Origin of the sequence: Methylobacterium sp. WL1 (assembly GCF_008000895.1) — a bacterium.
In the GTDB taxonomy this organism is placed as follows: Bacteria; Pseudomonadota; Alphaproteobacteria; order Rhizobiales; family Beijerinckiaceae; genus Methylobacterium.
This window is the reverse complement of the sequence record NZ_CP042823.1, coordinates 1,061,142-1,285,006: the sequence shown is the minus strand read 5'-3', so window position 1 is coordinate 1,285,006 and position 223,865 is coordinate 1,061,142. Positions and strand designations below refer to the sequence as shown.

Genomic DNA, 223,865 nt, shown 5'->3' with positions numbered 1-223,865 from the left:
GCTGGCCTGCGCGTTCGTCCTGTCGCTGACCTTCGTGCCGGCCATGATCGCCATCGTGATCACCGGCCGGGTCACCGAGGCCGACAACCCGCTGATCCGGGGCCTGAAGGCGGCCTACCGGCCGCTGCTCGCCGCGGCGATCCGGGCGCCGGCGCCGTTCCTGGGGGCGGCCCTGCTGCTGCTGGCCGGGGCCGGCCTGCTGGCGGCCCGGCTCGGCACCGAGTTCATCCCGCTCCTTGACGAGAAGAGCATCGCGCTCAACGCCAGCCGGATCCCCTCGACCTCTCTGACCCAGTCGCAGGCGATGCAGCTCAAGGTCGAGGAGGTCGTGGCTGGCTTCCCGCAGGTGGCCACCGTGTTCTCGAAGACCGGCACAGCCGAGATCGCCTCCGACCCGATGCCGCCGAGCGCCTCGGACACCTTCGTGATCCTGAAGCCGCAGGCGGAGTGGCCCGATCCCACGCTCACCAAGGCGGCCCTGCAGGCGCAGATCGAGGCGGCCGTGGGCGAACTCGCCGGCAACATCTACGAGTTCTCCCAGCCGATCCAGCTGCGCTTCAACGAGCTGCTGGCCGGGACCCGGGGCGACCTCGCCGTCAAGGTGTTCGGCGACGCGTTCGAGCCGATGCTCAAGACCGCCAACCAGATCGCCGCGATCCTGCGTGGCATCGACGGGGCCGACGACGTGAAGGTCGAGCAGATCGCCGGCCTGCCGGTCTTCGAGATCGGGATCGACCGGACCGAGGCGGCGCGGCTGGGCCTCAGCACCGGAGCGATCCAGGAGGTGATCGGCGCCGCGATCGGCGGCCGGGAGGCCGGTTCCGTGTTCGAGGGCGACCGGCGCGTCCCGATCGTGGTGCGCCTGACCGACGCCGTCCGGGAGGACCGCGAGGCCCTGGAGAACCTGCCCGTCCCCCTCCCCCCGGGACCGAACGGCAAGGTCGCCTCCGTGCTGCTGCGGCAGGTCGCCAGCTTCTCGGTGACCGAGGGGCCGAACCAGATCTCGCGGGAGAACGGCCAGCGGCGTGTCGTCGTCACCGCCAACGTGCGCGGCCGGGACATCGGTTCGCTGGTGGACGAAGCGCAGGCGAAGGTCGCCGAGCAGGTCGCGCTGCCGGCCGGCTCCTACGTGACCTGGGGTGGCCAGTTCGAGAACCTCGCCTCGGCCCGGCGGCGCCTGACCCTGGTGGTGCCGGTCTGCTTCGGCCTGATCTTCCTGCTGCTGACCTCGGCGCTCGGCAGCGCGCGCGACGCGCTCCTGGTGTTCTCCGCGGTGCCGCTGGCGCTCACCGGCGGGATCGCGGCCCTGTGGCTGCGGGGCATGCCGCTGTCGGTGCCGGCCGCGGTCGGGTTCATCGCGCTCTCGGGCGTCGCGGTGCTGAACGGCCTGGTGATGCTGAGCTTCATCAAGCAGCTCGTCGCCGAGGGCCGGCCCCTGCGGGCGGCGATCCTGGAGGGGGCCGTGACCCGCCTGCGGCCCGTGGCGATGACCGCCCTGGTCGCGTCCCTGGGCTTCGTCCCGATGGCGCTCGCCGCCGGAACGGGCGCCGAGGTGCAGCGGCCGCTCGCCACCGTGGTGATCGGCGGCCTGATCAGCGCGACCCTGCTGACCCTGGTGGTCCTGCCGGCCCTCTACGCGCGCTTCGGGAGGGCCGAGCGGGCCGCGGCCCCGGCCGAGCCCGGCAGGTCGGACTCAGCTTGTAGGCCGGACTCAGCTTGTAGGTCGGACTCGGCCGGCAGGCCCCTGCCCTTGACCAGGCCGTAGACCGCCGGGATCACGATCAGGGTCAGGAGCGTCGAGGAGGCCATGCCGCCGATCATCGGCACGGCGATCCGCTGCATCACCTCGGAGCCCGCGCCGGTGCTCCACAGGATCGGCAGGAGGCCGGCCATGATCGCCACGACGGTCATCATCTTCGGGCGGACCCGCTCCACCGCCCCGACCATGATGGCCGCGCGCAGGTCCGCTCGGGTGAGGGGCCGCCCGGCGCGGGCTGCTCCGCCGCGCCGCTCGGCGAGCGCCTGGTCGAGATAGACCAGCATCAGGATCCCGGTCTCGGCGGCGACGCCGGCCAGCGCGATGAAGCCCACCGCCACGGCGACCGACAGGTGGAACCCCATCGCCCACATCAGCCAGACGCCGCCGACCAGCGCGAAGGGCAGCGACAGCAGCACGATCAGCGTCTCGGTCACCCGGCGGAACACGAGGTAGAGCAGCAGCACGATCACCAGCAGGGTCGCCGGGACGACGATCCGCAGCCGGGCCTCGGCCCGCTCCAGGGCCTCGAACTGGCCGCTCCACTGGAGCGTCACGCCCTCGGGCAGCGGTACCGCGCGCGCCACCACGTCCCGCGCCTCCGCGACGTAGCCGCCGAGGTCGCGCCCGGCGACGTCGACGTAGAGGTAGAGCGCGGGCCGCCCGTTCTCGCTCCGGATCGACGTCGGCCCGCGTACGAGCTGGATCGTCGCGACCGCCCCCAGCGGCACGGTCCCCCCGCCCGGGAGCGCCACCTGGACGTCATCGGCGATCGCCTGCGGGTCGGACCGCAGGGCCCGCGGGTAGCGCACGCTGACGCCGTAGCGCTCGCGCCCCTCAACGGTTGTGGTGACGGTCGCGGCGCCGAGCGCGGTGGCAACGACGTCCTGGACGTCGCCGACGGTAAGCCCGTAGCGGCCGAGCGCCTCCCGATCGGGGGTGATGTCGAGGAAGGTGCCGCCCACCACCCGCTCGGCATAGGCGCTCGCGGTGCCCGGGACCGTGCGGATTGCCGCCTCGACCGTCCGGGCGACCGGTTCCAGGGCGGCGAGGTCCGGGCCGAACAGCTTGACGCCCACGGGGGTGCGGATGCCGGTGGCCAGCATGTCGATCCGGGCCCGGATCGGCTGGGTCCAGGCGTTGGACACGCCGGGAAACTGCAGGGCCTTGTCCATCTCGGCCCGCAGGCTCGCCAGCGTCACCCCGGGCCGCCACGCCTCCGGGGCCTTGAGCCGGATGATCGTCTCGAACATCTCCAGCGGCGCCGGGTCGGTCGCGGTGCCGGCGCGTCCCGCCTTGCCGTAGACCGAGGCGACCTCCGGGAACGTCTTGATGATCCGGTCCTGGGTCGCCAGCAGCTCGGCCGCCTTGGTGATGGAGAGGCCCGGCAGGGTCGTGGGCATGTAGAGCAGCGTGCCCTCGTTGAGCTCGGGCATGAATTCCGAGCCGAGCTGGCGCGCCGGCCAGATCGTGGCGGCCAGCATCCCGAGCGCCAGGACGAGCGTCAGGATCCGCGCCCGCAGCACCGCGGCGATCAGCGGCCGGTAAACCCCGATCAGCAGCCGATTCACCGGGTTGCGGTGCTCCGGGACGATCCGGCCGCGCACGAACAGGATCATCAGCGCCGGCACCAGGGTCACCGACAGCAGCGCCGCCGCCGCCATCGCGAAGGTCTTGGTGACGGCGAGCGGCCCGAACAGCCGGCCCTCCTGGCTCTCCAGGCTGAAGATCGGCAGGAACGAGACGGTGATCACCAGGAGCGACAGGAACAGCGACGGCCCGACCTCGGCGGCGGCCCCGACCAGGATCTCGGCGCGCGGCCGGCCCGGCGGCGCGCGCTCCAGGTGCTTGTGGGCGTTCTCGATCATCACGATGGCGGCGTCGATCATCGCCCCGACCGCGATGGCGATGCCGCCCAGGCTCATGATGTCGGCGCCGAGCCCGAGCGCCCGCATCGCCGCGAACGCCATCAGGATCCCCACCGGCAGCATCAGGATCGCCACCAGCGCGCTGCGCAGGTGCAGCAGGAACACGACGCAGACCAGCGCGACGATCGCGCATTCCTCGACCAGGGTGTGGGTCAGCGTCGCGATCGCGGCGTCGATGAGTTGCGACCGGTCGTAGACCGGCACGATCTCGGTGCCCGACGGCAGGCTCCTGGCGATCTCGTCGAGGCGATCCTTGACGCTCGCGATGACGGCGCGGGCGTTGGCGGCGAAGCGCTGCACCACGATGCCGCCCGCGACCTCGCCGGCCCCGTCGAGTTCGGCGATCCCGCGCCGCTCGTCGGGCCCGATCTCGACCCGGGCGACGTCGCGCACCCGCACCGGCGTGCCGTTGTCGGTCTTGAGCACGACGGCGCCGATGTCTGCGGTGCCCTTGAGGTAGCCCCGGCCGCGCACCACCACCTCGAACTCGGACAGCTCGACCGTGCGGCCGCCGACATCGGCGTTGCTCGCCCGGATGGCCTCGCGCAGGCGGTTCAGGCTGATGCCCTGCGCCCGCAGGCGGTTCGGGTCGACCACCACGGTGTACTGCTTGACGAAGCCGCCCACCGGGGCGACCTCCGCCACCCCCTCCCCGCGCGAGGCCGCGAACCGGACCACCCAATCCTGTAGGGAGCGCAGCTCGGCGAGCGTCCGCTGCCGGGCCAGGATCACGTATTGGTAGACCCAGCCGATCCCGGTGGCGTCGGGCCCGAGCGTCGGGATCACCCCGGCGGGCAGGCGGCCGCCGGCGCCGTTGAGGATCTCGAGCACCCGCGAGCGCGCCCAATACGGGTCGGTGCCGTCTGCGGAGATGACGGTGACGAACGAGACCCCGAACATCGAGACCCCGCGCACGACCTTGGCGCGCGGCACGGTCAGCATCGCGGTGGTCAGCGGGTAGGTGACCTGGTCCTCGACCACCTGCGGCGCCTGGCCCGGATACTCGGTGTAGACGATGGTCTGCACGTCCGAGAGATCCGGGATCGCGTCCAGCGGCAGGGTGCGCAGGGCCTGGACTCCCGCCGCTACCGCGAAGACGGTGCCGATCAGCACGAGCACGAGGTTGCGCGCCGACCAGGCGATCAGCCGGGCGATCATCGCCCGGCCTCCCCGTCGGCCGGCGGGGCGGCGAGGCTTGCCAGCGCCGCCTTCAGGTTGCTCTCGGCGTCGATCAGAAAATTCGCCGCGGTGACGACCCGCTCGCCGGCCCGGAGGCCCGCGCGGATCTCGACGTAGCCCTCGCCGCGCCGCCCGATCTCGACCGCGCGGGGCGCGAACCGCCCCTCCCCGGCCTCGATCAGCACCGCCTGGCGCGCGCCGGTCTCGATCACGGCCCCCTCGGGCACCGCCACCACCGGCTCGGTGGAGCCCGTGGCGATCTCCACATCGGCGTACATGTCGGGCAGGAGCAGCCCGTCCGGGTTCGGCAGCGCGATGCGGATGCGGGTCGCGCGGGTCTCGCGGTTCACCTGCGGGTAGATCATCCCGACCTGGCCGGTGGCAGTCCGGCCGGGCACCCGCACGGTCGCGGCCTGGCCCACGCGGATGCCGGCGAGATCGCGCTCCGGCACGTCGGCCAGCACCCAGACCTGCGACAGGTCGGCGATCCGGAACAGGGTGTCGCCGGCCGCGGCCTTCATGCCCTCCACGGCCCGGCGCTCCAGGACCAGCCCGTCCCGGGGCGAGGCCCAGGTGATCGCCCGCGGCACCGTCCGGGTGCGCTCCATCTCGGCGATCACGGCCTCGGAGACGTTCAGGTTGCGGATGCGGCGCCGGGCGCCGTCGAAGCCCGGATTGGCGATGAGCTGCGCGGCGGCGGCGTTGATCTCCGGCGCGTAGACCGAGACCAGATTCTGCCCCTTCCGGACCCGGTCGCCGGTGGTGACGTCCTCGACATGGTCGACATAGGCGTCCGCGCGGGTCGCCACCACGGTGACCCGGCGCTCGTCGAGCGCCACCGTGCCCGGCACCCGCACCGGCCGGGACACGACCCGGCGCTCGACCACGGCGCTGCGCACGCCGGTGCGCTGGATCCGGCCCGGCGAGACCGTGACGGTGTCCGGGTCCGGGTCCGGGTCGCCGCCGGCGTAGACCGGGATGTAGTCCATCCCCATCGAATCCTTCTTGGGTATCGGCGAGGTGTCGGGCAGGCCCATCGGGTTGCGGTAGTAGCGCACCGTCCGGCCGGGATCTTTTTTTGGCCCGTCGCCCTCCCCCGGCCCGGCCCGACCCGGAACGTCCTCCGTGGCGGGCCGGTCGAATCGGAGATCCTCGCTGGCCTGGACGGCCCGGAACAGGCGCCCGTCCTCGGTCATCATCGGCGACAGGGAATAGACCGGCTTGCCGTCCGGATCCTGGTAATAGACCACCGGCCCGGTGGCGGCGGACGGCTCGGCGGCGAAGCCCGCCCAGGCCCGCGCGAACAGCGGGACCGGATCGGGGCCGCCATGCGTCCCGCCCCATAGCCGGCGCCCCCCGCCGCCAGGGCGGCGACGGTTCCGGCCAGCCAAACCGGGCGGCTCACGGCACGGCCTGGAAGACGAGCTTGTCGCTGACGGTGCCGGCCTCGCCCTGGACCTTCGCGCCCAGCGACAGCCGCCAGCCCCCCGCCATGGTGAGCTTGGTCCTGAACCGGTAGAGGCCCGGCTCCGTGGACGGGAGCTGCGCGAGGGTCGAGGTCATCTCGTCCATGCTGTCCGGGGCCATGTCGATGCGCTTGGCGAAGATCACCGCGTCGGTGACCGGCTGGCCGCTGCGCGTGTCGACCAGGCGGACCGTCAGGACCGCCTCGCCGACCTTGGCCTCCCGGGTGACGAGTTCGAACCGGTAATCCGCCGGCGCGGCGCGGGCCGGGGCGCACAGGGCAGTGCCGACGAGCGCGGCCGTGCAGGCGCGCGCCAAGGATAGGGCAACGGATTGGGCAACGGATTGGAAGGTCACACAGAATCTCCTGAACACGATGGCCGGCCGCACGAGCGTGCAGCCTCACGCGGGCGTCATGGCCCGCGGCATCGGGTTCAGGCTCGGGGCGGCTCGGGCGGCGGCGTTCCGGTCACGCTGGCGAACCGTGCCGCCTTCCGGGCGAACAGAGGCGCTCCGGTGGCGAACGGCACCGGCAGGCCGACCCCGGACGGCGGCAAGGAGGCGAGGCCGGCGAGGCACAGGGCCATCAGCGGGCAGCCCTTGAGACAGCCCGTGGACCCGTCCCCGTCCCCGGGCTGCTGGTCCGGCGGCGTCGCGGCCTCGGGCGGGCAGCAGGGCATGGCGTCCATGGCGGCGCCCGCCATGTTGTCCTTTTGCGCCAAGTCCTTTTGCGCCAAGTCCTTCTGCGCCAAGTCCTTCTGCGCCATCGCGTGGCCGTGCTCATGCGGCGCGGCCCGCTCCGCTCGGGCCATCGTCGGCGCATGCATGCCGGCGACCGCCGCAGGGGCGGCGACCGGAAGCAGGGCGAGGCTGAGAACCGCCAGGAGCGGAAGCAGCCGCCGAAGGGCCAGCCAGGGGATCACGGTGTCAGGATGCCAGCTTTCTGGGCGAGGCGGAAGCGCCTCATCGTTCACCGGCGATCCGATGCCGGTTCGCGCGGGTCGCGCGCGCAGTCTGAGCGTCCTCGGCGGGTGATCAGCCGCGCCAGCCGCGGCCGCAGGGGCAGGGACAACCGGTAGGCCGCCTCCGCGACGGGCAGGATGGGCCGCAGCCCGAAGACGCGCAGCTCGACGAGGCGGCCGAGCCAGCGCCAGTTCGGCAGGACGCGCCACAGCCGCGCGAACGCCGCCGCCCCCGACACGAGCCGGCCGTCCGCGCCGCGCACGTGGAAGCGCCGCAGGGCGTCGCCCTGGTCGAGATCCGGCCCCAGGCCGGCCGCCGGCGCATCGCGCCCGACATCGACGAAGGCGATCCGCTCGGCCCCGCGGCAGTCGCGGTAATGGCCGATCTCGGCCCGGCAGAGCGGGCAGCCGCCATCGTAGTAGACGGTCAGGTCGGAGCTCATCGGATCAGCGCTCATGGTTTGCCGGGCGACACCTCACCCCGTGCCCGCAGCGAGAGAGGTGGGCCGGCAGCGATCGGGTTTCGGTGCAGGCCCTGATCCAACGCCGGAGCACTCCGATCGCCCCGCGGGCGGATGTTGTCTCAGGGTCGCAGATGGTCCGGCCCGTGCCTTGGAAACCGTGCCGATGCCGGGCGAGGCTGACACAGCTGGTTGCGCGAGGGGGCCGAAAAGGCTGTCGGGCCGCAAGGTTCCGCGGGACGGATGGTGGGCCCGGCAGGACTCGAACCTGCAACCAGACCGTTATGAGCGGTCGGCTCTAACCATTGAGCTACAGGCCCTGCGCCCACTCGAACGGATAGCCGATCGGGGGGCGCCCGTCACCCGGATTTCGTCGAAGCGCGGGGCGCCGGGGCGGGCGCGGGCAGACTTGCAGTCGGACTTGCGGGCTCCACCGGGGTGGTGTCCTTGATCCGCCACAGGGTGCGGGCCAGGATCGAGCGGTACGGCGCGAAAGCGGCCGCAACGGCGCGCGTGTCGGTGCTGTCGGTGAGCCGGCGCAGGCAGCCCACCGCCGCCACGTCGCCCTCGGGCCAGATGTCCGGGTCGTGGAAGTGGAAGATCCCGACCATGTCGGCGGTCCAGGGGCCGACGCCCCGGATGCCGCACAGGATCGCGGCGCGCTCGGTGTGCTGCAGTCCGGCGAGTTCGGGGCCGAGCAGGCCCGCCGCCTCGGCGGCGACGATCGCCTGAAGGGCGCGGACCTTGTTGCCCGAGATCCCGCAGCCCCGCAGCAGCGCCGGGTCTCCGGCCTCGAACAGCCCGCGCGGGCTCGACCCCGCCGCCGTCGCGGCGGCCTCGACCCGCGACCAGATCGCCGCCGCGGCCCGGGTCGAGAGCTGCTGGTTCACGACCTCGACGAACAGACGGTCGGCCACGCAGGCGTGCGGCGGCGGGTCGATCCGGAGCGGGCCGGCCTGCCGGATGGCGGCCTCCAGGCGTGGATGCGCCCGGGCGGCGTCCAGCAGGTGCGCGTAGGCGGTGGGGTCGAGCATCGCGGCGAAGATTAGAGCGCGCGCCGCCGAAGTGGAGACCGGTTCGGCGCAAGCGAGCGCGTTGAGACAAGGATTGAGAGCCGGTCCCGATTGCAACGCGATCTGGAGCGGCGCCGAGGGACCGGCCGCCGATGCGGCGATCGGTGCGATCCCCCCCGGCGGCGGGCACGATGCCGCGCGCGCCTTGCTGGGCGCCCGCCCCGATCCACTTCGGAGCGGCGTCGGACGCGAAGGCGGGCATGATGGACGGCGCCCTCGGATGCGGTGACAGCTCACGGTATGGCGCTCTTCTTCACCGCGGACACGCATTTCGGCGATCCGCACATCCTCCGCCACCGCCGGGCGCGGTACGACAGCGTCGCGGCGCATGACGCGGCCCTGGTCGCGGCCTGGAACGCCGTGGTCGGCCCCGACGACGCGGTCTGGCATCTCGGCGATTTCGCCGCGGGGGCGAGCCGGGAGCATTGCGCGGCGATGTTCGCCCAGCTCAACGGCACCAAGCGGCTGATCCGGGGCAACCACGATTCTAACCGCGTGCTCGATCTGCCCTGGGCGGACCCGCCCGTGGACAGCGCCCGGATCTCGGCCCTGGATTCCCAGGGCCGGCAGCACCGCCTGTTCCTGTCGCACTACGCGCACCGGGCCTGGCCGGGCCTGTGGCGGGAGACCCGCCACCTCTACGGGCACAGCCACGGCTGGCTGCCCGATACCAGCCGCTCCTGCGATGTCGGCGTCGATGCCTGGGACGACACCCCGGTCGGCCTCGACGCCATCCTGGCGCGCCAGGACGCGGCCGAGCTGGTGCCGGAGGAGATCGCCCGGCACGGGCTGCGCTGACCTCCGCGGAGGGCACCGCGATCTCAATTCCGGGCCGCGTCGTTTCGTGTGGCCGCCCTATGTGCCGGAGCGGATCGCGATCGCCACGGGAGGCCGCTATGACCGAACCCCTTGCTCCGCCCGCCTGGACGGCCGCCGCCGCGCGAGCCGCCGCCGATCTCGGGCTCGGGAGCAGTTTTGCCGAGCTGGATGCGGAATCCTGGGCGCGGCTGCGCGCCCGCGCCGCCGAGATCCTGACCGCGCAGGGCAGCCCCCCGCCGCCGGATTGGGAGCGCGCGCTGGCCCGGGCCCTGGACCGGGCCGATCCGGATGTCCTCGGTCATGACGAGGCCGACGCCGTGCTGGCCGAGCAGGGCGAAGTGTTCGCCCCGGAGGACGACGCTTGAAGCCTCGTCCCGAACCGTAGCCGCCGGCGTTCGGACGAAGACGATGCGCCGGAATCGCGTGCCGCCCGGGACTTCGTAACGGCGTGTGGTTGCCGTCGCGCCGGTCCAGGCCGATGTAGGTGGAATGCCACGTCCCGATCACCAGCACGCCGCCCCGCGATCCGCCCCCACAGCCCTGCGGGTCTTCCCGGTCTCAAGCGAGGCCCCGGTCCTCGATGCGCAGACGCGGACGCGCCTGGGGCGCCAGCTGCGCGCGCTCTATGACCCGGTGATCGATGAGGTGCTGGATCCGAGGCTGGCGGAGCTGCTGCAGCAGCTCGACGCCGATCGCGCGGACGAGACCGGACGCTGAGGGGATCCGGGATGGGGCTCCCGTCGATGGATCGGGGGGATGTCACACCGACGGGAGCTGAGCCGGGACGACGAATCGACCCAACCCGTCCTATGTCGCCCAGGAACGACCCCGGGCGCCTTCACCTAAGTCAAATTTTCTGTCGAATACAGAGGGTGATGTGACGAAGATGGGTATTCGTCGGTGGAGAGCGTGGCTGCGGCGTCAGGCCGACGTCCCGGTCACCGACAGCATCACCCCGTCGTTGCCGATCTCGGCACCGGTGTAGCCCAGCATCCGGGCGAGCTGCTCGCGGGCACGCCACACCCGGCTCTTCACGGTGCCGATCTGACATTGCATGACGGCTGCGGCTTCCTCGTAGCTGAGGTTCTCGATCGCCACGAGGACCAGTGCCTCGCGCATCACCGGGGCGAGCCGGTCGAGGGCGGCGCGCACGTCCTGCAGGTCGAGATGGCCGCCCTGCTCCGGCACGCTGGTCAACCGCTCAGCGTAGCTGCCGTCGGTGTCCGCGACCTCGCGACCCTGCTTGCGGTGCTGGCTGTAGAACACGTTGCGCAGGATCGTGAAAAGCCAAGCCTCCAGGTTGGACCCGGGGGTGAAGCCGGCTCGTCCGCGCCAGCCCCGCAGCAGCGTGTCCTGCACGAGGTCATCAGCCGCGGCGGGGTCTCGGGTCAACGAGACGGCGAAGCGGTGTAGGGCCGGCACCACCTTCAGCAGGCCGGCGCGGAAGTCGGCCTCCCGTTCGACCTCCCCCGAGACCGGCTCTGAGGCCTGGTCCTTGGCGAGCGCGGCGTCCAGGCGCGCCAACAGGTCGGCAAAGCGATCCGAGGCAGCCGCCGGAGTCGGGCCGACCGCGTCGTAGGTCAGGCCGAGCAGCGTCCCGAGGTGGATGCGGATCGCGTCCGGCAGGCCATGCCGGATGTCGCGGGCCGGATCGGGCAGGGTGTGGCCTTCGGTGTCTGGCATCAGGTCCGGGCATCGACGGCGGGCCTATCGCGCCCGTCGCATTCGCTTGTGGCGCGCCCACGCGGCTCTCGCGCCAACATGGGTTTAGACCGTGTTGCCGCGACACTGAGACGAACCAATACAAGCAAGCGTGACGGGCCGAGGTGTCGGGGCCGAAGACGAACGGACCCGCGAACCGGCGGGCTCGCAACGGCGTTCCCTGTCGGATCCGTCTCCTTCCGGAGGCCGACCGGACTTGGTTCCTGAACCCGTAGCGAGGCGTGTCGATGGCTTCCCCCGATCCCGATCGCACCGTGCCCCGCGACACCGGGGGGCACGCCTCGACGGTCTGGACCCTGGCGCTGGCCACCGCGCTCGTCGGCCTGGTTGCGTTCCCGCGGCGGTCTGCCGCCCCGGCTCCTGCCTCCGCCCCGGCCGGCGCGGAGCCGGGCCGCTGGTCCGCCTTCGCGGGCTCCTCGGAACCCGCGCCCGCGCACGAGGGCGGCGAGGCCCGGCGGTCGCGAGCCGCCAGGCCGATCGCGGGCGGGGCGCCAGCCATCCGGCCGAAATTCCCGCCAAGGGCTGGAAGGACATCGCGCTGCGCACCTACCGGGACATCGGCGAGAACCGCCTGTCGCTGATCGCGGCCGGCGTCACCTTCTTCACCCTGCTGGCGATCTTCCCGGCCGTCGCCGCGCTGGTCTCCTGCTACGGCCTCGTGGCCGACGCCTCGACCATCAACGACCAACTCGCCAGCCTTCAGGGCGTCCTGCCCCAGGGCGCCCTTGAGATCATCGGCGACCAAGTCAAGCGCCTGAACGAGAAGGGCAACACCGCGCTGGGCCTGAGCCTGGTCGTCAGCATCGTCCTGTCGGTCTGGAGCGCCAACGGCGGCGTGAAGCACGTCTTCGACGCCCTCAACATCGTCTACAACGAGCGCGAGAAGCGCAATTTCGTCCTGCTCAACGTCGTCTCCCTCGGCTTCACCGCGGGGGCGCTGGCGTTCCTGATCCTGGCTCTGGCCGCGGTCGTGGTGCTGCCGGTGGTGCTGACCTATGTCGGGCTCGGGACCGATGCCTGGTGGCTGACCCTGCTGCGCTGGCCGGCGCTGCTCGTGGCAGTCCTGCTCGGGCTCGCCCTGCTCTACCGCTACGGTCCGAGCCGGGACGCGCCGCGCTGGCGCTGGGTCACCCCCGGGGGCGCCGCGGCGGCCCTGCTGTGGCTCGTCGCGTCGCTGCTGTTCTCCTGGTACGTCGCCCATTTCGGCAGCTACAACAAGACCTACGGCTCCCTCGGCGCGGCCATCGGCTTCATGACCTGGATCTGGATCTCGACCATGATCGTGCTCGCCGGTGCCCAGCTGAACGCCGAGATGGAGCATCAGACCGCCGAGGACACCACCGTGGGTGAGCCGCAGCCCCTGGGCACGCGACGCGCCCAGATGGCCGATTCCGTGGGAGCCGCCGCCGCGTGACGGGGCGGCCAAAGGGCTCAGCGGTGGTTAACACAGGTTAGCGCGGGCACGCCCGGTCGCGGCATAAGCCGTCGCGTGCAACCAGACTTCGACGCTCGGGCCGCAATATACCTGTGACAACAGTCGTCTTCGTGCGGTGGGCATCCATCGGCAGCGTCGTCGCGTGGTTTGGGGCGCGCCGCGACTGCTCGGATCCCTCTTTCCACGCCCGCCCGCCCGCCGCGTGCCGGCCGCGGGCGGGACGATCCAGCTACGGATGGACGGACGGTTCGGAACCGCATCGGCATTGCGGCCTCTGACCGGAGGCCGCCGTGAACAACCCGTTCGTGCGGAAGATGGAGCGGCACGTCCGGCTCGGTCCCGAGGACCGCGCCGCCCTCGACGGCCTCGCCCGACAGCATATCCGCCCCGTCGCGCCGCGTCAGGACATCGTCGGGCAGCACGAAGACCCGCACCACACCCACCTGATCCTCGACGGCTGGGCCTGCCGCTACAAGCAGTTTCCGGACGGTCGGCGAGCGATCGTCTCGCTGCTCCTGCCGGGCGACCTGTGCGACCCCTCCCCGGCCCGCTGGCCTCGCCTTGACCACGCCATCGGGGCGATCACGCCGGTCACGGTCGCCCGGATCGCGCCGGACCAGATCGGCGAGGCGATCCGGACCCGGCCGGCGGTGGAGGAGTGCCTGTGGCGCGAGATGCGCGACACCACGGCGCTCCAGCGCGAGTGGATCGCCAGCGTCGGGCGCCGTTCGGCGATCGAGCGCCTCGCGCACCTGTTCTGCGAGCTGTACCTGCGGCTCGCCCGGGTCGGCCTCGCCGAGGGAAACACGATCCCGATGCCGATCACCCAACCCGACCTCGCCGACGCCCTCGGCCAGACCAGCGTGCATATCAACCGTACCCTGAAGGCGCTGCGCACCGGCGGCCTCATCGCTCTGCGGGGCCGGCGCCTGACGATCCACGACCTTGACGGGTTGATGGAGCGCGGCCTGTTCGACCCAGCCTACCTGCATCTGGCCTGAGACACCTGGCATGAGACCGGCGTACCGGCCCGGACCCCCGCCGGCGGCTGTAACATGCGCTCGGACGCGGCGGCTGCCGGGATCCGCGCCTGAGCCATGGCGGGATACGCTTGCTCAAAGATTGATTTTCAGGATAGTATTTAACCAAATGCCGTCAATCGGCGGATATATATGGGCGATTGAATTGAGTGTGCTCTACTTATTGCGGTTATATAGTTATTTTATACTAATCGTATATAACCGGATTCCGAATTTCTACGGGCTCAACGGCGCGCGGCGAGCGCTGTTGCGCAATATTGGCGTCCGAATCGGAGCAAAATCACATATTTCCAGTCCCATCATTTTTGAACAAAGTCTCAACGACGAGGCTATAAGAGGTCTTACGATTGGGTATCAAACATTCATCAATTCCGATGTCCGATTTGCCTGCCGGAGCGCGCGGATCGAGATCGGTAATCGATGCATGGTCGGTTCCAGGGTAAGCTTCGAAACATCGACGCATGATCTCGTCATCGACGCGTTCCACGATAGAACAAGCATAACGCGTCAGACATTCCACAAAGACATCATCGTGCATGACGGTGTCTGGATCGGAGCCGGGGCAATCATTTTGTGCGGCGTTACGATCGGAGAACAATCTATAGTTGCGGCTGGATCTGTCGTGACCAAGGATGTCGAGGCGGGAGTCTTGGTCGGTGGCGTGCCCGCGAAGACGATAAGGCGGCTGGTCCCGAACTGAGATGGATCGTCAGGCCTCAGCGGCCCGGTTCTACAGGACGCGTCGGCCGGAGCTCACCCTCGGTGGGCCCCTCCAACCGCTCCGCGGCGCGTAATCCGGAGCCGCCGCGCTGACGGACGACGGCTCCGCCCGGACCGACGGCGATACGCCGCGTCGCAGCGATGGGTCCGCGTCCCTTGCCTTCGGCCGGCGGCGGCCGATCTGAACCGCATCAGGCAACCGGTTCGAGCCGACCGACAGACCATGCACATCCATCTCGACGCACTCGGCGGCGTCGCCGGCGACATGTTCGCCGCCGCGTTGCTGGATGCTTTTCCCGAGCATCTCGAGGGCGTGCGCGCCAGCGTGCGGGCCGTCGATCCGCGCATCGCCTGCACCACGTCGCAGCACAACGACGGCATCCTGCGGGGCCTGCGCTTCGCGGTCTCGGCCCCCGAGGCTGAGATGCCTGCGCCGCATCGGCACGGCGGCCACTCGGCCCATCCGGACCGCCACGATCACCATGCCACGCACGATCACGCCCACGACCCGACGCACGGGCACGCGGACCACCTGCCGCATCACGGCCACCGGCCCTGGTCCGAGATCCGCGGGGATCTCGACCGGGCGAACCTTGCGCTGGCCGTCCGGGCGCATGCGCTGGCGATCTTCGGGCACCTCGCCGAGGCCGAAGCCCAGGTCCACGGCATCGCGGTCGACGCGGTGGCGTTCCACGAGGTCGGCGCCTTCGATTCGATCGCCGACATCGTCGCCGCCGCCTACCTGATCGCCGCCCTCGAGGTGCGCAACTGGAGCGTCTCGGCCCTGCCGCTGGGCTCGGGCCGGGTCCGGACCCAGCACGGCCCCCTGCCGGTGCCGGCCCCCGCCACCACGCTCCTGCTCGAAGGCTTTCCGACCCTCGACGATGGGATCCCGGGGGAGCGCGTGACCCCCACCGGCGCGGCGATCCTGCGCCATCTCTGCGGTGAGGCGCCCGGGCGCGGCCGGCCCGCCGGCACGCTCGGGCCCAGCGGGATCGGTTTCGGCACGAGGGTCCTGCCGGGCCTGAGCAATTGCCTGCGCGCCCTCGTGCTGGAGGAGGCGCCCGCCGCTCATCCCGGCCGGGACGACCTGGTGGTGATCGCGTTCGAGATCGACGACCAGTCGGGGGAGGATTTGGCGATGGGCCTCGACCGCCTGCGCGCGGAGCCCGGCATGCGCGACGTCGTGCAGATGCCGGTGCTGGGCAAGAAGGGCCGGATGATGGCCCATATCCAGGCCCTGGTGCAGCCCGAGAACCTGGAGGCGGCGATCGCGGCCTGCTTCCGCGAGACCACCACGATCGGGCTGCGCCACCACCGGGTCGCGCGCGCGGTGCTCGGCCGGGAGGCCGTCACGGTCGCGCCGGAGGGCCGGCCGGTGCGGGTGAAGGTGGTCGACCGGCCGGGCGGGCGCACCGCCAAGGCCGAGGCCGACGATACGCTGGGCCAGGGAGATCACACTGCCCGGGCGCATGTGCGCCGCGAGGCCGAACGCCTCGCCCTGCGAGAGACCACGAAGGAGGAGCGGTGACGCGCGCGCATCTCGAAGCCGTGCTGGCGGGGCTCGGTCCCGTCGCGGTGGCGGTGAGCGGCGGGGTCGACAGCCTGACGCTGGCCACCCTCGCTCACCGGCTGGCACCGGCCGCGACCCTCGTGGTCCACGCGGTCTCCCCGGCCGTGCCCGGGGAGGCGACCGCGCGGGTCCGGGCCGAGGCCGCCCGGGAGGGCTGGGACCTGCAGGTGATCGAAGCCGGCGAGTTCGCCGACCCGGCCTACCGGGCCAATCCCGTGAACCGCTGCTTCTTCTGCAAGACCAATCTGTACGGCGCGGTCCGGCACGTCACCGACCGGCAGATCCTGTCGGGTGCCAATCGCGACGACCTCGGCGAGTACCGACCCGGCCTCGACGCCGCCCGGGAGCATGCGGTGCGCCACCCCTATGTCGAGGCCGGGTTCGACAAGGCGGCCGTGCGGGCGCTGGCCCGCGACCTCGGTCTCGGCGCGGTGGCCGAGTTGCCGGCCGCGCCTTGCCTGTCGAGCCGGGTCGAGACCGGCATCCCGATCGAGCCGGAGACCTTGGCCTTCATCCACGCGGTCGAGCGTCTGGTCGGCGGCGCCCTCGATGCCGGGGCGGGCCCCAAGCGGGCGGTTCGCTGCCGGGTGCGTGCCGAGGGCGTGGTCGTGGAGCTCGACCCCGGCAGCCTCGCCGCCCTCGACGCGGAGCGCCGCGCCGCCCTGGGATCCGGCATCCGGGAGATCGCGCCGCCGCGCCTCTCAGGCGCCGTCCGGTTCGCACCCTACCGGGTCGGCAGCGCCTTCCTGACCGGAGCATTCCCCGCATGAGCGTGGCGGACGAATTCACCCTCGACTTCGCCCGGCCCGAGCGGATCGGCCTGGAGGAGGCCATCTTCTGCGCCGGCAAGAGCCCCGAGCAGATCGACGCGATCCTGGCGGCCGCACGCGAGCGGGGTGCCTCGCTGCTCCTGACCCGGCTCGACCCGGAGAAGTTCTCCCGGCTCGGGCACGCGGCGCGGCTCGATTACTGTCCGGTCTCGCGCACGGCGGTGTTCGGGCAGGGCCCGCCGGTTGCCGGTCCGGCCCGGGTGGCCGTGGTCGCGGCCGGCACCTCGGACGTCCCGGTCGCCCGGGAAGCCTTACGGACGCTCGGCTATGCCGGACGATCCGCGACGCTGTTCGCCGATGTCGGTGTCGCCGGCCTGTGGCGGCTGACCACGCGTCTGGAGGAGATCCGGGCGCATCCGGTGGTGATCGTCGCGGCCGGCATGGATGCGGCGCTGCCGAGCGTGGTCGGCGGCCTCGTCGCCGGGGCGGTGATCGCGGTCCCGACCTCCGTGGGCTACGGCGTCGCCGCAGGGGGGCGCACAGCCCTGGACGCGGTGCTGGCGAGCTGCGCCCCCGGGATCGTGGTGGTCAATATCGACAACGGCTACGGGGCCGCCTGCGCGGCCCTGCGCCTGCTCAACGCGGCGAGCCGCCTCGCCCAGGAGGCCGAACGATGATGTCCCGCCACCCGTTACCGTTCGAACCAGACACCTTCCCGAACGGAGATATCCGATGGAACGCCGCAGCTTCATCCAGGGCGCCGTGCTCGGCGCGGGGCTTACGGGCACCGGTCTCGCCGGCGCCGGCAGCGCGGGTGCGGCCGTGAGCGTCCCGCCGCTGCCGAACACCCGGCCGCAGGACCCGGCCGACCTGCCGCTGGTCACCGATCCCGGCGAACTCCGGGGCGAGATGCTCTACCGCCCGTTCGGGCGGACGTCCGAAAAGATCTCCGCGATCGGGATGGGCGGGTTCCACCTCGGCAAGAGCGCGGTGACGGATGCCGAGGCGACGCGGCTGATCCACGAAGGCGTCGATCGCGGCATCACCTTCATGGACAATTGCTGGGACTACAACGACGGCCGCTCCGAACTGCGCATGGGCGCGGCCCTGGCCGAGGGCGGCTACCGCGACAAGGTCTTCCTGATGTCCAAGATGGACGGGCGGACCAAGGAGGAGGCGCTCAAGCAGATCGACCAGTCGCTCCTGCGTCTGCGCACCGACCGGATCGACCTCGTCCAGCACCACGAGATCCTGCGCTACGACGATCCCGACCGCGTCTTCGCCGAAGGCGGGGCCATGGAGGGATTCCTGGAGGCCAAGAAGCAGGGCAAGCTGCGCTACATCGGCTTCACCGGCCACAAGGACCCGCGCATCCACCTGCAGATGCTGGCGGTGGCGCAGGAGCGCGGCTTCCACTTCGATTCCTGCCAGATGCCGCTCAACGTGATGGATGCGCATTTCCGCTCGTTCGGCCATCTCGTGCTGCCGCACCTCGTGGCCGAGGGCATCGCGCCGCTCGCCATGAAGACCTTCGGCGACGGGGTGATCCTGAAGGCCGACGCGCCGATCAAGCCGCTGGAATACCTGCACTTCTCGCTGAACCTGCCGGTCTCGGTGGTGATCACCGGCATCCAGAATCAGCGCGACCTCGATCAGGCGATCGAGGCGGTGAAGACGTTCAAGCCGATGGACAAGGCCACGGTCGCAGAATTGCTGTCGCGCTCCAAGCCCTACGCGCTGGAGGGCAAGTACGAGCTGTTCAAGACGAGCGCGACCTTCGACGGCACCGCCAAGAACGCTGCCTGGCTGGGCGAGGACGTGCAGAGCGTGAAGAAGCTGGCGCCGACGATGGAGTAGCCGCTCCCCGAGGGACACGCCGTGCGTCGCCTCACGCCACATCCTCCAGCCGGATCGGCAGCTTGCGGATCCGGCGCCCGGTGGCGTGGTGGACGGCGTTGGCGATGGCTGCGTTGACCCCGATGATGCCGAGTTCGCCAAGCCCCTTCAGCCCGAGGGCGTCGACCTGATCGTCGGGGTCCGGCACCAGCACCGCCTCGACCGCAGGGGCGTCGGCCGAGGTCGGGACGAGGTACTCGGCGAGATCCGGGTTGCGGTAGGCGGCGCCGTCCAGAACCGTCTCCTCCAGGAGCGCCGAGCCGAGGCCCCAGATCATCCCGCCGATGAGCTGGCTCCGGGCGGTCAGCGGGTTGAGGATCCGCCCCGCCGCGAAGGCGCCGGTGAGGCGGGGCACCCGGATCTCGCCGGTCTCGGCGTGGACGTGGACCTCCGCGAACTGCGCGCCGAAACCCCAGGACACGGCGTGCCCGCCCCCGCCGAGGGTCAGCCCGATATGACCCTGCCGCAGGGCCGCCAGCGCCTTCTCCCGGTCGGCCCCCGCGGGTACGAACGCGGCGAGCGTCTCGACGCCCTCGGGGCCGACCGCCTCGGCCAGCGCGATTCCGCTCCCGTCCGGGGCCGCGAGCCGCCCGCTCGCGAGGCGCAAGGTGCCCGGATCCCGGCCGGCTAGGCGACCGCCCTGCCCCGTCGCAGCCTGCGCCAGGGCCTCGCGGATCTGACCGCAGCCGAGCGCGAGGGCGTTCATCAGGCTGGTCGTCGTGCTCGATCCGCCGGAGATGCCGGCCGCCGGCAGCGCCGTGTCGCCGAGCCGGACCGCGACCCGCTCCACCGGAATGCCGAGGCCCTCGGCCGCGCCCATGGCGAGCAGCGTGGTGATGCCGTTGCCGATCTCGTGATGCGCGCAGGCGACCTCCGCGCTGCCGTCCGGAGCGAGCCGCACCCGCAGGGTCGCGGCGGCGATCTTCACCGGCCGCACCGAGGCCGCGCAGCCCAGGCCCACCCGCCAGGGGCCGTCGCGCATTGCCCCGGGGCGCGGATCCCGGCGCGACCAGCCGAAGGCCCGCGCCCCGGCATCGAAGCAGGCCATCAGCGGCCGCGTCGAGAACGGCTTGCCGGAGACGGGATCCACCGCGGTGTCGTTGATCCGACGCAGGGCGATCGGATCCATTCCGAGGGCCACCGCCACCTCGTCGACGGCGCTTTCCAGGGCGAACAGGAACGGCACCTCCGGGGGCGCCCGCATCGGCCCGGGGGTGTTGCGGTCGACCCGCACGGCCCGCTCCTCGGTCCGGATGTTCGGGCAGGCGTAGAGGCCCGCGGTCACCTCGGCCCCCTCCATGACGAACGGATCGAACCGCGAGGTCACGGTCTCGGCCTCGTGCACCAGGGCGGTGAACCGCCCCGTCCGGTCGGCGCCGAGCCGGATGGCATGGCGCGATTCCGGCCGGTAATTGGCGATGGTGAAGCATTGCCGCCGGGTCGGCACCAGCGACACCGGCCGGCCGATGCGGCGGGCCGCCAGGGCGACCAGGGCCGTGTGCTGCGACAGCGCGAACTTCGAGCCGAAATGGCCGCCGATCAGCCCCGACACCACCCGCACCTGTGCGGGATCGAGGCCGAGCTGCGCGGCGAGCCCGTGCTGCACGGCGCCGACGTAGCGGGTCGGCTCGTGCACCGTGAGGCGGTCGCCGTCCCAGGCCGCCCGGGTGGTGAACAGCTCGATCGGGTTGTGGTGCTGGATCGGGGTCTCGTAGCGCGCCTCGACCCGGATCGTGGCCTCCCGCATCCCGGCCTCGGCGTCGCCCCGGGCGATGTCGGCGTGCTGGGCCTTGAGGTCCGCAAGCCGGACCGTCTCGGCCCCGGGGGCGTCGAAGCCGCCGGAGGCCGGCTCCTCCGCGTAGGAGACCCGAACCGCGCCGGCCGCCTCCTCGGCCGCCTCCTGGGTCTCGGCCACTACCAACGCGACGATCTGGCCGGCATACGCCACCGCATCGGAGTCGAGGGGCCGGTGCGAACTGTTGGCGTAGCCGCCGGCCATCAGGTGCTTCACCGGCGCCACCGCCCCGGCAAACGTTTGGTGGGTGAAGATCGCCAGCACCCCCGGCACCCGCTCGGCTGCGGCGAGATCGAACCCGATGATCCGACCCCGGGCGATGGTGCTGGTGACCAGGGCGGCGTGGGCGGTCGCCTCCGGGCCGGGCCGGTCGGAAGCGTAGAGCGCCCGGCCGGTGACCTTGTCGGCCCCCTCGACCCGGGTATGGGCCGTTCCGAGGATTTTTCGGGAGTCTTGCGTGCCTGATTTCATGTTCGCGCTCCCGGTCCGCAGTCTCACCCGGAAGCAATCGCCGAAGCGGCCGCCCGGCTCCGCGACCGGGCGGCGGGGCGACACCGTGCAGCGGCGGGGCGGTCTTGGAGCGGCCCCGCCGCTTCGGATGGCACCCCTACGGGATCAGTCGACCACCTTGCCGTCCGGGCCGACCTTCACCGTCTGCTCCTTGTCGGCGCCAGCCACCTTGATCTCGTACTGGACCGTCGAGCCGTCCTTCTCGACCTCGGCCTCGTAGGCCTTGCCGCCGCCGGCCTTCTGCTCGGCGATGGAGAGCGCGTCCTTCAACGGGGTCTTGGCGTTCTGGAAGTCGGCGGGCTTCAGCCGGGTGAAGTAGCGCTCGATCGGCTGGTTCTCGGTCTTGTACAGGGCGCCGGTATCGGCGTTGATGCCGTATTCCACCAGCTTGCCGCTCGGGTAGACGACCTTGATGGCGTAGTGCGCCGGGTTCTTGCTGTCGGCCTTCTCGAAATCGGCGTCGATGGCGCGGCCGCCCTTCTCGTCGCCCTGCGCCTGGGCGGTCGTCAGGGCCTGGGCGAGGCCGACCTTGGCGACCTTGGCGACTTGCCACTCCTTCATGCTGCTGTCGGTCTGGGTCGCCGGCTGAGCCGGCGCGGGCGTTGCGGTCTGGGCCAGGGCGAAGCTCGTCGAGAGCGCGAGCAGGCCGGCCGCGGTGGCGAGGCGGTTGATCATGGCGTGTTTCCCTTTGCGGGTTCTGTCTCGGGACCGTGAAACGCCGCGGCCCGGATGGGGTTTCCGGCCCTGAGGAAAAACGCTTGGCTTGATCGAAGCGCCGCGGGTCCCTAGCACCACTCTCGACCGCTGCAGGGTCGGAGGCGACAGGGCGGAGGCGGCTGGCCGAAGGATTGCGTCGGCCCGCCCGGAATGCGCGACAGCGAAGGAAGCCAGCCCGTGCTTGAGCAGATCGGCGAGATCGACCCGCCCCAGCGGCTCCTGATGGGGCCGGGCCCCGTCAATGCCCATCCGCGCGTACTGCGCGCCATGTCGGCCGACCTGCTCGGGCAGTTCGACCCCGAGATGACCGCCTACATGAACGAGGTGATGGCGCTCTATCGCCCGGTCTTCGGCACCGAGAACCGTTGGACCTTCCTGGTCGACGGCACGGCGCGGGCCGGGATCGAGGCCGCCCTGGTGAGCCTGGTCGCCCCCGGCGAGCGGGTGCTGGTGGTCAATTTCGGCCGGTTCGGCCTGCTGCTCACCGAGATCCTGGAGCGGGTCGGCGCCGTGGTCGAGACCGTGGATGCGCCCTGGGGCGAGGTCGTGCCCCTGGAGGCGATCGCCGCCGCGGTTGAGCGCTTCGGCCCGAAGGTCGTGGCCACTGTGCATGGCGACACCTCGACCACCATGGCCCAGCCCCTCGACGGGCTCGGCGACCTCTGCCGCCGGGCCGGCGCCCTCTCGTACGTCGACGCCACCGCGACCATCGGGGGCATGGAGATCGCCGCCGACCGTTGGGGCATCGACGTGGTGACCGGCGGCCTGCAGAAATGCCTCGGCGGCCCGTCGGGCTCGTCGCCCATCACCGTCTCGCCGGCGGCGGCCGAGCGGATCTTCTCCCGGCGCCACGTCGAGCACGGCATCCGCCGGGACGACATCGACGACGGCTTAGGCGTGCGGATCGGCTCGAACTACTTCGACCTCGCCATGATCATGGATTACTGGTCCGAGAAGCGCCTCAACCACCACACCGAGGCGACCACCATGCTGTACGGCGCGCGCGAATGCGCCCGGGTCCTGCTCGGCGAGGGTCTGGCGGCCTGCTATCGCCGGCACGCGGCCGCCGGTCGCGCGGTCGCGGCCGGCATCCGGGCGATGGGGCTCACCGTGTTCGGCGACGACCGGTACCGGATGACCAACGTCACCGCGCTGTACATCCCGGACGGGATCGACGGCGAGGCGGTGCGGCGCCGGATGCGGGAGGATTTCGAGATCGAGATCGGCACCGCCTTCGGGCCCCTGGCCGGCAAGGTCTGGCGGATCGGCGCGATGGGCTACAACGCCCGCAAGCACAAGGTGCTGATCACCCTGGGTGCCCTGGAGGCTGTCCTGCGGGCGGAAGGCTTCACCGTTCCGCCGGGCGCCGGCGTCGCGGCGGCCCTGGCCGCCTGGAACGAGAGCCCGGCCGCCTGATCGCGGCGCGTCCCGGGATCGACCCGGCGGGCCGCGGGAGCGTATGGCTGGCCCGAGGCGTCGCCCGCCATCCGGACGGTGCGGTGCCTCGACACCGGGAGCACCTCATGAACGCGAACGAGCCGGAACCGCTGGACGACTTCACCCGCGTGCACGCGAAGCTCTCCGCGCTGGAGATCGTCCTGGGCGTCCTGATCGGGCGCCTGTCCGAGGAGAACCCGGAGATCCGCGAGGACGTGAAGCGCGACGTCGCCGCGATCCTGTCCGACATGCCGATCGAGGGGCCGAGCGAGGAACTGATCGTCACCGAGGTGCGCCGGGCCGCCGAACTCCTGACCAGCGTCTCGATCGGTTAGAGTCGCGCTCCGGATGGGGGTTGCCGGCGTCCGGGATGAGGCGATGCGAAGTCCAAGGCCTTTTGCATCGCCCCGGGATCCATTTCCAGGGTGAGGCGATGGGGTCGTCCTCGACCCCCATTTCCAGGGTGAGGCGATGGGGTCGTCCTCGACCCCGTTGTGATTGGCCTCACCCGCAAATCCTCGATCCGACGCGGCCGGACGGTTCACGGTGCGTCTGGCGCCTCGGTTTAGATGCTGTGCGCATCCGCGAGGAGGTCTTCCCAGCCGTCGGGCGGATCCCCGGCGTTCAGGCGCTGCGCGAACACCGCATAGGGGTCGCTGCGCGAGCCCGCTTTCCGCAAGGTGTTTTCGTCGTTGACCCAGGCATAGACGATGATGCGGCTCGCACTGTCGAAGCGAAAGAAGAGCCGGAATCGCTGCAGGAACTTTGCCCGTCGCCAGTGTCTATGCTGCGGCCCGAGCGTGTTGCCGAGCGCGTAGGCATGTGCGTTCGGATCGCGCGGAATCTCGTCGGCGATGAGTTGACGAATGCGGGTCAGGAGCTTGGCTTTCGGATGCGCCGCGTAGCCGCCCGGGTCCGCCTCTGCCAGGCGCTCGACCTCCGCGGCGAGGGGAGCAAGGCTCGCTACGAAGGCGCGTGCCTGGTAGAGCCTCCATCCGTTGCGCTCGGAGAAATGGCGTCCGGGCGGCGTCACAGCGTGACGTCATCCGGGATGACGTCATCATCGGATACCGTCACGTCCCGGGTCAGGGCCTCCAGTTGCGCGAGCGCATCCTCGGTGAACGGCCGCAGCCGCTCGGGATGCGCCGTCATGTCCCGCTCCAGGAAGGCGAGGTAGGCCGACACGACGGGGTCGCGGTCCACCGTCTCGGCCTCCTCCGGCGTCTGCGCGTCGGGGTCGAGGGTGACGAGCATCGTTCCCGGACCGATGACGTGTGCCCGGATCTTCGCCCTCTGCCGAAACTCCGGATGTGCCTTGAACAACGCCTTATCGAGCCGCAGCGCCTCGGAGCGTCCGGTCGTCGTGATCGACCCTTTGAACTCGACTCGCCTCATCTCCGCCTCCGGTCTCGTGATACGTGAAAATATACGTGCGTCACGTCCGAGCGACAAGGACCGACTCGGCGGACGGACTTGAGCTGCGCTCAGCGGGGCGGCATCCGCAGCGCCCCGTCCAGGCGGATCGTCTCGCCGTTGAGCATCGGGTTCTCGCAGATGTGCCGGACGAGGTCGGCATATTCCGACGGGCGGCCGAGCCGGGGCGGGAACGGCACGCTCTGGCCGAGCGCGTCCTGCACCTCCTGCGGCATCCCCGCCATCATGGGCGTCTCGAAGATCCCCGGCGCGATGGTGACGACCCGGATGCCGTGCCGGGCCAACTCCCGGGCGATCGGCAGGGTCATCGCGACGACGCCGCCCTTCGAGGCCGCATAGGCCGCCTGTCCGATCTGGCCGTCGAACGCCGCGACCGAGGCGGTGTTGACGATGACGCCGCGGGCGCCTTCCGCGTCGGGCGCCTCCTGGGCGATCGCCGCAGAGGCCAGCCGGATCATGTTGAATGTGCCGACCAGGTTGACCGTCACCGCCCGGGCGAAGCTGTCCAGCCGGTGCGGGCCGTCGCGGCCGACCACCTTCTCGCCCGGTGCGATCCCCGCGCAGTTGATGAGCCCGTGCAGGTGCCCGAACGCGTCCAGCGCCGCCTGGACCGCCGCCTGCCCGTCCGCCTCGCTGGTGACGTCGGTGGCCGCGAAGCGCGCCCGCGCGCCTAGCTCCGCCGCCACCCCGGCCCCGGCCTCCCGGGCGATGTCCGCCACCACGACGCTGGCGCCGGCCGCGACGAGGCTGCGCGCCACGGCGGCGCCGAGCCCTGAGCCGGCACCGGTGACGATGTAGACGCGATCCTTGATCATCCTGGCTCCCCCGGGTGTGTCGGAGGCCCGGCGTAGCGCGGGATCGTGAAGTCCGGAAGGCCGGCCCGACGACGTCGCCCCGGACCAGCTTCACCATTGACGTGTGAATAATTCCCACATATTTAGATGAAGGTCATCGGGTGTCAGAGCGCGGTTCTCTACTCTGTTTTTGCGCGCATGATCGAAAGTAACGAAGTGTTTCTGCGGCCTTAAGACGAAAAATTTGGCCGAAGACTAGGTCTCGATACGATCCAATATGTCCCCCGTGCCCGGGCCCTCCCGCGGGCGGCCGATCCCTCATGCCTGCTCAGGACCACCATGTACGCGCCACGGATCGGGACACGGATCGAGTCATGGATCGAGACCTCCGCCCGGCAGTGGCGGCACGGGCGAATCGTCCGCAATCGTCTGGCCGAGCGCGGCCCGGCCCTGCAGGCGGCACTCCGCAAAGCCACTCCCGAGAGCGTGCTGCTGGTCGGGAACTCGCATGCCGAGTTCCTCGGGCATCCGGATTTCGGTGGCCGGCCCAGCATCAATCTCGGCCTCGGCGGCAGCACCGCGGCCGATTGCGCGACGTACCTCGCGGGCCTCCGGGCCCCGGCCCGCTGCGCGGCCGCAATCCTGATCATCGGCACCAATGACATCATGCGCTGGCGGCATCCGGAGCGGGTGGGTACGGAGCGCCGGTTCGAGGCTGCGGTCCGGCGCATCCTGCGGGTTCTGGACGCCTGGGCGGCCCAGGTCTTCGTCGCGTCCGTCCCGCCGATCGGCGCCTGGACGACCGGCCGGGACCCCGCCGCAGTCGCAGCCTTCTCGGACCGCCTCGAAGGCCTCTGCCGGGCCGGCGGCCACAGCTTCTTCGACCCGTTCGCGGGCTTGCGCGACGGCGGTCCGGGATGCGCCTGCACGGGTCTCGCCTGCACGGGTCTCGCCCGCACGGGCCTCGACCCGGACGGCGTACACCTGGCGGACTACATCCGGCTGGCCGCCGAGGTGATCCGCCTGGTCGCGCTCGACCCGGCCCCGCCCGCGCCCCGGAAGCGCGCCGCGGTCCCGGCGGGCAGCCTGCGCGGGCTCCACGCCGCGGCCTGGGGCCTGCGCCCATGACGCTGCGCGCCGATCCTCGACCGGATCACCCCCGCTCGGCTACGGCGAGACCGCGTTCTCAGGCGCGGCGGCGCGACCCGGATCCGCCGGTGCGGCAATCGGGCATCCCAGGCCGATCACCCGAGCCAGAAAATCCAGCGCCGCGCGGATCACGGGCGAGCGCGTGAGGTCGGGATAGGTCGCAAGCCAGACATCCCGGTTCGGCGGTTCCGGCTGGGCCGGCAGGCGGGCCAGGACCCCGTCGGCATCGCCCAGGAAACGGGGCAGGACGACGGCGCCCAGGCCGGCCCGGGCCGCCTCCTGCTGGCCGAACAGGTCGCTGGCCTGGAATACGATCGGACGGCTCCCCAGCAGGGTCCGCAGCCAGATCTGCTGGGGAACGTGGTCCAGCGCGGAATCGTAGCCGATGAAGGTCCAATCCGCCGGCGGCCGCGCGGCCTGGTCCGGGCTTGCGTAGAGGGCGAACCGCATCACCCCGATGCGGCGGATCAGGAGATCCGGGTCGTCGGGGCGGGTCAGACGCACGGCGATCTCCGCCTCTCCGCGGTCGAGGGCGGCGATCCGGGCGGCACCGGACAGGACCAGGGTGATGCCGGGATGCGCCCGGTGGAAACGCGCGACCTGCGGGGCGATGAGGCGGGCTGCCACGGCCGGCGGAGCGCTGATCCGGACCGTGGCGACCGGTGCCGCCGCGTAGCCAAGGGCGCGGCGCTCGATCGCCTGTACGGTTCGGACGATCTCCGCCGCCAGGGCCGCGATGGCGGTCCCCTCCGGAGTCAGCGCGACCCGGCGCGGCAGGCGCTCCACCAGCCGCAGCGCCAGGGCGTCCTCCAGGGACGCGACCCGCCGGCCGATCGTCGCGTGATCGACCCCGAGGTCCCGCGCCGCAGCCGAGAGCGAGCCGGTCCGGGCGAGCACCGCGAAGTGGTGGAGATCCTGCCAATCGATCATCGGTGAAGTTTCGCACGAGGCCCGTGAAGAGACACCGAATTCTCCCACAGACTAAAACGCGGTTCTCTGTCGGGACAGGAGGTTGATCATGACGACAGTGATGACGATGACCCGGCCCGGCGCGCCGGATGTCCTGACGGCGGCCGAGATCGACATCGGTGAACCCGGTGCAGGCGAAGTCCGCATCCGGCAATCCGTGATCGGCGTGAACTTCGTCGACATCTACTTCCGGACCGGCCTCTATCCGGTCGCCGCCTATCCGGCGGTGCTCGGTTTCGAGGCGGCCGGGACGGTGGAGGCCGTCGGCCCGGGGGTCGTGTCGGCGAGCCCTGGCGACCGGGTCGCCTATCACGGCGCCCCGATGGGCGCCTATGCCGAGGCGCGTATCCTACCGGCGGAACGCCTCGTGCTGCTGCCCGCCACCCTCCCCGACCGTCTGATGGGCGGCACGATGCTGCGCGGCCTGACCGCCCACATGCTGCTGCACAAGGTCCGGGCGGTCGGGCCCGGCGACTGGATCCTGGTCCACGCCGCCGCGGGCGGGCTCGGCCAGATCGTCACCCGCTGGGCGAAGCGCCTCGGCGCGCATGTCATCGGCACGGTCGGTTCCGAGGGCAAGCGCGCGCCGGCCCTGGAGGCCGGTGCGGACGCGGTGCTCCTGCACGGCGCGGATAACTGGGCCGAGCGGGCGCGGTCCCTGGCGGATGGGCAGGGCGTGCATCTGGCGATCGACGGCATCGGCGGCGGCATGCTGGCACGGACCTTCGCGGCGGTCCGGCCGTTCGGGACCGTGGCGAGCCTCGGCCAGCCGGCCGGGCCGATCCCGCCTGTCCGCGTCGAGACGCTGGGAGGCGGGCGGTCGGTCGCGTTGATGCGACCGAGCGTGATGGCCTACGCCAACGATCCGGACCTGTATCGCCGCGGCGCCGCGGACCTGATCGCCGCCCTGGAGGTCGGCCTGATCAACCCGATCGGAGCCGCCTACGACCTCCGGGACGCCGCCCGCGCGCATGCCGCCCTGGAGGGCGGCCTGACCACGGGCAGCGTCATCCTTACGGTTTAGAGCCTTCCGCCCCGCTTCGACCGAGGGCTGCGGATCCGTCGGAAACCCGGTTTTCCGCGTGTCGATCGACAGCCCGCGTGCGGCGTCGCGCTGCCCGAATCGCGGGACGGGTGTATGGGACGGTGCACGATTCGACGCTCGGAGCGGATCGTCCCGCGCGGTCGCGCCAGGGGCGCGCCAGGAGTGACAGGGCCGGAATGCCGTCCGTCGACACGCCCGTTCCTGTGGGCACCTTCGCGCTCCTGCTTGTCGCCTTCGCGGTGAAGCACCTCGCGGCGGATTTCTTCCTCCAGACCAACTGGATGGCCCATGGCAAGGACCGGGCCTCGGCTTGGGCTTGGCCGCTCTGCGCCCATACCGGCCTGCACGGTTTCGGGACGCTGCTGATCGCCCTGGCGGTCGAGCCGGGCCTGTGGTGGCTGGCGCTCGTGGATTTCGCGATCCACACGGGGATCGACCGGGGCAAGGCGCTGATCGGCCAGCGGACCCGCTTCCCGGCTTCGGACGCACGGTTCTGGTGGCTGATCGGGGTCGATCAGTTCCTCCACCAGGTCACCCATATCGGTCTCGCCGCCGTGTTGGCCGCGGCCTAGCGCATCGTGCCGGATATCGGCACCGGCACGATGCGCGAGGTCTTCGCTTCGCATCGTCTCTTTCCGAAAGGCGGCGGCCACCTTTCGGGACGATGCTCCAATCCTCAGGTCAGCTCGGCCTCGAGCAGCAGGTTGGTGTCGGCGACCTTGCCGGCGAGCTCCAGGATCAGGAAGCGCTGGAGCGCGAGGGCGAGGTCGGGGCGCTCGCGCTCCATCCGAGCCAGCGCGGCCCGGTCGACGCCGATCACCCGGCAGGGGCTCTCGGCGAGGGCGGTGGCGGTGCGCCGCCCGCCCTTCACCAGTCCGATCTCGCCGATCACCGTGCCGGCCGTCGTGGTGCGCAGGCGGAGGTTGGGCCGGCCGGACACCTCCATCTCGATGGACACGACGCCCTGCTCGAGGAAGTACAGGGTGTCGGCCGCCTCGCCCTGGCGGAGCAGCGCCTCGCCGGCCGCCAGGGTGCGGACGCTGAGATACGGCGCGAAATCGGCCTGCGCGAGACTGCAACCGAGACGGTCGGCCATGTGCTCGGCAAAGAGCGCGACGGCCCCCTCCCCGGCTGAGCCGGTCTCGGTGAGCAGCAGCGTCTCGGCCTCGCGCAGGGCCTCGTCCAGGGTGTGGCGCGTCCGCAGCCGCAGACCGGCGAGACCGCCGCGCTCGATCTGCCTGAGCGCCGCGGCCCCCAGATGGACCAGCAGCACGTCGAAGCCGCGCTGCTCGGCGAGCTGCCCGATCTTGCGGAACGCGATCAGGGCCGAGCTGTCGAGCCCGACGCAATCGCGGAAGTCCAGGATCAGGGTGCGCAGGGTGCCGGGCTCCGCGGCGGCCCGGCGATAGATCGTCTGGGCGTTGAGGAAGAACAGGTAGCCCTGCAGCGCGTAGATCCGCGTCCGGTCCCCGGATTCGCGCAGCAGCTCGGCGGTGTCGGGCGCGCGGATGATGCTGCTGCGCCGCTCCGAACCGGACAGCGACCGGCGTACCGCCGGGATCTGGCCGTACTGGACCGCGAAGATCAGGATCGCCAGCACGACGCCGACCAAAAAGCCCGTGGTGGCGCCGAACAGGGCCGCCGCCGCGCACACCGCCAGGGCGATGCCGGTCTCCCACACCGGGAAGGTCCGGCAGGCCAGCGCGAGGTTGATAAGCAGCCCGAGGCCGATGGCGATCAGGGCGCCGCCGGCCAGCGGGCGGGGCAGCAGCGCCAGCGGGCTCGCGCCGAACACCAGCAGCGCTGCCATCACGGCGAGCGTGAGCCACCAGCCGAGCCAGTGGCTGCCGCCGATATTGTGCAGCAGCAGCGTCGAGGTCCGGCCGAAACCCATGGCGGGGCTGCCGAACAGGCTGCCGACCAGGTTGGCCGCCCCCGACGCGACGAACATCCGGTCGATGTTGAGATCGCGCCGCATCTCCAATTCGACGCTGATGACGTAGAGGATCTGGATGATGATCGCGACGATGATCTCGGTGGCGATCCGGGGCAGGATCGGCAGGAGCAGGGCGGGGTCGAGGGCCTGGAGCGCCATCGCGGCCGGGGCCTGCAGCATCGATCCCGTCGGCAGCGCCTCGATCAGCCATCCGGCCGCCTGCGCGGCGGCCGTGTCGATGCCCTGCACGGCAAGGCCGAGATGCACGCCGACGAGGCTGACCAGGATGACCGTCGGGTAGGTGCCCCAATGCCTGATGCGCCGGGGCAGGTAGAAGGCGCAGAAGCCGATGACGAAGGTCAGGACGATGCGTCCGAGCACCCCGGGATCGAGGAGGCTCGGGTCGAGGGCCGCCGGCTCGAGCAGGTTCAGCATCGCCGCGGCGGGATCGTCGAGATGCGCGCCGATCTGCAGGCCGCTCTTCAGGAACAGCAGGCCGACGCCGCCGAGGAAGCCGGTCAGGACCGGGTAGGGCAGGAGCTGCGCCAGCAGCGAGGCGCGCAGCGTGCCGAGCAGGGCGAAGACGAGGCCGGTGGCGAAGGTCGAGACGCCGCAGGCGACCAGCACGATCCGGCCGACCGTGGCGGGATCGGTGATGCCGCTGTCGCGGAGTTCCCCGGCCACCGCGGCGGCGATCGCCGCCTGCACGATCGCGGCCGCCCCGATGAAGGACAGCGACACCACCACGGTTCGCCGCAGCGCGACGAAGACGAGGCTGCCCAGCACGTAGGCCGCCAGCATCGCCGACATCCCGGCGACGCGGCTCTCCGCGAGCGGGCCGGAAAAGATCAGCTGCGAGAAGCTGATCAGGTCGAGCAGCAGGACCATGGTGGCGACTGCGGCGGCCGCGATCGTGCGCGCCGTGCGCACCAGCGCCTCGCGTCCCTCGGTCGGCCGCCCACTGCCGGCGGAGGCCATATCGGTGGTTGTCATCGGTACGGTTTCCACATTCCGAAGATGTGTTCCCGGCCGGAGCAGCAGATCCCCGGCCGCCGCATGCACAGGCAGCGCGGACGTGCGGGAATCAGGCTTGGCCGCAGCTTTCTAACCCGATGGCAGCCCGGGGCTTAAATTATCGTACCGGCAGCAAGGGGCGGGCGACGGTGTTGTTCAAGTTTCAACCGAATCCGCTGCGGCTCGAACCCTGCGGGAATGCGGTTTCGGCTGGGCATCCGGAGCTATCCCTCTGCCGGGCCTGGCGATTCGGGAGACGGATTCCTCTCCCCGGCGTCATGCTCTAAGCCGGCTGCAAACAGGAACCGCCGATGCCCGCCTCGACCCGCCTGCCCCGTCCCGTGCGCGCCGCGCTCCTGCTTGCCGGCCTCGCGGGGGCCGCGCAGGCCGAGGATGCGCCGTCGATCGCCTGGCCCGAGCCCGGCGGCCGGGCGACGATCAGCCGGGCCTTCAACGGATCCCCGATCACGGTCGGGGTCTCGTCCCGCACCGGCGGCGCGATCGACAGCCTGACCTGGGGCGGCACGCAGTTCATCAACGCCCACGATCACGGCCGCGAACTGCAATCGGCCTCGTCCTACGACGGCTACGGCGAGTGCCTGAACCCCACCGAGGCCGGCAGCGACTCCGATGGTACGGGTCCGCGCAGCACGACCCTGCTGACGGAGCTGAAACGCGGACCGGACACGCTCCAGACGCGATCGCAGATGGCCTACTGGATCGAGCCGGGCCGCGTCACCGGCAGCTGCCCGAAGGGACCCGGCCCCCATGCCGGACCCCGGTCCGACGACGTCCTGGCCAAGACCGTCACCCTGGGCGCCGCGGGCGTGGCCAACGCCATCGCGTACCGCGCCACCTACATCACCGCGCAACCCCACGAATCGGCGACCTTCGAGGCGGCGACCGCCTACATGCCGCCGGACTTCACGGCCTTCTGGAACCTCGACTCGGCGACCGGTCAGTCCGCGCCGCTCTCGGCCGGGCCGGGCGAGCAGGGCGTGCCGGTGATCCTGGCCACCCCCGACGGCTCCCGGGCGATGGGCGTCTACAGCCCCGCCCTCCCCCCAGCCGACCGTTCCGAATGCCGGTTATGGCCGGTTCAACTTCGCGACCCTGCCGGGCCCGGGCAACGCCACCGTGAAGTGGAACTGCGTCTTCCGGGAGAACAACGTCCCCGCGGGGGCGCACAGCTACACCTGCTACGTGGTGGTCGGCACCCTGCAGGACGTCCGCGCGGGCCTCGTCGCCCTGCGGGCGGCCCTGACCGGCGGGCAGGCGGCTCCCTCCCCGCCAACCCGGCCCCGGCACCCTGGCAGCCGCTGCTCCGCCGGCGGCGCGGGCGCCGGGCGTGGCGCTCTATGTCGGGACGCAGCCGGGCTGCAATGCCGGCGAAGTGACGATCGACCCCGGTTACAAGGGGTGCACCACGGCTCCGATCGGCGCGACCCTGACGCAGCCATCCTCGGCCGCCGACGCGCCGGTCTACGCCGGCACCACGGCCGGGCTCGATTCCGGCCTGGTCACCAACAACCCGCGCCATCTCGACGCCGGCACGCGGCCGATCGGATACCTGGCGGCCACCGGTGCGAGCGGGACGCCGCTCTATGTCGGGCTGCAGGGCGGCTGCAACGCAGGCGTGGTCTCCACAAACCCGGCCCATCTCAATTGCCGCGGCGCTCCGCTGGGGATCGCCGTGCGGTGAGGCCGGCCGAACGCGCCGCTCCGGATTCGGGACGGTGCTGGGGTATCGTCCTGAAGGCGAACCCGCGCCTGTCGGGACGCGGTGCTCAGCCCTTCTTGATCAGCGGCACCGGCTCAGCCGGCGGCTTGGTCGCGCAGGCGGCGACGCTGGCAGCCAGCACGGCCAGGACCAGAACGCGCGTGAGAGGATTCTTTGCGAAACAACGTGCAGTGGACACGAGGCAATCTCCGATTTGCGGCATGGCGGAGGCTAATGCCGCGCCCGGCTTCGGAAAGTGCAGGAATGTCACGCCTGCGATGTTTCGCGATATCTTGTAATACCTAAAAAGTAAAACGCAGGCAATATAGCTGATAAGTAAAACGTATTTCACTAATCGTAGGCGTATGAACTGCTTTATTGTGAGCTGATCTGAAATAAACGCAGCATATGTCCCGGTTTTCATCACACGCTGCGGGCACCGCAGCGCGCTCAAAAAACGTCACCCGCACCGTCATCACCAGAGGAGCGCAGTGACCCGGGCCAGCACGACACGGCCAACCGCCGCGCCACGCTGTGTTGCTTCGCGACGCGCGCGATGACGGGATGGCTACCGGACAGGCGCCTCGGAGTCGGTCTCAGCGCACCTCGCTGACGCGCTTGGTCGCCTTCTTCTCCTGCTTGTAGGCGGTGATCGCCGCCGAGCAGCCGGGCGACAGGTTCTTCATGTTCGCCTTGAAGCAGGCCTCGACCTCCGGGCCGCCGGGCGCGTAGGCGCTGCAATAATCCATGTAGTCGCCGGTGCAGTGCTGCTTGAGCGCCTCGCGGGCCGGGGATTGCTCGGCCAGCGCCGCGGCCGGGCCGAGGCAGAGACCGAGGGTCAGGAGGACCGCCTTGGTCGAAGTCATGGATGTCCTTGTCGCTGTGCGATGATCGCGCGATCGAGCCGCGCGGTGATAGCCGCGGCACCTGAGCGTCAAGGATGGCGTGACTTTGGCGCGGATGTGCCGAACCTGCGCCATCCCCCGTTCTTTCCATCGTCATTGTGCGACGATGTCGGGGAAAATCCTGTCTTCTGAAGGTGATGGGCCCTCTTCCGGTGCCGGCACGGCCATGCGGCAGGGCGTCGCCGGGCCTGCCGGGCTGCGCGTCCCGAACGCTGCCGGAGGGCGACAGGCCCTCCGGAAACCCTGATGTCTTGCCCGCCATCCGGCCGATGGCGCGGGCATCCCGGGTGCGGCGAGCCGGGCCGGAATACCGTCTCAGTGCGCGCCGACCCGGCGGGCGGGCACGAGGTCGTTGGCGATGATCTCGCCGAACGGTCCGTCGTTGCGGGCATTGCCCGCCGGCCGGCCCGTGGTGGCGCGCAGCGGCAGCTTCGGGAAGACCAGCTCGGCGAAGCGGTAGGCCTCCTCAAGATGCGGGTAGCCCGAGAGGATGAAGCGGTCGATCCCGAGATCGATGTATTCCTTCATCCGGTCGGCGACCTGATCGGCCGAGCCGACCAGCGCCGTTCCGGCGCCGCCGCGCACCAGCCCGACCCCGGCCCAGAGGTTGGGCGAGACCACGAGCTTTTCGCGGGAGCCGCCGTGGAGCGCCATCATGCGGCTCTGGCCGACCGAATCCTGCCGCTTGAGGGTCTCCTGCGCCTTGGCGATGGTGGCGTCGTCGAGCTTCGAGATCAGCTTCTCCGCGGCGTCCCAGGCCTCGGCCTCGGTCTCCCGGGCAATCACGTGCAGGCGGATGCCGTAGGAGAATTCCTTGCCCTTGGCCTCCGCGGCCTGCCGGGCGGCGGCGATCTTCTCCGCGACCTGGGCCGGGGGCTCGCCCCAGGTGAGGTACACGTCGCAATGCTCGGCCGCGACCTCCATGCCGGCGGGGGAGGAGCCGCCGAAATAGAGCGGTGGGTAGGGCTTCTGCACGGGCGGGAAGATTACTCGTCCGTTCTCGGTGCGCAGGTGCTGGCCCTGGAAGGTCACGGTCTCGCCCGAGAGCAGGCCGCGCCAGATCGTCAGGAACTCGTCGGTGACGGCGTAGCGCGCGTCGTGGGACAGGAACACGCCGTCGCCGGCCAGCTCCACCGGATCGCCGCCGGTGACGACGTTGATCAGGAGGCGCCCGTCCGAGATCCGGTCGAGGGTCGCGGTCATGCGGGCGGCCGCGGACGGCTCCATCAGGCCCGGCCGCACCGCCACCAGGAAGCGCAGACGCTTGGTCAGCGGCGCCAGCGCCGAGGCGATGATCCAGGAATCCTCGCAGGAGCGTCCGGTGGGCAGCAGCACGCCGTAATAGCCGAGTTCGTCGGCGCCCTGGGCGATCTGCCGAAGGTAGCTGATCGAGACGTCGCGAGCCCCTTCCTGGGCGCCGAGATAGCGCCCGTCGCCGTGGGTCGGCAGGAACCAGAGGACGTCGGCGCGCCCGTCATTCGTCGCGGTCATCGGGGTCTCCATTGCGGCTATGGGCCGGATGCGGAAAAGCCGGATCCGACTTTTCGCATCCGGCGATCACCAAGAGCTAGGGCAGGCCGCCGCTTCAAGGAAACGGCGACCCGGCGTCAGACGTTCGGCTCGGCGCCGAGCAGATGATCGAGAATACGCCCTTCGAGACGCGCCAGATCCGGATCCCCACGCCGACGCGGGCGCGGCACGTCGACCCGCAGGTCGAGGGCGATGCGGCCGGCCTCGACCACCAGGATGCGGTCGGCCAGCGCCACCGCCTCGGAGACGTCGTGGGTGACCAGCAGGGCGGTGAAGCCCTGGGCCAGCCAGATCCGCTCGATCAGGTCCTGCATGCCGATGCGGGTGAGCGCGTCGAGGGCGCCGAGCGGCTCGTCCAGGGCCAGCAGGCCCGGCCGGCCGACCAGTGCCCGGGCCAGCGCGACGCGCTGGCGCTGGCCGCCCGACAGGGTCGCGGGCCAGTGCCCCGCCTTCTCGGCGAGGCCAACCTCGGCCAGGGCCGCGAGCGCCTTGTCCCGGCGCTCGGCCCGGGAGCCCTGGCCCGACAGGCCGACCGTGACGTTGTCGACCACGCGGGCCCAGGGCAGCAGCCGCGGCTCCTGGAACATGATGCGCTTGGGCGGATCGCTCCGGCGCGGGCCGGTCTCGGGGCCCTCCAGCACGATCCGGCCGCCCGTTGGCGCCTCGAGCCCCAGGATCAGCCGCAGCAGGGTGCTCTTGCCGCAGCCGGAGCGCCCGACCACGGCGGTGAACCCGCCGGCCGGCAGGTAGAGGTCGAGCCCCTCGATGACGGCATGGCCGTCGAAACTCTTTCTGAGATCGCGGGCGGTTACGGCGATGCCGCGGCCGGCGGCCGGCGCCGGCTGATGGGGCGGCGGCAGCGAGCCCGCGTCGGCGCTCCGGGTCTCGGGGACGGGATCGGCCGGAGCCTCTCGGCGAAGGGCGTCGAGCAGCATCAGGCGCTCCTGTAGGCGGGGTTCCAGGCGAGGCAGGCACGCTCGAGCTGGCGCGTCAGCGCGTCCGCGAGCTTGCCCAGGGCGGCGTAGATCAGGATCGCCAGCACCACGACGTCGACCAGCATGAACTCACGCGCCTGCATGGCCATGTAGCCAAGCCCCGAGGAGGCGGAGATCGTCTCGGCGACGATCAACGTCAACCACATGATGCCGAGCGCGTAGCGCAGGCCGACGAAGATCGACGGCAGGGCGCCGGGTAGCACCACCTTGGTGAACAGCTCCGTGCGCGACATGCCGTAGACGCGGCCCATCTCCACCAGCGCCGGGTCCACCGAGCGGATCCCGTGCAGGGTGTTGGCGTAGATCGGGAAGAACACGCCGAGCGCCACCAGGAACAGCTTGGCCTCCTCGCCGATGCCGAACCACAGGATCACCAGCGGGATCAGCGACAGGTGGGGCACGTTGCGCACCATCTGGACGGAGGTGTCGGTCAGCTGCTCCGACACGCGGGAGAGGCCGTTGGCCAACCCGAGGGCGAAGCCGATGCCGCCGCCCACAACGAAGCCCGAGAGGGCCCGCAGGGTGCTGACCCAAAGGTTGGTCCAAAGTTCGCCGGTGCGCCCGGCCTCCCAGCCGGCCCGGACCACGTCCAGGGGGGCCGGCATGAACCGGTTCGAGACGAGGCCGGCCGACACCGCAGCCTGCCAGCCCAGCAGGATCGCGATCGGCAGGAGCCACGGCAGCGCCGTGTCGCGCAGGCGTGCGAGGGGGGTGGGGCGCATCATCGGCTCTCCGCCCGGCGTTCGGGCTGTGTCCAGACCGCGTCGGCCACGCGGATCGGCTTCGGCAGCAGGCCGAGGCCGTGGAAGGCGTCCGCCACCCGCTGCTGGTCGGCGATCGCAGCGGCGTCCAGGGGGGCGGCCCCGTAGGATTGGCGTTCGAGGGCGATCTTGAGGACCGGCGCCGGGATGCCGACGGAGGGCGCGAGTTCCGCCGCCACGGTCTCGGCGTGGCCCGCCGCCCAGGTGTCGATCGCCCCGATCGCCGTCAGCACGGCCGCGATGATCTCCGGGCTGGCTTCCGTGAAGCCGCGACGCGAGAGATAGAACTCGCGGTTGGGTGCGATCCCCCGCCCGTCCGCTAGCACGCGGGCGCCGGTGGCGCGCTCGGCGGCGGCGAGATAGGGATCCCAGATCGCCCAGGCATCCACGGCGCCGCGCACGAAGGCGGCGTTGGCATCCGCTGGCGCCAGGAAGGCGAACTTCACCGCGTCGTAGGGCAGGCCGGCCTGCTCCAGCGCCCGCACCACCAGGAAGTGAACGTTCGAGCCCTTGTTGAGCGCCAGCGTCCGGCCGCGCAGGTCGGCGACGCTGCGCACCGGGCTGTCCCTGGGCACGAGGATCGCCTCGCCCCGCGGGGCCGGCGGCTCGGTCGCCACGTAGCGGAAGTCCGGGCTTGCCGCCTGCGCGAAGATCGGCGGCGCCTCGCCGGCCGTGCCGAAATCGATCGCCCCGGCATTCAGGGCCTCCATCAGGGGCGGGCCGGACGGGAATTCCGACCACGTCACCGCGTAGCCCAGCGGCTTCAGCGCCGTCTCGAGGGTGCCGCGGGCCTTCAGCAGCACGAGCGACCCGTATTTCTGGTAGCCGACCCGGACGGTGCCGCCTGCGGCCCGGGCAGGCCGCAGGACGCCGGTCGCCGCCAGGCCGAGGCCCACGGACAGGAGCTTTCGGCGGTGCGGGGCAAGCCCGGACCCGGCTATGCGGAAGGTTCGGTCGGTCATGAGATCTCAGCCGTTGCGGGCGGGCGGTGTCCAGACCGCGTCGGTGATGCGGATCGGTTGGGGAATCAGCTTGAGGGCGTGGAAACGGTCGGCGACGGCCTGCTGCTCGGCAGTGACGCGCGCCGTCATCGGGCCGATCACGTAATCGTTGCGATCCACCGCCCGGCGGGTGGCCGGCAGCGGCACGCCGGTGCCCTGCGACAGGAGCGCCGCGACCGCGCCGCGGTTCTCCCGGCACCAGGCGGCGACCTCGCTCAGCGCGTCGATCGCCGCGACCAGCACCGGGCCGTGTGCTTCCGCAAAGGCACGGCTCGCCAGGAAGAAATTGTTCTGTGGCGTGATCTCGGTGGCGAAGGCCAGCACGCGCACGCCCTCCCCCGCCTCGGCGATGGCGAGATAAGGATCCCAGATCACCCAGGCGTCGACGCTGCCGCGGGCGAAGGCTGCCGCCGCGTCGGCTGGTGCCAGCAGCACCGGCTCGATATCGGCGTAGCTGAGACCCGCTTTCTCCAGAGCCGCCACCGTAAGGTTGTGTGCGCTCGTTGCCTTGCCGAAGGCGACGCGCCTTCCCTTGAGATCCGCGAGGCTCCGCAAGGTCGAACCCTTGGGCAGCAGGATCCCGGCCCCGGAGCCGCCGGCTTCCTGGGCGGCTACGTAGACGAGGCTGGAGCGCGCCGCCTGGGCGAAGATTGGCGGTGCGTCGCCGGTTTGGCCGAAATCGATCCCGTCGAGGGACAGAGCCTCGACCAAGGGCGGCCCGAGCGAGAACTCCACCCAGCGCACCGTATGACCCAGGGCCGCAAGGCGTCGCTCGATGATCCCTTGCTGCTTGGCCACCACCAGGATGCCGTTCTTCTGGTAGCCGATGCGCAGCACGCCGGGCTCGGCCGCCCGCGCGCCGCGCAGGGCCGGGACGGCCGCAAGGGATGCGGCCAGGAAGGTGCGTCGGTCGAGCATCGCGCGGCTCATTCGGCGGCGGCGAGTTCGGCGGGCCGGTCGCCGCCGCAGCCCGGTGCAGCAGAAGGGCGGCGAGCTGGGCGCCAGCCTCGGCGGCGCGGGCCCGCACGCCAGCGTCGGTCAGGACACCGTCGCTGAAATCCGCATCGGACGCGTAGACCGCAGTCGGGATCTGCAGCGCGCCGAAGAAGCCGAAGAGCGGCCGGAAAGCGTGCTCGACCACCAGGGCGTGGCGCGTCCCGCCACCTGTGGCCACGATGGCCACAGGCTTGCCGGCCAGCGCGGTCGGATCGACCAGGTCGAACAGGTGCTTGAACAGGCCGGTATAGGCACCCTTGTAGACCGGCGAGCCGACGACGAGCCCATCAGCCTCCTCGATCGCATCGAGCACGCGGCGGGCCGGCAGCGGCAGCTGGTCGCGCGTCCAGGCCGCTCCCAACCCGGAGCCGGCATCGACGAAGTCGAAGATCCGCCCGTCGAAGGCTGCCTGGGCGCAGGCCTCGTGCAGCACGGCGTCAACCAGCGTGCGGGTCTTGGACGGACGCTGAACATTCGCGCTCAGCCCGACGAGTCTCGGTCGTGTCATTGCAGTAGCCTTGCGATAAGACCGGGCCGCCCTGCGCGATGGCGAATGGCGGCGGCGCAACCGGATATCCGAATAGAGCAGTAGAATTGCTGACTGCGCTGTGCGACGTCAATGAAACGGGTTTTCTAATTCATCTGGAATAGAAAAACGTTCTGCTCGAAAAAGGCGGTTCAGAGCGCGATTTCATCTCGCGATCCGGGTGCGGTACAGGCCCCCGCTCGGCAGGAGAAAAAATTTGATTTTGGCGCGCAATCAGTCTCGCCGTTCTGACGGATGGAGAGGAAAAGCGTTCGGATCGACGTATCGGGAGAAGGATCGTCTTGCGGGGATGATTGTGTCGCCGGGCGGTGGCCACAACCCTTCGCAAGGGCATCGGTTCGTACAATTCGGGCCGGCCGGGTGAAGCCGCGTGGATACACAGGCTCCGAAACAGGCGTCCCGGTTCGGATCCGGGGGCGAACGAAAAAGGGCCAGCCGTGGCGGCTGACCCTGCATCGTTCGACGATCCTCATGCGTCGCGCGCGTCGCCGGTTAGGCGGTGCGCGCGCTCGGGATTACTCCGCTGCGGTCATCTCGGCGGTGAAGTGACCGCACCAGTCGTTGGTGGCCACGACCGGCCACAGGCCCTTGGACTCGGGTGCGGGCTGGCTCACCGGCGGGTTGAAGCGGCACAGGCCGGCATCGCCCTGGGCGCTCGCACCGTTGCCCTTGTGCTCATCGAAGAACTTGCAGCTCTCGCAGTTCGCGCTGGCCATGTCTCGATTCTCCCGTGTCGGTTCGGCTGCCTGCCGTTCTCTCTTGCGAATTAGAACAGCTACAATCTGCTGGTCAACCGATCGCCGGACGGGCGGTTCCCGCGAGGGCCGCAGCTTTCTGAATTCATGGAAGCTTCAGCGTCGGCCGCAGGACGACCCGGCCGCTGAAATGCGATCGGCGCGCGCGGAGATTCCGCGCGCGCCGATTCTGGCGATTCTTCCGCCCGCGCACCCACCAAGGTGGGCGCGCGGGACGTGCAGTCAGAGGCTTCCCGGGCCCTTGGCCAAGCCGCCCAGCGTGAACAGGTCGACCGAGAGCTTCGCGCCGATGACGAAGGCATTGGGGATCGGCTTCGGGCGGAGCGGGAAGCGGGTCTGGTCCGGGCCGATCACGTATTGCAGGTTCGGCATCAGCCGGACCGCCGGGGTGAGCTGGATCCCGTAGCTGAGTTCCAGGATGGTCTGCAGGGTGTCGACGTTGCGGCTGCTGAGCCCGTACGAGGCCCGCGCGGCCCGGATGTTGGCCGTGCCCAGGGGCGACAGCTTCTCCATGGCGAACACGAACCCGAGCGTGTCGTAGGGCCGGCCCGGGAAGGTGCCGGTCAGCACGGCGCCGCCCTCAAGGAAGAAGTCCTGGAACTGCCGTCCGCCGGTGCCGCCGAGCGCGACCCCGAACACCGACAGGCCCTGGACGCCGTTCGGGTCCGGACGCCACACCATCTGGTCGAAGCGGGCATAGACCGCCGACCGGCCGAACCGGGTCAGCGGATCGAGATCGCTGAAGGCCCGAAGCCGTCCGCGCACGTCGTAGACCGGATCCTTGTAGTCGGACTGATCGAAGACCACGCCGATGCTGTAGTTGCGCGGCAGTGGATCGTTGCCGAAGTTGGTCGAGTAGCCGGCCTCCACCGGGATCAGGACGCCGGTGGCGCCCCGGGTCGACCAGTCGATGCCGTTCTGGTTGGCCTGCTGATCGCGGGGATTCACCTCGTAGACGCCGGCATGGATGAACACCTTATCGGTGACCCAGGCCTTGGCATGGGCGCCCCAGGTGGCGATCGGCCAATACGTGAAGTTCGTCAGCTTGAAGATCGATTTCGGCGCGCCGCAGGTTGCGTTATTCTGGAAGTTGCAATACAACGGAGAACCGAGGAAGTTTGGATTGGCCAGAAGACGGCCGACCTCGATATCGAGACGGTTGTCGAACAGCTTCTGCTCGTAGGAGATCGACGAGAGGTGTGCCGTCTGGCCGCCACCGTAGATTTCCTGCACGCTTCCGTCGAAGCCGATACGATCCTGCGCGAGGCTGCGCCCGTGGCGCTGCGTCACGATCGTATGGAACGAGCCGCCGTCGATCCCGGCGAGTCGGCTGAGGTCCGCGTCAAGGCCGAACACGACCTGGCCGGCATAGGCCGATCCCTGGCGGATGCCGCCGGACGGGTTCGCGGCGAACTCGCCTGTATAGTTCAGGACCATGCTGATCCCGTGGCCGAGATAGAGGGTCCCCGGCGGCAGGCCAGGCGGTGGCGCTGCTGCCCTGCACGTCGATCGAGGCCGCCGCGCTGCTCGGGCCGGCCGCACTTCGTGACTCGCGGATCGTCCGACGCCGCGCGCGATTCGCCCGGTACTTGGCCTTGGCCGACGGAGTTGCCCTCGGGCCAGGATTGACCAGGGACGGCCCCCCGTCCGGGGCGTCTGCCATTTGAGCTTCAGCTGAGCTGATGCCCGCAGAGAATGTGGTGGCGCAAAGTGCGAGCGCCGCCCATCGCGTGTGCTTTCCCATGAGATAACTCCCCCTAAGACGCGCGGCCCTGATTGGCTCTGTCGCGTTGGTGTTCCGCCGGGATCCCTCCGGTCAGTCCGTGAAGGTCTCCACGGAGCGGCGCTCGCCGCGCAGGAATGCGTCGGCGACGTGGATCAGCGGGTTCAGGTCGACGTCGCTCGTGCCGGATCGGACGAGGGCGGCGAATCGGTCGTAGAGGCCGCGATACTCGGCCTCCGGTGGCAGCGGCTGCGGACTGCCGTCGATCGTGAGGACGCCGCCGCCCTGAGACAGCACCAGCAGGCCGTCCTCGGTGTCGACGCGGATGTCCCAGGTCTGCGGGCCGGTCTGGCGCCAGTCGAACACCGCCTGGATCGGGGTGCCGGCGGCGTCGGTGAAGTGCAGGTCGGCGGCGATCGGCGCCTGCCGGTTCTCCGGGACCGAGAGGGTCGCGCCGGTGAGGAAGAAAGGCGGCAGGATGTGGGTCGCGATCGACAGGGCGTTGATGCCCGGATCGAATACGCCCATGCCGCCGGCTTGCCAGATCCAGGCCTGGTTCGGATGCCAGTGCCGGACATCCTCCATCCAGGCGATCGCCACCGACCGGATCCGGCGGCCGGACAGCCATTGGCGCGCGGGCTCGACCCCGGGGGCGTAGCGGGAGTGCCAGCTGGCGAACAGGGTGACGCCCCGCGACCGCGCGGCCTCGACCAGGATCCCGACCTCCGCGAGCGTCGCCCCCGGGGGCTTTTCCAGGAACACGTGCCGGCCGGCCTCGATCGCCGCAAGGGCGGCGGCGAACCGGACCTGCGGCGGCTGGCAGAGGGCGACCGCGTCGAGGTCGCCCTCTGCCGCCAGCATCTCCGCGAGCGTGCGGTAGTTCGGCACCCCCTCGAAGCGGCCTTCGCGGCTCGCCACGGCCGACAGGGTGTAGTCCGGCGAGGCGCCGATGACCGGCAGATGCTGGTCGCGGGCGATCTTGCCGACGCCGACCAGACCGATGCGGATGGTCCCGTTCGAAGCCGACATCTCACAGGACCTTCACGGACAGATCGCGGGTGGGCGCGACCGCCAGGGGGTTGCGCAGCGGTAGGGTGAACGGGGCGGCTTCGATCTCGAACACGTCCCCGGGCCGCGCCGTGACGCCGTCGCTGAACGACAGGGTCGCGGTGCCGAAGAAGTGGACGTGCAGGTCGCCGGGGCGGAGGAACGGCGCGTATTTGAAGTGGTGCCGCTCCAGGTTCTCGATTGAGTGGGACATGTTCGCCTCACCCGAGAGAAACGGCTTCTCCCACAGCACGGCGCCGTCGCGCAGGATACGGCTGGAGCCGCGCACGTCCGCGGGCAGCGCCCCCAGCCACAGCTCCGGGCCGAGCGCCGCCGGACGGAGCTTCGAGTGGGCGAGCCACAGGTAGTTGCCGCGCTCGGTGACGTGATCGGAGAACTCGTTCGCCAGCGCGAAGCCGAGGCGCACGGGCGTGCCGTCCGCGTCGATCAGGTAGATGCCGGCGATCTCGGGCTCCTCGCCGCCGTCGAGGGCGAAGGCCGGCGACACGAGCGGCTCGCCGGTGCCGACGATCGCGGCGCCATCGCCCTTGTAGAACCACTCGGGCTGGACCCCGGTCTCGCCCGGGGCGGGCTTGCCGCCTTCGACGCCCATCCGGAACATCCGCATCGAATCGGTCGGGGCCGGATCGGCCGCGGCGGCCCGGTGCATCTTGTCCCGCCCCTCCGCCGAGCCGAGATGCGTCAGCCCGGTGCCGCTCAGGAGCAGGTGCGCGGGGTCCGTGTGGTTGATCGGCGGCAGCAGCCGCACGGCGTCGAGATCCACCGCGTCGCCGAACCCGAGTCGGGTCGCCGTCTCGACCAGGCTGTCCCCCGCCGCGAGCGCGCGCCGGGCCAGCTCCAGGACGCTGTCCACGCCGACCACGGACCGCGCCTGGCCGTCCTGCAGCACCGCCACACCCCGTCGCCCGTCCGAGACGCGGAATTGTAGGAGTGATTGCCCCATCTCGTGCTCTCCCAAGGCCAGTCTTGACCGCGCCGGCTCGAAATCGAAGTGTGCCGCTGTCAGCGCTCGAAGGCCGAGCTGATGGTGCCGTCGACCCTCCGGGTCAGATGCCAGGGATTGTCCGGACGCAGGGGCTGCGGCAGCAGCGCGTCGGGCAGGTCCTGGTAGCAGACCGGTCGCAGGAAGCGCTCGATGGCCAGGGTGCCGACCGAGGTGGTCCGCCCGTCGGAGGTGGCCGGGAACGGGCCGCCATGGACCATCGCGGGGGCGACCTCGACCCCGGTGGGCCAGCCGTTCGCCAGGATGCGGCCGACCTTGCGGGCCAGCGCCGGGACCAGGCCGGCGGCGATGTGCTCGTCCGCGCGATCGAGATGCAGCGTCGCGGTGAGCTGGCCCGGCAGCGCGGCGATGATGCGATGGACCTCTTCGAGATCCGCGGCCGCCACCAGGATCGCCGCGGGGCCGAACATCTCGTCGGCAAGGCTGGGATCCGCCAGGAACCGCGCCCCATCGGTGCGCAGCAGGGCGGCGGGTGCGCCGCCCGGCCCGGCGCTCGCGCCGCGCGCCGCCACCGTGACCCTGGGCGGCCCGCCATCTCGGCGACGCCGTGCTCGAAGCGAGCGCGGATGTCGGCGGTCAGCATCGCGTGCGGCGCGCTCTCGCGAATCGCTGTCGCGGCGGCCTCCGCGAAGGCCTCCAGGTCGGAGCCCGCGATCCCGATCAGGAGGCCCGGATTGGTGCAGAACTGCCCGGCCCCCATGGTCACCGACTGGACGAAGCCGGCCGCCAGGGCCGCGCCCCGTGCCCGCAGGGCGCCGGGCAGCAGCAGGACCGGGTTGACCGCGCTCATCTCGGCATAGACCGGGATCGGCTCGGGGCGTCCCGCCGCCACCCGCATCAGAGCGAGCCCGCCGCCACGCGAACCGGTGAAGCCGACCGCCTTGATGCGCGCATCGGCGACCAGCGCCGTCCCCAGGGCGTTCGAGGGCCCCGGCAGATAGGAGAACACGCCCGGATGCAGGTCGCTGGCGGCCACTGCCGCACGCACCGCACGGGCGACCAGCTCGCCGGTTCCGGGATGGGCCGGGTGGCCCTTGACCACCACCGGGCAGCCGGCCGCCAGGGCGGAGGCCGTGTCGCCCCCTGCGACCGAGAACGCGAGCGGGAAGTTGCTGGCGCCGAACACCGCCACCGGTCCCAGGGCGACGTGACGGCGGCGCAGGTCGGGCCGCGGCAAGGGCAGGCGCTTCGGCTGGGCCGGATCGATCGTGGCCTGGACCCAGTCGCCCGCGCGGACGACATTCGCGAACAGGCGCAGCTGGCCGATGGTGCGGGCACGCTCGCCCTCGAGCCGCGCCCGCGGCAGACCGGTCTCGGCCATGGCCCGCGCGATCAGGGCTTCGCCGAGATCGCCCACGGCCTCAGCCACGGCGTCCAGGAAGCCGGCACGCACCGCGGGGGTCGATTCGGAAAAGCTCGGGAACGCCGCATCCGCCAGCGCGCAGGCTGCCTCGACCTCGGCCGTGCCGGCGGCCGAAAAGGCGGGCTCCAGAGCCGCGCCGCTTGCAGCGTCGGCAGCCCGGAACGTATCGGTGGTGGTCGCATCCTCGGCGCCGATCAGGATCGTGCCGCGAAGTTCCGCGTTCATCGTCAGCTCTTTACTCATACAAATAACTTAGAGCAGTTGTGCAGTGGCTGCAAGTGTCGCAGCACTATGGTGCTTGTGGGTGCGGGCGCTTGCACTCCTACAACTTCCGGGTACGATCACGGCGATCCTGCCCCGTCCTGGCGGCTTCGGACTGGAGGTGGCAGTTGAGGGGGGATCCAGGCTACGAGGACATCAAGCTGCCGCTGGCCTCGGGCTCGCGCAGGATCCACGGTTCGGTGGCGCGCGATCTGGGCATCGCGATCCTGGCCGGCCGGTACGCGCCCGGGGACGTGCTGCCCGGCGAGATCGAGTTCTCGGAGCAGCTGAAGGTCTCGCGCACCGCCTATCGCGAGGCGATTCGCATCCTGAGCGCCAAGGGGCTGGTGGAGAGCCGGCCGCGCACCGGTACCCGCGTGACCCAGCGCAGCCGCTGGAACCTCCTCGACCCGGACATCCTTGCCTGGGCGTTCGAGGCCGAGCCGAGCGAAACGTTCATCCGGGACCTGTTCGAGCTGCGCATGATCGTCGAGCCGGCGGCGGCGGCCCTGGCAGCCGAGCGGCGTTCAGCCCTCGACATCTCCCGGATGGGGCACGCCCTGGAGGAGATGGGACGCTACGGCCTCGCCACCGAGCTCGGGCGGGCCGCCGACCAGGCGTTCCACAACACGATCTTGGAGGCAGCCCGCAACGGACCCTTGATGGCGCTGTCGAGTTCGATAGCCGCTGCAGTAACTTGGACGACGATCTTCAAGCAGCGTCGCAGCGCCCTGCCCCGGGACCCCATGCCGGATCACCGGATCCTGTACGAGGCGATCGTGGCCGGCGACGTCGAGGCGGCGCGGGCGGCGATGACCGAACTGGTCCGCCTCGCCCTGACCGACACCGAGTTGTCCCTGACGGCGTGAACCCCGCGGCCGCCGTCGCGGCGGCCGCGGGGTTCCGTGTCAGTGGTTGTCGCGCGGCAGGCCGCTGGTCTGGGCGATGCGCTGGAAGTGCTCGGCCCCCTCCAGGATCGCGCCGGTGTGCATCTGCCCCACGGCGGCCCGCTGGATTGCCTGCCACGGGGTCTGGGATGCCGGATACGCGTATCCCCCGGCCTCCTCCAGGGCCTTGCGCCGCCGCTCGATCTCGTCGGCGTCGAGCAGCATGTCGGCGGTGCCGCGCTTCAGGTCGATCCGCACCCGGTCGCCGGTGCGCAGCAGGGCGAGCCCGCCGCCGACCGCCGCCTCGGGCGAGGCGTTGAGGATCGAGGGCGAAGCCGAGGTGCCGGATTGGCGCCCGTCGCCGAGGCAGGGCAGCGCGTGCACCCCCGAGCGGATCAGGTAGGCGGGCGGGCGCATGTTCACCACCTCGGCGGCGCCCGGATAACCGACCGGGCCGGCGCCCCGCATGATGAGGATGCTGTTGTCGTCGATCGCCAGAGCCGGGTCGTCGATGCGGTGGTGGTAATCCTCCGGTCCGTCGAACACGACGGCGCGGCCCTCGAAGGCCTCCGGATCGTCGGGGTTCGAGAGGTAGCGGTCCCGGAACTCCTCGCCGATCACGCTGGTCTTCATGATCGCCGCGTCGAACAGGTTGCCGCGCAGCACCAGGAAGCCGGCGGCCTCCTTCAGCGGCCGGTCGATCGGTCGGATCACGTCCTCGTCCTCGATCACCGCGCCGCGGCAATTGTCGCCGATGGTGCGCCCGTTCACCGTCAGGGCATCCTCATGGAGCAGCCCGCGCTGCATCAGCTGCGCGGCCACCGCCGGGAGACCGCCCGCACGGTAGTAATCCTCGCCGAGATACTCGCCGGCCGGTTGCAGGTTGACCAGGAGCGGCACCTCGAGGCCGTGGGTCTGCCAGTCGGCGATGTCGAGCTCGACGCCGGCGTGGCGGGCGAGCGCGGCCAGGTGGATCGGGGCGTTGGTCGAGCCGCCGATCGCGGAATTGAGCACGATCGCGTTGAGGAAGGCCTCCCGGGTCAGGATGTCGGTCGGCTTGAGGTCCTCGGCGACCATCTCGACCACGCGCTTGCCCGTGAGGTAGGCGACCTCCTGCCGGTCCCGGTAGGGCGCCGGGATCGCCGCGGAGCCCGGCAGCATCATGCCGAGCGCCTCCGCGAGCGCGTTCATCGTCGTCGCCGTGCCCATGGTGTTGCAGTAGCCCGTGGAGGGCGCGGACGAGGTCACCAGCTTGATGAAGCCGTCGTGGTCGATCTCGCCCGCCGCCAGCATCTGGCGCGCGCGCCACACGATCGTGCCCGAGCCGGTGCGCTGGCCCTTGTACCATCCGTTGAGCATCGGGCCCACCGACAGGGCGATGGCCGGGATGTTCACGGTGGCGGCCGCCATCAGGCAGGCCGGCGTGGTCTTGTCGCAGCCCGTGGTCAGCACGACCCCGTCGAGGGGGTAGCCGTACAAGAGCTCGACCAGCCCGAGATAGGCGAGGTTGCGGTCGAGGCCGGCGGTGGGCCGCTTGCCGGTCTCCTGGATCGGATGGACCGGGAATTCGAGCGCGATGCCGCCGGCCTCGCGGATGCCCTCACGCACGCGCTCCGCCAGCACGAGGTGGTGCCGGTTGCACGGCGACAGGTCGGAGCCGGTCTGGGCGATGCCGATGATCGGCTTGCCCGAGCGCAACTCGTCGAGGCTCAGGCCGAAGTTCAGGTAGCGCTCCAGGTAGAGCGCGGTCATGTCGATGTTGTCGGGGTTGTCGAACCACGCGCGCGAGCGCAGGGGCCGTGTGTTCGGGCGATCGGTCATTTCTTATGGGTCCGGTGTGCGGAACTGTTTGAGAAGCGATAGGTGATCACGTTCCGGTAGGTCGAACCAGGATCGAGGCGGGCCGAGCCGAAGGCCGGTTGGTTCGGGGTGTCGGGAAAGAGTTCGGGCTCGAGCGCCAGGGCGTCCGACTGCCGGTAGGCCAGGCCGGACTTGCCCACCGCGGTCGCGTCGAGGAAGTTGCCCGCGTAGAATTGGACGCCCGGCTGGTTGCTGGCGACGTCCAGAACCCGGCCGGATTCGGGGTCCTCGACCCGGGCCACGAGATGCGGCTCGGTCGTGGGGGCGTCGGTCACGACCCAGTTGTGGTCGTAGCCGCGCCCACGGAGGATCTGGATGTCGCGTCCGTCGCGGATGCGATCGCCGATCACCGTCGGCGTGCGGAAGTCGAACGGCGTACCCGCTACCGGGACATGCGCGCCCGTGGGGATCAGCGTCGCGTCCACGGGCGTGTAGCGCTCGGCCGGGATCGTCAGGACGTTGCCTAGGATCGAGCGGCCGGACCCCTCCCCGGCGAGGTTGAAGAAGCTGTGGTTGGTCAGGTTGACGATCGTCGGCTTGTCGGTGGTGGCCTGGTAGGTCACGGACAGCGTGTCGGTGTCGTCGAGCGCGTAGGTTGCGGTGACGGTGAGCGTACCGGGATAGCCTTCCTCGCCGTCCGGGCTGACGTAGCGCAGGCTGACCGACGGCGCTGCCCCGCCCTTGACCTCGGTGATGGTCCAGAGCTGCTTGTTGAACCCGGCCGTGCCGCCGTGGAGGGCGTTGGGCCCGTTATTGGTCGCCAGCGCGTAGGTCCGGCCGTCGAGGGTGAAGCGGCCTCCGCGGATCCGGTTGGCGTAGCGCCCGACGCTCGCTCCGAAATAGTTGGGCTTGGCCAGGTAGCCGGCGAGATCGTTGTAGCCGAGGACGATGTCGGCGGACTTTCCGGCGCGGTCCGGGACTTCGAGGGTCCGCAGCAGGGCCCCCCACGAGATCACGCGGGCGGTGACGCCCCTGCCGTTGGTCAGTGTCACCTCTTCGACCGTCCGGCCGTCCGGCAGGGTGCCGAACACTGTCCGGACCGGCTCGGCAGCCTGGGCCGCCACAGGGAGCGCCGCGCAAGCGCCCAGCGCCACAGCCCCGACTCCACGCATGTGATCTCCCCGCAAGATGCCCGCCTCCCGCTTGCCGATCGTACGCCGGCGCTCCACGCGTGCCGCGGTTGACGTCTTAAACTCCGCTATATACTCATACAAATGAAATTCACAACATGGGGCCACGGCAAAGCGGCTCCCGGGAGAGGAAACGTTTGATGGCAGGACCGATCGCGAGCATCGGAGCGCCCGCGGCGGGAACGGCGTCGGCCGACCGCGGCAGCTACCGCCCGGCCCTCTCGCTGCTCGCGAGCCTCTTCTTCATGTGGGGCTTCATTACGGTCATCAACAACACCCTGCTACCTCATCTCAGGAGCGTCTTCGACCTCGATGACACGCAGACCACGCTGATCGAGTCGGTGTGGTTCATCGCGTATTTCGTGGCCTCGATCCCGGCCGCGAAGCTGATCGCGCGCATCGGCTACCAGCGTGCCCTGGTGGTGGGCCTTTGCATCATGGCGCTGGGTACGCTGGGCATGGTCCTGGCCTCCCATCAGGTCTCGTATGCGATCACGCTCACCGCCCTGTTCGTCATCGCGAGCGGCATCACCCTGCTCCAGGTCGCGGCCAACCCCTACGTGGCGGTGGTCGGGCCGCCGGAGGCCGCCCCGGCGCGCCTCAACCTCGTCCAGGCCTTCAACTCGCTCGGCACGACCCTGGCGCCGCTCTTCGGCGGTTACCTGATCCTCGGACGCTCGGCCTCGGGCAACCTCGCCGCCGGCACCACCCTGACCGCGGCCGAGCGGCTGGCCGACGCACAGTCGGTGCAACTCCCCTACCTGATCGTGGCGGCGATCCTCGTCGTGCTCGCCATGGTGATCGCGCGCTTTCCGCTGCCCGCCATGGGCGGCGGCGCAGGCGACTCCGCGAAGCGGGCCGCCAAGGCCGAACGCGCCGGCCTCTCGCTCTGGCGCCACCGCAACCTCGTGTTCGGCGTGCCGGCGATCTTCATCTACCTGATCGCCGAGATCGGGGTGTCGAACCTGTTCATCAACTTCGTCTCGCAGCCCGAGATCGGCGACCTCACGCACACGCAGGCCTCGCATTACCTCTTCCTGCTCTGGGGTGGGATGATGATCGGCCGCTTCCTCGGCAGCTACCTGATGCAGGTGCGGTCCGCCGAGACCATCCTGGCCGGAGCCGCCCTGGCGGCCTTCACCGTGATGCTGGTGGCGACCTTTGCGACGGGGTCGCTGGCGATGTGGGCGCTGATCTCCGTGGGGCTGTTCCACGCGGTCATGTTCCCGACGATCTTCACCCTCGGCATCCGCGGCCTCGGCCCGCTGACCGAGGAGGGGGCGGGCCTGCTGATCATGGCGATCGCCGGGGGCTCCCTGGTGGTGGTGCAGGGCTGGGCCGCCGACCGGTTCGGCCTGCAGCACTCCTTCCTCATCACGGCCGCCTGCGAGCTCTACGTCCTGTTCTTCGCGCTTTGGGGCAGCCGGCCGGGCCTGGGCGCCTCCGACCGCGCCTGAGATATCGGTCACCACCGACGGTGCAGCGTAACGCGGTGGGCTGCGGTCCTCCGCCGGACTCGAGAAGGCGATCCCATGGAGGCACAGGTCCGCATCGTCACCCGCCCCGAGCGCGACCGGCTCGGCGAAGGACCCGTCTGGGTGCCGGAGCGGGGGCGGCTGTTCTGGGTGGACATCGAGGCGCCGGCCCTGCGCTGGCTCGACCTCGCCAGCGACGAGACGGGCACGCGCCCGTTTCCCGAGCCGATCGGCTGGATCATCCCCCGCGCCGGCCGGCGCGACTTCGTGATCGGCCTGAAGAGCGGATTTGCGCTGTTCGACCTGGAGGCCGACCACGTCACGCCGATCGGCAATCCGGAGCCGGACTGTCCGGACAACCGCCTGAACGACGCCAAGGTCGACTCGGCCGGCCGGATCTGGGCCGGGAGCATGCACCAGCCTGAGACCGCGGTCTCGGGCGCCCTGCACCGGCTCGACCCGGACCTGACTTGGCGTCGGATGGACGGTGCCTACGGCGTCGCCAACGGCCCGACCTTCAGCCGTGACGGCCGGATCCTCTATCACAGCGACAGCGCAGCCCGGACCGTCTTCGCCTTCGACCTCTCCGCCGACGGGACCTTGACGGGGAAGCGGGAATTCCTGCGCTTCCCCGAGGCCTGGGGCTGGCCCGACGGGATGACCACGGATGCGGACGGCTGCATCTGGATCGCCCACTGGGGGGCTGGCCGCATCAGCCGGCTGGATCCGGAGGGGTGCCTCCTGCGGGCCATCGCGCTTCCGGCCACGAACATCACGAGTTGCGCCTTCGCGGGACCCGGGCTCGACCGGCTGTTCGTCACGTCGGCGTCGCGGGGCGTCGAGCACGAGCCGTCCGCAGGCGCGCTGTTCGAACTCGATGTTGGCGTAACCGGCCTGCCGCCCCGGGCGTTCGGGGGCTGACCGCCCGATCCCTCGGCCGGGCGAAAGCGATCGACGGGTCGCTAAATCGTGTGGCTCCTTCCCCCGGATGGGGGATGCGGCGCCGGGGTGGCGCGTCTACGGTCCGGCATTCTCCGAGACGAGACCACCTCCAAACCCGCCCGGCCCGTGCCGCGGCGGGTTCTTTGATTGCGGCAGCCTCACGCACGGATCGGTAGGCGGCCGACCACCGAGCCCGACGCATCCCGTACGACGAGGGTCCAGGACGCGCCGGACGCGCCCGTGCCGATGGATCCCGCCATCTCTCCGATCACGCTGCGCGCCTCGTCCAGGGCCTCCTCCAGGCTCTCGGCCTCGACGCCCACCTCGTCCCGGATCCGCTCCCGGTCGTTCTCGACATCGAAGTAGAAGCGCTCGGGCACCGACATCCCCCTGCTCAAACCCTGTGGCGGACGCCAGGACTATCTCGACGTCGTTTAATGGGCCACCGTGACCAACGCCGGCTGCGATAAACCTTAATCTGTCTAAAACGTGAATTGGACCGGTTTACCACAATGCGTACGGTATTTGAGCGCATCGATCTACTATAGAGCTGAGAGATAGCCCGCCCACCCACACCGGTGGCTCGAAGCGGCGGGGCTTCTGACCTTGGGGCTTAGCCATGTCGACCGCCGATGAGCCGCCTGCCGTGAAGGGAGCGGGCGACGGCTCAAACAGGAAAGAGAGGGTGCGGGTGCATATCCGAAGCGTTCTCTCAAAGATCAGTGCTTCATCAATACCCAAGGATTAGACGCGCTGATGGCGGCTTGACCATACGCCCTTGGGTGATGGGTGCAGCGACGGCCTCCGCGCACGACCGCCTTTTTACGTAGCAACGCCCTTCGAAATGGCGGGTTTCTGAAACCTCCAGCCCCGTAGCGCCGTAACCGACCCATGGCGGAAAACACCCCCCTTCGCGCCCATATCCGCGCGGTACTGCTCAGGCTGGTGCGGACGTTGACGGATCGGACCGGTCCGCGCGGACCGACGCCGACCTAGAGCGCGCGCCGCCGACGTGGATACCGGATCGGCGCAAGCGAGCGCGTCGCATAGGCTCACCGTCCGCGCGCGATCGTCGCGACGGCATCGCCGCTCCGGGGCGTTAACCCTTCGTCAACCATGCGCCGACAGAGTTTCAGACGGAGGGCTCAGCCATGGTTCGACGCCGGGATTTCGATGCACTGAGCGAGGCGCAGATCGCCGCGCGGCGCACGCAGAAGCGCTGGGTCGAGCCCAAGGCGCAGTTCCGTCCCGCTGCCCCGCAGGCGGTGACCGATTTGCTCGACACGATCCAGCACGTGGCCGAGGCGGCCACCGGCGAGCGCAGCTTCCTGCACCTGCGCCCCGTGGCCGGCGGCGGCCGCAGCCGCGAGCATTAACGCCGCGCACCTCTCAAGTCCGGGCCGGCCGATGGGCTGGCGAGCGCCAGCCGGTTCTGCAACAAGGCCGAGATGAGCCGGCGTACAGCCTTCGATCTCATCCCTACCGGTGCGCCGTCCGTGTCCGGCCGATGCCGCGCGGTCCGCGCGCCGTGAGCGGTGCCTTGAGCGCGGACGAGGCGGACGTTCTCCGGCGCCGCACCCGTGACCTCGAGGACGAAGTCACCCGCCTGCGCACCGCCGTCGCCGCGAGCCGGGCGGAGACCCGGGCCGAGGTGCCGCAGCATGAAGAGGCGCCGCGGGACGAGACCGCCTTCGATCGCGCGTACTGGCACAGGTCAGCCCATGTCGACGCGTTCCTGCCCGATCCCGATCCCGAGCGGATCGACGATGCCGAGTTCCGCCGGCTCGCCGACCACCTGCCGATCCTGTGCTGGCTCGCCCGCGGCGACGGCCATCTCTGCTGGTACAACAGGCGCTGGCTCGATTACTGCGGCACCACGCAGGCGGCCATGGCCGGCTGGGGCTGGCAGAGCGTCCACGACCCGGAGGCGCTGCCCCGGGTGACGGCGGTCTGGGCCGCCTCGATCGCCACCGGCGAGCCGTTCGAGATGGTGTTTCCCCTGCGCGGGGCCGACGGCGTGTTCCGGTCGTTCCTGACGCGGATCGTGCCGCTGCGGGACGCCACCGGCCGGGTGGTGCGCTGGTTCGGCGTCAACGCCGAGATCGGTGCCCAGGTCCGGGCCGAGGCGGCGCTCCGCACCTCCGAGACGCGCCTGCGCCGGGCCCAGGAGGCCGGCGGCGTCGGGGTGTTCTCCATCGACCTCGACCGGAACGTCATCCACGCCACGCCGCACTTCTTCCGCCTGTACGGCCTGGCCGAGCAGGAGACGTTGCCGATCGACGCGGTCGTCCGTCTCGTCATCCCGGAGGATGCCGGACGCGTCGCGCAATGGGCGGACCGGGGCGCCGGCCTGACCGATGCCGACGTGGCCTATCGGATCCGTCGGGCGGATGACGGCGCGGAACGCTGGATCGCCCGCCGCGGCGCGCTCGAGCGCGACCCCGATGGGCGCCCGATCCGGTTCGTCGGGGCGGTGCGCGACATCACCGACCACAAGTCCGCCGAGCAGCGGGCGGAGGCCAACCAGCGCGAGCTGCGCCTCATCACCGACGCGTTGCCGGTGCTCATCGCCTTCATCGACTGGGACTACGTCTACCGCTTCGCCAATGCGGCGTATCAGGACTGGTTCTTCCGCCCGGCCGCGGAGATCGTGGGGCGGGACGTGCGGGTGCTGCTCGGGCCGACCGCCTTCGAGCTGCGGCGCGCCTATGTCGAGCGCGCCCGCGCCGGCGAGGCCGTCCGGTTCGAGATCGCCTGGCCCCACCAGGACGGGCGCCACCGTGACGCCGAGATCCGCTACCTGCCCCGGCGCGGCGCCGACGGTGCGGTCGACGGCTTCCACGTGTTCGTGCAGGACATCACCGACCGCAAGCGGGTCGAGGCCACCCTCCTCTCCGAGGTCACCCAGCGGACCCGCGAACGCGACCGGTTGTGGGAGACCACCAACGACCTGATGGGCACGGCGGGCCTCGACGGCTTCCTCAAGACCGTCAATCCGGCCTGGACGCACATGCTCGGCTGGAGCGAGGCGGAACTGCTCGGCCGGCCGTTCCTGGACGTCGTCGATCCGGGCGACCACGCCGAGACCGCCGAGGTGGTGGGCCGCCTGTCGGCCGGCGAGACGGTGGCGGGCTTCGTCGACCGCGTCCTGACCCGCGCGGGCGAGCGCCGGGTGGTGATGTGGACGGCGGTGCCCGATCCGGGAACCGGGCTGTTCTACATCGTCGGGCGGGACCTCACCGAGCAGCGCCGGGTCGAGGAGCAGTTGCTCCAGGCGCAGAAGATGGAGGCGATCGGCCAGCTCACCGGCGGCATCGCCCACGACTTCAACAACCTGCTGACCGGCATCGTCGGCTCCCTCGACCTGATGCAGACCCGCATCCAGCAGGGCCGCACCGACGCGATCGAGCGCTACGCCCGCGCGGCCTTGTCGTCGGCCAACCGCGCCGCGGCGCTGACCCACCGCCTCCTCGCCTTCGCCCGGCGCCAGCCGCTGGAGCCGCGGCCGACCGCCGCCAACCCGCTGGTCACCGGCATGGAGGACCTGCTGCGGCGGACCCTGGGCGAGCGGATCCACCTCGAACTCGTCACCGCCGGTGGCCTGTGGCTGACCCTCTGCGACCCGCACCAGCTCGAGAACGCGCTGCTCAACCTCGCCATCAACGCCCGGGACGCGATGCCCGAGGGCGGCCGCCTCGTGATCGAGACCGCCAACGCCCATCTCGACCACGCCTACACCCGCCGGCACGCCGGCGTGAACGCGGGCGCGTATGTCTGCCTCAGCGTCAGCGATACCGGGACCGGCATGAGCCCGGAGGTCGCCGCCCGGGCCTTCGACCCGTTCTTCACCACCAAGCCCCTCGGCCAGGGCACCGGCCTCGGCCTCTCGATGATCTACGGCTTCGCCAAGCAGTCCGAGGGACATGTCCGGATCTACTCGGAGCCGGGTCGCGGCACGACGGTCAAGCTCTATCTCCCGCGTCACCGCGGCGCCGCGCCGCCCGAGGAGGCGGAGTCCGGTCTCATCGAGGTGCACCGGGCCGAGCGCGGCGATACGGTGCTCGTAGTGGAGGACGACCCGGTGGTGCGCGACCTGATCGCCGAGGTTCTTGGCGACCTCGGCTACACCGCACTCCAGGCCGCGGACGCCGAGGCGGGCCTCGCGCTGCTGCGCGCGCCGGGGCGGATCGACCTGCTGATCAGCGACGTCGGATTGCCCGGTGGCCTCAATGGCCGCCAGATGGTCGACGCCATCCGCCCGGACCGGCCGGACCTGAAGGTGCTGTTCATCACCGGCTACGCCGAGAACGCGACCTTCGGCAACGGCCACCTCGAACCCGGCATGCGGATGATGACCAAGCCGTTCCCGGTCGAGGCCCTGGCCGCCCGGGTGCGCGCGATGATCGCGGGTCTCGACTGACCGCCCATGTCGCTCACCACCCGCATCCTGCTGCTGGTGCTGCTGGCGCTCACGCCGGCTCTGGCGATCCAGGGCTACAACGAGGTTGCCCTGCGCACGAGCCGCGACGCGGCGGTGCGTGCCGACGCGCTCGCCACCGTCCGGGGCGCCGCGGAGGATTTCTCCCAGCTGTCGGAGCGGATGCGCCAGGCGCTCGACCTCATCTCCGGGGATCCATCCGTGCGGGCGCGCGACCCCGCTGCCTGCGCGGCCTACCTGAAGCGCTCCGCCGCCCGGCTCCCGCACGTGATCCTGATCGCGCTCACGGATCCCGCCGGCGCGGTGATCTGCGACAGCGCTGGCTCGGCACCGGGATCCTACTCGACCGGCGCACGCGCCTATCATCACCGCGCCCTGGAAGCCGGCGGATTCGCGGTCGGCGGCTACGCGCTGGGGACCGTCTCGAACCGGCCCTCGATCCACTTCGCCCGGGTCGTGGCCGGGGGGGACGCGACCGATGGCTCCGCGACGGACGTCCTTCTGGCCGCCGTCGATCTCGACTGGCTGTCCGACCATCTGGAGCAGACCCTGCACCAGGCCGAGACGGCCATCACGGTGACGGACCGCGACGGCCTGATCATCGCGCGGCGCCCGGACGGGGCGGACTGGATCGGCAAGCCGATCCCGCAGGAGCGCGTCGTGATGCGGACGGCCCGGGACGGCGAGGTGCGCATCGCCGAGGGCCTTGACGGCCGCACGCGGGTCATCGCCACGGCCATGCCGGAGGGGCCGCTCTCCGGGGTGCGCCTCGTGGCCGGGCGCGACAGCGCGGCGGCGTTCGCGGATATCGATGCCGCCAGCCGCCGCGGGCTGGTGCTGATCGTCCTGGGCGCGGTCCTGGCGCTGGCGGCGGCGCTCCTGGCCGGACGGATGTTCATCCGCCACCCGATCGATCGCCTGCTCCGGGTCGCGGCCGCCTGGCAGGACGGCGAACTCTCCGCCCGCACGGGCCTGCGCGGCCTGGCGGAGTTCGGCCGCCTCGGGCGCAAGCTCGACGCCATGGCGTCGGCGCTCCAGAGCAACACCGACGCGCTGCACGCCGAGATCCGCCACGGCCGCGCCCTGCAGGAACAGCAGGTGACGATGCTGCACGAGCTGAACCACCGGGTGAAGAACACCCTGGCCACGGTGCAGGCCCTGGCCCGCCAGTCCCGCGGCGCCGAGGGCGTCCTCGAGGCGCGGATCCTGGCGCTGTCGAAGACCCACGACCTCCTGACCCGCGAAGATTGGAGCGGCGCCTCCCTGCGTGAGGTGCTGGAGAGCGAGCTGAACCCCTACCGCACCGGCGCCGATCAGATCGGCCTCGACGGGCCCGACGTCGCGCTCTCACCCCGGCACGTGCTGGCCCTGGGGATGACGATCCATGAGCTGACCACCAACGCCGCCAAGTATGGCGCCCTCGCGGTGCCGGGGGGACGGGTGCGGGTCTCGTGGTCGCTGGCCGCGCCGGAGGGCGGGATACGGCGCCTGCGCCTCGACTGGCAGGAGAGCGGCGGCCCGCCGGTGCAGCCGCCGGCCCGGGCCGGCTTCGGGACCCGCCTGATCTCCGGCGGTGTCCGGCGCGAGCTCGACGGCATGGTCGACCTCGCCTTCGAGGCCGGGGGCCTGCGCTGCCATCTGGATGTGCCGATCGAGTCGGGGCCGAGCACGATCCTGGTGCCGACGCGGTAGGGCGCCCCCTCCTGCCGCAGGCGGCGGGTACCTCGGATTACCCCCGGGGCCGCGCCAACTCCCGGGCATCCTGCTTGACCTGCCGCCACGTCCGCCACGGCTCCAGGTTCGACAGCGCCATCCGGCGCAGGCCGAGCCAGCCGAGCGCGAACGCCGCGACCAGGAACGGCGCCGCCACGATCAGCGCCGCCGGCGCCTCGGAGCCGAACGGCACGGCGAGCAGCTTCACGAGTCCGTCGAGCCCGAGAAAGAACGTGACGATCAGCAGCACGGGAATCGTGCCGACGATCGCGACCAGCGAGACGATGGCCCGGACGTTGCCGTCGATCTCGGTCCGCGCCAGGCTCAGGAGCGATTCCAGATGCGTCGCGCTCTCGCGCAGGGCCGCGACCAGCAGGGCCAGGGTGCCGTCGGCTCGTTGACGCATGGTTCGGGTCTATCCTCTCGATCCATCAGGGCCTGGGCCAACGGAGCCGCCCGCGCAAGCGTTCCGGCCCGCCGCTCACAGCATCAGCAGCACGGCGCCGAGGATGAGGAACGTCGCGAGGGCCGCCAACGCGACGGCCCGGGTGGCGTCGCGGCTGTCGTCGGGATCCAGGCCCGGCGCGGCGGCGGATCGAATCGGCCGGGGCTCCGCCGCCGCGGCCGGAGCCCTGGTCCCGCCGGCCGGCAGGACCGGCGGCGGCGTCCCGGGCTGCTGCTCCGGGAGGATGACCGATCCCGGGATCGCCCGATCCAGGGGCGGTCCGAAGGCCTCCGGCTCGACGCTCACCCCCGCGGCGTCGAGCTCCAGCATCACCAGCACCAGGGCGTCGACATCCATGCGGTCGACCGGGAGGACGGCCTGCAGGTCGATTGCCGTGAGTGCGCCCCGCGCCCGGCCGAGGGCGATCAGCCGGTCCAGCGTTCCGCGATCGATCGTCTGCGTCATCGCCTGCTCCGGCCTCCGCCCGACCCGCAGGGCCGGTGCTCTCCCGACGAGAACCCGCGAGGCCCCCCGCGGTTACCGCGCGGTCACGGGCCGAGCGCGGGGGCGGCCGTCAGGGCGTCGCCGGAACCCCGGATCGCAGACCGGTGCGTACCGGGCCGGTGTCGGAGCATCGGCTTCTCGACCAAGTACCAGCTCAGGAACCCCAGTGGGGCCGCCGCCGCGAGGGTCAGGATCGCGGCCGTCCAGGGTGGCAGGTCCGGCCGATGGGCGACCAGCAGGTTCTGCACAGGCCAGGCATAGAGATAGAGCCCGTACGAGGCATCGACGCGCGCGGTGGCGCGGCTGAGGGCGTTGGGGCGCACCGCCAGGGCGAACCAGAAGATCAGGTAGCCGCCGAGAATCGCGAAGGCCGGCTCGGCGAGCGGCGGGCTGAACATCAGCGGCAGGAGCAGCGACGCGGCGGCGGCTGCGCCCCGGCCGGTATAGGCGATCCGGTCGCCGAACAGCTGGAAGGCGCCGCCGCAGCAGAACACGAAGCTCAGGCGGATCATCTCCGACAGAACGCCGAGCCCATGCCCGGGCTGGCCGATCGGCAGGACGAGCCAGCGCAGGGCCAGCACTCCCCCCAGGCCGGCGAGCAGGACGAGGTAGCGCCGCCGCCGCCGCCGCCGCAGGGCGCGCGCGCCGCCGACCAGACCGAGCAGCAGGTAGCAGCCGAACTCGCACGGAATCGTCCAGAGCGATCCGTTGAGGATCGGATAGGGCAGCGCCTCGAACGCGCCCGGAACCACCGGCATCAGCAGCAGGGACAGGCGCAGCACGGTCTCGGCGGGCGAGATCGCGGCCAGGTCACCGCCGCTCAGGGGCGCGACGACGGCGATGCAGACGAGGGACGCCACCACGAAGCCCGGATAGATCCGCAGCGCCCGCCGCTTCAGGTAGTCGGAGAACGAACGCTTGGCGCGGTAGCTCGCGGTAATCAGGTAGCCGCTCACCAGGAAGAATCCGTCCACCGCGACCTCGCCCAGCGACAGCGTGCCGAACACCTGCGTGAGCCATTCGCGCGACCGATTGCCATCCGCCAGCTCCGGCGCGTGCGAGAGCACGACCAGGATCGCGAACAGCACGCGCAGCGTGCCGAAATTGTTCGCCGCTCGGTCTTCCCCGCCGACCCGCTGCGACACCCGCCTCGCCCCATAATTCCCTAGCGACCACCAAGGACCGGGAAACCGCACGCGAAGACAAGACCGCCAGGGCAACACCCTGCAGCCATCGCGCCGCCGACGGCCGGAACCGGTTCGGTATCCGGTCCCAGTCCGGACACGGACGCAGGCAAAGGCAGCCTCACCCAGACCGTTGCACTGGCGCCGCGGTTGGGTTAGGAAATCGACGCGGCTAGCACCCGTAGCTCAGCTGGATAGAGCGTTGCCCTCCGAAGGCAAAGGTCACACGTTCGAATCGTGTCGGGTGCGCCAATCTCCTCAATGCTTTAGGGCGTCAGCGTAACGTGTCGGTTTGCCTGGGGTTAAAGCCCGGCTGCCGTACGTCCGCGTACTGGTGACGTGCCAATTAGCGCAGTTGGCCGGCCAGAGGCCGGTGAGCTGAACGCTTGGCCTTTCCGATCAATCTCCGCCGTGGCGATCTCATCGCGGGTTGGCCTCGGCGCCCGGATGCCAGTCCCGGCGCTGGTTCAGTTCAGGCCGCCCACACCGCGGGGAGTGTGCCCTTCCCTGCGCGCGCAGCCTGCGGGAGATCCCGTCCGTCAGCGCCGGGCCGGCGACCGTGCCCGTTCGACGGCGCGCCGCAGGATGCGCGACAGGTCGGTGACCGAGTACGGCTTGCGCAGCAGCTCGAAGCCGTGGGTGCCGTGCGCTGCAAGCACGTCGCTGTAGCCCGACGCCAGGACGACCGGGAGGTCGGATTGCCGGCGGCGGATCTCGTGGGCCAGCTCGACCCCGTTCATGCCGGGCATCACCACGTCCGAGAACACGACCTCGAAGCGGAACGGGACACGCTCGAACTCGCGTAGCGCCTTTTCCGCGTCCGTCGCCCAGACCGTGCTGTAGCCCAGTTCCTGCAGGGCCTGCGCGGCGAACGCGCCGACCTCGAGGTTGTCCTCGACCAGGAGGACGCAGGTGCCGTGGCCGTCGGCCAGGGCCGCGGGCTCGGGCGCCTCGGCCTCCGGGACAGCCGCAGCCACCGCCCGCGGGAGATACAGGGTGAAGGTGCTGCCCGCGCCCAGGCGGCTCTCGGCGACGACCTCGCCACCGGACTGTTTGGCGAAGCCGAACACCTGGCTGAGGCCCAGACCGGTGCCCTGCCCCACCCCCTTGGTCGTGAAGAACGGCTCGAAGATCCGCTCCAGGTCACCGGGGGCGATGCCGGTGCCGGTATCGGTCACCGAGACCGCGACGAAATCCCCCTGTATCGCCGGGTGGGCCCGCACGGCCGGGACGCGATTCACGGGCTGCACCCGGATGGTGATCCGGCCCTCGCCCGCCATGGCGTCGCGCGCGTTGACCACCATGTTCACCAGAGCCGTATCGAACTGGCTCGGATCGGCGTCGATCAGGCACGGGCTCTCCAGCCCCGCCGCGTCCCGCAGGGGCACGACCTGCATGTCGACGTGGATGCGCGCCCCCGTCAGGGTCCGTACCATGTCGGAGACCGAAGCCACGCCGCGGCCGACGTCGAACACCTCGGGCTGGAGCGCCTGGCGCCGGGCGAAGGCCAGCAATTGGCCCGTCAGCTTGGCGGCGCGGGCGACGGTGTCCGAGATGGCGTCGACGTACCGGGTGCGGCGCTCCTCGGGGAGGTTCGGGCGCTTGAGCAGGTCGGTCGACGACTTGATCACGGTGAGCAGGTTGTTGAAGTCGTGTGCCACCCCGCCGGTGAGCTGGCCCACCGCCTCCAGCTTCTGGGATTGGCGGAGCTGCTCCTCGAGGGCTTTGCGCTCGGTGACGTCCCGACCCGCCGCGTAGAAGTGGTCGCCGCGCGGGACCACGTTCCACGAGATCCAGCGATAGGCGCCGTCGCGCGTCCTGAACCGGACATCGACGTCGTCGACGTCGCCGACGGCAATCACCCGCTCCAGCGCCTGTTCCGCGAGCGTCCGGTCGTCCGGGTGTACGAACGCGTCGAACCGGGCGCCGACCAGATCCTCGGAGGTCCAGCCGAGGGTCGCGGTCCAGGCCGGGTTCACCGCCCGGTACACGCCGTCGAAGCCGCAGACCACGAACAGGTCGCGGCTCGCCCGCCACAGGGTGTCGCGCTCGTCGGTCCGCTCGCGGGCGGCGGTCTCCAGGTGATCCTCGAGGCGGCGCCGGTCGGTGATGTCGTTGAACAGGATCGCGACACGCCGCCGCGCCGGCTCGCCGACGCGCAGGGCATGGACGTCGAACCAGCGCCCCATCGACACGGCGGCGCTCTCGAAGCGCACCGAGCGCCCGGTCATGGCGACCGCACCGTAGGTCTCGAACCAGGACGGTTCGAGATCGGGAACGAGTTCGCTGACCCAGCGCCCCGCCGCGTTTCGCAGGCCGGTATGGCGCTCGAAGGCCGGGTTGACCTCGATCAGGCGGTAATCGACCGCGCGGCCCTCGGCGTCGAACCGCATCTCCACCACGCAGAAGCCGGCATCGATGGCCTCGAACAGGGTCTGGTAGCGCGCCTCGCTCTCGGCCAGGCGCTCCTCCTCGGTGCGGAAGCGGGTAACGTCCAGCTGGCTGGCGAAGAAGTAGCGCAGCTGCCCGTCCGCATCGAAGACCGGGCTGACGTAGAGTTCGTTGCGGAACGGCCTGCCGTCGCGGTGATAGTTCAGGATCTCGACGACCACGTCGCGGCGGGCCGCAATGGCGTCGCGGACCTTGGCGACGTCGGCGGGATCCGTCCCGGGCCCCTGGAGGAACCGGCAGTTGCGGCCGATCAGGTCCTCCGCGCCGTAGCCGCACAGCTCCTGGAAGGCGCGGTTGGCGAAGACGATGGGATTGTCGGGCAGGTTGGGATCGGTGACGATCTGCGGCATGCGGGTCTTCTCCGCCGCCGTGAACAGGAGGTCGATCCCGGCCGCCGACGTGCGCTCGTTGCCGCTCGGCGCATGCACGGCGCTCGCGTTGTACGCCCGCAAACGCTCGATTTCGGCCTCGGCCTCCTGAAGGCGCCGACGCAGCGCGTCGTGTTCGACATCCATGCAGCGAAATCCCGCCCCCGCGTCGCCAGACCTGGCCGTCGGTCTCCCAACGGTCAGGCCGTCCGGCGGCTCCATACCGTATCTGCCGGGTCGGTCGCCATGAAGACCGGGGCCGGAAGACCCGGAACCGCGACGATTCAAATCAGCGCGGCGCGGACAGTCGGCGGCGGACGGGTCCGGGACCTCATGCTGTCAGGACCGCGGGAATCACCGAGCGCAGGCGGGAATAGCCGCGCGTGGATCGCGGCCAGGCGGTCTCGTCCCATGCACGGCGAACCCGGATGCAATCCTCCGGCAGGGCATCGGCCGACGGGCCCACCGGAGCCCAGGCGGTGACGACCGGACGATCCCCGGACCAGCCTGCCTCGACCGGGCCCGCTTCGCAGCCGAACTGCGCCGCGGAGCGTTGCAGCGCATCGGCCATCGCCTCGGCGTCGGCTGCCCGGACCCGCTCGGAGGCCCCGGGGGCATGGACCAGCAGGCCGCCGACGCGAACCACCCGGGAGTCCCTCAGCGGCAGGCTCTCCGGGTGCAGGTCGTCGAGATGCAGCAGCAGCGCGATGTCGCCTGCCGGCACGGTCTCGGCCCGGGGCAGCGGGACCTCGCGGGGCGGCATCGCCTCGTCGAGGGCGTCCGGCTCCTCGTCGAGGCCGACGGGGTCGAAGCGGCCCTCGGTGTAGCGCCGGATGTTCTCGGCACGGGCGACATAGTGCTTCCCCCGGGTGTGCAGCCCCGCCACCCAGCGCCAGGACAGGGTGTTGCTCGCCGGATCGCCATCGACCAGGTGGTCCATGAAGAACGCGGCTCCGAGCGCCCAGGGCAGGCGCAGCGTGAAGATCCAGATCGAGGCGAACCACATCCGAGCGTGGTTGTGCAGCCAGCCGGTCTCGACGAGGTCGCGGGCCCAGTCGTCGAACCCGTCGATCCCGGTCCGGCCCTCGACCGCCATCGCGTAGGTGCGGCGCAGTCCGGGCTCGGCGGCGAGCCGCTCCCGGTCGCAAGCAACCCGGGCGTGGTGGTCCGTCCAGGCGGACGGGTGGGTCTCCAGATGGCCCTTGAAGTAGGTCCGCCAGAACACCTCGGACACGAACTTCTCGGCGCCGCCATCGCCGAACGCGTTCTCGGCGGCGGCCGCGACTTCGGCCTCCGTGATCAGGCGCCGGCGCAGGTAAGGTGAGAGGGCCGAGGTGGTCGGCGCGCGGCCGGGACCGCGGTCGGTGTTGCGGCAGGCGGCGTAATCGGCCCCGGCTCCGGCCAGGAAGGCGGCGAGCCGGTCGAGCCCGGCGGCTCGGGTCATGGGGCGATTGATGGGAGAGGTGCGATCCATGCGCCGGAGTTAGCGCGCGGCCCGCGCCGTGCGGATGCGACCCATTCCCCGGACCGCCCGGGCGGGGGACGTGTTCGAAACGCGACCGCAAACGTTGCATCTCGGCGCCAGAACCATCAAACACACCCCAGATTTTCGGACCGTTCGGTGTGCCGCCCCAGGGCGAGGCGCGCCGAAGAGTCGGCCGTTCGACGCCGTCCGTGATCGTCCAAACAACAGGAACACGTGATGAAGACGCGCGCCGCGGTCGCGTGGGAAGCCAAGAAGCCTCTCACCATCGAGACCATCGACATCGAAGGGCCCAAGGCCGGCGAGGTTCTCGTCGAGCTGATGGCCACCGGCATCTGCCACACCGACGCCTACACCCTCTCGGGACTCGATTCCGAGGGCAAGTTCCCGGCGATCCTCGGCCACGAGGGCGCGGGCATCGTTCGCGAGGTCGGCGCCGGCGTGACCACGCTGAAGCCCGGCGACCACGTCATCCCGCTCTACACGCCGGAATGCCGCAACTGTAAGTCCTGCCTCTCGCAGCGCACCAACCTGTGCACCGCGATCCGGGCGACCCAGGGCCAGGGCGTCATGCCGGACGGCACCAGCCGCTTCTCCTGCGTCTCCACCGGCGGCAATCCCGACGGGTCGAACACCGTGTTCCACTACATGGGCTGCTCGACCTTCTCGAACTTCACGGTCCTGCCGGCCATCGCGCTCGCCAAGATCCGCGAAGACGCCCCCTTCGACAAGATCTGCTACATCGGCTGCGGCGTGACCACGGGCATCGGCGCGGTGATCTACACCGCCAAGGTCTGGCCCGGCGCCAACGTGGTGGTGTTCGGCCTCGGCGGCATCGGCCTCAACGTGCTGCAGGCCGCCCGGATGGTCGGTGCCGACAAGATCATCGGCGTCGACATCAACCCGGAGAAGCAGGCCATGGCCCGCAAGTTCGGGATGACCCACTTCATCAACCCGAACGAGGTCGGCACCGACAAGGTGGTCCAGGCCATCGTCGATCTCACGGGCGGCGGCGCCGACTTCTCCTTCGATTGCACCGGCAACGTCCACGTGATGCGCCAGGCCCTCGAATGCTGCCATCGCGGCTGGGGCGAGTCGATCGTCATCGGCGTGGCGGAGGCCGGCCGCGAGATCTCGACCCGCCCGTTCCAGCTCGTCACCGGCCGGGTCTGGCGGGGCTCGGCGTTCGGCGGCGCCCGCGGTCGCACCGACGTGCCGAAGATCGTCGACTGGTACATGGAGGGTAAGATCAACATCGACGATCTGATCACCCACACCATGCCGTTGGACGAGATCAACCACGGCTTCGACCTCATGCACGAAGGCAAGTCGATCCGCTCCGTCGTCGTCTACTGAGGAAGACCGATCCGGGGCTCCCCGCCTGCAAGGCCGGGGAGCCCCGCGCACGTCCTCGCATTCTCGAAGACCCGGGCCCGCGATCCAGCCCCCGAGCGGGGCTCCCGCCTCCCGAGCAGGAGATCACAGCTGATGGAAACCGTCTCGAAGGCCCGCGCCCACGGCGGCACGCAGGGCGTCTACAAGCACGACGCGCAGACCACGGAATGCCCGATGACCTTCGCGGTGTTCGTGCCGCCCCAGGCCGAAAAGGGCCCGGTCCCGGTGCTGTGGTACCTGTCCGGGCTCACCTGCACGCACGCCAACGTCATGGACAAGGGCGAGTACCGCGCCGCTGCCGCGGAGCACGGCGTGATCATCGTGGCCCCCGACACCAGTCCGCGCGGCCCCGGCATCCCGGACGAGGAGGGCAACTGGCAGTTCGGCTCCGGCGCCGGGTTCTATCTGGACGCCACGCAGGCGCCCTATGACAAGAACTACAGGATGTGGAGCTACGTGACGGAGGAGCTGCCGGCCCTCATCGCGAAGGAGTTCCCCGCCGACATGACCCGCCAGGGCATCTTCGGCCATTCCATGGGCGGCCACGGCGCGCTCACCATCGCGTTGACCTACCCGGAGCGCTTCAAGTCCTGCTCCGCCTTCGCGCCGATCGCCCAGCCCGCGACGGCCGGTTGGTCGAAGCCGGCCTTCGAGAAGTATCTCGGGTCCGACACGGCCGCCTGGCGTGCCCACGACGCCACCGCGCTGATCGAGGACGGCAAGCGCTTCCCCGAGTTCCTGGTCGATCAGGGCACCGCCGACAGCTTCCTCCAGGACGGCCTGCGCCCCTGGCTGCTGGAGGAGGCCTGCAAGAAGGCCGGGATCGCACTGACCCTCAACATGCGCGAGGGCTACGACCACTCCTACTTCTTCATCTCGACCTTCATGGCCGACCACATCGCCTGGGCCGCCGCGCGCCTGAAGTAACATCGCGTCGGCGCCCCGCGCCGAGCACGACCACGCCGCCGGGCGCGTCCCGGCGGCGTGAAACCTCGGCTCCGCGCGGATGCGCGCAGCCCCTAATCGATGACCTCGACGATGCGCCGCGTCCGCGGCTCGACCAGCACGGGGTGATCGTTGACGATGGTGTAGTTGTAGTTCGGCAGCGCGAATTCGGCCGGCACGTCGTAATAGACCACACCGTCCTCCGGCAGGACGGTTCCGACCCGCACCGGCCCCGCGTAGGCGAAGGAGGGCCGCTGCTCGCCGATCGCGTAGATGCGGAAGCGGTCCCGCCGGTCGATCCCGAGGATGCTGTTGGCCGTGCCGACGGCGGCACCGATCGCGCCGCCGACCACGGCGCCGAGCGGGCCCGCGATGGCCTCGCCGCGCTCCCGACCGTCCTGCGCGCCGCGCGCCAGGCCTTGCGCGTGAGCCGGCGTCACGAAGCCGAGCATCAGCACGATCGGCAGGGAGATCCAGTGTCGCATGAGATCCTCGTCAAGCAGTGGAAACGGTAGCGACGGTCAGCGGCACCACGGGGCAGCCCCGCACCATCGGATCGGAGCCCGGTCGATGGATCCCGTCGTGACGGGATCGGAGGATGACGGCGCCGCGACCGACCGCTCCGCGGGGCGGTTGGCCTTCACCAGCATCACGGCCGAAAAACAGCAGAGTGCGAGGGCCGCGATCCAGAGGACGCCCCTCGCCGTTCGGATCGTTCGCTTGGACATGCGCGCGAGGGTGGGCGGCTTCGGTTAGCGAACCGTTTCACGCCCCGGCGCGCCCCTGATGCGCGCCGTCGAGATCCTGCCCAAGGGGGGGGTGTTCGCCCCGCTCGGGCGACCGGGCCCCCTCAGGCGCAGTAGGATTGCCCGTCGAGGCCGTGCGGCCGGCCGGCGGCGAGCAGCGTCTCCCAGACGGGCTCGGGAAGCGGCACGCCCTCGGCGAGGCGTTCCGCCTTCATGCGGCGCTCGGGCTCCCCGGGCAGCAGCACCGCGCCACCCGGCGCCGGCTGGGCGGAGGCGAAGAAATCGAGATAGCTGCGCGCCTCGGCCGCGATCGCGTCGTCCGAGCCGAAAGCGCTCGGCGTCATGTAGAGCGAGAGCATGCCGTTGCAGACCCGGCGCTTGCCCGGCCCCGCCGTACCGGAGCCGGTGAGCGCGCCGGCCAGGAGCTCGCACATCAGCGACAGGCCCGAGCCCTTGTGCTCGCCGAAGGCCCGAATCGCGCCCGTGCCCTTCTGATTGTCGCGGTCCGGCCCGTCGAGCGGGCCGAACAAGGTGGTCGGGTCGGCGCTGAGGCGGCCATCCGGCTCGATCAGCACGCCCTCGGGCAGGGGCTTGCCCCCCTGCGAGGCCACCAGGACCTTGCCCTCGGCGACCGCCGAGGTCGCGAAGTCGAGGACGATCGGGTCGCGCCCCGGAAGCGGAAAGGCGGCCGCGACGGGGTTTGTGGAGAAGCGTCGCTCCACCGAGCCGAACGGCGCGACGAGCAGGCTGCCGGCGACGTTGACGAAATGCACCGAGATCAGGCCCGCGGCGGCGGCACGCTCGGCCCATTCGCCGATCCGCCCGAGATGCCCGGCATGCCGCAGGGCGATGACCGAGACGCCGTGCTCACCGGCCTTGGCGATGCCGAGATCGGTGGCGAACGGGCCGGCGGTCTGGCCGAAGCCGTAATGGGCGTCCACCAGCGCGAAGGCACCCCCGTCGATCAGCACATCGGGGCTGCGGTCGGCCACGAGTTCGCCGTCGCGCAGCCACGCGACGTAGCGCGGCACCCGGATGACCCCGTGGCTGTCGTGGCCGGTGAGGTTGGCGGCCACGAGGAACTGGCCGATCCGCCCCGCTTCCGCCTCCGAGCAGCCCTCCCGAACGAAGATGTCCCGCACGAAGGCGGTCAGTCCGGCGGCGTCGATCCGCATGATGGTCTATCTCCCGTCGTCGCGCCTCGTCGGGCGCGTTCGGGTAACGATCCTAGGCTTTCTTAACCCGTAAGGCGACCGGTTCGGGTGACGCGGGATAGACAATGAAGCGTTCCGCATTGCCCAATACAATCAACGTCGGGCACAAGAACCGGCGGCGGGACGGGAATGCCGATGAAGACGACGCGTCGCGTTTTCTTGACGGGTGCCGCTTGCGCGGCTGCGAGCGGCCTCGCCCCGGGGGTGATCCGATCGAGTCACGCGCAGGGCGCCGGCGCGACGATCCGGATCGGCATGGTGCTGCCGGTCACGGGCCCCGGCGCGGATGCGGGGCGCTTCGCTCTCAACGGCGCCAAGATCGCCCTGGAGGCGGTCAACAAGGCCGGCGGCGTGCTCGGCAAGCCGCTGGAGATCGTCACCGAGGACGACCAGACCACCAATCCCGGCGCCGTGCTGGCCTTCTCCAAGCTGGCCTCGCAGCCCGATCTCGTCGGCTTCCTGGGCTCGGTCCGCTCCACGCAGAACCACGCGATGGCGCCGGACATCCTCAAGACCGGCAAGCCGATGTGCTTCGGCGGCACCGACCCGGTGCTGACGCAGCTCGGCAACCCGTGGATGTTCCGCTTCCGGCCCAACGACAGCTTCTCGGCCCGGGTGATCGCCGAGCACGGCGTCAACGGCCTCGGCAAGAAGAAGTGGGCGATCATCCACTCCACCGACGCCTTCGGCACGAGCGGCGCCAAGGCGCTGACCGAGAGCCTGGGTAAGGTCGGCGCCACGGTCGTGCTCGACCAGGGCTACGCCAACCAGGGCCAGGACTTCACCCCCGTGGTGCTGGCGATCCGGCAGGCCGGGGCCGACGTGATCGGCTCGTACTTCACCTTCGAGAACGACCTCGGCATCTTCGCCCGCCAGCTCCGCCAGCTCGGCGTCACCGCCCCCTGGGTCGGCTCGCCCTCGATCACCAACGTCACGGCGCTGAAGCTCGCCGGGCCCTCGCTCTACGGGACCTACGGCGTGGCCGACTACGCGGAGGAATCGAGCGACGCGGCCCGGGCCTACGGCAAGGCCTACCGCGCCGCGACCAAGATCGCCCCCGACAACCAATCCTCCTGGACCTTCGACGCGGTGACGGTCCTGGCGCTGGCGATCAACAAGGCGGGCAAGACCGACCCGCAGGCGATCCGCGAGGCGCTGCTGGCGGTGCGGGGCCACGCGGGCGCCGAGGGCACCTACAACTTCGACAAGAACGGCGACGGCCTGCACGGCTACAACGTCGTGCGCAACGACAAGGGCACGATCACGTTCGACCGGCGCATCGACTTCTATCAGGGCTGAACACGTCGTCGCGGACGGGGCACGGGCGCGCACATGGACCTGATCCTCCAGCTCCTCTTCACCGGAATCGGCATCGGCTCGGTCTACGCCCTCGTGGCCCTGGGCTTCGTGCTGATCTTCCGCGCCACGAACGTCGTGAACTTCGCGCAGGGCGAGTTCTCGATGGTCGCGGCCTTCCTGATGGTGGTGTTCGCCGTCGATCTCGAGTGGCCGTACTGGCTCTCGGTGCTGCTCACCATCGGCGGGATGGCTCTGCTCGGCGCCCTGTTCAACCTCGGCGTCTACTATCCCCTGCGCCACCGCACCTACCTGCCGGTGATCATCTCGACCATCGGCGCCTCGATCTTCCTGGCCAACACCACGCTCGCCCTCTACGGACCGCAGCCGCAGGTCCTGCCGCCGGTGTTCGAGACGCAGGGCTTCCTGCTCGGCCCGGTCTTCCTCGACAGCCAGTACCTGCTGATCATCGCGGTGACCGCGGCGCTCGTGGCGTTCCAGTACTGGTTCTTCGAGCACACCCTGGTCGGCAAGAAGCTCCAGGCGACCTCCCAGGACAAGGAGATGGCGGCGCTCCTCGGCATCCCGGTCGCCGGCATGATCATGCTCACCTTCGTCTACAGCGCCGTGCTCGGCGGCATCGCCGGCATCCTCGTGGCACCGGTTCTGTTCGTGTCGATCCAGATGGGCGCGACCATCGCGCTGAAGGCCTTCGCCGCGACGATCATCGGCGGGTTCGGCGACGTGACCGGCGCGATCATCGGCGGGCTGGCGCTCGGCATCATCGAGACCTTCGGAGCGGCCTACGTCTCGGTGCCGTACAAGGACGCCTTCGCCTTCATCGTCCTCGTGGCCTTCCTGGTCGTGCGCCCGCAGGGGCTGTTCGGCGAGCGTGTGGCGGAGAAAGCATGAGCGCCGATCCGACGACGGCCAACCCGACCCTCTCGGGGACCGCCCCCCGGCCCTCCCGGCCGATGCCGCTCGGCAGCCTCGCCTATGCGGGTTTCGCCGCAGCCGCCGTGGCGCTCGCCGCGACCACGCCGCTCAGCGGCTACGTCCTCAACATCCTGATGCAGGCCGCGACCTACGCGATCGCGGTGATCGGGCTCACCGTCGTGCTCGGGCTGTGCGGCCAGATCAACCTGGCCCAGGCCGCCTTCTTCGGGATCGGCGCCTACGCGGTCGGCCTCGGCACGGTCGATCACGGCCTGAATTTCTGGCTGTGCCTGCCGATCGGGCTCGCGCTGGCGGTCGTGCTCGGGGCGGTGCTCGGCGCCTCGACGCTGCGGCTCGGTGGCCACTACCTCGCCATGGTGACGATCTCGTTCCAGCAGATCCTCACCCTGGTCCTGACCAACTGGATCCCGGTCACCCACGGCCCGGACGGGGTGCCGAACATCCGCCGCCCGGCCCTGTTCGCGGATGGACAGAGCTACCTCGCGCTGTGCGTCCTGGTCCTGGCGGTGGTCGGCTGGCTGGTCTGGCACCTGCCGCGGACCCGGCTCGGGCGCGCCATGCGGGCGGTGCGCGACAACGAACTGGCCGCGGGCGTCAGCGGGATCGACGTCTACCGCACCAAGGTCGCGGCCTTCGCCATCGGGGCGTTGCTGGCGGGCCTGGGCGGCGGCCTGTTTGCCGGCAGCTTCACGTATATCAGCCCGGACCAGTTCTCCTTCGCCGAGTCCATCGTCTTCCTGACCATGGCGCTGCTGGGCGGCGTCGGTTCGCCGGTGGGCGCGGTGATCGGCACGGGCCTGCTGATTCTGATCCCGGAATGGCTGCGCTTCCTCAAGGAGATCCCGGGCCTGTACCTGGCGATCTACGGGCTCGCGGTGATCCTGATCGTCGTGTTCATGCCCGACGGCATCTGGGGATTTCTGGGCGATCAGGTCCGGCGGCTGCGGCCTGCCAAGCCTGCGCCTGCGCCCGCCCCGGAGCTGACCCTGAGCCAGGAGCGCGACGCCTCGGCGACGCTGCTGACCGTGTCAGGCCTGTCCAAGCATTTCGGTGGCCTCAAGGCCGTGGACGCGATCGATTTCACCGTCACCCGCGGCGGCATCCACGCGCTGATCGGCCCGAACGGCTCGGGCAAGACCACGACGCTCAACGTCCTGTCCGGTCTCTACACGCCGACCGGCGGCAGCATGCGCCTCCAGGACCGGGACATCACCCGGTTTCCCCCGCACCGGCGCGCCGCGGTCGGGATCGGGCGCACGTTCCAGAACATCCGCCTGTTCCGTTCGATGAGCGCCCTGGAGAATGTGGTGATCGGCGCCGAGCGCCCGAACAACCCCCTTGGCGCAAGCGACCGGCCGGCGCTGGAGGCCCGGGCGCGCGCGGCCCTGGCCTTCGTCGGGCTGGAGGCGCGGGCGCAGGAGCCGATCTCGGGCTTCTCCTACGGGCACCAGCGCCTGATCGAGATCGCCCGGGCGCTCGCCGGCAACCCGACGCTGCTGCTCCTCGACGAGCCGGCCGCCGGGCTCAATTCCAGCGAGAAGAACGCCCTGACGGTGCTGCTGCGCCGGATGGCGGCCAAGGGCCTGACCATCCTGATCATCGACCACGACATGACCCTGGTCAGCGACGTGGCGAGCCACGTCACCGTCCTGAACTTCGGTCGGCGCATCGCGGACGGGGTCACCGCCTCCGTGCTGCGCGAACCCGCCGTGATCGAGGCCTATCTCGGGGAGGACGCCGCGACCGGGCCGGGCGCGGGGCTCCAGACCGCGTTGAAGACCGATCTCTCGCCGGCCTGAGCAGGATGAGCACCGCCGTGTCGAACCCGGTCCTGGAGATCCGCGACCTCACCGTCCGCTACGGCGAGATCGAGGCCGTGCGCGGGCTCTCGTTCGTGGTCGGCACGGGCGAGGTCGTGACCCTGCTCGGCTCCAACGGGGCCGGCAAGTCGACCACCCTCAAGGCGATCTCCGGCTTGGTGAAGCCGGCGGGCGGCAGCATCCTGCTCGACGGGCAGCCGCTCCACGGCCTGAAGCCCGAAGCGATCGTGCGCCTCGGCGTCGCCCACGTGCCCGAGGGGCGCCGGGTCTTCCCGGGGCTCACGGTGCGCGAGAACATCATGCTCGGCGCCTCGAACCAGTCCGGCGTCCCGAAACGCGCCTTGCGCGACGAGGTCGAGGCGATGTTCGAGCTGTTCCCCGACATCCGGCGCTTCGGCGACGCGCTCGGCTGGACCCTCTCGGGCGGCCAGCTCCAGATGGTGGCGCTCGCCCGCGGCCTGATGGCCAAGCCGCGCCTCCTGCTGCTGGACGAGCCCTCGCTCGGCCTCGCCCCGGTGATCGTCCAGGCGGTGTTCGCGATCATCGCGGAGGTGCGGCGCCGCGGCACGACGGTGCTGCTGGTCGAGCAGAACGCCCGCATGGGCCTGTCGGTGGCCGACCGCGGCTACGTGCTGGAGACGGGCCGCCTCGTCCTCGAAGGCGATCCGCAGGCGCTCTGGGCCAACGACGACATCCGCGCCGCGTATCTCGGCGGCCGCGCCGCGGCGGGCAGCGCCGCCTGACGCCGCAGCCCGGAACCGCCCGGACCGCGCCCGGTTTCACCGTCACAATCCCGAAGGCGCGGTGAGGCCTCTCGTGCGTGATCGCAAATCGGCCTCCCGGCGCCGCCTGCTGCAAGCCGGAGGCGCAGCCGTGACGAGCGCGATGCTCGGGATGCAAAGTGCCTCGGGCGCCGAGGCCGACCCCACGCGGCCGGCCGAGACTTCGGCGGGCCGCCGCGCGAAGAGTCTCGATACCGATTACTTCAAGGGCATGTACGCCACGGAGTCGGATCCGTGGCGCTTCGCCACGAGCCCTTACGAGCGCGACAAGTATGCGGCGACGCTCGCGGCCCTGCCGCGGGCCCGCTACGCATCCGGCCTCGAAGTCGGCTGCTCGATCGGCGTGTTCACGCATCAGCTCTGCCCCCGGTGCGACGCGCTGATCGGGCTCGACGTGGTCCCCTCCGTCCTGGACGACGCACGGGCGCGCTGCGCCGATTGCCCGAACGTGCGCTTCCAGCTCGCGGCCGTTCCGGGCGCATGGCCGGACGGGCGGTTCGACCTGATCCTGATCTCCGAGGTCGCCTATTATCTCGACCGCGCAGACCTCGCCCGGCTGGTCGCGCGGGTGGAGGGCTCGGTGCTCCCCGAAGCGGACATCGTGCTGGTCCACTGGCTCGGCGTCACCCATTACCCGCTCTCCGGCGACGAGGCGGCGGAAGGCTTCATCGCGGGCGCCCAAGGTTTTGCGCGGGTCCTGAAGCAGTCGCGAACCGCCGAGTATCGGCTCGACGTGCTGCGGGCGTTCAAGCCCGCTCCCTGAAGACCGTGATCGCGCGCGGCCCCGGGCCGGGTGCCGTCCGGGCAGGCGGCGCCGGCCTCACCGCGGCGGCGCCATGCGCGCCGTCTTCCGCTCCCGCGCCGTCGCGATGCCGTACAGGAGGAAGCCGGCCAGCATCAGCGCGAGGCCCGCGAGGGACTGGAGCGGCCGGACGGTCACGAGGTGGACCAGCATGAACAGCGTGACCGACAGGAAGATCATCGGGGTGACCGGGTAGCCCCAGGCCCGGAACGGCCGCGGCAGGTCGGGCCGGGCGATCCGGAGCTTGATCAGCCCGATCACGGTCAGGAACGAACACAGGATCAGGCTGAACTGGATGAAGTCGAGCACCGCCTCGAAGCTCTGGGTGAACAGCAGGATGGTGGCGACGCAGGCCTGAAGGAGAAGCGCGGCGCCCGGCACCCCGCGCCGCGTGCGCCGGGCGAACAGGCGCAGCAGCGTCACGTCCTCGCCCATCGCGACGGTGACGCGCGGGCCGATCCACATCATCGCGCCGATCGTCGGGATCAGCCCGGCGCAGATCAGCCCACCCACGACGCGGCCGCCCACATCGCCGAAGACGTGACGGCCGGCGATCACCGCGACCTCGACCTGGCCGGCGAGTTCGGCGGCGGGCGTCGTGTAGAGGAACACCGCGTTCAGCGCGATGGAGAGCGCGACGACGAGGCCGGTCCCGAGGAACAGCGCCCGCGGCAGGCTGCGCGGCGGGTCGGCGAGCTCGCCGACGATGTAGGTCGCGGCGTTCCAGCCCGAATAGGCGTACATCACGAAGACGAGGCTGATCGCGAAGCTGGCGCTGACGACCTGCGCCGGATCGAACGAAGCGGGCGAGAAGCCGATCGCCGCACCGCCCCCTCGCGCGAAACCCGCCCCGATGAAGGCGATGATCAGCGCCAGCTTCAGCAGCGTGAACCCGATCTGGAACGCGCTGCTGTGGCGCGTGCCCCGCAGGTGGACGAGCGAGACGATCCAGATCGCCGCGAGGCCGAGCAGGAGCGGCGGCGCCCCGGGCAGCACCGCCTTGCCGTACTGGCCGAGCGCCATGGCGGCGAGCGCCACCGGCGCGGCGAAGCCGACGGTGCCCGAGAGCCACCCGGCCATGAACCCGACCGCCGGGCTATATATCTGCGTGAGGAGGTTGTACTCGCCGCTGGAGCGGGGAAACATCGTGGCGAGTTCGGCGTAGCAGAGCGCCCCGCACAGCGCGACCACGCCGCCGACGAACCACAGCAGCAGCAGCGTGAAGCCGGACGGGATGTCGGCGACCTGGAAGCCGAGGCTGGTGAAGACGCCGATGCCGATCATGTCGGCCACGACGATGGCCGTCGCCGCCAGCGTGGAGACGGTCGGGGCAGCTGCTGCAGCGCCGGATCGGTCGGTCATGACGTCGGCCCGTCGTGGCCAGCCGCCGGGACGGGATTCCTCGGCGGGTGCCCGGACCGCGTCGGCACGGCTGCGCCATCACCGTGCTAGCCGCGTTGCACATCGCGGTCACGCGGATGCAGGCCCCGAAGGTGCCGAGGCGTCCGTTTGCCGCGCGCAGGCTTCGCGTTCAGCGCAGCCGGTCCTGATGTTCGGTGCAGCGCTGCCGACGGAAGGACTGGAAATTCAAGTCTCGCATCGTATGGACTTGCGGAAGCGGTCTCGGTCGGTGCTGCCGGCGCACATCATGAGCAAGGCCGGCCGCTGCCGGAACGATCCCCCGCCGCCGACGCGCGGCCCTCGCCCACGGATATGACGCTATGAGCGACACCCAGGACCGGACCGCGCTGGTGACGGGGGCGGCCCGCGGCATCAGGCTCGCCGCCGCGAGCCGGTTCCTCGCGGACGGGTGGCGTGTCGCCCTCCTCGACATCGACGGCCCGGCCGTGGCCGCCGCCGCCGCCGGGCTCGACCGGCCCGAGGCGGTGCTGGCGGTCACCGCGGACGTCTCCGATCCGCAGGCGGTCGCCGGCGCGATGCGGCAGGTTGCCGACCGGTTCGGGCGGCTCGACGCGCTGGTCAACAACGCCGGCATCGCGATCTTTAAGCCGCTGATGGAGACCACGTTCGACGATTGGTCGCGGGTGCTCGCCGTGAACCTGTCGGGGCCGTTCCTGTGCACGCAGGCGGCCGTCCCGCTGCTTTCCGAGCGCGGCGGCGCGATCGTGAACATCACCTCGATCTCGGGCCTGCGCGCCTCGACGCTGCGGACCGCCTACGGCACCAGCAAGGCGGCGTTGGCCCAGCTCACCAAGCAGCAGGCCGTCGAGCTGGCGCAGTTCGGGATCCGGGTGAACGCGGTCGCCCCCGGGCCGGTGGACACCGCGATGGCCAAGGCGGTTCACAGCCCGGAGATCCGCGCCGACTATCACGATGCCGTCCCGTTGGGGCGCTACGGCCTCGAGTCGGAACTCGCGGAGGCGATCGTGTTCCTCTGCTCCGAACGGGCCTCCTTCGTCACGGGCCAGCAGCTCGCCGTCGATGGCGGCTTCGAGGCGACCGGCATCGGCCTGAAGACCCTGCGCGGCGAACGGGGGGACTGAGTGGCACCCCCAGCCCTCGCGTCGCGGCGGCGATGGCGGCCGCGACGCGAGGGTCGGGCCGGCTTGGTGACCCACGGGACGTTCATCGGCCTGCGCCCGGCAACGCCCCGGCCCGCGTGAGGACCCCGTCTGTCGCAACGCATCGACTTCGGATAAAATCTACACGCATTCCGAGGTGCCGATGCCTGATCCCAATCCCAATCCTCCGTCACGTCCCACCGATCGCCTGCGCCACAAGACCGTTTCGGCCGCGGTCACGGAATCGCTTCGTCAGCGCATCCTGAACGGTGAGTTCGCGCCCGGGATCCAGCTGCGCCAGGATGCGCTGGCGGAGGAGTTCGGCATCAGCCGCATCCCGGTTCGGGAGGCGCTGCTGCAGCTGGAGGCTCAAGGGCTGGTCAGGATCGTGCCGCATCGCGGGGCGCTCGTGACCGGCCTGACCGTCGAGGAAGTGGAAGACATCTTCCGCCTGCGCGAGCAGCTCGAACCGCCGCTGCTGGCGCTCTCCGCACGCCGCTTCGGGGCGGCGGATTATCGGAGGCTGCGCGGCCTCACCGACGAGTACGGCGCGGCGCTCGAGGCTGGCCAGGTCGACCGATGGGGCGAGCTGAACCGAAGCTTCCACCTCGATCTGCTCCGTTACGCCGATCGCCCCCGCTCGCTCAGCATCGTCTCCGCCCTGCTGCAGGATTGCGATCGCCCGACGCGGCTGCAGCTGTCCGCCTCCGGGGACACCGCGCGTGCCGATCACGAGCACACGCAGATCGTGGCGCTCTGCGAGGTGGGCCGCATCTCCGAGGCGGCCGAACTCTTGCAAGCGCACATCGCGCACGCCGCCGTATCGCTGGTGGCGATCTACCGGAACGCCCCGGCCGGGTAAGCCCGCTGATTGTGCAGCTGTCGTCGCAGAGGACGCTTGACGCATCTGAAGATTTTATACAATCTACAGAAACGGAGCCGGTGGGGGTGTCGTGGCTGAGCACGCGTTGGTGACAGAGGGGCTGACCAAGGCGTTCGGCGGTTTCACGGCCGTCCGGGACGTCGACTTTTCGGTCCGCCGTCACGCCATCCACGCGCTCATCGGCCCCAACGGCGCCGGCAAGACCACGTTCTTCAACCTGCTGACCAAGGTCCACACGCCGACCGGCGGACGCATCCTCTACGAAGGGGCCGACATCACGCACGAGAGTTCGGCGGCGATCGCCCGGCGGGGAATCGTGCGCTCGTTCCAGATCTCGGCGACTTTCCCGCACATGAGCGTGCGTGACAATGTCCGTGTCGCGCTCCAGCGGCGATTGGGGACGCAATATTGGTTCTGGCGCTCGATCCGATCGTTGTCCGTGCTCGACGACGAGGCCATGGTGCTTCTGTCCGAGGTCGGCCTTGCGGATTACGCCGACACGAACGCCGCCGATCTTTCCTACGGGCGCAAGCGCACCCTCGAGATCGCCACGACGCTTGCCCTCGATCCGCCCCTCCTTCTCCTCGACGAGCCGACCCAGGGCATGGCCCTCGACGATGTCGACCGGATCAAGCGGCTGATCCGGCGGATCGCCGTGGGTCGCACCATTCTGATGGTCGAGCACAACATGTCGGTGGTGGCGGACCTCTGCGACGCGATCACCGTGCTCCAGCGCGGCGAGATCCTCGCCCAGGGCAGCTACGCCGAGGTCTCCAACGATCCCGGCGTTAAGGCGGCCTATCTCGGAGGCGGACATGCCTGAGACGGACTTGCCCGAGACGGACTCGCCCGAGACGGACTTGCCCAAAAAGGACTTGCCCAAAAAGGACTTGCCTGAGCCCGCCATCGCCCTGCAGATCCGCGGGCTCGAAGCCTGGTACGGCGAGAGCCACGTCCTGCACGGGATCGACCTCACGGTGCGCGAGGGCGAGTGCGTGACCCTGCTCGGCCGCAACGGTGCCGGGCGCAGCACCACGCTCAAGGCCATCCTGGGCCTGACCGACCGGCGCGCCGGCTCGGTGCGGGTGCGCGGGCAGGAGACGATCCGGCTCAGCACGCACCGGATCGCCCGGCTCGGCCTCGGCTACTGCCCGGAGGAGCGCGGCATCTATCGCTCGCTCACGACCCAGGAGAACCTGACCCTCCTGCCCCGCCTCGGCCCCGACGGGATGTCGGTGGCCGAAGTGCTGACGCTGTTTCCGAACCTGGCCGAGCGGGCCGACAGCGGCGGCGGCCGCCTCTCGGGCGGCGAGCAGCAGATGCTGGCGCTCGGCCGCATCCTGACCACGGGCGCCCGCATCCTGCTGCTGGACGAGATCACCGAGGGCCTCGCCCCGGTCATCGTCGAGGCGCTCGGCCGGGCGGTGGCCCTGCTCAAGAGCCGCGGCTTCACCATCGTGCTGGTCGAGCAGAACTTCCACTTCGCCCGGCACCTCGCCGACCGCCACTACGTGATCGAGCACGGACGGGTCGCGGCCGAGATCCCGGCCGACGCGGTGGCGGCACGGGAGGCCGAGGTCGGGCGCCTGCTCGGCCTCTGAGTCTCATCCCGAAAGGCGGCTGCCGGCTTTCGGGACACGACGATGCACAGACAACGCTCCGGCAGGGGCAAGTATTCGGGACGAACAGGAGGCGGGAACATGCGGTCACGGTTCATCGGTTACGTGCTCGGCGCGTCGCTCGCGTCGGCCCCCCTGTCGATCCCCCTGCCGGCGCTCGCCGCCGAGGCGATCAGCGACGGCGTCGTCAAGATCGGCATCCTCAACGACCTGTCGGGCATCTATTCCGACTTCACCGGGCGCGGCTCGGCCGTGGCGGCGCAGATCGCCATCGACGAGATGGGCGGCAAAGTGCTGAACGCCCCCATCGAACTCATCGCGGCCGACCACCAGAACAAGCCCGACATCGCCGCCAACCTCGCCCGGGAATGGTTCGACCAGGGCAAGGTCGACATGATCGCCGACTTCCCGACCTCCTCGACGGCGCTTGCCGTGATGGAGATCGCCAAGCAGAAGAACCGGGTGACGATGCTCTCGGCCGGGGTCGCCATGGCGGCGATCAACGAGAAATGCTCGCCGCTCAACGCGCAGTGGATGGTGAACACCTACGCGCTCGCGGCCGGCACCGCCAAGGCGCTGCTGAAGACCGGCCGCAAGACCTGGTACTTCGTCACCGCCGACTACACCTTCGGCCATTCCCTCGAGAAGGACGCCTCCGCGGTGGTCGAGGCCGAGGGCGGCAAGGTGCTGGGCGTGTCGCGCCATCCCTTCCCGGGCGGCGACTTCTCCTCCTTCATGCTGAAGGCGCAAGGCAGTGGCGCCCAGGTGATCGCGCTGGCCAATGCCGGCAGCGACACGATCAACGCCGTCAAGCAGGCCGCCGAGTACGGCATCGGGCGCGGCGACAAGCAGGTGATCGCCCCGCTGCTCACCTACATTACCGACGTTAAGAGCCTCGGCCTGGCCAAGGCCCAGGACATGTACCTTACCGAAGCCTTCTACTGGGACTACGACGACCGCTCGCGCGCCTTCGCGGAGAAGTACTTCGCCAAGATGAAGCGCATGCCGAGCGCGTCGCAGGCGGCGGTCTACTCGGCCGCGCTCAGCTACCTGAAGGCGATCGAGGCGGCGGGCACCGACGAGGCCGGCGCCGTGATGGCCAAGCTGCGCACCATGACCATCGACGACGCGGTGATCCGCAACGGCACGCTGCGCGCCGACGGCGCCCTCGTTCACGACATGCTGCTCCTGCAGGTGAAGAAGCCGGCGGAATCCAAGCGCGACTGGGACTTCTACAACGTCCGGGCGGTCCTGAAGGGCGACGACGTGTTCCCGAAGCCCTCGGATGCCTGCCCGCTCAACGCCAAGGGCTGAGGCCGTCCCCACGCTCCGCGCGGACGGTCTCCGTGCGGTCCCCGCCCCTCGCAGCCGCCGGTGACCCCCCGATGGACATCACCCTCCAGGCCTTCATGGCCCAGCTCACCATCGGCCTCATCGGCGGTTGCTTCTACGCCCTCCTGAGCATGGGGCTGGCGATCATCTTCGGGCTGCTCAACATCATCAACTTCACCCATGGGGCGCAGTTCATGATGGCCGCGTTCCTGGCCTGGATCGGGCTGACCCAGATCGGGCCCTGGCTCGGCTATCCCGACTTCCAGATCAGCTTCTGGGTCGCGCTGGTGCTGGCCCCGCTCTGCGTCGCCCTGTTCGGCATGGTCATCGAACGCACGCTGCTGCGCCGGCTCTACCATCTCGACCACCTCTACGGCCTGCTCCTGACCTTCGGGGTGGCGCTGGTGATGGAGGGGGGCTTCCGATACGTGTTCGGCGTCTCCGGCCAGGGCTACGAGCCGCCGGAGATCCTGCAGGGGCCGGTCGATGTCGGCTTCATGCTGCTGCCGAAGTACCGCGTCTTCGTGGTCGTGGCCTCGCTGCTGATCTGCGTCTTCACCTGGTTCCTGTTCGAGCGGACCAAGCTCGGCGCCTACCTCCGCGCCGGGACCGAGAACCCGCGCCTGCTCCAGGCCTTCGGCATCAACGTGCCGGTGATGATCACCCTGACCTACGGGTTCGGCGTGGCGCTGGCCGGCATCGCCGGGGTGCTGGCCGCGCCGATCATGCAGGTGACGCCGCTCATGGGCGGCAACCTGCTCAACATCGTCTTCGCCGTGGTGGTGATCGGCGGCCTCGGCTCGATCCTCGGCGCGATGATGACCGGGCTCGCCCTCGGGCTGATCGAGGGGCTGACCAAGGTGGTCTACCCGGAGGCCTCGACCGTGGTGGTCTTCGTCATCATGGCGCTGGCCCTGCTGGTACGCCCGGCCGGCCTGTTCGGCCGCGAAGTCTGAGGGGAGCCGATGTCGAACACCTTCAAGATTGTCCTGGTCCTGGTCGCGCTCACCCTGGTCGTCCCCTTCGTGCCGGGGCTGATCTACCCGGTCTTCGTGATGAAGGTGATGTGCTACGGGCTGTTCGCCTGCGCCTTCAACCTGCTCCTGGGCTTCACCGGGCTCGTGTCCTTCGCGCACGCCGCCTTCCTGGGCAGCGCCGGCTACGTCACCGGCGCCCTGATGATCCGCTTCGGCAACCACCCGCTGGGGATGCCGGCGGCCTTCGTGGCGGGCGTCGCCGCGGCGGCTCTGGTCGGCTTCGCCATCGGTGGCCTCGCGATCCGGCGGCGGGGCATCTACTTCGCGATGATCACCCTGGCGCTCTCGCAGATCGTCTATTTCCTGGCGGTGCAGATCCGCTGGACCGGCGGCGAGGACGGGCTCCAGGGCATCCCGCGCGGCAGCCTGTTCGGGCTCGACCTCACCTCCGACACGGTGATGTACTACGTGACGCTGGCGCTGTTTGCGGCGGGCTTCCTGTTCGTGGACCGCGTGGTCCACTCGCCCTTCGGCCAGATCCTGCAGGCGGTGCGGGACAACGAGGCGCGGGCGACGTCGCTCGGCTACGACACCGACCGCTTCAAGCTTCTGGCCTTCGTGATCTCGGCGGCGGTCGCCGGCTATGCCGGGGCGATGAAGGCGCTGGTGTTCCAGCTCGTCTCCCTCAACGACGTTTCGCTGCACACCTCGACCGAGGTGGTGCTGATGACCCTGCTCGGGGGCGTCGGCACGATCTTCGGGCCGCTGCTCGGGGCCGGGCTGGTGGTCGGGCTGCAGAACTACCTCGCGACCATCGGCGACCTCGTGACCGTGGTGATCGGCCTGATCTTCATCGTCTGCGTCTCGTTCTTCCGGCGCGGCGTGGTCGGCGAGCTTCTGCACCTGCGCCGCCGCCGGGCCGAGCGGATCAAGAGGCGTCCGGTCCTCATCGCCACCCACGAGACAGCCCCGGCCGCCGAGGCGGTCTGAGGCACCCCCTGCCCCGATGGGCAGGCCGATTTCGCCGCCGCGCCGTGTGAGGCGTGGGCGAAGCCATGGCCGCGCGAGCCGAGTGCGGTGCTGTTCAACCCGTTGATCGAAAAGGAAATTCGACCATGTGGACCGGTGTCATTCCCGCCGTCACGACCAAGTTCAAGTCCGACGGCAGCCTCGACCATGCCGAGATGGAGCGCTGCTTCGGCCTCCAGATGGACGCCGGATGCGACGGCATCATCGTGTGCGGCTCGCTCGGCGAAGGGCCCATGCTGTCCCAGGACGAGCGCATCGGCGTGCTCAAGCGGGCCCAGTCGGTCACCAAGGGCAAGCCGACCCTGCTGACCGTGTCCGAGGCGGGCACCCGCGAGGCCTGCGACCTCGCCGCCAAGGCGGCCAAGGCCGGCGCCAGCGGCCTGATGGTGGTACCGAGCCCGATCTACCACACCGATCCGGCCGAGACGGTCGAGACCCTGCGGGCCGTCGCGGCCGCGGGCGACCTGCCGGTGATGATCTATTCCAACCGCGTTGCCTACCGGGTCGACGTCACGCCCGAGATCATGGAGGACTTGGCCGCGGATCCGCGCTTCGTGGCCATCAAGGAATCCTCCGACGACATCCGCCGCACCACCGAGATCATCAACCGGCTGGGCGACCGCTACGCCGTCCTGACCGGCGTCGACAACCTCGCCCTGGAAGCGCTCGCGGTCGGCGCCTGCGGCTGGGTCGCCGGCCTCGTCTGCGCGTTCCCGTCGGAGACGGTCGCGATCTACCGGCTGATGCAGGCGGGGCGCACCCAGGAGGCGCTGGCGATCTACCGCTGGTTCCGGCCGCTCCTCGACCTCGATGTCTCGACCTACCTGGTCCAGAACATCAAGCTCGCCGAGTGCCTCGCGATCAACTCGACCGAGCACGTGCGCGGTCCGCGCAAGCCCCTGTCCGGAGCGCGGCGGGCCGAGGTCGAGGCGATTGTGCGCAAGGCGATCGAGAGCCGCCCCGCCCTGCCCGCAACGGCCTGATCGCGGGCGGCGGGACCCGGGTTTGGCTCAGCGGCCGATCCCGGTCCCGCCGCCGATCGGGGCGACCGCGTTCGGCCCGGTGTTGGGAGCCGGCGTCGCGGCCTGATTCCGCTGGATGTCCATCCGCAGCGTGTTGCCCTGCGTCGTCTGCTCCTGGCGCAGCGACCGCAGCTGGTTGTTGTTTTCCATCGACTGGTTCGCGGCGTTGGGATTGTTCTGCTGCACCTGAGCCAGGACGTGGGTCGCGAGAAGCGGCGACAGGCAGAGGCCGGCGAGGAGGATGGCGCGCATGGTCAGCTCTGGAGTTCGATGGGGTCACCGAGTCGACGCGCGCGCCGGCCGCCAAGTTCCGCCGATCTCAGACCGTCTGGCCGGCGTCGCCTTCGGGGAACCGCTCAGCAGCCGATGCAGACCCGCGGATCCCATTTCGGCAGCGGCTTCAGCGGTGGCAGCACCCTCTGCAACGGGGCCGACGTGGTCACGCTCTGCTGGGGAAGCACGACCACGGTGGTCCGCTCGTCTGGAGCGGCGACCACGATATCCTGAGCCGGCTCACCCGCGTCGGGACGGGCGATACTGCCGGTCAGATCGCGATCGACCGCCCGGGCGGAGCCGAGGCTGAGCGAGACGGCGAGGCCGGCGGCGACGAGGCGGATGACGGTCACGGGAAACTCCGCCGGCACAACGGGATGCGGGCGGCGGGGTTCAATCGCCCGTCCCGGTTTGCCGGGCGGTGTATCGCGTTCCGATCCCGGCGTCCGCCGTGACGGCGCCGCGCGTCGTGTCAGGATCGTCGCGGGCGTACCGATGAGGCCGGCAGGATCGTCGCGCGCCAGCGGTTGTCGTCCTGGGGCACCCACGGCCGCTCGACCGGGTGTTCGGGCAGCCGGTACTCGACCTGGATCGGCCCGACCGGTAACCCGCCCGCCAGCGCGAGTGTCCGCGGCGGCGGGCGTTTCGCCAGCCGGACCGGATGCGCTCCTGCCGCGAGCCGGCGCCGGTCGTGCCGATGAAGCCGGGCGTAGCGCTTGCGCATCTGGGCAAGTCGTAGTTGCGCAACGCGCATCTTGGCGCGCCGCAATTGGGCGAGCCGCACCTTCGCCCGCGGCCGCCGCGCGGCCGTCGCGAGGCGGGTCGGGCGCTGCGCCAGCTCGACCAGGCTCGGCTTGTCGTAGCTGACCGGCGCGACGCGGTTGGCCACCGTAATGCAGCCGGTGCAGATCGAGCCTGAAAGCTGCTGCCACGTCTGTTGCTGTCGCTCCGCGATGAGCGCGCTGCGATCGACCGCCGGGCGGGGTTGTTCCGCGCTTCGGCCAGCGGGAACGGCCGCAACGATCGACGGCGACAGGACGGCGAAAGCAGCAAGCGCCGCCATCAGGGAATGTGCAACGCTCTTCATGACCCATCTCGGCGGCTGTCCGGAGCCGCCAAGCTTCTCGTTGCCGCGTGGGCGCCGCCGAGCAAACCGTTTTCTTGAAGAGTCGGTATTCAATACGCAGGCAGCGAACCCGGTCTTGGACCGGCCGTGCCGACGATGCTTCCGTCCGGACGGGTTGAGTGGGCCAAGATTATCACGGGATTTCCGGTCATCTACAAGTATTGTTTGTTTATTTGGAAGTTACGCTTGGCCATGCGGGTTGGACATATGGCTTAATCCGTGGTTAACATCGAGTCCCACAGCCGTGATTAGGGCTGCGGCATCGCATCAGGGCGATCATGATCAATGTTAAGCGGATTGCGGTCCTAGGCATGCTGCTGTCGGCGGGGGCGTGCTCGCGCCTGCCGAACGTGCCGACGGCCTACAGCGCGTTGCCGCGCACCCCGGTGTCCGTCGCCGCGACGCCGGTGGCCGCGGCCCCGGAGGCCCAAGCCGAGGCGGTCGCCACCCTGCCGCGCATCGTCATACCGGGGACCATGACGACCCCGGTCCCGGCGTTCGAGCCCCGGGGCCTGAACCCGGGTGCGGCCCTGGACTCGTCCCGGCGCAGCCGCTTGGCCTGGGAGGCGTTGCGTCCCGCCGATCTCCTGAGACCGCCGGCCCTCGCCGCCGGCCGGTCGGCCGCGTCGACGATCCCGGCGCAGACCTACGATCGCGACGCGGCGATGGAGCGCCTCCTGAAAGGCGGCCACGCGGCCGCGAGCGGCATCTGCTCGGGCTGCTGAGCCTGCGCCGCCGGGCGGGGCATGGTTAGCCGATCGCGTCCGAAGGCTCTGCCGGTTTACGCGCCGTTAACGTGTCCTCCCCAAGTTGCAGCGAGCGACCCGAGGGAGGCGTGGCATGGGTGCCTTGAAGGCTGAAGACGAGCAGGCTGTCGATCGCCTGACCCTGCGGCTCCTCCAGGACGCCTATTGCGACCTCGCGGCCGTGCTCCGCGGGGCCCAGCCCGCGGCGGCCGCGGCCATTCTCGCCGTCATGGAACAGCGCGTCACCGACGTCCTCACTCGGATCTGCCAGCAGGGTTCGGAGGGGCCCGCCTCGGCCGGCATCGCGATCGCCGTCGGCGAACGGATCGGCGAGATCATGGATCAGGCCCATGGCCGCGACGGGCAGGCGGCGCTGGCAGCCTGAAGCCGGCTCAGCTCATCGCAGCGTTGGGCCGCCTGACGGCCCGCACAGATCCCTCGGCCATTGCCAGCGCCGCCACCGCCGGACCATCCTGCCTCGGATGCGTCCGCCCGTCCCCCTGTCCGCCGTCCGGATCTTCGAGGCCGCCGCGCGGCGGCGCTCATTCAAGGCGGCGGCGGGCGAGCTGAACCTGTCGCCGAGCGCGGTCAGCCACGCCATCCGCAAGATGGAGGAGACGCTCGGCGTCGCCCTGTTCGAGCGCAACGGGCAAGGCATCACGCCGACCCCGGCCGGGGAGGCCTTGTGCGACCATGTCGGCCGGGCCTTCGCCGAGCTGAACCGCGGCCTCGACCTCGTGGCGAATCGCGGGCCCCAACTGCTGCGCCTCCATTGCGCGCCGAGCTTTGCCGCGCAGTGGCTCGTCCCGCGCCTGGCGCGCTTCCTCAGCGAGCATCCGGGCTTCGAGGTTCGGCTGGCCGCCGGCATGGACTACGCCCGCTTCATCACCGACGAGTTCGACGCCGACATCGTCTACGGGCCGCCCCGGGGCGAAGGCCTCGTGCGCATGCCGCTCGGGTTCGAGACGGTGACGCCCCTCTGCGATCCCGAGCGCGCCGCCCGGATCGCCGCCCCCGCCGACCTGTTCGCGCAGACCCTGATCCAGAGCGACAATAAGCAGGTGCGCTGGACTCACTGGTTCGAGCGCAACCGGCTGGCCGCGCCGCCCACCGCCGCGATCCGCTTCGACCGGAGTTTCCTCGCCCTGGCGGCGGCGGCGGACGGGCTCGGCGTCGCCCTCGAATCGACCCGGCTCGCCGAGCGGGAGATCGCCGCCGGTCGCCTGGTCGCGCCGCTCGCCGGACGGGCGGAGGACATCGGCTACGTCGGCCACCATTTCGTCTGCCCGGCCGATGCCCGCCGCCGGGCGCCGCTGCGGGTCTTCGCGCGCTGGCTCGCCCAGGAACTCGCGATCGAGCTGGCCGCCGAGCTGGTTTGACACCCTCGGCAGGTGAATCCCATTCACCTGAGGATGTAGGATTCGCGTTTGTCGCGGCCGGTCTCGCCGGGTCAATGTCGCCTCAACGAACAAGACGCGAGGAAACGTCACCGCGAGGCCGCCGATCCCCGGATCGCGATCGCCGGCCGGCTTGCGCCTCCGTCGCGACGACAGGCTTCGATCCCGCACCCGCGCGGATCGCCGGGAGGGTCCCATGCTGTTGAACGATCGGGTCTGCGTGATCACCGGGGCGGCCTCCGCCCGCGGCATCGGCAAGGCCACCGCGCGCCTGTTCGCGCAGTATGGCGCGCGTATCGCCGTGCTCGACCTCGATGCGGGCCAAGCCGAGGAATCCGCCCGCGAGATCGGGGCCGGCCATGTCGGCCTCGCCTGCGACGTGGCCGACCGGGCCGCCTGTTCCCGGGCCGCCGAGGAGGTCGTGGCCCGGCTCGGGCGCATCGACGTGCTCGTCAACAACGCCGGCATCACCCAGCCGCTCAAGATCATGGACATCGCGCCGGAGAATTACGACGCGGTCACCGACGTGAACCTGCGCGGCACCCTCTACATGAGCCAGGCCGTGATCCCGGGGATGCGCGGCCAGGGCTCGGGGGCGATCGTATGCATGTCCTCGGTCTCTGCCCAGCGCGGCGGCGGCATCTTCGGAGGCCCGCATTACAGCGCGGCCAAGGGCGGCGTTCTGGGCCTCGCCAAGGCCATGGCCCGGGAACTCGGCCCCGACGGGATCCGGGTGAATTCCGTGACGCCCGGCCTGATCCAGACCGACATCACGGGCGGCAAGCTCACCCCCGAGCTCAAGGTCGAGATCGCGAAGGGCATCCCGCTGGGGCGCCTCGGGGTGGCCGACGACGTCGCCAACGCTTGCCTGTTCCTGGCCTCCGACCTGTCCGCGTACATCACCGGCGCGGTGATCGACGTGAACGGCGGCATGCTGATCCATTGAGAGGCACGCCATGACGTCTCCGTCCCCGACCGAACGGCCCCGTGCGGGGTCCAACGTCCCGCTCAGCGAGCGCGCCTACCATATCCGCCGCCATGCCCTGCGCATGGGCGAGGTCCAGGGCCAAGGCTACATCGCCCAGGCGCTCGGCATCAGCGACGTGCTGGCGGTGAGCTACTTCCACGCCATGGCCTACCGGCCGGAGGATCCCGAATGGGAGGGCCGCGACCGGTTCCTGCTGTCGATCGGCCACTACGCCATCGCGCTCTACGCCGCGCTGATCGAGGCGGAGATCATCCCGGAGGATGAGCTGACGAGCTATGGCGGCGACGACAGCCGCCTGCCGATGTCGGGCATGGCCGCCTACACGCCGGGCATGGAGATCACCGGCGGCTCGCTCGGCCACGGGCTCGGGATCGCGGTGGGCATGTGCCTCGGCCTGAAGCGGAAGGGCTCGAAGAGCGTCGTCTACAACCTGTTCTCCGACGGCGAGCTCGACGAGGGCTCGACCTGGGAGGCCGCCATGTCGGCAGGCTCGTTCAAGCTCGACAACCTGATCGGCCTGGTCGACGTGAACGGCATGCAGGCCGACGGCGCCTCCACGGGGGTGCTCAACTTCGAGCCGCTGGCTCCGAAATTCGAGGCGTTCAACTGGTTCGTGCAGCGGGTCGACGGCAACGACCTCGACGCGCTGGTGGCTGCCTTCGATGCGGCGCGCCATCACCCGGGGCCGCAGCCCCGGATCATCATCTGCGACACGCGCATGGCCAAGGGCGTGCCGTTCCTGGAAGCGCGCGAACGCAATCACTTCCTGCGCGTCGAGCCGGACGAATGGCAGCGGGCTTTAGCGGTCCTGGACGAAGGGAGGGTGCGGTGAGACGCTCGAAATACGAGAGACCCGCCCCGCGGGAAGGCGGCAGCCTCAAGACCTCGGCGATGATCGCCTCGCTCGCCGCCCCCGGGCAGCGCACCAGGGCCGCGCCGTTCGGACATGCCCTGGTCGAACTCGCCAAGACCCGGCCCGACATCGTCGGCCTGTCGGCGGACCTGTCGAAATACACCGACCTGCACATCTTCGCGCAGGCCCATCCTGAGCGGTTCTACCAGATGGGGATGGCCGAGCAGCTCCTGATGAGCGCGGCGGCCGGGCTCGCCCGCGAAGGCTTCACGCCCTTCGCCACCACCTACGCGGTGTTCGCCGCCCGCCGGGCCTACGACTTCATCTGCCTGGCGATCGCCGAGGAGAATCTCGACGTCAAGATCGCCTGTGCCCTGCCCGGCCTGACCACCGGCTACGGCCCGAGCCACCAGGCGACGGAGGACCTCGCGATCTTCCGCGGCATGCCCAACCTCACGATCATCGATCCGTGCGACGCGCACGAGATCGAGCAGGTCGTGCCGGCCATGGCCGCCCATAAGGGGCCTGTGTACCTGCGGCTCCTGCGCGGCAACGTCCCCCTGGTGCTCGACGAGTACGGCTACACGTTCGAACTGGGCAAGGCCAAGACGATCCGCGACGGGCGCGACGTGCTGATCGTCTCCTCCGGGCTGATGACCATGCGGGCGCTGGAGGTGGCCGAGGCGCTGCGCGACGACCGGATCGACGTGGCGGTCCTGCACGTGCCGACGATCAAGCCCCTGGACGAGGCGACGATCCTGCACGAGGCCCGACGTGGCGGACGCCTCGTTGTGGTGGCCGAGAACCACACGGTGATCGGCGGCCTCGGCGAGGCGGTGGCGGGCGTGCTGATGCGCAGCGGAACGATGCCGGAGCGCGGCTTCCGCCAGATCGGCCTGCCGGACGCATTCCTCGACGCCGGCGCCCTGCCCACGCTCCACGACCGCTACGGGATCTCGGCCGCCGCGATGGCGCGGAGCATCCGCGGATGGCTGTGAGCCGCCTCGCCTTCGTCGGCCTCGGCGCCATGGGCCTGCCGATGGCGGGTCACCTCGTGGCCGCGGGTTTTTCCGTGCGCGGCTACGACGTCCGGGCGGAGAGCCGCGCGGCCCTCGCGGCAGCGGGCGGCGAGCTGGCCGGGACCCTGGCGCAGGCGGCCGACGGCGCCGACGCGCTCGTGCTGATGGTGGTCAACGCCGCCCAGGCCGAGGACGTGCTGTTCGGACAGGGTGCGCTCGACGCCCTCGCCCCGGACGGGATCGTCGTCCTGATGGCGACCTGTCCGCCGGGGGCCGTGGAGGCCATCGCGGCGCGCGTCTCGGCCACCGGCCGCCGGTTCGTGGACGCCCCGGTCTCGGGGGGCGTCGTCGGGGCCAAGGCCGCCAAGCTCACGATCATGGCCGCGGCGCCGGCCGCAACGCTTGCGGAGATCCGCCCGTTGCTCGACGCCCTGGGTGACCGGATCTTCCATGTCGGCGAGCGGCCGGGCCAGGGCGCCACCGTCAAGGCGGTGAATCAGCTCTTGTGCGGCGTCCACATCGCGGCCGCCGCCGAGGCGATGGCTCTGGCCGGCCGGGTCGGGGTCGATCTCGCGGTGGTGCTGGAGATCCTCTCGGGCTCGTCGGCGTCGAGCTGGATGCTGCGCGACCGTGGCCCCCGCATGCTGGAGGGCGAGCCGGAGGTCACCAGCGCGGTCGACATCTTCGTCAAGGATCTCGGCATCGTGCTGGAAGCCGGCCGAAGCGCGGGGGCGGCGCTCCCGCTCGCCGCCTTCGCCCATCAGCTCTTCGTCTCGACATCGGGCCGCGGCGACGGCGCCGCCGACGACAGCCAGGTGGTGCGCGCCTATCGCGCCCTCAACGGGACCTGAACGTGCGGGCACGGCAGCGGTGAAGTGTCGGCGTTTGTGCGCCGCCACGGCTTGTCCCCGCGCCGCTGAGCCTGGATGATCCGCGCCGGAGCGAGAGACGGCGCGTGAGACGCACAGAAGCGGTCCCCCGGATATCGGTATCGGGCCGCGAAGACTGAAGGGACGCACGAATCCACACGACCGGTCAACGGCGGGGATCGCGCGGCTCGGGACGACCCAGGGAGTGAAACCATGCGCGACACGCGCTTCAGCCGCCGCAGCCTGCTCGCCGGCGCGACCGCCGTGCCGGTCTTCGGCATCCTGACCCGGCGCGGGCAGGCGGCCGAGTTCTCCTACAAGCTCGCCACCGGCCAGGACCCGACCCACCCGGTCAACATCCGGGCGCAGGAGGCCCTCGACCGGATCCGCGAGGCGACCGGCGGGCGCCTGGAGATCAAGCTGTTCCCGGCCAACCAGCTCGGTTCGGACACCGACCTGCTGGCGCAGGTGCGCAACGGCAGCGTCGAGTTCTTCAACCTCGCCACCTCGATCCTCGCCACCTTCGTGCCGGCCGCGAGCCTGCCCAACACCGGTTTCGCATTCAAGGATTACGACGCGGTCTGGTCGGCGATGGATGGCGGCCTCGGTGCCTACGTCCGGGCCGAGATCGCCAAGACGCCGATCCTCACCGTCTCCAAGGTCTGGGACAACGGATTCCGGCAGATCACCTCCTCGACCCGCGAGATCAGGACCCCCGAGGACCTCAAGGGCTTCAAGATCCGCGTGCCGCCGGCGCCGATGCTGACCTCGCTGTTCAAGGCGCTCGATGCCGGCGCGGCGCCGATCAATTTCAACGAGCTGTACTCCGCGCTCCAGACCAAGGTGGTCGAGGGGCAGGAGAATCCGCTTGCCATTACGGCGACGGCCCGGCTCTACGAAGTGCAGAAATCCTGCAGCCTGACCGGGCATGTCTGGGACGGCTACTGGATTTTGGGCAACAAGAAGGCTTGGCATCGCCTGCCGGAGGATCTGCGCCGGACAGTTTCGCAGGAATTCGACCGGTCCGGCACCGACCAGCGCGCGGATGTGGCCAAGCTCAGCCTGTCCCTGCGCGAGAGCCTTGCCGCCAAGGGCATCGGCTTCGTCGACGTCGACCGCTCGCGGTTCCGCGCGGTGCTGAGCCGGACGAGCTTCTACCGCGACTGGAAGGCCAAGTACGGGGATGCGGCGTGGGCGCATCTCGAAGACGTCTCCGGCAAGCTGACCTGAAGGACGACCGGCATGCAGATCGATATCGCGGCCGTCGAGAGCGCGGCCGGGCTTGAGCTGGCGGGGCCGCCGCTCCGCGCCAGGACCTGGCTGCGCAAGCTGGACGTGGCCCTCGGCTACCTCGTGGAGATCCCGGCGGCGCTGCTGGTTCTGGCCGAGATCGGTGTGTTGTTCGGCGGCGTGGTCAGCCGCTACGTGTTCCGGGAGCCGCTGGTCTGGTCGGACGAATTGGCCGCGATCCTGTTCCTGTGGCTCGCCATGCTGGGCGCCGTGGTCGCGTTCCGCCGTGCCGAGCACATGCGCATGACCGCCATCGTGGCGATGTGCGGCCCGCGCCTGCGCGCCTTCCTGGAGACGGTCGCGCTGGTGGCCGGCCTGATCTTCGTGGCGCTGGTGCTGGAGCCGGCTTTCGAATTCGCCAGCGAGGAGACCTTCGTCCAGACCCCCGCGCTGGAGCTCAACAACGCCTGGCGGGCCGCCGCCCTCCCGATCGGCTTCGGCCTGATGCTGCTGGTCGCCGTGATCCGCCTCCTGGAATCCGCCGACTGGCGGCTCACCGTCGGCGCGCTCGCCCTGGGCGGCGGCATCGCGGCGGGGCTCATGGCGCTCCAGCCCTGGCTCATGGGGCTCGGCAACCTCAACCTGCTGCTGTTCTTCGTCCTCGGGGTCGGCGCCCTGGTCTTCTCCGGCGTGCCGATCGCCTTCGCGTTCGGTCTGTCGACCTACGCCTACATCACGCTCACCACCAACGCCCCGTCGATGGTGGTGGTCGGGCGCATGGACGAGGGCATGAGCCATCTCATCCTGCTCGCCGTGCCGCTGTTCGTGTTCCTCGGCCTGCTAATCGAGATGACCGGCATGGCCCGGGCGATGGTCGGGTTCCTGGCCTCCCTGCTCGGTCACGTCCGCGGTGGCCTGCATTACGTGCTGGTCGGCGCCATGTACCTCGTCTCGGGCATCTCCGGCTCGAAGGCCGCCGACATGGCCGCAGTCGCGCCCGTGCTGTTTCCCGAGATGAAGGCGCGGGGCGCCAAGGAGGGCGACCTCGTGGCCCTGCTCGCCACAACCGGCGCGCAGACCGAGACGATCCCGCCCTCGATCGTGTTGATCACCATCGGCTCGGTCACCGGCGTGTCGATCACGGCCCTGTTCACCGGCGGCCTGCTGCCGGGCCTGGTGCTGGCCGTGACCCTGTGCGCCCTGGTCTGGTGGCGCTACCGCCGGGAGGATCTGAGCCACGTCGCCCGCCCGTCGCGCAGCGTGATCGGCCGGGCTCTCCTGGTGGCGGTGCCGGCCCTGGCGCTGCCGTTCGTGATCCGCTTCGCGGTGGTCGAGGGCATCGCCACCGCCACCGAGGTCTCGACCATCGGCATCGTCTACGCGGTGCTGGCGGGGCTGCTGATCTACCGCCAGTTCGACTGGCGGCGGCTCTACCCGATGCTGGTCATGACCGCGACGCTGTCGGGGGCGATCCTGCTGATCATCGGCGCGGCCACCGGCATGGCCTGGGCGCTGACCCAGTCGGGCTTCTCGCAGACGCTGGCGATCGCGATGAAGAGCCTGCCCGGCGGCCCCGTGGGCTTCCTGTTCGTGTCGGCCGGCGCGTTCATCATCCTGGGCTCGGTGCTGGAGGGTATCCCGGCGATCGTGCTGTTCGGCCCGCTGCTGTTCCCGATCGCCCGGCAGGTGGGCGTCCACGAGGTCCACTACGCGATGGTGGTGATCCTCGCGATGGGCATCGGGCTGTTCGCCCCACCCTTCGGCGTCGGCTACTACGCCGCCTGCGCGATCAGCCGGATCCACCCGGATGCGGGCATGCGCCCGATCGTCGGCTACATCCTGGCCCTGCTGATCGGCCTCGTCGTCATCATCCTGGTCCCCTGGTTCTCGATCGGGTTCCTCTGACGACACCGAGTCTGCCCTCGCCACCGTGACACCCGGCCGGATCCATCCCCGTCCGGGGAGCGCCGCCGCGCGCCCGATCCGGAACCGCCCCATGCGGGCGCGACCTGCATGACGGCATCCGCGAGCCCGCGGTGGGCTCGATGATGAACGGCATCGCGGCCCATCGCGGGCTGGTGCCTGTGGGCGCCACCGACCTGGTCTTCTCGGATGACATGCGCCCGTCGCTGAGGCCGCGCGGACGCCGGCGTTGAGGCTGTATGCCGGTCAGATCATCCCGGCGCCGCCGGTGCGCGCGACGCGGTCGCGCTGCTCGGCGTAGCGACCGTCGGCGACGCGCTTCAGCGCGCCTTCGAGGCGGCCGGCGACCTGACCGAGAAGCGAACGCTCGGAGCGGAAGCCGACGAGATACGCGAGGGTGGCCATCGTGTCCGATCCCGAACAAGGGCCGGGCAGGCGCGCCCGGTTGCTGCGGTGCAATATGCGCCGGCTCGGGATCGCGCGTGAGGGGGCTCTTCCGCGGCCTGCCATGCAAGGACGGCATGAAGTTCGCATGAATTCTTCACCGAACCGGTCCGCGAACGGATTCTGCCGGGTGCGGTGCAGCGAACGCGGTCGTCCGAACCGTCACCGTCCGGCAGGGGTACCCGGATCAAGCGGCAGGCCGCCGCGGGCTTCGAGACCCTCGCGGATCGCCCGCTTGGTGATCTTGCCGTAGCCGGATTTCGGTAATTCGTCCCAGAAGAACACCCGCTTCGGCAGCTTGTAGCGGGCAACCTCGCCGGCGAGCCACGCGATCAATTCCGCCTCGCCGATCTCCGCGCCGGGGCGGGCCACGCAGACCGCGACGCCGACCTCGCCCCAGGCCGGGTCGGGCACCCCCAGGATCGCGGCCTCGGCGATGGCCGGATGCTTCAGGAGCTTCTCCTCGGTCTCGCGCGGGTACACGTTCGACCCGCCCGAGATGTACATGTCGGAGGCGCGGCCGGTGATGAACAAAAACCCTTCCGGGTCGAGGTGGCCGAGGTCGCCGGTGCGGAACCAGCCGTTCCGGAACGCCGCCGCGTTGGCCTCCGGGTTGTCGTAGTAGCCCGCGAACACGGCCGGGCCGCAGACGCAGATCTCGCCGGTCTCGCCGGCCCCCAGCTCCCGCCCCTTCGTGTCCTGGATCTGCACCTGCATGCCGGTGCGCTCGAACCCGCAGGTGCCGACCTTCACCCCCGGGCCGTCTTCGGCGGCGTGCAGGCGGGGCGGCAGCACGGTGATGTTGCCGGTCACCTCGCCGAGCCCGAAATACTGGACCAGCACCGGTCCCAGCGCCCGCAGGGCCCGCTTCTGGTCCTCCCGGTACATCGGCGCGCCCGCGTAGATCACGTGGCGCAGGCTCGTATGGTCGTGCGCCGCGACCGCCGGGTGCTCGGTGATCAGCTTCACGATGGTCGGCACGGTGAACAGGTTGGTGATGCGCCAGCGCTCGACCAGCGACCACACCTCCGCGGGGTCCAGGCGCGTGCCGCCGGTGAGCACCGTCATGGCGCCGGCCGCGACCTGGGCGAGCTGGTGGATGCCGGCTCCGTGCGAGAGCGGCGCGACCACCAGCGAGGCGTCCGCCTCCGTCGTGCCCGGCATCAGGTCGCAGAGGTGGTTGGTGATCACGAAGGCCATCTGGCCGTGGGTGAGCACCGCCGCCTTCGGGCGGCCGGTGGTGCCCGAGGTGAAGAAGAACCAGCACGGATCGTCGTGCTCGACATCGGCGGTGGGGGCCGTCTGCGCGGCGTGCGCGGCCACCAGGGCGTCGTAATCCAGCCCGAAGGCGGAGCCGCCGATCTCGACCACGAGGCGCAGGTCCGGCGCGGCCTCGCGGATCGCGGTGGCGTGGTCCGGGAACTCCGCGCCGCAGATCAGCGCCGAGGCGCCGCCGGCGCTGGCGAGATAGGCGACCTCCGCGGGCGTCTGCCGGAAATTCGTCGGCACCCAGACGGCGCCGAGCCGGAAGCAGACGAACATCGATTCGAACAGTTGGTTGCCGTTGCGCGCCTGGACCAGCACGCGGTCGCCCTTGGCGACGCCCCGGGCCGCGAGCGCCGCCGCCATGGCGTCGACCCGGGCGTCGAGGGCGCCCCAGCTCCAGGTCCGGTCACCCCAGGCGAGGCCGATCGCGTCCGGCCAGCGGCGGGCCGCCCGGCGCAGAAAGTGGGCGAGGTTCATAACCCGCCGCGAACAGGGCGCGACGCCGCCGCGCGGCGCCGGCCCCGCCGGGCCGTTCACGCGAGCTTCCCGCAGGCCTTCTCCAGGAGGGACCAGCCCTCCTCGCCGTACCGACCCTTCCATTCGGCGTAGAAGCCGGCCTTGCGCAGCTTCTCGCGAAACGGCTCCGGATCAGGCTTGTTGAACACGAGGCCGCTCTTGGTCAGGTCTTCCTGCAGGCTGGCATTGAGCTTGGCCACGTCGGCCCGCTCCTTCATGCCGGCCTCGTTGATGTGGCGGGCGACCATGGTGCGCAGGTCCTCGGGGAGGCGCTCCCAGGCCCGGCGGTTCGCCAGGAACCAGTAGCCATCCCACATGTGGTTGGTGAGCGAGCAGTATTTCTGCACCTCGTAGAACTTCGTCGTGGCGATCACCGCCAGCGGGTTCTCCTGGCCTTCGACGATCTTGGTCTGGAGGGCCGAGTAGGTCTCGTTGAGGTTGATCGAGGCGGGCGCCGCCTCGAACGCCCGGAACATCGAGGTCCAGAGCGGCGAGACCGGCACGCGGATCCGGAAGCCCTTGAAGTCGTCCGGATTGGCGATGGGTCGGGTCGAGGAGGTGGTCTGGCGGTAGCCGTTGTCCCAGATCTTCTCCATGGCCACGAGGTTGGCCTTGGCGATCTGCTGGCGGACCCAGGCACCCAGCTCCCCGTCCATCGCCGGCCACACGGCCTCATAATCCGGGAAGGCGTAACCGATGCCGTTGATCGAGGCGTTGGGCACCAGGGTCGAAAGGATCAGCGGCGACATCGTGAAGAACTCGACGCTGCCCGAGCGCAGCTGGCTCAGCGTGTCGGTGTCCGAGCCGAGCTGGCTCGTGGGGAAGATCTTGAGATCGAAGCGGCCGCCGCTCTCGGTTCGCAGCGCGTCCGCCATCTCGCGGGCGCGGACGTTCATCGGGTGCGTGTCGGGCAGGTTGTTGGCGTACTTGTAGGTGAAGTCCGCCCGCTGGGCCCGCGCCACGTGCGGCATCGCCACGGTTCCGGCGAGGATCGCCGTCGAGCCGGCGGATAGGAACCCGCGGCGGGACAGGGGCAAGTGAATTCGCGACGACATGGGCGGCCCTCCTGATCCGGGCGCGCGGCCCGGCGTTTCCTCAGGGTCCGCGTTCATGCGCGGACTCTCTCGTGTCTTGCGGCTTCGATAGCGGCTGGCCCAATCCAGTCAACGGGGCCGTTTCGGCCCGGCCGTCAGTGCAGGCGACTTGTCAGGGCATGTCTTAAGGGCATGCCCGCCGAAGCGTGCGGATCATCCGCGCGATGACCGTCTCGTGCGGGCCTATGCGGCCGGCAATTGCTGCTCCAGATGGGCACGAAGGATCGAATAGTGTTGGACGACCTTGTCGAGCTTGTCGGCGTTCGCTCTCCGGATCCGCTCCGAGCCGGCGTCGGGCTGGTAGGTGGTTGCGTAGTGGGCGGCGTGTGCTTTCAGCTTCGCGGAAACGAAGGCCAGATCGGCCGACCAGACGACCTCCGCGCGGACCAGCTGAAGGCGCCGCGCGATCTCGAGCCAATGCAAGTCGAGCGCGATGCCGCTGCCCATCTGCTTGAACAGGTCGAACAGGGAATCAAGGATGCCGATCGCGGTCCGGGCTGACACGATGGAGCGCTCCGTCATGCCTGCGTCGCGATGAGGTCGGGCCGCACATACCAATCGTCAAACAGGGACAGCTGCCGGAAACGCCGACGGTAACCCAGGCCGGTCAGCAGGGCGTAGATTTTCTCGCGGCTGTCCGAGAAGTTGTGCTCGACGCTGATCAGGGCGATGTCGTGGCGCGTGAAATCGAAGCTTTCCAGCACGTCAAACTCGCCGCCCTCCACGTCGATGCTCATGTAGTCGATGCGCTTCGGCGCCCGGGCCTCAACCAGGAATCGCTCCAGCGAAACCGTCTGGACCGCGTATTGCCGACCGTCCTGGCGGAACTGCGCGTGGAAATCGCCCGTCACCAAGTCGTTCATGCCGGACAGCTCGCCGATGTCCACCTCGTTGAATAGGACCTCGACCCCGTCGGTCCTATAGACGCACTTGTCGGTGATGTAGCAGTTCCGGTTGGCGTAGAGCGCGGCGTGCCAGGCCCGGGCCGGCTCGGCCAGCGCGCCCTGCCAGCCGAAGGTCTTCTCGAGCAGCAGCGTATTGCTCAGGCTGATCCCGTCGCAGGCACCGAACTCGACGAAGTAGCCGTTCCGCTTCTCCTTGAGTTCGTACAGGACCCAGAGGTCCTGCAGCAGCTGCGCGTTGGAATACGGCGCCATCTTCGTGGCGAACGACAGGAACGCGAGTTCGGAGCTGGCGAGATGGGGCTTCGCGTCCAGTTCGTTCCTGAGATCGACCAGGGCGTTGAAGACGGTCAGGAGCGCGACATCCATGGCCCTGCGTTCCACCATGTTGAAGGGGACCGATCGATACAGGTGACGAGTGCGGGTGCGGTGCGCTCAGGGACGGGTCCGGTCAAGAGGCCGGGCCCCCAGGATCCGGTTCGAGCCGTCGAACAGAACCGTATGCTGCAGCGAATCGGGCCCCTGGTCCGGTACCGTGCGGGCCGCCCTGCGGATCGCCGACAGGAAGCGCTTCCGGCTGAACCCGAAGGGCCGCAAACTCGCCGACAGGGCCTCAATCAGCTTGGTCGAGGCCTCGGATCGCGCCCGGGCCAGATCGCGCTCCCGCACGGCCGCGTCGCGCTCGGCCATGATCAGTGCCAGTGCAATCTGCTGCTGCTGGATCTGGCGGATGTATTTGGTGTCGATGTCGTGGACAGGGGACGTCGTCATACGGCAGCCTTCGGGGCTCTGAGCGGAACCAGGTGGCGATACGGCCGGGAACGCGGCGGGACCTACGAGGATGATGGGATCCCATGCATGCTCCCGTGCCCTCGCACGTCTCAGATGGTCCTGGCCAGATCGTCCTGGCCAGGACCATCTGGCAAAGATCACGGTTCTAAGCGGCCCCGCATCCGGTGCTGCCGGATGGCGGCCTGTGCAAGCATCGGCCGACGTTACGGTCCCAACGAAACGATTGACTTCGTCGGGTCCTGAGATGGCGGTTTCGCGGTGTCGAGGGTTGCTGGGCCAGCGGGATAGCCATCAGAAACCGCATGGTTGCGTCACTGTCCGTCCCGCCGACCTCCCCCACCGTGCGCAGCGGCATGTCGTGGCCATCTGGCGCGCGCACCGTGCCGCGGCATTCGACACGGTTCGGGCCGGTCGGCTGCGGCTGCACGACGCCGGGCCGGTTGTTCATCGCGTGCTGGACCCGCGCATCTGCCCGGTCTCTCGTCCTCGCGGGCGAAGCCGAAGGCAGACAGGGACGTCCAGCGCGTCGCGCCCTTGCGGTGCTTCAGGTTGAGGAGGCGTGTAGAAAGTTTCCAACCCTGAACGGACCAGAGGACGGGGACGATGCCACCGTTCACTGAGGGGCAGGCCCCGCCGGCTCAATCTAATGCGGGGAAACCGTCCGCTCGGGCGCCATAGGGTCGAGTGGTGGAGACGACAGGGATCGAACCTGTGACCTTTCCCATGTCAAGGGAATGCACTACCGCTGTGCTACGTCTCCTAATCGATCGTCATCAGGCTCGTCGAGCCTGAAAGCCATCGAAATAATCCAGGCCACTCAGCGGCTTATGAGGAGTGGCCCCTACCCTGTCAAGGTAGTGCGCTCCCGCTGAGCTACGCGCCCGGTCCGGTGCTGCGTGAGCACCGGTGGGCCGGGCCTATAGCCGGTGCCCGGCGGGGGCGCAAGCGGAAGGTTGAGGGGCGTAGCCCGGGGGGGCGGATACCGCAATGGTGCACGCGGGGAAGAAAATGCGCTATGGGCGTGCCGGCCGGCATCCGGCCGGGCCGCTCGGGCGGTCCCGGCATTCCGCCGCCTCAAGCTTCGGGACATGCGCTACTTCATTGATCACGATCACGGCGACTCGATCCGCGGCTGGATCGTGCCGGACAATCCCCTCGCCATCAGTCGGGTGATGGTCTCCGTCGGAGGCCAGCGCGTGGCCGAGGTTTCGGCCAGCGTCACCGACGAGACGTTCAAGCGCAACGGCTGGCACGCCACCGGGCAATGCACCTTCGTGCTCACGCAGGCCGAGGTGCCGGGCCTGGCCGAGATCCAGCGCCTCGAACTCTACGACGCCGACACCAATGTCCTGGTCTATCGCCGCACGCCTCCGGACGGGCTCGTGCGGCTGCGCGTCATGCTCATCAACACCGGGATCGAGCCCGAGACGGCCCTGCAGGCGGCCTTGTTCCCGTATTTCCAGCACTGCTACTTCGGCGTCCACAAGCTGCCGGACGAGATCCTGACCTGCATCCTATCCGGCCCCTCAGCCCCCTCGGCGTTGCTGTCGGGCGCCGTGACGATCCCGCGCTACGAGAACTTCATGACGCCGGACCTGATGGTCACCGGCATCCTGGTGCAGGACCCCTACACCGAGATGGCGACCCGCATGCTCTGGCTGAAGGCCCGGGCCGGCGACGCCCTCGATCCGGTGCGCGGCTGGCGCCTCGGACCGCTGGCCGAGGCCGCGTCGTTCTCGGAATCCTACGACTTCACCGACGTGAAGAGCCTCAAGCGCTACTTCCGCATGCTGCCGGAGCCGGCCTACCGGCTGCTCTACAACCCGTTGACCCGCCAGCTCGGAACCCGCATGCCCGAGGATCGCCTGCACCCGGGCAACTCGATCGCCGCGATCGAGATCCTGGCCCGGGTCGGGATCGTCGGCCACAAGACGCGGTACCACGCCTTCGCGTCGACCCTGTTCGACCGGCTGGGCATCCACGCTCCGGTGCCGGTTCCGCCGCCGGTGCCGGCCGAGACCCAGGCGCTGGCCGAGCGCTTGCGGACTGTCAAGGCGGTGGAGGAGATGCTGGTGTTCGACGTCGCGATGTCGGATGCCGTGAAGGACTCGATCGACAAGAGCTGGAGCTGATGGCGCGCCCGACCGAGACGGGGGGCCCCGAGACGCGCCTGCCGCCGGCGCACCTGACGCGAACCGGACGCAAGCGCCGCCCTCTGCCGGTCCGGGCGGCGGCGGACGGGATGCGCGTCGAGCTTCCGGGGCTCGCGGGCCGCTGGCTCGAGATCACCCTGTCCAACGACCCGACGGAGGGTCCGGACACGATCCCCGGCATGGCCTTCGCCGGTCCCGAGGGGCGTCCGGGGCCGCTGCTGCCCCAGGAGGCGTCGGGCGGGGGTGCCTTCACGTGGATCGGGCGCCTCCCCGAGGGCGTCGTCGCCCTGCGGGTGGCCGATCCCGCCGGTCGGGTCACGGTCCGGCTGCGCCGAATCACGGTGCGCCGCCTCGACTGGCCGACCCTGGTGCCGCGCGCGCTCCTGCGCGAGCCGGCGCTGACCCTGCAGGCGCTCTACTGGCGGATCCTCGGCAAGAAGGTGCGGGCGCGCGGCTTCCTGGGCCGGGCGCTGGCTCACCGCCGGGTGACCGGATACGAGGCCTGGATCCGTGCCCACGGCTATCGCCGGGCGGAGCGGGACGGCATTGCCGCCGAGATCGCCGCCTGGGCCGATCCGCCGCTGATCTCGGTGCTGATGCCGGTGCACGATCCGGACCCGAAGGTGCTGCAGGCCGCCCTCGCCTCCCTGCGCGCGCAGCTCTATCCGCACTGGGAACTGTGCGTCGTCGACGACGCCTCGACGCGGCCCGCGATTCCCCGGATCCTTGAGCGCGCCGCCGAGGCCGATCCGCGCATCCGCGTGCTCGCCCGGTCCGAGAACGGCCACATCGCCCGGGCCACCAACGATGCCCTGGGCCTCGCACGCGGTGTCGCCTGCGCCTTCATGGACCACGACGATGTGCTCACCGAGGACGCCCTCTATGAGGTCGCCCGGGCGCTTCGCCTCGATCCGGACCTGGTGCTGATCTACAGCGACGAGGACAAGATCGACGGACGCGGCCGCCGGTTCGACCCGCACTTCAAGGCGGGCTTCGACCGCGAGCTGCTCTACGCGCAGAACTACATCAACCATCTCACCGTGGTCCGGACCGACGCCCTGCGGGCGGTCGGCGGCCTGCGTCCGGGTTTTGAGGGCAGTCAGGACCACGACCTGCTGCTGCGGCTCACCGACGGCCTCGACCCGTCCCGCATCCGCCACATCCCGCGGGTGCTCTACCATTGGCGCGCCGCGCAGGGTTCCGGGACCTTCTCGGACCGGGCCCTGTCCCGGGCCGAGGCGGCGCGGCTGCGCGCCCTCGACGAGGTCGTGGCGCCCTGGGGTGGCCGGGTCGAGCGCGGGCCGTCGGGCTTCAACCGCCTGGTCCGGCCGCTCCCGCTTCCGCCGCCCCGGGTCTCCGCGATCATCCCGACCCGGGACCGCGCCGAGATCCTGTCGGTCACCCTCGACGGGCTGCTCGCGGGCACCGACTACCCCGACATCGAGGTGGTGATCGTCGACAACGACAGCCGCGAGCCCGAGACGGCGGCCCTGTTCGCCCGGTATCGCGACGACCCGCGCGTGCGCATCGTGCCGGTGCCGGGAGCCTTCAACTTCTCGGACCTGTCGAACCGCGGCGCGGCCGCCGCCACCGGGCCGGTGCTCCTGTTCCTCAACAACGACGTCGAGGTGCTGGACCGCGAGTGGCTCGGGGAACTGGTCCGGCACGCGGTGCGGCCGGAGATCGGCGCCGTCGGGGCGAAGCTGCTCTACCCGGACCGGACCATCCAGCACGGCGGCATCGTGCTGGGGATCGGTGGCGTCGCCGGGCACAGCCATCTCGGCGTACCGGACGCGGATCCCGGCTATTTCTGCCGGATGGTCATCGCCCACGAGGTCTCGGCGGTCACGGGCGCCTGCCTGGCCATGCGCGCCGACGTGTTCGAGGCGGTCGGCGGCTTCGATGCCGACGCCCTGAAGGTCGCCTTCAACGACGTGGACCTGTGCCTGAAGATCCGCCGGGCCGGCTACCGCATCGTGTGGACGCCGTTCGCCAAGTTGATTCATCACGAATCGAAGAGTCGGGGCGCCGAGGATACGCCGGAGAAGCGCAAGCGCTTCGAGGGCGAGGTGCTGACCATGCTCGACCGCTGGGGCCCTGAGCTCCGGGCCGACCCCTACTACAACATCAACCTGTCACGAAATTCCGCGCATTACCGGGTCTAGGCGTGTGGGCTCGGCCGGCGCCGCGGCGACGGGTTCCGCCCGTCGCGGCAGGCCGCCCCGCATGTGCCGACTGCAGGGCAGGCATGGGGGTGCCATGCATGCGTCAGTGGGTGAACTTGCGTCGGATGCCGGTTGCGATACCTCTGGACATGCCGCATGAGGCGGTTCCGGCCATGGCGCCCGAACGGGCGCGCGGCGAGGGCGGCAGTCAACCATGAGTGCGAACACCCAAATGGCCTCGGCCACGACCCTGGAGCGCGATGCTCAGCAGGCGATGGGGGACCACAAGGTCCACCCGAACGAGATCGCCATCGGCGTGGTCATCGGCCGCGCGTCCGAATACTTCGACTTCTTCGTATTCGGCATCGCCTGCGTGCTGGTTTTCCCGAAGGTGTTCTTCCCCTTCGTCGATCCGCTGACCGGCACGCTGTACGCGTTCTCGATCTTCGCCCTGGCCTTCATCGCCCGGCCGATCGGCTCCGTGATCTTCATGGCGATCGATCGCCGGCACGGGCGCAGCGTCAAGCTCACGATCGCGCTGTTCCTGCTCGGGGGCGCCACGGCGGCGGTCAGCTTCCTGCCGCGCTACGATAGCATCGGCATCTCTTCCGTCTACCTCCTGGCGGTCCTCCGGATCCTTCAAGGCCTGGCACTGGGCGGCGCCTGGGACGGGCTCGCCTCCCTGCTCGCCATGAACGCCCCCCGGGAGCGCCGCGGCTGGTACGCGATGATCCCGCAGCTCGGCGCGCCCCTGGGCTTCATGGTAGCGAGCGCGTTGTTCGCGTTCTTCCTGGTCAACCTCGACGAGGCCGACTTCATCGATTGGGGCTGGCGCTTCCCGTTCTACTGCGCCTTCACCATCAACGTCGTCGCCCTGTTCGCCCGGCTGCGCCTGGTCGCCACCGACGAATTCGCCCGGATGATGGACCTCGACCGGCTCCGCCCGGTCCCGGCCCTGGAGCTGTTCCGGCACCATGCCGCCGACGTGATCCGCGGCGCCTTCGTGCCGCTCGCCGGCTTCGCCTTGTTCCACCTCGTGACGATCTTCCCGATCGCCTGGCTGGCACTCAACAACACCAGCAGCCGCTCGCCCGGCGAGTTCCTGATCGTGCAGTTCTCCGGGGCCATCGTCTGTGCCGGCGCGATCGCCGCCTCCGGGCTGATCGCCGACCAGATCGGCCGCCGCAACTGCCTGATCATGAGCGCCTCGCTGATCGGGTTCTTTGCGGTCGGCAGCATCATCGCGCCGCTCCTGTTCGGCGAGAGCGCGATCGGCCAGACCATCTACGTCACGATCGGCTTCATGCTGCTCGGCCTCGCCTACGGCCAGACCGCCGGCGCGGTGACGGCCCGGTTGGGCAACCACTACCGCTACACCGGCGCCGCGCTGACCTCCGACTTCGCCTGGCTGGTCGGTGCCGGCTTCGCCCCGCTGGTGGCGCTGTTCCTGTCGCAGCGCTACGGCTTGGCCATGGTCGGCGTCTACCTGTTGTCCGGCGCGGTCTGCACCCTCGCGGCCTTGTTCCTCGACCGCTCCGAGATGCGCCAGATGTAGCCGGCAGCGCGCGGCGCAGGCTGCGCGCCTCCTTCCAGACGTTGTCGGCCGTGCCGCAGACGCGACACGGCGCGGATGCCGCGCATGCGGCGTGGGATAAAGAGACGAGTGCTGTGACCTCTTCGACCCTTCTCCCGGACAGGATCGAGCCCAGCGACCGCCGGAGCGGCCTCGCACGTCGGCTCGTGCCGCTCCTCGCCCTGCCGCCGATCCTGGCGTTGCTGGGTGGCTGCAACCTCGTGGTCATGAGCCCGGCCGGCTACGTCGCCGAGCAGCAGCGCAACCTCGTGCTGGCGGCCACCGGGCTGATGCTCCTGATCATCATCCCGGTGATCTTCTTCACCTTGTTCTTCGCCTGGCGCTACCGCGCCACCAACAAGGACGCGGTGTACGATCCCGAATGGCACCACTCGACGCAGCTCGAGGTGCTGATCTGGACGGCGCCCCTGATGATCATCATCGCGCTCGGCGCCCTCACCTGGATCGGGACCCACACCCTGGATCCGTTCCGGCCGCTCAGCAAGATCGACGCGAAGCGCGACGTCCCGGCCGGCGTCGAGCCGCTGCAAGTCGAGGTGGTGGCGATGGATTGGAAGTGGCTGTTCCTCTACCCGCAATACGGGATCGCCACGGTGAACGAGCTCGCCGCCCCGGTGGACCGGCCGATCCAGTTCAAGATCACCGCCACCGACGTGATGAACACGTTCTACATCCCGACGCTCGCCGGCATGGTCTACGCGATGCCGGGCATGCAGACCCAGCTCCACGCGGTGATCAACCGGGAGGGTTCCTATGAGGGCCGCTCGGCGCATTACAGCGGCGCCGGCTTCTCGAACATGTTCTTCAAGTTCAACGGCGTGACCAACGAGGCCTTCGATCAGTGGGTTGCCAAGACCAAGGCGCAGGGCGGCGAGCTGACCCAGGAGGCCTATCTCGAGCTGGAGAAGCCGAGCGAGTCCGAGCCGTCCCGCTTCTACAAGTCCTACGCCAAGGGCCTGTACGACCGGATCATCGGCATGTGCCCCCGGCCGGAGCAGATGTGCGTCGGTGAGATGGTGAAGATCGACGCCCGGGGCGGCGCGTCCGGGGCGGAGGCCGAGGCCAACTACGACCGGTTGCAGTACGACAACCGCATGGCCGATCGCGGCAACGAGGCTCCCGGCGCGACGGGGCCGGCATCCGGGACCGGCCCGCATGGGCAGACGCAGCCTCAGGGCATGAAGCCCAGGCCCGACATGGGCAACCCGGACTCGCGCGGCCAGGGCGAGAATGCGCTGCCTGGGCAGGAGAAGACCCCTGAGGTCAAGGCCCCCGACAGCCAGGGCCAGAGCGAGGGCGGGCAGATCGCGCCCAAGCAGCTCAACCAGTAAGAATGCTCGCGTGAACGCGAGCCCCACACCGTAAAACCGGCGGTCGCCGTCGAACCCATTGAACGGGCCGATCCCATGTTCGCAAACCTCGACCTACAGCAGTTGATCCTCGGTCGATTTACGATCGAGCAGATCCCGTATCACGAGCCGATCCTGCAGGCGACGTTCGCCGGCGTGGCCGTGGTCGGACTCGCCGTGCTGGGCGTCATCACGTATTTCCGCTTCTGGGGGCCGCTGTGGCGTGACTGGGTCACGTCCATCGACCACAAGAAGATCGGTATCATGTACTGCATCTTCGCGCTGATCATGCTGCTGCGGGGCTTCGCCGACGCGCTGCTCATGCGCTCGCAGCAGGCGGTGGCGTTCGGTTCGGAGCAGGGCTTCCTGCCGCCGCACCACTACGACCAGATCTTCACCGCCCACGGCATGATCATGATCTTCTTCGTGGCGATGCCGTTCGTCACGGGGCTCATGAACTTCGCGGTGCCGCTGCAGATCGGCGCCCGCGACGTGGCCTTCCCGTTCCTGAACAACTTCAGCTTCTGGATGACGGTGGCCGGCGGCATCCTGGTGATGGTGTCGCTGTTCGTCGGCGAGTTCTCGCGCGCCACCTGGCTCGCCTACCCGCCGCTCTCGGGGGCTGCCATGAGCCCCGGCGTCGGCGTCGACTACTACATCTGGGCGCTGCAGATCGCCGGTATCGGGACGCTGCTGTCGGGCATCAACCTGATCGCGACCATCGTGAAGATGCGCGCGCCTGGCATGACCATGATGAAGCTGCCGATCTTCGTCTGGTCGTCGCTGTGCACCAACATCCTGATCGTGGCCGCCTTCCCGATCCTGACGGCCGTCCTGGCGATGCTGTCGCTCGACCGCTACGTCGGCACCCACTTCTTCACGAACGACCTTGGCGGCAACGCCATGCTGTACTTCAACCTGATCTGGATCTGGGGCCACCCGGAGGTCTACATCCTGATCCTGCCGGCCTTCGGGGTGTTCTCGGAGATCACCTCGACCTTCTGCGGCAAGCGGCTGTTCGGCTATACGTCGATGGTCTACGCGCTCGTGGTGATCACCATCCTCGCCTACCTGGTGTGGTTGCACCACTTCTTCACCATGGGCTCGGGCGCCGACGTGAACTCGTTCTTCGGGATCACGACGATGATCATCTCGATCCCGACGGGCGCGAAGATCTTCAACTGGATGTTCACGATGTACCGCGGCCGGATCCGGTTCGAGGTGCCGATGATGTGGGTGGTGGCGTTCATCGTCACCTTCGTGATCGGCGGCATGACCGGCGTCCTCCTGGCGGTGCCCCCGGCCGACTTCGTGCTCCACAACTCGCTGTTCCTGATCGCGCACTTCCACAACGTGATCATCGGCGGCGTGCTGTTCGGCATGTTCGCCGGCGTGACCTTCTGGTTCCCCAAGGCCTTCGGGTTCAAGCTCGATGAGTTCTGGGGCAAGATGGCCCTCGTGTTCTGGGTGAGCGGGTTCTACGTCGCCTTCATGCCGCTCTACGTGCTCGGCCTGATGGGCGTGACCCGGCGGATGCAGCACTTCGACGACCCGTCGCTTCAGATCTGGTTCGTGATCGCGGCTGGCGGCGCGGCGCTGATCGCTTGCGGGATCGCTTCGCAGATCATCATGTTCGTGGTCTCGATCCGCAATCGCGAGAAGCTGCGCGACCTGAGCGGCGACCCGTGGGGCGGCCGGACCCTGGAATGGTCCACCTCCTCGCCGCCGCCGGACTACAACTTCGCCTTCACCCCGGTGGTCCACGATTCCGACGCGTGGTGGGACATGAAGAACCGCGGCTTCGCCCGGCCGATGACCGGGTACAAGCCGATCCACATGCCCAAGAACACCGCGACCGGTGCCATCCTGGCTGGACTGAACTTCACCTTCGGCCTGGCCATGGTCTGGTACGTCTGGTGGCTGGCGGCGCTCAGCTTCGTGGCGATCCTCCTCGTCGCGATCCTTCACACCTTTAATTACAAGCGCGACTTCTACATTCCTGCCGACACGGTCAGTCGGACGGAAGGTCAGAGGACGCGCGAGCTGGAGATGGCGTGATCCGATGATGCACGCGGAGACTGCACCCCCCGGCGCTGCGGCGCCGGTCTTCTACCAGACCGACGAGGAGGGCCATCACTCCGAGGGCTCGACGATGCTCGGGTTCTGGCTCTACCTGATGAGCGACTGCCTCATCTTCGCGACCCTGTTCGCGACCTACGGCGTGCTCGGCCGCAGCTACGCGGCCGGGCCGACTCCCAAGGAGCTGTTCGACTTGCCGGGCATCGCGGTGAACACCGCGATGCTGCTGTTCTCGTCCATCACCTACGGCTTCGCCATGCTGGAGATGGACCGGGACCGGATCAAGCCGACGCAGATCTGGCTCGCGATCACCGGCCTGTTCGGCGTGGCCTTCGTGGCCCTGGAGATCCGGGAGTTCGTCCACCTGTTCCATGAGGGCGCGCCGCCCTGGCGCAGCGCCTTCCTGTCGTCGTTCTACACCCTGGTGGCGACGCACGGCCTGCACGTCTCGGTCGGCATCCTCTGGCTGGTCGTGCTGCTGGTTCAGCTGCGCAAGCACGGCCTGATCGTCGAGAACAAGCGGCGCCTGATGTGCCTGTCGATGTTCTGGCACTTCCTCGACCTGATCTGGATCGGGGTGTTCACGGTCGTCTACCTGATGGGAGTGCTCGAATGAGCGCCGACGCGCACCACCTGACCGGTCACGGTCCGGATACCCATGACGCCCACGCCCACAGCGAGGGCGGGCACGGCAGCTTCGGCAGCTACATCACCGGCTTCGTCCTGTCGGTCATCCTGACGGTGATCCCGTTCTGGCTGGTGATGGGCAACGTACTCGACAACAGCCTCGTCACCACCCTGGTGATCCTGGCGCTGGGCGGCGTGCAGATGGTCGTGCATGTCATCTACTTCCTGCACATGAACACGAAGTCCGAGGGCGGCTGGACCTTCCTGGCCCTGATCTTCACCATCATGGTGGTGGTGATCATGCTCGCGGGCTCGGTCTGGGTGATGTACCACCTCAACCACAACATGATGCCGATGGATGCCCACGACGTCATGAACAACGCCCGCTGAGCGGGCGTGCGGACGTGATCCCCTCGGGGTCGGCGGGGGGCTCCGGTCCGGGCCCCTCCCCGGCCCCGCTTTCGTTCGCGCGGCGCTTCGTGTTCGGCGCGGCCGCCGCCTTCGTGTTCGTCGTCCTCGTCGGGCTCGGGACGTGGCAGGTCCAGCGCCGGGCCTGGAAGCTCGACCTGATTGCCCGGGTCGATGCCCGGGTCCACGCCCCGGCGGTGCCGGCTCCCGGCCCAGCCGAATGGCCACGGGTCGGCCCCGACGACGCCTACCGGCATGTCCGGCTGTCCGGCACCTTCCTTCACGACCGGGAGACGCTGGTCCAGGCCGTCACCGAGCGGGGCGGCGGCTTCTGGGTGCTGACGCCGCTCCGCCGGCCCGACGGCACCCTCGTGCTGGTCAACCGCGGCTTCGTGCCGGGGCCGAACCGGGATCCCGCGACCCGGCTGGCCGGTCAGGTGGCGGGGGATGCGCGGGTGACCGGCCTCCTGCGATTGACCGAGCCCGGTGGCGCGTTCCTGCGGTCGAACGACCCGAAGGATGGGCGCTGGTATTCGCGCGACGTGGCCGCCATCGCGGCGGCAAAAGGCCTGACCGACGTCGCCCCCTACTTCGTCGACGCCGACGCGGCGCCCAATTCCGGCGGCCTGCCGGTGGGCGGGCTCACGGTGATCGCCTTCCCGAACAGCCACCTCGTCTATGCGCTGACCTGGTACGGGATGGCGCTGATGCTGGCCGGTGCAGCGATCTACATCCTGCGCGGCCGGCGGACGTCTAGACCTGGAGGGGAGTAGCCCGGTTTCCGGGGGCGTCTATAATAGGGTGACAAACGCCACAACGAGTCACCCACATGACCACCCGCATTCCGAACTTCGCCGAGATGTCTTGGGTCGGCGAGCCGCTTGCGGTGGCATCGCCCACGCTGCCCGAGCCCTGGATGACCCCGGAGGGCATTCCGGTGAAGGGCCGGTACGGGCCGGAGGACCGGGAGGGCCTGGAGTTCCTCGACACCTATCCCGGCATCGCGCCGTTCCTGCGCGGCCCCTACCCGACCATGTACGTGACCCAGCCCTGGACGATCCGGCAATATGCCGGCTTCTCCACGGCCGAGGATTCGAACGCGTTCTATCGGCGCAACCTCGCGGCCGGGCAGAAGGGCCTGTCGGTGGCCTTCGATCTCGCCACGCACCGCGGCTACGATTCCGACCACCCCCGGGTCTCGGGCGATGTCGGCATGGCCGGGGTGGCGATCGACTCGATCTACGACATGCGGACGCTGTTCTCCGGCATCCCGCTCGACGAGATGACGGTGTCGATGACGATGAACGGCGCGGTGCTGCCGATCCTCGCGCTCTACATCGTCGCCGCCGAGGAGCAGGGCGTGCCGCCCCAGAAACTCGCCGGTACGATCCAGAACGACATCCTCAAGGAGTTCATGGTCCGCAACACGTATATCTATCCCCCCAAGGGATCGATGCGGATTATTTCCGATATCTTTGCGTATACGTCCAAGAATATGCCGAAGTTCAACTCGATCTCGATCTCCGGCTACCACATGCAGGAGGCCGGGGCGACGAACGACCTTGAGCTCGCCTACACGCTGGCCGACGGCGTCGAGTACATCAAGGCCGGGCTCGCGGCTGGCCTGACCATCGACCAGTTCGCCCCGCGCCTGTCGTTCTTCTGGGCGATCTCGACCAACTTCTTCATGGAGATCGCCAAGATGCGGGCCGCGCGCCTGATCTGGGCGAAGCTGGTCAAGGGGTTCGATCCGAAGTCCGAGAAGTCGCTGGCGCTGCGCACCCACTCGCAGACCTCCGGGTGGTCGCTCACCGCCCAGGACGTGTTCAACAACGTCACCCGCACCAACATCGAGGCGATGGCGGCGACGCAGGGCGGCACGCAGTCGCTGCACACCAACGCTCTGGACGAGGCGCTGGCGCTCCCCACCGACTTCTCCGCCCGGATCGCCCGCAACACCCAGCTGTTCCTGCAGCAGGAGAGCGGCACCACCCGGATCGCCGATCCGTGGGGCGGCTCCTACTACGTGGAGAAGCTGACCGCCGACATCGTGGCCCGGGCCTGGGAGCATATCCGCGAGGTCGACCAGCTCGGCGGCATGGCCAAGGCGATCGAGGCCGGCATCCCCAAGCTGCGGATCGAGGAGGCCGCGGCCCGGGCGCAGGCACGGATCGATTCCGGCCGCCAGACCATCGTGGGCATCAACAAGTTCAAGTCCGACGACGACATGGCGATCGACCTCCTGCGGGTCGACAACGGCAATGTCCGCCGCCTCCAGATCGACAAGCTCAAGCGGCTGCGCTCGGAGCGCGACGAGGCGGCGGTCACGGCCCGGCTCGAGGCGCTGACCAACGCCGCCGACACGAACGAGAACCTGCTGGCTCTGGCCGTGGACGCGGCCCGCGCCAAGGCCACCGTGGGTGAGATTTCCGAGGCCCTGGAGAAGGCCTGGGGCCGGCACCGCGCCGAGATCCGCTCGATCTCCGGCGTCTACAAGCGCGAGGTGGGGGGCATGTCGCCAGTGGTCGAGGAAGTCCGGGCGCTGGTCGAGGCGTTCGAGGAGAATGACGGCCGCCGGCCGCGCATCCTGGTCGCCAAGATGGGCCAGGACGGGCACGACCGTGGCCAGAAGGTCATCGCCTCGGCGTTCGCCGATCTCGGCTTCGACGTGGATATCGGACCGCTCTTCGCCACCCCGGACGAGGCCGCCCGGCAGGCGGTGGAGAACGACGTGCACATCGTCGGCGTCTCGTCGCTCGCCGCCGGGCACCTCACCCTGGTGCCGGAGCTGAAGGCGGCGCTCACCGAGCAGGGCCGCGACGACGTGATGATCGCCATCGGCGGCGTGATCCCGCCGGGCGACTACGATGCCCTAGTGGCGGCCGGAGCCTCGGCGATCTTCCCGCCCGGTACGGTGATCGCCGAGGCCGCGGTCAAGCTGATCCGCGCGCTGAACGAGCGGTTGGGCTACGCGGCGCGTCAGGCCGCGGAGTAGATCGGGGCCCGTCTCCCCGAACGCGGGGAGACGGGACGCCGCTCAGTTCAGCGCGGTCGGGTCCGCCTCCGTGAGGAAGGCTCCGACCGCGTGGAGGAATTGCATGCGGTTCTTCTCCATCATCACCGTATGGGTGCCCTCCCCCAGCTCGACGAAGCGCTTGTAGGGGGCGTGGGTGAGCTTTGCGAAATACTCCTGTGCCTGGTAGCTCGGCAGGTCCGCGTCCCACTCGGCGTGGATGATCAGCACCGGCACGCGGATGTCGCCCGGGTCGTAGAGCGGTTTGCCGGCCGCCCAGTAGGCGTCCTTGTCGGCGACCGTGCCGTTCGGGGCGCGCAGGACCGGCGGCGCTTGCTTCGCGCCGACCGGATCGGTGGCGAAGGTCGCGTCGGCCCATTGGTCGAACCAGCCCGCCGGGATCAGGTCGGACTTCTTGTCCTCGGGGACGCCGGTCAGCCAGCGCGTCCGGGCGCTGTCCCGGCTCACGCTGCGATAGGCCCCCACCGGGCCGCCGCCGCCGATCAGGCCCGGCGTGCGCGCCAGCCATTGCGGCGCGTACAGGACGAGCCGGTTGACCCGATCGTTGTGGGTGCTGGTGTAGAGGCCCATGGTGGAAGTCCCCCAGGACCAGCCCATCAGGTCGATCTTCTCGACCCCGCGCCTCTTGGTGATGAAGTCCACGACCTGCCCCACCACCTTTGCGGCGTCCTGCGTGCGCATGAGCGGCGGGTTGTCGGCCGGCGGCGCGTCCATCGCGGCCGGGCGTCCGGACAGGCCGTAGCCCGGCAGATCCACGAGGTAGACGTCGAAGCCGAGGCCCGCGAGGTAGTCCATGGCCGACATGCCGCCCAGCGGCAGGTCGAAGGCCGTGGACGACGGGTAGGTGGATCCGTGCACGTAGAGCAGGATCCGGTCGCCCGGAAACCGGTCGATCCCGGCAGGGCGCTTGTTGCGGACGTAGATCTCGACGCCCGGCTCTCTCCACGGCAGCCGGAATTCCTCCGTCTGCAGCCGGCTCGCGGGCGCGGCCGCCGACGGGGCCGGTGAGCCCGCGACCGCCACCCCGGCGGCGAGCGCCCCGACCAGCTGGCGTCGGGCCAGGCCCCTGCCCGGCCGCGCCCCGTTCGGATCCTTCTGCACCACTCTGTCCGCCATGGTTTCCTCCGGCCCGCCTTGTTCGGCGGCTCCGGTGATTCAACCGACGGGTGTCGATCGGCGCAACGGTCCGGAGCGGCCGCCGGCGGACAGGAGGCGGGTTCCGTTGCCCGATCCGGCGAAAGCGCGTGAAAAAACCCCCGCCTCTGTCGCCGGGGCGGGTGACGCCGCGCCTCCGCGCGGGCATTGAGGCGGGAGAACCCGGGAGACGCCCGCCCATGACGACCCCGACGACCGTCGCCACCACGCCCTTCCCCGATCAGAAGCCGGGCACCTCCGGCTTGCGCAAGAAGGTGCCCGTGTTCCGGCAGCCGAACTACGTCGAGAACTTCGTCCAGGCGATCTTCGACACCCTGCCCGACAAGGCGGGCGCGACCCTGGTGCTGGGCGGTGACGGGCGTTTCCTCAACCGCGAGGTGGTGCAGAAGACGCTGCGGCTCGCCGCCGGCAACGGGTTCGGCCGGGTGCTGGTCGGACGCGGCGGCCTACTCTCGACCCCGGCCGCCTCCTGCGTGATCCGCAAGGCCCAGGCGATCGGCGGCATCATCCTGTCGGCGAGCCACAACCCGGGCGGGCCGGACGGCGATTTCGGCATCAAGTTCAATGCCGCCAACGGCGGTCCCGCGCCCGAGACCATGACCAACGCGATCTTCGAACGGGCCAAGGCGCTCACCCGCTACAGCCTGGTCGAGGCGTCGGATCTCGACCTCGACACCCTGGGCGAGACCCGGCTCGGCGCCATGACGGTCGCGATCATCGACCCGGTGGCCGACTACGCCGAACTGATGCGCACGCTGATCGACTTCGACGCCGTGTCGCGCCTGTTCGCCTCCGGCTTCCGCATGCGGTTCGACGCGATGAGCGCGGTGACCGGCCCCTACGCGGTCGCCATCCTCGAAGGCATGCTCGGCGCGCCTCGGGGGACGGTCGTCAACGCCATTCCAAAAGAAGATTTCGGTGGCCATCACCCGGATCCGAACCCGGTCCATTGCCACGACCTGTTCGACCTGATGCAGGGGGCGGACGCCCCCGATTTCGGCGCGGCGTCCGACGGCGACGGCGACCGCAATATGATCGTGGCCCCGGGGCTGTTCGTGACGCCGAGCGACAGCCTCGCGCTCCTTGCCGCCCACGCCCACCGGGCGCCGGGCTACGCGGGCGGCCTGGCCGGCATCGCCCGGTCGATGCCCACGAGCCGCGCCGCCGACCGGGTCGCGGCGGCTCTGGGCATCCAGGCCTACGAGACGCCCACCGGCTGGAAGTTCTTTGGGAATCTTCTCGATGCCGGCCTGATCACCCTGTGCGGCGAGGAGAGCGCCGGCACCGGCTCGAACCACGTGCGCGAGAAGGACGGGCTCTGGGCGGTGCTGCTCTGGCTCAACATCCTGGCCGCCACCGGCGAGCGCGCCGACGCGCTGGTGCGGGCGCATTGGCGCACCCACGGTCGCGACTACTACGCCCGCCACGACTACGAGGAGGTGGATTCCGACGCCGCGAACGGCCTGATGGACGCGCTCCGCGAAAAGCTCACCGGGCTGCCGGGGACGCGGCTCGGCGACCTCACGGTCTCGACGGCCGACGAGTTCGCCTACCGCGATCCCGTCGACGGCTCGCTCACCGAGCACCAGGGGATCCGCATCGGCTTCGCCGAGGATGCCCGCGTGGTCTTCCGTCTCTCGGGCACCGGCACCGCCGGGGCGACGCTCCGGGTCTATCTGGAGCGCTACGAGGCCGATCCGACCCGGCTCGACCTGCCCGTCTCCGAGGTGCTGGCCCCGGTCGTGGCGGCGGCCCGCGCCGTCGCGGAGATCGAGCCCCGCACCGGCCGGGCCGAGCCGAGCGTGGTGACCTGACCGATCCGGGTTTCCAAAGGGCTCAGCCCTTTGGCGGGGTATCGGGGCGGAGCCCGATAGCAGGGCTCCGCGCAGCATTCACGCCGAAGGTCGCTCATTGATCCTCGGTTCGCGCATAGACCCGCAGGCGATGCCCGTCCGGATCGACGGCGACGAAGCTGCGGCCGAAATCGAGATCCGTCGGTGCCAGGACGATCTCGGCGCCCTTCGCCCGCCAGGCGTCGTGGAGCGCGTCCACGCGCGCGGCTCCGTGCGCCCGGAAGCCGATTTCGCCTCCGCCGCCCGCTTGCGTGGGGGCCGGCACGACCCCGCTTCGCGCCCACAGGCTCAGCGCCAGGCCCGAGGGCAGAGCGAACAGCACGAAGGTCGGGCTCGCCTCGACCGGTTCTTGGTCCAGGAGGGTCGCGTAGAGGCGCGCGCTGGCCTCCGGGTCTGTGACGTAGAGAAGGATGTTGCTGGGTTCGGCCATCGGTCGCTCCTGTCGGTGGATGCGCGACCTCAATATCCAGCGCCCCTGCCAGTTTCCGGCAGCATCAAGCGGCGGGGTCTATGATCCCCTCGGTGCGCCGCCAGTCCTTGAGCAGGGCCTGCCGGCGGCGCGGATAGCGCACGTCGCTCAGTTCGGCTTCGGCGATCCGGTCGGTGCGGAAGTGCCGGAAGCCCTGGCGCAGCTCGCACCAGCCCACCAGGATCCGGACGGCGTCGAAGAATGCGAGGGCGAACGGCCACACCACCCGCTCCGAGGCCGCGCTCGTCCCGTCGCGGTAGCGCAGTGTCAGCTTGCGCTCGGTCCGGATCGCCCTCCGCAGCAGGGCGGGGTCGACCACGTCGGCTGGGGCCGCGGTGCCGGGGCCGACCAGCAGCGCCGAATCCGCGAAGGTCTCGCGCAGGTCGTCGGGCAGGACCGCGCCGATCCGGGCGAGTGCGCTCCGGGCCGCGCTGCTCAGCCGGTCATCCGCGCGATCGGCGACCCAGCGCGATCCCAGGACCAGCGCTTCGATCTCCTCCGGGCTGAACATCAGCGGCGGCAGCAGGAAGCCCGGCCTCAGCACGTATCCGACCCCGGGCTCCCCCTCGATGGCGGCCCCCATCGCCTGAAGGCTCGCGATGTCCCGGTACAGGGTGCGCAGGCTGACGCCGGTCTCCCCGGCCAGCACGCGCCCGCTGACGGGCCGCCGGTGGCTGCGCAGGGCGTGGAGCAGGTCGAACAGGCGTTCCGAGCGGGACATGCGGCCCTTCTAACGCCCGCGACGCTGCCATCGGATGACGGCATCGCGGGTTCCGGCCGGTTACGGAGCGATCGCCTTCACCATGTGAACCGTGATGTCGTCGTCCAGGGTCCGGCCCGGTCCGTCATACGGCTCCTCGCGCTCCACTTCGTAGCCCAGCGATCCGTAGAGGCGCAGGTTCGCCGTGTATTTCTTGTTCGTGTAGAGCCGCAGCCGCGTCAGGCCGGCCCCGGCGGCGATCGTATCCGCGCGGGTGAGCAGCGTCGTCCCGAAGCCCCGGCCCTGGAAAGACGGGTGGACCGCGACGTTGACGACCAGCAGGTGGCCGTTCCCTTCGTCGTCCCTTCGCGTGGTCTCGATCAGGGCGGCCAATTCTTCGTCGATCTGCAGCAGGTCGAAGCGGTGATCCTGCACAGACTTCGCGTAATCGGCCCGCATCGGCGTCGGCAGGCGGCCGATCAGCGGGATCCATTTGGCGTAGGCCGCGTCCACCACACCCCGGATCGCCGCCGCGTCCGCCGCCTCTGCCTGCCTGATCCGCATCGTCGCCGCCATTCCGAAAGTCCGCCTGTGGTTGACCCGGGCCGGCCCATCCCCTAAAGACCCGGCCGTCGATGGGGCTCCGCACGGGGCCCCGTCGCGTTTTCACGCGCACCCGTGGGCGGGATCATCCCGCCCTGTCGTCCCGGCCTTGAGGGTCCGGGAAAAGGAGGGCGCGTTCCTCAATCTCGGTCACGAGAGGACGCGAAACATATGTCAAAGCGGATTCAGGCGAAGCACAAGCTCGACCGCCGCATGGGCCAGAACATCTGGGGCCGCCCGAAGAGCCCCGTCAATCGCCGCGAGTACGGCCCCGGCCAGCACGGCCAGCGCCGCAAGGGCAAGATGAGCGACTTCGGCACGCAGCTGCGCGCCAAGCAGAAGCTCAAGGGTTATTACGGCAACATCACCGAGAAGCAGTTCCGCCGCTACTACGCCGAGGCGATCCGCCTGCGCGGCGATTCCGGCGAGAACCTGGTCGGCCTGCTCGAGCGTCGCCTCGACGCCGTGGTGTACCGCGCGAAGTTCGTGGCGACCCCGTTCGCGGCCCGCCAGTTCGTCAACCACGGCCACGTCAAGGTCAACGGGATCCGGGTGAACATCCCGAGCTATCAGGTGAAGGCCGGCGACCTCATCGAGGTCAAGGAATCCTCCCGCCAGCTCGAGATCGTCATCGTGGCGACCCAGCTCCCCGAGCGTGACGTGCCGGACTACATCGAGGCCGATCACGCCAAGATGACCGCCCGCGTCACCCGCATCCCCAGCCTGTCCGAGGTGCCCTACCCGGTGCAGATGGAGCCGAACCTCGTCATCGAGTTCTACTCCCGCTGAGTCTCCCGGGATCGCACCCCGCGGCCGAGCCGGCGGCGGGGTGCGGTTCGGGACCGTGGACTTGCGAAAGAAGGGGCTGCCCGCAGGGGCGGCCCCTTTTCGTATCCGGCTCAGCAGCCGTTGCAGATCGTGCCCATCGTGTGGCGCATCTTGCTGTCCCACGCCTTCGAGCGGGCTTCCGCGGCCTTCTGCGCCTTGATCATGGCGACCTCGTTCACCGGCCGGGCCGTACCCGTGGCGGCGGGGCTCGGCGGCTTGGTCTGCCCGGTGGCGGTGATCCTGCGGCCGACCCGGGACCCGTCCGGGGCCGCCGGGCTCTGGGCCAGGGCCGGCGCCGCCCCGAGCAGCACGCCCAGGATCACCGCGTGACGGATCGTTGCCATGGACCTGATCTCCCCGACGGCGGGTTGTCTGCGTGCCCCGCCTCACCTGCCGATGACATTAGGGCCGCACCGGAGCACGTTGCAATTGGATGCGGCGCTAAGCCTTTGTCGTGATGCGCGTGCGCACCCCGAGCAGGTATCCGCACCGGCGGCCAGCCCCCTAGCCGGCCGCGGCGGCGAAATCATGGTGCCCGGGCCGCAGGCGGCCCTGCGCGCATCCCGGAGAAGATCCCCTTGTCCTCGACCTCGTCCTCGCCCCTGAACCGCCGCGCGGCCGTGGCCGAGGCGCTGGCCCACATCGCCCCGCGCCTGCCCGCCTTCGAGTCCGACGCCGTCCTGGACCGGGCGCTGGCGAGCGCCGGCCTGCGCGGAGCCGCCCCAGGACCGCCGCGCGCCTCGCCCTGGTGGCCTATGCCCGCCACGTCTTCACCGATTACGACGACCTTCTGGGCGAGGGCTACGACCGCGACAGCGCCCGGCACTTCGTCCTCGACGACCTCAACGCGGCGCTCACCGCCTGGGGCGCCGCGCCGATCCCCGAGGAGGAGCCTGAGGCCGATCCGGAGGACGAGCCGGATTAGCGTTTTGTCCCGGTGGCGGGCGGGATTCGGGGATGGCAAAGCCGGGTCCGGGGTCACGCCCGACGATGCAGCCCGACAGCGGGGCACCCGTCGCCGGCAAGCTGTCGCGGATCACGAGAGCGGCGCCTTTTGGAGGGGCTGGTTTCGACCCAACCCAGCCGCCAAACTCGTCAACAGCGCTTCCCATAAGCGGTCGTCCGTCGGCCGTCCGGCCACTTCGGCTCGGGACAGGAAGCGGACTTTAGCTTTTGGCCAAGAAGCGGACGCTCCGCATCCTACCTGCGACCCTGATATTGAAATAGTACGCCGTCGTCCTATTTCTTTCCGATGCATGCTACGCCCGTCCGACACTCCGATTGCAGGGTCCTTCTCTGGCTTGCCGAGGATCTGAGGCTTGAGGACAATCTTGCCCTCCGGCAGGCCACCACCGGCTACGGAGGCATGGCGGTGCTGCGCATCGCCCCCGAGGCGCGGGGGCGACCCAGGCGGACTCCGCATCGGCGCACTCTTGAGGAGGCAGCCGAGGCGCGACTTGAGGCGCAGTTCTTGGCCAAAGGCATACCTTTCGAGGTGCGTGGCCCTGGTGACGATACGTCCGTTGCGGCGGCTTGTCGGCGGCATGGATGTACCGTGGTCATCCGCAACGCCGCCGATGGCATGGCCGCCGAGCTTGCCCATCACAGGCAATGGACGGACGAGTTGGCGGCGGTCGGCATCCCGCTGGTGACCGTCAACGGCGAGATGATCCGTCGCAAGGGAACGGGAGGGGCCAGGCCCGACGCGCCGTTCCTATCCGATGCGGCCGAGATCGCACCGGGGGCGCTGCCGGACGATCACCCGATAGCCTTGCTGCGGGCCTTCCTGAGGGGCCTGCCGGAGCGGGATTACCTGGCCGGCATGTGGGTGCCGGGCCGAGATCGGCTGAGCACCAGCCTGCTTTCGACCCACTTCGCGGCGGGCACGCTGTCCAGCGACAGGGCGAGGGTCGAAACCGAGGCGGCGGAACGCGCCTGGCACCGCGCGAACCCGGGCCAGGCCCGTTCGGTCGCGGGGAAATCCTTCGGCGCCTTCAAGGGGCGCGTCCGCTACCGTCCCGGCTTCCTGACGACCTTTTCCCGCTATGAGGACGATCTGCGTCCGCTCCCGATCACGCCGGAGATGCGGCGCAGGGTCGAAGCCTGGCGGGACGGACGCACCGGCATCCCCATGCCTGATGCGGCCATGCGCGAGCTGAAGGCGACCGGCTGGATCAATTTCCGCCTTCGCCAGCTGGCCGCGTCCTATGCGGTGCAGCTCCTGGGCTTGCCTCCGTTCGAGGTCGGGACGGTCCTGGCGGAGATGTTCGACGACTACGAGCCCGGCATCACCTGGCTTCAGGTCGCGATCAACGACGGCCGGGTCAATCAGGATCGCGGGCCGCGCATCCTGAACCCGGTCAAGCAAGGCCGCGACCTCGACCTCGACGAGAGCTACGTCCGCGCATGGCTGCCCGAACTGGCCAGCCTTCCGGCCGGGTTCGCCCACGAGCCATGGCTGCATCCCGCATCGCCCCTGCCGCCGCCCCTGGTCGATCACCTGGCCGCCGCTCGCGCAGCCCGCGCGGCTTGGGGGGCGAAGTCCCCAGCGCTCGGGGCGCGCCCGGTGCACGAAACCCCATCGTTCGAATTCGGCGAAAGGAATGCCCCCAGATGATCGAGAAGCACACCTTCGACTTCCTGAAGGGCATCGCGGCCCACAACGACAAGGAATGGTTCGAGGAGCATCGTGACGACTACGAGCGCGCGAAATCCAACCTCGTCGACGTGGCAGGCCACCTGATCGACGCGGCGTCCCGCTTCAATCCCAAGGTGAAGAAGGCGAACGCCGAGCCGACGAAGTGCGTGACCCGCCTCAACCGGGACATGCGCTTCGCCAAGGGCAAGCCGCCGTACAAGACGGACCTGTTCGTGATGCTCAACAGCGTCGGCGACTACCAGGGGTCGGCCTCTTACTACCTCCATGTCGAGCCGGGCGACTGCTATGCGGGCGGGGGCATCTTCACGACCGAGCCGAAGGCGCTCGACCACATCCGCAAGCGGATCGCGGCATCGTTGCCGAAGTGGACCGGCGTCGTCGAGTCCCGCGAGATGAAGGCGATGTTCCCCGAAGGACTGACGAGCCCGGGCGAGCTCAAGCGTGCGCCCCAGGGATACGATCCCGACCACCCGGCCATCGAATATTTGCGCATGAAGGGGTTCTGCGCCAACCGGAAGCTGACGAACAAGCAGCTCCAGGGCGAGGACGCCCTCGACGTGGTCGTTGAGACCTTCAAGGCGGCCCAGCCCCTGGTGGACTACCTCAACGACGCCATCGCCGGCTGAAGGCCAAGATCAAAAATCGGAACCGGCCAGGAACCATGGGCCGAACTGCGACTTCCCATAATAGGACGATATCGTCCTATTAATGCTCCGGGCATCGCCTTCGGACCGCCCCACCTTCGGACGTGGCTGGCCGTACGGCGCAACAGACAGGCAATCCGAATGTCCCACGACACGATCAAGACCTGGTACATCGCCGGCCTCCAGGCCTACCGTTCGGCTTCCGAGCAGGGCAAGACGGCAGCCTCCCAGGCCGAGGGGCAGTTCACCGATCCCGCGTTCAAGAAGCTGGCCGCAGAGGGCGCGGCGCTGTGCGGCCGCCAGCAGCAGGCGATGATCGGCTTCCTGAAGGAGCTCGACACCCAGCCGAACGACTTCAAGGACCGTATCCAGGCCGGCATCGCCGAAGGCACGGAGATGTCCGTCAAGGCTGCCCAGGACGACGAGACACGCGACGTCGCCATCGCCTTCGGTGCCCGAGTGGGCCTCACCTACGTGGCCACCGCCTTCCAGTGCCACGTGATTTACGCAAAGGCACTTAGCCTCTCCAAGCAGGCCGAGGAGTTCGAGCGCCTTGGCCAGGAGAGCAAGGCGCTGGAAGAGCGTTACGCAAAGGCCGCCGAGGCCGCGGTCGGCAAGCAGGCCGCTTAGCCCGGCGGCGACAGGGATCACGGGGCCACCGGCCATGTGATGACGGCGACCGGCCGGCGCTCCGCCCCCTCGCGCAGGTCGGTCGCCGCTCGCCATCTCAGGTGGACGGCCGTGTGGGACGACTTGGCTTGGCCGTTCGAACGCACCACCTTTGGTGCATGCGTCCCCCAGCAAAATCGGTTCCGATCTTGGACCAATCCGGCAAGCGTACCCCCGTCCCTTCGGCACCGGACCGCCCGCGCCGTGGACGCCCGCGCGCTGACCAGGCCGGACAGATCGAGGAACGCATCATCACCGTCGCCTCGTCCCTGTTCCTGGAGCAGGGGTTTGGCCGCACGACAGTCGATCAGATCGCCGATCTCGCCCACACCGGGAAGACGACGCTGTACGCGCGCTTTCCGACCAAGGAGGCGCTCTTCTCGGCGGTGGTGCTGCGCTACGTCGACGAACTACAGGCCCGAATGGCCATCGTCCCGACGAACGGGACGCCCAAGGAACGCCTCGTCCAGGTCGGGATCGAACTCGCCAACCTAACCCTGGCCGAGGAGAGCATCGCCCTGATGCGCCTCACCATCGCCGAGGCGAAGGCGTTTCCCGAACTCGGTCGCGAGGGGTTCCGGATCGGCTTTGGCGGATGCGTCCGCTGCATCGCGCAGTGCTTGGCGACGGACGGCTCCGACGCGGCGGTGACGGATGCAACACCGCTGGCGGCACGGTTCGTCGAGATGGCCCTCCACCCCCTTTACATGCACGCCTTCTCAGGTGCGGATCTTGCCGGACTGTGCGAGCGGGCGACCCGAGACGTGCCCGAAGTCGCCGAGATCCTGCTGAGCGGACGATGTTGATGTCCGCTTGAAGCATTTGGCGACCGAAATCGGTCTCGCCGCTTCCCACCCTCACCAGCCGTTCCGATCGCGCTTCAACCGTCATCTCGACGTGCGGTCTTCCGCCGTTGCGAATCGTTTCCGGTTCCCCTAGCCTCGGCACTGTCGCGCTCGCATGAGGGAGGAGACCGCATGAGCATCGTCTATGCCGTCCGCCCCGCAGGGATCGTCCGAGCCCGCGCGCGGATCGGCTAGCCGCTGGCGCCCGGCCTCACGGCCCCGGCGTCCCCGAGCCCCTCCCCGTCTGACCTCGCCCGCCCGCGTCGCATCCGATGCCGGGCCGGCGTTTCCCGGAGCCGACGCCGACGCGTTGGGCTTGTGCATGTCCCTGTCCCCTCCCCGGCGGGTGGGCGCGGTCCGCCGCGTGCTCGCCTTCGTCGTCCGCGGCTGGCGCCGGCGCTGGCCCCTCGTGGCCGGCCTCTCCGGCGCGATCACCCTGGCGACCTTCGCGGAGGTGCTGCTGCCGCTCTATGCCGGCCGGCTGGTCGACGCACTCACCGGGCCCGAGCGGCAGGCGGCGCTAGCGGCGGCGCTGCCCGCCTTCCTGGCGATGACGGCGCTGGGCCTCGCCACCGCGCTGCTGCGGCACGTCGCCTGGAGCCTGGTGGTGCCGCTCACCCTCCACACCATGAGCGACATGGCCCGGGACGGCTTCGCCCGGGTCCAGCGCTTCTCGACCGAGTGGCACGCCAACACCTTCTCGGGCTCCACCGTCCGAAAGATCTCGCGCGGTATGTGGGCCCTCGACGGGCTCAACGACACGCTGCTGCTGGCGCTGCTGCCCGCCCTGGTGGTGCTGCTCGGCACCGCCCTCGTGCTCGGCCTGCACTGGCCGGCCCTCGGCGCCGTGGTGGCGCTGGGCGCCGCCTATGTCGGCGCCACCGCGCTCCTGGCGACCCGGGTCATCGCCCCCGCCTCCGCGCTCTCGAACGCCCTCGACACGCGGCTCGGCGGCGCCCTCAGCGACGCGATCGGCAACAACGCCGTGGTCAAGGCGTTCGGCGCGGAGGCCCGGGAGGAGGCGCGCCTCGGCCGGCTCCTGGCCAGGTGGCAGCGGCGCACGCACCGCACCTGGATGATCATCACGTGGAGCGGCACCGGCCAGCTCGGGCTGCTGCTCGCCCTGCGCACCGCCATCGTGGCCACCGCCCTGTGGCTGTGGTGGCGCGGGGAGGCGAGCCCGGGCGACGTCGCCTACGTGCTCACCACCACCTTCGTGGTGCACGGCTACCTGCGCGACATTGGCGGCCACATCAACCACCTGCAGCGGGCGGTCAACGAGATGGAGGAACTGGTCGCGCTGGCGGACGAGCCCCTCGGCGTCGCCGACCGGCCGGGGGCGGCCCCGCTCGCGGTCGCGGGCGGGACGATCCGCTTCGAGGCCGTGCGCTTCCACTACGGCGCCCACGGGCATCCGCTCTACGACGGGCTGTCGGTGACGATCCCGGCGGGCCAGCGGGTCGGGCTGGTCGGCCGCTCGGGCTCGGGCAAGACCACCTTCGTCAAGCTGATCCAGCGGCTCTACGACGTCTCGGGCGGGCGCGTGACCATCGACGGGCAGGACGTGGCGGCGGCGAGCCAGGACAGCCTGCGGGCACAGGTCGCGATCGTGCCCCAGGAGCCGGTGCTGTTCCACCGCTCGCTCGCCGAGAACATCGCGTATGCCCGGCCCGGCGCCTCGGCGCAGGCGATCGAGCGGGCGGCCCGGCTTGCCAACGCGCACGCCTTCATCGCCCGGCTGCCCGATGGCTACGCCACCCTGGTCGGCGAGCGCGGGGTCAAGCTCTCGGGCGGCGAGCGCCAGCGGGTGGCGCTGGCCCGCGCCTTCCTGGCGGATGCGCCGATCCTGATCCTCGACGAGGCGACCTCGAGCCTCGATTCGGAATCCGAGGCCCTGGTGCAGGAGGCGATGGCGCGGCTGATGCACGGCCGCACCGCGCTCGTGATCGCGCACCGGCTCTCGACCGTGCAGGCGCTCGACCGCATCCTCGTGTTCGACCACGGCCGCATCGTCGAGGACGGCCCCCACGCCGACCTGATGCGCCGCCCGGGCGGGGCCTACCGCGCCCTGTTCGAGCGGCAATCCGTCCTGGCTGCGAGCGCGTGACGGACCTGTCCCCCCGCCCCCGGGTGGTCGCGCCGACCCGCGCCATGCTGTAGGACACGCGCCGGATGCGGCCCGATTCGGCCGAGTGAGCTTCGGAGCACGACAGCATGAAGATCAGCGCGCGCAACGTCCTCAAGGGCACCGTGGTCTCGGTCGACAAGGGCTCGACCACCGCCCACGTGAAGATCGAGATCAGCCCCGGCCAGGTGGTCACCGCCGCGATCACCAACGAGGCGGTCGATGCCCTCAAGCTCGTGGCCGGCGGCCCGGCCTACGCCGTGGTGAAGGCCTCCGACGTGATGATCGCGGTCGACTGAGCCTGCCATGGGGCGCCGGGCGGTCATTGCGCTCGCCCGGCGCCCGGATTACGCCGGCCCGGCGGGCTCCCGGGCGGGGCCTGCAGGTCCGATGACCCTAGGGAGTGGCCCGTGAAGACCGTGCTCGGCATCGAGACCACCTGCGACGAGACTGCCGCCGCCGTGGTGTCCGTGGATGAGGACGGGGCCGCGCAGATCCGCGCCAACGAGATCCTGAGCCAGATCGCCGAGCACGCCGCCTACGGCGGCGTCGTGCCCGAGATCGCCGCCCGGGCCCATGTCGAGGTGCTCGACCGGCTGATCGCCCGCGCCCTCGACCGGGCCGGGATCGGCTTTTCCGACCTCGACGGGATCGCGGTGGCGGCCGGGCCCGGGCTGATCGGCGGCGTGCTGGTCGGCCTCGTCACCGCCAAGACCCTGGCCCTGGTGACCCGCAAGCCGCTGCTCGCGGTCAACCACCTCGAGGCCCACGCGCTCACCGCGCGGCTGACCGACAACCTGCCCTTCCCGTATCTCCTGCTGCTGGCCTCGGGCGGCCACACCCAGCTCGTCGCCGTGCGCGGGGTCGGCGACTATGTGCGCCTCGGCTCCACGGTGGACGACGCCATCGGCGAGGCCTTCGACAAGGTCGCCAAGCTGCTGGGCCTCGGCTACCCCGGCGGCCCCGAGGTCGAGCGCATGGCCGAGTCGGGCGACCCCGAGCGCTTCGCCCTGCCCCGGCCGATGCTGGGCCGGCGCGAGGCGGATTTCTCCCTGTCGGGTCTCAAGACCGCCCTGCGGATCGAGGCCGAGCGGATCGCCCCGCTGGCCGAGCGCGACGTCGCCGACCTGTGCGCGAGCTTCCAGGCCGCCGTGGTCGACGTGGTGGTGGACCGCGCCCGGGTCGCCCTGCGCGCCTCTCGGGCGTCGCCGGCCGGCCCACCGCCCTGGTGGCGGCAGGCGCGTCTCGGCCAACGGCGCGATCCGTCGCGCTTTGGCGGTTTTGGCCGGCGAGGCGTGGCCTCCTTGTCGCCCCGCCCCTGCCGCTCTGCGGCGACAACGGCGCATGATCGCTGCCGGGCTGGAGCGCCTGCGGCTCGGGCTCGTCGACGACCTGACCGCGCCGGCCCGCCCCCGCTGGCCGCTGGTCGACCCGGCCGGGACGCGGTCCCGGCCGGATGAGCACCGGCGCGGACCGGCGCGCGCAGTGCAGGATCTCGTCGCGTGCCGCCTGCAGGCCGCCCGGCCCGGCTGGCCGGTGCGCCTCGATCATTGCTTCGCCCGCATCCTCCTGGACAATGCCTGCGGCGGCCCCTGGCGCGACAGCGTGGCGGCGCCCGCCCACGCCAACATGCCGGCCGACGGCCTTGAGCACGCGATCGCCCTCGGGGAGGCGGTGCTGGCCGGCACCGCCGACCTCGCCCTGCTGAACCGGCGTTCCCTGGCTTGGCGCGGCAAGATCCGGCGCGGCAAGATCCGGCGCGGCAAGATCCGGCGCGGCAAGATCCGGCGCGGCAAGATCCGGCGCGGCAAGATCCGGCGCGGGAAGCTCCGGCGCAGCGAGATCGCGACGGCCCCAATGCCGGACGGCCTTCAGGACGGCGACCTGCTCCTGCGCCGCTGGCGTCCGGCCGACACGACCCCGTTCGCGGCGCTCAACGCCGATCCGGCGGTGATGGAATTCTTCCCCCGGCCCCGGACCGAGGCCGAGAGCGCCGCCGAGGCGAGCAGCTATGACCGGCGCTTCGTGGCGGACGGGTTCGGCCCCTGGGCCCTGGAGCGGGACGGCCGGTTCGTCGGCTTCGTCGGGGCGTTCCGGATCATGCGGGCCATGCCGTTCCCGGGGGGCGAGCGGGTCGGCGCGACCATCGAGATCGGCTGGCGCCTCGCCCGGGATGCCTGGGGCCACGGCCTCGCAACCCGGGCGGCGCGTTGACGCTGGCCGACCTCGCCGGGCGCTGCGGCATCCGGGCGGTCGTGGCGTACACCGCGTCCGGCAATCGGCGCTCGTTGGCGGTGATGGAGCGCCTCGGCATGGTGCGGGCGGAGACGTTCGCGCATCCGGCGGTGCCGGAGGGGCCGCTGCGCAGCCACATCCTCTATCGGCTTGAACAGGCGGGGGTTTCGGCATGAGCGCACCCATCAACGTCGTCGGCGGCGGCGCCTGGGGCACGGCGCTGGCCAACGCGCCGCGGCCGCCGGCTCCAGTCCGCTCTGGCTGCGCGACCCGGAGGCCGCCGCTAGGCTGCAGGCCGCGCGGGAGAACCCGCGCTACCTGCCGGGCGTGCCGCTCCACGACCGGATCGTGGTGACAGGGCAATCCGAACAACTCGCCGGCGCCCGGGCGACCCTGCTGGTCGTGCCGGCCCAGACCGTGCGCGGCGTGCTGGAGACCCTGCGCGGTCCCCTCGCCTCGGCCGGGCCGGTGATCCTCTGCGCCAAGGGGATCGAGCGCGGCAGCGACAGCTTCCTGAGCGCGGTCGCCGAAGAGGTCCTGCCGCCGGGAACGCCGGTCGCTGTCCTGTCCGGCCCGAGCTTCGCGGTCGACGTCGCCCGCGGCCTTCCCACGGCCGTCACCCTGGCGGCGACGGATCCCGGGCTCGCCGCGTCGTTGAGTGCATTGCTCTCGGGGCCGAGCTTCCGGCTCTACCACACCGACGACGTGCGCGGCGTCGAGATCGGCGGCGCCGGCAAGAACGTGCTGGCCATCGCCTGCGGGATCGTGGCGGGCCGGGGCCTCGGCGAGAGCGCCCGGGCGGCCCTGATCGCCCGCGCCTTCGCCGAGCTGATGCGCTTCGCCCGGGCGTTCGGAGGCCGGCGAGACCCTGATGGGCCTTTCCGGCCTCGGCGATCTGGTGCTCACCGCCTCCTCGCCGCAATCGCGCAACTTCGCCTTCGGGCAGCGGCTCGGCGCCGGGGCGAGCCCGGAGGCGGCGTCGGGCGGCAAGCTCGCCGAGGGCGCCTTCACGGCCGCGGCCCTGGCCAGCCTGGCGGCGGCCCGGGCGATCGACATGCCGGTGGCGCAGGCCGTCGCGGCGATCGTGACGGGCCGGGCCGGCGTCGAGGACGTGATCGCCGGCCTGCTTGCCCGGCCGCTGCGCGGCGAGTCGGATTAGGGTTTCAAAAGGTCGGGACCTTTTGCGGGTCCAGGGCGGAGCCCTGGTCGCCTGAAAGGTGTCTCAGGGGCTCCGCCCCCGAACCTCGCCAAAGGGCGGAGCCCTTTGGAAACCCTCAAGTCGTCGTGCGAGCGCCCTAACCCCGCCGGTGCTCCCGGAACGCCGCCGTGATCGCCCGCAGCGCGTCCTTGCTGCGCGGAACGGTGAGGGACGAGTGCAGCACCAGGGCGAGTGCGGGGATCGGCGGAAGCCCCAGAACGTCGCCGACATCGATCACGTCGGCCGGGGCGAGCCGGCGCGGGAAGGCCGAGACCGCCAGCCCCGCCGACAGGGCCGCGCTGATCGCCGCGGTGCCGCCGACGAACACCTCCGTCCAGGGAATCCCGGCCCGGTCCAGCAACTGGATGGCGACGTCCCGCACGGAGCAGCAGGGCGAGGTCGCGGCCAGGCGCAACGTCTCGCCGGCCCGGTGCTCGAAATGCGGGGCCGCGAACCAGCCGAAATGCTCCGGCCCGAGGATGTCGCCGTCGCGCCGCCCCTGTCGGAGCGCCTACTCCTGCGCCACGGCCCGGGCGTGGTCATCCCGCTCGGCCTGTTCGCCATCGGCGCCGGCGTCCTGCTGATGCGCGCGGCCGCCACCGGCGCGCAGGCGGGCTGGCTGACGCTGCTGCCCGGCTGCCTCCTGGCCGGCACCGGCCTCGGCCTCACCAACACCCCCGTGACCAACACCGCCACGGGCGCCCTGCCGCCGGAGCGCGCCGGGATGGCCGCGGGCATGGACATGAGCGCGCGGATGATCGCGCTTTCCGTCAACATCGCCCCGATGGGTTTCATCCTGCTCCAGGGCGTCCGGGCGGGCCTCGCCCCGCTGGCGCAGGGGCGGCGCTCGACGCCCTCGCGGAGACGGTGGCGGCCGGCAATCTGGCGCTGGCCGACGCCGGTGCCGGGCGGCATCGATCGCCCGGCAGGCGCTGGTCCGGGGCGTCGACGGCGTCATGCTGTATGGCGGGCTCTGCGCCTGGGCCTTCGCGGGCGCCAGCCGGCTCGTGCTCGGCCGCAACGGGCGGTGAGCCGGGACCGGAGGGGCCTGTCCGCGCCGGGGACAGCTGCGCTATGGGGGCCGTGCCGCCGCGACGGGGCGGCCCCGCGAGAGAGGGCGTGATGGCGTACTGGCTGTTCAAATCCGAGCCCGCGACCTGGTCGTGGGACCAGCAGGTCGCGGCCGGTGCGGCCGGCACCCACTGGAACGGCGTGCGCAACCACCTGGCCAAGAAGCACCTGATGGCCATGCAGGTCGGCGAGCAGGGCTTCTTCTACCACTCGAACGAAGGCAAGGCCGTGGTCGGCATCGTCGCGGTGATCCGGCCCTACTACCCCGACCACACCGACGAAACCGGCCGTTTCGGCATGGTCGACCTGAAGGCTGTCGCGGCGCTGCCCCGGCCGGTGACGCTGGACGCGATCAAGGCCGACCCGGCGCTGGCCGACATGGTGCTGGTGAACAACTCGCGCCTGTCGGTTCAGCCGGTCACCGAGGCCGAATGGAACCGCATCCGCGCCCTGGCTGAGATCCCGTAAGGTCCCGGTTTCGAAAGGTCCGAGACCTTTTGCGGGTCCAGGGCGGAGCCCTGGTGCCGGGCTTCGCCCGATGATCAGGGGCTCCGCCCCCGAATCCCCGCCGACGGGCTGAGCCCTTCGGGAACCCCTTCGTTCAAGCCGCGCGGTTGAACGCGCCCCGCACCGTGACGAACGCGTCCGCGCCGACATCGACGGGCAGCAGGGTGTCCATCACCCGCGAGGCCGGCAGTGTCACGATCACCTCGGTGCCCTCGCGCGGCCGCGAGGACAGCTGGAACTGGCCGCCGTGCAGTTCCACCAGCCCCTTCACGATCGGCAGGCCGAGCCCCGAGCCCTGCTCGGCGGTCTTGATCGCCAGGGAGCCGCGGCCGAACGACGACATCACGGTGCCGAGTTCGTCCTCGGGGATGCCGGGTCCGCTGTCCTTCACCGAGACGTACTGCCCACCCGAGGCGGTCCAGCCGACCTTCAGCCAGATCTCGCCGCCCGGCGGCGTGAACTTGACGGCGTTCGACAGCAGGTTGAGTACGATCTGGCGCAGCGCCCGCTCGTCGGCCCAGAGCCGCGGCAGCGAGGCGTCGACCAGGTCGTGGAAGGTCTGGTTCTTCGTCTTGGCCCGCAGGCCCATCATGTGGCGGCATTCCTCGACCACGTGGGCGAGCTGCACCGCCTCCTCGTTGAGCTCGTAGCGGCCGGCCTCGATGCGCGACAGGTCGAGGATCTCGTTGATCAGGTTCAGCAGGTGCATGCCGCTGTCGTGGATGTCGTTCGAGTATTCCCGGTAGGACGGCGCCGTGTGGATGCCGAACACCTCGTTCTTCATCACCTCCGAGAAGCCCAGGATGGCGTTGAGCGGCGTGCGCAGCTCGTGGCTCATGGTGGCGAGGAAACGCGATTTGGCGAGGTTCGCCTCCTCGGCCCGGCGACGCGCCTCGTCGGAATTGGCCTTGGCCTGCTCCAGTTCGCCGAACACCGCGTCCTTCTCGGCCCGGGAACGCAGGGCGCCCACCGTCGAGGCGTAGAGGCGGCGGGCCAGCCCCAGGAAGAACAGCTGCGCGCCGGCGGCCATCAGCACCAGCAGCATCGCCTCCATGCCCTTCGAACAGGCGGCCAGCGACGCGGTGGCGAGCACCAGCGGCACCAGGGCGGCGACCGCCGCCACCGGCACCGTCGCCGCCAGCATGGTCGAGACCGCGGCCGCGATGACGAGGCCGAACAGCGCGAAGGTCCAGCCGCCGGTGGTGCCGAGCCCGATCATCGCCGACCACGACAGGCTCTGCAGGACCTCGCCGATCAGGAAGCGGCGGCGCCAGCGCGCGAGCGGGATCGTGGCCGCGTCGGCCCGCAGGAAGCCGCGGCTCAGCGTGGTGTTGAGCGTGACCATCAGGATCACGCCGAGTGCCCAGAGCGCGGCCACGACCGGGGCGATCCAGAAGGTCGCCGCCGTCGCCAGGGTGACGGCGAACAGCACCAGCGGAATGCCGGCTCCCGCCCGGTACCGGGCGTAATGGCGCAGGAGTTCGTGGTCGAAGGCCCGCTCCAGGCCGGTCTGCGACGTCAGCTTCTCGCGCGCCGAGCGGATCTCGCGGGCGACACCGAGGCGCCGCGCCGCTTCCTCCGTCGAGGGGCCGCGACCGCGCTGCACCATCTCGACGGTGAGATCGGACATGGGATTGTTGAAACTCGGCTCGAACGCGGCGGCGAGGCAGCTGGGCAGGGGGGCGACGGCGCCAGGATGGGGCGGATGTCTTAAGAAGCGGCTGCCGGCATCGGTCGCATCTTACGCATCGGCGTCCGCGCCATGGCGATCGGCCGGCCGGATCGACGTGCGGCGCCACACATCGTTGGCCAGGCGGGGCCGGTTACGGTAAACGACTCGCGTGGCGGGGCCGAAGCGCCGCGATCCGGCGCGCGCCCGGATCCCGCGTGTCGATCGAGGGCCGCCGACCATGCCGAAGCTCACCGTCAACGGCGTTACCCACACGGTCGACGCCGATCCGGACATGCCCCTGCTGTGGGTGCTGCGCGACCGCCTCGACGCCACCGGCACCAAGTACGGCTGCGGCATCGCCCAGTGCGGCGCCTGCACGGTCCATCTCGACGGGCAGCCGGTGCGGTCCTGCCAGACTAAGGTGGGCGATGTCGGCACCGCCCAGGTGATCACCATCGAGGGCGTGTCCGGCCGCGTGGCCGAGGCCGTCCAGGCCGCGTGGCGCAAGCTCGACGTCGTGCAGTGCGGCTACTGCCAGTCCGGACAGATCATGTCGGCGATCGGGCTCCTGTCCGGCAACGCCAAGCCCTCCGACGCCGACATCGACGGCGCCATGGACGGCAACATCTGCCGCTGCGGCACCTATCAGCGCATCCGCGCCGCGATCCACGAGGCCGCGCGCGACCTCGCCTGAAGACCCCTCTGCAGACCCCTCTGCCCCTCCCCGCGGTCCTGACCGGAGCATCGCCGCCATGCTGAACGCCCGTCGACCGAACGCATCCCCCGTCCGTCCCAGCCGCCGCGGCCTCCTGGCCGGCGCCGGCGCCATCGTGGTCGCCTTCCGGCTCGACACGAAGCCCGCCCGGGCCGCCGCCGGCCCGGACCTCGCGAGCGTCAAGGCCCAACCCAACGCCTTCGTGCGGATCGCCCCGGACGACACCGTCACGGTGGTGATCAAGCACCTCGACATGGGCCAGGGGAACACGACCGGGCTGGCCACGATCCTGGCCGACGAGCTCGGCGCCGACTGGAAGACGGTCCGCACCGAGTTCGCGCCCGCGGACGCGACGCTCTACAACAACAGCCTGATGGGCCCGATCCAGGGCACCGGCGGCTCCACCGCGGTGGCCAATTCCTGGTTCCAGCTGCGCAAGGCCGGGGCCGCCGCCCGGGAGATGCTGATGGCCGAGGCGGCCTTCCGCTGGAAGGTCCCGGTGGCGCAGATCACGGTGGCCGAGGGCGTGGTCCGCCACGAACCCTCGGGCCGGCAGGCCCGGTTCGGCGAACTCGCGGCCTCGGCCGCCTCCCTGCCGGTCCCGTCCGAGCCGCGGCTCAAGGACCCGAGCGAGTGGACGCTGATCGGCCGGACGGTGCCGCGCCTCGATTCCGTGGCCAAGACCAACGGCTCGGCGGTCTACTCCCTCGACATCCGCCGCCCGAACCAGGTCACCGCCGTGGTCGCCCGCGCCCCGCGCTTCGGCGCCACCGTGAAGAGCTTCGACGCCGCCGCGGCCCGGAAGGTCGTGGGCGTGCTCGACGTGGTGCAGGTCCCCACCGGCGTGGCGGTGATCGCCCGGGACACCTGGGCGGCCATGAAGGGCCGCGAGGCGCTCACCGTCGCCTGGGATGACAGCACCGCCGAGACCCGCTCGTCGGACGCGATCCTGGCCGAGTACCGGGAGCGCGCCAAGGGCCCCGGCCTCACCGCCTCCGAGCGCGGCGACCCGCAGGCCGCGTTGAACGGCGCCGCCAAGGTGATCGAGGCCGAGTTCACCTTCCCGTACCTCGCCCATGCCGCGATGGAGCCCCTGAACGCCACGATCGAGCGGGCGGCCGACGGCGGCTACGACGTCTATGCCGGCTTCCAGTTCCAGACCGTGGAGCAGGCGACCATGGCGGCGATCCTCGGGGTGACGCCCGACCGGGTCCGGCTCCACAGCAACTGGGCCGGCGGGTCCTTCGGGCGCCGGGCGACGCCCACCGCCGACTACCTCGCGGAAGCCGCCACCGTGTTCAAGGCCGCCGGCGAGACGGCTCCCATCCACCTGGTCTGGACCCGCGAGGACGACATGGCCGGCGGCTATTACCGCCCGACCGTGCTGCACAAGGTCCGGGCCGGCATCGACGCCAAGGGTGCGGTGGTCGGCTGGGACCACGTCATGGTCGGCAAGTCCATCATGATCGGCTCGCCCTTCGAGGCGATGATCGTCAAGAACGGGATCGACTCGACCACCGTCGAGGGCGCCTCCGACACGCCCTACGCGCTGCCGGCCTACCGGTTCGGCGTCCATAACGGCCGCGAGGGCGTGCCGGTCCTGTGGTGGCGCTCGGTCGGCCACACCCACACGGCGCACGTCATGGAGGTGATGATCGACGAGCTGGCCCACGCCGCAGACGTCGATCCGGTGGCCTACCGGCTGTCGCTGCTGACGCAGGCGCCGCGGCTCTCGGGCGTGCTGAAGCTCGCCGCCGACAAGGCCGGCTGGTCGGACAAGCCGCAGAACAAGCCGCAAGAGAAGGGCCGCGGCCTCGGGGTCGCGGTCCACGAATCCTTCGGTTCATACGTCGCCATGGTGGCCGACGTCACCGCCCAGGATTCCGGGATCCGGGTGAACCGGATCGTGGCGGCGGTGGATGTCGGAATCCCGGTCAATCCGGACGTGATCCGCGCCCAGGTCGAGGGCGCGGTCGGCTTCGCGCTGTCGGCGGTGCTGCGCAACCGCATCACGCTGAAGGACGGTCAGGTGCAGGAGCACAATTTCGACGCCTACGCGCCGACCCGCATGAGCGAGATGCCGCAGGTCGCGGTGCATATCGTGCCGAGCCAGGCCGCGCCCACCGGCATCGGCGAGCCGGGCGTCCCCGTGCTGGCCCCGGCCATCGCCAACGCGGTGTTCTCCGCCACCGGGCAGCGCCTGCGCGCCCTGCCCCTCGACCTCTCCGGCATGAAGGGCGCGTGACGAATCGCACGGCGCGCCTCCCGGCCCCGGCGTAGGACGGAGGGGCCTTCCCCCCAAGGCAAGAGACCTGAGTAAGAGACCCGACTGACGACGGCGCGGCGCGACACCGCGCCGTTTTTTTTGGTTTCTGCGCAGCCGCTCGCCATCTTGGCAACGATGCCCGCACACGCCCCGTTCGAAGACACTGCCGCGCGCCTGCGCGCCTGCCGCCTGTGCCGGGACAGCCCGCTCTACGGGCTGCCCCTCCCCCAGGAGCCGCGGCCGATCGTGCAGGGCAGCACCAGCGCGCGGCTCTGCGTGGCGAGCCAAGCCCCCGGGACCCGGGCCCACCGCACCGGGATGCCGTTCACCGACCCGTCGGGGGTACGGCTGCGGAGCTGGCTCGGCCTCGACGAGGCGCGGTTCTACGACCCCGCGCAGGTGGCGATCGTGCCGATGGGCTCCTGTTTCCCGGGCCTCGACGCCAAGGGCGGCGACCGGCCGCCGCGCCGGGAATGCGCCGAGCGCTGGCGTGCGGAGCTGTTTTCCGGCCTGCCGAACCTCGATCTCATCCTGGTGATCGGCCAGTACGCGCAGGCCTGGCACCTGGGCCGGATGGAGGGCGGCCTGACCGGCACCGTGCGGCGCTGGCGCGCGCTCCTGGACGAGCCCCGCCGCCCCGGGTGCTGCCCTGCCCCACCCGTCCTGGCGCAACAACGGCTGGCTCAAGCGCGAGCCCTGGTTCGAGGCGGAACTGCTGCCGGTGCTCAAGGCGGAGGTGGCGCGGGTGCTGGGCGGGTGAGCAAGCCCTAAAAAGGCTCGACGGTCCCGCCATCCGGGCGCTACAAAATCGTGTGCGGATGATCTGGGACGAGCCGAAGCGTCAGAGAACCTCAGGCCTCCGCCCGAGGGGCACGGCCTGAATTTCGCCGATGCGCAGGCCCGTTTCGAATGGGAGACCGCCCTGGTCAGCGAGACCCACGCGAGCAAGACGGGCGGGCGCCGCTTCAAGGCCGTCGGTTTCCTGGACGCGCAACTCGTGACTCTCACGTTCGCGGTGCTCGGAACGGAGGCGGTTTCGGCGATCAGCCTGCGCCCGGCCAGCCGGAAGGAGCGGAAGGCCTATGACGACGCGTGACACGACCAAGCGAAGGGCGCCTCCGCTCAGCGATACCGAGGAGGCGCTTCTCCAGGCGTCCATCGCCAACAATCCCGATTCGGCGGAACTGACTGACGCCGAACTGGCGCGCCTGCGCCCGGCCCGCGACGTGCTTCCGCCCGCCGTCTACGCCGCCCTGGCTCAAGGGAGTCCCTCGCAGGGTGAGACCGGGCGGGTGCAACTCACTCTGAACGTCGATCCCGATGTGCTCGCCGCCTACCAGGCCGGCGGTCCCTGGCAGGCGCGCATGAACGAAGCCCTGGCCGAGGGCCTCGTACGCGGCAGGCGGCGCGCCAAGGCCGGCAAGCGCGGCTGATAGGCTCCGGTCCTGATTGACAGGGATCGCCGCGGCGTGGTCCGTGCCGCCAGCCCGAAGGACGCCGCGATGACCGAGAGTGCCGACCCCCGCGACCGCCTGATCGTGGCCCTCGATCTCCCGGGCGTGCCGGAGGCCGAGGCGCTGATCGACCGGATCGGCGATGCCGCGACCTTCTACAAGATCGGCTACCGGCTGGGTTACGCCGGCGGCCTGGCGCTCGCCGAGCGGCTGGCGGCGCGCGGGCTCAAGGTGTTCCTCGACCTCAAGCTCCACGACATCGGCAACACCGTCGAGGAGGGCGTGCGCTCGGCCTCGGGCCTGGGCGCCACCTTCCTCACCGTTCACGCCTATCCGCAGACCATGCGGGCGGCCGTGCGCGGCCGGGGCGCGAGCCTCAAGATCCTGGCCGTGACGGTGCTGACCTCCTACGACGATTCCGACGCCGCGGAGGCCGGCTACGGCCTGCCGGTGGCCGAGCTGGTCGCCAAGCGGGCCGCCCAGGCCGCCGAGATCGGCATCGACGGCCTCGTCTGCTCGGCGGCCGAGGCGGCCTCGGTCCGGCGGATCGTGGGGCCGGACCGGCTGATCGTCACCCCGGGGATCCGCCCGGCGGGCGCCGAGGCCGGCGATCAGAAGCGGGTGATGACCCCCGGGGACGCCCGCAGGGTCGGGATCGACCACGTGGTGGTCGGGCGCCCGATCACCGGCGCCGCCGACCCGCGCGCCGTGGCGCAGGCGATTGTGGCCGAGCTGGCCTGAAGCCCGGCATTGCCTTCGGGCGGCCGGAATCCATCTCAACCCCGCAACCGATGAGGCACAGGATGGCGAAGGGCTACTGGATCGCGCGGGTCGATGTCCGCGACGCGGAGGCCTACAAGGATTACGTGGCCGCCAACGGCATCGCCTTCGCCAAGCACGGCGGGCGCTTCCTGGTGCGCGGCGGCGCCTTCGAGGCGGTGATGGGCCAGCCTCGCTCCCGCAACGTGGTGATCGAGTTCCCGAGCTACGCCGACGCCCTCGCCTGCTGGAACTCCGACCTCTACCAGGCGGCCAAGGCCAAGCAGCGCGGCGGCGTCGATGCCGAGATCCTGGTGATCGAGGGCTATGACGGCCCGCAGCCGAGCGTGTCCGAGCCGGCGCCGGAGGCGGGGCGGGCCTCGGAGTAAGGTCTTCGGATCGGCTCAGCGCTTCGTATCGGGGGTCGGATCCGGATCGAGGCGCTGAGGTCTGAAGCGGCGGTACGCGGCTTCGACGTCTGCCGTCGTCGCGAACCGACCCGCGTGCAGGTCGGCCAGGCCGCGTTGAGCGGCGGCGCGTTCCGCATCGGTGAGCGGCTCAGGCAAGGCGCGATCGATATCCATGAGGGGTGCGATCCCATTCGCTGGATGCCGTACGCCACCGTTGATCGTGCGGGCTGTGCTGCGAGGAGGCCGGCGACGCGTCATCGGTTCAGCCCAGTCGTGCGCCTTGCGCCGGTCCGGCACCGCTTGGCCCCCGCGGCGCCAAGCCCCGCAGCAGGAACGCCGTCATGGCCTCCAGCGAGGGGACCGGCTGGAGCGCGGTCTGCCCGACCAGCAGCGGATGGGTGTAGCGGGCGATGCCGGCATGGATGCAGGCGGCCGCCTCCGCCGGGTCGGCGGCCTCGAACTCGCCCCGGGCCACGCCGTCGCGGACAATGCGCTCGAACCCGGCCGTGACCCGGGCGATGTGGTGCCGGCAGACCTCCCAGCTCTCGCCCATGGCCGCCTCGACCATCTCGTGGAGCCGGGGAAATTCCTCGCAGCGCCGCGTGCAGTCGCGGTGCAGGAGGTCGATCGCCGCCACGAGGCGTTCGGTGGCGCCGAGGCCCGGGCGGGCGGCGACCTCGGAGACCAGGGCCTCGATCTCGCCGATCAGCCGCTCCAGCACCGCCTCGTTGATCGCCTTCTTCGACTCGAAGAACCGGTAGACGTTGGCCGGGCTCATCTTCAGCGTCCGGGCGATGTCCGCCACGGTGGTCTTCTGGTAGCCGATCTCGCGAAAATACGCCGCCGCCGTCGCCAGGATGCGGCAGCGGGTGGTCGGCGCGCTCTCCTCCGTGAGCATGGGGGTCGGGGTATCCAGGGACATGCTCCTCAGTAGGGCACGGGCGCGGCGGGCGTCAAAGACCCCCGGTTCCCGGGACCCGGCTTTGCCCGCGGCGGGTCGGCGCGGCCGGAACCCTCCCGGGTCCGACCCATTGCCCCGGCATCCGGCCGCCTGCACGGCGGCGCACGCACGAGGCACGCAACGATGATCCTGACCGACAAGCGAGCCCTGATCACCGGAGCCGATTCCGGCATCGGGCAGGCGACCGCCGAGCTGTTCGCCCGGGAGGGGGCGGACGTGGCGATCACCTATCACACAGACGAGGCCGGGATCCGCGAGACCGCCGCCCGGGTCGAGGCGGCCGGCCGCCGCGCCCTGGTGCTGCAACTCGACGTCGGCGACGCCGCCGCGGTGAATGCCGCCTACGACCGCGTCGGCAGCGAGCTGGGCGGCCTCGACATCCTGGTGGCCAACGCTGGTCAGGCGATGAGCGGCATGCCGGTCGCCGAGATGGACGACACGGTGCTGGAGCGGATCCTGCGGGTGAACCTGATGGGGCCGCTGTTCTGCGCGCGCCCGTTCATCGGGATGCGCCGGGCGCAGGGCGGTGGCGGCAAGATCGTGTTCGTGTCCTCGGTGGCCCAGCACCTGCCGACCCCCGAGAGCGCTCCCTACGGCATGTCGAAGGCCGGACTCGGCTCCCTGTGCCGGAGCCTGTCGCGGGAACTCGCGGAGGACCGGATCAACGTCAACAACGTCGCCCCCGGCCTGATCGAGACGCCGATGACCGCGGACCGCTTCGAGAAGACCGCGGTGCTCGACCAGTCCCTGGAGCGGATCCCGTGGCACCGGGCGGGGCAGCCGGGCGAGATCGCCAGAGCGATCCTCTACCTCGCGTCGGGGGCCGCCGATTACGTCACCGGCCACACGCTGGTGGTCGATGGCGGCCTCACGATGCAGTGGGGCGGGGCCTGAAACGACGAAGGGCGCCGGGTTTTCGCCCGGCGCCCTCCACGGGCATGGATTGTTGCGCGCGATCCGCTGGCCCGGGCCGCCTTACGAACCGAACTGCGATCCGAGCTGCTCCAGGTACTCGGCGAGGTCGAGCCCGCCGACGCGCTTGCCGTAATCGAAGCGCATGCCCTGACGGATGTCGACGCTGGCATCGCGCGTGGTCAGGGTGAACGGCCGGACGCACACCCAGGCCCCGTCGCGGCGGTGCTCGAAGTACCCGAGGATCTCGTGCTTGGCCATGTCCTTCCCTCCGGAATAGTGTTCGAGGACATAACGGTGACGCTGCCGTTCGGTTCGACGGTCGCGACTGTTTTTCGCGCGTGAACCTGCACACATCGAGTGTTCGTGATCCGGAACACCGCGGATCGCACCCGGCCTATCGCGCTAGAGCTTGACTATAACAGTTCAAGACAGGGGGACGCTGCTCACGGCCAGCGCTCCAGGATCGCGTCGGTCGTCAGGGTCAGGACCTGGTGGCCGTAGCGCATCCGGTACATCACCATCAGGGCGTCGTGGGCCTCGTCGCAGGAACTGCACAGGCCGTCCGTGGCGAGCACGATGCGGTAGCCGAGATCGACGCCGCCCAGCACCGCCGCCAGCACGCAGACATCGGTCTCCGCGCCGGTGACGACCAGGGTGTCCACGCCCCGCGCCCGGAGGCGCGCGTCGAGGTCCGTTTCGAGCCAGGGCGAGTAGACGGTCTTGTCGATCACCTCCGCGGGCGGGACGAGGCGGGCCAGATCGGGGACCAGCTCGATCAAACCGGGATCGAGCGCAGCCCGCGTCATGCCGGACCACCGGGCCGAATAGGTCGCCCACGTGCCTCGTCCCTCGCCGGGGCGGGCCGCCGGGATGAAGCGCGTGAACACGGTCCGATCCGGGTGGGCCTCGGCGAGGCGGCGCACGTGCGGCAGGACGCGCGGCATCCACGGCGTCTGCCAGTCCGTCGGCTCGGCGAACATGCGCTGCATGTCGACGCAGAGATGCACGCAGGACTGGCTCAGGGGCTCGCCCGCGGAGCCGTCGTCGGCCCGCGCCCGGGAGGGCGGCGCGCGCGTCGTCTCGGTTTCCATGCCCGCGCGTTTCATGCCTCGGTGGTTGCGCGTTCGCGGCTGGCCCCAGCAAGGCCGGCCGCGGTCCGGATCGTCAGCGGTCGGCCTTCTCGCCGGCCGTGGTCAGCGCGAGGTAGCGCTCGGTGGTCGGCTTGATCAGCGACCGCACCGCCTCGGCCATGCCCTGCTCTTCCTTCAGCGATTGCTGGAAGCCGGTCCGATGCGCCTGCTGGCCGGCCGCATCCGCGATCGTCAGCAGTGACTCGTAGGCCGCGATCTCGAAGTTCTCGAAGGCGTGGTTGGCGTAGGTGTTCTTCAGGATCTCGTCCTGGGCCGGCGTGTGGCCGAGCGCCATCATGTTGCCGACGAAGCCCAGGAACCCCTCCTTGAGCGCCGACGGGCTGTCGCCGAGGCTCTGCAGCGCCTCCTCCAGGCGCTGGCGCTGGCCGTGCGTCTCCTCGATGTGCCGGCGCAGGGCCTTCTCCATCTCCGGGTAGCGCTCCAGGCGCTCGACCTGCCGCTCCATGATCTGCAGGGCCTGCATCTCGACGGCGTGGGTGTTCTTCAGGGCCGTGACGTAGATCGAACGTGTATCGAGGGTCATGCCGGTGTCTCGCAATAGATGGTGGATCGCGGTGATCCATTCATCCGGGCAACCTCGGGCCCGCACGGCCAAGTTCCGGCCGGGAAGGTCGCAGGTTGCGCCCGCTCCCGCCGGGTCCCGGGGGCCTCGCCGCACCGCGCGCCGTCCGAATGGCCCGGACCCGCAGGACCGGGCTGGCCGTGCCGCGCGGCGGCGGGGGCTACGTCAGCCCCTCCTCCATCAGCGCCGTCTTCACCGCCTGGCGCCCGCGCACGCGGCCGTACCAGGCGTCCAGGTTGTGCAAGCGGTCGAAATGGATGTCGGCTCGGTAATACGAGGTGAGCCACGGCGCCTGCCCCCAGCCCGTGAGCGCGAACAGGTAGGCGTCGGCGACCGTGAAGGTCTCGCCCATGAGGAAGGCCTGCCCGGCGAGTTGCGCGTCGATCCAGGCGAAGCGCGCTTCGAGCCTCGGCTTGGCGGTTTCGACATACCGCCCCGCTAGGCGTGCGTAGAGGAGGGGAATGAAGCCCTTGTGGATCTCGGAACTCAGGAAGCCCAGCATCTCCTGAAGACGGTAGCGCTCGAAGCTGCCGTTCGCCGGGGCGAGGCGCGTCTCCGGCTTCAGGTCGGCCAGGTATTGCAGGATGGCGGGGCCCTCGCGCAGGATCCGGCCGTCGTCGAGTTCGAGGAGGGGCACGTAGCCGTGCGGGTTGACGGCGTAGTAATCCTGTCCCTCTTCCGTCCTATGATCGGCGTGATCGACTTTGCAGAGTTCAAAGTCGAGGCCGAGCTCGTGGGCAATGATGTGCGGGGCGAGCGAGCAGCTTGCGGGAATGTAGTACAGTCTCATGATTGCGCCCGGACAACTCGATCTCATCGATGTTGGAAACGACCGTTTTCGCAGAGATACGTAGCGCAGTTCTATCGATGCCGAAAGAACGCAAGACTTTGTGCGTGAGTAACAAGAATTATACGTATGGTGGCGCGAGGGTCGGTCGATGCGAGCGACCGTGACCGGGTGCTCCGTCGAGCACACGATGCATCTGCTCGGCGGCCGCTGGCGCCTGCTCCTCGTGTCCTACCTGATCGACGGACCGAAGCGCTTCCACGAGCCTCGGCGTGATCTGCCGGGGATCTCGCAGAGGATGCTGACGCTGGATCTCCGCGCCCTCGAAGCCGCCGGCCTGATCAAGCGCACCGTCTATCCGACGACGCCGGTCAAAGTAGACTATGCGCTGACCGAGGACGGCATGCGGTTGAAGAAGGTCGTCTCCGTCGTCCAGGAATTCGGTCTGTGGCTGAAGCAGCGAGGGCCGGCCTGAGGCGTGGGAAGACGCGCCCAACGCCCGATCCTTGTGCGGTGGCCTCAGGGTGCGTGCCCGACGTCAATGCATGGACTGGTTCGACGGGGACCGTTGCCGGCTCGCGAGGTGGCGGCCGATCTCGAGCAGCAGGGTTTCGGTCAGGGCGACGATGCGGGTGTCGCCGAGGGCCGAGACCGCGTTGTGGAGCGACAGGCACAGGTCGGCGGTCTTGTTCAGGGCGTCCTCGATCGTGCTCCCGTCTTGCGTCGCGAAGGCGGTGCCGGCGGACTTGCTGTCCGAGATCTCGACGACGACGCCCCGTCCGGTCAGGGGGCGGCCGAGTTCGTCCAGGTAGAAGTGCCCGCGGGTGAACACCCAGCGCAGCCGGCCCTCCGGGGAGCAGACCCGGTACTCGGCGGTATACGAGCCGCCGGATTGCACGCAGTCCAGGATGACCTGGGAGATGTGCTCCTGATCCGCATGATAGACCGCCTTCAGGATCTCCGAGAGGCTGACCCCGGCCCGCGAACGGGCCGGGCTGATGTTGAACAGCAGCGCGGTGACCGGATCGGCCCGCGCGTCGTCGGTGGCGATGTCCCACATCCAGAAGCCGACCCCGCCGGAGGCTTCCAGCGCCGCGATCAGGGTCGCCTCTGAGACAATATCGTCGGAGTTTTCCAGCAAGATATCCCCCGATATCCGTATCGCACGTCCGCGCTAAGCCATTTACTGGATCGGCGCACCGTCACGATCCGGATGTATCAGAAATCGTCGGTCGAATAGAGCACAATGGCAACAGCTGCGCCCGGTCCGCCGGCGCCTCGCGATCCCCCGGGCGTTCCCCACCGGGGCGGTCGGGGACCTCCCTCGGGCCCTGCCCTTCCAGGGCGCGGGCGCACGCTCCAGGCTGCGCATGCCGGACTCGGCTTGGTCCTGGCCGATCCGCAGGCCGATCTGGATCCCCGGGAGTGCCGTGCCCTGCCCGGGCTTCCGTTCGCGCCGGTCCCGCGCATCGGCCGGCGGCTTCCCTGGCGCCGCCGAGCGGCGGGGCGGTCCGACCGGGCCGGTCCCGTGCTTTGCGACCCGTCCCGCCTCCGATCGGGGATGGACCGCGGCTGGGGCCTGCGCACTACGCAAAGCCCCGATAGATTTGCCTTTCAGAATCGAAACCTTTATAAATCGTCTCAATTCGATTCAAAAAATGAATTTAGGCTATATCATGTCGGCGTTGCGATACATTCTTCTCGGACTCTCGGTCTTATCGTTGGCTGTCGTGCTGGTGTTCTGGACTGTGAGTGGGCACGTCGCCGATCTCGGCGTGTTTTTGGTGGCCGCTTTCTTGGTCGCCAACAGCGTTTATATTCTATTTTCCCGTCCGACATTGCGCGCGAGCTCTGTCTTCGACCGTGCGGCTACGGGACTTGCTTTCGCCTCGCTCGAACTGCAGCACCAGGCCAAGGAGGCGAAGATCCGGGAGGCGGAGGCCGAGCGGATCCGGGCGCAAGAGGCCGAGCAGAACAAGTCAAAGCTGCGGGCGGCCGAGGAATTCATCAGCTACGTGCGCCAGAACCCGCTGATGCGCGGCCGGCAAGCCGTCACGGTCAAGCAGATCACCTTGCTCGGCGACCCGAAGAGTATCGCGCTCCCGACCCTGGAGCTCCCCCGTCCCGTCCCGTCGGAGCTGAATGGCCGGCATCGCGCCGATCCGGGGGCGACCAACGTGACGCCTCCGGCGCCGCCCCCGGCGCCGTGCCGCGTCTGGAAGCCTGACCGGCGCCTGGCGCTCGCGCGCGACGCCGAACCTCACGGCGGCCGCCGGGCGGGCTTGCGCGGATCGCGCCCGTCACGACCTCGCGAGCGGTTGGCCGGAGGCACCCCCGACCCGATCCGTCACGGAACCATCTCGGCGGCCTGCGGCTTGCTGAGCTGGGACCGGGAAGGATTTGCTCCTCTCACGGCTCAGCGGAAAACAACCGCCCTCGACGGCGGCATGAGAGGAAACATCCTTTGCGCACCACGATCATCACTGCGGCCTTGCTCGCCGCCTTCGGCGCCGCCGTCGCCTCCCCGGCCTCCGCCGCCCCGATCGGCCCCGGCGCCGTCGCTGCGCCGGCCGACATCGTCTCGACCGTCCAGATGGATCGGATGGAGCGTCGCATGGAGCGTCGCCACATGGAGCGCCGCATGGAGCGGCGTCACATGGAGCGTCGCATGATGCACCGTGAGATGCGCCACCGCATGATGCGCCGGGAGATGATGCACCGCATGTAAAGCGGAAGACACGGCGCTACCGGCGGAACCGCCGGTAGCGCCGCCCGGTGCGGCGCTCGGACGTTTGCCGACACCGATACCAGGAAGGTCTGCGGCGTGCCGTGGCCGAGCGCGCCCTGGCCCGACGAGCCCCGTTACCGGGGCCCTGCCCCGCGGTCCACGTTCAAGCAGGCCGGCAGCGGCGTCCCGCTCTCCGTAAAGCGGTGGCGGATGCCAAGATCGAGGCAGATCCAGTCCGGTCTTTCTCGCGTATTCGCCCGGTCTACATACGGGGCGGACCTGTAGGTCATGCGCTCTCAGGCCGACGCCGACGCGGATCGAGGCCGTCGAGCCCACCCCACCGCCAGAGTTGCTCCCACGTTCCGCCCGGCGCCACGCGGCCGCTGGACGGGCCTCCCCCGTCCCGCCGAGCCGCATGTCGAGGAGCATCGGTTCTGCGAGACCGCCCGAGCCGAGCGCGGGCGCTCCGCGGACGATCGGATCGATGGCCCGGTTCGCCTGGTTCCCATTCGGCCCGAAAATCCGCGTCCAGCAAGCGACGACCCGCGATGGCCCGGAAATACCCGTTGCGGCTCGATGCGGTGTGGGTGCAGGCGAGGCCGTCCAGCGGGGACAGGGGCGTCGCGTTCGGGCGCGGTATCGATCCGCGCGTCCGCAGCCCGGGGGTGGGAGGGTCGCAACCGCCGAGATCTGCGCCCGCCCGCGGGCCCATCGAACCATCCGGGGCCTAACGCGTTTCCAGGCTCGGTGAGGAGACAGGTACGATGAAAGCGTTTTTGGCTGTGGTTGCCGTCGGCTTCGGCGTGATGTCCGCGCTCGGCCCGGCCCTCGCTCAGCGCGGCCCCGATTATGGCTATGGCGGCCGGGATTACGGCGACCGCGACCGGGACGGCGACGATTACCGGGGCCGGGATCGCGGCGACCGCGGCTACGGCGACCGCGGCTACGGCGACCGGGGCTACGGTGAGCGCGCCTATGGCGGGTTCGATGAGCGCGAGTATCTGCGCTGCAACCCCGATGTCCGCCGGGCCGTCGCCAGCGGCCAGATGGAGTCCGGTGCGGCCCATTACCGGACCTTCGGACGCCGCGAGGGACGCCGCCTGAGCTGCTGACCCGATCGCGTCGGCCACGCTCCGCCGGGAGGCGCCGCGCCCGGTCCCACACCGCGCTCGCCACAACAGAGCCTCTCGGCGCCGGGCGCCGGGGAGATCGATGGAAGAGCCTCGGCAGCGTTCTGCCGGGGCGGGGGGCCGCGCCCTCGCACGGCCTCCGGACCCGAGGGGCGGCACGGCCGTCGCGCCCGACGCGTCTCGTCCGGACGCGCCCGTCCGTCGAATCATCGATCCTGCGCCGCCGTCAGGTCGATCGATCCCGCAGCGTCCCCGGCCAGGATCGGGGGTACGCCCGCGCCGTTCGGCGCCGAATGCGGGGTGACAGGGTCCAGATCGGTTTCAGATCGGGACCGTGCGGCGCATCCCTATGCTTGCGGCCTTGACGGCGCGGCGGGTTGAAAACAGGCTTACGCCCGCGTCGCGGCAGGTCGATGCGCGGTCGTTGGGTCTGGCCGAAACATTGCATCAGGCTGCCGGGTCGGATTGGACTTCGAGCGCGGGGGCGGTCATGAAGAAAATACTGTCGATAACCATTTTTGGTCTTCTGACGATGGGCACTGCACAGGCCCAGGATAAAGGCGGACCGATCAAGATCGGTGTCTCGGCCGGCGTGACCGGGCCGTATGCAGCTTTCGGCGTGCAGGTGAAGAACGGCGTCAGCCAGGCGATCGAGGACATCAACAAAGCCGGCGGCATCAAGGGCCGGCCGTTCGAGCCGATCTACGGCGACGACGCCTCCGACCCGAAGCAGGGCGTGTCGATCGCCAACAAGCTCGCCGCGGACGGCGTGACGATGGTGGTCGGTGCCTTCGCCTCCAGCGTGTCGATCCCGGCCTCCGACGTCTACCTCGACGCCGGCATCGTCCAGGTCACGCCGTCCTCCACCAACGTGAAGTTCACCGAGCGCGGGATGTGGAACACCTTCCGCACCTGCGGTCGCGACGACCAGCAGGGCGTGGTGGCCGGCGCGTATCTGGCCGATCACTTCAAGGGCAAGCGGATCGCCTTCGTCCACGACAAGTCGTCCTACGGCAAGGGTTTGGCGCAGGAGACGCAGATGACGCTCAAGGCCAAGGGCGCCAAGGAGGTGCTGTTCGAGGGCGTCAACCCGGCCGAGAAGGATTACTCGGCGCTCGTGTCCAAGCTGAAGTCGGCCAACGTCGACGTGGTCTATTACGGTGGGTTCCACACGGAGGCCGGGCTGATCCTGCGCCAGATGCGCGACCAGGGCCTGAAGGCGACCCTGGTGGGCGGCGACGGCCTCGCCCCGAAAGAGTTCGTGCAGATCGCCGGCGATGGCGCCGAGGGCACGCTGATGACCTTCTCGCCGGACGCCCGGAAGAACCCGAATGCCCAGCCCGTGGTCGCGGCGTTCAAGGCCAAGAACATCGATCCCGACGCCTACACGCTCTATGCCTACGCGGCCGTGCAGGTGCTGGCCAAGGCCGCCACCGAGACCGGCTCGATAGAGGGCAAGGTGCTGGCCGACTGGCTGCACCAGGGCAAGACGATCGAGACCGTGGTCGGCCCGATCGTGTACGACAAGAAGGGCGACCTCACCCGGCCCGACTACGTGATCTACGCCTGGAAGAAGGGCGCCGACGGGAAGATCGACTACGCCGGCAACGAGCTGGCGCCGTAAAACCGGAGCCCCGCGAATTTCGGGGCTCCGCGCCCCGAGCCCCGCCAAAGGGCTGTGGGCCCTTCGGGATCCCCGGACCTCGGCGCGGATCCGGCGGGCCGGTACCTCTATCGGCCGAACGACTGAGGGGCGCAGAGGCCTTATGATCTCCCCTCCGCGTCCCGGCGCGCAGGGGAGATCCGATGTTCGACTTCAGCCAGCTCCGGTGCTTCGCCGCCGTGGCGGAGGAGCTGCATTTCGGGCGTGCGGCCGCCCGGCTGAACATGACGCAGCCGCCCCTGTCGCGGCAGATCCAGGTGCTGGAGCGGGTGCTCGACGTGCAGCTCCTGGAGCGCACCAGCCGATCCGTCCGCCTGACCGCGGCCGGGCGCAGCTTCCTGCCGGAGGCGCAGCGCATCCTGCGGCTCGCCGAGACCGCGACCCACGTCACCCGCCAGGTCGCGGCCGGGCGCGCGGGGGTGCTGAAGCTCGGCTTCACCGCGGCCTCGGCCTACGATGTCCTGCCCCGCCTCGTCACCGCCCTCCGGCGGGCGCTGCCCGACGTCACGCTGGCCCTGCGCGAGATGGTCAGCCGGGACCAGGTCGAGGCGCTGCTGGCTGGACGCATCGATGCCGCCCTGGTGCGCCCGCCCATTGTCCATCCGGACCTGATCGCGGTGAGGGCGGTGGCCGAGCCCCTGGTGGTGGCCCTGCCGGCCGGGAATCCCCTGGCGGCGCGGGCGCATCTCGCCCCGGGCGATCTCGGCGGCGAGCCGTTCATCGCCTACGCGCCGAACGAGGCGCGCTACTTCCACGACCTGATCCTCGGCCTGCTCACGGAGGCGGACGTGGAGCCCCGGATCGTGCAGCGGATGACCCAGATCCACTCGATCCTGGCCCTGGTCCGGGCCGACCTCGGCATCGCCCTGGTGCCATCGGCGGCCGAGCGCCTGCGCTTCGAGGGCGTGGCGTTCCGGCCGCTGGTGCTGCCGGCCCCCCGCCCCGCCGAGCTGGTCCTGGCCTGGCGGCGGGACGCGGACGAGCCGCTGATCGCCCGGTTGGTCGCGATCCTGGCGGAGCTGCCCCCCGCCTGATCCAAGCGCCCGCGGCATCGATGAGCCAAGCGCCCGCGGCGTCGATGATCCAAGTGCCCGCGGCATCGATCGATGCGCCCGCGGCATCGATCGATCCAGCCTTTGGCTTTGACCTCCGGCGGAAAGGCTGCGCCTGATGGGCGCCCGACGGCCCGCAGAGGCCGGGGCCGCCAGGAGAGGGATCGCCGTGGACCGACTCACCAACCGCTTCAAGGCCGCCCTCGGCGCGGGGCGCCAGCAGATCGGCCTGTGGTGCAGCCTCGCCAGCCCGATCTCCACCGAGATCGTCGCCGGCGCCGGGTTCGACTGGCTGCTCCTCGACATGGAGCACTCCGCCAACGACCTGCGGGACATCTATGTTCAGCTCCAGGCCATGATGGAGAACGCCACCAACCCGGTGGTGCGGGTGCCGAGCGACGACCCCATCACCATCAAGCGCATCCTGGATGCCGGCGCCCAGTCGCTGATGATTCCCAATATCGACGATGCCGCGCAGGCCGAGCGGGTCGTGGCGGCGACGCGCTACGCGCCCCGCGGCATCCGCGGCTTCTCGCAGGCGCCCCGGGCCGCCCGGTTCGGGCGCATCCCGGACTACCACACCCGCTGCGAGGCCGAGATCGTCGTGATCGTGCAGGTCGAGTCCCGCCGCGCCCTGGACAATCTGGACGCGATCGCCGCCGTCGAAGGCGTGGACGGCGTGTTCATCGGGCCCGGCGACCTCTCCACCAGCCTCGGCCATCTCGGCCAGCAGGGTCACCCGGAGGTGGTCGCGACCATCGAGGCAGCCATCGGCCGGATCGTGAAGGCCGGCAAACATGCGGGTATTCTCACGCCGAGCGAGGAGCTGGCCAAGCGCTACATCGCGGCCGGCACCCGGTTCACCGCGGTCGGCTCGGATCTGGGGCTGCTGGCCCGCAACGCCGAGGCCCTGGCCGGGCGCTTCCGCACCGAAGGCTGAGCGGGGAGCGTCCGATGCAGGCCGAGATCGACAGCGCGACCCAGAATCGCCCGACGCAGGATCGCCCGGACCTCGAGCGCCCGGCCGGGGACGCGCCGCGCACGATCCGGCTGAGCGAGCACGACAACGTCGCGATCGTGGTCAACGCCTTCGGGCTGCCGGCCGGCACGGTGTTCCCGGACGGGCTCGCGCTCGTCGAGTTCATCCCGCAGGGCCACAAGGTGGCGCTGTCCGACATCCCGGAGGGCGGCGCGGTGCGCCGCTACGGCGAGGTGGTCGGCATCGCCACGCAAGCGATCCCGCGGGGCGCCTGGGTGGAGGAATCCCGGGTCGCGACCCCGGTCGCCCCCGCCCTCGACGCCTTGGAGCTGGCGACCCGGGTGCCGGCGCCCCTACCCCCGCTCGAGGGCTACACCTTCGAGGGCTACCGCAACCCGGACGGGTCGGTGGGCACCAAGAACATCCTGGCGATCTCGATCAGCGTGCAATGCGTCGCCGGCACCCTCGACGTGGCGATCCGGCGGATCAAGCAGGAGCTGCTGCCGCGCTTCCCCAACGTCGACGACGTGGTTGGCCTCACCCACGCCTATGGCTGCGGCGTCGCCATCAACGCCCCCGAGGCGGTGGTGCCGATCCGGACCCTCCAGAGCCTCGCGCAGAACCCGAATTTCGGCGGCGCGGTCATGGTCGTGGGGCTGGGCTGCGAGAAGCTCGTCTCGGAGCGCCTGCTGCCCGACGGCGGCGCCGCCGGGGACGGGGTGGTCCGGCTCCAGGACGAGCGCCACCGGGGTTTCTCCGCGATGCTCGACAGCATTATGGCGATGGCGGAAACCCGCCTGGAGGTGCTGAACCGGCGCACCCGCGAGACCTGCCCGGCCTCCGAACTCGTGGTCGGCCTGCAATGCGGCGGCAGCGACGCCTTCTCGGGCGTCACCGCCAACCCGGCGCTCGGCTACTGCGCCGACCTGATCGTGGCCTGCGGCGGCACCGTGTTGTTCTCCGAGGTCACGGAGGTCCGGGACGCGATCCACCTCCTGACCCCCCGGGCGAAGAACCCGGAGGTGGCCCAGGCCCTGATCCGCGAAATGGCCTGGTACGATGCCTATCTCGCCAAGGGCGAGGCCGACCGCCGGGCCAACCCGTCGCCCGGCAACAAGAAGGGCGGCCTCAACAACATCGTCGAGAAGGCCCTGGGCTCGGTCGCCAAGTCCGGCACCGGTGCGATCGCCGGGGTGCTGGCGCCGGGCGAGCGGGTCCGCGAGAAGGGCCTGATCTTCGCCGCGACCCCGGCCAGCGACTTCGTCTGCGGCACGCTCCAGCTCGCCTCGGGGATCACCCTGCAGGTGTTCTCCACCGGCCGCGGTACGCCCTACGGTCTCGCTCAGGCCCCGGTGATCAAGGTCGCGACCCGGACGGAGCTGGCCGAGCGCTGGTCCGACCTGATCGACCTCGATGCCGGCCGGATCGCCACCGGCGAGGCCACGATCGAGCAGGTCGGCTGGGAGCTGTTCCACCTGATCCTGGACGTGGCGAGCGGGCGCAAGCGGCCCTGGTCCGACCATTGGGGCCTGTTCAACGATCTGACCCTGTTCAACCCGGCGCCGATCACCTGAGCCCAGGCATGCGCGGCGCGGCGTCGCAAGCGCGGCCGGACTCTGCTAGGCAGCCGGCATCGTGAAGCCGCTGCCGATTCCCACCCCCCGGGCCGTCCTGTTCCGCGTGCACTGGGCGCTCGGCCTCACCGCGGGGTTCGTGCTCGCGCTGATGGGCCTGACCGGCGCGCTGATGAGCTACGAGGAGGCGATCACAGCCTTCGCCAACCACGACCGGACGCGGGTCGAGGCGGCGGATCGGGTGCCGCTCGCCCCCACCGCCCTCGCCGCCCGGATCGACGCGCAGGCGGGCGGCCGAATCGTGAACGTCCTCACCCTGTCGGACGACCCGAACGCGAGCGTGTTCGTGCGCTTCGCCCGCGACCCGGAGACCCGGGCGCGGCCGCCCTCGGCCTATGCCGATCCCTATGACGGTGCGGTGCTGGGCCCCGTCCGGCTGGAGGCGGCCTTCGCGACGGTGCGGGACCTGCACCGCTGGCTGCTGATCCCCGGCGGGTCCAAGGGCTGGGGCCGGACCATCACGGGCGCCTGCACCCTGGCGCTGATCGTGTTCCTGGCCACAGGCCTCTACCTGCGCTGGCCCAAGATCCATCGCTGGCGGATCTGGCTGAAGCCGAGCCTGTCGCGGCCGGGCCGGCCGCGCTGGTGGTCCCTGCACGCCGTGGCCGGGACCTGGCTGACGCCGGTCTACCTGGTCATCGCGCTCAGCGGCCTGACCTGGTCCTACCCGGCGTTCAAGGACGGCGCCACCTGGCTGCTCGCCGGGACACCGGAGCGGGCGAAGCCGGCCCGCATGGCCGGCCACCGGGAGGCTTCTCCCGTGCCGGACTCCCGGCCCGACGCCGTCGACCGTGCCTGGACGGCGTTCCGGACCGGAGAGGGTCACGAGGCCGGCCTCGTGACCCTGACGCTGCCGGGGGCCGACACGGGGGCGATCCGCATCCGCTGGCTGCCCCGGGGTGTCGTGTCCCTCAGCGCCCGCAGCGAGGCGCGCTACGACGCCGCCACGGGCGCCTTCCTGTCGGCCGAGCACGCCGCCGACACGCCGCTTGGCCGCCAGATCCTCCAGTCCATCCTGGAGGTGCATCGCGGCCGGTTCTTCGGCGACCTGTTCGCCCTGCTGTTCTGCGTGGCCGCGCTGGCCATGCCGGGCTTCGCTGCCACCGGCCTGACCCTCTACATCCTGCGGCGCGCGGCGGCCCGCCGGCGCGCGCCGGTCCGCGCCACGGTGCCCATCCGCGAAGCGACTCCCCGACGCGAGTCCGTCGGCGGCACCGGCCGATCGTAGACCCGAGAAGACCGGATTCCCAAAGGGCTCAGCCCTTTGACGGCGTTCAGGGGCGGGCCCCCTGAGGCAGCCGGGCTTCGCCCGCCCTCAGGGCTCTGACCTGGACCCGCACAAGGTCTTGGACCTTCTGGAGCCCTGACTTCGGCCGGTCTCCCTCACATCCGCGCGGTGATCGTTGCCAGTACGGTGAAGGGCGCGCCGGGGGTATTGTTGAACTGATTGAACGGCTGCTCGATGTAGCGTGCGTTCGTCAGGTTCCGGATGTTGACCGCGAACCGGTAATGCGCGTCGATGTCGTAGTACACGGCTGCGTCGACCCGATTGTACGCCCCGACCTTGTAGCTGTTGTTGAGGTCGCCGAAGCGCTGGCCGACATGGGTGACGCCGATGCCGAGCCCGAGACCGCGCAGGGAGCCGGCCTGGACATCGTAGGTCGTCCACACGCTGCCGCTGAAGGCCGGCGCGCCCACGAGGCGGTTGCCGACCGCGAAGACCCTGTCCTTGGTGATCCGCGCATCGAGATAGCCGACGCCGCCGATGACCTTCCAGCCCGGAAGGATCTCGCCGGCCAGGTCCGCCTCGACGCCCTCCGAACGCTGCTGGCCGGTGATCACCGAGAAGCCGGTGTTGACGGGGTCGTTGCCGGCGACGTTGTCCCGGGTGATCCGGAAGGCGGCCGCGCTCAGGGTCAGGTCGGGGTTGATGTCGATGCGGGTTCCGACCTCGAGCTGCTCGCCCGTCTCGGGCGCCGGGTTGACGACGTTGAGGACGTTCGCGGTCTGCGGCGCGAAGGACGTGGCGTAGCTGGCATAGACCGTCAGCGGCTCGAACGGCCGATAGATCAGGCCGACGCGCGGCGAGGCGCCGAACAACTCCTGCTCCGGCGGCTGGGTCTTCGAGCCCGGTACGCGGGCGAAATAATATTGGGTGCCGAGATCGAACCGGGCGCCGAGCACGAGCTGCAACTGGGGCGTGAGTGCGATCTGGTCCTGCAGGTAGAACCCGAACAGTTCGAGCCTCTGCTTCAGGTCTTGCTGGAGCGAGAGAGCTCCGGGCGTGCCGCCGAAGACCGGGTTGAGGAAGCTGACCGGGGTGTAGGTGCCCTGCTGGGAATAGGGGTGGCGGAAGCCGTTGGTGTACTCGAACCCCACGAGGGCGGTGTGGGAGAATCCGAGCGTGTCGAACTTCATCACCGCTTCGGTCTGCGTATCCACGGCTGCGAAATGCGAATCGACCGAGGCGTCGCGCCGCGTGACCTGGGTCCCGGCGTTGTTCACCCCGGTGGCACGGGCCGTGAACAGGTTGAACGCCCCCCATTGCCCGTTGATGACTTGCCGCAGCGTCAGGTTCTCGTTGACGTCGTGTTCGGCCCGCATCGTGATCCCGTTGACCTCGCCGTAATAGCGCGAGGACGGCTCGCCGTAGTAGCGGCGGATGTTGTCCAGCGGCACGCGTCCGCGGAAAGCGATGAGCCCCTCGTCGTACTGGGTGCGCTGGCTGGTGGCCTCCGCGTTGATGTAGACCCTCGTGTCGGCGCTCGGCGTCCAGCTCAGCGCCGGCGCGATGAAGACGCGCCGGTTGGTGTTGTCCCCGATATTGCGGAAGGTCGGGTCCTCCTGCGCGGCGACGGTGAGGCGGGCGGCCAGCCCGTCGATGGACGGGATCGCGCTCGAAACCGAGCCCTGGAACCGCCGGAAGCCGAAGCTGCCGCCCTGGACGCTCGCGTCCGCGGTCGGCTCCAGGGTCGGCCTGCGGGTGACGATGTTGACGACTCCGCCCGGGTCGCCCCGACCGAACAGCACCGAGGCCGGCCCCTTGATCACCTCGACCCGTTCGGCATTCGCGAGGTCGCGCTCCACCGGATAGAAGTTGATCGCCGGATTGGTCAGGATGCCATCGACGGCGAAGAGCTGCGTGGCGAAACCGCGGATGACGTAGTTCTGCGAGCGGCCCTGTACGGTGCTGCCGGGCGTGACGTTGCTGACATTGGTGACGGCATCGGTCAGGCGCAGGTCCTGCTGGTCCGTGATCACCTGGCGCGGGACGACGGTGATCGATTGCGGCGAGTCCCGCAGGGGCGTGTCGGTCTTGGTCGCGGTCGCCGAGCGCGTGGCGCGATAGCCGACGACCGGCCCGTCCGCCCGCTCGACCGCGGGGCCCGTGCCGGTGACGCTCAGTTCCGAGAGGACGACCTCATCCTGGACCGGGCTGGATTGTGCGTGGGCGACAGTCGTCGATGCTGCGAGCAGAGTAAAAACCAGCCCGTATCGCTTATTGGTTGCGCAATTGCGGTCCAAAGTTGCGACGACGGCGCGGATCGATCGGCCTTGAGGCATAGTTTCGAGTCATTCTTAAGAAGATCGTCGCGTCGAGGCGCCCTGGTCTGTGCGTACGATTGCCAGCCTGATTCAATGCGTGATTGTAATTGAATGCCTCGGAGCCGCAGGAACTCACCGGACGTGTCCGGTGCGTCACACATCCCTTTGGAATGGTTTTAAACCTTGCGGATTATGCAGACTTAAACGTGCGCAAATGGGCAAGATACACGTCCAGGCGTTGATGCGGATCATGCTGGGACGGAGATCGACATGCGCGCCTGTCGGCCTCTTCGAATCAGGCGCGCGCTCACTTCGTCCGAGTCCTTCGCGCCCGCCGCCGTCCGTTCGGATCGGGGGCCGCCCGGAGCGCCCGTCGCGGCTGGCCCGGCGCGACGCGCCTCACCGATATCCGGGCCTGCGCGCTGCGCAGCACCGCGAGCCGGCAGCCGCGCAGCGTGAGCGCGCCCGGTGGCCCGTTCCGGATCGATACGTCCTCGGATGTGCCGTCTTCGCCGTCGGCGAACCTGCCGGCGCGGATCCGGGTGGGCCTGTCCGGCGGTTCCTGCGGTTTCGTCCGCCGATGAGGGTCAGCGGTCCGGTCGCGGCGTGCCCGGGCGGCCCGCGGCAGGCGGCCGTCGAGCCCGGTCGCCAGCAAGGCGTGGAGCTGGGCGACCGCGGGGGCCGGATCGTAATCGGGCAGGATCGCGCGGCCGACGATGATCCCCTTCATCAGCGGGGCGACCAGCCCGTAGAGCCGTTCCGGGTCGCAATCCGGGCTGGTGGCCAGCGCCGAGAAGGTTTCGGTGAACCAGTCCCGGGTCTCCGCCTCAGTCCGGGCGGTCAGGTCGGAGATGGCCGGGTTGCGAGTGGCTTCCGACCAGATCTCCATGCGCAGCACCGCGGCTTCCCGGGTGATCGACACGAAGTACCGCGCGATGAGGTCGAGTAAGGCTGCGCGCGGGTCGCCGCTGTGCCCCATCTCTTCGACGAGCTGGATGCCGCGCTCGCGCTCGCGCTCGACCAGCCCGACGACCAGGGCCTCCTTGGACTCGAAGTAGCGGTAGAAGTTGCCCGGGCTCATCGCGGCCTCGCGGGCGAGGTCCTGCATCGTGGCGCGGTGGAAGCCGTTGCGCACAAAGCAGGCTTCGGCGGCGTCGAGGATGCGCGCGCCGCGCGGCCTGGCCGCCGCCGCGCGCCTCGGCGGCGGCCGGCACGCTCACGGGCGAACTGCGCGACCGCGGCGACGCGGCTCTGGTCCTTCGCGGGGATGGTGGCCGCACAGGCCTGGGCGGTCTGGCTCATGTCGGCGCACAGGCGCGCCTGCCAGCCCTTCGGACCCGCGCCGGTCCAGCTGATCAGCGCCATCCAGGCGAGAACCAGAACGGCGGCGAAGGTGAGGTTCGACGGGGTGCAGAAAGCCCGGACCGTCGCGAGGAGGCGCGCCGCGCCGGTTCCGGACGGGTCGAACCGGTCCTCATCCAGATCCGACCAGCGACCTTCGAGCGACAGAGCCATGGCTCACTCCTGCGTGCCTGACCGTCGTAATGAACGTTCATTCTCGCGTCAATGAACGTTCGTTCTCGCAGGCTGGGATGGGCGGGCCGTCGGTCGGTATGGTTTCTGGATGGTTGTATCGTGCCGTCCGACCGGTGCGATGCCCCGTCACTCGACACTCGGTACTCGGCTCCGCGCCCGGGGCTCTGCCAGCCGGTCTCAGGCGAGCCGCGCCTCCCGGGGCCAAGGGCGCTGCCCCGGCCCTGGGAGGCGCGCCGGGTTCAGGCGTGCCCGGCCGGCTTGAGGGCCCCGGTCCGGTCGTGGAAATCCGGCCCGTTGATCGTCCGGGCGACGTGCCCGGCGCGGATCAGGTAGTCGCCGAAATGCTCGCCGGGGTTCCGGCCCTTGGCGAAGTCGGCGAAGAGCGGATCCAGGGTGTCGCGGATGTCCGAGGCCGCCACGTCCTCCTTGTAGAGCTTGCTCAGGCGCGAGCCGTCGAAGGCGGCGCCGAGATAGAGGTGGTAGCGCTCGGGTCCCCGGCCGACGAGGCCGATCTCGGCGATGAACGGGCGGGCGCAGCCGTTCGGGCAGCCGGTGGAGCGGATCGTGATCTCCTCCTCGGCGAGCCCGTGCGTGGCCAGGCTCTGCTCCAGCTCGGTCATCAGATCCGGCAGGTAGCGCTCGCTCTCGGCCAGCGCGAGGCCGCAGGTCGGCAGCGCCACGCAGGCGATGGAGTTGCGCCGGAGCGCGCCCGCGCCCTTGGTGATGCCGTACTGATCGACCAGCGCCTCGATCTCGGCGCGCTTCTCCGCCGGCACGTTGGCGACGATCACGTTCTGGTTGGCGGTGAGGCGAAAATCGCCCGCGTGCACCTGGGCGATCGCGCGCAGGCCGGTGAGGAATTGCGGGCCGTCCTCGTAATCCTTGATCCGGCCGGAGGGGACGTAGAGGGTCAGGTGATGACGGCCGTCATCGCCCTCGGTCCAGCCGAAGCGGTCGCCGTTGTTGGTGAAGGTGAAGGGCTTCGGCTCGCCGAGCGCCTTGCCGATCCGGGTCTCCACCTCGGCCCGGAAGGCCGCCAGGCCGTAGCGCTCGATCGTGTACTTGAGCCGGGCGTTCTTGCGGTTCTTGCGGTTGCCCCAGTCGCGCTGGACCGTCATCACGGCCTCGGCGACCTTGATGGCGTCCTCGGACTGCACGAAGCCCATCACGTCGGCGGTGCGCGGGAAGGTCTCGGGCTCGCCATGGGTCATGCCCATGCCGCCGCCCACGGTGACGTTCCAGCCGGTGACCTGGTTCTTCTTGTCCAGGATGGCGATGAAGCCGAGATCGTGGGCGAAGATGTCGACCTCGTTGGAGGGCGGCACCGCCACGACGATCTTGAACTTCCGCGGCAGGTAGGTGCGGCCGTAGACCGGCTCGACCTCCTCCTCCTCGCCGCCGACCACGCGCTCGCCGTCGAGCCAGATCTCCCGCCAGGCGCTGGTCTTCGGCAGCAGGCTGTCCGAGATGTCCTTGGCGAGGGTGTGGGCGGCCTTGTGGGCGCCCGCCTGAGCCGGGTTGGTCGCCGCCATGACGTTGCGGTTCACGTCGCCGCAGGCCGCGATGGTGTCGAGCAGGGCCGCGTCGATGGCCGCCATCGTGCGCTTGAGGTTCGACTTGATCACGCCGTGATACTGGAAGGTCTGGCGCGTGGTCGCCCGCAGGGCGCTGCCCGCATACGTCACCGCGATGTCGTCGAGGACCAGCCACTGCTTCGGGCTGATCACGCCGCCGGCGATGCGCAGGCGGATCATGAAGCTGTAGGCCTTGTCGAGCTTCTTCTTGGTCCGCTCCGGGCGCAGGTCGCGGTCGTCCTGCATGTACATCCCGTGGAACTTCACGAGCTGCCCGTCATCCTCGGAGATCGCCCCGGTGGCGTGCTTCAGCAGGCCGTCGGCGAGGCCGCCGCGGAGATAGCCGCTGGCGATCTTGATGTGCTCGTTGGCGGCGAGCTGGGCCGCGCGGGCCGCCTCGGCATCGGTGATCGGCCGGTCCTTGGGCGGAGTCTCGTAGACGCGGGCGGCCGGGGTCTGCGCAAGGGCCCGGGTGTCGGCGTCGTCGCGGGGGCTGTGGTCGTCCATGAGATCACTTCCAAAGTCTCGACTACGTCTCCGCCCCCCGATGCGGGCGGGATAGTCCCAAAGTCCGGCTTCAAAAGGTCCGAGACCTTTTGCGGGTGCAGGGCGGAGCCCTGCGGTGTGGGGCTAGGCCCCGATCCATCAGGGCTCCGCCCTGACAACCCACCAAAGCGCGACATGCCCTTTGGAAACCCAGATCTACCCGTGCTCCGTCGGCATACGCTCTAGTAGACGTCCTGCTGGTAGCGGTGGCTGCGCTCCAGGGCCGCAACCTGCGCCTCGGCGTCGGCCGGGCTCAGGGATTTGGCGATTTCGTAGGCCCGCACAACCGCGGCGCGGACGTCCTTGGCCATATTCTTGGCATCGCCGCAGACGTAGAAATGGGCGCCGCCCTCCAGCCAGGAGACCAGCTCCTGCGCGTGGTGGGTGATGCGGTTCTGCACGTAGATCTTCTCCGGCTGGTCGCGGGAGAAGGCGACGTCGATCTTCGTCAGCGAACCGTCCTCCAGGGCCTCCTGCCATTCCAGCTGGTACAGGAAGTCGTGCAGGAAGTGCCGGTCGCCGAAGAACAGCCACGCGCGGCCGGGGGCCTCGATGGCGCGGCGCTCCTGCACGAAGGCGCGGAACGGGGCGACGCCGGTGCCGGGGCCGACCATGATGATGTCGGTGGCCGGATCCTGCGGCAGGCGGAAGTGCCGGTTCGGCTTCAGCCGCACCCGCAGCTTGGCGCCGTCCCGGATCCGGTCGGCCACATGCACGGAGGCCACGCCCGAGCGGGTCCGCCCGTGGGTCTCGTAGCGGACCGCCACGATGGCGAGGTGGACCTCGTCGCCCACTTCCTTGCGCGAGGACGCGATCGAGTAGGCCCGGGGCGGCAGCGGCCGGGTGATGGTGTTGAGGTGCTCGGCCGTCAGCGTGGCCGGGAAGGTCGCGAGCAGGTCGATCAGGTGCCGCCCCTCGATCCAGGCCCGGGCCTCGCCGCTGTCGATCAGTTTCTGCGCGTCCGCGTGGCCGGTCGCCTTGGCGAAGCGCTCGATCGTGGCGGCCGACAGCGTGGTGATGTCCCGCTCGGCGAGCAGCGCCCCGCGTAGCGCGTCGTCTTCCGAAAGCCCCGCGGCATTCAGGATCTCGTCCACGAGCTGCGGATCGTTCTCGGGGAAGACCTCGAGCGAATCGCCGGGCTCGTAGGCGGGCGCGCCGTCCTCGAAGGCCAGCGCCAGGTGGATCGTCTCCTTGTCGGAGCGCGACGAGTTGAGGTTCACGTGCTCGACGACCTCGACCACCAGCGGCTCGCGGCTCGGCTCGGCCTCGTCGTCCTCGCCGGCGGCGGTGCGGGCGAAATCCACCGCCACGACGTTGTCGGGTGTCTCCGCCGGGGCGAGGGCCTTGAGGGTGTTCTTGATCCAGTCGGCGGCCGGCTTCTCGAAGTCGAGGTCGAGGTCGGCGCGCTCGGCGGCGCGCTGGCCGCCCAGCGCCTCGAAGCGCGCGTCGAGCGCCTTCCCGATGGCACAGAACTCGACATACGAGGTGTCGCCCAGCGCCAGGACGGCGAAGGGGACGCCGTCGATGCGCGGGGCGCCCTCCCCCATCAGTTCGCCGTAGGCCCGCACGGCCCGCGCCGGCGGCTCGCCTTCGCCCCAGGTCGCCGCGATGGCGATCAGCTTGCCGGCCTTGGGCAGGCTCGCCAGGTCGAGGTCGGAGAAGTCTACGACCTTCGGCTTGAACCCCTGCTTGCGCGCCAGCTTGGCGACGTTGCCGGCCAGCGCCTCGGAGTTCCCCGATTCGCTGGCGTAGAGGATCGTCAGCGGCTCGGCGGCCTTGGGCGGGGCGGCCGGGATGGCGGCCGGCTGCCCGCCGGCGGCGTCGAGGCCCGCCAGGAAGCCCGCGAGCCACGCGCGCTGCACGGGCGTCGCGCTGCCGAGCACGGCATCGAGGCTGGCGCGCTCGCCGTCGCCGAACGGGGCGGTGCGCGGAAGGAGATTCTGGCGTGCCATCAGGGGACCATGTCGTGGCCTACGAGGCCGGTGTCAATCGAAAACGTTCTTTTTGCAGAACGCGCCTGAACTAGGATATTGCATTCGTTGCGCCGCAATAAAAGAGAAGATCATTCTCCAACCACGGCGAGGACCGGACCGGTGCCGGGGAGGTGGCGGCCGGTTTTCGGGGGTGCCGGCAGCGGCAGGGCGGTGGTGGACTTCACCTTCTCCATGGCGAATCGCGAGGTGACGTTCTTCAGTGGCAGCACCGCGATAAGCTGCTTGTAGAAGCTGTCATAGGCCTGCATGTCGGCAACCACGACGCGCAACATATAATCCACGTCGCCGGCCATCCGGTAGAATTCCAGCACCTCCGGCATGGCCGAGATGGTCGCAGCGAAGCGCTGCAGCCATTCCTGGGAGTGGTCCGCGGTCTCGATCGAGACGAACACGGTGAGGCCGAGGCCGAGCTTGACCGGGTCGAGCACCGCCACCCGCCGGTCGATCACGCCGTCGGCCTCCAGCTTCTGGATGCGCTTCCAGCACGGCGTCTGAGACAGGCCGACGCGCTCGCCGATCGCCGCGATGGAGAGGGTCGCGTCCGCCTGGAGCAAGGCGAGAATCTTGAGATCGATGGCGTCCAAAGTCGTCTCCGTGGGATCCTTCCACGCTGGGCCGCGCGCGGGGAGTTTAGGCGTTTCTGAGGGCCGCCGAGAAGAATCTTTTGTCGTGCGGGGTCTCGGGCGCGGAGGAACGGGGTGCGCCACCGCACGCCAGGCCACCCGGATATGCCCGACAAGCACCCGAGCCGCCTTGACTTCGTTCGTTATAGCGAACATTTCGACCCGACGACAACTGGGTGCGGCGTGATCCGCGCCCTTATCCCACGCACCAACCTCAGGACATGTCGCGATGACCCGTCCGGACCGAACGATGGCCGAGTCCCTGTCCGAGCGGCTGTCCGGGCTCGATCTGCCAGGTCGCCTCCACCTGATTGCCGCCGAGATCCCGGGCCGGCTCGTGTTCACCACGAGCCTCGGCGTCGAGGACCAGGCGCTGACCCACGGGCTGGCGATGGCCGGGCTGGCGAAGGGCCGCGTCGAGATCGTCACCCTCGATACCGGCCGGCTGTTCCCGGAGGCCTACGACACCTGGGCCGAGACCGAATCGGCCTACGGGATCCGGATCGGCGCCTACGCGCCTGAGCGGACCGCCGAGGAGGCCTTCGTGCGCGACGAGGGCATCAACGGCTTCCGGCGCTCGGTGGCGGCCCGGCAGGCCTGCTGCGGGTTCCGCAAGGTCGAGCCGCTCGGCCGCGCCCTCGACGGCGCGAGCGGCTGGCTCACCGGCCTGCGCGCCGGCCAGTCGGCCAACCGCGCCGAGACGCCGCTCGCCGAGTTCGATCCCGCCCGCGGCCTGATCAAGCTCAACCCCCTGGCCGACTGGTCCCGGGCGCAGGTCGACAGCTTCGTGCGCGAGAACTTCATTCCCTACAACGTCCTGCACGATCGCGGCTTCCCGTCGATCGGCTGCGCCCCCTGCACCCGCGCCGTGAAGCTCGGCGAGCCGGAGCGCGCCGGGCGCTGGTGGTGGGAGCAGGAAGAGAAGAAGGAGTGCGGCCTGCATGTCGGGCAGCCCTCCGCGTCGATCCAGCCGGGCCAGGAGCCCGCCATCTTCGAGAGCACCCCAGACGTGAAGACCCGCCAGCCGGAGTTCGCCCGATGAGCGCAGCCCTCGCCGCCGCGGTGCCGACGGGCGCCCCCGCCTCCGCCGACCGCCTCAGCCACCTGAAGCGGCTGGAGGCCGAGAGCATCCATATCTTCCGGGAGACGGTCGCCGAGGCCGAGAACCCGGTGATGCTCTACTCGATCGGCAAGGATTCCTCGGTGCTGCTGCACCTGGCCCTCAAGGCCTTCGCGCCGGGCACCCTGCCGTTCCCGCTGCTCCACGTCGACACGACGTGGAAGTTCCGCGAGATGATCGCCTTCCGCGACGCCCGGGTGAAGGAGCTCGGCCTCGACCTCCTGGTCCACACCAACCCGGACGGGCTCGCCCGCGGCATCGGGCCGGTGAGCCACGGCTCCGAGGTCCACACCGACGTGATGAAGACCCAGGCGCTCCGTCAGGCGCTCGACACGTACAAGTTCGACGCGGCCTTCGGCGGTGCCCGCCGCGACGAGGAGGCGAGCCGGGCCAAGGAGCGGATCGTCTCCTTGCGCACCGCGCAGCACCGCTGGGATCCCAAGCGCCAGCGCGCAGAGCCCTGGCACCTCTACAACCTGAAGAAGAAGCGCGGCGAGTCCCTGCGGGTGTTCCCGCTGTCCAACTGGACCGAGCTCGATATCTGGCTCTACATCGAGCAGGAAAAAATCCCGATCGTGCCGCTCTACTTCGCGGCCGAGCGCCCGGTGGTGGAGCGCGACGGCCAGCTGATCATGGTCGACGACGACAGGCTGCCGCTGGAGCCCGGCGAGGTTCCGCAGCAGCGCCTCGTCCGCTTCCGGACGCTCGGCTGCTACCCGCTCACCGGCGCGGTGGAGAGCGACGCGGCCACGCTGCCCGAGATCGTCGGCGAGACGCTGGCGGCGCGCACCTCGGAGCGCCAGGGCCGGGTGATCGACAAGGACGGCGCGGGCGCCATGGAGCGCAAGAAGCAGGAGGGGTATTTCTGATGACCGTGCACCAGGCTCCCACCGCGTTCAGCGACCGTGCCGCCACCTATCAGGCATTCCTGGCCGCCCACCAGAGCAAGGCCGTGCTGCGCTTCATCGCCTGCGGCTCGGTGGATGACGGCAAGTCGACCCTGATCGGCCGGCTGCTGCACGACACCAAGCAGATCTTCGACGACCAGATCTCGGCGCTCCAGCGCGACTCGCGCCGCCACGGCACGCAGGGGCAGGAGATGGACCTGGCGCTGCTTGTCGACGGCCTCCAGGCCGAGCGCGAGCAGGGCATCACCATCGACGTCGCCTACCGGTTCTTCTCCACCGACAAGCGCTCGTTCATCGTGGCCGACACCCCCGGTCACGAGCAGTACACCCGCAACATGGCCACCGGCGCCTCGACCGCGGACGTGGCTGTGATCCTGGTCGACGCCCGGCAGGGCCTGATCCGCCAGACCCGGCGCCACGCCCTGCTGGTCTCGATGCTGGGCATCCGCCGGGTGGTTCTGGCGGTGAACAAGATGGACCTGGTCGGCTGGTCGCAGGACACGTTCGACGCGATCCGCTCGGGCTTCACCGAGTTTGCCCGCGATCTGAACTTCGCCGAGATCAAGGCGATCCCGCTCTCGGCCAAGAACGGCGACAACGTCGTGGAGCCCGGCATCGCCACCCCCTGGCACACCGGCGGCACCCTGCTCGACTACTTGGAGACCGTTCCGGTGCACGCGGAGGCGCTCAACGCCCCGTTCCGCATGGCGATCCAATGGGTCAACCGGCCGAATTCCGAGTTCCGCGGCTACAGCGGGCGGATCGCCAGCGGCCGGGTCCGCCCGGGCGACGCCGTCACCATCCAGCCCTCCGGCCGGACCTCGACGGTGGCGCGGGTCTACACCGCCGACGGCGACCTTGCGGAGGCCGGCGAGGACGAATCGGTCACCCTGGTGCTGGCCGACCAGATCGACGCCTCCCGCGGGCAGGTGATCGCGGCATCCGGCGCGCCCCTGCGGGTCGCCGAGAGCTTCGAAGCCCGTCTGTTCTGGGCGGCCGAGACCGAACTGGCGCCGGGGGCGAGCCTGCTCGCCAAGATCGGCACCGCCACGGTCAACGCCACCGTCGAGCGGATCATCTCCCGGATCGATCCCGAGACCGGCAAGCCGGGCCCGGCCGAGCGCCTCACCGCCAACGACATCGCGGACGTGTCCCTGCGCCTCGACCGTCCGGTGGCGGTGGATGCCTACGCGGCCAACCGCGAGACCGGCAGCCTGATCCTGATCGACCGCGAGACGACCGACACCGCAGCGCTCGGGCTGGTCCTGGCGCCCAAGGGCGAGGCTGCGCCAGCGGCCTCCGCCGCACCGCCTGACGAGAAGGCCCCCGGCCTGCTCGGTCGCCTCGGCCGCCTGTTGGGGCGCTGAAGCCAAGGTCCCGGATCCACAGGGTCCGGGACTTTTGAGGGTCCAGGGCGAAGCCCTGGGATCGGGCTAGCCCATTGGGGTCCCTGACCGTCAGGCCGCTTCCGAGACCGCGCCGAGCCCCCAGGCCTGCGCCAGCTGCGTATAGGAGTCGTGCCGCGCCGCCTGGTCGGGGATCGCCGTGACGATCATCAGTTCGTCGGCCTGCGTCCGCGCCACGAGGTCCATGAGCCGCGCCCGCAGGGTCTCCGGCCCGCCCACATGCAGCTTGTCGCGGCCGCGCTCGATCTGGGCCCGCTCGGCATCGGAATACGGATAGGCGAGCGCTTCGTCCAAGCTCGGCAGCGGCCGGTACTCGCCGCGCTCCCGTCGCAGGGTCGACAGGCGGGCGCTCGCGGCCTGGCGCTCGGCCTCCGCGTCGGTGGCGGCGCAGATCGCCGCCACCGCGAGGATCGCGTGGGGCTGTGTGCCCAGCCGCGTCGGCCGGAACAGGCGGCGATAGGCCAGCATCGGGGCCTCGGCCGGCATCCCGGAGAAGTGCTGCGCGAAACCGAAGCCGCAGCCGATGTCGCCGGCGAGCTGGGCGCTGTAGTCGGACGATCCGAGCAGGAAGATCGGCGGCAGCGGCACGCCGGACGGGCTCGCCTGGATCTTCCCGAACGGGTGCCCCTCCGGGAAGCCGCCGTCCCAGAACAGCAACTCCTGCAGGCGGTCGAGGAAGTCGTCGTTGCCCCCCTCGCCGGGCGCCTCCCGGCGGCGCAAGGCTCGGGCGGTGAGCCCGTCGGTGCCGGGCGCGCGCCCGAGGCCGAGGTCGATCCGGCCCGGAAACAGGGCCTCCAGCACTCGGAACCGCTCGGCCACCATCAGCGGTGCGTGGTTCGGCAGCATGATGCCGCCCGATCCAACCCGGATCACCCGGGTCGCGGCGGCGATCTGGCCGATCATGATCTCGGGGGCCGGGCTCGCCACGTTGGGCAGGGCGTGGTGCTCGGCCAGCCAGTAGCGCCGGTAGCCGAGACCGTCGACGTGGCGCGCGAGCGCCAGCGTGTCGTGCAGCGCCTGCGCCGGGGTCGAATCGGCGCTGACGAAGGAGAGGTCGAGGACGGAGAGCGGTGTCATGGTTGGGAGATAGGGAGGCGGGCTGGCCGGTGCGAGGGCCCGTCGAGGGGCCGATGCCCGTGCTGCACGCGACGCAGGTCGCTCTCAGTTCGTCCCGCCTGCTTGATCCCCGCCCTGAAACAGGGTCTCGAAGTCTCGGCCGCCGTAGAAGACGTTGACGATCTCCACCCGATCGCCGTTGACGTGATAAGCGATCACAGCGGATCGTTCGAACGATACCGTCCGCAACCCGGGCTCCAAATCGTCGCGCGGGCGAGCACCATGAGGTGCGTCGCCGACACGTTCACAGCGGCTGACGAGCCGGTTCAGAAACCGGTCGGCAACGCTCGGGTCGCGGCTCGCCTCGTAGACCCAACGGTAGATCTGCAGCAGATCGAACTCGGCTTCCGCACGGAAGACGACCCTAAGGCGTCGCATTCCGGTGGGCCTTCACGGTCTCGGCATGAAGGGCCTTGATGTGAGCTCGGACCTCCTCGACGCTCAGCGGCGGCCGCGGGTCGTCGAGGGAGCGGCGGATGCGGGCGCGCATCGCGTCGAGACGTTCGGCATCCTCCTGGCGCCGGCTCTGCCAAGCCTGCACCGCGTCCTCCAAAACCTCGCCGAGCGAGGCGTATTCGCCGGCCTCGACGCGCTCGCGCAGGGTGCGGACCGTCTCGGGAGGCAGCGTGACGCTGATCGTCTCGGCGGGTGGCATGACTCGGCCTCTTCACTCGGCCTCTTCGGATCGGCACGATCCTAGCATGAAAACCGGGCTGCCGCGCAGCCTTGTCCGCACCGCACCGTCGGCCTAGGGTCCCGGCCGCATCGCGGGCGCCCGAGATCGCCTCGCCCTCACGGAGATCGACACATCATGGCTCTCCTCGCCGACGTCCTCTCGCGGGTGAAGCCGTCCGCGACCATCGTGATGACTCAGAAGGCCCGGGACCTGAAGGCCTCCGGCGTCGACGTCATCAGCCTGTCGGTGGGCGAGCCGGATTTCGACACGCCGGACCACATCAAGCAGGCCGCGATCGAGGCGATCCACCGCAACGAGACCCGTTACCCGCCGGTCTCGGGCATCGCGCCCCTGCGCGAGGCGATCGTGCGCAAGTTCAAGCGTGAGAACGGGCTCGACTACAAGGTCTCGCAGACCATCGTGGGTACCGGCGGCAAGCAGGTGCTCTACAACGCCTTCCTGGCGACCCTGAACCCCGGCGACGAGGTGGTGATCCCCCGCCCCTACTGGGTGTCCTACCCCGAGATGGTCGGGCTCTGCGGCGGCACGCCGGTCTTCGCCGACACCGACATGGAGCACGGCTTCAAACTTCAGGCCGAAGAGCTCGACCGGGTCCTGACGCCCAAGACCAAGTGGATTGTCCTCAACTCGCCGTCGAACCCATCCGGGGCCGCCTACACGCGCGACGAGATGAAGGCGCTCACCGACGTGCTGCTGCGCTATCCCGACGTCCACATCCTGACCGACGATATCTACGAGCACCTGACCTACGGCGACTTCGCCTTCGTCACCCCGGCCCAGGTCGAGCCGCAGCTGATCGCGCGCACGCTGACCATGAACGGCGTCTCGAAGGGCTACGCCATGACCGGCTGGCGGATCGGCTACGCGGCCGGGCCGGAGACGCTGATCAAGGCGATGGATTTCGTCCAGGGCCAGCAGACCTCCGGGGCGAGCACGATCGCGCAATGGGCGGCCGTGGCTGCCCTCGACGGCCCCCAGGACCACCTGGCGAAGTTCCGGGCGGCGTTCCAGGGCCGGCGCGACCTCGTCGTGTCGATGCTCAACCAGACCAACGGCCTGACTTGCCCGACGCCGGAGGGCGCCTTCTACGTCTACCCGTCCTGCGCGGCGCTGATCGGCAAGAAGACCGAATCCGGCAAGACCATCGAGACCGACGAGGATTTCGTCACCGAGCTGCTCCAGGCCGAGGGCGTGGCCGCCGTGCACGGCTCGGCCTTCGGGCTCGGCCCGAACCTGCGCATTTCGTACGCCACCTCCAACGCCGTGCTGGAAGAGGCCTGCCGGCGCATCCAGCGGTTCTGCGGCTCGCTGCGGTAAGTCCCGCCCCTACGCAAGACTCAAGGGAGCGGGCCGGTCCATGGATTGAAGATCGGGACGCCGGTCTGCGCGAAGTCCGAGGTGTTTCTCGTGGCTAGTGTCAGTCCTGCATCCAGGGCCGTTGCGGCGATCAGCAGGTCCGGCTGCGAGAACGTGTGCCCGCGTTGCCGGCCCTCTTCGACCAGAAATCGCCAGTGCACGATCACGTCTTCGTCGAGGGGCAAGATGCGTCGCTCGAACATCGGCCTGAGCCGGTGCGCGAGCTAATCGGCCAGGTCCGTCCGACGGGCTCCGTCAGCGAGCCGCTCGATCCCGAAGCGGAGTTCTGCGAGCGTTACACAGCTCACGAAGAGGGGGTCGAGCGGTTGGGCGGCGACGAAGGCCACGACCCTCTGCTCGGGTCGCGGACGGCGTAACTCAGACAGGACGTTGGTATCGAGCAGCCAGCGAGTCACAAGCCGACATCGCGAACCGGCATCACCACAGATTCGGGCTCAAGATCGATGTCCCGGTGGGGTGAGGCTTGCAGCGCATCGATGAGCGACTGGCCCGTCGCAGGTCCGGTGAGCCGACGGAACTCCTCAGCGGAGATCACGACGACGGCCTCCCGGCCTTGGACAGTCACATGCTGCGGGCCATCGCTCCTGACTCGCCGAACGAGTTCGCCAAACCGGCTCTTGGCGTCCTGGAGGCGCCAATGCCTGGGCTGCTCGGGCGGATGCTCTGCACGTTGGGCCATGCTTGGAAGATTATCGGCGTGCCGTGTGATCGTAAAGGCGATCCCGGATCGTGGAGCACGTGATGACATCGTGAGCGCGCCGGCTACCATTGTCCCGGCAGCGCATTTTCGGAGCCTCCCATGCCCACCATCGCGGTGATCGCCCCTGGCGCGATGGGCAGCGCCATCGGGGCGCGGCTGGTCGAGCACGGCGCCCGCGTGCTGACCGCGCTCGCGGGCGCAGCGCGGCGGCGAGCGGGCACGCGCCGAGGCCGCCGGCCTGGTCGATGCCGATCTGGCCGACCTCGCGGCCGCCGACATCCTGCTGTCGATCGTGCCGCCCGCCGACGCGGAGGCCTTGGCTCACCGCCTCGCCTCCGTACTCACGGCGGCGCGGCGCAAGCCGGTCTACATCGACGCCAACGCCGTCAGTCCGGACACGGTCGGGCGCATCGCTGGGATCGTTGCGGCGACGGGCGCGCCCTTCCTCGACGGGGCGATCCTGGGCCTGCCGCCGAAGCCCGGCAGCACGGGGCCCCGCGTCTACGTCTCCGGGGACGATACCGCGCCGGCGATGGCCCTGCGCGCGTTCGGGCTGGACCTGCGCGTCTGCCCCGGGCCGGTCGGCGCGGCCTCCAGCCTCAAGATGAGCTATGCCGGCCTCAACAAGGGCCTGACGGCGCTGGCCGCCCTCATGGTCCTGGCGGCCGAGCGTGCCGGCGCCGGCGCCGCGCTGCTCGACGAGCTCGCCGAGAACGAACCGGCGCTGCTCGCCCGGTTCGCCAAGGCCCTGCCCGACATGGCGCCGAAGGCCTATCGCTGGGCACCCGAGATGGGCGAGATCGCCGATTTCCTCGGGCCGGACGCGGCTGGGCGACAGGTGTTTTCAGGTTTTGCCGATCTTTACGCGCGCCTGGCTGCGGGGTCGGAGGACACCGAGATCGCCGCGCTGATGCGCTTCGCCGCGGCCGCTGTGGCGCGCTGATCGCCGCGGGGGCGCCGAATCGGCCGTCGCTCTGTTGCCGGCTTGGCTGCCATTCTCTACACGAGCGGTCTCCCGCGGCCGATGCGCCTGAAGGTTTCGCGAGCCCGCTCGGGCCTGCATGGTAGCGGGGCCGGCAGTGACGGGGTGGTTCGGACCAGTTCTCTGGACCAATCCTGTGAGGCTCAGTGGGCCGAGTCGCTGCAGGAGTGTCGGGAGCGCGGGGAACAGGAACCGCGGGCTCGGCGCAAGGCCCACAAAGATTTCCGTTCGCTATCGGCGTCGACAGGTGCCCGCGGCGGCATCCGGGCAGCCCGATCCGACGCCTCGCCCGATCCGGCGCCCTGCCCCGATCCGGGACGATGCAACGCCAGGCGGTTGCAGCTTCGTTCACGCTCCCGCGCGATGATGCGATAGGGCCGGGATCCGGTCCGGCGTAACCGCGTTCTTTCGGGCCTGACCACCATGCGAGCCCTGCTCACCGGCGGCATCAAGGCGATCCTCGGGATCGCCGCTCTCTCGACCGCCGCCCATTGGACGTTGCGCGTGCAGCGCGAATCCACCCCCGCGAGTCCGATCGCGGCCTTTGCCAGCTTGCCCGATCCAGCCGCGACCGGCTCGATCGAGCCGCGCCGGCCCGCGAGCGCGGCCGCCCTCGCGCCGGGCCCCGTGCCGGCTCCGGCCGCGGGCCTGGACCAGGGGCATCTGGCCGCGCTGATCGCCGGAGCGGCCCCGGCGAAAGCCAAGGTCGCCAAGACGGCGACGAAGACGGCGGCCGCCGACAAGGTCGCGGCCAAGCGCTGAGCCCGGCATCGGCGCCCGACGCCGTGCCGGCTGCATGGTTCCCCTGCGCGGCGGCGGGTGCCGCCGCGGGTGCACGCGTGGCAGATAAGCAGGCCTCCACCGAGATTTGGCAGGCATGAGCACGCAGGTCGCGACATCCGTCGCCAACGACAGGGCCTCCGCGTGTGCGGTCCCGTCACCCGACCTCGCGCACCGCCGGCGGATCGTCGGCATCGCCTTGATGTGCAGCGCGGTCGCCTTCTTCGCGAGCCTCGACGCCTGCGCCAAGACGCTGGCGCGGGCCGAGGTCGACCCGCTGGTCACCACCTTCATGCGCTACGCCGCCAGCGTCGCGATGATCTCGCTGTTCATCAACCCGGTGCGCACGCCCGGGGTGGTGAAGAGCCGGCGGCTGACGCTGCAGATCGCGCGCTCGCTGCTGCTGTTCGCCTCCACGGCCCTGAACTTCCTGGCCCTGCGCTACCTGCAGCTTGCCGAGACGATCTCGATCCAGTTCGCCGCCCCGCTCACGGTGGCGCTGCTGGCCGGGCCGCTGCTCGGCGAATGGTCGTCGCGGGCCCGGATGGCCGCGATCGGCGTCGGGTTCCTGGGCGTGTTGGTGATCGTCCGCCCGGGCCTCGGCGGGATGCACCCGGCCGCCCTGCTGTGCGTGGCCAACGTCGTGGTCTACGCCTTCTACGCGATCATCACACGCAAGCTCGCGGCCTACGATTCCACCGCCACCACCATGTTCTACACCGGGCTGGCGGGCTTGGCGCTTATGGCGCCGCTCCTGCCCTGGATCTGGACGAACCCGGCGAGCCTGACCCATTGGGCGTTGCTGATTGGGGTCGCGCTGTTCGGCACGCTCGGGCACTGGCTGCTGGTGATGGCGCATGCCCGCGCGCCGGCCAACGTGCTGGCGCCGTTCATCTATACGCAGCTGCTGTGGTCCGTGACGCTGGGCTTCCTGCTGTTCGGCGACGTGCCGAGCCGCTGGACGGTCGCCGGCGCCATGATCGTGGTCGGCTCCGGCCTCTATCTCCTGGCGCAGGAGACGATCCGGCGGGACAGGCCGGCCGCCTGAGGGCGACCGACCGATCTCTGAGGCGGGGCTTTAGCGGCCCATGCGCTCCTGGCGGTCCATGCGCTCCTCGCGGCGGTTCTCGCGGGCGCGGCGGGCCGGATCCGGATCGGTGCCGAGCACGCCGCCGACGGTGCCGGTGGCCGCACCCACCGCGCCGCCCACGACGCCACCGACCGGGCCGGCCGCAGCCGAGCCGTCCTCGACGCCGCGCTGGGCGCCCCTGGCCGTGCCCTGGGCTTCGGCGCCGGTGGCGAAGGCCAGCGGGGCGAGGGCGAGGGCGGCGATCATCAGCTTCTTCATGGTCAACTCCTGGTCGTCGTTCGGGACGAGTTCCGCGACGTGCGCGTCGCGGAGGACGTACCGGTCAACGGTTCAAGCGCCGAAAGGTCTCATCAGGCCTCGCAGGGCCGCCCGCTGGCATCGGGAAGGGGCCGCTGCTAGAGAACGGGTCATGTTCGCTTCGCATGCTCTTCGCGGCCTGGGCCGCAGGCTTCGAATTATTGGCCCGGCCTCCGCGTAAATGAGTGCCCGCTTCGGCGAGGCCGCGCGGAAGTCCGGGATCCTGCTGCCGCCCGCCCTGCCCTTGCCGGCCCATTGCCGCCGGCCCGACCGCCGATGCGAGATCCGATGACCACCCCCGAGACCGCGGCTGCCCGCGACTATTCCAAGACCCTGTTCCTGCCGCGCACCGAGTTTCCGATGCGCGCCGGCCTGCCGACCCGGGAGCCGCTGCTGCTGGAGCGCTGGGCCGCGATCGACCTCTACGGGAAGATCCGCGCCGCCGCTTCGGGCCGGCCGCGCTTCGTGCTGCACGACGGGCCGCCCTACGCCAACGGCAACATCCATATCGGCACGGCGCTCAACAAGATCCTGAAGGACGTGGTGGTGCGCTCGGCCGGCGCCCTCGGCCTCGACGCCAACTACGTCCCCGGCTGGGATTGCCACGGCCTGCCGATCGAGTGGAAGATCGAGGAGCAGTACCGCGCCAAGGGCCGCAACAAGGACGACGTGCCGGTGATCGAGTTCCGGCAGGAATGCCGGACCTTCGCGGCCCACTGGCTCGACGTGCAGCGGGCGGAGTTCAAGCGCCTCGGCGTCACCGGCGACTGGGACCATCCCTACGCGACCATGGCCTACCCGGCCGAGGCGGTGATCGCCGACGAGCTGATGAAGTTCTCGATGAGCGGCCAGCTCTATCGCGGCTCCAAGCCGGTGATGTGGTCGGTGGTCGAGAAGACCGCGCTGGCCGAGGCCGAGGTCGAGTACGAGGAGCATGTCAGCGATACCGTGTTCGTCGCGTTCCCGATCCGGCAAGGAGCCGATGACGGGGCCGATGCGGCGCTGAAAGACGCCCGCGTGGTGATCTGGACGACCACCCCCTGGACCATGCCGGGCAACCGCGCCGTCGCGTACTCCAAAAAAATCGCCTACGGGCTCTACCGCGTCACGCAGGCGCCGGCCGAGAACTGGGCGACCCCCGGGCAGACCTACCTGCTGGCCGACAGCCTGGCCGCCACCGTGTTCAAGGCGGCCCGGGTCGAGGCGTTCGAGCGCGTCGCCGACGTGCGGCCGGAGACGCTGTCCGGCCTCACCCTGGCGCATCCGCTCGCCGGCCGCGGCTACGACTTCGCCGTGCCGATGCTCGACGGCGACCACGTGACCGACGAATCCGGCACCGGCTTCGTCCACACGGCGCCAAGCCACGGCCGCGAGGATTTCGATCTCTGGATGTCCAGCGGCCGGCTGCTGCAGGAGCGCGGCATCGACCCCGCGATCCCCTACACGGTGGATGCGGACGGCGCCCTGACCAAGGCCGCGCCGGGCTTCGAGGGCACCCGGGTGCTCACCGACAAGGGCGAGAAGGGCGACGCCAACAAGGCGGTCATCGCCGCGCTCACCGAGGTCAGGGCGCTGGTCGCCCGCGGCGTGCTGCGCCACCAGTACCCACATTCCTGGCGCTCCAAGAAGCCGGTGATTTTTCGGAACACCCCGCAATGGTTCATCGCCATGGACCGTCCGGTGGACAGCCTGGGCAACCGCTCGCTGCGGGAGGTCGCGCTCCAGAGCATCGACGAGACCCAGTGGGTGCCGCCCCAAGGAAAAAACCGCATCAACGGCATGGTCGGCAATCGGCCCGACTGGGTGGTCTCGCGCCAGCGCGCCTGGGGCGTGCCGATCACCGTGTTCGTCCACCGGGAGAGCGGCGAGATCCTCAAGGACGAAGGCGTCAACGCCCGGATCCGCGACGCCTTCAAGGAAGAGGGCGCCGATGCCTGGTTCCGGGACGACGCGGCGCAGCGCTTCCTGGCCCCGGACCACGACCCGGCCGCCTACGAGAAGGTGACGGACGTCCTCGACGTCTGGTTCGATTCCGGCTCGACCCATGCCTTCGTGCTGGACGATCCGGAGGCGTTCCCGGCGCTCGCCGGCGTGCGGCGCGTCCGCGACGGCGGCCAGGACCGGGTGATGTACCTGGAGGGCTCCGACCAGCACCGGGGCTGGTTCCAGTCCTCGCTGCTCGAATCCTCCGGCACCCGCGGCCGGGCGCCCTACGACATCGTCCTGACCCACGGCTTCGTGCTCGACGGCAAGGGCCTGAAGATGTCGAAGTCGAAGGGCAACGTCGTCGCGCCGCAGAGCATCATCAAGGATTCGGGCGCCGACATCCTGCGCCTGTGGGTCGCCGCCTCCGACTACACCGACGACCTGCGGATCGGCCCGGAGATCATCAAGACGTTCGCGGAGACCTACCGGAAGCTCAGGAACTCCCTGCGCTGGATGCTCGGCTCCCTGGCGCATCGGATCCAGGGGGATGACGTCGCGTTCCAAAATATGCCGGAGCTGGAGCGGCTGATCCTGCACCGGCTGGCCGAGCTCGACGGCGAGATCCGTGAGGCCTACGCGACCTACGACACCAAACGGGTCGTGGCCCTGCTCAACGGCTTCATGACCGGCGACCTGTCGTCGTTCTACTTCGACGTGCGTAAGGACGCGCTGTACTGCGACCCGATCTCGTCGGTGACCCGCCGGGCGGCCCTACAGGTGATCGACGAGACCTTCCGCCGCGTGGTGGTCTGGCTGGCGCCGGTGCTCGCCTTCACGGCGGAGGAGGCCTGGCTCGAGCGCTACCCGTCCGCCGACGGCTCGGTGCATCTCCAGACCCTGCCGGAGACCCCGGCCGAATGGCTCGACGTCCCCCTCGCGGAGCGCTGGCAGAAAATCCGGAAGGTGCGCCGGGCCGTGACCGGTGCCCTGGAGGTCGAGCGTGCGGCCAAGCGCATCGGCGCGAGCCTGGAGGCGGCCCCGACTGTCTACGTCGGGGACCCCGAGCTGCTCGCCGCCCTGGAGGGCTGCGACTTCGCCGACACCTGCATCACCTCCGCGATCACGGTGGAGGCCGGTGAGGGCCCGGCGGAGGCGTTCCGGCTCGACGAGGTGCGCGGCGTGGCCGTGGTGCCGACCCTGGCCGAGGGGCGCAAATGCGTCCGCTCCTGGCGGGTCACCCCGACGGTGGGCGGCGACCCGGACTACCCGGACGTCACCCCCCGCGACGCCCAGGCCCTGCGCGAGTGGGACGCGGCGCACCCGGAGGCGAGCGCGGTGTGAGGGTTTTGGGCGCCTACACCGCCGACGCCTCCCTCCCCCCTCTGCGGGGGAGGGTGGGCCTCGCGTCAGCGAGGGTCGGGAGAGGGGAGCGCCGTGTCCGGAAGGCGCGCGACACGCGTGAAACCCTGAAGCGTCGCGCTGCCCCTCTCCCCCCCTGCTTCGCAGGGTACCCTCCCCCGCAGAGGGGGGAGGGAAACGCGCGTGTGTCCGGTCCCCGCCCATGACCCCCACCCGCGCCGGCCTGCTGGCCCTGTTCCTCACCCTGGTCCTCGACCAGGCCTCCAAGCTCGGGCTCTATTTCGGCACCGACCTCGTGCTGACCCAGCCGTGGCGGCTGGCGCCGTTCGCCGACTTCGTGGTGGTCTGGAACCGGGGCGTCTCCTACGGCCTGTTCCAGCAGGAGAGCGGGTTCGGGCGCTGGTTCCTGGTGATCCTGTCGCTCGCCGCCGCCCTCGGCCTCGGCATCTGGATGACCCGGGCCGGCTCGCGGCTGCTGGCGGTGGCGCTGGGGCTGATCGTCGGCGGTGCGCTCGGCAACGCCATCGACCGGGCCGCCTACGGGGCGGTGTTCGACTTCGTCCACCTGCATGCCGGCGGCTGGTCCTGGTACGTGTTCAACGTGGCCGACGCGGCGATCGTCGCCGGGGTGATCGGGCTGGTCCTCGACAGCCTGAGCCCAGCCGGGCGCGGTACGTCCAAGGATCCGGCCAAGACCGGCCCGGCCCGGCCCGATCCAGCTCCGCGCCTATGATTCGCGCAACACACAGGCCCCAGTTGCCTCAAGGCTCTGGTGCGATGCGGTCAAGGCGCCATACGATCGCCGGAAACCGGTCCCACCCCGGGACCTGTCGGATCAGGCCGCGTGGCGGCCATCCCCGCGCCGGATTTCCGGCCGGAACCCGTGAGGCAGCATGACCGGGCATCGCAGGCTTCGTCTCATCCTCTCCGCCGCGGTCGCGTTGGCGCCGCTGCTGGCCGGCGGCGCGCAGGCGCAGGAGCGCGGCGAGTTCATGCGCGACGCGCTCTCCGGCATCGGCCTCCTGGAGAAGCGCCAGGACCCGATCGACTATCACGAGCGCCCGCCGCTGGTGATGCCGCCCAAGCTCGACGGCAAGGTCCTGCCGCAGCCCCGGGCCCGCTCCACCAGCACCGCCTGGCCCAAGGATCCCGAGATCGTCGAGCGCGAGCGCGCGGCCGCCGAGCGGCGGCGCCCGGTGGGCAACCAGGCACGCGGCCGCTACGACGACAACAACGCCACCCTGTCGGTGGACGAGATCCGCAACGGCCGCCGCGCCGGGGCGAGCGTCACCACCGAGGCCGAGCGCAAGCCGGGCGACACCAACCGCGACGACAGCCTGCTCAGCCCGTTCGACCTGCTGAAGGGCAAGAGCGCCAACGCCGAGCCCTCGGATGTCGAGCCGGCCCGGGACATCCTGACCGATCCGCCCACCGGCTACCGGCAATCTCCGAAGAAGCTGGCCCAGCCGCCGTCGCGGGACCCGATCAACAACGCCAGCCGCGAGCGCGACGAGGCCGACCCCCGGGCCTACCAGCGCCAGCGGGCCCAGCAGTAACCATCAGGCTGTGGCGCCGTTGCAACGGCGGCCCGGCATGGCAACATGACATGTCTGTCCCGGTACGGCTCTTGCCGGCCGGAGACGAGGACGGCCCCGATCCACGCGTGCGTTCCGGTCAGGGGCGTCGCCGGCACGGGGCCGGCAAAAGGAAAGCGGAATGCACCTGTTCAGGAAGGCGACGCCCACCCTCTTCCCGCCGCGTCCGGGCTCGCCCTACGGCGGCAGCGCCGGCCGGGGCGAGGCCGCGCCGTTCGGACGCTCCGAGGCGGGTGGACCCGAAGTCACGGCCTTCACCCTCGACAACGGCCTCGACGTGGTGGTGGTGCCCGATCACCGGGCCCCCGTCGCGACCCACATGATCTGGTATCGCAACGGCTCGGCCGATGATCCGTTGGGCCAATCGGGCATCGCCCACTTCCTCGAGCACCTGATGTTCAAGGGCACCGAGAAGCACCCGGTGGGGGCCTTCTCGAAGGCGGTCTCGGGCCTCGGCGGCCAGGAGAACGCGTTCACCAGCTACGACTACACCGCCTATTTCCAGCGGGTCGCCCGCGACCATCTCGGCACCATGATGGCGTTCGAGGCCGACCGCATGGGCGGCCTCGTCCTCGACGACGCCGTGGTCGCCCCCGAGCGCGACGTGGTTCTGGAGGAGCGGCGCATGCGGGTCGAGACCGACCCCTCCGCCCAGCTCTCCGAGGCGATGGCCGCCTCGCTGTTCGTGCACCACCCCTACGGGATCCCGATCATCGGCTGGATGCACGAGATCGAGGGCCTGAATCGCGAGCACGCGCTGGCCTATTACAAGCGCTTCTACACCCCCGAGAACGCGATCCTGGTGGTGGCTGGCGACGTGACCCCGGACGAGGTCCGCCGGCTTGCGGACGAGACCTACGGGCGCGTCGCCCCCCAGGGCACCCGTCCCGAGCGCCTGCGGGCGCGCGAGCCCGAGCCCAAGGCCCTGCGGCGGGTCGCGGTCGCCGACCCGAAGGTCGAGCAGCCGACCCTGCAGCGGCTCTACCTGACCCCCTCCTGCATCACCGCCCGCGACGGCGGCTGCCACGACCTCGAGCTGCTCGCCGAGGTGCTGGGCGGCGGCTCGACCTCCTACCTCTACCGCAAGCTGGTCATGGAGACCGGCCTCGCGGTGAATGCCGGCGCCTGGTACATGGGCTCGGCGATCGACGAGACCCGGTTCTCCGTCTACGCGGTGCCGGCCGAGGGCGTCTCCCTGGAGGCGCTGGAGGAGGCCGTGGACAAGATCCTGCGCCGCGCCCCCGCGGAGGCGCTCGGCGCCGAGGCGATCGAGCGGGCCAAGACCCGGCTGGTGGCCGAGACCGTCTACTCCTCCGACAGCCAGTCCTCGCTCGCCCGGATCTACGGCTCCGCGCTGGCGATCGGCGAGACCATCGAGGAGGTCCGCCGCTGGCCGACCGACATCGAGGCGGTCTCGCAGGAGCGCCTCAAGCTGGCCGCCGAGCGCTGGCTGACCCCGGCCCGCTCGGTCACCGGCTACCTGACCAAGGCTCAGGACCCCGACGCCCCGGTCGCGATGGCCGCGGAGTAGTTCCTTCGGGCGTGGCCCGGCGGGCGCTTTCTCGCGCCGCCGGGACCTGCGTCAGGACGAGAGCTTGCTCCGCCTCCGCCCGTGACACGATAAGACAATGAGGTTCCCATGAGCGTCGCCGAGAACTTGGTCGACACCGCCGCCCCCGCCAGCTCGCCCACCACGGCCCTGCCGGTGACGACCGCCGCGGGCATCGAGGCGTGGCACGTCGAATCCCCCGTGGTGCCGATGATCGCGCTGGCCTTCACGTTCGAGGGCGGTGCCGCCCAGGATCCCGCCGGCAAGGCCGGCTGCGCTCAGATGCTGGCCCGGCTCCTCGACGAGGGCGCGGGCGACCTCACCTCCGACGCCTTCCAGGAGCGGCTGGCCGCCCGGGCGATCGAATTGTCCTTCCATGCCGGCCCCGACGCGGTCGGCGGCTCGCTCAAGATGCTGGTCAAGCACGCCGACGAGGGCATCGCGCTCCTCGCCCTGGCGCTGGCCAAGCCGCGCCTCGACCCGGACGCGATCGAGCGCGTCCGGGGCCAGGTCATCGCCGGCCTGCGCTACCAGCAGAACGACCCGGGCGTGCTGGCCTCGCGCCGGTTCTTCAAGGAGGCGTTCGCCGGCCACGCCTATGCCCGGCCCTCCTCGGGCACGGTCGAGAGCGTCGCCACCATCACCCGGGACGACCTCCTGGAGATGCATGCCCGCATCATCGGGCGCGGCCGGGTGAAGGTCGCGGCGGTGGGCGCCATCGGGGCCGAGCAGCTGGCCGAGGGCCTGAACCGCGCCTTCGGAGCCCTGCCCGAGGCCGGGACGCTGAAGGCGGTGCCGCGGACCGAGGTGCAGGATCTCGGCCGGCGCATCGTGGTCGACCTCGACGTGCCGCAATCGGTGATCCGCTTCGGCATGGCCGGCGTGCCCTGGCGCGACCCGGACTTCATCCCGGCCTACGTCCTGAACCACATCCTGGGCGGCGGCGCGTTCACCTCGCGTCTGTTCCAGGAGGTGCGCGAGAAGCGCGGCCTGGCCTACTCGGTGGGGACCTCGCTGGTCAGCCACCGCTCGGCCGCGATGACCTGGGGCTACACCGCCACCAAGAACGAGCGCGTCGGCGAGGCGCTGTCGGTGATCGGCGACGAGATCGGCCGGCTGATCACGGATGGCCCTGACGACGACGAGCTGCAGAAGGCCAAGGACTACCTCACCGGCTCCTACGCGCTGGGCTTCGACACCTCGACCAAGATCGCCCACCAACTGGTGCAGATCGCCTTCGAGGAATTGGGTATGGACTACATCGCCCGCCGCAACGCCCTGGTCTCGGCCGTGACCCAGGCCGACATCCGCCGCGCCGCCGCCCGGACCTTTGCGGACGGCCGGATGCTGGTTGTGGCCGCCGGCCGGCCGGTCGGGCTCTGAGGTTCAGGCCGCCGCGGGGGCGAGCGGCGCGATCCGCGCGATCTCCGGCCCGATGCTGCGGCTCAGCGTCTCCACCTCGTACTGACGCTGGAGGTTGAGCCAGAACTCTGCGCTCGTGCCGAAATAGCGGCTAAGACGCAGCGCCGTGTCGGTCGAGACTCCGATCTGCTCGGCGGCGATCCGTTCGATCCGGGTCCGCGGGACCCGGCAGGCCCGCGCCACCGTGCCGGCCGACAGGCCGAGGGGAATCAGGAAGTCCTCGCGCAGCACCTCGCCGGGATGCAGCGGCGGCAGGACGGTGTCGGTCTCGTACGCGACGGCCATCGGGTGTCTCCCAGAGGCGTGGGGCATCGCAGTCTACCCCCTTACGCCCGCTGCAATCCAGCTTTGCGCTCGCAACGCCGTCGTCCGAACCCCACCTGAGGCGCCTCAAAGCGGGGCCCACACGAAAAGCCATGCAACTCACCGGCATCCATCACCTCACCGCGGTGACCGCCCGCGCCGCGGAGAACGTGGCGTTCTACACCGGCACGCTCGGCCTACGGCTGGTGAAGAAGACCGTGAATCAGGACGACGTCTCGGCCTATCACCTGTTCTACGCGGATGGCCTGGCGAGCCCGGGTACCGACATCACGTTCTTCGACTGGCCGGCGCCCCCCGAGCGGCGCGGGTCGAACAGCATCACCCGCACCCACCTGCGCGTGCCGGGCGAGGGCGCGGTGGCGTGGTGGCACACGCGCCTGCGCGATGCTGGTGCCGTGGCGGCCGAGCCCGCCCTGCGTGACGGACGCCTCACCGTGGATTTCGAGGATCCCGAGGGCCAGCGCCTCGCCCTGGTCGATGACGGGGGCACCGGCCCGGAGCACCCGTGGGACGCCTCCCCGGTGCCGGCGGCCTACCAGATCCGCGGCCTCGGCCCGATCCGGCTGTCCGTGTCGGCCCCTTCACGCACCGCTGCCGTGTTGAACGATCTGCTCGGCATGCGCCTGTCGCGGCGCTTCGAGACCGGCGACGGCCCGGTCGAGGTCTACGCCATGGGGTCGGGGGGCCCGGCCGCCGAGGTTCAGCTCCTCGCCGACGCCGCCCCGCCGGCGCAGCAGGGTGCGGGCGCGGTCCACCACGTCGCCTTCCGCATCCCCGATGCGGATTACCAGGCCTGGGCCGACCGGCTGAAGGCCGCCCGGGTGCCGAGCAGCGGGCCGGTGGACCGCTACTATTTCCGCAGCCTGTATTTCCGCGAGCCCAACGGCATTCTGTTCGAGATCGCCACCGACGGGCCGGGCTTCACCGCCGACGAGCCGTTGGAGAGTCTCGGCGCGCGCCTCGCCCTGCCGCCGTTCCTGGAGCCGCGCCGCGCGGAGATCGAAGCGGGGCTGAAGCCGCTGCGGCCGGTCACCGCCGGTTAAATATTCGAACGATTCCAGGCGATTCACTTCTTCGGCAGGTGTGATCCTGGTGCGCCTTGACGAGCGTGCTGCAACTGCGAAAGAAGCATCCGATCAGGGGTTCGACGTCCGGATCCCGGCGAGATCGCTCCCGGGGGTCGCCCCCGCAGCCGCGGGGCGGCGGTCGCCCGCCGAACCCCATGCGCCCTGATTCATCGGGGGCATGGGCCGAGCATCAGAGGATTCGAGGACTGATCCGTCGATGAGCAAGTTCTACGAGGAGCGCGTTCTGTCGGTGCATCACTGGACCGACAACCTGTTCTCGTTCCGCACCACGCGGGATCCGGCGTTCCGGTTCCGCAACGGCGAGTTCACCATGATCGGCCTCGAGGTCGAGGGGCGGCCGCTGCTGCGCGCCTACTCGGTGGTCTCGGCGAACTACGAGGAGGAGCTCGAGTTCTTCTCGATCAAGGTGCAGGACGGTCCGCTGACCTCCAAGCTCCAGCACCTCAAGGTCGGCGACCCGATCATCGTCGGCAAGAAGCCCACCGGCACCCTGGTGCTCGACAACCTGCTGCCGGGCCGCAACCTCTACCTGCTCGGCACCGGCACGGGGCTCGCGCCGTTCCTGTCGATCATCAAGGACCCGGAGACCTACGACCGGTTCGAGAAAGTCGTGCTGGTCCATGGTTGCCGTCAGGTTCAAGAGCTGGCCTACGGCGAGACGATCAACGAGTCCCTGCCCAAGCACGAGTTCCTGGGCGAGATGATCTCGAACCAGCTGATCTACTACCCCACCGTGACCCGCGAGCCGTTCCGCAACCGCGGCCGGATCACCGACTTGATGGTCTCGGGCAAGCTGTTTGCCGATATCGGCCTGCCGGCGATGTCGGTGGAGAACGATCGCTTCATGCTCTGCGGCAGCCCCGACATGATCCGCGACACCCGCGAGCTGCTGAGCAACGGCGGCTACGAGGAAGGCAATCACGGCGAGGGCGGCCACTACGTGATCGAGAAGGCCTTCGTCGAGAAGTAGTTCTTTGGGACTTTGGGTTCAGCCCGGTGCGGTCCGCCGCGCCGGGCTTTTTCATGCCGACCCAACCGCGTTCACAGTCGTCCGCCGGCAAGGACGGTGCTGCTCGAAGACGTGCCGGCGGCCACGCCTCACCGCTCCCCCTGCGGCACCGGTGGCAGGCCGTCCGCGAAGGGGCCGCCGCCGGCGCTGAACAGCTTGCGCAGGAAGCCCGGGGCGATCGCCGAGAGCGGGTTCACGCTCACGTCCGGCGAGGCGAGCTTGCCGGAGACGCGGAAGTTGACGGCGAACAGCCCCTCGTTGTGCCCGCCCCCGAGGAGCGGCCCGAGGAGAGGCAGCTGCGAGGCGACGTTGTTGAGCCCGTAGAGCGGCACGAAGGTGCCGGTCATGTCCGTGCGCTCCCGGCCGGTATCGAGCCAGCCCGACAGGGTGAAGCCCATCGCGGCGTTCGAGATCGCCGCGTCGCTGAAGTCGACCCGGCTGCCGCTGCGCACGAAGTTGGCCCGCATCCGGTCGAAGGTGACGTCGCCGGCCGCCCGGCCCGGGGCGATGCGGCGGCCGCGGACCGTCTCCGCCTCGGAGGGCTCCGGCCCCTGTGCCATGATGCTCGACAGGGCCGGCTCGTTGCGGAGCGAGAAGTCGCGGATCTGGACCACGCCGGCCTGCGGGCCGTCGTTGAGGCCGATCCCGGCGGTGAGGCGCCCGCCATACATCCGCCGGTAGACGTCGACGAAGCGCAACGTCGCGCCGGCATCGGCCGACTCCACCGCCAGCGTCGGCACGCCGCGTTCGCCCCGGGCGACGCTGGCGACGAACGCCGCCGCGCGGAAGCGCCCGGTGATGTTGGCCGCCCGCAGGGTCCGGCCGTGCAGCGACAGCCGCAGGTTGGCGTTGGTCAGCGCCTCGTCGTTGAAGCCCGCCACGATCGGGACCTGGATGTCGGCATCGACATCCTTCGGGTTGGACTCCTTCGCCTCCTTGCCGCTCTTGGCGTCCGGGCCGCCCAGGGACTTGAGGAACGGGCGCGCATCGACCACCGCGCCGCGGACCACGACCTTGTAGCCGTTGCCGGTGCGGTCGAGGCTCACCCGCAGGTCGTCGCCCGGCGACAGCTTGACGTTCGTCAGGTCGGCGCGCTCCAGGCCGCCCTCCGGGCTGATCGTGAGGCTGCCGCGCGCGGAGGCCGGGGCGGCGTCGAGGGCGAAGTCGCGCAGCTCGTAGGTCTGGCCGGCATCCACCAGCGTGAAGCTGAGGCGGCCCGGCTTGCCCGTCGGCTTGGTCAGCCCGGGCACCAGCCCGTCGATGCCGGCCCTGGCGAGATCCGCCTCGACCCGGATCGGCGGCTTGGCCGTTCCCGGGCGGCCGATCGGCACCACGGCGCGGACCGGGATGGTGCCGGACAGCTGCGGTGCGGTCGGCAGGCCCTTCTTGCCGCGCAAGGCCTCGTCGAGGGCCACTGTGACCACCGCCTCGCCGGGCTGGCCGACCTTGGGCTGGCGCATGTCCACCGAGATGGGGGCGCCCGCGACCCGGCCGTCGCCCTTCAGCGTGAAGGCGCCGCGGTCGTACAGCAGAGTGAACCTGCCCGCCTCCAGCCGGTCCTTCCCCATCACCTTGTCGACCGAGAGGTCGGAGAGCGTCCCGGACAGGGTCACGGGCAGGCTCGGGAGGTCGGGCACGTGCTTGAGGTCGAGGGGGAAATCGACGCGCAGGTCGGCATTGCCCTTGATCGTGGCCGGGTCGAGATCGACGCTCATCAGGCTCTTGAACAGCTTCGCCTGGAGCACCGAGGCCATGCCGTCGGCCCCGCCGGTGAGCCGCATGCCGATCTGCGCCACGACCCGGTCCGGCGTGATCTGCGGGATCACGAAGCTGCCGTCCGTGACCGTGAGCCCGCGGCCGTCCGGGCCGTGGATCTCGGCGGTCACGTTGCGCACGGTGGTCGAACGGCCGGTGATGGTCCCGGAGACGTTGCCCTTCACCACCGGCGGCGCGTCGGCGGTGACGTCCAGCGCCGCGTCGGAGACGCGGAAGTCGATATGCACCGCGTCGTCGGGGGCGGGCTCGCCCCGGGTCGCGGCGGCCAGCACGGTGCCGGACATCTTCACGCGGATGTCCACGGCGTTGATCCGGCCGCGCCGCAGCTGGTCCACCAGGTAGGTGCGGGCCGGCGGGGCGATATGCTCCGGCCACAGCCGCAGCCCGGTCCGGACCTCGCCGTCGTGGCCGAGGATGCGCAGGGTCAGGCCGCCCTCGTCGGCGGTGGTGCCGATCGTGCCGGTGATCACCCCCTGCACGCCGGGGGCCGCCACGTTGAGCGCGTCGATGGCGATGCCGCCGTCGCGGCCGGTGAGCTGCGCGTCGATCGCGTCGATCTTCACCGGCGCGTCCTGCGGGGTCGCCCCGCGCAGGACGGCGTCGCGGCTCGCGAGCGTCGCGGTCCAGGCGGTTGCGGCGTCCGGCGGGCTCTCCGTCCAGGCGCCGGTCAGGTGGACCGCGTTGCCGGCCCCCCGGTAATCCAGGCCGGTGAGCGACATCACCCGGCCGGTCTCGTCCCAGTTCAGGGTCGCGTCCAGGCTCTCGACCGTGACCGGGTTGAAGTCCTTCTCCTCGATCAGGAAGGTGCCGTCGCCGGTATGGACCTTGGCGTTCATGGACGTGATCCGCCCGGCCGTCAGGCTCACGTCGGCGCGGGCCGAGAGCTTGAGATCGGTGGTCAGCGGCAGGCTCGATTGGCCCGTGAGCAGCAGCAGGTCGGGCACCGGCAGATCGTCCAGGGTGATCACCCCGGAGCGCGCCTGCGGCGTACCATCCTGCGTCTTCCCATCCTGCGTCTTCCCATCCTGCGTCTTGCCATCCCGCGGCTCGCCGCCCTCGCGCAGGGAGCCGCCGAAGCGCCACTCGCCGTGGGGGCCGTCCAGGCGCAACTCGAAGTTGCGGGTTCCGTTCACGGGATCGCGCCCGAACAGTCCGTTGACCCGGGCGAACACCGCGCGCTCGCGGCCGTCGTCGTCGATCAGCCGCAGGCGCGCATCGGTCAGGCGGGCGCGGTCGAGGGCGCCGACGATGCCGCTGGAATCCAGCACCACCCCGAAGATCGAGGCCAGGGTCGCCGAGATCGGCGAGACCTTGCCGCGCGCGTCGTCCACGCTCGGCGGCGTGTGCGGCTCGATGTCGACCGGGTGGTTGGCCTCGGAGGCCGCGAACGCGATCGAGCCGTCCCGGTGCACGAGGGCGGTGGTCTGGGTCTCGCGGAACTCGATCGAGCGCGGCTGCAGGTTGAGGTGCAGGAGGCCCCAGGGGTCGAGGCTGACCACGGCGAGCGGCGCCCGCACCACCAAGTCGCCCTGCGGGTTGCGGATGTCGAGGCCGGAGAAGCGCAGGCTCAGGGCGTTCTCGCGGTCGAGTTCGAGGCTGCTGCCGCGGATGGCGATGCTCCAGCCAGGCCCGATCCGCTCGGCCACCGCGGCTGCGACCCGGCGGGACAGGGCATCGATCTGCAGCGGGCCGTTGGACAGGCGCAGGGCCGCCAGCCCGATCCCGCCGCCGACGAGCAGCACCAGGGTCAGCGCGCCGACGAGGCAGAACCCGCCCCAGCGTCGCGCCGTCCCCCGAGGCTTGCCTGCCAAGGTCGTCTCGTCCGCCATCGGGACCCTTGTTCCGGGGCTTCGCGCGCGGAACTCCGCGGCCGGTGGATCGAAGCGCGGCCACGCTTTACAGCGGGCGCGTCTCCGAGTTTTGCTCGGGCGGCGCGACGCAACCTGATGGTGCTGCCGCGCATGGCGGGACTGCACACCATCAATCGGCCGAAAGGAAGGCACGATGCCACTATCAGAAGGCGATCAGGCCCCCGATTTCGACCTCCCCGCCTCCGGCGGAGGGCGGATCGCCCTGTCGGCGCTCAGGGGTCACAAGATCGTGCTCTACTTCTACCCGAAGGACGATACGAGCGGCTGCACTTTGGAGGCGCAGGACTTCAACGGCCTGCTGCCGGCCTTCACGGGCGCCGACGCGCAGGTGATCGGCCTGTCGCCGGACCCGGTGAAGAGCCACGACAAGTTCTGCGGCAAGTACGGCCTTACCTTCCCGCTGGCCTCCGACGAGGACAAGGGCGTGCTGGAGGCCTACGGGGTCTGGGTCGAGAAGAGCATGTACGGGCGCAAGTACATGGGCGTGGAGCGCACCACCGTGCTGGTCGACCGGGAGGGGCGCATCGCCCGGATCTGGCCGAAGGTGAAGGTGCCCGGCCATGCCGAGGCGGTGCTGGACGCCGCCCGGGCCCTGCCCTGACCGGACGGAGCGCGCGCGGCGCGACGGATCCTTAACCCTAAGCGGGTCTGAATGGCGGCTCCCACGGGGCCGTCCCGATGCATCGCCCGCCGCTTCCGAAGATCCTCGCCGCCGGGCTCGCCCTCGCCCTCGTGTGGGCGCTCGGCGCCTCCTACCTGGTCGTGTTCCACGACGACGTGCTGGCCGGCTTCGTGGCCCGCCAGGGGGCGATGCGGGACGCCTACGAGGCCCGGCTCGCCGAGCTGCAGGACCGGCTCGACCGCACGCACCGTGACCGGGCCGGGGCCGAATCCAGCCTGGCCGAGCGGGTCGCGGCGGCGCTGGAGCGTCAGGCCGAGCTGGAGCGCCGGCAGGCGGCCCTGGCAAATCTCGGATCCCAAAGTCTCGGATCCCAAAGTCTCGGTTCGGAAGGTCTCGGATCGCAGATCCCCGATCCGCTCACCACCGGCGCCCTGCCGTCGAAGCGCGATGACGAGTTCCGCCTGCGCCCGGCCGAGGCCGGCGCGCCGGCCCGGTTCCCGTCCCCGCCCTCCCCGCCGGAGCGCCCTCGACGCCGAGACCGGGCTGATCCGCCTGGAAGCGCGGCTCGACGGCGTGCGGGCCGCCCAGGGCGCGCGCCTCGCCCAATTGGTCGAGCGGGCCGGCGACACGGTCCGGCGCCTGCGCGGACTGATCGGCCGCACCGGCCTCGATCCCGACCGTTTCGACCGCAGCGCGGCGGGCACCGGCGGCCCGCTCGTCCCCCTCGATGCCGGCGCTCTGGACGGCATCGCCTTCGAGACCGGCTTCGACACCCACTTCGACACCCGCTTGGCCCTCGCCCGCCGGGCGCTCGACGACGGCGTGCGCCTGCACCAGTTCGCCGCGACGCTGCCGCTCGGCCGGCCGATACGCGGCCAGCCCACGGTGTCGAGTCCGTTCGGCACCCGCCTCGATCCGTTCACCCGGGGCCTCGCGCTCCATACCGGGCTCGACCTAAAGGCCGAGTACGGCGAGCCCGCCCGCGCCACCGCGCCCGGACGGGTCAGCACCGCGGAATTCGCGGGCGGCTACGGCAACATGGTCGAGATCGATCACGGCCATGGCGTGGTCACCCGGTTCGGGCACCTCGCCCGCATCGCCGTGCGCCCCGGCCAGCGCGTCGCCGCCGGGGACGTGCTTGGCCTGGTCGGCTCGACCGGGCGCTCCACCGGGGCGCACCTGCACTACGAGACGCGGATCGACGGCGAGCCGGTCGATCCGCAGCGCTTCCTCGAGGCCGGCGCGGACCTCGCGGCCGCGCGCCCGACGGATTGAGCCGGCGCCGGCTTCTGCGATTCATGAGAGCGTCGCGCACATGCGCGTTGCCGAATACCGGCGCTGGGTGGAGCCGCGCCCGGACGAGGAGCGCTGGGAACTGCGCGATGGCGGGCCCATGCTGATGGCGCCGCCGAGCGCCCGGCACCATGACCAACGACCGCGGCCGCAAGCGCGCCTTCTACGCCACCGTCCCGAGCCTCCAGACCCTGCCGGTCGTCTATCGGGACGAGGCCCGGATCGAGGTCTGGCGCCGGGATGCCGGCTGGACGATGCGGGTCGCCGGGCCGGACGCGTCGATTCTCCTGCCGGAACTCGGTGGCGGCCTGCCGGTGTCCGAGGTCTACGCCCGCGTGGCGTTCTGAACCACCGCTGTTGCGGCCGCGCCCGCGGGTGCTACCATCGCGCCTGGATCGGAGGGCGGCGATGGCTTTGGCCGCGAAGCGCGAAGCGCGCATGGATGTTGCCGAATTCAGGCATTGGGCGGAGAGCCGCCCGGATGGGGAGCGCTGGGAGCTGCTCGACGGCGACCCCGTGCTCATGGCGCCGCCGCGCGAGCGGCACCAGCGCATCGTCATGAACTTGGCCGGACGCCTGGATGCGCTCGCCGAGCCGCGGGGCTGTCGCGCCATGCCGGGGCTCGGAATCCTCAGTGCGGTGCAGGACGACTTCGTGCCGATCCCCGACGTGGTCGTGCGCTGCGGGCCATCGCTGCCGGACGGGTACGCCGAAGACCCGCTGCTCGTCGCCGAGGTGCTGTCGCCCTCGACCATGAGCCTGGACCGGGGCCGCAAGATCGATTTCTACCGGACGGTGCCGAGCCTGCAGGTCCTGCTGATCGTCTATTCTGACGAGGTCCGGGTTGAGGTCTGGCGGCGCCGGGGCGACGACTGGAGCGTGCAGGCGCTGGGTCCCGACGGCAGCGTCGCGTTGCCGGAACTGGACGGCGCCGTGCCCGTGCCCGACATCTACCGCGGTCTCGCATCCTGAGCGGCCGCACCCGATCTCAACCGGCCGGCTTCCCCGGCCCAGCAGAGCGTCAAGGCACCGACTTGCCCCACTTCGAAGATTTCTACGCGGCCAAGCTACGCGGCGCCCTCGGCGTGACGGATGCGGAATCGGTGCTCGACCTGCGCGGCACCAACCGGGCGACCGCCGAGGCGTCGCTCAAGGACATGCTGGAGCGCAGCCGCTTCGCCAAGGGCAAGACCGTGGCGATCCGCCTGGACCCGCCCCCGGAGGGCGGCGGCGAGACCCTGTTCCAGCCCGCGGGCCGCCTGCTCCTCGACGCGAAGCGCCGCGGGCTGATCGAACGCCTGCATACCCTGCCGGCCCAGGACGGGCTCGGCTTCTACGTCGCCCTGGCCGGCCGGGCGGACCGGACGCCGATGTGATCCGGCCGCGTACCGGCCCTGTGATCCGGCGCCTGCTGTAGAGCCGGCAACGGATCGCGCGTGGGCATCCGGGCGTTGAACGGTCCCACGCCATCGGATCCCGCCCATGCCGTATCTAGAACCCCGACTCGCCCGGTGCCGCGCATGAGGCCCGTCCCCGGTGGCCGCAACACGATCGAGCGCATCGCCCGCTTCGGCTACGGCGCCCGCGGGACCGTCTACGTCGTGGTCGGCGCCCTGGCGCTGCTCGCGGCGATCGGCCAGGGCGGCCGGGCCGGCGACAGCAAGGATGCCCTGCGCGCGGTGCTGGCCGGGCCGTTCGGCGCGGTGGTCGTCGGGCTGATCGCCCTGGGGCTTGCCGGCTTCGCGCTCTGGCGCTTCGTCGAGGGCGTGACCGATGCCGACCGGCGGGGCACGTCCGCCAAGGGGCTGGCGGTGCGCGGCGCCCACCTGGTCAGCGCGGCGATCTATATCGGCCTCGCCGTCAGCGCGGCCTCGCTCAGCCTCGGCCTTGGCATGAGCGGCGGCGACGGCATGCACGACGGCACCGCGTGGCTCCTGTCCAAGCCGTTCGGCCGCTGGCTCGTGGCCCTGGGCGGGCTCTGCGTGATCGGCGGCGGCTTCGGGTTCCTCGGCAAGGCCTGGCGGGGCGACGTCACCGACCGGCTCGCCCTCGACGCCGAGGCCCGCGAGCGCTGGGCCGGCCCGGTCGGCCGCTTCGGCTACGCGGCCCGGGGCATCGCCTTCCTGATCATCGGCGGCTTCCTGGTTGCGGCGGCCTGGCACCAGCGCTCGTCGGACGCGAAGGGACTGACCGAAGCCTTCGCGCTGCTGCGCGCGCAGCCCTATGGCTGGATCCTGCTCGGCCTGGTCGCGGCCGGCCACGCCGCCTTCGGGGCCTTCGGGCTGATCCAGGCCCGCTACCGGCACATCGACGCCCCCGACATCGACCGGGTGGACGATGCGGCCGGGGCGGCAGTCCGGGCTTTGTCGTGAAAGATAAGTCTTTGTAAATTGTCGCCCGTGCCCCATGTAGAGTTCACCCTCCGCGCAATTCCGTGCCCTGGGCGACGACGCGGAGGCGATAATGGCCCGGACTCTTATTACTGGTCGAGCACAAACGGTTACGACCGAGGATTTCAACGAGCGCGTCAGGATCCTGCTGGTCGACAAGATCTACCCGCTCAAGGGTCGGACCTACCAAAAGAACTTCAAGACCGGCTTCTCCGGCGCGATCGTCAAGTAGGCCGTTTCGCCGGCTGGATGCCCCCGAGGCGGCCAGCTGCGCGCTGATCGCTCGCGTTGACAGGGCGGGTGCCGCGGCGGATACCGCGCGGCACCCCATCCGGCCCCCGATGCAGCAGCGCTTCTACAAGATCGCGGTGATGGTGGCCCACGACCTCGCGGCGACCGCCGCCGCCGTGGTGCTCACCTTCCTGTTCCGCTTCCAGGGCGGCATGCTGGCCGAGCGCCTGCACGCCCTGCCGCTCCTGCTGCCGCCCTTCCTCCTGTTCGCCGGCCTGGTCTACGGCCGGTTCCGGCTGTACCGGACCAAGTGGCGCTTCGCCTCGCTGCAGGACCTCGCCGGGATCGTCCGGGCCGCTAGCGTCCTGGCGCTGGCCCTTCTGGTGATCGACTGGGTCCTGGTCTCGGCCGACCTGTACGGTTTCTACTTCTTCGGCAAGATCGCGATCCTTTTGTACTGGGTGCTGCAGATCTTTCTGCTCGGGGGCGCGCGCCTGGCGTTCCGGTACCTGAAGGACAGCCGCTCCCGGCAATCGAGCGCCCGGGCCGCCACCGTGCCGACGCTGCTGCTCGGGCGTGGCGCCGACATCGACGTGCTGATCCGCGCCATCGAGGCGGGCTCGGTGAAGAAGCTGGCGCCCCGGGGGATCCTGTCGCCCCGGGCGGACGAGACCGGGCAGTTCATGCGCGGCGTTCCGGTGCTCGGCGGCTTCTCGGACCTCGAGCGCGTGGTCGCCGACCTCGCGGCGGGCGGCGAGCCGGTGCGGCGGCTGGTGGCGGCCCCGAGCGCCCTCGTGCCGGAGGCCGCCCCGACGACCTTCATCGCCCGCGCCCGACGGCTCGGCCTTCCGCTCGCCCGGGTGGTCGGGCTCGGTGAGGGCGCGCAGGGTCCCGAGCTGGCGCCGCTCGAGATCGAGGACCTGCTCCTGCGCCCCACCGTGGCGATCGACCGGCCGCGGCTGGAGACGTTCCTGGCCGGCCGCCGAGTGGTGGTGACGGGCGGCGGCGGTTCGATCGGCTCCGAGATCTGCCTGCGGGCCGTGGCCTTCGGGGCCGCCGCGGTGCTGGTGCTCGAATCCTCGGAGCCGGCCCTGCACGGCATCCTGAGCCACCCGGCCATCCTGTCCGCCCAGGCCACGGTGACCGGCGTCCTCGCCGACATCCGCGACCGGGAGCGGGTCCATCAGGTCATCGCGGCGTTCCGGCCCGAGTGCGTCGTCCACGCCGCCGCGCTCAAGCAGGTGCCCTACCTGGAGCGTGACTGGCAGGAGGGCATCAAGACCAACGTGTTCGGCTCGATCAACGTCGCAGACGCCGCGGTGGCGGCCGGCGCCCGGGCCCTCGTGATGGTCTCCACCGACAAGGCGATCGAGCCGGTGTCGCAGCTCGGCGTCACCAAGCGCTTCGCCGAGATGGTCGCCCAGGCGCTCGACGCCGAGCAGTCGGCCCGCCCAGGCCACCCCACGCGGCTGATCGCCGTGCGCTTCGGCAACGTGCTCGGCTCCGTCGGCTCGGTGGTGCCGGTGTTCAAGGCGCAGATCGCCCGCGGGGGGCCGGTCACGGTCACCGATCCCGACATGGTCCGCTACTTCATGACCGTGCGCGAGGCCTGCGACCTCGTGCTGACGGCCGCCTCGCACGCGGACGGCGAGGGCCGTGCCGCCCCGGAGGCGGATCGCGCCGCGGTCTACGTGCTCAAGATGGGCCAGCCGGTCCGGATCGCCGAACTCGCCGAGCGCATGATCCGGCTGGCCGGGTTCGAGCCGGGGGCTGAGATCGAGATTGCCTATACCGGCGCCCGGCCCGGCGAGCGCCTCAACGAGATCCTGTTCGCCCGGGAGGAGCCCCGGGTCACCCTGCCGGGCATCGACGGGGTGATGGCGGCCCGCCCGGTCTTCGCCGACCGGGCCCGGCTCGACGCCTGGGTGGCGCAGCTGCGGGCGGCCGTCGCGGCGGGTGACCGGGAAGCCGCGGAAGCCGTGTTCGAGGCGGCGGTGCCGCATTTCCGCGAACGCCATGCGCAACGGCCGGCCGGGCGGAATCCTGCCCCGGCCGGGGCGGCGGTCGAGGCCGGGCCTATGGCGGGTGCGGCGAGCGCTGCGATCGGCTGATCGGGCCGGCGGCTCCGACACGACGGAAAGTCCTGGCAGGCCGCCGCGCGATCAGCGCCCCACCTCCGTAAAGAGCTGGGGCAGCTCGGCGATCATCGCCACGCGCGCACGGATCCCGGCCGGCCCGGCCTCGCGCCGGTCGTCCTGGATGAGGCGCGCGAAGGCCACGGTCTGGGGACCGCGGCGTGCCAAGCCGACGAACCATCCATAGCCATGCGCTTCGTCGAGGGAGCTGTCCGGGTTGCGCGGGAACCCGGTGCCGGTTTTGCCGTGGATCTCCCAGCCATCCGAGGGGGCCTCGATCCGGGTAAGGGTTTCGGTCATCGCCAGAGCCGCGTCTGAGACGGGCAGGTCATGCCGGACGAGCCGGCTCAGGAAAGCGACCTGCTCCAGCGGGCTGATCGCCAGGGATGAACTCAGCCACGCTCGCGTCAAACCGTCCGCTTGGCCGGCATCGCCCGACACGTCCGCATTGCCGTACCTGAACCGGGTCACATAGGCTCGGAACCGATCCGCGCCGAGGGCGCGTGTGATCCGCTGCGAGTACCAGACCACCGAATCGCGGATCCAGCTCTCGGGATCGACGGTCTTCCGCCAAGCCGGATTCCAGGCGGCGTCGCCCTCGCGGAACGGGAGGGCCGGGTCGTGCACGTCCGCGAGGAAGCCGCCATCGAAGCCCATCAGACTGATGGCGATCTTGAACGTCGAAGCCGGCGTGACCCGCCGGCTGCAATCGCCGCGCTGGAGCAGGATGCGACCGTCCGTGGCATCGGCAAGCGCGGTACAGACAACGTCACTCGCATGCGTCGGGCCGGCGAGCGCGACAATGCCCAGGGCGAGAATTGCCGAAATCCGCATGTCGATCGTGCGCCTCGTCAGGACGTAGGGCGTGGGCTCGGGCAGGCTGCCGGCGGCGCTCAGCCCCGTCCCGCGCCAGCCGGGCCAGCCCGTCCCGGGTCGGCGCGGCGGGCGCCATCCCAGCGCCGCGAGGCCGTCGGCGCGGGCTTCCAGGCCCTCCGCGACGCGGGCGAACAGAGCCTCCCGGCCGGTCAGCCGGCAGGCGAGGCCGAGGAGCCCGGCCGGCACCGGGACCAGGCCGGGCTTGCGGCCGAGGCCGGTGCGCAGCGCCGCGATCATCTCGGCCAAGCTCAACGGGTCCGGGTCGGCGGCGATCAGCGCGGCGCGGAGTGTGTCGGGCGCCCGCAAAACCGCGTCCACGGCGCCCGACAGGCTCTCCAGGGAGATCAGCGAGCGCCGCGCCGCCAGCCCGCCGAGCGGCAGGGGGTAGGGGCTGCGGGCGAGCCGCAGCAGCGCGGCCATATTGCCCTTCACGCCGGTGCCGTAGACCAGGACCGGGCGGAGGGCGACCCAGTCGAGCCCGGTCTCGGCCAGCGCCCGCTCGGCCTCCAGCTTGGAGCGGCCGTAGGCATCGGTGGGCCGGGGCTCATCGCCCTCCCCGACCACGCCGGGCGCGCTGGCGCCGACCTGCGCGCGGATCGAGGACAGGAACACGAACCGGCGCACCCGCGCGCGGGACGCCGCCTCCGCGAGCTTGCGCGTCGCCTCAGTGTTGAGCGTCCGGTAATCGTCCTCGGGGGCCCCCGACAGGGACGTGGTGAGGTTGGCGTGGGCGAGGCCCGCCGAGTGCACCACCGCGTCGACGCCTGCGAGCGCCGCCGCCATGTTGATCGGGCGGGTCAGGTCGCCGACCACCGCGCTCGCGGCGCCCTCCGGCAGCGCGGTCGGCCGGCGCAGCAGCACCCGGACCCGGTAGCCGCGGGCGGTGAGGTCGGCGAGCAGGTGGCGGCCGATGAAGCCGGTGGCCCCGGTGAGCGCGATCAATCCGGTCACGGGCGTGCGGCACCTTCGGCTGGAGCCGGCGCGGGGGCGCGGGCGAAGCGGCGGAGCAGGGCCGCGACCAGGGCGAGCCCAGCCGCGAGCGCTCCGAGCGTGACCGGCCAGGACGGCCAAAGCAAGGTCGCGGCGGCGAGCCCGGCCAGCACGAGGTTGACCCCGAACAGCCGCGCCACGACGCCGGGGACGGTCAGGCCGTGATCGGTGGCGCGCTGGTAATGATGACCGCGATGCGCCTCCCAGACCCGCTCGCGCCGGGCGACCCGGGCGGCGAGCGTCAGGCTGGCATCGGCGAGGTAGGCGAGCGGCAGCAGCAGCGCCGCGGCGAGCCCCCCCGCCAGGGCGAGCTGGCACAGCAGCCAGGCGGTGACGAGCCCGACCGGCAGCGAGCCGACATCCCCGAGGAAGAGACTTGCCACCGGCCGGTTGAACGGCGCGAAGCCCAGCATCGACCCGAGCAGGCAGGCCGCCACCAGCGCCGGCAGCGCCGGCAGGTATCCGGCGAGCCCGAGCAGCAGCAGCGCGCCCGAGACCGGGACGATCTCGGCCACCGTCATCCAGTCGAGCCCGTCCATGAAGTTCGTCAGATTAACGAACCATATCCCGGCCAGCAGCGCGAGGCCGCGCTCGAGCCACAGGGGCGCCCCGGGCAGCAGACGGCCGTCGAGGTGCCAGACCAACACGCCGACCACGCCCGCCTGAACGGCGAGCCGCAGGCCGGCCGGCAATGGCCGCAGGTCGTCCACGGCGCCGAGCAGCGCCAGGACCAGGGTGCCGCTCGCGAGCCGGACCCAGTCCGGCCGGCCGCCGATCTCCGGCGCCGCGATCAGCAGCCCCGAGATCGTCACGAGCGCGGTCACCACGGCGATCCCGCCCCCCTGGGGCGTCGGCACGGTGTGGCTCGACCGCGCGTTCGGCCGCGCCAGGGCGTAGCGCTGCAGCACCGGCCGCAACCGCAGGATCAACCCGGCCGACAGGGCGGCCGCGAGCGGGACGGCGAGGAGGAGGATCGTGTCGAGCGCGGACGGCATCGCGCCGTCCTACGCGATCCGGGGCGTGCCCGGGAAGGCGCGCCAGCCCGCCTCCCGGTCGGGATGCGCCTCAATAAACCTGCGCGCCCTCCCGCGGCGGTTCCGCCGGGCCCGACGCACGGTCCAGGCTCTTGTTCACCACCTTGGCCAAGCCGATCATGATCGCGTCGATGGCGTAGTCCTTGGGCGTGTAGACCGCGCGCACGCCCATGTTCTTCAGGACCAGCTCGTCCTCGGGCGAGATGATGCCGCCGACCACCACCGGGATGTGGTCCAGCCCCGCCTCGCGCATCTGGGCGCGGACCTCGCGCACCAGCGGCACGTGGCTGCCCGACAGGATCGACAGCCCGACCACGTGGGCGCCGGTCTCCTTGGCCTTCGCGACGATCTCGGCCGGGGTCTGCCGGATGCCGTCGTAGGTGACGTCGAAGCCGACGTCCCGGGCGCGCAGCGCGATCTGCTCGGCGCCGTTCGAGTGGCCGTCGAGGCCGGGCTTGCCGACCACCAGCCGCGGGGTCTCGCCCAGGCGCTCCCCGAGATCGGCGATCAGGAGCTTGGCCTCGTCGGCCGCCCCGGAGGAGACGGTCTCGGGGCTGACCCCGGTGGGCGCCCGGTACTCGCCGAACACCTGGCGCAGGCGCTCGCCCCACTCGCCCGTGGTGACCCCCGCCTTCGCGGCCTCGATCGAGACCGGCATGATGTTGGCGCCGGAGCGCGCGGCCTGCTCCAGGGCGTCGAGCGCCCGGCCGACCGCCTGGGCGTCGCGCTTGCCCCGCCAGTCGCGGATGCGCCCCTGCGCCTCCATCTCCACCGTCTCGGACACGGAGAAGATCGCGCCCTCCCCGGCGGTGAGCGGCGAGGGCTCGCCCTGCTGCCACTTGTTCACGCCGACGACGATCTGCTCGCCGGCCTCGATCGCCGAGATCCGCTTGGCGTTCGACTCGACCAGGGCGCGCTTCAGGGCGCCGGTCTCCACCGCGGCGACCGCGCCGCCGATGCCGCCGATCCGCTCCAGCTCGGCCCGGGTCTGCACCTTCAGCGCCTCGACCTTGGCCTCGATCACGTGGCTGCCGTCGAAGATGTCTTCGTATTCGAGCAGGTCGGTCTCGAAGGCCAGGATCTGCTGCATGCGCATGGACCATTGCTGGTCCCAGGGCCGTGGCAGGCCGAGCGCCTCGTTCCAGGCCGGCAGCTGCACGGCCCGGGCGCGGGCGCGCTTCGAGAGCGTCACGGCCAGCATCTCGATCAGGATGCGGTGGACGTTGTTTTCCGGCTGCTGTTCCGTCAGCCCGAGGCTGTTGACCTGGACCCCGTAGCGAAAAATGCGCTTCTTCGGGTCGTCGATGCCGTAGCGCTCCTGGGCGATCTCGTCCCAGAGCTCGGCGAACGCCCGCATCTTGCAGATCTCGGTGACGAACCGCAGCCCGGCATTCACGAAGAACGAGATCCGGCCGAACACGTCGGAGAAGCTCTTTTCGTCGAATTCCGGGTCGTCTCGCACCGTGTCGAGCACCGCGATCGCGATGGCCAGCGCGTAGGACAGCTCCTGGACCGGCGTCGCCCCCGCCTCCTGCAGGTGGTAGGAGCAGACGTTCATCGGGTTCCACTTCGGCACGTTCTTGGTCGTGAACAGGATCACGTCCTTGGTGAGCCGGAGCGAGGGCGCGGGTGGGAACACGTAGGTCCCGCGCGACAGGTACTCCTTGATGATGTCGTTCTGGGTCGTGCCCTGGAGCGCGTCCAGCGGGGCGCCCTGCTCCTCGGCCACCGCCAGGTAGAGCGCCAACAGCCACGGAGCCGTGGCGTTGATGGTCATCGAAGTGTTCATCTGGGCGAGCGGGATGTCCTGGAACAGGGCCCGCATGTCGCCGAGATGCGCGATCGAGACGCCGACCTTGCCGACCTCGCCGCGCGATAGCTCGTGGTCCGGGTCGTAGCCGGTCTGGGTCGGCAGGTCGAAGGCCACCGACAGGCCGGTCTGGCCCTTGGCGAGGTTGCCCCGGTAGAGCTTGTTCGACTCCGCCGCGGTCGAGTGCCCGGCATAGGTGCGGATGATCCAGGGCTTGTCGCGGCTCGACGTGTCGCCCTTGGTCTCCGCGACGCTCGCGCCCATCGTGGCCTCCCTGTGGTCTTGTTCACTATCCGCGCGCGGGGCGCAGTCTTGGCCGCACCGTAGCGAAGGCAGCCGAGCGCGTCATCCGTGACAGACGGGCAAGACGGCCCGGGAGGGCTCGGAAAGACTTTAAAAAACTTGTGCGGGCCGGCAGCCGGATTTGAAGGGCCCGGCCGATCAGCGCGGCAGCATGAGCGCGCGCGGGGCGCCCTCCTTCGGGCCGTCGAAGAACACCAGCACCCGCTGCCCGTCCGAACGCTCGTCGAGGGGCAGCAGCGCCTCCGGCTTCTCCCGGTCCGGGTAGCCGGGCAGGTCGAGGCGCTTGCGCGGCGCGCCCGTGCCGTCCCACGCGAACACCGTGTAGTCGCCGGCCGCGACCGCCCCGCCCTCCGGGTCGTGCATCGGCCCCGCCAGGATCAGGAAGCCGTCCGGCACGGCCACGAGGTCGCGCACGCCCCGCTTCTGCCCGCGGCTGTCCGGGCCCAGCGCCACCGTGGCGAGGGTCCCGGCGGCCGGCTTGCCGTCGAACAGGCCGGCGAGGGGCACCGACACGACCGCAGCGCCGCCATCCGCCAGCATCGGGGCCGCGCAGGCCGGCATGGAGCCGGCCGCCCGCACCGCCACGCCCTCGATGGTGACGCCGCCCTCCTCCAGGGCCCTGTCGTGGAAGGGGGCCAGCGCCGGGATGTCGGCGATGATCCGCGCCAGCGCCGCCGTGCCGGCGATCTCGGGCTCGGCGCGAAGCTGGCCGGTCTCCGGGTCCACGGCGTTGGGATCGAGGCGGATGCGGAACAGGTGCCGGGTCGCCTCGGCCCGCGCGTCGCCCTCGGCGTCCTGGCCGTGCTCGCGCCGGGGGCGGCCATGCGAGCCGATGACGTAGAAGGCGCCGTCCGCATAGGCCACGCCCTCGGCGTCGAGTTCCAGCGGCTTGCCGTTTCGGGTGGCGTCGATCAGCCGGATGAAGCGTCCGGCCACGAGGCTGCCGTCCCGCAGGATCGCCACCTGGGCGCCCTGCGACTCGTCGTCGGCCACGAGGCAGATCCGCGGGAAGCCGGTATCGGTGGCGCAGGCGATGCCGCTCACATCCCGGGCCTTCTCGCTCCGCTCCGCCTCGGCGGGATGTTTTGGGTCGGGCTCGCCGAGGAGCTTGCCGCTGACCTTCCACGGCTTGGACTGATCCTTTGCCGAGACTGTCACCGGCAGCGCCGCGAGCCCGCAGGCGAGCGCGATCCGGAGCAGACCCGTCTCGGCCGGGCGGCCGAGGATGGCGCTGACGTTGAGCATGGCGCGGCACATCCCCGGAGCGGAGTCTCGATCCGCTCGCGATAGTCCAAAGCCACTCCCGACGCACCCGACGCGGTGCCGGTCGAGCGGATGCCCTGTGGCCGCAGCGCCGTGTCCGGGCTCATCGGTGGTATAAAGTCTACCGGACGGTCCGGCGCCCCGTCCCGGAAGGTCTCGGGTCCGGTCGGCGGTGGCCCCCCGCCGAATAATACTTGGTCGGTTCGCAAGCCGAATTTGAATACGTCGGCGCCGGCCTTGGGCAGGGCGCTTTTTCACGTTCGAAACCCTCCAATTTCGACTTTCGGCCCACTTGGACGCCTCCGACATCGCCGCTATAGCGCGGGAGAGAACCGCGGCCGTGAGAACAGCGCGGGATGAGAGGAGAGCGAGATGGCTGCGAGCGGTGCGGTCCGTCCGGCGGACGGTGAGGTCAAGGATCTCTACGAGATGGGCGAGATCCCGCCGCTGGGTCACGTGCCGGCCAAGATGTACGCCTGGGCGATCCGGCGCGAGCGTCATGGCCCCCCGGAGCAATCCCACCAGCTCGAAGTCCTGCCGGTGTGGGACATCGGCGACGACGAGGTGCTGGTCTACGTCATGGCCGCGGGCGTGAACTACAACGGCGTCTGGGCGGGCCTGGGCGAGCCGATCTCGCCCTTCGACGTGCATAAGGGCGAATACCACATCGCCGGCTCGGACGCCTCCGGCATCGTCTGGAAGGTCGGCGCCAAGGTGAAGCGCTGGAAGGTCGGCGACGAGGTCATCGTCCACTGCAACCAGGATGACGGCGACGACGAGGAGTGCAACGGCGGCGACCCGATGTTCTCGCCGAGCCAGCGCATCTGGGGCTACGAGACGGGCGATGGCTCGTTCGCGCAGTACTGCCGGGTGCAGTCGCGCCAGCTCATGCACCGGCCCAAGCACCTCACCTGGGAGGAGGCGGCCTGCTACACGCTGACCCTGGCTACCGCCTACCGCATGCTGTTCGGCCACGCGCCGCACACGGTCCGGCCCGGCCAGAACGTGCTGATCTGGGGCGCCTCCGGCGGTCTCGGCGTGTTCGGCGTGCAGCTCTGCGCGGCCTCGGGCGCCAACGCCATCGCGGTGATCTCGGACGATTCGAAGCGCGACTACGTGATGAGCCTCGGCGCCAAGGGCGTCATCAACCGCAAGGACTTCAACTGCTGGGGGCAGTTGCCCACGGTGAACTCGCCCGAGTTCCACGCCTGGACCAAGGAGGCGCGGAAGTTCGGCAAGGCGATCTGGGACATCACCGGCAAGCAGGATGTCGACATCGTCTTCGAGCATCCCGGCGAGGCGACCTTCCCGGTCTCGGCCCTGGTGGTGAAGCGCGGCGGCATGGTGGTGTTCTGCGCCGGCACCACCGGCTTCAACATCACCTTCGACGCCCGCTACGTCTGGATGCGCCAGAAGCGGATCCAGGGCTCGCACTTCGCCCACCTCAAGCAGGCCTCGGCGGCGAACCAGTTCGTGATGGACCGCCGGGTCGACCCGTGCATGAGCGAGGTGTTCCCCTGGGACAAGATCCCCCAGGCCCACACCAAGATGTGGAAGAACCAGCACCCGCCCGGCAACATGGCCTGCCTGGTCAACTCTCCGCGCGCCGGCCTGCGCACGGTCGAGGACGTGATCGAGGCCGGTCCGCTCAAGCGCTGACGCCCCCCCCGGCCTCCGCCCGCATGCGGAGGCCGGATCGCCGGCCCCGGCCACTGCTCGCCGCCTTCCCCTCTTGCCCCGGGCTCGGCCCGGCGCGAGAACGGCCGCGCTTGTTCCAGCCCCCGCCGGGGCGATGACCGATTCGGCGTGAGGGGCGCGGACGCGCAGGGTGACGGGCGCAGCGCCCGGACCCGGCATCGGGGGTTATGGCATTGGCCGGCGACGACGAATCCTACGTGTACGACGAGGCCACGGGCGAGTGGCTCCCGCCTGGCCAGGCCGCCGCGGCGCCGGCCAGGCCGAGGCCCGCGACGCGGCCGGCAACGTCCTGGCCGACGGCGACGCGGTCACGCTGATCAAGGACCTCAAGGTCAAGGGCGCGAACCAGACCCTGAAGCAGGGCACGGTCATCCGGTCGATCCGGCTCACGGACGATCCCGAAGAGATCGATTGCCGCCACGACACGATCAAGGGGCTCGTCCTGCGCACCGAGTTCGTGCGCAAGCGCTGAGCCCATCCGGAGGAGACGGCGGCGGAGAAATTCTACCGCTTGCGCGTCTCTTCCTGCGGCAGGTGCCGCCCGTAGGTTTCCTGCTTCTCGGCCCGTTCCTGGATCAGGTTGGCATAGGCCTGCCGCATCTCCGGGGAGACGCTGACGCTCTTGCCCTTGGTGGGCTTGCGCTTGGGCGCCTTCTTGAAGGTGTTGCTCGTCTCGCTCATGCCGGGCTCCGCGTCGGACCATGGCGGCGGCGCGCGGCCGGCAGGAGGTCCGAGACGATTCGGAATCCGGGCCGGCCCGCGAGGCCGGACCCCTGCCCTCTAGCGCATCGCGCGGCCGCGTGCACGGGCCTGCGGGGCGGTTCGAACAGATTCCGCGCACGCGCCCGGTCTGGCGCGCGCGCGGAGGCTCTGCCAAGGTTGCCGCGGTGCAAGGTTACCGCGGTTTGTGTCGAGGGCGGCGATGGCTTCGCGCGGGGTAGGATACGATCCGGGTCCGGAGACGCCCCCGTGGGGCCGGTGGACGAGGCCTCTGCTGGCGGCCCTGCTGCTCGCGGGCCTGACGGCGCCGGCGTTCGCCCAGGATCGCCCGGTGCCGACCCGGCTGGGCCCAGCCCGTTCCGGGAAGGCTGCCCCCTGCCCGCCTGCCCGATCCCGCCTTCGAGGCGACCAGGGTCGCGTTCGAGGCGCTGCCCGAGGCGGAGCGCAAGGCGGTCCAGGACGCGCTGGTCTGGACCGGTGATTTCAACGCCGTGGTCTCGGGCGCGTTCGGGCGCCGGACCTTCGACGCGCTGACGGCCTACCGCGCCCGGGCCGGCGGGGCCGATCCCCTAGAGCCGCGCGGCCGGGCGGCGCTGCTGGCGGCGGGCGCGGCGGCCAAGGCGGCGGCGCGCTTCCGGGTCGCCGTCGATCCGGCGAGCGGTGCGATGATGGGCGTGCCCGAGCGCCTGTTCTCGAAGCGCACGGCCCTGCAGGCCGGCACCCGCTGGCAGAGCGCGGACGGGCGCGTGACCCTGGAATCCCGTGCCATCCCGCCCGGGGGCGAGACCCTGGACGGCCTGTTCGACCAGCTGACCGCGCCGCTGCCCGCCCGCAAGGTCACCTACAAGCTGCGCCGGCCGGACTCCCTGGTGGTCACCGCCGAGACCGGAACCGGCCTGTCCTACGTTCGGTACGATGCCGGGCCGCAGGGCGTGCGCGGCTTCCTGATCGGGTACGACCGGGCGCTCGCCGCGGAGGTCGGCCGTCTGGTGATCGCAGTGGCCAACGCCTTCGAGCCGTTCCCGACGGCTGCCGCCCCGAGCCCGCGAAGGTCGCCGCGGACCTGCCGCCGGCATCCGCCGCGGCGGTGCCGCCCGCGAGCGCCGCCGGCGCGGAGGCCGGGACGGACTTGTGATCGCGCCGGGGCGCGTCCTCACCGCCGCTTCGGTGCTGGAGGGGTGCCCCGCGCCGCGCGTCGGGGCGGTACCTGCCCGGGTGATCGCGACCGGCCCGGCCGGGCTCGCCCTGCTCGAGGCGGCGGGCATCCCGGCCCCGATCCGGGTGCCGGTCCGGACCGATACGCTCGCCGCCGAAGAGGTTCTGATCGCGTTGGCCCCGGGCTCGGACGGGGTTCTGGCCGCGCCAGCCACGGCCGTAGCCGGCGGCGTGATCGCGCCGCTCCAGCCGGGCTCCGCGGGAGCGCCTGTGCTCGACCGGTCGGGGCGGCTCGTCGGGCTCGTCGCCCGCTATCCAGCGGCGGTGCGGCGTGTCGCCGGCATCGTGCCGCCCGCGCGCCTGGCCCTGGTGCCGGCCCAAGCGATCGCGGCGTTCCTGGCCGGCCAACGTGTCGCCGAGGCGAAGCCGGCCCCGAATTCCGGGCCCGGCGCGGTGGCCCCGGCCATCGTCGGGATCAGCTGTCGATAGGGCCCGCCTCGCGGACCGGGGAACGTTCCCCGATCCATGAAGCGGGCACGCTGCTTCGGACGCGCCCGCCGAACCGGAGACGCTTCGGCAGGGCTGCGTCCGAGGGGCGCTTACAGGCGGCCGGTCACCAGCAGCACGATCAGCACGATGAGCAGGATGCCGCCGAGGCCGAAGCCTGGGCCGCGATAGGCGCCGCCGCCCAGGAAGCCGCCGCCGCCGAAGGCCAGGATGATCAGGATGATGAGGAGAATGGTAACGAGGGACATAAACAGGCTCTCCGGACGGTCGCTGTTGTTGCGAGCGTGACCGTTGAAACGCTGCGACAATCCGTTCCGTTCAACGCCGGGCCGCACTTTTGCGGGGATATTCGCCGGATGACGCGGTAGATCTCAGGCGTGCCAATCCGGCAACACATCCTGCGGTGCCGCGAGCCAGTCCGGGACCGGCAGACCGCGCTCGGTCAGGAAGGCCGGATTGAACAATTTCGAGGCGTAGCGCGCCGCCCCGTCGCACAGGATCGTCGCCACCGTGTGGCCGGGACCGAGCTCCCGGGCCAGCCGGATCGCCCCGGCGACGTTGATGCCGGACGAGCCGCCGAGCGACAGCCCCTCCTCCCGCATCAGGCCGAAGACGATGTCCAGCGCCTCGCGGTCCGGGATCCGGAAGGCGTGGTCCGGGGTGAAGCCCTCGAGGTTGCGGGTGATGCGGCCCTGGCCGATCCCCTCGGTGATCGACGAGCCCTCCGCCTTCAGGGTGCCGGTGGTGTAGTGGGCGTAGAGGGCCGATCCCTCCGGGTCGGAGAGCGCGATGCGCACGCCCGGGTTCCGGGCCCGCAGGGCCGCCGCGGTGCCGGCCAGCGTCCCGCCGGTCCCGGCCGCGCAGACGAAGCCGTCGACCCGGTCGCCGGTCTGCTCCCAGATCTCGGGCCCGGTCCCGTCCACGTGGGCCTGCCGGTTGGCGACGTTGTCGAACTGGTCGGCGAAGAACGCCCCGTTCGGCTCCGTGGCGGCGAGTTGCTCCGCCAGCCGCCGGGCGACGTGAACGTAGTTGTTCGGGTTGGAAAACGGCACCGCCGGCACCTCGACCAGGCGGGCGCCGGCGAGCCGCAGGGTCTGCTTCTTCTCCTCGGACTGGGTGACCGGGATGACGATCAGCGTCCGGTAGCCGCGCACGGAGGCCACCAGGGCGAGGCCGATGCCGGTATTGCCGGCCGTGCCCTCCACGATGATGCCGCCCGGCCGGATCAGGCCCTTCGCCTCGGCATCCTGCACGATGGACAGCGCCGCCCGGTCCTTCACCGACAGGCCGGGATTGAGGAACTCGGCCTTGCCAAAAATCTCGCAGCCGGTCTCCTCGGACGCCCGGCGCAGGCGGATCAGCGGCGTCTGGCCGACCGCGGAGAGGATGTCGGGATGGGCTGTGCGATTCAGGGTCGTCATGGGTAGAGGATGGGATACGTAGCTGCGTATGCGCAAGACGATCTTGTTAGATGATTATGAATTTGATTCTACTCGGTCGATTTTGAAATTTATCGGGCAGGCGTTGCAGAAAATCTGGCATACGTGAGCTTTGACTCCAGGCCTGACAAGGTATTTTTCAATATATTTCGAAATGATTGCGGTGTTTCCAGGCCAGACAGGAATGCTGTTGGTCTGGAAAAGAATCCTTTATCGACGGTCACGATGTTGACGACACCGGCATCGACGATCTGCCCGGCCTTGATCGAAATAAAATTGTCGCCGAGGACGGGACGAGTTGGTCCGGGGAATATGAATCCGAAAGCCTTGGAGCCGAACACAATTCTCTTATCGCTTATCTGGCAATATACGCTGGTAATATAATATTCGCCCGGCTTTATCGCACGAAAGCTCGTCCGAATGTCTGAGCCATAACTCATATAATCCACCGAAAGAGATTTTTTAATATTTTCTGGACTAAAAACTTTGACATATGCATCAAAATCAAATATATTTTTAGCCTTGTCGATTGTAAAAAAATCGTCAGGAAGTGTTTGTCCAATGTCTACTTCAGAATCTGTAACGATATATCCGTTAACTTTCTGATGCAATTGTATCCTTCCTCGTCCGCAATAGTCACCATCCATCGAAACTCGGGCGACGATTGCTGCTCCTGACGACCGGGCAATAGAAGGCGCTTGGTTCGCCTCGGCGACTGCGTGTTCAGAAAGAGGGGCCGTATTAGGATTCGCCATGCATCCGCTCAGAAACATTGCAGATAACAGAGAGAATGATACTTTTGGCGTTGCTTTTTGCGGGGTATATATGTGGTTCATAGCTAAATTTGCTGAGTCAATAAGAGGTGGATGTGCAGTACGTTTGTGCAGTAAGAATTATTTCGCAAAAATTTCAAGCTAAATCTGATAAAATTCCATTCCTAAGATTTTTTGCGTGTGAACAAGAATGGAATTGTCGAATTATTGGTCACATATCCCGCTAAGTCTTTAATTATTCCCGCAGGATGGAATAATTTCCGTCATCAAGTTGCAATATAAATTACAATGGGCAGAAGAGTACCATCCCACCCTCGGATCTCGCACAATCTTCTTGAGTTTTGCTGCAAATGGGCCATTGCAGCGCACCGGCGTCGCCAACGCCTTGAGCGATCCTCGTTCTGCTGCGAGGCCAATGTTGCGCGACGTCCGGTGATCAAACAGGTTGAGGGTGCCTGTACCGCGCCTGCCTTCTGAACCAGGCCCGGCTACTCACCCGAACACATGCCCGCCATTAATCCGCAGGCCCACCGGGTGGCCGGCCGGGTGGCGGATGCCGTCGAAATCCTCCACCGCCAGGACCCGTCCCTCGGTATCGACCACCTCGATGCGCTGACGGCCCTGGCTGCGGTAGGAACTGCGCACGGTGCCGGAGAGATGCGCCGCCTCTGGCTCGGCGAGCTGCAATTGCCACGGCCGGACGTAGAGCTTGACCGGGCCGATGATCCCGGCCGGCGCCGCCACCGGCGTCTCCCGGCCGCGCACCAGCACGCGGCCGCCCTCGGCCAGCGCTTCCACTTCGACGTGATCGCCCAAAAACTTCATCACGGTCGCGGAGGCCGGGTGCTCCTGGACCTCGTCCGGGGTGCCGACCTGCTCAAGGCGGCCGCGGTCGAGCACGGCGACCCGGTCCGACAGCTCTAGGGCCTCGTCCTGGTCGTGAGTGACGAAGATCGTGGTCTGGCCGGTGCGGTCGTGGATCTCGCGCAGCCAGCGGCGCAGGTCCTTGCGGACCTGGGCATCCAGCGCGCCGAAGGGCTCGTCCAGCAGCAGGACCCGCGGCTCGACGGCGAGCGCGCGCGCGAGCGCCACCCGCTGGCGCTGGCCGCCGGAGAGTTGCGACGGGAAGCGGTCGCCGAAGCCCGAGAGCCGGATCAGGTCGAGCAGGTCGCCGACCCGGCGCTTGATCTCAGGCTTGGCCGGCCGCTCGGCCCGGCGCCGCGCGTTCAGCCCGTACGCGATGTTGTCGGCCACGCTCATGTGCTTGAACAGGGCGTAGTGCTGGAACACGAAGCCCACCGCCCGCTCCTGCACGGCAAGCCCCGTGGCGTCGTCGTCGCCGAACAGGATCCGGCCCCGGTCCGGCGCGTCGAGCCCGGCGATGATCCGCAGCAGGGTCGTCTTGCCCGAGCCCGAGGGGCCGAGCAGGCCGAGCAGCTCCCCCGCCCGCACGTCGATCGACAGGTCGTGCAGCACCGCGGCCGTGTCGAAGGTCTTCGAGACGTTCTCGACCCGGATCGCCGTCGAGGGACGGTCAGTGGGCGCGGCCGTGCGCAAGGTCGCCCGCGAAGCGCCATTCGAGGAAGGATTTGAGGACGAGGGTGATGAGGGCAAGGACGGCGAGGAGCGAAGCGACGGCGAAGGCGGCGACGAAGTTGTACTCATTGTAGAGGATCTCCACGTGGAGTGGGATGGTGTTGGTCAGGCCGCGGATGTGGCCGGACACCACCGACACCGCCCCGAATTCGCCCATCGCCCGGGCATTGCAGAGGAGCACGCTGTAGAGCAGGCCCCAGCGGATGTTGGGCAGCGTCACCGTGCGGAACGCGTGCAGGCCCGAGGCGCCGAGCGTCAGCGCGGCCTCCTCCTCCGCGGAACCCTGTTCCTGCATCAGCGGGATCAGCTCGCGGGCCACGAACGGGAAGGTGACGAACACCGTGGCGAGCACGATCCCCGGCAGGGCGAACAGCACCTGGAACCCGTGGTCCATGAGCCAGGTGCCGAACAGGCCCTGCGAGCCGAACAGCAGCACGTAGATCAGCCCAGAGACCACCGGCGAGACCGAGAACGGCAGGTCGATCAGGGTGATCAGCAGCGACTTGCCGGGGAACTCGAACTTGGCGATCGCCCAGGAGGCCGCCAGGCCGAACACCACGTTGAACGGCACCGCGATCGCCGCCACCGTCAGGGTCAGGCGGATCGCGCTCCAGGCATCCGGCTCCCGGAACGCCGCCAGGAAGGCATCGAGCCCCTTCGAGAGCGCCTGGGTGAACACCGCGAGCAGCGGCAGCACCAGGAACAGCGCCAGGAAGGCGATCGCGATCCCGATCAGGACGAGCCGGGTTCCGGCGCCCTCCGAGGCGACGGGCTCCGCCCGCGTGGCCGGCGCGACGGTCGGGGAGAAGATCTCAGACATAGCCGAAGCGCCTCCGGCTCCAGGCCTGGATCAGGTTGATGGCGAGCAGGGTCAGGAACGAGATGCCCAGCATGATCGTGGCGATGGCCGCCGCGCCGCCGTAGTCGAACTCGGACAGCTTGATCACGATCAGCAGCGGCGCGATCTCCGAGACGTAGGGCAGGTTGCCGGCGATGAAGATGATCGATCCGTATTCGCCGACCCCCCGGGCGAAGGCCAGGGCGAACCCGGTGAGCACAGCCGGGATCAGCGGCGGCAGCACCACCCGGGTCAGGGTCCCGAGCCGGGTGGCGCCCAGGGTGGCGGAGGCCTCCTCGATCTCCTTGTCGATCTCGGCGATCAGCGGCTGCACGGTCCGCACCGCGAAGGGCAGCCCGATGAACACCATGGCGATGAAGATCCCCACCGGCGTGTAGGCCGCCTGGATGCCGAGACGGGCGAGCGGCGCGCCGAGCAGCCCGTCCGGCGCGTAGAGCGCGGCGAGCGCGATGCCGGCCACGGCGGTCGGCAGGGCGAAGGGCAGGTCGACCGCCGCGTCGACGATCTTCCGGCCCGGGAAGCGGTAGCGGGTCAGGACCCAGGCGACCAGGAAGCCGAACACCGAGGCGGTGAGCGCCGCGACCGCGGAGACGCCGAAGCTGAGCGTCAGGGCGCTGGCCACCCGCGGATCGGTGGCCACGTACCAGATCCCCGAGAGCCCGAGGCCGGACGCCTTGGCCACGAGCCCGGCGAGCGGCAGCAGCACGACGAGCCCGAGGCAGGTCAGCGTGTAGCCGAAGCTGAGCCCGAAGCCCGGGATCACGCTGGGACGGCGGAAGGTCCGTTTGCGACGCGATGTCTCGACCATGGTTCCCGCCTCAGCGGCCGGCCCGGCTCAACCGGTCGAACAGGCCGCCGGCGTCGAAGTTCCGCTTCTGGATCTCGTCCCAGGACCCCTGCATGTCCTCGATCTTGAACAGCTTGATTTCGGGGAGCTGGGCGAGGTCGGCCGGCGCCGCCGCCTCGCGGCGGATCGGGCGGTAATGGTGCTTGGCGAAGATCGCCTGCGCGCGGTCGCTGTAGAGGAAGTCGAGATAGGCCTGGGCGGCCTTGGTGGTGCCCTTGCGCTCGGCGTTCACCGCCACGAGGGCCACCGGCGGCTCGGCGTAGATCGAGGTCGGTGGCGAGACGATGTCGAACTTGTCGGCGCCGAACTCCTGCAGCACCAAGTAGGCCTCGTTCTCCCAGGTCGGCAGCACGTCGCCGAGCCCGCGCTGCGCGAAGGTCACGGTCGAGCCGCGTGCCCCGGTGTCGAGCACGGGCACGTTCTTGTAGATCTGGCCCACGAAGGCATCCGCCTTGGCGGTGTCCTTGTCCTGGCCGTAGGCGTAGCCCCAGGCGGCCAGGAAGTTCCAGCGTCCGCCGGCCGAGGTCTTCGGGTTGGGGGTGATCACCTTCACGTCGGGCTTGGTCAGGTCGGCCCAGTCCTTCACGCCCTTCGGGTTGCCCTTGCGGACCAGGAACACCACCGTCGAGGTGTAGGGCACGGCCTCGTTCGGGAGCTTGCTGCGCCAGTCGTCGGGGATCTTGCGGGTGAGCTTGGCGATGGCGTCGATATCCGACGGGATGCCCAGCGTGACCACGTCGGCGTCGACGCCGTCGATCACCGTCCGGGCCTGCGCGCCCGAGCCGCCATGCGAGGCGCGCACGGTGATCGCCTCGCCGGTCTTGGCCTTCCACGCCTCGGCGAAGACCGCGTTGATCTCGCGATAGAGTTCCCGGGTCGGGTCGTAGGAGACGTTCAGCAGTGCGGTCTCGGCGTTTGCTGGCAGGAGCCCGCTCAGCAGGCCGGCGCCGACCAGCATCGAGAGGCCGAGCGCCCCCACAGCCCGGTTCCGTGCCGCACCGTTCTTCGTCACGTCGATTCTCCCCGCCGGCCACGGTTGCGCTGCAAAGAGGCGCACGCCAGGGACCCTGGATCGTTCGTTTTACCGAACGAAGTCAAGCCAGGCGGCGGCTCTCGCATCCTCGTGCGCTTGAAGCAGGATCGGCGGAATTCCCGGAAACACAAGCGTGTCCGAGTTCGCCCCTCGGCGGAGCACATGGATCTTCTCCCGCGGAATGCACAGGGAGAAGAATGTCGCCACAGGAGCGAGTTTCATAGAAAGAACGACTTGGTGTGCGCTGACGCACCTGCCGCGTGATGCCGTCTGGGCCCGCGCGCCTCCGCGATCCGAAGTGGGGCGCGGCTTACGGCTTCGCTTTACCGAGCTGCTTCACCAGGGCTTCGAGGCGCTGGTCGATCGGCGCAGCGAACGTGTCGTCGTAGACCGAGCGCAGGTTCTGGCCGAGATGCCGCCGCACGCTCGGGCTGAGCGGGGCCACGGTCGAGGAGGCGGTCTCTTCGGAGGGGCGCTCCGGATACGACTTCGTCATGATCCCGAGGCTCCCGTGTGTCCCGCCCTGAGAATGGCAAAGCTTGGTTAAGAGACCGTCACGGATGGCCGATGTCCGCGCTCGGAACTGGCCACGCCGGGGGCACGTTGCCGGCCATGACCCCTCGCGCAGATCGGATTCACCCTTTGTCCCGCTCGATGTCCTTGACCCTCTCGGCATTCCTGATGGTGGCCGCGACGGCTGCGCCTGCCCTGGCCCAGACCAAGCCCGGCGAGATCAAGGGCATCGACGCCATGGGCGACAAATCGCGCAGCGCCCAGGATGGCTGGAGCCAAGCCCCCGTTCCCCGCGAGCAGTCGGCCGCCAAGGACGCGCCGAACCCGGGTGGCCACTCCATCGACGAGAACGCCAAGCGGCCCGTCCCCGGCGCCAACACCGGCGGGTCTTCGGCGACGGAGCCGCAGGCACCGCTGGACCACCGCACCGGCGGCCCCTCCGGCACCAACCCGGCCGCGCCCTCGAAGTGAGAAAGGCCAACGCGCTTAAGACGATGTTGCCGAATCCAAGGGGCCGATCAACTTAAAACATCAGCGGGCTGTGTGTCACGCAACCACACTTGCCTCGTGCACGCTTTTTTGGGACACACTGGAATTATACCAGATCGCCTTGAAGGAGCGGAGATGACGGTCCAGGTCTCTAGGCGTGGCCTGCTCAAAGGGGCCGGCGCCGGCCTCGCGGGCGGCTCGCTCGGCGCACTCGGCTTCGGCGGCCTTCAGCCGGCCATGGCCGCCGCAGTGCGGCCGTTCAAGCTCGCGCAGATGCGCGAGACCCGCAACACGTGCCCGTACTGCTCGGTGGCGTGCGGCGTCATCCTGTACAGCCTCGGCGACCGCTCGAAGAACGCGCGCTCCTCGGTGATGCATGTCGAAGGCGACCCCGATCACCCGGTCAACCGCGGCACCCTCTGCCCGAAGGGCTCGGCGCTGCTCGACTTCGTGCATTCGGAGACCCGCACGAAGTACCCGCTCTACCGCGCCCCGGGCACGTCCGCGTTCAAGCGCGTCTCCTGGGACTTCGCCCTCGACCGGATCGCCACCCTCCTCAAGGAGGATCGGGACAAGAACTTCCTGGCCAAGAACGAAGAGCTCACGGTCAACCGCTGGACCACGACGGGCTTCCTCGGCGCCTCGGCCACCACCAACGAGACGGCCTGGCTGACCTACAAGACAGTCCGCAGCATGGGGGCCCTGGTCTTCGATAACCAGGCCAGGGTTTGACACGGTCCGTCGGTCGCCAGTTTGGCGCCCTCCTTCGGACGCGGTGCGATGACCAACCTCTGGATGGACATCAAGCACGCGGACGTGATCACCGTGATGGGCGGCAATGCCGCCGAAGCGCATCCGTGCGGATTTAAGTGGGTCGTCGAGGCGAAGGCCCATAACAACGCCAAGCTCATCGTCGTCGACCCGCGCTTCACCCGCACGGCGTCGGTGGCCGATCTGTACTGCCCGATCCGGCAGGGGACCGACATCGCGTTCCTGTCCGGCGTCGCGAAGTACCTGATCGACAACGACAAGCTGCAGCACCGCTACGTCGCGGCCTATTCCAACGCGGGCTACGTCGTCCGCGAGGGCTACGATTTCAGCGAGGGCCTGTTCGCCGGCTACGACGCCGACAAGCGCGACTACGACAAGACCACCTGGGACTACGAGATCGGTCCCGATGGCTACGCCGTGGTCGACGAGACGATGCAGCATCCGCGCTGCGTCATGCAGCTCCTGAAGAAGCACATCGCCATCTACACGCCCGAGATGGTGGAGCGGATCTGCGGCTCGCCGAAGGAGACCTTCCTGAAGGTCTGCGAGCTGATGGCGACCACGTCGTCCCCTGAGCGGACGATGGCCTCGCTCTACGCGCTCGGCTGGACGCACCACTCCAAGGGCTCGCAGAACATCCGCTCGATGTGCATCGTCCAGACGTTGCTCGGCAACATCGGCATGCTCGGTGGCGGGATGCAGGCGTTGCGCGGCCACTCCAACATCCAGGGGCTGACCGATCTCGGGCTGATGTCGAACCTCATCCCGGGCTATCTCAACCTGCCCGTGGAGAAGGAGCCGGACTACGGGAGCTACATGGCCAAGCGGCAGTTCAAGCCGCTGCGCCCGGGGCAGACCAGCTACTGGCAGAACTACAACAAGTTCTTCGTCTCGTTCCAGAAGATGATGTGGGGCGACAAGGCGACGAAGGAGAACGACTGGGCCTACGATTACCTGCCCAAGCTCGACGTGCCGACCTACGACGTGATCCGTGGGTTCGAGCTCGCCAAGCAGGGCAAGATGACGGGCTACATCATCCAGGGCTTCAACCCCCTGCTGTCGTTCCCCAATCGCACCAAGATGACGGAAGCCTTCTCCAAGATGAAGTTCATCGTGGTGATGGATCCGCTCAAGACGGAGACCGCCCGGTTCTGGGAGAACCACGGCGAGTACAACGACGTCGACCCGACCAAGATCCAGACCGAGGTATTCGAGCTGCCGACCACCCTGTTCGCGGAGGAGGAGGGCTCGCTGTCGAACTCCAGCCGCTGGCTGCAGTGGCACTGGCAGGCCCAGGAGGCTCCGGGCGAGTGCCGCTCGGACATCGAGATCATGTCGGAGATCTTCCTCCGCGTGAAGGCGGCCTACAAGAAGGATGGCGGCGCGTTCCCGGACCCGATCGTCAACCTGAAATGGGACTACGCCATCGCCGAGTCGCCGACGCCGACCGAGCTCGCCCGCGAGCTCAACGGCTACACGGTGGCGCCGACGCCCGACCTCAACGGGACCGTCATGCCGGCGGGCCGGCAACTCGACGGCTTCGCCCAGCTCAAGGACGACGGCACGACCGCCTGCGGGTGCTGGATCTACTCGGGCTGCTACACCGAGAAGGGCAACACCATGGCCCGCCGGGACAACACCGATCCCGGCGACCGCGGCATCGCGCCGAACTGGGCCTTCGCGTGGCCGGCCAACCGGCGCGTGCTCTACAACCGGGCGTCCTGCGACCCGGAGGGCAAACCCTGGTCGGAGAAGAAGAAGCTCATAGAGTGGAACGGCAAGCAGTGGATCGGCTTCGACGTCCCGGATTACGGCGTCACCGTCGCCCCCGATAAGGGCGTCGGCCCGTTCATCCTGAACCAGGAGGGCGTCGCCCGCCTGTGGACCCGGGGGCTCATGCGCGACGGGCCCTTCCCGACGCACTACGAGCCGTTCGAGTCGCCGATGGCCAACATCCCGTTCCCGAAGATCAAGGGCGCCCCGGCGGCCCGGATCTTCAAGGACGACCTGGCCGATCTTGGCGACGCGACCGAGTTCCCCTACGCGGCGACGAGCTACCGCCTGACCGAGCACTTCCACGGCTGGACCAAGCACGCCCGGATCAACGCGATCCTCCAGCCGGAGGCCTTCGTGGAGATCTCGGAAGAGCTCGCGAAGGAGAAGGGCATCGCCAAGGGCGGCTGGGTCCGCGTCTGGTCGAAGCGCGGCTCGCTCAAGGCCAAGGCGGTGGTGACGAAGCGGATCAAGCCGCTGATCTGCGACGGCAAGCCCGTCCACGTCGTCGGCATCCCGCAGCACTGGGGCTTCATGGGCCTGACGAAGAAAGGATGGCACCCGAACTCGCTGACGCCCGTGGTGGGTGACGCGAACACCGAGACGCCGGAGTTCAAGGCCTGGCTCGTGAATATCGAGCCGACCACGCCGCCGTCCGACGCGGTCGCCTGAGGGGAGCTGACAGCATGGCCGATTACAGCTCCCTCGATATCCGCCAGCGCTCCGCCTCCACGGAGACGCCGCCGGATATCCGCCGCCAGGTGGAGGTCGCCAAGCTCATCGACGTGTCGAAATGCATCGGCTGCAAGGCCTGCCAATCGGCTTGCGAGGAGTGGAACGACCTGCGCGACGACATCGGGATCAACCGCGGTGTCTATGACAACCCCCACGACCTCACCCCGAAGTCGTGGACCCTCATGCGGTTCACCGAGTACGAGAACCCGGAGACCCAGAACCTCGAATGGCTGATCCGCAAGGACGGCTGCATGCACTGCACCGAGCCGGGCTGCCTCAAGGCCTGCCCGTCCCCCGGGGCGATCGTGCAGTACTCCAACGGCATCGTCGACTTCATCGAGGAGAACTGCATCGGCTGCGGCTACTGCGTGAAGGGATGCCCGTTCAACATCCCGCGCATCAGCCAGACCGACCACAAGGCGTACAAGTGCACCTTGTGCTCGGACCGGGTCGCGGTGGGTCAGGCCCCGGCCTGCGCCAAGGCGTGCCCGACCGGCTCGATCATGTTCGGCACCAAGCAGGCGATGATCGAGCAGGCCGAGAGCCGCGTCGAGGACCTGAAGTCGCGCGGCTTCGAGCATGCCGGCCTCTACGACCCGGCCGGCGTTGGCGGCACGCACGTCATGTACGTGCTGCACCACGCCGACCAGCCGAGCCTCTATGCCGGCCTGCCGAACGACCCGAAGATCTCGCCGCTGGTGGCCTTCTGGAAGGGCGGCGCCAAGGTGTTCGGGCTCGCCGCGATGGGCTTTGCCGCAGTTGCGGGCTTCTTCCACTACGTGACGGCCGGCCCGAACGAAGTCGTGCCGGAAGAAGAGGAAGAGGCGGTCGAGTACGACGAGGCCAAGCGCCGCGGCGAGACCGGCGGCGGCGAGGCTCGGCCGCACTAGACGCGACGGTCTCCCTCCCCCCTGCGGGGGAGGGTGGCCCCCGAAAGGGGGTCGGGAGAGGGGAGCGACGGTGCAGGATGGGCGTTGCCCGTCATGCCGGTCGCATCCTTTCCTGAGCCCGGGTTCCCCTCTCCCGACTCCTGCTGACGCAGGGGCCACCCTCCCCCGCAGAGGGGGAGGGAGAGCCGCGCGGATCCGGAATCGACAGGGTGGCACCGTCGAGGTCATGCCGCCCTACATTAAGTTTCCGGGTCGTTCCGTGCCGCGGAGCCGGCCCCGTCACGCGCGAGAAGGCCGATGACGAGCCAGAACGAGATCCGGGACGGCGATTCCCGCCCCCTCCACCACGCCAAGTCCGAGGCGCCGGAGGTGATGTACGTCCCCCGCTACACCGGGGTGCAACGCGTGAACCACTGGATCACCGCGATCCTGTTCACGCTGCTGACCCTGTCCGGGCTGGCGATGTTCACGCCCTACCTGTTCTCGCTGACCGGCCTGTTCGGCGGCGGGCAGGCGACGCGCGCGATCCATCCGTGGTTCGGCGTCGCCCTGGCGGTGAGCTTCTTCTTCCTGTTCGTGCGCTTCTGGAAGCTCAACATCCCCAACAAGGACGATGTCGCGTGGTCCATGAAGATCGGCGACGTCGTCACCAACCGGGAGGACCGCCTGCCCGAGCTCGGCAAGTACAATGCCGGCCAGAAGGGCGTGTTCTGGGGCCAGACCGCGCTGATCGGGGTGATGTTCGTCACCGGCCTGATGATCTGGAACACCTATTTCGGCGGGCTGACCACCATCGAGACCCAGCGCTGGGCGCTGCTCGCCCACTCGCTCGCGGCCGTGATCGCCATCGCGATCATCGTGGTCCACATCTACGCCGGCATCTGGGTGCGCGGCACCGGCCGGGCGATGGTGCGCGGCACGGTGACGGGTGGCTGGGCCTACCGGCATCACCGCAAGTGGTTCCGGCAGATCGCCGGATCCAAGGAGCGCCGGGGCTCGGTGGACAAGCGCGGATCCTGAGGCGTGGCTAACTTCTTCAGGCGCAAGCCAACGGTACCGGCCGGGACGACGCCCGCCGCGTCCGAGCCCAAACCCCGGCGGCGGGATTTTAGCGAGCTGAAGCCCGATCCCGACAAGATCGGGATCGCGGGCTCGGTCCCGTTCGTGCGGCTGCCCGATCCCGGAACGCTGTTCGCCGCCCGGGCCGCGCGCCTGATGGCGGCGGCACCGGGGCATCCGCTCGAAGCCTATCTTCGGTTCGTCGCCGAGGTGGCCCGGGCGCAGGCGTCCGTGCAGGCGGCGTTTCCACCCGCCGAGGCCCCGGCTGCCTCCGACACTGCCCTGCGGACCGAGCACGGGATGCCGCCCCTGTCGCGCCAGCGGCTCGAGGCCGATGCCGGCTTCGACGGTTGCCTCACTGCACTGTTGGACCAGCTCGACCTGTCGGTATCCCCGGAGGCGTCACAGGCCGCCCGCGCGAGCCTGCTCGCGGCCTCCCCGGCGGACCGGCTGGATCTCGCCGTACAGGTCGTGGAAGGCGCGCTTCCGGTGGAGCGGATCGCCGAATGCGTGTTCGTGGCGGCCGCCCTCCAGGTCCGGTTCGCCCAGGATGCGGCGCGTCTCGACGCCTCGGCGCTGAAGCCCGTGGCCGACGGCGTTTGCCCGTGCTGCGGCGGCGCGCCGGTGGCGAGCGTGGTGGTGAGCTGGACCCCGGCCGACAAGGCCCGGTACCTGAGCTGCTCGGTTTGCAACACCCTTTGGAACCACGTCCGGATCCGCTGCACCGCCTGCGGCTCCGGCGAAGGCATCAGCTATTACGGGCTCGACGAGGTCTCGAAGGACGTCCAGGTCGAGACCTGCACGACCTGCCACAGCTACATCAAGCACCTGCACCAGCACCGGGCGCCGACCCTCGACCCGGTGGCGGACGATATCGCGTCCTACGGCCTCGACCTGAAGATCGCCGAGGACGGATTCCGCCGCGCGGGCTTGAACTTACTGTTCATCGTTTAAGTCCCGGATCAACCCGGTCCGGGACCGCGTGAAGGGGCAGAGCCGAGCCCTGCCCGATCCCGCGCGCTCAGCGATACCCGTACCGGCTCTTGGCGGCGGCCAGCAGGTGGAGCGCCGGGCCGGACTTGCCGGCGGCGCATTCCGCGGCGGCCTGGCTCAGGTCGGCGTTGAACTGGTCGCCCACCGGCTTGTTGAGGTTGCCGGTGGCCACATCGCTGTCCACGATGGCCTTGGTGCGCGCGATCTCCGGGCCGCAGCCGCTGCCGGCGGGCAGGGACAACGGCGCCGGAACGATGGGCGAGGGCTCGGAGACCTTGGGCGCGGCGGCGCGCTGCTGGCAGGCACCGAGCGTCGCGGCGGCGAGAACCACGAGGCTGAGGCGCATCGGAAGACGTGACGCGGGCACGGCGATCATCCTGCTGCGGCGCACGGGCTGCGCCGCCAGGGTTTTGGGCCGAGCTTGGCAGTGGGTCAATCGCCCGGGCGGCATACCCGCACGCTGTGATGATCACACATGGGGTTCCGGGTGGTCTGAGGCTCGATCAGGTGCCCGATCCTGAACCGGGACGCGCCCATCCTCCCCGCAAACGGGGAGGATGGGCGCCCTCCCTGGACGGCACGTTCCGTTGACCGTGTGCATCGTCCCGGGCCCGTCCGCAGATCCGCCGGCCCGGGCGTCGGCGCGCCCTATTTGGCCTTGTCGGACAGCGCCTTCAGGCCGGATTCGTAGATCCCCTGTATGGCGTCGACCGCCACGGTGTCGGGGGCGCCCTTGGCGTTGAAGGTCCCGCTCCAGGTCACCTTGGAGCCCGTGCCCTCGGGGGCGACGGCCAGCGTCGACTTGTAGTCGGCGACCGGCAGCGGGCCATCCAGGATCGTGTAGGTGTAGCTCATCACCTTGTCGTCGCGGGAGACCTGCTCCTCCTTGAGGGTGCCGCCGCCCTTCAGGCTCAGCGTGCGGACCTTCAGGCCGTCCTTGTCGGACAGGACGCACTTCTCGATGGCCGGATGCCAATCGCCGATGCCGCAGAACTCGCCGATCGTCTGCCAGACCTTGGCCGGCGGCGCGGCGATGTCGGCCGAGCGCGTCACCTCCAGGGCGTGGCCCGCGACGGTGGAAGCGGCCAGCGCCAAGGCGGCAAGCGGCAGGGGCCGGCTGAAAGCGAAGGGCATCGGGGGGTCTCCATCCATATCGATCGCGGCGGGCGCCGCGCAGGCTCTGGGGCCGCGCAGGAGCTAAGCCGCGAGACCCGCCGGGGCAATGGGCCGGCCTGACGGACGGCGGCTTCCGCGCCCAGACGACGCGGCGGGCGGACAGGGCGTCCCGGTCGAAGCCCCTACCCTACCACCCATCCCCGACGTCGCCCTCGACCGGGTCGCCATACCCCTGCACCGGCGCGTAGGCCGGGCGCACGGCGGTTCGGGCGTACGAGGCCGGGAGCGTGCGCCGGCCCATCTGGTCCAGGTCGGCCAGGGTGTCGTCCGGGGCATAGGGATCGCGGCTCCGGGCGAGCCGGCGGGTGCGCGTGCCGCGCTCGGCCACCAGGGCATCGGTGCCCTCGATCTGGACGCGAGTCCGGCTCGCCCCCTGGGCCTTCACGAGGTTGAACAAGGTCGCGGCGTTGCGCACCGACAGCCGCACGCAGCCGTGCGAGGCCGCGCGCCCGAGGCTGCGGACGTGGTTGGTGCCGTGGATCGCGTGGCCCTGGTTCGTGAAGAACATCGCGAACGGCATGGGCGCATCGTCCCACTCCTTCGAGAAGTGGGTGCGCTCCATCCGGAACGGCCGATAGGAACCGGACGGCGTGTCGTAGGCCTCGACCCCGGTGGAGACCGGCCAGGTGTAGCGCGGCTGCCCATCGACCGTGACCTCCATGCGCTGGGAGGATTTGTCGACGGTGATGAGCACATCCGCCCGGGCCGCCGGGGACGCGGCGCCCCACAGGAGCAGTCCGGACAGGACCGAGACCAGACCGATACGCATGAATGACCTCGATGGAGGGGGAAACCGCTTCGAGATAGGCTAAGCCCTTGCTAACGCCAAGGTTCCTGGGCGGGATCCTGCCGCCGCGGGGTTCGACTGCGCAGGCGCTGCGACGGCCGAGGGGCCGCCCGGATCCGGCCGCCTGCATCGTCGTCGCGGGCGGTCGCGAACCCACCCGGTGCAGCGCTTGCACGCGGAACTTGGCTTGGTCCTTGGCCGCTTCCCCAGGCGGGCGGCCCGGCTTCGGCACGGAAGATGCCCCCCGGAAGTTGCGCCCGTTGACACCCGCCCGCCGCCGGGCGCCTCCTACCCCATCCCAGATCCGGAGATCTTATGGCCCTCGACCCCGCCCTCGCCGCCGAGATCGAAGCGTCCGTGGCCGAAGGCTTCGCCGACCAGGTCGCGCACACGCAGGCGCTGGTCCGGTTCGCCTCGCTGCGGGGCGCCGAGCATGCCTGCCAGGATTACGTGTTCGGGACGTTCCGGTCCCGGGGCTACGCCACCGAGCGCTTCGCCATGGACCGCGCCGCCATCGCGGCCCATCCGGGCGGCTCGAAGATCGACGAGCGCCACTCGGACGCCCCGATCGTCGTCTGCCACCACCGCCCGCAGACCGAGACCGGGCGCTCGCTGATCCTGCAGGCCCATGTCGACGTGGTGCCGGAAGGGCCCCGCGACCTGTGGACTCACCCGCCCTTCGATCCGGTGATCGAGGGCGACTGGCTCTACGGCCGCGGCGGCGGCGACATGAAGGCCGGGCACGCCGCCAACCTGTTCGCCCTCGATGCGCTGGCCCGCCTCGGCCTCCAGCCCGCCGCCGCGGTGACGATCCAGTCGGTGGTCGAGGAGGAATCCACCGGCAACGGCGCGCTCGCGACCCATCTGCGCGGCTACCGGGCCGACGCCGTGCTGATCCCGGAGCCCGAGGACGAGAAACTGGTGCGCGCCAACACCGGCGTGCTGTGGTTCACCGTCGAGGTCCGGGGCGTGCCCGTCCACGTGCGCGAGATGGGCGCCGGCGCCAACGCGATCGACGCGACCTATCGGGTCATCGCCGCTCTGCGGGAGCTCGAGGCGCGCTGGAACGCCGAGAAGGGCGCGCACCGCCACTTCGAGGCCGAGGACCACCCGATCAACCTCAATATCGGCCGGATCGAGGGCGGCGACTGGGCCTCCTCGGTGCCGGCCTGGTGCCGGATCGACTGCCGGGTGGCGCTTTATCCGGGCATGGAAGCGGCCCGGGCCGCCGCCGAGATCGAGGCCGCGGTCTCGGATTTCGCCCGCTCGGATTCCTTCTTGGCCAACAACCCGCCGCGCGTCGCCTTCAACGGGTTCTTCGCCGAAGGCTACGTGCTGGCGGAGGGCTCAGAGGCGGAAGCCGTCCTCGGTCGCGCCCACGAGCGGGCGATGGGCGCCAAGCTGCAGAGCTTCATGTCGCCGAGCTACCTGGATACGCGGGTCTACGCCCTCTACGACCGGGTGCCGGCCCTGTGCTACGGGCCGATCGCCCAGAACGTCCACGGCTTCGACGAGCGCGTCAGCCTCGCCTCGGTCAAGCGCTGCACCACCGCGATGGCGCTGTTCGTGGCCGAGTGGTGCGGGACGGAGCGGCGGGCGGGCTGAAGCACGGGCTCCGCGCGAGCGGTTCACTACGACCTGCCTGCCCGATGTGAGCGCCCGCGATCCCCCTTTCTCAGGGGATCAGCCGGTCCGCCCGGAGCCGGGTGAACAGGTCGTAGAACGCGTCATCGGTGGGCTGATACGCCGTAAAGCCCAGCCGGCGGCTCTTGCTCATGTCGGTGACGACCTCGATCGGCCGGCCGAGATCGGCATCGGTGTGCCAGGGGGAGGCGAGCTTCGCGAGGTCCGTCTCGGCCAGGCCGTGGCGCTCGGCGAGCTCGGCCCAGGCCGGCCCGTCCTGCGCCATCCTGTCCTCCAGCGGCCGGACCGTACCATCGAACGGCACCGCCTCGATCCCGAACCAGTCGGCGATCCGGCCCCACATCCAGCTCCAGCGGAAGACGTCGCCGTCGACCACGTTGAACGCCTCGTTGGCGGCCTTCGGCTCGGTGGAGGCCCAGAGCAGCTGGCGGGCGAGCAGCCTCGCGTCGGTCATGTCGGTGAGCCCGTTCCACTGGGCGGCCGAGCCCGGGAATGTGAAGGGGCGCCCCAGCTCCCGGCACAGGGTGGCGTAGCAGGCCAGCGTCGTGCCCATGTTCATGGCATTGCCGACCGCCTTGCCGATGATCGTGTGCGGGCGGTGCACGCTCCAGGTGAAGCCGTCGCGGGCGCTGGCCGCGAACACCGCGTCCTCCTGGGCGTAGTAGAAGTTCTCGACGTCGAGCCGGCCCTGGTCCTCGCGGAACGGCGTCTGCGGCAGGGTGCCTTTGCCGTAGGCCTCGAACGGGCCGAGATAGTGCTTCAGCCCGGTCACCAGGGCGACGTGGCGGACGCTCTTCTGGGGCCGCAGGGCATCGAGCAGGTTCTCGATCATGGCCCGGTTGACCCGGATCATCTCCGCCTCGGTCGGGCGCCGCTGCCAGGTCGCCAGGAACACGTGGCTCGGTGCGAGGCCGGCGAGCGCCTTGTCGAGGGAGTCCGGGTCCTGAAGGTCGGCGACGACCGGCTCGACCCCCGCCATCGCCACAGGCTTGCGGGCGAGCCCCGCGACCCGCCAGCCCTCCTCGGCCAGCAGCGCCCCGGTGGCGCTCCCCACGATCCCGCTGGCGCCGACGATCAGGGCGGTGTTCGACATGCACATCCTCTCGACCCGGCTCACATCCCGGTTGAGCGGCAGATGCGGCCGCCCCCCATAGGCTTCAAGGCCGCCCGACGCCGCCCTCCCCCGCGTCGCGGGTATTGGCGGAGGCGCTTGGTAGACAGGCGTTCTCGTCGCTGGCCGCTTTCAGGATGGGACCGATCGTGCTCGTGGAGGACTCGGGCGCGGAGAGCTATTTCCTCTTTGAAGGATGCGGGCATTGCACCGCCGTCCGAACATCCTCCTTGTCATTCCGGGGCGCCGAAGGCGAACCCGGAATGACAAAGCGGTTTATTGTGCCGCCAGAGCATCATCATCGATCGGTGTCGTGATGCGCGGCCGCCGCTCCCCGCTCCTCACGCCACCCGGTCGATCGCCGCGCCCAGCACCTCGACGATCTCGCCGATCTGGCCGTGTTCGATGATCAGCGGCGGCGACAGGGCGATGATGTCGCCGGTGACGCGGGTGAGCAGGCCGCGCGCGAAGCAATCCACGAACAGGTCGTAGGCGCGCTTGCCGGGGGCGTCGGGCCGGGGCGCCAGCTCGATGCCGGCAATCAGCCCGATGGTGCGGATGTCGATGACGTTCTTGCGCCCGCGCAGGTCGTGCATCGCCGTGGCCCAGTCGTCCGCGAGGTCGGCGGCGCGGGTGAGCAGCCCCTCCTCCCGGTAGATGTCGAGCGTGGCGAGGCCGGCCGCGCACGCCACCGGGTGCCCGGAATAGGTGTAGCCGTGGAACAGCTCGATCCCGTCCGGGCCGTTCATCAGCGCGTCGTGCACCGCGCGGCTCGCGAACACTGCGCCCATCGGCACCGTGCCGTTGGTCAGGCCCTTGGCGCTGGTCACGAGATCGGGCACCACGCCGAAATAATCGGTGGCGAAGGGCGCGCCGAGGCGGCCGAAGCCGGAGATGACCTCGTCGAAGATCAGCAGGATGCCGTGCTTGGTGCAGAGCGCGCGCAGGCGTTCGAGATAGCCCTTCGGCGGGATCAGCACGCCGGTGGAGCCCGCCACCGGCTCCACGATGCAGGCCGCGATGGTCTCGGCCCCATGAAGCGCCACCAGCCGCTCCAGGTCGTCGGCCAGCTCCGCCCCGTGCTCGGGCTGGCCCTTCACGAAGGCGTTGCGGGCCGGATCGTGGGTATGGCGCAGGTGATCGGTACCGTTGAGCTGCGGGAAGACCCGGCGGTTCGACACGATGCCGCCCACCGACAGGCCGCCGAAGCCGACGCCGTGATACCCGCGCTCGCGGCCGATCAGCCGGGTGCGGGTGCCCTGCCCGATCGCCCGCTGGTAGGCGAGCGCGATCTTGAGGGCGGTGTCGACCGATTCGGAGCCGGAATTGGTGAAGAACACCCGGTCGAGGCGGTTGTCGGGGCCGCCCGGGGCGATCTCGGCGAGCCGCTCGGCGAACTCGAACGCGATCGGGTGGCCCATCTGGAAGGTCGGGGCGAAGTCCAGCGTCGCGAGCTGGCGCTCCACCGCGGCGGAGATCCCCCGGCGCCCGTGCCCGGCATTGACGCACCAGAGCCCGGCGGTGCCGTCCAGCACCGTGCGGCCGTCATCGGCCGTGTAGTGCATGCCCTCGGCGGCCACCAGCATCCGCGGCGCCGCCTTGAACTGGCGGTTGGCGGTGAACGGCATCCAGAAGGCGTCGAGCGACGGCGTGTTGCGCAGGGGATGGTCGGTCATGGGTCGGCTCTCCGGGGCGACGTCCAGTCCAGGGGACACCCTGGCGGATCGGGCAACAAGTCCTTTTCTGATCGCCGCCAAGCCCTTGCAGAATCGGGGCCGCGGACGGCACCGTTGCGGGATCCTCAACACCTGAAACGGGGCCGGGACGGATGAGCATCGATGTCGGCGCGCGCCTGCGCTTCGTGCGGGCCCGCCACGGCCTGTCGCAGCGGGCGCTGGCCAAGCGCGCCGGGGTGACGAACTCGGCGATTTCGCTGATCGAGGCGAACCGGGTGAACCCCTCGGTGGGCGCCCTCAAGCGCATCCTCGACGGGGTGCCGATCGGCATGGCCGAGTTCTTTGCGCTCGAACCGGAGCCGGAGCGCAAGGCGTTCTTCGCGGCAGACGAACTGACCGAGATCGGCCGCAAGGCGACCAAGGGGGCGATCTCGTTCCTGCAGGTCGGCGACAGCCTGTTCGGGCGCAAGCTCCAACTCCTGAAGGAGCGCTACGAGCCCGGGGCCGATACCGGCCGGGTGCCGCTCTCCCACGAGGGCGAGGAGGGCGGCATCGTGCTGTCCGGCCGCCTCGAGGTCACGGTCGGCGAGGAGCGGCGCATCCTCGGCCCCGGCGATGCCTACAGCTTCGACAGCCGCCGCCCGCACCGGTTCCGCTGCGTCGGCCCCAACCCGTGCGAGCTGGTCAGCGCCTGCACGCCGCCGAGTTTTTAGAGCCGGATGCCGGGCGACAGCGTCATCTTCCTCCACGGTCTCGGGCGGACGTCCGCC

198 protein-coding genes, 3 tRNA genes and 17 pseudogenes (2 of these 218 cut by a window edge) are annotated in these 223,865 nt (G+C 70.2%); 122 read left to right on the top strand and 96 right to left on the bottom strand.

The window, feature by feature from the left end; genetic code table 11:
- A protein-coding gene (locus tag FVA80_RS06555) for a CusA/CzcA family heavy metal efflux RND transporter (protein WP_147909410.1) crosses the window boundary here: on the top strand, positions 1-1,765 show its 3' portion. It extends 1,529 nt beyond the left edge of the window; the window shows 1,765 of its 3,294 coding nt (coding positions 1,530-3,294); its start codon lies beyond the left edge, outside the window; its stop codon occupies positions 1,763-1,765.
- Here FVA80_RS06555 and FVA80_RS06550 read toward each other — a convergent pair.
- The 7 genes and pseudogenes from FVA80_RS06550 to FVA80_RS06520 all read right to left on the bottom strand — a co-directional run.
- A pseudogene (locus FVA80_RS06550) lies at positions 1,735-4,842 on the bottom strand (CusA/CzcA family heavy metal efflux RND transporter); the annotation flags it as partial. The gene FVA80_RS06555 and the pseudogene FVA80_RS06550 sit on opposite strands and share 31 nt — an antisense overlap.
- A pseudogene (locus tag FVA80_RS06545) lies at positions 4,839-6,268 on the bottom strand (efflux RND transporter periplasmic adaptor subunit). The pseudogenes FVA80_RS06550 and FVA80_RS06545, both read right to left, overlap by 4 nt.
- Complete coding sequence (locus FVA80_RS06540) at positions 6,265-6,684, bottom strand: FixH family protein (RefSeq protein ID WP_147909412.1); 420 nt, start codon at positions 6,682-6,684, stop codon at positions 6,265-6,267. Before FVA80_RS06540 ends, FVA80_RS06545 begins: the two are co-directional and overlap by 4 nt.
- Before the next feature lie 77 nt (positions 6,685-6,761).
- Positions 6,762-7,250, bottom strand: a complete 489-nt coding sequence (locus FVA80_RS06535) for a hypothetical protein (RefSeq protein ID WP_147909413.1) — start codon at positions 7,248-7,250, stop codon at positions 6,762-6,764.
- A 47-nt stretch (positions 7,251-7,297) separates the two neighbouring features.
- Entirely contained in the window at positions 7,298-7,732 is a 435-nt protein-coding gene (locus FVA80_RS06530; RefSeq protein WP_147957798.1) for a DUF393 domain-containing protein, read from the bottom strand.
- Between the two features lie 262 nt (positions 7,733-7,994).
- Positions 7,995-8,070, bottom strand: a tRNA-Ile gene (locus FVA80_RS06525).
- 39 nt (positions 8,071-8,109) lie between these two features.
- Entirely contained in the window at positions 8,110-8,784 is a 675-nt protein-coding gene (locus FVA80_RS06520; protein ID WP_147957797.1) for a DNA-3-methyladenine glycosylase, read from the bottom strand.
- Between the two features lie 279 nt (positions 8,785-9,063).
- Between FVA80_RS06520 and FVA80_RS06515 the strand changes: the two genes are divergently transcribed.
- From FVA80_RS06515 to FVA80_RS06505, 3 genes are all read left to right on the top strand, one after another.
- Positions 9,064-9,621, top strand: a complete 558-nt coding sequence (locus FVA80_RS06515) for a metallophosphoesterase (RefSeq protein WP_147909416.1) — start codon at positions 9,064-9,066, stop codon at positions 9,619-9,621.
- 98 nt (positions 9,622-9,719) lie between these two features.
- Positions 9,720-10,007 (top strand): hypothetical protein, encoded by a 288-nt coding sequence (locus FVA80_RS06510; RefSeq protein WP_147909417.1) that lies wholly within the window; start codon positions 9,720-9,722, stop codon positions 10,005-10,007.
- Positions 10,008-10,131: 124 nt separating this feature from the next.
- A complete protein-coding gene (locus FVA80_RS06505; RefSeq protein ID WP_147909418.1) occupies positions 10,132-10,359 on the top strand; it encodes a hypothetical protein in 228 nt (75 codons plus the stop codon).
- Positions 10,360-10,563: 204 nt separating this feature from the next.
- Here FVA80_RS06505 and FVA80_RS06500 read toward each other — a convergent pair whose 3' ends face one another.
- The gene (locus tag FVA80_RS06500) at positions 10,564-11,325 is read right to left on the bottom strand and encodes a sigma-70 family RNA polymerase sigma factor (RefSeq protein ID WP_147909419.1); all 762 of its coding nucleotides are present in this window, start codon (positions 11,323-11,325) and stop codon (positions 10,564-10,566) included.
- Between the two features lie 266 nt (positions 11,326-11,591).
- On the opposite strand from FVA80_RS06500, the pseudogene FVA80_RS06495 reads away from it, so the two are divergent.
- From FVA80_RS06495 to FVA80_RS06465, 7 genes and pseudogenes are all read left to right on the top strand, one after another.
- Positions 11,592-12,778 (top strand): annotated as a pseudogene (locus tag FVA80_RS06495) (YihY/virulence factor BrkB family protein).
- 311 nt (positions 12,779-13,089) lie between these two features.
- On the top strand, positions 13,090-13,800 hold the full coding sequence (locus tag FVA80_RS06490) for a Crp/Fnr family transcriptional regulator (RefSeq protein ID WP_147909421.1): 711 nt from the start codon (positions 13,090-13,092) through the stop codon (positions 13,798-13,800).
- Between the two features lie 148 nt (positions 13,801-13,948).
- The gene (locus tag FVA80_RS31840) at positions 13,949-14,539 is read left to right on the top strand and encodes a DapH/DapD/GlmU-related protein (protein ID WP_281408705.1); all 591 of its coding nucleotides are present in this window, start codon (positions 13,949-13,951) and stop codon (positions 14,537-14,539) included.
- A gap of 243 nt (positions 14,540-14,782) precedes the next feature.
- Positions 14,783-16,090 carry a LarC family nickel insertion protein gene (locus tag FVA80_RS06480; protein ID WP_147909422.1) on the top strand — a complete coding sequence of 436 codons (1,308 nt, stop codon included), beginning with the start codon at positions 14,783-14,785 and terminating at the stop codon, positions 16,088-16,090.
- A complete protein-coding gene (locus tag FVA80_RS06475; RefSeq protein ID WP_147909423.1) occupies positions 16,087-16,902 on the top strand; it encodes an adenine nucleotide alpha hydrolase in 816 nt (271 codons plus the stop codon). Before FVA80_RS06480 ends, FVA80_RS06475 begins: the two co-directional genes overlap by 4 nt.
- Entirely contained in the window at positions 16,899-17,579 is a 681-nt protein-coding gene (larB, locus tag FVA80_RS06470; RefSeq protein ID WP_147909424.1) for a nickel pincer cofactor biosynthesis protein LarB, read from the top strand. The genes FVA80_RS06475 and larB overlap by 4 nt, the downstream gene beginning before the upstream one ends.
- Before the next feature lie 55 nt (positions 17,580-17,634).
- Positions 17,635-18,759 carry an aldo/keto reductase gene (locus FVA80_RS06465; protein WP_147909425.1) on the top strand — a complete coding sequence of 375 codons (1,125 nt, stop codon included), beginning with the start codon at positions 17,635-17,637 and terminating at the stop codon, positions 18,757-18,759.
- 31 nt (positions 18,760-18,790) lie between these two features.
- Here the strand turns inward: FVA80_RS06465 and FVA80_RS06460 are convergent, their stop codons facing one another.
- Together FVA80_RS06460 and FVA80_RS06455 are read right to left on the bottom strand one after the other, a co-directional pair.
- Positions 18,791-21,064 carry a xanthine dehydrogenase family protein molybdopterin-binding subunit gene (locus FVA80_RS06460; protein WP_147909426.1) on the bottom strand — a complete coding sequence of 758 codons (2,274 nt, stop codon included), beginning with the start codon at positions 21,062-21,064 and terminating at the stop codon, positions 18,791-18,793.
- Between the two features lie 144 nt (positions 21,065-21,208).
- Positions 21,209-21,778: a PepSY domain-containing protein gene (locus tag FVA80_RS06455; protein WP_147909427.1), complete on the bottom strand. Its 570-nt coding sequence runs from the start codon at positions 21,776-21,778 to the stop codon at positions 21,209-21,211.
- A gap of 219 nt (positions 21,779-21,997) precedes the next feature.
- Here FVA80_RS06455 and FVA80_RS06450 point away from each other — a divergent pair, with 219 nt between their 5' ends.
- Both FVA80_RS06450 and FVA80_RS06445 read left to right on the top strand, forming a co-directional pair.
- Positions 21,998-23,236, top strand: a complete 1,239-nt coding sequence (locus FVA80_RS06450) for an alanine--glyoxylate aminotransferase family protein (protein WP_210248961.1) — start codon at positions 21,998-22,000, stop codon at positions 23,234-23,236.
- A gap of 107 nt (positions 23,237-23,343) precedes the next feature.
- The gene (locus FVA80_RS06445) at positions 23,344-23,592 is read left to right on the top strand and encodes a hypothetical protein (protein WP_147856313.1); all 249 of its coding nucleotides are present in this window, start codon (positions 23,344-23,346) and stop codon (positions 23,590-23,592) included.
- A 230-nt stretch (positions 23,593-23,822) separates the two neighbouring features.
- Here FVA80_RS06445 and FVA80_RS06440 read toward each other — a convergent pair whose 3' ends face one another.
- The 3 genes from FVA80_RS06440 to FVA80_RS06430 all read right to left on the bottom strand — a co-directional run bounded on the left by FVA80_RS06440 (position 23,823) and on the right by FVA80_RS06430 (position 25,506).
- Complete coding sequence (locus FVA80_RS06440) at positions 23,823-24,290, bottom strand: type II toxin-antitoxin system YhaV family toxin (protein ID WP_147909429.1); 468 nt, start codon at positions 24,288-24,290, stop codon at positions 23,823-23,825.
- The gene (locus tag FVA80_RS06435; protein WP_147909430.1) at positions 24,287-24,652 is read right to left on the bottom strand and encodes a type II toxin-antitoxin system PrlF family antitoxin; all 366 of its coding nucleotides are present in this window, start codon (positions 24,650-24,652) and stop codon (positions 24,287-24,289) included. The genes FVA80_RS06440 and FVA80_RS06435 overlap by 4 nt, the downstream gene beginning before the upstream one ends.
- Before the next feature lie 89 nt (positions 24,653-24,741).
- Entirely contained in the window at positions 24,742-25,506 is a 765-nt protein-coding gene (locus tag FVA80_RS06430; protein WP_147941011.1) for a 3-hydroxyacyl-CoA dehydrogenase, read from the bottom strand.
- 318 nt (positions 25,507-25,824) lie between these two features.
- Between FVA80_RS06430 and FVA80_RS06425 the strand changes: the two genes are divergently transcribed.
- Complete coding sequence (locus tag FVA80_RS06425) at positions 25,825-26,613, top strand: GDSL-type esterase/lipase family protein (RefSeq protein WP_147910695.1); 789 nt, start codon at positions 25,825-25,827, stop codon at positions 26,611-26,613.
- A 39-nt stretch (positions 26,614-26,652) separates the two neighbouring features.
- Here FVA80_RS06425 and FVA80_RS06420 read toward each other — a convergent pair whose 3' ends face one another.
- Positions 26,653-27,564, bottom strand: coding sequence for a LysR family transcriptional regulator (locus tag FVA80_RS06420; protein WP_147910696.1), 912 nt, complete (start codon positions 27,562-27,564; stop codon positions 26,653-26,655).
- A gap of 88 nt (positions 27,565-27,652) precedes the next feature.
- Here FVA80_RS06420 and FVA80_RS06415 point away from each other — a divergent pair, with 88 nt between their 5' ends.
- Positions 27,653-28,627 (top strand): quinone oxidoreductase, encoded by a 975-nt coding sequence (locus tag FVA80_RS06415; protein ID WP_147910697.1) that lies wholly within the window; start codon positions 27,653-27,655, stop codon positions 28,625-28,627.
- A 197-nt stretch (positions 28,628-28,824) separates the two neighbouring features.
- Positions 28,825-29,220 (top strand): DUF3307 domain-containing protein, encoded by a 396-nt coding sequence (locus FVA80_RS06410; protein WP_147910698.1) that lies wholly within the window; start codon positions 28,825-28,827, stop codon positions 29,218-29,220.
- 104 nt (positions 29,221-29,324) lie between these two features.
- Here the strand turns inward: FVA80_RS06410 and FVA80_RS06405 are convergent, their stop codons facing one another.
- Positions 29,325-31,577 carry a cyclic nucleotide-binding domain-containing protein gene (locus FVA80_RS06405; RefSeq protein ID WP_147910699.1) on the bottom strand — a complete coding sequence of 751 codons (2,253 nt, stop codon included), beginning with the start codon at positions 31,575-31,577 and terminating at the stop codon, positions 29,325-29,327.
- A gap of 332 nt (positions 31,578-31,909) precedes the next feature.
- On the opposite strand from FVA80_RS06405, the gene FVA80_RS06400 reads away from it, so the two are divergent.
- Both FVA80_RS06400 and FVA80_RS06395 read left to right on the top strand, forming a co-directional pair.
- Positions 31,910-32,995 carry a hypothetical protein gene (locus FVA80_RS06400; RefSeq protein WP_147957796.1) on the top strand — a complete coding sequence of 362 codons (1,086 nt, stop codon included), beginning with the start codon at positions 31,910-31,912 and terminating at the stop codon, positions 32,993-32,995.
- Positions 32,992-33,300: a hypothetical protein gene (locus FVA80_RS06395; protein ID WP_187193603.1), complete on the top strand. Its 309-nt coding sequence runs from the start codon at positions 32,992-32,994 to the stop codon at positions 33,298-33,300. Before FVA80_RS06400 ends, FVA80_RS06395 begins: the two co-directional genes overlap by 4 nt.
- An 85-nt stretch (positions 33,301-33,385) precedes the next feature.
- On the opposite strand, the gene FVA80_RS06390 is transcribed toward FVA80_RS06395, so the two are convergent.
- The 7 genes from FVA80_RS06390 to FVA80_RS06360 all read right to left on the bottom strand — a co-directional run bounded on the left by FVA80_RS06390 (position 33,386) and on the right by FVA80_RS06360 (position 39,428).
- Complete coding sequence (locus tag FVA80_RS06390) at positions 33,386-33,772, bottom strand: hypothetical protein (protein WP_147910687.1); 387 nt, start codon at positions 33,770-33,772, stop codon at positions 33,386-33,388.
- Between the two features lie 142 nt (positions 33,773-33,914).
- Positions 33,915-34,184: a hypothetical protein gene (locus FVA80_RS06385; RefSeq protein WP_092043558.1), complete on the bottom strand. Its 270-nt coding sequence runs from the start codon at positions 34,182-34,184 to the stop codon at positions 33,915-33,917.
- Between the two features lie 354 nt (positions 34,185-34,538).
- A complete protein-coding gene (gene ssuD / locus FVA80_RS06380) occupies positions 34,539-35,714 on the bottom strand; it encodes an FMNH2-dependent alkanesulfonate monooxygenase (protein WP_147910688.1) in 1,176 nt (391 codons plus the stop codon).
- Between the two features lie 116 nt (positions 35,715-35,830).
- A complete protein-coding gene (locus tag FVA80_RS06375) occupies positions 35,831-36,688 on the bottom strand; it encodes an ATP-binding cassette domain-containing protein (protein WP_147910689.1) in 858 nt (285 codons plus the stop codon).
- A complete protein-coding gene (gene ssuC / locus FVA80_RS06370) occupies positions 36,688-37,470 on the bottom strand; it encodes an aliphatic sulfonate ABC transporter permease SsuC (protein ID WP_147910693.1) in 783 nt (260 codons plus the stop codon). Before ssuC ends, FVA80_RS06375 begins: the two co-directional genes overlap by 1 nt.
- On the bottom strand, positions 37,470-38,471 hold the full coding sequence (locus tag FVA80_RS06365) for a sulfonate ABC transporter substrate-binding protein (RefSeq protein WP_147910690.1): 1,002 nt from the start codon (positions 38,469-38,471) through the stop codon (positions 37,470-37,472). The genes ssuC and FVA80_RS06365 overlap by 1 nt, the downstream gene beginning before the upstream one ends.
- Positions 38,472-38,477: 6 nt before the next feature.
- Entirely contained in the window at positions 38,478-39,428 is a 951-nt protein-coding gene (locus FVA80_RS06360; RefSeq protein WP_147910691.1) for an aliphatic sulfonate ABC transporter substrate-binding protein, read from the bottom strand.
- A 55-nt stretch (positions 39,429-39,483) separates the two neighbouring features.
- Between FVA80_RS06360 and FVA80_RS31835 the strand changes: the two genes are divergently transcribed.
- Positions 39,484-40,098, top strand: a complete 615-nt coding sequence (locus FVA80_RS31835; RefSeq protein WP_281408704.1) for a hypothetical protein — start codon at positions 39,484-39,486, stop codon at positions 40,096-40,098.
- A 470-nt stretch (positions 40,099-40,568) separates the two neighbouring features.
- On the opposite strand, the gene FVA80_RS06350 is transcribed toward FVA80_RS31835, so the two are convergent.
- The 5 genes and pseudogenes from FVA80_RS06350 to FVA80_RS06330 all read right to left on the bottom strand — a co-directional run bounded on the left by FVA80_RS06350 (position 40,569) and on the right by FVA80_RS06330 (position 46,208).
- Positions 40,569-40,769 carry a hypothetical protein gene (locus tag FVA80_RS06350; protein ID WP_007557999.1) on the bottom strand — a complete coding sequence of 67 codons (201 nt, stop codon included), beginning with the start codon at positions 40,767-40,769 and terminating at the stop codon, positions 40,569-40,571.
- A 261-nt stretch (positions 40,770-41,030) separates the two neighbouring features.
- Positions 41,031-42,552, bottom strand: a pseudogene (locus FVA80_RS06345) (carbohydrate porin).
- Between the two features lie 72 nt (positions 42,553-42,624).
- Entirely contained in the window at positions 42,625-43,560 is a 936-nt protein-coding gene (locus FVA80_RS06340) for a Gfo/Idh/MocA family oxidoreductase (protein ID WP_147907277.1), read from the bottom strand.
- A gap of 1 nt (position 43,561) precedes the next feature.
- A complete protein-coding gene (gene araD1, locus FVA80_RS06335) occupies positions 43,562-44,542 on the bottom strand; it encodes an AraD1 family protein (protein WP_147907276.1) in 981 nt (326 codons plus the stop codon).
- Between the two features lie 59 nt (positions 44,543-44,601).
- Positions 44,602-46,208: pseudogene (locus FVA80_RS06330) on the bottom strand (aldehyde dehydrogenase (NADP(+))).
- A 146-nt stretch (positions 46,209-46,354) separates the two neighbouring features.
- On the opposite strand from FVA80_RS06330, the gene FVA80_RS06325 reads away from it, so the two are divergent.
- Positions 46,355-47,095 carry a FadR/GntR family transcriptional regulator gene (locus FVA80_RS06325; RefSeq protein WP_147907274.1) on the top strand — a complete coding sequence of 247 codons (741 nt, stop codon included), beginning with the start codon at positions 46,355-46,357 and terminating at the stop codon, positions 47,093-47,095.
- Positions 47,096-47,134: 39 nt separating this feature from the next.
- Here FVA80_RS06325 and FVA80_RS06320 read toward each other — a convergent pair whose 3' ends face one another.
- Both FVA80_RS06320 and FVA80_RS06315 read right to left on the bottom strand, forming a co-directional pair.
- Entirely contained in the window at positions 47,135-48,934 is a 1,800-nt protein-coding gene (locus FVA80_RS06320) for an IlvD/Edd family dehydratase (protein ID WP_147907273.1), read from the bottom strand.
- On the bottom strand, positions 48,931-50,085 hold the full coding sequence (locus FVA80_RS06315; RefSeq protein ID WP_147907272.1) for an aldose epimerase family protein: 1,155 nt from the start codon (positions 50,083-50,085) through the stop codon (positions 48,931-48,933). Before FVA80_RS06315 ends, FVA80_RS06320 begins: the two co-directional genes overlap by 4 nt.
- 158 nt (positions 50,086-50,243) lie before the next feature.
- Here FVA80_RS06315 and FVA80_RS06310 point away from each other — a divergent pair, with 158 nt between their 5' ends.
- Both FVA80_RS06310 and FVA80_RS06305 read left to right on the top strand, forming a co-directional pair.
- Complete coding sequence (locus FVA80_RS06310; RefSeq protein ID WP_147907271.1) at positions 50,244-51,560, top strand: sugar MFS transporter; 1,317 nt, start codon at positions 50,244-50,246, stop codon at positions 51,558-51,560.
- Positions 51,561-51,635: 75 nt separating this feature from the next.
- Complete coding sequence (locus FVA80_RS06305; RefSeq protein WP_147907270.1) at positions 51,636-52,499, top strand: SMP-30/gluconolactonase/LRE family protein; 864 nt, start codon at positions 51,636-51,638, stop codon at positions 52,497-52,499.
- 179 nt (positions 52,500-52,678) lie between these two features.
- On the opposite strand, the gene FVA80_RS06300 is transcribed toward FVA80_RS06305, so the two are convergent.
- Positions 52,679-52,906, bottom strand: coding sequence for a hypothetical protein (locus FVA80_RS06300; protein WP_306440292.1), 228 nt, complete (start codon positions 52,904-52,906; stop codon positions 52,679-52,681).
- Between the two features lie 765 nt (positions 52,907-53,671).
- Between FVA80_RS06300 and FVA80_RS06295 the strand changes: the two genes are divergently transcribed.
- The 3 genes from FVA80_RS06295 to FVA80_RS06285 all read left to right on the top strand — a co-directional run bounded on the left by FVA80_RS06295 (position 53,672) and on the right by FVA80_RS06285 (position 58,650).
- A complete protein-coding gene (locus FVA80_RS06295) occupies positions 53,672-53,896 on the top strand; it encodes a hypothetical protein (RefSeq protein ID WP_147907269.1) in 225 nt (74 codons plus the stop codon).
- A gap of 164 nt (positions 53,897-54,060) precedes the next feature.
- Positions 54,061-56,940, top strand: a complete 2,880-nt coding sequence (locus FVA80_RS06290; protein ID WP_187193602.1) for a PAS domain S-box protein — start codon at positions 54,061-54,063, stop codon at positions 56,938-56,940.
- A gap of 6 nt (positions 56,941-56,946) precedes the next feature.
- A complete protein-coding gene (locus tag FVA80_RS06285; RefSeq protein ID WP_147907267.1) occupies positions 56,947-58,650 on the top strand; it encodes an HWE histidine kinase domain-containing protein in 1,704 nt (567 codons plus the stop codon).
- Between the two features lie 37 nt (positions 58,651-58,687).
- Here FVA80_RS06285 and FVA80_RS06280 read toward each other — a convergent pair whose 3' ends face one another.
- The 3 genes from FVA80_RS06280 to FVA80_RS06270 all read right to left on the bottom strand — a co-directional run bounded on the left by FVA80_RS06280 (position 58,688) and on the right by FVA80_RS06270 (position 60,765).
- The gene (locus tag FVA80_RS06280; RefSeq protein ID WP_147907266.1) at positions 58,688-59,077 is read right to left on the bottom strand and encodes a phage holin family protein; all 390 of its coding nucleotides are present in this window, start codon (positions 59,075-59,077) and stop codon (positions 58,688-58,690) included.
- Positions 59,078-59,152: 75 nt separating this feature from the next.
- Entirely contained in the window at positions 59,153-59,581 is a 429-nt protein-coding gene (locus FVA80_RS06275) for an RNA polymerase sigma factor region1.1 domain-containing protein (RefSeq protein ID WP_147957794.1), read from the bottom strand.
- An 83-nt stretch (positions 59,582-59,664) separates the two neighbouring features.
- The gene (locus tag FVA80_RS06270) at positions 59,665-60,765 is read right to left on the bottom strand and encodes an acyltransferase (RefSeq protein ID WP_147907264.1); all 1,101 of its coding nucleotides are present in this window, start codon (positions 60,763-60,765) and stop codon (positions 59,665-59,667) included.
- A 214-nt stretch (positions 60,766-60,979) separates the two neighbouring features.
- Between FVA80_RS06270 and FVA80_RS06265 the strand changes: the two genes are divergently transcribed.
- A tRNA-Arg gene (locus tag FVA80_RS06265) sits at positions 60,980-61,056 on the top strand.
- A 287-nt stretch (positions 61,057-61,343) separates the two neighbouring features.
- Here FVA80_RS06265 and FVA80_RS06260 read toward each other — a convergent pair.
- Positions 61,344-63,770: a PAS domain S-box protein gene (locus tag FVA80_RS06260; protein WP_147907263.1), complete on the bottom strand. Its 2,427-nt coding sequence runs from the start codon at positions 63,768-63,770 to the stop codon at positions 61,344-61,346.
- A 184-nt stretch (positions 63,771-63,954) separates the two neighbouring features.
- A complete protein-coding gene (locus FVA80_RS06255; RefSeq protein ID WP_147907262.1) occupies positions 63,955-65,067 on the bottom strand; it encodes an FAD-binding domain-containing protein in 1,113 nt (370 codons plus the stop codon).
- A gap of 258 nt (positions 65,068-65,325) precedes the next feature.
- On the opposite strand from FVA80_RS06255, the gene FVA80_RS06250 reads away from it, so the two are divergent.
- Together FVA80_RS06250 and fghA are read left to right on the top strand one after the other, a co-directional pair.
- Entirely contained in the window at positions 65,326-66,462 is a 1,137-nt protein-coding gene (locus FVA80_RS06250; RefSeq protein ID WP_147907261.1) for an S-(hydroxymethyl)glutathione dehydrogenase/class III alcohol dehydrogenase, read from the top strand.
- A 132-nt stretch (positions 66,463-66,594) separates the two neighbouring features.
- Positions 66,595-67,428 (top strand): S-formylglutathione hydrolase, encoded by an 834-nt coding sequence (gene fghA, locus FVA80_RS06245; RefSeq protein ID WP_147907260.1) that lies wholly within the window; start codon positions 66,595-66,597, stop codon positions 67,426-67,428.
- A gap of 92 nt (positions 67,429-67,520) precedes the next feature.
- Here fghA and FVA80_RS06240 read toward each other — a convergent pair whose 3' ends face one another.
- Together FVA80_RS06240 and FVA80_RS06235 are read right to left on the bottom strand one after the other, a co-directional pair.
- On the bottom strand, positions 67,521-67,931 hold the full coding sequence (locus FVA80_RS06240; RefSeq protein WP_147907259.1) for a DUF1236 domain-containing protein: 411 nt from the start codon (positions 67,929-67,931) through the stop codon (positions 67,521-67,523).
- A gap of 365 nt (positions 67,932-68,296) precedes the next feature.
- Entirely contained in the window at positions 68,297-69,367 is a 1,071-nt protein-coding gene (locus FVA80_RS06235; RefSeq protein WP_147907258.1) for a malate/lactate/ureidoglycolate dehydrogenase, read from the bottom strand.
- Between the two features lie 174 nt (positions 69,368-69,541).
- Between FVA80_RS06235 and FVA80_RS06230 the strand changes: the two genes are divergently transcribed.
- The 5 genes from FVA80_RS06230 (at position 69,542) to FVA80_RS06210 (ending at position 75,024) form a co-directional block, all read left to right on the top strand.
- Positions 69,542-70,705 (top strand): ABC transporter substrate-binding protein, encoded by a 1,164-nt coding sequence (locus FVA80_RS06230; RefSeq protein ID WP_147907257.1) that lies wholly within the window; start codon positions 69,542-69,544, stop codon positions 70,703-70,705.
- A gap of 33 nt (positions 70,706-70,738) precedes the next feature.
- Entirely contained in the window at positions 70,739-71,614 is an 876-nt protein-coding gene (locus FVA80_RS06225; RefSeq protein WP_007562633.1) for a branched-chain amino acid ABC transporter permease, read from the top strand.
- Positions 71,611-73,458: a branched-chain amino acid ABC transporter ATP-binding protein/permease gene (locus FVA80_RS06220; protein ID WP_147907256.1), complete on the top strand. Its 1,848-nt coding sequence runs from the start codon at positions 71,611-71,613 to the stop codon at positions 73,456-73,458. The genes FVA80_RS06225 and FVA80_RS06220 overlap by 4 nt, the downstream gene beginning before the upstream one ends.
- A 5-nt stretch (positions 73,459-73,463) precedes the next feature.
- Positions 73,464-74,222: an ABC transporter ATP-binding protein gene (locus FVA80_RS06215; RefSeq protein WP_147907255.1), complete on the top strand. Its 759-nt coding sequence runs from the start codon at positions 73,464-73,466 to the stop codon at positions 74,220-74,222.
- Positions 74,223-74,373: 151 nt separating this feature from the next.
- Positions 74,374-75,024 (top strand): SAM-dependent methyltransferase, encoded by a 651-nt coding sequence (locus FVA80_RS06210; RefSeq protein WP_147907281.1) that lies wholly within the window; start codon positions 74,374-74,376, stop codon positions 75,022-75,024.
- Positions 75,025-75,081: 57 nt separating this feature from the next.
- Here FVA80_RS06210 and FVA80_RS06205 read toward each other — a convergent pair whose 3' ends face one another.
- Positions 75,082-76,425 (bottom strand): amino acid permease, encoded by a 1,344-nt coding sequence (locus FVA80_RS06205; RefSeq protein ID WP_147907254.1) that lies wholly within the window; start codon positions 76,423-76,425, stop codon positions 75,082-75,084.
- 359 nt (positions 76,426-76,784) lie between these two features.
- On the opposite strand from FVA80_RS06205, the gene FVA80_RS06200 reads away from it, so the two are divergent.
- The 8 genes from FVA80_RS06200 (at position 76,785) to FVA80_RS06165 (ending at position 84,408) form a co-directional block, all read left to right on the top strand.
- The gene (locus FVA80_RS06200; protein WP_147957793.1) at positions 76,785-77,567 is read left to right on the top strand and encodes an SDR family oxidoreductase; all 783 of its coding nucleotides are present in this window, start codon (positions 76,785-76,787) and stop codon (positions 77,565-77,567) included.
- Between the two features lie 181 nt (positions 77,568-77,748).
- Positions 77,749-78,447 (top strand): GntR family transcriptional regulator, encoded by a 699-nt coding sequence (locus FVA80_RS06195; protein WP_147907252.1) that lies wholly within the window; start codon positions 77,749-77,751, stop codon positions 78,445-78,447.
- Positions 78,448-78,538: 91 nt separating this feature from the next.
- Entirely contained in the window at positions 78,539-79,291 is a 753-nt protein-coding gene (locus FVA80_RS06190) for an ABC transporter ATP-binding protein (protein WP_147907251.1), read from the top strand.
- A 67-nt stretch (positions 79,292-79,358) separates the two neighbouring features.
- On the top strand, positions 79,359-80,069 hold the full coding sequence (locus tag FVA80_RS06185) for an ABC transporter ATP-binding protein (protein WP_147907280.1): 711 nt from the start codon (positions 79,359-79,361) through the stop codon (positions 80,067-80,069).
- Between the two features lie 99 nt (positions 80,070-80,168).
- Positions 80,169-81,401 carry an ABC transporter substrate-binding protein gene (locus tag FVA80_RS06180; protein ID WP_147907250.1) on the top strand — a complete coding sequence of 411 codons (1,233 nt, stop codon included), beginning with the start codon at positions 80,169-80,171 and terminating at the stop codon, positions 81,399-81,401.
- Positions 81,402-81,472: 71 nt separating this feature from the next.
- Positions 81,473-82,375 (top strand): branched-chain amino acid ABC transporter permease, encoded by a 903-nt coding sequence (locus FVA80_RS06175; protein WP_147907249.1) that lies wholly within the window; start codon positions 81,473-81,475, stop codon positions 82,373-82,375.
- A 9-nt stretch (positions 82,376-82,384) separates the two neighbouring features.
- Positions 82,385-83,386, top strand: a complete 1,002-nt coding sequence (locus tag FVA80_RS06170; RefSeq protein ID WP_147907248.1) for a branched-chain amino acid ABC transporter permease — start codon at positions 82,385-82,387, stop codon at positions 83,384-83,386.
- Between the two features lie 125 nt (positions 83,387-83,511).
- Positions 83,512-84,408 carry a dihydrodipicolinate synthase family protein gene (locus FVA80_RS06165; RefSeq protein ID WP_147907247.1) on the top strand — a complete coding sequence of 299 codons (897 nt, stop codon included), beginning with the start codon at positions 83,512-83,514 and terminating at the stop codon, positions 84,406-84,408.
- Between the two features lie 27 nt (positions 84,409-84,435).
- Here the strand turns inward: FVA80_RS06165 and FVA80_RS06160 are convergent, their stop codons facing one another.
- The 3 genes from FVA80_RS06160 to FVA80_RS06150 all read right to left on the bottom strand — a co-directional run bounded on the left by FVA80_RS06160 (position 84,436) and on the right by FVA80_RS06150 (position 85,807).
- Positions 84,436-84,699 (bottom strand): hypothetical protein, encoded by a 264-nt coding sequence (locus FVA80_RS06160; protein ID WP_147907246.1) that lies wholly within the window; start codon positions 84,697-84,699, stop codon positions 84,436-84,438.
- A gap of 104 nt (positions 84,700-84,803) precedes the next feature.
- Positions 84,804-85,073 carry a hypothetical protein gene (locus FVA80_RS06155; protein ID WP_147907245.1) on the bottom strand — a complete coding sequence of 90 codons (270 nt, stop codon included), beginning with the start codon at positions 85,071-85,073 and terminating at the stop codon, positions 84,804-84,806.
- Between the two features lie 119 nt (positions 85,074-85,192).
- Entirely contained in the window at positions 85,193-85,807 is a 615-nt protein-coding gene (locus FVA80_RS06150; protein ID WP_147907244.1) for a hypothetical protein, read from the bottom strand.
- 350 nt (positions 85,808-86,157) lie between these two features.
- Between FVA80_RS06150 and FVA80_RS06145 the strand changes: the two genes are divergently transcribed.
- From FVA80_RS06145 to FVA80_RS06105, 9 genes are all read left to right on the top strand, one after another.
- Positions 86,158-86,571 carry a hypothetical protein gene (locus tag FVA80_RS06145; protein ID WP_246692287.1) on the top strand — a complete coding sequence of 138 codons (414 nt, stop codon included), beginning with the start codon at positions 86,158-86,160 and terminating at the stop codon, positions 86,569-86,571.
- Positions 86,572-86,686: 115 nt separating this feature from the next.
- Positions 86,687-86,977, top strand: a complete 291-nt coding sequence (locus FVA80_RS06140; protein ID WP_147907243.1) for a hypothetical protein — start codon at positions 86,687-86,689, stop codon at positions 86,975-86,977.
- Positions 86,978-87,074: 97 nt separating this feature from the next.
- Positions 87,075-87,971, top strand: coding sequence for a LysR substrate-binding domain-containing protein (locus FVA80_RS06135; protein WP_147907242.1), 897 nt, complete (start codon positions 87,075-87,077; stop codon positions 87,969-87,971).
- A gap of 214 nt (positions 87,972-88,185) precedes the next feature.
- Positions 88,186-88,935 (top strand): SDR family oxidoreductase, encoded by a 750-nt coding sequence (locus FVA80_RS06130; RefSeq protein WP_147907241.1) that lies wholly within the window; start codon positions 88,186-88,188, stop codon positions 88,933-88,935.
- A gap of 10 nt (positions 88,936-88,945) precedes the next feature.
- The gene (locus tag FVA80_RS06125) at positions 88,946-89,809 is read left to right on the top strand and encodes a transketolase (RefSeq protein ID WP_147907240.1); all 864 of its coding nucleotides are present in this window, start codon (positions 88,946-88,948) and stop codon (positions 89,807-89,809) included.
- Entirely contained in the window at positions 89,806-90,828 is a 1,023-nt protein-coding gene (locus FVA80_RS06120) for a transketolase family protein (RefSeq protein ID WP_147907239.1), read from the top strand. Before FVA80_RS06125 ends, FVA80_RS06120 begins: the two co-directional genes overlap by 4 nt.
- A complete protein-coding gene (locus FVA80_RS06115; protein ID WP_147907238.1) occupies positions 90,819-91,700 on the top strand; it encodes an NAD(P)-dependent oxidoreductase in 882 nt (293 codons plus the stop codon). The genes FVA80_RS06120 and FVA80_RS06115 overlap by 10 nt, the downstream gene beginning before the upstream one ends.
- Positions 91,701-91,931: 231 nt before the next feature.
- The gene (locus FVA80_RS06110; RefSeq protein WP_147907237.1) at positions 91,932-92,948 is read left to right on the top strand and encodes a TRAP transporter substrate-binding protein; all 1,017 of its coding nucleotides are present in this window, start codon (positions 91,932-91,934) and stop codon (positions 92,946-92,948) included.
- Between the two features lie 12 nt (positions 92,949-92,960).
- On the top strand, positions 92,961-94,853 hold the full coding sequence (locus FVA80_RS06105) for a TRAP transporter large permease subunit (RefSeq protein WP_147907236.1): 1,893 nt from the start codon (positions 92,961-92,963) through the stop codon (positions 94,851-94,853).
- A gap of 264 nt (positions 94,854-95,117) precedes the next feature.
- On the opposite strand, the gene FVA80_RS30335 is transcribed toward FVA80_RS06105, so the two are convergent.
- The 7 genes from FVA80_RS30335 to FVA80_RS06070 all read right to left on the bottom strand — a co-directional run bounded on the left by FVA80_RS30335 (position 95,118) and on the right by FVA80_RS06070 (position 100,645).
- Entirely contained in the window at positions 95,118-95,276 is a 159-nt protein-coding gene (locus FVA80_RS30335) for a hypothetical protein (RefSeq protein ID WP_187193601.1), read from the bottom strand.
- A gap of 201 nt (positions 95,277-95,477) precedes the next feature.
- Positions 95,478-97,058: an acyl-CoA synthetase gene (locus tag FVA80_RS06095; RefSeq protein WP_246692499.1), complete on the bottom strand. Its 1,581-nt coding sequence runs from the start codon at positions 97,056-97,058 to the stop codon at positions 95,478-95,480.
- A gap of 56 nt (positions 97,059-97,114) precedes the next feature.
- Entirely contained in the window at positions 97,115-98,152 is a 1,038-nt protein-coding gene (locus tag FVA80_RS06090) for a TRAP transporter substrate-binding protein (RefSeq protein WP_147907234.1), read from the bottom strand.
- Between the two features lie 222 nt (positions 98,153-98,374).
- Positions 98,375-98,713: a hypothetical protein gene (locus tag FVA80_RS06085; protein WP_246692286.1), complete on the bottom strand. Its 339-nt coding sequence runs from the start codon at positions 98,711-98,713 to the stop codon at positions 98,375-98,377.
- Positions 98,710-99,462 (bottom strand): FkbM family methyltransferase, encoded by a 753-nt coding sequence (locus FVA80_RS06080; protein WP_147907233.1) that lies wholly within the window; start codon positions 99,460-99,462, stop codon positions 98,710-98,712. Before FVA80_RS06080 ends, FVA80_RS06085 begins: the two co-directional genes overlap by 4 nt.
- 66 nt (positions 99,463-99,528) lie before the next feature.
- Positions 99,529-99,864, bottom strand: a complete 336-nt coding sequence (locus tag FVA80_RS06075; protein ID WP_147907232.1) for a hypothetical protein — start codon at positions 99,862-99,864, stop codon at positions 99,529-99,531.
- A gap of 706 nt (positions 99,865-100,570) precedes the next feature.
- Positions 100,571-100,645: transfer RNA gene (locus FVA80_RS06070), tRNA-Val, on the bottom strand.
- A 328-nt stretch (positions 100,646-100,973) separates the two neighbouring features.
- Between FVA80_RS06070 and FVA80_RS06065 the strand changes: the two genes are divergently transcribed.
- The 9 genes from FVA80_RS06065 to scpA all read left to right on the top strand — a co-directional run bounded on the left by FVA80_RS06065 (position 100,974) and on the right by scpA (position 113,255).
- Positions 100,974-102,017 (top strand): hypothetical protein, encoded by a 1,044-nt coding sequence (locus FVA80_RS06065; protein ID WP_147907231.1) that lies wholly within the window; start codon positions 100,974-100,976, stop codon positions 102,015-102,017.
- Complete coding sequence (locus tag FVA80_RS06060) at positions 102,017-104,203, top strand: glycosyltransferase family 2 protein (protein ID WP_147907230.1); 2,187 nt, start codon at positions 102,017-102,019, stop codon at positions 104,201-104,203. The genes FVA80_RS06065 and FVA80_RS06060 overlap by 1 nt, the downstream gene beginning before the upstream one ends.
- A gap of 214 nt (positions 104,204-104,417) precedes the next feature.
- Complete coding sequence (locus FVA80_RS06055) at positions 104,418-105,758, top strand: MFS transporter (RefSeq protein ID WP_147907229.1); 1,341 nt, start codon at positions 104,418-104,420, stop codon at positions 105,756-105,758.
- Between the two features lie 113 nt (positions 105,759-105,871).
- A complete protein-coding gene (cyoA, locus tag FVA80_RS06050; RefSeq protein WP_147907228.1) occupies positions 105,872-107,128 on the top strand; it encodes a ubiquinol oxidase subunit II in 1,257 nt (418 codons plus the stop codon).
- A 75-nt stretch (positions 107,129-107,203) separates the two neighbouring features.
- Positions 107,204-109,204 (top strand): cytochrome o ubiquinol oxidase subunit I, encoded by a 2,001-nt coding sequence (gene cyoB, locus FVA80_RS06045; RefSeq protein WP_147907227.1) that lies wholly within the window; start codon positions 107,204-107,206, stop codon positions 109,202-109,204.
- 4 nt (positions 109,205-109,208) lie between these two features.
- The gene (gene cyoC / locus FVA80_RS06040; protein ID WP_147907226.1) at positions 109,209-109,841 is read left to right on the top strand and encodes a cytochrome o ubiquinol oxidase subunit III; all 633 of its coding nucleotides are present in this window, start codon (positions 109,209-109,211) and stop codon (positions 109,839-109,841) included.
- On the top strand, positions 109,838-110,242 hold the full coding sequence (gene cyoD, locus FVA80_RS06035) for a cytochrome o ubiquinol oxidase subunit IV (RefSeq protein ID WP_147907225.1): 405 nt from the start codon (positions 109,838-109,840) through the stop codon (positions 110,240-110,242). Before cyoC ends, cyoD begins: the two co-directional genes overlap by 4 nt.
- A 14-nt stretch (positions 110,243-110,256) precedes the next feature.
- Positions 110,257-111,033 carry an SURF1 family protein gene (locus FVA80_RS06030; protein ID WP_147907224.1) on the top strand — a complete coding sequence of 259 codons (777 nt, stop codon included), beginning with the start codon at positions 110,257-110,259 and terminating at the stop codon, positions 111,031-111,033.
- A 56-nt stretch (positions 111,034-111,089) separates the two neighbouring features.
- A complete protein-coding gene (gene scpA, locus FVA80_RS06025) occupies positions 111,090-113,255 on the top strand; it encodes a methylmalonyl-CoA mutase (protein ID WP_147907223.1) in 2,166 nt (721 codons plus the stop codon).
- Between the two features lie 42 nt (positions 113,256-113,297).
- Here scpA and FVA80_RS06020 read toward each other — a convergent pair whose 3' ends face one another.
- Complete coding sequence (locus tag FVA80_RS06020; protein WP_147907222.1) at positions 113,298-114,410, bottom strand: alpha/beta hydrolase; 1,113 nt, start codon at positions 114,408-114,410, stop codon at positions 113,298-113,300.
- Between the two features lie 218 nt (positions 114,411-114,628).
- On the opposite strand from FVA80_RS06020, the gene FVA80_RS06015 reads away from it, so the two are divergent.
- Positions 114,629-116,263: an alpha-D-glucose phosphate-specific phosphoglucomutase gene (locus FVA80_RS06015; protein WP_147907221.1), complete on the top strand. Its 1,635-nt coding sequence runs from the start codon at positions 114,629-114,631 to the stop codon at positions 116,261-116,263.
- Between the two features lie 94 nt (positions 116,264-116,357).
- Here the strand turns inward: FVA80_RS06015 and FVA80_RS06010 are convergent, their stop codons facing one another.
- From FVA80_RS06010 to FVA80_RS06000, 3 genes are all read right to left on the bottom strand, one after another.
- The gene (locus FVA80_RS06010; RefSeq protein WP_147907220.1) at positions 116,358-116,732 is read right to left on the bottom strand and encodes a VOC family protein; all 375 of its coding nucleotides are present in this window, start codon (positions 116,730-116,732) and stop codon (positions 116,358-116,360) included.
- 64 nt (positions 116,733-116,796) lie between these two features.
- The gene (locus FVA80_RS06005) at positions 116,797-117,492 is read right to left on the bottom strand and encodes a YafY family protein (protein ID WP_147907219.1); all 696 of its coding nucleotides are present in this window, start codon (positions 117,490-117,492) and stop codon (positions 116,797-116,799) included.
- A 60-nt stretch (positions 117,493-117,552) separates the two neighbouring features.
- On the bottom strand, positions 117,553-118,035 hold the full coding sequence (locus FVA80_RS06000) for a GNAT family N-acetyltransferase (protein WP_246692285.1): 483 nt from the start codon (positions 118,033-118,035) through the stop codon (positions 117,553-117,555).
- A gap of 210 nt (positions 118,036-118,245) precedes the next feature.
- Between FVA80_RS06000 and rpsD the strand changes: the two genes are divergently transcribed.
- The gene (rpsD, locus tag FVA80_RS05995) at positions 118,246-118,863 is read left to right on the top strand and encodes a 30S ribosomal protein S4 (protein ID WP_058190956.1); all 618 of its coding nucleotides are present in this window, start codon (positions 118,246-118,248) and stop codon (positions 118,861-118,863) included.
- Positions 118,864-118,973: 110 nt separating this feature from the next.
- On the opposite strand, the gene FVA80_RS05990 is transcribed toward rpsD, so the two are convergent.
- The gene (locus FVA80_RS05990; RefSeq protein ID WP_147907217.1) at positions 118,974-119,246 is read right to left on the bottom strand and encodes a hypothetical protein; all 273 of its coding nucleotides are present in this window, start codon (positions 119,244-119,246) and stop codon (positions 118,974-118,976) included.
- A gap of 234 nt (positions 119,247-119,480) precedes the next feature.
- Between FVA80_RS05990 and FVA80_RS05985 the strand changes: the two are divergent.
- From FVA80_RS05985 to FVA80_RS05940, 10 genes and pseudogenes are all read left to right on the top strand, one after another.
- A pseudogene (locus FVA80_RS05985) lies at positions 119,481-119,827 on the top strand (DUF2293 domain-containing protein).
- Between the two features lie 327 nt (positions 119,828-120,154).
- On the top strand, positions 120,155-121,519 hold the full coding sequence (locus FVA80_RS05980) for an FAD-binding domain-containing protein (RefSeq protein ID WP_147907215.1): 1,365 nt from the start codon (positions 120,155-120,157) through the stop codon (positions 121,517-121,519).
- Entirely contained in the window at positions 121,516-122,187 is a 672-nt protein-coding gene (locus FVA80_RS05975) for a DUF2461 domain-containing protein (RefSeq protein WP_187193600.1), read from the top strand. The genes FVA80_RS05980 and FVA80_RS05975 overlap by 4 nt, the downstream gene beginning before the upstream one ends.
- Positions 122,188-122,346: 159 nt before the next feature.
- Positions 122,347-122,835 (top strand): DUF892 family protein, encoded by a 489-nt coding sequence (locus tag FVA80_RS05970; RefSeq protein ID WP_147907213.1) that lies wholly within the window; start codon positions 122,347-122,349, stop codon positions 122,833-122,835.
- Between the two features lie 188 nt (positions 122,836-123,023).
- Complete coding sequence (locus FVA80_RS05965) at positions 123,024-123,680, top strand: TetR/AcrR family transcriptional regulator (protein ID WP_187193599.1); 657 nt, start codon at positions 123,024-123,026, stop codon at positions 123,678-123,680.
- Positions 123,681-124,041: 361 nt separating this feature from the next.
- On the top strand, positions 124,042-125,826 hold the full coding sequence (locus FVA80_RS05960; RefSeq protein ID WP_147908435.1) for an ABC transporter ATP-binding protein: 1,785 nt from the start codon (positions 124,042-124,044) through the stop codon (positions 125,824-125,826).
- A 107-nt stretch (positions 125,827-125,933) separates the two neighbouring features.
- Positions 125,934-126,143 (top strand): TOBE domain-containing protein, encoded by a 210-nt coding sequence (locus tag FVA80_RS05955; RefSeq protein WP_147908434.1) that lies wholly within the window; start codon positions 125,934-125,936, stop codon positions 126,141-126,143.
- 120 nt (positions 126,144-126,263) lie between these two features.
- Positions 126,264-127,266, top strand: a pseudogene (tsaD, locus tag FVA80_RS05950) (tRNA (adenosine(37)-N6)-threonylcarbamoyltransferase complex transferase subunit TsaD); the annotation flags it as partial.
- 34 nt (positions 127,267-127,300) lie between these two features.
- Positions 127,301-128,255 (top strand): annotated as a pseudogene (locus FVA80_RS05945) (GNAT family N-acetyltransferase).
- A pseudogene (locus tag FVA80_RS05940) lies at positions 128,252-129,238 on the top strand (NAD(P)H-dependent glycerol-3-phosphate dehydrogenase). The pseudogenes FVA80_RS05945 and FVA80_RS05940 overlap by 4 nt, the downstream one beginning before the upstream one ends.
- Positions 129,239-129,374: 136 nt before the next feature.
- Here FVA80_RS05940 and FVA80_RS05935 read toward each other — a convergent pair.
- Positions 129,375-129,773: pseudogene (locus FVA80_RS05935) on the bottom strand (LysR family transcriptional regulator); the annotation flags it as partial.
- Here FVA80_RS05935 and FVA80_RS31035 point away from each other — a divergent pair.
- Positions 129,765-130,308 (top strand): annotated as a pseudogene (locus tag FVA80_RS31035) (MFS transporter); the annotation flags it as partial. The pseudogenes FVA80_RS05935 and FVA80_RS31035 overlap by 9 nt on opposite strands.
- A 91-nt stretch (positions 130,309-130,399) precedes the next feature.
- The gene (locus tag FVA80_RS05925; RefSeq protein WP_147908441.1) at positions 130,400-130,816 is read left to right on the top strand and encodes an EVE domain-containing protein; all 417 of its coding nucleotides are present in this window, start codon (positions 130,400-130,402) and stop codon (positions 130,814-130,816) included.
- 133 nt (positions 130,817-130,949) lie between these two features.
- Here FVA80_RS05925 and FVA80_RS05920 read toward each other — a convergent pair whose 3' ends face one another.
- Positions 130,950-132,485, bottom strand: coding sequence for a HAMP domain-containing sensor histidine kinase (locus tag FVA80_RS05920; protein WP_147908430.1), 1,536 nt, complete (start codon positions 132,483-132,485; stop codon positions 130,950-130,952).
- Positions 132,486-132,765: 280 nt separating this feature from the next.
- Here FVA80_RS05920 and FVA80_RS05915 point away from each other — a divergent pair, with 280 nt between their 5' ends.
- From FVA80_RS05915 to FVA80_RS05885, 7 genes and pseudogenes are all read left to right on the top strand, one after another.
- The gene (locus FVA80_RS05915) at positions 132,766-133,221 is read left to right on the top strand and encodes a (2Fe-2S)-binding protein (protein WP_147908429.1); all 456 of its coding nucleotides are present in this window, start codon (positions 132,766-132,768) and stop codon (positions 133,219-133,221) included.
- 58 nt (positions 133,222-133,279) lie between these two features.
- Complete coding sequence (locus tag FVA80_RS05910; protein ID WP_147908428.1) at positions 133,280-135,487, top strand: xanthine dehydrogenase family protein molybdopterin-binding subunit; 2,208 nt, start codon at positions 133,280-133,282, stop codon at positions 135,485-135,487.
- Between the two features lie 156 nt (positions 135,488-135,643).
- Positions 135,644-136,268 (top strand): annotated as a pseudogene (locus tag FVA80_RS05905) (uracil-DNA glycosylase family protein).
- 63 nt (positions 136,269-136,331) lie between these two features.
- Positions 136,332-136,604: a BrnT family toxin gene (locus FVA80_RS32120; protein ID WP_246692777.1), complete on the top strand. Its 273-nt coding sequence runs from the start codon at positions 136,332-136,334 to the stop codon at positions 136,602-136,604.
- Positions 136,591-136,941 (top strand): BrnA antitoxin family protein, encoded by a 351-nt coding sequence (locus FVA80_RS05895; protein WP_147908426.1) that lies wholly within the window; start codon positions 136,591-136,593, stop codon positions 136,939-136,941. The genes FVA80_RS32120 and FVA80_RS05895 overlap by 14 nt, the downstream gene beginning before the upstream one ends.
- A 69-nt stretch (positions 136,942-137,010) precedes the next feature.
- Positions 137,011-137,703 carry an orotidine-5'-phosphate decarboxylase gene (pyrF, locus tag FVA80_RS05890; protein WP_147908425.1) on the top strand — a complete coding sequence of 231 codons (693 nt, stop codon included), beginning with the start codon at positions 137,011-137,013 and terminating at the stop codon, positions 137,701-137,703.
- Positions 137,704-137,765: 62 nt separating this feature from the next.
- A complete protein-coding gene (locus tag FVA80_RS05885; RefSeq protein WP_147908424.1) occupies positions 137,766-138,110 on the top strand; it encodes a DUF1330 domain-containing protein in 345 nt (114 codons plus the stop codon).
- A gap of 15 nt (positions 138,111-138,125) precedes the next feature.
- Here FVA80_RS05885 and FVA80_RS05880 read toward each other — a convergent pair whose 3' ends face one another.
- Together FVA80_RS05880 and FVA80_RS05875 are read right to left on the bottom strand one after the other, a co-directional pair.
- Positions 138,126-138,305 carry a hypothetical protein gene (locus tag FVA80_RS05880; protein ID WP_147899242.1) on the bottom strand — a complete coding sequence of 60 codons (180 nt, stop codon included), beginning with the start codon at positions 138,303-138,305 and terminating at the stop codon, positions 138,126-138,128.
- Between the two features lie 88 nt (positions 138,306-138,393).
- Positions 138,394-139,053 (bottom strand): TetR/AcrR family transcriptional regulator, encoded by a 660-nt coding sequence (locus FVA80_RS05875; RefSeq protein ID WP_147908423.1) that lies wholly within the window; start codon positions 139,051-139,053, stop codon positions 138,394-138,396.
- A 162-nt stretch (positions 139,054-139,215) separates the two neighbouring features.
- Between FVA80_RS05875 and FVA80_RS05870 the strand changes: the two genes are divergently transcribed.
- On the top strand, positions 139,216-139,986 hold the full coding sequence (locus FVA80_RS05870) for an SDR family oxidoreductase (protein ID WP_147908422.1): 771 nt from the start codon (positions 139,216-139,218) through the stop codon (positions 139,984-139,986).
- Positions 139,987-140,067: 81 nt separating this feature from the next.
- On the opposite strand, the gene FVA80_RS05865 is transcribed toward FVA80_RS05870, so the two are convergent.
- From FVA80_RS05865 to gstA, 4 genes are all read right to left on the bottom strand, one after another.
- Positions 140,068-140,265 carry a hypothetical protein gene (locus FVA80_RS05865; protein WP_007563351.1) on the bottom strand — a complete coding sequence of 66 codons (198 nt, stop codon included), beginning with the start codon at positions 140,263-140,265 and terminating at the stop codon, positions 140,068-140,070.
- Positions 140,266-140,450: 185 nt separating this feature from the next.
- Positions 140,451-140,996, bottom strand: a complete 546-nt coding sequence (locus tag FVA80_RS05860; protein ID WP_246692496.1) for an isochorismatase family cysteine hydrolase — start codon at positions 140,994-140,996, stop codon at positions 140,451-140,453.
- Between the two features lie 175 nt (positions 140,997-141,171).
- Positions 141,172-141,681: a ferritin-like domain-containing protein gene (locus FVA80_RS05855; RefSeq protein WP_147908421.1), complete on the bottom strand. Its 510-nt coding sequence runs from the start codon at positions 141,679-141,681 to the stop codon at positions 141,172-141,174.
- A gap of 199 nt (positions 141,682-141,880) precedes the next feature.
- Positions 141,881-142,510 carry a glutathione transferase GstA gene (gstA, locus tag FVA80_RS05850; RefSeq protein WP_147908420.1) on the bottom strand — a complete coding sequence of 210 codons (630 nt, stop codon included), beginning with the start codon at positions 142,508-142,510 and terminating at the stop codon, positions 141,881-141,883.
- Between the two features lie 148 nt (positions 142,511-142,658).
- Between gstA and FVA80_RS05845 the strand changes: the two genes are divergently transcribed.
- Positions 142,659-142,982 (top strand): helix-turn-helix domain-containing protein, encoded by a 324-nt coding sequence (locus tag FVA80_RS05845; RefSeq protein WP_147908419.1) that lies wholly within the window; start codon positions 142,659-142,661, stop codon positions 142,980-142,982.
- Positions 142,983-143,045: 63 nt separating this feature from the next.
- Here FVA80_RS05845 and FVA80_RS05840 read toward each other — a convergent pair whose 3' ends face one another.
- A complete protein-coding gene (locus FVA80_RS05840) occupies positions 143,046-143,648 on the bottom strand; it encodes a PAS domain-containing protein (protein ID WP_246692283.1) in 603 nt (200 codons plus the stop codon).
- 466 nt (positions 143,649-144,114) lie between these two features.
- Between FVA80_RS05840 and FVA80_RS30330 the strand changes: the two genes are divergently transcribed.
- The 7 genes from FVA80_RS30330 to FVA80_RS05805 all read left to right on the top strand — a co-directional run bounded on the left by FVA80_RS30330 (position 144,115) and on the right by FVA80_RS05805 (position 152,921).
- Positions 144,115-145,179 carry a hypothetical protein gene (locus FVA80_RS30330; protein ID WP_187193598.1) on the top strand — a complete coding sequence of 355 codons (1,065 nt, stop codon included), beginning with the start codon at positions 144,115-144,117 and terminating at the stop codon, positions 145,177-145,179.
- 820 nt (positions 145,180-145,999) lie between these two features.
- Positions 146,000-146,347, top strand: a complete 348-nt coding sequence (locus FVA80_RS05830) for a hypothetical protein (protein ID WP_147908416.1) — start codon at positions 146,000-146,002, stop codon at positions 146,345-146,347.
- A 550-nt stretch (positions 146,348-146,897) separates the two neighbouring features.
- The gene (locus FVA80_RS05825; protein ID WP_246692282.1) at positions 146,898-147,989 is read left to right on the top strand and encodes a branched-chain amino acid ABC transporter substrate-binding protein; all 1,092 of its coding nucleotides are present in this window, start codon (positions 146,898-146,900) and stop codon (positions 147,987-147,989) included.
- 182 nt (positions 147,990-148,171) lie between these two features.
- A complete protein-coding gene (locus FVA80_RS05820) occupies positions 148,172-149,062 on the top strand; it encodes a LysR family transcriptional regulator (protein ID WP_147908414.1) in 891 nt (296 codons plus the stop codon).
- Between the two features lie 187 nt (positions 149,063-149,249).
- Entirely contained in the window at positions 149,250-150,020 is a 771-nt protein-coding gene (locus FVA80_RS05815; RefSeq protein WP_147908413.1) for an HpcH/HpaI aldolase/citrate lyase family protein, read from the top strand.
- Between the two features lie 14 nt (positions 150,021-150,034).
- Positions 150,035-151,633, top strand: a complete 1,599-nt coding sequence (gene garD, locus FVA80_RS05810) for a galactarate dehydratase (RefSeq protein WP_246692281.1) — start codon at positions 150,035-150,037, stop codon at positions 151,631-151,633.
- A 61-nt stretch (positions 151,634-151,694) separates the two neighbouring features.
- Positions 151,695-152,921: a PepSY-associated TM helix domain-containing protein gene (locus FVA80_RS05805; RefSeq protein ID WP_246692280.1), complete on the top strand. Its 1,227-nt coding sequence runs from the start codon at positions 151,695-151,697 to the stop codon at positions 152,919-152,921.
- A 155-nt stretch (positions 152,922-153,076) separates the two neighbouring features.
- On the opposite strand, the gene FVA80_RS05800 is transcribed toward FVA80_RS05805, so the two are convergent.
- From FVA80_RS05800 to FVA80_RS05775, 6 genes are all read right to left on the bottom strand, one after another.
- Positions 153,077-155,257, bottom strand: coding sequence for a TonB-dependent siderophore receptor (locus FVA80_RS05800; RefSeq protein WP_246692279.1), 2,181 nt, complete (start codon positions 155,255-155,257; stop codon positions 153,077-153,079).
- Between the two features lie 289 nt (positions 155,258-155,546).
- Positions 155,547-156,374 carry a TetR/AcrR family transcriptional regulator gene (locus FVA80_RS05795; protein ID WP_246692278.1) on the bottom strand — a complete coding sequence of 276 codons (828 nt, stop codon included), beginning with the start codon at positions 156,372-156,374 and terminating at the stop codon, positions 155,547-155,549.
- Positions 156,317-156,754 carry a hypothetical protein gene (locus FVA80_RS05790; RefSeq protein ID WP_246692277.1) on the bottom strand — a complete coding sequence of 146 codons (438 nt, stop codon included), beginning with the start codon at positions 156,752-156,754 and terminating at the stop codon, positions 156,317-156,319. Before FVA80_RS05790 ends, FVA80_RS05795 begins: the two co-directional genes overlap by 58 nt.
- 260 nt (positions 156,755-157,014) lie before the next feature.
- Entirely contained in the window at positions 157,015-158,856 is a 1,842-nt protein-coding gene (locus FVA80_RS05785) for an NADPH-dependent assimilatory sulfite reductase hemoprotein subunit (RefSeq protein ID WP_147908410.1), read from the bottom strand.
- 221 nt (positions 158,857-159,077) lie between these two features.
- The gene (locus FVA80_RS05780) at positions 159,078-160,847 is read right to left on the bottom strand and encodes a flavodoxin domain-containing protein (protein ID WP_147908409.1); all 1,770 of its coding nucleotides are present in this window, start codon (positions 160,845-160,847) and stop codon (positions 159,078-159,080) included.
- Between the two features lie 110 nt (positions 160,848-160,957).
- Complete coding sequence (locus FVA80_RS05775; protein ID WP_147857649.1) at positions 160,958-161,473, bottom strand: Lrp/AsnC family transcriptional regulator; 516 nt, start codon at positions 161,471-161,473, stop codon at positions 160,958-160,960.
- 268 nt (positions 161,474-161,741) lie between these two features.
- On the opposite strand from FVA80_RS05775, the gene FVA80_RS05770 reads away from it, so the two are divergent.
- The 3 genes from FVA80_RS05770 to cysN are packed head-to-tail and all read left to right on the top strand — an operon-like array spanning position 161,742 to position 164,907.
- Positions 161,742-162,554 carry a phosphoadenylyl-sulfate reductase gene (locus FVA80_RS05770; RefSeq protein WP_147908408.1) on the top strand — a complete coding sequence of 271 codons (813 nt, stop codon included), beginning with the start codon at positions 161,742-161,744 and terminating at the stop codon, positions 162,552-162,554.
- Positions 162,551-163,501: a sulfate adenylyltransferase subunit CysD gene (gene cysD, locus FVA80_RS05765; RefSeq protein WP_147908407.1), complete on the top strand. Its 951-nt coding sequence runs from the start codon at positions 162,551-162,553 to the stop codon at positions 163,499-163,501. Before FVA80_RS05770 ends, cysD begins: the two co-directional genes overlap by 4 nt.
- Entirely contained in the window at positions 163,501-164,907 is a 1,407-nt protein-coding gene (gene cysN, locus FVA80_RS05760) for a sulfate adenylyltransferase subunit CysN (RefSeq protein WP_147908406.1), read from the top strand. The genes cysD and cysN overlap by 1 nt, the downstream gene beginning before the upstream one ends.
- Positions 164,908-164,997: 90 nt before the next feature.
- On the opposite strand, the gene FVA80_RS05755 is transcribed toward cysN, so the two are convergent.
- The 3 genes from FVA80_RS05755 to FVA80_RS05745 form a co-directional block, all read right to left on the bottom strand.
- On the bottom strand, positions 164,998-166,023 hold the full coding sequence (locus tag FVA80_RS05755) for an LLM class flavin-dependent oxidoreductase (protein ID WP_147908405.1): 1,026 nt from the start codon (positions 166,021-166,023) through the stop codon (positions 164,998-165,000).
- A gap of 84 nt (positions 166,024-166,107) precedes the next feature.
- Entirely contained in the window at positions 166,108-166,440 is a 333-nt protein-coding gene (locus FVA80_RS05750) for a type II toxin-antitoxin system RelE/ParE family toxin (RefSeq protein WP_147908404.1), read from the bottom strand.
- Positions 166,427-166,717, bottom strand: coding sequence for a ribbon-helix-helix protein, CopG family (locus tag FVA80_RS05745; RefSeq protein ID WP_147908403.1), 291 nt, complete (start codon positions 166,715-166,717; stop codon positions 166,427-166,429). The genes FVA80_RS05750 and FVA80_RS05745 overlap by 14 nt, the downstream gene beginning before the upstream one ends.
- Before the next feature lie 156 nt (positions 166,718-166,873).
- Between FVA80_RS05745 and FVA80_RS05740 the strand changes: the two genes are divergently transcribed.
- Positions 166,874-168,076, top strand: a complete 1,203-nt coding sequence (locus FVA80_RS05740) for a pyridoxal phosphate-dependent aminotransferase (RefSeq protein ID WP_147908402.1) — start codon at positions 166,874-166,876, stop codon at positions 168,074-168,076.
- Between the two features lie 20 nt (positions 168,077-168,096).
- On the opposite strand, the gene FVA80_RS32115 is transcribed toward FVA80_RS05740, so the two are convergent.
- From FVA80_RS32115 to FVA80_RS05730, 3 genes are all read right to left on the bottom strand, one after another.
- Entirely contained in the window at positions 168,097-168,318 is a 222-nt protein-coding gene (locus tag FVA80_RS32115; protein WP_348642423.1) for a hypothetical protein, read from the bottom strand.
- A 21-nt stretch (positions 168,319-168,339) separates the two neighbouring features.
- Positions 168,340-168,462 carry a hypothetical protein gene (locus FVA80_RS32110; RefSeq protein WP_348644631.1) on the bottom strand — a complete coding sequence of 41 codons (123 nt, stop codon included), beginning with the start codon at positions 168,460-168,462 and terminating at the stop codon, positions 168,340-168,342.
- A gap of 65 nt (positions 168,463-168,527) precedes the next feature.
- Positions 168,528-168,815 carry a type II toxin-antitoxin system Phd/YefM family antitoxin gene (locus tag FVA80_RS05730; RefSeq protein ID WP_147898009.1) on the bottom strand — a complete coding sequence of 96 codons (288 nt, stop codon included), beginning with the start codon at positions 168,813-168,815 and terminating at the stop codon, positions 168,528-168,530.
- A gap of 120 nt (positions 168,816-168,935) precedes the next feature.
- On the opposite strand from FVA80_RS05730, the pseudogene FVA80_RS05725 reads away from it, so the two are divergent.
- From FVA80_RS05725 to FVA80_RS05715, 3 genes and pseudogenes are all read left to right on the top strand, one after another.
- Positions 168,936-169,779: pseudogene (locus tag FVA80_RS05725) on the top strand (DUF1932 domain-containing protein).
- A gap of 462 nt (positions 169,780-170,241) precedes the next feature.
- Positions 170,242-170,580 (top strand): hypothetical protein, encoded by a 339-nt coding sequence (locus tag FVA80_RS05720; RefSeq protein WP_147957791.1) that lies wholly within the window; start codon positions 170,242-170,244, stop codon positions 170,578-170,580.
- A 115-nt stretch (positions 170,581-170,695) separates the two neighbouring features.
- Positions 170,696-171,646: a DMT family transporter gene (locus FVA80_RS05715; RefSeq protein ID WP_147908399.1), complete on the top strand. Its 951-nt coding sequence runs from the start codon at positions 170,696-170,698 to the stop codon at positions 171,644-171,646.
- A 30-nt stretch (positions 171,647-171,676) separates the two neighbouring features.
- Here FVA80_RS05715 and FVA80_RS05710 read toward each other — a convergent pair whose 3' ends face one another.
- Complete coding sequence (locus tag FVA80_RS05710) at positions 171,677-171,946, bottom strand: hypothetical protein (RefSeq protein WP_147908398.1); 270 nt, start codon at positions 171,944-171,946, stop codon at positions 171,677-171,679.
- Between the two features lie 327 nt (positions 171,947-172,273).
- Between FVA80_RS05710 and ileS the strand changes: the two genes are divergently transcribed.
- From ileS to FVA80_RS05680, 5 genes are all read left to right on the top strand, one after another.
- Positions 172,274-175,252, top strand: a complete 2,979-nt coding sequence (gene ileS, locus FVA80_RS05705; protein ID WP_147908397.1) for an isoleucine--tRNA ligase — start codon at positions 172,274-172,276, stop codon at positions 175,250-175,252.
- A gap of 220 nt (positions 175,253-175,472) precedes the next feature.
- The gene (lspA, locus tag FVA80_RS05695; RefSeq protein ID WP_147957790.1) at positions 175,473-176,003 is read left to right on the top strand and encodes a signal peptidase II; all 531 of its coding nucleotides are present in this window, start codon (positions 175,473-175,475) and stop codon (positions 176,001-176,003) included.
- A 160-nt stretch (positions 176,004-176,163) separates the two neighbouring features.
- Entirely contained in the window at positions 176,164-176,826 is a 663-nt protein-coding gene (locus tag FVA80_RS05690; protein WP_147857338.1) for a hypothetical protein, read from the top strand.
- Positions 176,827-176,986: 160 nt separating this feature from the next.
- Complete coding sequence (locus FVA80_RS05685; protein WP_147910485.1) at positions 176,987-178,396, top strand: pitrilysin family protein; 1,410 nt, start codon at positions 176,987-176,989, stop codon at positions 178,394-178,396.
- Between the two features lie 108 nt (positions 178,397-178,504).
- The gene (locus FVA80_RS05680; RefSeq protein WP_147910484.1) at positions 178,505-179,797 is read left to right on the top strand and encodes a pitrilysin family protein; all 1,293 of its coding nucleotides are present in this window, start codon (positions 178,505-178,507) and stop codon (positions 179,795-179,797) included.
- Between the two features lie 3 nt (positions 179,798-179,800).
- On the opposite strand, the gene FVA80_RS05675 is transcribed toward FVA80_RS05680, so the two are convergent.
- Complete coding sequence (locus tag FVA80_RS05675) at positions 179,801-180,121, bottom strand: HigA family addiction module antitoxin (protein WP_147910483.1); 321 nt, start codon at positions 180,119-180,121, stop codon at positions 179,801-179,803.
- A gap of 131 nt (positions 180,122-180,252) precedes the next feature.
- Here FVA80_RS05675 and FVA80_RS05670 point away from each other — a divergent pair, with 131 nt between their 5' ends.
- Together FVA80_RS05670 and FVA80_RS05665 are read left to right on the top strand one after the other, a co-directional pair.
- Positions 180,253-181,203: a ring-cleaving dioxygenase gene (locus FVA80_RS05670; protein WP_147910482.1), complete on the top strand. Its 951-nt coding sequence runs from the start codon at positions 180,253-180,255 to the stop codon at positions 181,201-181,203.
- Positions 181,204-181,444: 241 nt separating this feature from the next.
- The gene (locus FVA80_RS05665) at positions 181,445-182,218 is read left to right on the top strand and encodes a ferredoxin--NADP reductase (RefSeq protein WP_147910481.1); all 774 of its coding nucleotides are present in this window, start codon (positions 181,445-181,447) and stop codon (positions 182,216-182,218) included.
- Between the two features lie 128 nt (positions 182,219-182,346).
- Here the strand turns inward: FVA80_RS05665 and FVA80_RS05660 are convergent, their stop codons facing one another.
- Positions 182,347-185,862 (bottom strand): DUF3971 domain-containing protein, encoded by a 3,516-nt coding sequence (locus FVA80_RS05660; RefSeq protein ID WP_147910480.1) that lies wholly within the window; start codon positions 185,860-185,862, stop codon positions 182,347-182,349.
- Between the two features lie 175 nt (positions 185,863-186,037).
- Here FVA80_RS05660 and FVA80_RS05655 point away from each other — a divergent pair, with 175 nt between their 5' ends.
- The 8 genes and pseudogenes from FVA80_RS05655 (at position 186,038) to FVA80_RS05625 (ending at position 192,551) form a co-directional block, all read left to right on the top strand.
- The gene (locus tag FVA80_RS05655; protein WP_147910479.1) at positions 186,038-186,505 is read left to right on the top strand and encodes a peroxiredoxin; all 468 of its coding nucleotides are present in this window, start codon (positions 186,038-186,040) and stop codon (positions 186,503-186,505) included.
- A 468-nt stretch (positions 186,506-186,973) separates the two neighbouring features.
- Entirely contained in the window at positions 186,974-187,801 is an 828-nt protein-coding gene (locus FVA80_RS05650) for a M23 family metallopeptidase (protein WP_147957789.1), read from the top strand.
- A gap of 40 nt (positions 187,802-187,841) precedes the next feature.
- A pseudogene (locus FVA80_RS05645) lies at positions 187,842-188,166 on the top strand (hypothetical protein).
- A 61-nt stretch (positions 188,167-188,227) separates the two neighbouring features.
- Positions 188,228-188,791 carry a Uma2 family endonuclease gene (locus FVA80_RS05640; protein WP_147910762.1) on the top strand — a complete coding sequence of 188 codons (564 nt, stop codon included), beginning with the start codon at positions 188,228-188,230 and terminating at the stop codon, positions 188,789-188,791.
- Between the two features lie 62 nt (positions 188,792-188,853).
- Complete coding sequence (locus FVA80_RS05635) at positions 188,854-189,195, top strand: hypothetical protein (RefSeq protein WP_147910761.1); 342 nt, start codon at positions 188,854-188,856, stop codon at positions 189,193-189,195.
- Between the two features lie 144 nt (positions 189,196-189,339).
- Positions 189,340-190,191: a DUF1206 domain-containing protein gene (locus tag FVA80_RS05630; RefSeq protein ID WP_147910760.1), complete on the top strand. Its 852-nt coding sequence runs from the start codon at positions 189,340-189,342 to the stop codon at positions 190,189-190,191.
- A 91-nt stretch (positions 190,192-190,282) separates the two neighbouring features.
- Positions 190,283-190,441, top strand: a complete 159-nt coding sequence (locus tag FVA80_RS30325; protein ID WP_187193597.1) for a hypothetical protein — start codon at positions 190,283-190,285, stop codon at positions 190,439-190,441.
- A gap of 109 nt (positions 190,442-190,550) precedes the next feature.
- Entirely contained in the window at positions 190,551-192,551 is a 2,001-nt protein-coding gene (locus FVA80_RS05625; RefSeq protein ID WP_147957788.1) for an SDR family NAD(P)-dependent oxidoreductase, read from the top strand.
- Between the two features lie 51 nt (positions 192,552-192,602).
- Here the strand turns inward: FVA80_RS05625 and blaOXA are convergent.
- The 5 genes and pseudogenes from blaOXA to FVA80_RS05600 all read right to left on the bottom strand — a co-directional run.
- Positions 192,603-193,277: pseudogene (gene blaOXA / locus FVA80_RS05620) on the bottom strand (class D beta-lactamase); the annotation flags it as partial.
- Positions 193,278-193,473: 196 nt separating this feature from the next.
- Positions 193,474-194,402, bottom strand: a pseudogene (locus FVA80_RS05615) (NAD-dependent epimerase/dehydratase family protein); the annotation flags it as partial.
- The gene (locus tag FVA80_RS05610; protein ID WP_147910611.1) at positions 194,399-195,436 is read right to left on the bottom strand and encodes a glycosyl transferase; all 1,038 of its coding nucleotides are present in this window, start codon (positions 195,434-195,436) and stop codon (positions 194,399-194,401) included. The pseudogene FVA80_RS05615 and the gene FVA80_RS05610, both read right to left, overlap by 4 nt.
- A gap of 70 nt (positions 195,437-195,506) precedes the next feature.
- On the bottom strand, positions 195,507-197,549 hold the full coding sequence (locus FVA80_RS05605; RefSeq protein ID WP_147910612.1) for a protein meaA: 2,043 nt from the start codon (positions 197,547-197,549) through the stop codon (positions 195,507-195,509).
- Between the two features lie 177 nt (positions 197,550-197,726).
- Positions 197,727-198,833 carry a DUF3616 domain-containing protein gene (locus FVA80_RS05600; RefSeq protein ID WP_187193596.1) on the bottom strand — a complete coding sequence of 369 codons (1,107 nt, stop codon included), beginning with the start codon at positions 198,831-198,833 and terminating at the stop codon, positions 197,727-197,729.
- A gap of 390 nt (positions 198,834-199,223) precedes the next feature.
- Here FVA80_RS05600 and ccrA point away from each other — a divergent pair, with 390 nt between their 5' ends.
- Together ccrA and FVA80_RS05590 are read left to right on the top strand one after the other, a co-directional pair.
- Positions 199,224-200,510 (top strand): crotonyl-CoA carboxylase/reductase, encoded by a 1,287-nt coding sequence (gene ccrA / locus FVA80_RS05595; RefSeq protein WP_147857214.1) that lies wholly within the window; start codon positions 199,224-199,226, stop codon positions 200,508-200,510.
- Positions 200,511-200,722: 212 nt separating this feature from the next.
- Positions 200,723-201,021: pseudogene (locus tag FVA80_RS05590) on the top strand (alkylphosphonate utilization protein).
- A 32-nt stretch (positions 201,022-201,053) separates the two neighbouring features.
- Here the strand turns inward: FVA80_RS05590 and FVA80_RS30320 are convergent.
- The gene (locus FVA80_RS30320) at positions 201,054-201,230 is read right to left on the bottom strand and encodes a hypothetical protein (RefSeq protein ID WP_187193595.1); all 177 of its coding nucleotides are present in this window, start codon (positions 201,228-201,230) and stop codon (positions 201,054-201,056) included.
- A gap of 1,170 nt (positions 201,231-202,400) precedes the next feature.
- Here FVA80_RS30320 and FVA80_RS31025 point away from each other — a divergent pair.
- Entirely contained in the window at positions 202,401-202,913 is a 513-nt protein-coding gene (locus tag FVA80_RS31025) for a serine protease (RefSeq protein ID WP_246692276.1), read from the top strand.
- A gap of 110 nt (positions 202,914-203,023) precedes the next feature.
- Here the strand turns inward: FVA80_RS31025 and FVA80_RS05580 are convergent, their stop codons facing one another.
- The 8 genes from FVA80_RS05580 to FVA80_RS05545 form a co-directional block, all read right to left on the bottom strand.
- Positions 203,024-203,179: a hypothetical protein gene (locus FVA80_RS05580; RefSeq protein WP_007563230.1), complete on the bottom strand. Its 156-nt coding sequence runs from the start codon at positions 203,177-203,179 to the stop codon at positions 203,024-203,026.
- A 123-nt stretch (positions 203,180-203,302) separates the two neighbouring features.
- Positions 203,303-204,352 (bottom strand): cysteine synthase A, encoded by a 1,050-nt coding sequence (locus FVA80_RS05575; protein ID WP_147908857.1) that lies wholly within the window; start codon positions 204,350-204,352, stop codon positions 203,303-203,305.
- An 89-nt stretch (positions 204,353-204,441) separates the two neighbouring features.
- Positions 204,442-205,125 carry a hypothetical protein gene (locus FVA80_RS05570; RefSeq protein ID WP_147908858.1) on the bottom strand — a complete coding sequence of 228 codons (684 nt, stop codon included), beginning with the start codon at positions 205,123-205,125 and terminating at the stop codon, positions 204,442-204,444.
- A gap of 510 nt (positions 205,126-205,635) precedes the next feature.
- Positions 205,636-206,619 carry an ATP-binding cassette domain-containing protein gene (locus FVA80_RS05565; protein WP_348644655.1) on the bottom strand — a complete coding sequence of 328 codons (984 nt, stop codon included), beginning with the start codon at positions 206,617-206,619 and terminating at the stop codon, positions 205,636-205,638.
- A 58-nt stretch (positions 206,620-206,677) separates the two neighbouring features.
- Positions 206,678-207,559, bottom strand: coding sequence for a sulfate ABC transporter permease subunit CysW (gene cysW / locus FVA80_RS05560; RefSeq protein WP_147908859.1), 882 nt, complete (start codon positions 207,557-207,559; stop codon positions 206,678-206,680).
- Positions 207,552-208,406, bottom strand: coding sequence for a sulfate ABC transporter permease subunit CysT (gene cysT, locus FVA80_RS05555; protein ID WP_147908860.1), 855 nt, complete (start codon positions 208,404-208,406; stop codon positions 207,552-207,554). Before cysT ends, cysW begins: the two co-directional genes overlap by 8 nt.
- 10 nt (positions 208,407-208,416) lie before the next feature.
- Complete coding sequence (locus FVA80_RS05550; RefSeq protein ID WP_147908886.1) at positions 208,417-209,403, bottom strand: sulfate ABC transporter substrate-binding protein; 987 nt, start codon at positions 209,401-209,403, stop codon at positions 208,417-208,419.
- A 385-nt stretch (positions 209,404-209,788) separates the two neighbouring features.
- Positions 209,789-209,974 (bottom strand): hypothetical protein, encoded by a 186-nt coding sequence (locus FVA80_RS05545; RefSeq protein ID WP_147908861.1) that lies wholly within the window; start codon positions 209,972-209,974, stop codon positions 209,789-209,791.
- A 158-nt stretch (positions 209,975-210,132) separates the two neighbouring features.
- On the opposite strand from FVA80_RS05545, the gene FVA80_RS05540 reads away from it, so the two are divergent.
- From FVA80_RS05540 to fdhE, 5 genes are all read left to right on the top strand, one after another.
- Positions 210,133-210,462, top strand: a complete 330-nt coding sequence (locus FVA80_RS05540; protein WP_246692495.1) for a hypothetical protein — start codon at positions 210,133-210,135, stop codon at positions 210,460-210,462.
- A 153-nt stretch (positions 210,463-210,615) separates the two neighbouring features.
- Complete coding sequence (gene fdnG / locus FVA80_RS05535; RefSeq protein ID WP_147908863.1) at positions 210,616-213,696, top strand: formate dehydrogenase-N subunit alpha; 3,081 nt, start codon at positions 210,616-210,618, stop codon at positions 213,694-213,696.
- Between the two features lie 14 nt (positions 213,697-213,710).
- Complete coding sequence (gene fdxH / locus FVA80_RS05530) at positions 213,711-214,649, top strand: formate dehydrogenase subunit beta (protein WP_147908864.1); 939 nt, start codon at positions 213,711-213,713, stop codon at positions 214,647-214,649.
- Between the two features lie 297 nt (positions 214,650-214,946).
- Positions 214,947-215,669 (top strand): formate dehydrogenase subunit gamma, encoded by a 723-nt coding sequence (locus FVA80_RS05525; RefSeq protein ID WP_147908865.1) that lies wholly within the window; start codon positions 214,947-214,949, stop codon positions 215,667-215,669.
- A 3-nt stretch (positions 215,670-215,672) separates the two neighbouring features.
- Positions 215,673-216,662 carry a formate dehydrogenase accessory protein FdhE gene (gene fdhE, locus FVA80_RS05520; RefSeq protein ID WP_147908866.1) on the top strand — a complete coding sequence of 330 codons (990 nt, stop codon included), beginning with the start codon at positions 215,673-215,675 and terminating at the stop codon, positions 216,660-216,662.
- Between the two features lie 67 nt (positions 216,663-216,729).
- Here the strand turns inward: fdhE and FVA80_RS05515 are convergent, their stop codons facing one another.
- The 3 genes from FVA80_RS05515 to FVA80_RS05505 all read right to left on the bottom strand — a co-directional run bounded on the left by FVA80_RS05515 (position 216,730) and on the right by FVA80_RS05505 (position 218,646).
- Entirely contained in the window at positions 216,730-217,077 is a 348-nt protein-coding gene (locus tag FVA80_RS05515; RefSeq protein WP_147908887.1) for a hypothetical protein, read from the bottom strand.
- Between the two features lie 272 nt (positions 217,078-217,349).
- Positions 217,350-217,835 (bottom strand): SRPBCC family protein, encoded by a 486-nt coding sequence (locus FVA80_RS05510; RefSeq protein WP_147908867.1) that lies wholly within the window; start codon positions 217,833-217,835, stop codon positions 217,350-217,352.
- 169 nt (positions 217,836-218,004) lie between these two features.
- The gene (locus FVA80_RS05505; RefSeq protein WP_147908868.1) at positions 218,005-218,646 is read right to left on the bottom strand and encodes a L,D-transpeptidase; all 642 of its coding nucleotides are present in this window, start codon (positions 218,644-218,646) and stop codon (positions 218,005-218,007) included.
- 333 nt (positions 218,647-218,979) lie between these two features.
- On the opposite strand from FVA80_RS05505, the gene FVA80_RS05500 reads away from it, so the two are divergent.
- Positions 218,980-220,269 carry an ArgE/DapE family deacylase gene (locus FVA80_RS05500; protein ID WP_147908869.1) on the top strand — a complete coding sequence of 430 codons (1,290 nt, stop codon included), beginning with the start codon at positions 218,980-218,982 and terminating at the stop codon, positions 220,267-220,269.
- A 70-nt stretch (positions 220,270-220,339) separates the two neighbouring features.
- Here the strand turns inward: FVA80_RS05500 and FVA80_RS05495 are convergent, their stop codons facing one another.
- The gene (locus FVA80_RS05495; protein WP_147908870.1) at positions 220,340-221,401 is read right to left on the bottom strand and encodes an SDR family oxidoreductase; all 1,062 of its coding nucleotides are present in this window, start codon (positions 221,399-221,401) and stop codon (positions 220,340-220,342) included.
- A gap of 359 nt (positions 221,402-221,760) precedes the next feature.
- Positions 221,761-223,095, bottom strand: coding sequence for an aspartate aminotransferase family protein (locus tag FVA80_RS05490; RefSeq protein ID WP_147908871.1), 1,335 nt, complete (start codon positions 223,093-223,095; stop codon positions 221,761-221,763).
- Between the two features lie 152 nt (positions 223,096-223,247).
- Here FVA80_RS05490 and FVA80_RS05485 point away from each other — a divergent pair, with 152 nt between their 5' ends.
- Both FVA80_RS05485 and FVA80_RS05480 read left to right on the top strand, forming a co-directional pair.
- On the top strand, positions 223,248-223,808 hold the full coding sequence (locus tag FVA80_RS05485; protein ID WP_147908872.1) for a cupin domain-containing protein: 561 nt from the start codon (positions 223,248-223,250) through the stop codon (positions 223,806-223,808).
- Between the two features lie 6 nt (positions 223,809-223,814).
- Positions 223,815-223,865, top strand: partial view of an alpha/beta fold hydrolase gene (locus tag FVA80_RS05480; protein WP_147908873.1) — the start only. Its footprint extends 591 nt past the window's final position; 51 of the gene's 642 nt are visible here — the first part of the coding sequence; its start codon is at positions 223,815-223,817; the stop codon falls past the right edge of the window.

Bases quoted from the DNA above. Each gene is read 5' to 3' on its own strand.
- FVA80_RS06210 (WP_147907281.1), top strand. From the start codon at position 74,374: ATGCAAAGTGCCTCGGGCGCCGAGGCCGACCCCACGCGGCCGGCCGAG.
- FVA80_RS06530 (WP_147957798.1), bottom strand. From the start codon at position 7,732: ATGAGCTCCGACCTGACCGTCTACTACGATGGCGGCTGCCCGCTCTGC.
- FVA80_RS05790 (WP_246692277.1), bottom strand. From the start codon at position 156,754: ATGGCTCTGTCGCTCGAAGGTCGCTGGTCGGATCTGGATGAGGACCGG.
- FVA80_RS05680 (WP_147910484.1), top strand. From the start codon at position 178,505: ATGAGCGTCGCCGAGAACTTGGTCGACACCGCCGCCCCCGCCAGCTCG.
- FVA80_RS05980 (WP_147907215.1), top strand. From the start codon at position 120,155: ATGCATGCTACGCCCGTCCGACACTCCGATTGCAGGGTCCTTCTCTGG.
- larB (WP_147909424.1), top strand. From the start codon at position 16,899: ATGAGCGTGGCGGACGAATTCACCCTCGACTTCGCCCGGCCCGAGCGG.
- FVA80_RS06320 (WP_147907273.1), bottom strand. From the start codon at position 48,934: ATGACCGATCGCCCGAACACACGGCCCCTGCGCTCGCGCGCGTGGTTC.
- FVA80_RS06415 (WP_147910697.1), top strand. From the start codon at position 27,653: ATGACGACAGTGATGACGATGACCCGGCCCGGCGCGCCGGATGTCCTG.
- FVA80_RS06520 (WP_147957797.1), bottom strand. From the start codon at position 8,784: ATGCTCGACCCCACCGCCTACGCGCACCTGCTGGACGCCGCCCGGGCG.
- FVA80_RS06000 (WP_246692285.1), bottom strand. From the start codon at position 118,035: ATGCGGATCAGGCAGGCAGAGGCGGCGGACGCGGCGGCGATCCGGGGT.
- cysN (WP_147908406.1), top strand. From the start codon at position 163,501: ATGACCGTGCACCAGGCTCCCACCGCGTTCAGCGACCGTGCCGCCACC.
- FVA80_RS05730 (WP_147898009.1), bottom strand. From the start codon at position 168,815: ATGGCCCAACGTGCAGAGCATCCGCCCGAGCAGCCCAGGCATTGGCGC.
- FVA80_RS05860 (WP_246692496.1), bottom strand. From the start codon at position 140,996: ATGCAGCGCATGTTCGCCGAGCCGACGGACTGGCAGACGCCGTGGATG.
- FVA80_RS05785 (WP_147908410.1), bottom strand. From the start codon at position 158,856: ATGGACGACCACAGCCCCCGCGACGACGCCGACACCCGGGCCCTTGCG.
- FVA80_RS05970 (WP_147907213.1), top strand. From the start codon at position 122,347: ATGTCCCACGACACGATCAAGACCTGGTACATCGCCGGCCTCCAGGCC.
- FVA80_RS05960 (WP_147908435.1), top strand. From the start codon at position 124,042: ATGTCCCTGTCCCCTCCCCGGCGGGTGGGCGCGGTCCGCCGCGTGCTC.
- FVA80_RS06060 (WP_147907230.1), top strand. From the start codon at position 102,017: ATGGCGCGCCCGACCGAGACGGGGGGCCCCGAGACGCGCCTGCCGCCG.
- FVA80_RS05750 (WP_147908404.1), bottom strand. From the start codon at position 166,440: ATGCGACGCCTTAGGGTCGTCTTCCGTGCGGAAGCCGAGTTCGATCTG.
- FVA80_RS06080 (WP_147907233.1), bottom strand. From the start codon at position 99,462: ATGGATGTCGCGCTCCTGACCGTCTTCAACGCCCTGGTCGATCTCAGG.
- FVA80_RS06340 (WP_147907277.1), bottom strand. From the start codon at position 43,560: ATGTCGGCTTCGAACGGGACCATCCGCATCGGTCTGGTCGGCGTCGGC.
- FVA80_RS05610 (WP_147910611.1), bottom strand. From the start codon at position 195,436: ATGCCGTCCGCGCTCGACACGATCCTCCTCCTCGCCGTCCCGCTCGCG.
- cysW (WP_147908859.1), bottom strand. From the start codon at position 207,559: ATGTCTGAGATCTTCTCCCCGACCGTCGCGCCGGCCACGCGGGCGGAG.
- FVA80_RS05830 (WP_147908416.1), top strand. From the start codon at position 146,000: ATGAAAGCGTTTTTGGCTGTGGTTGCCGTCGGCTTCGGCGTGATGTCC.
- rpsD (WP_058190956.1), top strand. From the start codon at position 118,246: ATGTCAAAGCGGATTCAGGCGAAGCACAAGCTCGACCGCCGCATGGGC.
- FVA80_RS05920 (WP_147908430.1), bottom strand. From the start codon at position 132,485: ATGTCCGATCTCACCGTCGAGATGGTGCAGCGCGGTCGCGGCCCCTCG.
- FVA80_RS06125 (WP_147907240.1), top strand. From the start codon at position 88,946: ATGACGTCTCCGTCCCCGACCGAACGGCCCCGTGCGGGGTCCAACGTC.
- FVA80_RS06015 (WP_147907221.1), top strand. From the start codon at position 114,629: ATGACGACCCCGACGACCGTCGCCACCACGCCCTTCCCCGATCAGAAG.
- FVA80_RS06405 (WP_147910699.1), bottom strand. From the start codon at position 31,577: ATGACAACCACCGATATGGCCTCCGCCGGCAGTGGGCGGCCGACCGAG.
- FVA80_RS06085 (WP_246692286.1), bottom strand. From the start codon at position 98,713: ATGACGGAGCGCTCCATCGTGTCAGCCCGGACCGCGATCGGCATCCTT.
- FVA80_RS05715 (WP_147908399.1), top strand. From the start codon at position 170,696: ATGAGCACGCAGGTCGCGACATCCGTCGCCAACGACAGGGCCTCCGCG.
- FVA80_RS06225 (WP_007562633.1), top strand. From the start codon at position 70,739: ATGGACCTGATCCTCCAGCTCCTCTTCACCGGAATCGGCATCGGCTCG.
- FVA80_RS05770 (WP_147908408.1), top strand. From the start codon at position 161,742: ATGACCCGTCCGGACCGAACGATGGCCGAGTCCCTGTCCGAGCGGCTG.
- FVA80_RS05720 (WP_147957791.1), top strand. From the start codon at position 170,242: ATGCGAGCCCTGCTCACCGGCGGCATCAAGGCGATCCTCGGGATCGCC.
- FVA80_RS05575 (WP_147908857.1), bottom strand. From the start codon at position 204,352: ATGACGACCCTGAATCGCACAGCCCATCCCGACATCCTCTCCGCGGTC.
- FVA80_RS05515 (WP_147908887.1), bottom strand. From the start codon at position 217,077: ATGATCGCCGTGCCCGCGTCACGTCTTCCGATGCGCCTCAGCCTCGTG.
- FVA80_RS06215 (WP_147907255.1), top strand. From the start codon at position 73,464: ATGAGCACCGCCGTGTCGAACCCGGTCCTGGAGATCCGCGACCTCACC.
- FVA80_RS05665 (WP_147910481.1), top strand. From the start codon at position 181,445: ATGAGCAAGTTCTACGAGGAGCGCGTTCTGTCGGTGCATCACTGGACC.
- FVA80_RS06425 (WP_147910695.1), top strand. From the start codon at position 25,825: ATGTACGCGCCACGGATCGGGACACGGATCGAGTCATGGATCGAGACC.
- gstA (WP_147908420.1), bottom strand. From the start codon at position 142,510: ATGAGACTGTACTACATTCCCGCAAGCTGCTCGCTCGCCCCGCACATC.
- FVA80_RS06090 (WP_147907234.1), bottom strand. From the start codon at position 98,152: ATGTCGTCGCGAATTCACTTGCCCCTGTCCCGCCGCGGGTTCCTATCC.
- FVA80_RS05710 (WP_147908398.1), bottom strand. From the start codon at position 171,946: ATGAAGAAGCTGATGATCGCCGCCCTCGCCCTCGCCCCGCTGGCCTTC.
- FVA80_RS05825 (WP_246692282.1), top strand. From the start codon at position 146,898: ATGGGCACTGCACAGGCCCAGGATAAAGGCGGACCGATCAAGATCGGT.
- FVA80_RS06445 (WP_147856313.1), top strand. From the start codon at position 23,344: ATGAACGCGAACGAGCCGGAACCGCTGGACGACTTCACCCGCGTGCAC.
- FVA80_RS06005 (WP_147907219.1), bottom strand. From the start codon at position 117,492: ATGTCCCGCTCGGAACGCCTGTTCGACCTGCTCCACGCCCTGCGCAGC.
- FVA80_RS06305 (WP_147907270.1), top strand. From the start codon at position 51,636: ATGGAGGCACAGGTCCGCATCGTCACCCGCCCCGAGCGCGACCGGCTC.
- FVA80_RS05605 (WP_147910612.1), bottom strand. From the start codon at position 197,549: ATGGGCGCGAGCGTCGCGGAGACCAAGGGCGACACGTCGAGCCGCGAC.
- FVA80_RS05875 (WP_147908423.1), bottom strand. From the start codon at position 139,053: ATGTCCCTGGATACCCCGACCCCCATGCTCACGGAGGAGAGCGCGCCG.
- pyrF (WP_147908425.1), top strand. From the start codon at position 137,011: ATGACCGAGAGTGCCGACCCCCGCGACCGCCTGATCGTGGCCCTCGAT.
- FVA80_RS06400 (WP_147957796.1), top strand. From the start codon at position 31,910: ATGCCCGCCTCGACCCGCCTGCCCCGTCCCGTGCGCGCCGCGCTCCTG.
- FVA80_RS05600 (WP_187193596.1), bottom strand. From the start codon at position 198,833: ATGCTCAACGTCAGCGCCATCCTCGGCCGCCCGGCCGAGACGGGTCTG.
- FVA80_RS05630 (WP_147910760.1), top strand. From the start codon at position 189,340: ATGAGGCCCGTCCCCGGTGGCCGCAACACGATCGAGCGCATCGCCCGC.
- FVA80_RS05570 (WP_147908858.1), bottom strand. From the start codon at position 205,125: ATGGCGAATCCTAATACGGCCCCTCTTTCTGAACACGCAGTCGCCGAG.
- FVA80_RS06065 (WP_147907231.1), top strand. From the start codon at position 100,974: ATGCGCTACTTCATTGATCACGATCACGGCGACTCGATCCGCGGCTGG.
- FVA80_RS06430 (WP_147941011.1), bottom strand. From the start codon at position 25,506: ATGATCAAGGATCGCGTCTACATCGTCACCGGTGCCGGCTCAGGGCTC.
- FVA80_RS05895 (WP_147908426.1), top strand. From the start codon at position 136,591: ATGACGACGCGTGACACGACCAAGCGAAGGGCGCCTCCGCTCAGCGAT.
- FVA80_RS05495 (WP_147908870.1), bottom strand. From the start codon at position 221,401: ATGTCGAACACCGCCCTGATCGTCGGCGCCAGCGGGATCGTGGGGAGC.
- FVA80_RS05510 (WP_147908867.1), bottom strand. From the start codon at position 217,835: ATGCCCTTCGCTTTCAGCCGGCCCCTGCCGCTTGCCGCCTTGGCGCTG.
- FVA80_RS05550 (WP_147908886.1), bottom strand. From the start codon at position 209,403: ATGCTGGTCGGCGCCGGCCTGCTGAGCGGGCTCCTGCCAGCAAACGCC.
- cyoD (WP_147907225.1), top strand. From the start codon at position 109,838: ATGAGCGCCGACGCGCACCACCTGACCGGTCACGGTCCGGATACCCAT.
- FVA80_RS06260 (WP_147907263.1), bottom strand. From the start codon at position 63,770: ATGGATGTCGAACACGACGCGCTGCGTCGGCGCCTTCAGGAGGCCGAG.
- FVA80_RS05500 (WP_147908869.1), top strand. From the start codon at position 218,980: ATGGCCCTCGACCCCGCCCTCGCCGCCGAGATCGAAGCGTCCGTGGCC.
- FVA80_RS32115 (WP_348642423.1), bottom strand. From the start codon at position 168,318: ATGTTCGAGCGACGCATCTTGCCCCTCGACGAAGACGTGATCGTGCAC.
- FVA80_RS05490 (WP_147908871.1), bottom strand. From the start codon at position 223,095: ATGACCGACCATCCCCTGCGCAACACGCCGTCGCTCGACGCCTTCTGG.
- FVA80_RS05845 (WP_147908419.1), top strand. From the start codon at position 142,659: ATGCGAGCGACCGTGACCGGGTGCTCCGTCGAGCACACGATGCATCTG.
- FVA80_RS06075 (WP_147907232.1), bottom strand. From the start codon at position 99,864: ATGACGACGTCCCCTGTCCACGACATCGACACCAAATACATCCGCCAG.
- ssuD (WP_147910688.1), bottom strand. From the start codon at position 35,714: ATGACCGCGACGAATGACGGGCGCGCCGACGTCCTCTGGTTCCTGCCG.
- FVA80_RS06095 (WP_246692499.1), bottom strand. From the start codon at position 97,058: ATGAACCTCGCCCACTTTCTGCGCCGGGCGGCCCGCCGCTGGCCGGAC.
- FVA80_RS06115 (WP_147907238.1), top strand. From the start codon at position 90,819: ATGGCTGTGAGCCGCCTCGCCTTCGTCGGCCTCGGCGCCATGGGCCTG.
- FVA80_RS06130 (WP_147907241.1), top strand. From the start codon at position 88,186: ATGCTGTTGAACGATCGGGTCTGCGTGATCACCGGGGCGGCCTCCGCC.
- FVA80_RS05820 (WP_147908414.1), top strand. From the start codon at position 148,172: ATGTTCGACTTCAGCCAGCTCCGGTGCTTCGCCGCCGTGGCGGAGGAG.
- ssuC (WP_147910693.1), bottom strand. From the start codon at position 37,470: ATGCGCCCCACCCCCCTCGCACGCCTGCGCGACACGGCGCTGCCGTGG.
- FVA80_RS05955 (WP_147908434.1), top strand. From the start codon at position 125,934: ATGAAGATCAGCGCGCGCAACGTCCTCAAGGGCACCGTGGTCTCGGTC.
- FVA80_RS06110 (WP_147907237.1), top strand. From the start codon at position 91,932: ATGCGCGACACGCGCTTCAGCCGCCGCAGCCTGCTCGCCGGCGCGACC.
- FVA80_RS06230 (WP_147907257.1), top strand. From the start codon at position 69,542: ATGAAGACGACGCGTCGCGTTTTCTTGACGGGTGCCGCTTGCGCGGCT.
- FVA80_RS06175 (WP_147907249.1), top strand. From the start codon at position 81,473: ATGGACATCACCCTCCAGGCCTTCATGGCCCAGCTCACCATCGGCCTC.
- FVA80_RS06360 (WP_147910691.1), bottom strand. From the start codon at position 39,428: ATGCTCGACCGACGCACCTTCCTGGCCGCATCCCTTGCGGCCGTCCCG.
- FVA80_RS06250 (WP_147907261.1), top strand. From the start codon at position 65,326: ATGAAGACGCGCGCCGCGGTCGCGTGGGAAGCCAAGAAGCCTCTCACC.
- FVA80_RS06165 (WP_147907247.1), top strand. From the start codon at position 83,512: ATGTGGACCGGTGTCATTCCCGCCGTCACGACCAAGTTCAAGTCCGAC.
- FVA80_RS06455 (WP_147909427.1), bottom strand. From the start codon at position 21,778: ATGATCAACCGCCTCGCCACCGCGGCCGGCCTGCTCGCGCTCTCGACG.
- cysD (WP_147908407.1), top strand. From the start codon at position 162,551: ATGAGCGCAGCCCTCGCCGCCGCGGTGCCGACGGGCGCCCCCGCCTCC.
- FVA80_RS06140 (WP_147907243.1), top strand. From the start codon at position 86,687: ATGGGTGCCTTGAAGGCTGAAGACGAGCAGGCTGTCGATCGCCTGACC.
- FVA80_RS06365 (WP_147910690.1), bottom strand. From the start codon at position 38,471: ATGACCGACCGAACCTTCCGCATAGCCGGGTCCGGGCTTGCCCCGCAC.
- lspA (WP_147957790.1), top strand. From the start codon at position 175,473: ATGACCCCCACCCGCGCCGGCCTGCTGGCCCTGTTCCTCACCCTGGTC.
- FVA80_RS06300 (WP_306440292.1), bottom strand. From the start codon at position 52,906: ATGTCGGTGCCCGAGCGCTTCTACTTCGATGTCGAGAACGACCGGGAG.
- FVA80_RS30325 (WP_187193597.1), top strand. From the start codon at position 190,283: ATGGCCCGGACTCTTATTACTGGTCGAGCACAAACGGTTACGACCGAG.
- FVA80_RS06150 (WP_147907244.1), bottom strand. From the start codon at position 85,807: ATGAAGAGCGTTGCACATTCCCTGATGGCGGCGCTTGCTGCTTTCGCC.
- FVA80_RS06255 (WP_147907262.1), bottom strand. From the start codon at position 65,067: ATGACCCGAGCCGCCGGGCTCGACCGGCTCGCCGCCTTCCTGGCCGGA.
- cyoC (WP_147907226.1), top strand. From the start codon at position 109,209: ATGATGCACGCGGAGACTGCACCCCCCGGCGCTGCGGCGCCGGTCTTC.
- FVA80_RS05870 (WP_147908422.1), top strand. From the start codon at position 139,216: ATGATCCTGACCGACAAGCGAGCCCTGATCACCGGAGCCGATTCCGGC.
- FVA80_RS05975 (WP_187193600.1), top strand. From the start codon at position 121,516: ATGATCGAGAAGCACACCTTCGACTTCCTGAAGGGCATCGCGGCCCAC.
- FVA80_RS05915 (WP_147908429.1), top strand. From the start codon at position 132,766: ATGCCGAAGCTCACCGTCAACGGCGTTACCCACACGGTCGACGCCGAT.
- FVA80_RS05755 (WP_147908405.1), bottom strand. From the start codon at position 166,023: ATGACACCGCTCTCCGTCCTCGACCTCTCCTTCGTCAGCGCCGATTCG.
- FVA80_RS06195 (WP_147907252.1), top strand. From the start codon at position 77,749: ATGCCTGATCCCAATCCCAATCCTCCGTCACGTCCCACCGATCGCCTG.
- FVA80_RS05855 (WP_147908421.1), bottom strand. From the start codon at position 141,681: ATGACCCTCGATACACGTTCGATCTACGTCACGGCCCTGAAGAACACC.
- FVA80_RS05740 (WP_147908402.1), top strand. From the start codon at position 166,874: ATGGCTCTCCTCGCCGACGTCCTCTCGCGGGTGAAGCCGTCCGCGACC.
- cyoB (WP_147907227.1), top strand. From the start codon at position 107,204: ATGTTCGCAAACCTCGACCTACAGCAGTTGATCCTCGGTCGATTTACG.
- FVA80_RS06410 (WP_147910698.1), top strand. From the start codon at position 28,825: ATGCCGTCCGTCGACACGCCCGTTCCTGTGGGCACCTTCGCGCTCCTG.
- FVA80_RS06350 (WP_007557999.1), bottom strand. From the start codon at position 40,769: ATGGCCAGCGCGAACTGCGAGAGCTGCAAGTTCTTCGATGAGCACAAG.
- scpA (WP_147907223.1), top strand. From the start codon at position 111,090: ATGACCACCCGCATTCCGAACTTCGCCGAGATGTCTTGGGTCGGCGAG.
- FVA80_RS06510 (WP_147909417.1), top strand. From the start codon at position 9,720: ATGACCGAACCCCTTGCTCCGCCCGCCTGGACGGCCGCCGCCGCGCGA.
- FVA80_RS06235 (WP_147907258.1), bottom strand. From the start codon at position 69,367: ATGCGGATCGACGCCGCCGGACTGACCGCCTTCGTGCGGGACATCTTC.
- fghA (WP_147907260.1), top strand. From the start codon at position 66,595: ATGGAAACCGTCTCGAAGGCCCGCGCCCACGGCGGCACGCAGGGCGTC.
- FVA80_RS06460 (WP_147909426.1), bottom strand. From the start codon at position 21,064: ATGAAATCAGGCACGCAAGACTCCCGAAAAATCCTCGGAACGGCCCAT.
- FVA80_RS05650 (WP_147957789.1), top strand. From the start codon at position 186,974: ATGACGAGTTCCGCCTGCGCCCGGCCGAGGCCGGCGCGCCGGCCCGGT.
- FVA80_RS30335 (WP_187193601.1), bottom strand. From the start codon at position 95,276: ATGGCCACCCTCGCGTATCTCGTCGGCTTCCGCTCCGAGCGTTCGCTT.
- FVA80_RS05925 (WP_147908441.1), top strand. From the start codon at position 130,400: ATGGCGTACTGGCTGTTCAAATCCGAGCCCGCGACCTGGTCGTGGGAC.
- FVA80_RS05640 (WP_147910762.1), top strand. From the start codon at position 188,228: ATGGCTTTGGCCGCGAAGCGCGAAGCGCGCATGGATGTTGCCGAATTC.
- FVA80_RS06160 (WP_147907246.1), bottom strand. From the start codon at position 84,699: ATGCGCGCCATCCTCCTCGCCGGCCTCTGCCTGTCGCCGCTTCTCGCG.
- FVA80_RS05655 (WP_147910479.1), top strand. From the start codon at position 186,038: ATGCCACTATCAGAAGGCGATCAGGCCCCCGATTTCGACCTCCCCGCC.
- fdxH (WP_147908864.1), top strand. From the start codon at position 213,711: ATGGCCGATTACAGCTCCCTCGATATCCGCCAGCGCTCCGCCTCCACG.
- FVA80_RS06170 (WP_147907248.1), top strand. From the start codon at position 82,385: ATGTCGAACACCTTCAAGATTGTCCTGGTCCTGGTCGCGCTCACCCTG.
- FVA80_RS06200 (WP_147957793.1), top strand. From the start codon at position 76,785: ATGAGCGACACCCAGGACCGGACCGCGCTGGTGACGGGGGCGGCCCGC.
- FVA80_RS05885 (WP_147908424.1), top strand. From the start codon at position 137,766: ATGGCGAAGGGCTACTGGATCGCGCGGGTCGATGTCCGCGACGCGGAG.
- FVA80_RS06465 (WP_147909425.1), top strand. From the start codon at position 17,635: ATGGAACGCCGCAGCTTCATCCAGGGCGCCGTGCTCGGCGCGGGGCTT.
- FVA80_RS06500 (WP_147909419.1), bottom strand. From the start codon at position 11,325: ATGCCAGACACCGAAGGCCACACCCTGCCCGATCCGGCCCGCGACATC.
- FVA80_RS06435 (WP_147909430.1), bottom strand. From the start codon at position 24,652: ATGAGGCGAGTCGAGTTCAAAGGGTCGATCACGACGACCGGACGCTCC.
- ccrA (WP_147857214.1), top strand. From the start codon at position 199,224: ATGGCTGCGAGCGGTGCGGTCCGTCCGGCGGACGGTGAGGTCAAGGAT.
- FVA80_RS05745 (WP_147908403.1), bottom strand. From the start codon at position 166,717: ATGCCACCCGCCGAGACGATCAGCGTCACGCTGCCTCCCGAGACGGTC.
- FVA80_RS05670 (WP_147910482.1), top strand. From the start codon at position 180,253: ATGCAACTCACCGGCATCCATCACCTCACCGCGGTGACCGCCCGCGCC.
- FVA80_RS06135 (WP_147907242.1), top strand. From the start codon at position 87,075: ATGCGTCCGCCCGTCCCCCTGTCCGCCGTCCGGATCTTCGAGGCCGCC.
- FVA80_RS05675 (WP_147910483.1), bottom strand. From the start codon at position 180,121: ATGGCCGTCGCGTACGAGACCGACACCGTCCTGCCGCCGCTGCATCCC.
- FVA80_RS06515 (WP_147909416.1), top strand. From the start codon at position 9,064: ATGGCGCTCTTCTTCACCGCGGACACGCATTTCGGCGATCCGCACATC.
- FVA80_RS06145 (WP_246692287.1), top strand. From the start codon at position 86,158: ATGCTGCTGTCGGCGGGGGCGTGCTCGCGCCTGCCGAACGTGCCGACG.
- FVA80_RS05690 (WP_147857338.1), top strand. From the start codon at position 176,164: ATGACCGGGCATCGCAGGCTTCGTCTCATCCTCTCCGCCGCGGTCGCG.
- FVA80_RS06505 (WP_147909418.1), top strand. From the start codon at position 10,132: ATGCCACGTCCCGATCACCAGCACGCCGCCCCGCGATCCGCCCCCACA.
- FVA80_RS06020 (WP_147907222.1), bottom strand. From the start codon at position 114,410: ATGGCGGACAGAGTGGTGCAGAAGGATCCGAACGGGGCGCGGCCGGGC.
- FVA80_RS06280 (WP_147907266.1), bottom strand. From the start codon at position 59,077: ATGCGTCAACGAGCCGACGGCACCCTGGCCCTGCTGGTCGCGGCCCTG.
- FVA80_RS06010 (WP_147907220.1), bottom strand. From the start codon at position 116,732: ATGGCCGAACCCAGCAACATCCTTCTCTACGTCACAGACCCGGAGGCC.
- FVA80_RS05910 (WP_147908428.1), top strand. From the start codon at position 133,280: ATGCTGAACGCCCGTCGACCGAACGCATCCCCCGTCCGTCCCAGCCGC.
- cysT (WP_147908860.1), bottom strand. From the start codon at position 208,406: ATGGTCGAGACATCGCGTCGCAAACGGACCTTCCGCCGTCCCAGCGTG.
- FVA80_RS06220 (WP_147907256.1), top strand. From the start codon at position 71,611: ATGAGCGCCGATCCGACGACGGCCAACCCGACCCTCTCGGGGACCGCC.
- FVA80_RS05780 (WP_147908409.1), bottom strand. From the start codon at position 160,847: ATGGCACGCCAGAATCTCCTTCCGCGCACCGCCCCGTTCGGCGACGGC.
- FVA80_RS06105 (WP_147907236.1), top strand. From the start codon at position 92,961: ATGCAGATCGATATCGCGGCCGTCGAGAGCGCGGCCGGGCTTGAGCTG.
- FVA80_RS06375 (WP_147910689.1), bottom strand. From the start codon at position 36,688: ATGCTGCTCGACGCCCTTCGCCGAGAGGCTCCGGCCGATCCCGTCCCC.
- FVA80_RS05485 (WP_147908872.1), top strand. From the start codon at position 223,248: ATGAGCATCGATGTCGGCGCGCGCCTGCGCTTCGTGCGGGCCCGCCAC.
- FVA80_RS05865 (WP_007563351.1), bottom strand. From the start codon at position 140,265: ATGGCCAAGCACGAGATCCTCGGGTACTTCGAGCACCGCCGCGACGGG.
- FVA80_RS06205 (WP_147907254.1), bottom strand. From the start codon at position 76,425: ATGACCGACCGATCCGGCGCTGCAGCAGCTGCCCCGACCGTCTCCACG.
- FVA80_RS05685 (WP_147910485.1), top strand. From the start codon at position 176,987: ATGCACCTGTTCAGGAAGGCGACGCCCACCCTCTTCCCGCCGCGTCCG.
- FVA80_RS06315 (WP_147907272.1), bottom strand. From the start codon at position 50,085: ATGCGTGGAGTCGGGGCTGTGGCGCTGGGCGCTTGCGCGGCGCTCCCT.
- FVA80_RS05660 (WP_147910480.1), bottom strand. From the start codon at position 185,862: ATGGCGGACGAGACGACCTTGGCAGGCAAGCCTCGGGGGACGGCGCGA.
- FVA80_RS06480 (WP_147909422.1), top strand. From the start codon at position 14,783: ATGCACATCCATCTCGACGCACTCGGCGGCGTCGCCGGCGACATGTTC.
- FVA80_RS05505 (WP_147908868.1), bottom strand. From the start codon at position 218,646: ATGCGTATCGGTCTGGTCTCGGTCCTGTCCGGACTGCTCCTGTGGGGC.
- FVA80_RS05800 (WP_246692279.1), bottom strand. From the start codon at position 155,257: ATGCCTCAAGGCCGATCGATCCGCGCCGTCGTCGCAACTTTGGACCGC.
- FVA80_RS06180 (WP_147907250.1), top strand. From the start codon at position 80,169: ATGCGGTCACGGTTCATCGGTTACGTGCTCGGCGCGTCGCTCGCGTCG.
- FVA80_RS06240 (WP_147907259.1), bottom strand. From the start codon at position 67,931: ATGCGACACTGGATCTCCCTGCCGATCGTGCTGATGCTCGGCTTCGTG.
- FVA80_RS05880 (WP_147899242.1), bottom strand. From the start codon at position 138,305: ATGGATATCGATCGCGCCTTGCCTGAGCCGCTCACCGATGCGGAACGC.
- FVA80_RS06275 (WP_147957794.1), bottom strand. From the start codon at position 59,581: ATGACGCAGACGATCGATCGCGGAACGCTGGACCGGCTGATCGCCCTC.
- FVA80_RS05625 (WP_147957788.1), top strand. From the start codon at position 190,551: ATGCAGCAGCGCTTCTACAAGATCGCGGTGATGGTGGCCCACGACCTC.
- FVA80_RS05540 (WP_246692495.1), top strand. From the start codon at position 210,133: ATGTCCTTGACCCTCTCGGCATTCCTGATGGTGGCCGCGACGGCTGCG.
- FVA80_RS05990 (WP_147907217.1), bottom strand. From the start codon at position 119,246: ATGGCAACGATCCGTCACGCGGTGATCCTGGGCGTGCTGCTCGGGGCG.
- FVA80_RS06420 (WP_147910696.1), bottom strand. From the start codon at position 27,564: ATGATCGATTGGCAGGATCTCCACCACTTCGCGGTGCTCGCCCGGACC.
- FVA80_RS30320 (WP_187193595.1), bottom strand. From the start codon at position 201,230: ATGAGCGAGACGAGCAACACCTTCAAGAAGGCGCCCAAGCGCAAGCCC.
- FVA80_RS06310 (WP_147907271.1), top strand. From the start codon at position 50,244: ATGGCAGGACCGATCGCGAGCATCGGAGCGCCCGCGGCGGGAACGGCG.
- FVA80_RS05545 (WP_147908861.1), bottom strand. From the start codon at position 209,974: ATGACGAAGTCGTATCCGGAGCGCCCCTCCGAAGAGACCGCCTCCTCG.
- FVA80_RS05580 (WP_007563230.1), bottom strand. From the start codon at position 203,179: ATGTCCCTCGTTACCATTCTCCTCATCATCCTGATCATCCTGGCCTTC.
- araD1 (WP_147907276.1), bottom strand. From the start codon at position 44,542: ATGGGGCAATCACTCCTACAATTCCGCGTCTCGGACGGGCGACGGGGT.
- FVA80_RS06055 (WP_147907229.1), top strand. From the start codon at position 104,418: ATGAGTGCGAACACCCAAATGGCCTCGGCCACGACCCTGGAGCGCGAT.
- FVA80_RS06385 (WP_092043558.1), bottom strand. From the start codon at position 34,184: ATGACTTCGACCAAGGCGGTCCTCCTGACCCTCGGTCTCTGCCTCGGC.
- ileS (WP_147908397.1), top strand. From the start codon at position 172,274: ATGACCACCCCCGAGACCGCGGCTGCCCGCGACTATTCCAAGACCCTG.
- garD (WP_246692281.1), top strand. From the start codon at position 150,035: ATGCAGGCCGAGATCGACAGCGCGACCCAGAATCGCCCGACGCAGGAT.
- FVA80_RS06295 (WP_147907269.1), top strand. From the start codon at position 53,672: ATGGTTCGACGCCGGGATTTCGATGCACTGAGCGAGGCGCAGATCGCC.
- FVA80_RS05525 (WP_147908865.1), top strand. From the start codon at position 214,947: ATGACGAGCCAGAACGAGATCCGGGACGGCGATTCCCGCCCCCTCCAC.
- FVA80_RS06285 (WP_147907267.1), top strand. From the start codon at position 56,947: ATGTCGCTCACCACCCGCATCCTGCTGCTGGTGCTGCTGGCGCTCACG.
- FVA80_RS31840 (WP_281408705.1), top strand. From the start codon at position 13,949: ATGCCGTCAATCGGCGGATATATATGGGCGATTGAATTGAGTGTGCTC.